This is a genomic window from Luteolibacter arcticus (genome assembly GCF_025950235.1).
Lineage (GTDB): Bacteria > Verrucomicrobiota > Verrucomicrobiia > Verrucomicrobiales > Akkermansiaceae > Haloferula > Haloferula arctica.
On sequence record NZ_JAPDDT010000009.1, the window covers coordinates 1 to 226,302 of the forward strand.

A 226,302-nucleotide genomic window follows, 5' to 3' on the forward strand; every position below is an offset into this window, starting at 1 on the left:
GAAGCGCTAATCTATCTCTCCATGACCAAGCGCATGCTCACCAGAATCGCGGCCTGAGCATTTTTCAGACAGCCTCTTAGACGTGTTGGTGACAACGACGAAGCACGCGAACTGCCCGCTTCCGGTGACCGTTCCGCGCTGTCACCAGCGCGCCTACGCGAAGAGGAGACCTCCTTCGTCCAATCCCAAAAAAGAAGCGCGGGCTACATGGCCCGCGCTTCCGGAAATCCAATGCTGTTAGAAGCCCTCTCACTCCGCCGTCAGCGGCGCGTGGATCTTCTTCAGCTCCTCCGCGGGGATCTTAATGACCTTGCGGTCGTAGGACATGAGGCCGTTGATCTCTTCCTCGACATCAGCGGTCTGGGTATAGACACCGCCGGCGACGCCCTTGGCCTTGAGATCGGTCAGCACCTTGATGGATTTCTCATAGCGCTGGCGATATTCCTCGATGCTCTTCGGCAGGCCGCCGTAGCCCCAGTTCTCCTTGCTGACGTTCCACAGGTGGTCCTTCACCGGCCAGCCGTGACCGCCGAATTCTCCGACGACCTTGATGAAGTCATCGTATCGCTTGTCCTCCGTCGGATAGCCGGGATCCGGATAATGGTGCAGGTCGGCGATGTGCCCCACCGGCCAGAAGTTTCCGCCGCTGGCGATATTGATGTGGCGGGAGGGATCGCGCTTCACCGACCACTCGCCTACTTCCATCGTGCGATGCTGGCCCCATGCTTCATTGAAGGGCGTCCAGACGACGATGCTCGGGAAAGGGTCGAGCAGCGTGATCATGTCATCGAACTCGGTGAGCCACTGCTTGTGATCTTCCTCGGACCACTCGGCGTCCTTCGGATTGAGATCGAACTTCGTCCACGGCGGACTTGCACCGCCACTGACCTGATCCTGCCAGACCAGCATGCCGATCTTGTCGCAGTGGTAGTAGTAGCGCTGCGGCTCCACCTTGATGTGCTTGCGGATCATGTTGAAGCCCGCGTCCTTCAGCCACTGGATCTCGAAGACCATGGCATCGTCGGACGGCGGGGTGAGCAGGCCATCCGGCCACCAGCCCTGGTCGAGCGGGCCCCAGTGGAAGATGACCTTGCCATTCAGCGTGAAGCGCCAGCGGCCGTCCTTGTCCTTCACCTTGCCGACTTGGCGGAGGCCGGTGTAGCTGGTGACCTGGTCCGTGACCCGATCACCTTCACCAAGGATGGAGACGCGGATTTGATAAAGGTGCGGGCTTTCCGGCGACCACAGCTTCGGATTCGGGATCTTGATCGCGTCTCCGCCCGTGCCTTGGGCGATCACCTTGCCGTCCTCGAGTACCTCGATCTTGCGGGTGACATCGGCGTAGTCCGCACCGTGGAGCTTGCCCTCCACCTTGATCTCGCCGGTGGCGATGTCGGTGGAAATCTTCAGGCCGGTGATGTGGCGCTCGGAAACTTCTTCCGCCCAAACGGTCTGCCAGATGCCGGAGTTCCGCGTGTAGAAGATGCCGCCGGGATTGAGGACCTGCTTGCCGCGGAGCTGGGAGCCGCCCGTGGCATCCTCGACGCGGACGGTCAGGGTGTTGTCGCCGTCCTTCTTCAGCGCGTCGGTGACGTCGAAGCTGAAGGGCAGGTTGCCCCCGACATGGGTGCCGACTTCCTTGTCATTCACCCAGACCTTGGCGCGATAATCGACGGCTTCGAAGTGAAGGATCGTGCGCTTGCCTTCCTTCGGCGAAAGGTCGAGCGGGCGGCGATACCACAGCGCCTCGTAGGGCTGGAGCATGCGGCGCACGCCGGAGAGCTTCGACTCGACCGGGAATGGCACGAGGATCTTGCCGGCCCACTTCGCCGGCGTGGCAGCATCGAGCGTGGTGATGGCGTAGTCCCAGTGGCCATTGAGATTGGTCCACTGCTCGCGCTGGAGCTGCGGGCGGGGATATTCACGCCACGCATTCTCCGCGGTGACCTTCTCGCCCCAAGGGGTGATCAGGTCGGAATGCACCGCACCATCGCTGCCGAGGAGATTACGTAGATCGGGCAAGGCTTCCGTGTCGATGACGTGGGCATCGATGTACTGGCCGCCGGTCCCTTGGTGGCAATGCACGGCGAGCAGGTTGGCACCGGCCTTGAGCGTGTCGCGGGCGCTCAGCTCCAGCGGCACGATCTTGTAGGTCTGGGTATAGCCGCTGAATTTCGCGATCTGCTTCCCATTGAGGAAGACCTCCGCGTCGTCATCGTGGTGAATGAAAAGCGCGGGCTTCGCCGGCATCTCCTTCAGCTCGAAGGTGCGGCGCAGCCAGATATCCCCGGTGGTCCACTCGGTATTCACCACGCCGCCGGGAGCACGCTTGCCATCGGCCTTGCCGCCGAAGCCGCCGGGTCCGGACTTCCACGCGGCATCGTCAAAGCCCGGAGCTTCCCAAGCTGCAGCGGGCTTATCGGTCGTGTATTTCCACTGCGCAGCGGCCGGTGGCTGCTGGGCCTGCGCCGTGGCGGCAAGGGCCAGCAGGCCCAGGCAGCCCGCGAGCCGGCGGCGTCTTCTTGGGTAGGTATCGTTCATGAGACTGGTGAGAATGGGGAAAGTTGGCCCGTGATACGGGTTTTATTAGCCAATCTTCCACCCGATGACGGATTTTCCCGAAACGGGAACACCCACCCATCGCCGCGATTTCCCCCGGCCGCAAACGACCTGCCTCAGAAGGCCATCACAGCCGCGCCGGCTCAGGCCTGCGCCGCAGCATCCCTCTCAGCCACTCTTTCACCGCGGAAAATCCCCTCACCATCGCGTGGTCGCGGACGCCGTGGAGCTTCAGGTGCCCGGCCACGGTCTCCTCATGACCCCGGTAGCGAGGGAGGAAGAGCAGCAGGGTCGACTCCTCGGCCTCGCGTCCATGGACCAGCGATGGAGAAAAGATCCCCTTCTCCACCTGCCGCACCCCATCGGGAAGAGGCACCGTCCGCTCGTCCAACACGCACCAGCGGCGGTAGCGGAACACCGCGGTGCCATCGTCTAACAAGACCAACCGCCCACCGGTTCGCGGCGGCAGCCCGGCCAAGCGACCAAGCGTGAAGACGTGCGGATTCTCCGGCGTCGCCCGCCGCTTCCCCCGCGACGGCAACAGGATATCCGCGGCAAAGCGCGCACCGAAAATGGCCAACCGCATCGCCGCCGGCGCGAGACACGCGGCAACGAGGATCAGCACCACGCACAACGCCGCCGCCAGCCACGGCGCGATGGCATAGATCACACCGATCATGGCTAACAGACCCGTGCGCAGCAACTTCAGCCCCGCGTCCACCGTCGAGAACGGCGACAGGATGATCAGCACGTTGATCGCGTGGCTACAGATCCACACGAGCAGGAACGCGATCACCGCACCGGGAATCATCAGCCAGGAGAGATCGATGAATGCCATCGTCTCACCCGTGAGCGATGCCGTCGGCACCGCGGCCTTTTCCGCCTCCAGATGCTTCGACATCTCCGCCGCGACCAGCGGCACGAAGGCCCCGCTGGCGACCAGCGCGCTCGCCTTGTTCTCAAACAGCTCCACCATGTCGAAGGGCTTCTTCAACAAGCCCGGCACCGCCGTGCCGAGCGAGTCCTTGAGAAAGCAAAGGACCAGCAAGCACAAGCCGGTGCCCCACGCCCACGGTTGCGCATACCACGGCAGCGACGAACGCGCCTCGGCAGGCGATTTCCAATAGCGCCACGCGCCCACCGAGCTGATGCCTAACAGCGGTGAAATCGCCACACCGGTGATCTCGGTGATCCCTTGGCTAAGCGCCACGCCCGGCAGATATTGCTCTTGGGTCGATGGCGGCGCGACGGTCTCCACCTCATCGGCAGCCGGGAGCGGCGCGGTCAAAAGCGTCAAGCATAGCAGCGCGAGGACCTTGATCATGGCATGGGCATAACACCGCCACCGCGCGGAGTCCATTTCCGGATCATAGGATCGCCCCGTTCCCTCTGCCGCCGGCATCGCACGAAAAACCCGTGTCCGGCGACTGCCCCGTTCGGGTAACCCCCTCCCTACTCCCTTCGGGCTATTGGGAAACCATTCCTATGGGACTACGTTCCCTACACGACCCTACCTTGATACGGCCGCCTTCGAGCCAACCCAAGAATCCCAAGCAAATCCAATACTGCCTTGAAAGCCACAACTCGCGTCGCCGCCTCCGCGCCTCAAGCCAAACCCACCATCCCGAAGAGCCCGATGAAAACCCAACTCGCCATCTTGTCCCCCCTCACCCGCTCGTCTCTCATCGCCTGCGCCTCGCTGTGCGCGGCGACTTCCGCCTACGCCGACCAGACATGGTCCGGTGCCACGAATGCCGATTGGAACACGGCCTCCAACTGGACCAGTGCGGTTCCCACCGCAGGTGACGTCGCCATCTTCAATGCAGCCTCCACCGCCAATCTCGCGACCACGGCGAGCGCCAGTTCGGCGGTGGCCGGCGTGAGCGTGGTGGACCCCGCCGCAGCGGTCAGCATGACGAGCCAGGCCAATACCACCGTCTCGCCCACGGCTGCTGTGACGGCGGACAATGCCACGGACACGTTCACCTACAGCGTGGCCCCCGCCACGCCTCTGGCGAATGGCGACCGGGTGACTTTCACGGTGACCACCCTTCCCACGGGGATGACCGCCGGCGCCACCTATTTCGTCGTCAATGCTTCCCCGACCACCTTCCAGATTTCAACCACCGCCGGTGGCGCTGCGGTCAACTTCACCGCCAATGGTGCCACTGTGGTTGTCAACGGCGTGGTGCTGGCGAATAACGCCACCGATTCATTCTCCTATTCCTCGGCGTTCTATCCGACGGCATTCGTCAATAACACCTTGGTTTCCTTCGGTGCCCAAACCGCACCGACCGGACTCACCCCCGGTATCCTCTATTTCGTGGTGAATGCCACCGCGACGACTTTCCAAGTCTCCAACTCCGCGGGCGGCGCGCCGGTTGATTTCACCACGGATGGCCTCAGCTTGAGAGCCTTTGGCAACAACTCCCCTCATTTCACCATCGGCGGTTCCGGCATCAATCTGAGCGCCGCGACGCAGAATCTCACGATCGCCCCGGCCAAGCTGGTTCTCAGTGCCTCCCAAACGTGGAATGTAGGCACGGGTCGCTTGCTCACGATTTCCGGAACTTCGGCTTCGACCGGTTCCACCAGCGCTCTCACCAAGTCGGGCGCGGGCATTCTTCAGCTCAATGCCTCTCAGTTGTCGCCTTCGGGCAGCGTGCTTCTCTCGGGAGGCGAGACCCGTGCGAATGCGGGCAACTTCGTCAACCTCTTCAATAGCGCTCCCATCACGTTCGAAAATGGCGCGAGTCTGACGCACTTTAACGGCACCGGCACCGTGACCATCCTTTCCAATGTGGTGGTGGCCAGCGGTCACTCCGGCACGATCAACATGGGAGACCGGATCGGATGGGGAAACAATGACGCCACCGTAGAAACCCTGACCGGCGCCGGCACCTTGACCTTGAACGCGGCGACGACGGTTTCGCGCGACGACATTGCGGCCGACATGACCGCCTTCACCGGCACGATCAATTTCACCGGCAGTGGCAACGTCCGCCTCTTCATCAATGGCGGCAAAGTGGGGGCGGGCTTCACCAACAGTACCGTGGATCTCGCTGGTACGGTCAACCTCAACCCGCAGACCAACTCGGGAGGAAATACCATCAACATCGGGAAGCTCACAGGAACTTCAACCACGGCCTCTCTTGGCGGGGGATCGGCGGGATCGCCCAACTACAACGTGGGCGGCTTGGGAGCTGACTCCACCTTCGATGGACTGATCTCGGGGAATGCCTCGCTGACAAAATCCGGCGCAGGCACGCTCACGCTGACCAACGCCGCCCTGGCCTACACCGGCACTACCACGGTGAGCGGAGGAACGCTGAAGCTGAATGGCACCAAGACGGGCATCGGTGCGACCTCGGTCAGCGGTGGAACCTTGGCTGGAACCGGAACTTCCGCCGGCACGACCACCATCACCGGCACCGGCATCCTCGCCCCCGGGGACGGCGGAATCGGCAACATCAACTTCGCCAACCTCACCCTCTCCAGCGCCAGCATCCTGAATCTGCAGTTCGGCGTCGGCAACGACACCGCCACGGTGCAAAGCGGCGGAACCCTGAATCTCGCCTCCGGGGCCACCGTGGACGTCAATGGCTTCGGCACTGACGGAACTTACACGATCATCAACACCACGGGTGCCACCGTGGTCGGAACCGCCTCCACCGCACTCACGGCAGTCAATGGCGCCGGAGGAAAGGTCTACAGCTTCTCCGCCACGGCAAACGCCATCCAAATGACGATCTCCGGCTCGGATCCCACCAACTATTGGAAGATCGACGGCGGTGGCTCTTGGAATGTCGCCGGCAACTGGACCAAGAATGTAGTTCCGAACGCGAGCGGAGCGATCGCCAAGTTCGGCCCCGGCCCATCGGGGCTCGGCGGATTCTTCACCGAATTTGGTATCGCCATCACCATGGATGTCAACCGCACCGTCGGCACGCTGGCATTCAATGACGTAACCGACACGGTCGTAACCATTGATCCGGGAGCCAGCGGCATCTTGTCATTCGATAACGGGGCAAGTCCGTCGATCCTCACCAACATCGCCGGGAATCACATCATCAACGCGCCAATCGTCGTGGATGCCGACGACTTGACCGTCGACATCGGCGATACCTACTTGCTGACGGTGAATGGCACCGTGAGCGGTTCGGGCGCCGCCCTCACCAAGAATGGCTTGGGCACCCTCGTTCTTGCTGGCAGCAACTCGTATGACGGTGGCACGATCTTGAATGGCGGAACGATCGACATCAACTCCACTACCAGCCTCGGCAATACGTCCGGCGCACTCACCTTCTCCGGCGGTACGCTGCGTCTCGCTGCTGCCCTCGCCGGAGAGACCCGGAGCTACGAAATCACCGGCGCGAACAATGCGCTGATCGACACCAACGGAAACGACTTGGGCTACGATGGAGTGATCAGTCCGACGGGTGGTGCGACGGGTGGTCTCTCGAAGGGTGGAATCGGCGTGCTCAATCTCTCTGCAGCGCAGACCTACACCGGCACTACCACCTTGACGGCTGGCGGGCTCAATCTCAACGCCGGGGGCAGCACCAATGGTGGAGCAACCAACATCAGTGGAGGTTCCAACTTCACCGTCGCGGGTGGTTCGCTAACGGCGGGAGCCCTCTCATCGGTCACGGGTGCCGCTTTCAATATCACCTCCGGCACCGCGACCTTCAATGCCGGCCTGAATGCCAATACCGGCAACAACAACCTCAACTACGTCATCCACGTCGGTGGCGGCACGTTCACTTCGAGTTTCGTCACGATGGGGCGCAGTTCGACGATCATCAACAATCCGGTCGCCGGCAGCCCCGACATCGGGCTCTATGTCGATGGAGGTATCGCCAACATCACCGGCGCTCTGACTCTCGGCATCACCGGCAGTCTCTCGTCGGTTTCCGCGCGCATCGAGAACGGCAGCCTGACGGTGGGTGGCCCCGTGACGCTCCAGGTGAGCAGCGGTGACCGTTGGACCGTGTTCGATGTGAATGGTGGCACCTTCACCTCCACCGATGCCGTCACCGGCGTCCAGATCGGCAGTGGCCTCATCGGTAGCAGCGCCTTCCTCGTCCGGAATGGCACCGCCGCCGCCGAGCGCATTCTCCTGACCCAAGCTACCGCCTCCACGGAAACGAGCCGTCTCCATGTCACCGGGGGTGCCCTGTATGTCGGCTCCGGCGGCATCGTCGGCAACAACAACGCCGGCACCGGCATCCTCGAAGTGCTGCTGGGTGGTGGAACGCTCGGCGCAAAGGCACCTTGGACTTCCTCCGTGGCCGCCACGCTCACCGGTCCCGCCACCATCAAGGCAGCCGACGCCCTGAATGCGGCTCAGGACATCACGCTCTCCGGCGCGGTCGGAGGCACCGGCTCGCTGACGAAGACCGGCGCGGGTGCACTGAACCTCACCGGCACCTATGACTACACCGGGAACACCACCGTCTCCACTGGCACGCTATCCTTGAACACGGGGACCTTGGCCGATGCCAGCACCGTGGATGTCTCCGCCACCGGCAGCGCCGTCCTCAATCTGAGCTTCTCCGGCACCGACATCGTCGCTGGCTTCAGCATCGACGGAGCGCCTCAAGCCACCGGCACCTGGGGCTCGCTCACCTCGTCGGCGACCCACAAGACCGCGCGCATCACTGGCGACGGCATCCTGAACGTCGGAGGAGCCGCCGATCCTTTCACCGATTGGATCGACGACTTCCCAGCCGTCGGTGCCCTGACCGCCAAGACCGACGACCCGGACAGTGATGGCCTGACCAACCTCGAAGAGTTCGCCCTCGACGGCAATCCGGCCAATGGCAACGCCACCGGCAAGGTCCGCTCGAGGATCGAAACGGTGGGAGCTGACAAAGTGCTCGTCATCACGCTGCCGGTCCGCAATACCGCAACCTTCGGCGGCAGCCCCTCGAAGACCGCCACTGTCGACGACATCACCTACACCATCGAGGGATCGAACAATCTCACCCTCTTCGATCAAGGAGTCACCGAGATTGCAGTCAGCGCGGAAGGAATGCCGACCCCGCTGACCGAGGGCTGGACCTACCACACGTTCCGTCTCGATGGCGCCATCGGTGGGGTCACGCCACGCGGGCCAAGGGGCTTCCTCCGCATCACCATCGAGGATGCTCCCTGAGACGAACCACCTTCTCTAGGGTAAAATTGGGTTATGGGGCCGGGAGAGCTTTCTCCCGGCCTTCCTGTTTTTCCTAGGGAGTCATACAGTTCGGCGAGCTTGCCGCTGGCGCGGCTTTCGTAGCGGAGCGGCTGCGCCGTTCCGTTAGGGGCGGCCCGAAGCTGCAAAGCGGGTGGCGTCACCCAGCAGTCATCGCCCTTACGTGACTCTCAGAAATCCACCGCGTCCGCGATCGACCCGATCACGGAACTCAAGAGCTCGCCCGCCGCGTCAGAGGCCAGGTTATCGACAATGCTGGAAAGCGTGCGCCTTACTCCGAAGGCCGCAAACAACACCACCAACAATCCACCGATAACCAGCGCAGCTTGGGCCGCATTCGAGTCGACTGGAACTCCGCTGATCCCCGAACCGATCATCGCCGCACCCGCCAAGCCAATCATGACCCGTGGCAGAGCTGGCAGCACCTGCACTTTCAGCGACAGGACCTCGCGCTCATCGAGGACATGATGCCGTTGCTTCGCAGCACGAATGCCGGCCTTCACCGCGCGACGGCGGAGCTTCTCGTGATGGTGGTCCATGGCGAGCCTGGAAATTACTCCTCCGCCGCCTCTGTTTTCGCCACCGTGCCACTCATCGTGACCACACAGCGAAACGGCTCGCGGCCGTCCTTGCGAAACTCGACCACGTAGAACCACCGGCAACCATCCTTCGGCAGTCGCTTGAGCAAGTCCTTCTCGAACCGATTCACCGTGCACAGGGTCACCTTCAGCTCCCCTTCCCCGGACGACGCGGCGGCTTGCCGAGCGATCTCCACTGCCCGGTCCCGTCTTAGCGGCGGTTTCGCCCCCGCCTTCGGCTCCCATGCCGGCACCTTGCGAAGCTCGGCGGCATCCACGCGGTAGTCCACGGTCTCGCCATCCTTCGCGGAATACTCGCGGTGAAGCACGACATCCTCTGCCGACGCGCAGCAAAGCATCCCGGACAAAAGGTAAGTTTGCCATTTCATAGCGATCATGGGTTGGCAGGTTTCGCGGTGAGGATTTCGCCATCCGCCGTCACGTGCAGGATCAACTCCGGCGGACCCTGCCAATTCTCCGGCGTGACCGTCAGCGGCCATGCGGTCCGCGCGGCACGATAGCCGGCAGTTTCCAGCGCGAAGGTCGCCTGATAGAGCAAGGGCACCTTGGCATCGGCCGCTGCCTCCGGGTTCCGGCTCGCGGGATGCTCCTCCAGGCTGAGGAACTGCCACGAACCCGGCGGCATCTTCGCGGTCGCTGCCTTCAAGGAGGCATCCAACGCCGCTTCGAAGCCACTTCCGCGCTGCACCAGGGAAGCATGGCGGGCCGGTGTCAGCGAGACCGAGTAGCTCGGATTCTCCTCCCAGCCGTGTCGGAACACTTCGATCGGCGCGACACCAGCGACTGCCGAGTCTCCCTTCTTTAGGCCATCCAGATACTTCAAATCCGCTTCGGATAAATCGCCCAGCGCCACTCGCGAAATCGACTCTCCGGCAAGCAGCGAGACATCATCGTCCGTCAAATTCACCAAGCGCGCCTCGATGACCTTGCCATTGGCATGATGCCACTGCCGGGTATCTCCCGCTCGCAGTTGCGGGATGAGTTCCGCTGCCTTCCCCACCGGCATGTCCGGCAGCATCGAGAGGTCAGGGACCTTGCAAAGCACCACCGCTCCGGAGTGCAGTCGCTCCAACACCTGCCGTTCTTCCGGCACCAGCGCATCGATCGACACCGGCGGAATCTTCCCCTTCGCCTTCCCGTCGTGAAAGTAGGCGAACTTTCCGTCCGGCGACAGTTGAAGCAGCTTCAGCCGGCGCGACTTGCCGTCCGCCATGTGCCAGGTCCGCACCCCCGTGATCACCTCCGGCTCGGCCATCCCTTGCCCGAGACAGAGAACGCAGGTCGCCAACAGTCGCCGCCACTTCATATCCACGACCTAGCCGTTTCCCTCAAACAAGGTCAAGTGGCCAAGCCCGGCATTCTCCCTCACCACGGGCCCCCTTTTCGCAGACTATTCCTTGTGAATAACTTTCGCCGCTGAGCACGGAATGACCGCTATTCCAAGCTCCGCCGGTGTTCACAGCTTGTGAATAACCTTTGCCTTCGGTCGGACTCTCGGGGGCGTCACGGCACCTCATCGGCGACTCGACAACTCCCGGGACAACGCCTCGCGCCCCCTTCTCGGAGCAAGTCGGAGGCGCTGTCCGGGAAGCCGGATTCAGTTCGCGTTCGCAGCCACTCCCACGAGTTGGTAAAAGGTTCCATTGTTCTCATCCACCACGTAGCGAGCGCTCACGATGACGAAATGCTGCGGTTTCCCCCCGCCATTGACGTGATCGATGTGGTCGTCCACGCGGAGTGGCACGGGGGATTCGGTTTCCTTTGGAACGACGGTTTGTGCGGCATTCATGCCGACGGCTTGGAAGCGGATCTTGATCATGGCTTTGGACTGTCTTGGAGGGGATTCCGTGGCGCGCTAGCGCCGGTGGCGGTGAACAGCAATGGTCAACAAACGGCTAAACGAAACCGGGGGAGGAAAACCTTCCAACTTGAGCGGAAAGAACCATCGAAGGCAAGCTTTCGCATAAATCGGCATCCGGGATGACAGTCCGGGATCTGCAATCTTGCGCCGGACGACACTTGATTCAAACCACGAGTTCGAGTTGCCTGAATGGCATGTATTCCCCTTCGATCAGGCGACTCGTTGCCGTCGTGGCGCTCGCGGTTGCCCTTCCCGTGACCGTCTTCGCGGACGAAGAGGAAATCGTCATCCACCGCAGCGAGGAATTCACGTTGTCGGATGGCGCACCCAAGGAAGAAATCCACTTTGTCCGCAAGTTCGCCATGAGCCGTGCACAGTGGGAAAAGCTGCCGAAAGCCCATACTCCCGCCAAGCCGGCGCTTTCCGCCGCGAAGGCAATCGAGCTGGCGGAAGCCAGTCTCGATCCATCCGAAACCGACCGCGCCGACAGCTTCCACGTCGAGAAGCTGGAGCTACGGCACCAGCCCGCCGGCGATCCTCCACGCCCGATCTCCTTTTATCTGGTGGACTTCAAGGTGGATGGCAGCGAAGTCCCGCGGCTGGTGCTCATGGACGGCACGGTGGTGAAGCCCGAACTGGTGAGGCTGCCGCCAAAACCACCGGGCCAGCGATAGCACGCGGATTCGCATCGCCTTCCCCGCCCCGCTCCGCCACAAACTCCGGAGAATGATCTCCCTCCGCCAGCTCACCAAGCGCTTCGGCACGCAAACCGCGGTCGATGCCCTCACCCTCGATATCCCCGCGGGTCAAATCGTCGGACTGTTAGGGCCGAACGGCGCAGGGAAATCGACGACACTCAAGATGCTCACCGGGCTGCTCATTCCCACGTCCGGCAGCGCGACGATCTGCGGGCATGACCTGCTGCAGGACCCCATGGGCGTAAAGCGCAATGTCGGCTTCGTGCCGGACTCGGGTGCCGTCTTCGAGTCGCTGACCGGCCTGGAGTATCTGGAGATGGTCGCAGCTCTCTACGGCATCCCGGCGGAAGCGGCGCGCGAGCGGATCCGGCAGTTTATCGCCTTCTTCGACCTGAGCTTTGAGACGCTGACCGACAAGCTGCTCGGCGCGTATTCCAAGGGCATGCGGCGCAAGGTGGTCATCACCGCAGCCCTGCTGCACAACCCTCCGGTGGTCTTCTTCGACGAGCCGCTCGACGGCCTCGATGCGAACGCCGCGGTCGGCTTCAAGGCGCTGATCCAGACCCTCGCCCGCGAGGGCAAGGCGATCGTGTATAGCTCCCACATCCTCGACGTGGTGGAGCGCGTCTGCGACCGGGTCATCATCATCGACCAAGGGAAGGTGAAAGTGGATGGCGAGCCGGCGGAGTTGGTGAGGCAACACGAAGCCCGTTCGCTGGAGCAGCTCTTCACCAGCCTGACCGGTGGCCACGACCTCGAGCGCAAGGCGGAGGACTTCGCGCGAACCTTCCGGCCGTGAACCCGCCCCCCTCCACATCGAAGACCCTGCGGAAGCTCTACCTGACGCTGTTCCTGCGCGGCCGCAGTTCGCGCGGGCTGAAGAAAGACCGCGCGCCGACCTCGGTAGGCACCAAGCTGTGGGGCACGCTGGCCCTCTATGCGCTGGTCGGGCTGGCCGCGCTGACGTTCGTCGGCCAGCCATCGTTCACGCTGTCCTTCTACCTCCACGGGATGTCGCTGCTGTTCCTCGGCATGTTCGTGGCGGCCTCGGCAGGCGAGATCCTTTTCAACAAGGACGAGCCGGAGATCCTGCTGCACCGCCCTGTGGATGCCCGCACCTTGCTCTGGGCCAAGGTCACGGTGCTGCTGCGCGTCTCGCTGTGGGTGGCATGCACCTTCAATCTAACAGGCTTGATCGTCGGCACCGTGAAGTGGAGCCCGATCTTCGCGCCAGTGCACCTCGTGTCCACCGCTCTCGCGGCCTTGTTCTGCACCGGCAGCGTGGTGCTGATCTATCAGCTCTGCCTCCACTGGTTCGGCCGCGAGCGGCTGGACAATCTCATGACGACCGCGCAGGTGCTGCTTGCCGTCGCGCTGGTCGCGGGCAGTCAGATGGTCCCCTACCTGATGCGCGGGATGGAGGATCAGACCGACCTGCTCGCCGGGAAGTGGTGGCTCTGCCTGCTGCCGCCGGCGTGGTTCGCGAGCTTCGACGAGGTCTTCATCGGCCGCGGCACAGCGGCCACCTGGGCGCTCGCGGGAATCGGTGTGACCGTCACCGCGGGCGTGCTGGTGCTGGCGTTCGGCAAGATGGCGAGCACCTATGAAGAAGGCCTCCAGACACTCGCGGAATCTCGCCCACGGCCACCCCGGAACAGCGGTGACCGTCGCTGGATCGACCGCGTGACAGACCTTCCGCTGCTATCGTGGATGCTACGCGATCCGGTGACGCGGGCGTCGTTCCGGCTATCCGCCGCCTACATGATGCGCGACCGGGACATGAAGCTGCGGCTCTATCCCGGCTTGGCCCCGATGCTGATGATGCCGGCCATCTTTCTCTTGCAAGGCAGCTCGCGGACGATCGGCGAATTCGGCATCGCCATCGCCGGCGGCTATGTCGGACTGGTGCCACTGACCGCCATGGGACTGCTGCAATACTCCCAGCACTGGCAGGCGGCCGATCTCTACCGCTTGGCACCCGTTCCCGGGCCAGGACGCTTCATCCTCGGCGCAGTGATCGCCATCGGCACGGTGCTGGTGGTGCCGGCACTGCTGGTGCTCGCCACCGCCATGTTCTTCCTGCCAGGCGGACTCTATCATCTGCCGCTGCTCCTCCCCGGGCTGATCGCGCTGCCGGTCTATGCACTGGCCCCCGGTGCCATCGACAAGACCGTACCACTCTCGAAGCCGACCGAAGAATCGAAGTCCGCCGGCCGCGGAGCATGGATGTTCCTGATGATGATGAGCGCCATGGTCCTCCCCGGCCTCGGTCTCGCAGCGAAGTACCTCGGCGGCTTCGGCATCTTCCTCGCGATCGAGGCAGTCCTCTCCGCAGGGGCTTGCTTCGCATTGGTCCGCGCGATTTCCCGGAAGCAGTGGGATCCGATCGAGTGACATGATCCACACTGACACCACCGGCGCCGACGTGGCCTCGCACTACGATGAGTTGGACCCGTTCTACCGCCGACTGTGGGGCGAGCACGTCCACCATGGCTTGTGGGAAACCGGCCGCGAATCCCCCCTTGAAGCAGTGGCCCAGCTCAGCCGTCATGTGGCAATCCGAGCGGAGATCAAGGCTGGCCAGCGGGTGTGCGACGTCGGCTGCGGCTATGGGGCAACCGCCCGGTTGCTCGCCGCGGACTACGGGGCGCGGGTCACCGGCATCACCATTTCCCCAAAGCAGCACGCCGCCGCTGCCTCTGCCGGGGGCGCGGAATTCGTGCTCGGGGATTGGCTGGAGAATGACTTCCCCACCGCAAGCTTGGACGCGGTGATCGCGATCGAAAGCACCGAGCACCTGCCCGATGTGGCACGCGGCATCGCGGAAATGGCCCGCGTGCTGGTGCCCGGCGGGCGACTGGTGATCTGCGCGTGGATGGCAGGACCGGCACCGCGGGCATGGGAGCGGCGGCAGCTGTTAGAGCCGATCTGCCGCGAGGGCCGTCTCATCGGCATGGGAAATGAAGCCGACTACCGGCGCTGGCTCGCGGACGCCGGACTGGAATTGCAGACCGTCGAGGACATCAGCCGCAAGGTCCGCCGCACCTGGCCGATCTGCATCCGCCGCACGATCTCGGCCTTCTTTCGCGATGCAGAGCTGCGGCGCTACCTCTTAGACGACCACGAGCGCAACCGCATCTTCGCCGTCACGCTCGTGCGGATCTGGATCGCCTACCTCACCGGCGCACTGCACTACACCGTCTTCACGGCGATGAAGCCCGCTGGGAGCGCGGAATTCATTCCGCTTGGACGGTAGGTTCGCGGGACCATCCAGGCGGAATAAACTCCGCGCTCCCAGTGGCACTAGGCCAGCCGCAGCTCAATCCTAAAACAAGCCGCCCTATTGCTTCAGCGAGACCCGCAGCAATCGGTCATCGGAGGTGAGATAAAGCCGCGTGCCATTCTCCCCGAAAGCCACGTTAGCGGTCGGCCGCCCGCACAGGATCCGGCCTAACAGCATGCCCTCCGGATTGAAGATCAGGCACCCGCCAGGCCCGGTCGAGAAGACGTTGCCCTTCGCATCCACCTTGATGCCATCCGGCGATCCGGGACCTTTGAGTTCCTTGCAATTGAAGAAGACCTTGCCGCCCTCGGTCGAGCCATCGGGCTTGAGCGGATAGGCCATGATGATCGGCGCGGGCCCATGCGATTGGGCGACGTAGAGCGTCTTGTTGTCCGGCGAAAGCGCCACCCCATTCGGCCGGTCGAGGTCGCGGGTCAGCAGCGAGACCACGCCCTGCGGCGTGACGCGATAGACGCCATGGAACGGCAGCTCCCGGAACTGCGCGTCCTTCTCCCGGCCCGGCATGCCATACGGCGGATCGGTGAAATACACGTCCCCATTGCGGGCGATGGCGAGGTCGTTCGGCGAGTTGAAGCGCTTGCCGTTGAAATTGTCTGCCAGCGTCCGCTTGCCACCGCCGGGCGTGAGATAGGAAACGCGGCGGTCGCCGTGCTCGCAGCAGTAGAGCTGGCCCTTTTCATCCATCGCCAGGCCATTCGAGCCGGGCTCGCTGCCATACGGCGCGACGCCGGTGTAGCCGGATGGCTTCATGAAGACCGTCGCCTCCGTATCGCCCTCCTTCCACTGATAGATCGTATTGCGCGGCACATCGGAAAACAGCAGGCGCTTCTCCTTCTCATCCCACACCGGCCCCTCCGCCCAATCAAAGCCCTTGCACAAGGTCTCAATCTTCGCCGCCGGGTCAAGGATGGCATCCAGCGCGGGATCGAGTCGTTCGATGCTTTCCTGCGCGGACACGAGCGAAGGAATGAGGGCGAGAAGGAAGACGGCTTTCATCATGCTTCCCTCTACGCACCGCGGCCCGCCGAGTCGTCGACGAAGAATGTCATGCCATAAGGAGTGTCGACATTCTGTCGACACGGCATGGACAAAATGTCCACGCTCCTCACCCCAGCACCCGCTCATAAACCCCGATCACCTTCGCCGTCATCGCATCAAGCGTGACCTCGTTCGCGACAAGTTCGAACGACGGAGCAAGCCGCGCCTTCAGTCCGGCTAGATCCGCCAGCGCGTGCTTCAATCCTCGGACCAACTCCGGCACCGAATGCGTCTCCATCAGCGCCTCGGCCGGCAGAAACTCGGGCGCAAATCCCACCTTCGTGGAAATGCTGGGCACCTTCATGTGCAGCGCCTCCGCCAACGTGTAAGGACCGCCCTCATTGCGGGAGGCGACGATGAACAGCTCCGCGCAGCCCATCAGACCCACCGCGTCATCTCGATGGCCCGCCATCCACACACGGTCGCTCAGCCCATGGCGGCCAATAATCTCCTCAAGCTGCGGGCGCTGCAGCCCCTCCCCCACCAGCCACAGCTTGAAGCCGGGCACCTGCGCCATCGCTTCCAGCAGCAGGTCCATGCCCTTCGCCGGAACCAGTCGGCCGACGGTGCAGAAGACCGGCTCCGGTCCGCCGAGGAAGGGCGGATTAGTCGCCAGCGCCGCCTCGCGGGTGCCGGGCGGCGGCGGGGCGATCGAGTTCCAGATCACGGTTGCGGGAATGCCGCCGAGCGAGTCCCGCACCTGCGCCGACGCGGTGATCACCGCGTCGTAGTCCCGGAACGGCCGGGCGCTGCGCTTGATGTTCTGGACCGTCGCGACGCGCTTGATCCCCGGCAAAAACCGCCGCACCGAGCGCACCATCGCCCCGGCCTTGTTCGCGTGCGCGTGGACGATTTGCGGCCGGGTCGAGAGGATTTTACCGCGCAGCGCCACCAGGTTGAAGGGGTTGAGCCGCCCGCCGCCCATCGGGTGGGCCAGGAAATTCACCGCGGGATCGAAGTGCGGCCGCATCGTCTCGTCGGCCACCGCGCTGACGGCATGGCCGAGGGCGGCCTGCCGGTTGGCGAGTTCGATGACATTTTTCTCAAGGCCGCCCTTTTCGCCGACGCTGGCGAGGACGTGACAGACGCGGATCACGCCGCGGAGGCTGGCCGGGCGGGTGAAAGCTGCCAAGCGACAAAACGCCCGGCCGAGGATCACGCCTTCCGGGGTTGCCGGGGGAAATCCGCGCCGCTAGACAGACCGGGTCGCCCGGCGGCTCCAGCTACCCGTGATTTTCAATTCCTATACCTTTCTCCTGGTTTTCCTGCCGCTGACCTTGCTGGTGTTCTCGCTCCTGCGGCGCTTCGTCCCCCGCGCGGCCTTCGCCTGGCTGGTGCTCACCTCGCTGGCCTTCTACGGCGTGTGGAACCCGGACCCGGCCCATGGCTGGTCGCCGAAATACATCCTGCTCATCCTCGGTTCCTGCGCGGGCAATTATTTCATCGGGCGCTTCCTCACCAGCCACCGCGGCACCCCGAAGGGGAAATTCGCCCTGGCCGCGGGCATCACCACCAATCTCGTCCTGCTCGGCTACTACAAGTATGCCGGCTTCCTCGCCGTCATCGCCACCAAGCTCAGCGGCTGGCCCGGCGCGATCCCGCCCATCATCCTGCCGCTGGCGATCTCGTTCTTCACTTTCCTGCAGATCGCCTACCTGGTGGACGCATGGCGCGGACAAACCAAGGAGTACAAGTTCACCGACTACCTCCTCTTCGTAACCTTCTTCCCCCATCTCATCGCGGGGCCGCTGGTGCACCACAAGGAGATGATGCCGCAGTTCAAGCGGCGGCCGGGGCGGACCCGCTTCTGGGTGAACTTCTCGGTCGGGATCGCCCTTCTGATCCTCGGCCTCTTCAAAAAGGTCGTCATCGCTGACAACCTCGCCCCGATCGCCACCAATCTCTTCGACCTCGCCGCCACCGGCGAACGGCCGCTGACCTTCGGGGAAGCCTGGGTGGCCGCGATCACCTACGGGCTCCAGCTCTACTTCGACTTCTCCGGCTACTCGGACATGGCGCTCGGTGCGGCGCGCTTCTTCGGCATCCGCTTCCCGCTGAATTTCCACTCGCCTTACAAGGCGGTCTCGGTGGTCGATTTCTGGCGGCGCTGGCACATGACCCTGTCCCGCTTCCTGCGCGACTACCTCTACATCCCCCTCGGCGGCAACCGGAAGGGCCCAATCCGCCGCTATGTGAATCTCTTCCTCACCATGCTCCTCGGCGGTCTCTGGCACGGAGCCGGCTGGACCTTCGTCATCTGGGGAGCCCTCCACGGCCTCTACCTGTGCCTGAATCACGCGTGGTTCGGCTTCCGCAAGAAGATGGGCTGGAAGCCGATGCCGAAGCCGCTGGCGATCCTGCTCACCTTCGTGGCCGTGCTCATTTCCTGGGTTCCTTTCCGCGCCGGCACCTATGAAATCATGGGTGGGATTGGCGGAGGGGACAAGGCCATGGCCGCCACCCGCGAGATCCTCGGTGCGATGTTCGGCATGAATGGCTTCCAAGGCTGGCCGGACCGCAGCGCCTACGTGGTGAAGGACAGCCACGCCGTGCGCGCCTGCCTGATCCTGTTAATCGTCTGGTTCCTGCCGAATACCCAGCAATTCCTCCGCCGCTACCAACCGGCGCTCGATCCTTCCCAAGTCATGGACGACCGTCCCGGCGTCCGCCGCTGGTGGGAATTCCGGCCGAATGCCGCCTGGGCCATCGGCCTGGTGCTGCTCCTCGCCGGCGTCCTCTACCAATTCGACAAGCTCAGCGAGTTCATCTACTTCCAATTCTAACCGGAGTTACGCATGCGCTTGCCCCGCCCATCCTTTCTAAAGTTCACGCTGGCCGTCCTGATTTCGGCTGGCGTCCTGCTCGCGTTGTTCATCGGCGTGAATACCTGGGTCAATCCGCTGTGGGTCAGCAAGGCCCCGTGGAGCGACGACAGCTTCGCCGAATACCGGCCGATCTACCGCTACCAGCGCACCGGCAAGGCCGGCATCGCCGAGGCCAAGCCATGGAAGGTCGGTTTCTTCGGTTCGTCGCGCATCGACATCGCCTTCGACCCCGCGCTACCCCAGTGGCAGGGCACGCCCGCGGTGAACCTTGCCGTGAGTGCCGGCACGCTGCCGGAGACCGCGCCGATCCTCGACTACACGCTGAAGCGAGCCCCGCTGGAAACCGCCATCGTTGGCATCGACATCGGTGACCTGTTAGGCGGCAACTCGCCCTATAAGACCACCGGCTTCATGGAGAGCCCGTTCAATCCGGACGGCAACAAGCTCGAACAGACGCTGCGTTACTACGCCGGCATTTCGACCTTCGAATCGGCGGTTCAGACCATCATCAACAAGCGGAAGAACGAGCTCCCCGAGTACACTCCGCTCGGCCACCGGCTGCGTCACCAGGAAACCGTCGACGTCGCCAAGGTCATCCAGCGAGACGCCATCTCGCACGCACTGCGGGTCATCCGCCGGCGGAAAGCCAACCCGCCCGCCGAACCCAACAAGTGGAAGGCGGATTTTCTGCAGGAGATCCTCGACGATACCAAGGAGCACAAGTGCCGGCTGGTCCTGGTGATCCCGCCGAGCCACGCCACCTACCTCGGCGTGTTTTTCCAACAAGGCGATCCCGACCCCACCTTCAGCAAGGACCGGTTCGCCATGGCCAAAATGGTCGCCGCTTCAAATGCCGCCCACCCCGAGGCCCCGCCCGCGACCATCTGGGACTTCAACGATTTTCATGCCCTCAATGCCGAGAACGTCCCCATGGACAACTCGAAGATGCACTGGTGGCTCGACGGCACCCACGCCCGGAAGGCCTTGGGCGACGTCATGCTCGCCCGCATCATGGGCTGGCCGGTCGAGGCCGCTGCTGCCGACTACGGCTTCGAACTGACCGAAGCCAACGCCGCCGCCCGCAGCGAAGCGCTCCGTGCCGGTTACGAGAAGTTCCAAAAGGAACAGCCCGACCTCTGGAAGTGGATGGAGCAAGGCATCCTGAAATACCAGGACACCGCCGCCAAAAGCACCGCCAAGGACGAAGCCGCCCCGGGATTCTAACGAGCATCCGATCCCGGAGGGATCAAAGCCAATAGCCGGTGGTCGCAGACCACCGGTTCGCAGCGAAGGTGAAAGGAATCCCGGAGGGATTCTAGCAGGGTGCGCGGGACACCGCGGAAAGGGTTTATAGCATGGCCCGAATTGGTGAAAATTCGCGATCTGGTGCTTTCAGCCCGGCTTGCATCCCATCCGGGATGCCATCGACTTCTTCACAAACCGGGCGTGGCGCGCGTTCCGTGCTTACCCCCGGCTACTGGCTTGAATCCCTCCGGGATCGGGGGACACGCGTTCTCTCCCAACGACAGGAATGCCGCTGTTCCTCACACCGTCGCGTTTTACCACATCACTCCACCGTCACGCTCTTCGCCAGATTCCGCGGCTGATCAATCTCACACCCGCGCTTGTTCGCGATGTGATAAGCCAGCAACTGCAGCGCCACCGTCGTCGGAATCGTGCTCACCAGCGGATGGCAAGCCGGAACCTCGATCACATCGTCCATCGCCTCCGCCGCCTCGTGATCTCCTTCCGTCACGATGCCCAGAATCCTCGCGCCACGTGCCCGGCACTCCTCCACATTACCGAGAGTCTTGTCCTTACCCGGAATGTCATTCGCAAGGGCAACCACTGGCGTGCCCTCGGTGAGCAAAGCAATCGGCCCGTGCTTCAACTCCGCCGCGTGGTAGCCCTCCGCGTGAATATAAGAGATCTCCTTCAGCTTGAGCGCACCTTCCAACGCAACGGGATACATCGGGCCGCGGCCGATGAAGAACGCATGTTCATTGTGCGCGTAACGCTCCGCGATGGCCGCGATCTTGTCGCTCTGCTCGATCACCCTCTGCACCAGCTCCGGAATCGCCTCGATGGCCCTGGCGAACTTCATCCCCTCGTCGCGCGAGAAACGGCGGCCCCGGCCAAGCTTCAGCGCCATCATCAGCATGACAGCCACTTGGCAAGTAAAGGCCTTCGTCGAGGCGACCGAGATCTCCGGACCCGCGTGCAAATAGACGCCACGCCCGGTTTCCCGCGCGATGGTCGAGCCGACCACATTGCACAGCCCCATCACGAAGGCACCCTTCTGGTTCGCCTCCCGAACAGCCGCCAAGGTGTCCGCCGTTTCACCGGACTGCGAGATCGCCACCACCAGATCGCGGCTACCAATGATCGGATTCCGATAGCGGAACTCGGCTGCCTGTTGGACCTCGGCGTGAATATCCGCCATGTCCTCAAAGGCATACTCACCCACCAGACCCGCATGCAGCGAGGTCCCGCAACCCACGAGCACCACCCGCTGGATCTCCGCGAGATCGCGCGGCGAGGTCCCCATGCCCGACAGCACCGACGAACCCAGATTGAAATCCAAACGACCGCGGATCGCATTGCGCAGGGAATCCGGCTGCTCATGGATTTCCTTCAGCATGAAATGCTCGAAACCGCCCTTCTCCGCCGCCGCCGCATCGAAGCCGAGCTCATTCACCTCGCGCGTGACCGGCACCTGATGCAGGTCGCGGATATCGACGTTGTCGGCAGTGACGATCGCGATGTCATTGTCCTCCAAATAAATCACCTGCCGCGTATGCGCGATGATCGCCGAAGCATCGGACGCCACAATGGTCTCCCCTTCCCCCACGCCGATGGCAATCGGACTCCCACGACGCGCAGTGATGATCTTACCCGGCTCCTTCGCCGAGATCACCGCAATCCCGAACGTGCCCTCCACCTGGCTCAACGCGTCGCAAACCGCTTGGAAAAGGTCACCCTTGTAGCGATCACCAATCAGATGCGCCAGCACCTCCGTATCGGTCTCCGAGTAGAAATGATGCCCCTTCCCTTCCAGCCGCGTGCGCAACGACCGGTAGTTCTCAATGATCCCATTGTGGACCAGCGCGATGTCCCCGGACTCATCGAGATGCGGGTGCGCATTCGCCTCGGTCGGCGGGCCATGAGTCGCCCAACGCGTGTGAGCGATACCGGTGGACGACTTCACAAAGCGCTCCGCCGGCCAATCGGCATGGGCCTTGTCATTGAGCGCCGAGACTTTCCCTGGCGCCTTGCTGACGACGATCGAGCCGTCTTCAAGAATGGCCATGCCCGCGGAATCGTAGCCCCGGTATTCAAGCCGGCGCAGGCCACTGATGAGAACGCTGGGAGCGGAAGCTTTACCGATGTATCCGACGATGCCGCACATGGTGAACTGATTATTGGAAATGGATTATTGGAGATTGCTCACGACGTCACGCTGGACGATCTCACCCGGACGGGTGCTAGCACCGGGCCAGAGTTTCCGGCCGGGATAGATGGAAGTATTAATGCCCGTGTGAACGCCATCGCCGACGATGCAGCCAAACTTGCGGCGGCCGGTATCGACAAGAGAACCATCGACCTCGGTGCGGTGGTTCTTACCATCGTGCCGCAGGTTCGAGGTCACCGTGCCCGCGCCGAAGTTCACCTTCTCCCCAAGCACGGAATCGCCGACGTAGCTGAGGTGCCCGACATTGGTGCCGGAAAGCATGATCGAGTTCTTGATCTCGACCGCGTTGCCAACGTGGCACTTGTCGCCAATCGAAGTGGACCCGCGGATGTAACAGTTCGGACCGATCTTGCAGTTCGCGCCGATGATCACATTGCCCTCGATGAAAACACCCGGCAAAATCCTCGACCCCGCCCCAAGGTGGACGACTCCTTCAATCACCGCATTCGGATGAATGTCCCCTTCGATCTTCGGTGAGGAAAGCGCGCCAACGAAATGCTCATTCGCCCGCAGCAGGTCCCACGGATGAACGATCAGAAAGGACGAGTTCGCCACGATCGCCTTTGCCGCATCCGGGACATCGCCGAACCACGCAAGCGGCGTGCGGCGTTCATCCACCAACGTCGGCGTGGTCGGCGAAAGCAGCGCCATGTCCTCCGCCGTCAGCCAAGCATGCAGATGCGTCCGCAAGCCTTCGACAGCAAAGGCAGCATGATGATCACGGAGCAGGATATTCCCGATCGGAAAGTCCTCGATGGCGCGTGTGGTGAAAAGGGGCATGGGAGCTAGATTTGTGGTGCCAATGGTTCGGTTACGCGAAGTCGTCGGCTTCGTCCGGCGCCCATGCGAAAGAAGCATCGGCAGACCCGATTTCGACAATGCGGTCTCCGTGCATTTGCACTCCGAAGCCATGCTCGCGATCCCAGGTGCACCCGAATTGCAAGCCAACGAAGGAAAGACCATCAAGTCCCCAAGAGTGGACGTGCACTTGAGCAAGTTTAACCAACTCACGAAGCTGCTGAGCCTCTTGGATATCGGGCATTAAACGACCCGCATCCTCACCGAGAAAACTTAAATAGCGAGGTCTCTGTTCACTGTAGTAATCGCGAAGTGCTTCCAAGACCGACTGAATCACCCGGTCGCCATTTTTGATCTGGAATTCAAGCGCAGCCGCTTGCGCTGAGGATGGCAACCTTGAAACGGAAGGATCATAAGGAGTCACCGTCAGACCGGCAGACGCTCCAAACGCCAGATCGATTTCTCCGTCCCACCAATCACAATCGTCCCATTTCAGAGGAGGAAAGGGCGGCTGATCGAGGCGATCAGGATCGGAACTCATTAGAAATATTTTCGTATATTCTCAGTTTTCGACAGCTCGACTAGCATCACGCCGGCACCCCAATATCCTCCTTCACCGCCTCGGTGAACTTGCCGATCCACTCGTCCACGCTGTCGGCGTCGCGGTGCTCGACCAGGATGCGGATCTTGTTCTCCGTGCCCGAGTAGCGGATGAGATGGCGGCCAGCATCGCCGAAGGCCGCGTCGGCCTCGTTCATGAGCTTCTGCAGGCCGGGCAAGGTGGCAAGCGGCGGCTTGGCAGCCACCTTGAGATTGACCAGTTCTTGCGGGAACTCGCGCATGCACGCGGCGAGCTCGGCAAGCGTCGCCTTTTTCTCCTTCATCACGCGCAGCACCTGCAGCGCACTGAGAATGCCATCCCCCGTCGTCGCATGGTCGGCGAAGATCAGGTGCCCCGAGTTCTCACCACCGAAAGAGCCACCCTTCTCACGCAGCGCCTCGATCACATTGCGGTCACCCACCGGCGTCGTGAGCACCTCGATCCCAGCACGACGCATCGCCTCGTGCAGGCCCAGATTGCTCATCACCGTGCAGGCCATCCGGTTGCCGCGGAGCTTGCCCTGCTCATGAAGCGAAAGCGCGGAGAGCGCGAGAATGCGGTCGCCTGAAACCGGCGTGCCTGTTGCATCCGTGAAGATCACCCGGTCCGCATCGCCATCGAAGGAAATCCCCAAGTCCGCGCCATGCTGTCGGACCAGCTCACCAGCCGTCTCCGGATAAAGCGCGCCGCACTTGTCATTGATATTGATGCCGTCCGGCTCGCAGCCGTGCTTGATGACCTCTGCACCCAGCTCCTTGAAGATCAGCGGCGCGATGAAATACGCAGCACCGTGCCCGCAATCGACCACGATCTTCAGCCCATGCAGCGAGATGTTATCCGCCGTGTGCTTCGCGAACTCAATGTAGCGACCCCGCGCATCATCGATCCGGTAAGCCTTGCCGATCTTCTCCGGCGACATCGGGCGCGGCTCGGGCTCATCGCCCAGAATGTGTCGCTCGATGATCTCCTCCAGCGCATCGGAAAGCTTGTAGCCATCCGGCCCGAAGATCTTCAGGCCGTTGTCCTCATACGGATTGTGCGAAGCCGTCAGCATGATCCCCGCGGCAGCACCCATCGACTTCGTCAGATGCGCGATCGCCGGAGTCGGCAGCGGGCCGGGCAGCAGCACATCCATCCCCATCGAGACGAGGCCAGCGGTCAGCGCCGTCTCCAGCATGTAGCCGGAAATGCGGGTGTCCTTGCCGATCACCACGCGATTGCGATTGTGGCCCGACGAGCGCAATACCTGCGCCACCGCCTTGCCCGCCCGGAGCGCCACTTCGGGGGTGATCGGGAATTCGTTCGCCTTGCCGCGGATGCCGTCGGTGCCGAAAAGCTTCATGCGCGGGAGGGTGCCCGGTTTGGCACGGAATGAAAGCTTTGGGTGTGGCAGAGCGGGATTTTCACCCGATTCCGCGACACAAACCGCAGGAATTAAAAAGTTAGATCCGTTTTTCCAAAAAACACCCCGATACCCCACTCCCGTCCCCTCCATGTACCCCGTTCGCCCTCCGCATGAGCAGGGTTTGACGATCCCGTCGCGTCGGTATGATTCTCCCACGCGGACACTTTTTGATCTCGCCTCCCGGACCGTTCCCGCCTAACCCGCCCCCGCCATGAGCGCCACGCAACTCGATCAACTCAAGCAGTTCACCACCGTCGTCGCCGACACCGGCGATTTCGAGTCGATGAAGGCCTACAAGCCGCAGGACGCGACCACCAATCCCTCGCTGATCCTCCAGGCCGCCGCGAAGCCGGAATACAAGCACCTCGTGGACAAGGCCGTGGCCGAGCACAAGGGCTCCGAGCTCACCGGCGACGCGCTCGTCGAGTCGATCATCGACCGCATCCTCATCCTCTTCGGCCTGGAGATCCTCAAGATCGTCCCCGGCCGCGTTTCGACCGAGGTCGATGCCCGCCTCTCGTTCGACACCGAAGGCACCCTCGCCAAGGCCCATCAGCTCATCGCCGCCTACGAAAAGGAAGGCATCTCCAAGGACCGCATCCTCATCAAGATCGCCTCCACTTGGGAAGGCATCAAGGCCGCCGAGGTCCTTGAGAAGGAAGGCATCCACTGCAATCTCACCCTGCTCTTCTCCTTCGCCCAGGCCGTCGCCTGCGCCGAAGCCGGCGTGCAGCTCATCTCGCCCTTCGTCGGCCGTATCCTCGACTGGTACAAGGCCTCCACCGGCCAGACCTACGAGGGCGATGAAGATCCGGGCGTGATCTCCGTGAAGCAGATCTACACCTACTACAAGAAGTTCGGCTACAAGACCGAGGTGATGGGCGCCTCCTTCCGCAATACCGGCGAAATCACCAGCCTCGCCGGCTGCGACCTGCTCACCATCAGCCCCGGCCTGCTCGCCGAGCTTGCCGCCTCGACCGAACCGCTTGAGCGCCGCCTTTCGCCGGAAGCCTCTGCCTCCGCCGAACTGGAGAAAGTCACCTTCGATGAGAAGGCCTTCCGCTTCGCGCTCAACGAGGACGCCATGGCGACCGAAAAGACCGCCCACGGCATCCGCGCCTTCTCGGCCGACATCGTGAAGCTGGAGAAGCTCGTCCAAGGGCTGCTCTAACCGACACCGACTTTCCAGAGCGGACCCGTGAAAGCGGGTCCGCTTTTTTTGCGTCCAAGCGGGACGAATCGAACAATTTCCGCACGAATAAATTCATTTCGTGCAATTCCACGCCGGATCTCGTGGTATCCGCCCCATGCTCCGCCGCCACTTCCTCGCCACCCTTGCCGCCGCTTCGGCTCCCCTCTCGCTTCGCGCTCAAGCAGCCGGCGGCCCCCTTCCCATCAAGCTATCCCTCAAGTGCGGCATGGCCCAATTCGGCGCGAGCCTTGAGGAGAAATTCCGCATCCTGAAGGAACTCGGCTATGACGGCGTGGAGCTCGACTCCCCCGGCGGCCAGAACAAGGAAGAAGCCCTCGCCGCCTCGAAGTCCACCGGCCTACCCATCCACGGCGTCGTCGATTCCATTCACTGGAAAATCCGCCTCTCCGATCCCGATGCCGCCATCCGCGAGGAAGGCTTGAAGGGCCTGCTCACCGCCATCCGCGAGAGCAAAGCCTGCGGCGGCTCCGCAGTACTGCTGGTGCCAGGAGTGGTCGATGCGAAAACGGATCACGACGACGCCTGCTCACGCTCAATCGAACAGATCCGCAAGGCCCTGCCACTGGCCGCCGAGCTGGGCGTGCACATCCTGATCGAAAACGTCTGGAACCGGATGTTCTACACCGAGGACGGCGGCAATACGCAGTCCGCCGAAAAGCTCGTCGCCTACCTCGACGAGATCGATTCGCCGTGGGTCGGCTCTTACTTCGACATCGGCAATCACCAGCGTTTCAGCAAGCCCGCCGAATGGATCCGCACGCTGGGCAAGCGGATCGTGAAGCTCGATTGCAAGGACTGGGGCGTGAAGGGCGGCTTCGGCAAGATCGGCGAAGGTGATGTCGATTGGCCGGAAGTACGCAAGGCCCTCGCCGAAATCGGCTACACCGGCTGGGCCACCGCCGAGGTCCAAGGCGGCGACCTCAACGACTGCGGAGAGATCCTCGCCCAGATGAAGAAGCACCTGTTGGGAGCTTGAATCACATAGCGACGGATCTCCCCTCGCCGCAACCCCAAGCATAGCGGCTACTCGTCCATTCCAACCAGGAATTCCGCCACAAATCGTTCAAAACTGTCCGCCACCTTCTTATTCCCCAGAAGCACCGCCCCGGATGCCATATCGATTGTGATGCGTTTGCCTCCCATGTCATTACCAATGGGAAGCCGGGTCTTGTCAGCCCGCTCGTAGATCGCCGAGCTGAGACTGCTGCCAGTATCACTCACCGAGAGGAAAAAATAGTCCATAAGCCGGCAAAGGCCACCATTGTTCCTCATTAGGAAATCCTTGTATGCCAACGGGAGGACCAAGCCGAAGCGTCGTTCAATCTCCTCAATGTCCTCAGGCGACGCGGGCGGATGGATAGACCTGAGATACTTCTTCATGCGGGGTTTGTTTTTCTCTCCCCCCATAACCAAGCAATTCCACCAGATCGCTGCCACTCCAAAACAACGAGGATCGTGGGTTCGAGTGCCGGATCGGCATGGATTCACTTGCTCGACTTCTCCAACAGCATCGAAGGAAACACCGCCGCGTAGCTGATCTTCTCTCCTTCTGCCAGTTTCCCTCGCGCCACCCACCGCGCTGCATCCACCACCATCGGCGTGTTGCCCAGCTTCCACTTGAACTCCGGGTGGGCGCTAAAGAGGACATAGCGTCCATCGCCAAAGGTTCCACCAAGGATGGCGGGCGTCCCGGGCATGATCCCTCCCGGGTCTCCTTCTTTCTTCACGTCCGTCACGAAACGCGCCAATGCTTCGGTCCGCCCGAATCCCGGAGCATCCGTGACTCTCCACAGAGGACCGTTCGCATAGTGCATTTTCAGCGAGCGCATGCCTTCCGGCACCGGCGCGATCGAAACAGTGCCAGCTCCCCTCGCCCAGCGGCCCTTCTCCGTGTCGATGCACACCGCGTTGGCTATCTCGATGTAACGCAGTGCCTCGTTGTGGCCGCGCACGAAGGAGTAGCCGCCCGCGCAGCTCCCCAAGGCCCCGCCCCCTGACTTCACGAAGGCCTCAACCTTCGCCCCACCATCCGGACCGAGCGACTTGTTGAATGCAGTCCCGCTGCCTCCCCCAATGATGAAAATGTCAAGCTTGTCCAATGCTCCCGCCTTCACCATCTCCGCCGACACCGGACCAGCCTCCATCCCCGCTTCCCTGAGAATACGGATGTAAAGCCCTTGGCTCGTATTCGACGCCGGTTTTTCCGATGCGCTCAGAACGCCGACACGTATCGGAGCCGTTCTGACCGCACCCCCCTCGTCTGCCAAGAGGGTGGTAGCCAGGACGGTGAAAACAATGGTGAGACCGGCAGCGAATCGCATGCGAATGAGATTGGAACGAACCTAAGGACTCAAACGGCAGCCCTCCATAGCTCCTTTCATGGTAACCCAATCGCCGCGTGAGCCCAGACATGTGGCTCACGGATCATCCGTGACCTGCACCCGATAGAAACCCGCCGGACCAACAACATCATCCAACATCTCAATCGTTGCCGGTCCAATCTGGGCGGAGGTATCGACCGGACTTCCAAGGGTGTCCCATCCATCGAGAGTCCCCGAGCGCTGCCAGCGGTAGATCCGCCCAGGGATCGTAGGGAACTCCAAGCGCCAGCGACGTTCGGGATCCGAGGACCGTTCGATGGTCACCACTGGCTTTGCTTCCGGATCGGCGAGACGCGAGTTCATGCCGAAGAGGTATTCGTCGAGATTGGTCACGCCATCGGTATCGTCGTCACCATCCGTGCCATGGCGCCCGGAGGCGTTGTTAGGATCCCAGCCCTGCAGCCGCTCCCACCAATCCGGCAGCCCGTCGCCATCGGAATCGCCGGTGCCACTCACGCGCATCTTCACCAGCTCGCTGTCGCCCAGCGTCAACCCGCCGCGCCGGTGCTCGGCTCGCACGGTGTGAAGGAAACCGGGCATGCCGTTATAGAGATTCGGCAAGGTGAACTCGACCATGTGCTCGCTGCCGTTGACATTTTTCACCAGCCGGTAGCCGGTGCGCGATTGGAGCACCGCACCATCCGGATCGCCGCTGGCGGTGCTGCTGATGAGGATGGAGAACTCGTTGAGGAAGTCCGCGTCGCTCATGCCGCCGGGAATCAGCTCCTTGCGGAAAAAGACCTTCATCACGTAGTTCTGATCGACCGTTTCGCCGGCGATGGACGGGTAGCCAATGTTGAAATTGATCGGGCTTCCGGTGGTCACCTGCCGCTCCAGCGTGGTGTAGTGGCCGGCCTCGTCGGCGAGGCCCATGTCTTCGCTTGATGAGGCCTCCCTCAAGCGCACCACAATCCGCGCAAGACCACTCGACGGAATGCCTTCGTAAGTGAAACGCCACTCCTTCCTGAAGGCGGTTCCCGCGAGGTTGGTCGGGGTCGCCACGGCATTCGCGCGCTTCCACGCGTGAAGGCCGTTGCCTTTCGCTCGGTCATCGTTGCCCGGAGCAAGATCGTCGATGTAATACCAAACCTCGGTCACGCCGGGATCGGTCGCGACCACCGCGCCGTAGCTCGATCCACCGAGTCCGTCACCCGCTTTCGGATAGACGATCTCTCCCTCGCTACGATGGGCATCGTAGTAGAAGACCTGGGTCTCCGTGCGGAAGATCGACGCACCGTCGCCACGGTTGGCGAAGGCGCGCGAGCGCACCACATGGAAACCCTCCTCCAACCCGGTCGCCATCGTGCCGTGGTCATTGTGGAGGTGAAACGGCACGTCGGTCGCGTCGAAGCCGGTGATCTCGAAGACCGTCTCCATCCGCTCCGCGAGGTCGATGTCGCCGCCGTTGAAGGGGAAGACCGACCCGGCATTCAGCCGCGTCACGCCCACCTTGTAGCGCAGCACGGTGCCTTCTGTAAACGCGGGCAGCACGGCATGCCACCAATCAGGCACGCCAGTGCCATCGGCGGTCCCATTGGCATGGAAGAACGCCTCGACCACTTGCGTGGTCCCCTTCCCCACTCCGCCACTGCCTTCCGGAAAGGTCGTGCCGTCGGTGGTGTAGTAGACCCGCACCTTGTCCACTTGGAACGAGTAGCCGGTCTTCACGAAGATGCCCACCGGCTGGCCGGCCGCGTTCTCCGGCGCGGGATCGAATTGCGGGACCACCGGAGTGAGCTGGTTGCCCGCGACCGGATCGTGATAGGCCCAAGTGGCGGTGCCGCGATTGCTGTTCACACCGCCGCCGTTGTCCACCGTGAAACCGGCCGTGCCAATCACTGCCTGATAGGTTTCCGCGCCGGGCGAGCCGATGTTGTTCCGCGTGGTATTGCGCGCCGCAAACTTCTCCGCACCCCGGCGGACGAACTTCATCTGCTCGTAGCCCAGGTAGGTGTCAGTCGCATTCTCCAAGCGCCGGTCGCCGGCATCCGCGGCATTCACTTGGTCGGCCGTGGCTCCCGGCGGAATGTCGCGCAGGTCACCGGTCTGCGGGCCGAGCACGAGGTGCGAGTTCACATCGATGCCGCCATCGAGCTTCAGCCGGATGTTCTGCGCCGCGCCGTCGGCCCGCGCGATGAAGGAAAGATTCGAGCCCTCGGTGACGCGCGGGATCTTCACCCGGTAGGACTTCTCCGCACGATCGGAAGCAGGCACGCCATAGGGATTAAAGCCGCCGTCGCCGTCCTTTCCATCGGTCCGCCAGTGGTCCATCTCCGGAGCGCGGGTGCCATTCTGCAGGATGGTGATCGGGCGGACCTCCTGTTCATGCAGAGCCGCCTGCCACACCCGCGGCATCCGCGGGTTGTGCCAGGAGAAGGCAAACCACTCGCCGGGAGAAACGATCGGCGCATTGCCACTGCCATCGACGACTTGGCTCGATCCATTGACCGACACGCGAAAACGTCCGCCGTGCGGCGAGTGATTCACCAGCGTCGCCCCCACCGGAAATCCCGTGGAAAAGAGCCGCCCCTGGCCATTCGACTGATAGCCGCGCGCCATCATGAAAAGCAGCGTCTGCCCGTTCCAAGCGCCGGTGTCCTTGCGCTCGCGCATGTCCACGCGCTCATAGGCGGCATAGTTCTCATCGCTCCACTTTCCGACCTGGGTGCCACGCGCAAAGTCGCGATGCACCGCCAGTGCGGAAGTCACGCTGTTATCGCCGAACTGGCCGAGGAACGGCACGTCCGAAGGCTTCGGAAAATAGTCCGGCGCACCGGCCTCATTGTAGCCGTCGGTGTAAACAATTGGCAGCCCTTCGCGCGTCAGGATGTAGGCGTGTGCCATCGGCCGGTCGCCACCCCACAGCCACGCATTGTCGTGGCTCATCACGTAGTTCACCGTCTGCCCGGAGTTTCCGTAGCCGCCGTGGTTCGGCTGGTCGAAGTTGCTCAGGTTGCTGCCGATCGAGCTGCGAACCGTATTGAGCACGTTGTCGTTCGCGATGCGCATCCCGGCGCTCAAGTAGCCACCTTCTCCGGGAGGTGCGCCCAGATGCTCGCCGAAGAGCATCGCATCGTCGCGCACTTCGTTCTCACCGTTGAAGAGCGTGTCGCGGTGGTTATTCCAATCGACATAGCCGCGGCTGAGATTGAATTGCTCCTGGATCTGGCCGCCAAAGCCCCAGTTGGCGCGGTCCTTGTCCCCACCGTCCTGCTTGCCGAAAAAGTACGACGGCACGTGCTTCACCGCATCGAGCCGGAAGCCATCGGGCCGGGCCTCGTCGACGAACCAGCGCACGGCGCGGTTGAGCATCCCATTGACGTCTTCCGCCACGGGATTGCCCATGTTGTAGATGCCGTCGCCATAGCCCCATGCGACAGTGCGGCGCGTCGGCACGGTGGGATCCACTCCAGTATCGGTGAATGCCTCGCTTGACTCACCGGCATCGTGCTGGCCATCGCCATCGAGATCCTTGAAATCAAAGCGCCCGTTGTTTGCCCCAACGATTCCATCATCGTTATAGCCGGTGTCCTGAAACGGCTCCTTGTTCGCGAAGGGATGCACCGCGCCACCGGTGCCGTTGGTGGCCACTGTTAGATCCGTGTCGAGATAGCGCGCGGTCATGCCCGGGTGGCGAATACCGCTCCACTTTGCGTGCGTGTGACCTTCCGCGGTGCCGGTCGGATTGAAGCTGACATTTTGCGGTGACTCCTGGGCGATGTCCCAGGCGAAGGGATTGCGATTGAGCACCTGCCACTCATCCTGCCAGTTCGGCCAGTCGGCTGCCTTGCGCCAGGTTCCATTGCTTTCCCGGACGAGATGAAAATCCTCCGGCACGAATCCCGGCACGCCGGGCAGCAGTTCCCCGGGATCGGTGTTCTTGTCGAGCGGCCCCGCATTGTGGGCCATCACATTGTCGAAATAGACCCGCATCCCGAAGCGGTGCGCGGTGCGCATCAACCGCAGCAGGTCGTCCTTGGTGCCATACTTCGTCCGCACCGTGCCGGCCTGATCGCGGTCGCCGAGATCGAAGCGATCCAATGTATCAAAGCCGACCGAGTAAGTCCCCGCCCCACCCTTGAACGGCGGCGGCAGCCAGAGCGAATCATAGCCGCGCTCGACCAACTCCGGCACGCGGCGCTCAATCTCATTCCACGAGGTGCCAAAGTACTGGAGCACGACTTCCGCCCGCGCGGCCGAAGCCACGACGAGAAGGGAAAGGATCAGGGCGCGAGGATGCGACATTGGGTTTGGGTTTCCGGGCAAGCGATCCGGCACGGGTAAGCCGGACCACGGGTTTCAAGCAGGATAATGTCGTCTGGACCCCCGCCGGTTTAATTTTCGCATCTTGTGAGGCACCGCGGCTGCAGGTTAATAGTCCGGCATGATGAAATACCGGCCATCGAAACGCTTCGCGTGGGCCATGGTGTGCCTGTACCCGTTGGTGGCAGCGCTCTATTTCGGCCTGCTACCGGAGTTGGACGCGATCGAACAACCTCGCCAGCGCGGGGTGATTCACTTCGAGAAGCCGCGTTCCGAGACGGCCGCCACCTCTCGCGCGGAAAGCGGGGACTCCGCCGAGTCCCCCAGAGGCGGTCGTGCGGGCTGGTCGCTGGACTGGCTGACCCAGCGCTACGAGGACCTGATGAGCTGGGAGCACAATCCCTGGAAAACCGGCCGCACGATCTTCGGCAGCCGCTACCTCGATCTGCTGAACTCGAAGGATCCCCGCGACCAGGCCCGCGCTCTGGAACTGCGGCGTCTCGGCGAGGCACTCTTCCAGCGGGTCTTGGCGCGCTATTCCGAACTGGCCGTGCCGGACAAGAACGTGCCTCCCGAGCGCAACGGCTTCCTCAAGTGGCTGGACTTCTCCGATCGCATGGACGCCGATCCATCACGCCCCGGAGAGCCGAAGTCGAAGTCACTGGGAATGCCCGACGCGCTCGTGAAGCACCTCTTCGGTGAGGCCGCGTGGGACGGCGTGGCGGCGAAGGCATGGCTCGACCAAGAAAAAGCGCTGGTCGACGAGATCCGCGCGATCGGCCTGATGCCCGACCGATCAACCGCCGGCATTGAGGTCAACCGCTGGGGTTTCATTTCCGCACGTCTCGGCAAGGACGCCTCGGGCGCCCTCCTGATGGATGCCCGTCTCGCCGCCGAGCAGGGCGACCCGGCCAGGGCACTGGAGTCCATCCAGGCCGCGCGCGGCTTGGCGGATCACTTCGGACAGGTCGAAACACCGTCGCTGCTGGCGGCGACCGTCCAGATCCTCCTCCAGCTCCAGGTGCAAGCCTACGCCCTTCGCGAAGTGATCCCGGCCTTGCCGGCCGGGCAGTTTGATCCCGCCGCTTGGGAGCGCGCCGTGAATCCGGTTGTGGTAGCGCCCGCGGAGTTCGGCCGCCTCATGCGCGGCGAGTGGAATGTCGTCTCTCGCGACTACGTGATGCCGATGCTTTCGGACGCCGGAGATCCGAAGTATCCAGCGGATCCAGAAGCCCTGATCGACTTCCATGCCAGCTATTTCACCCGCGTGCTACGGGAGTACGACAACCCGTCACCCGCCGGTTGGCCGTCCGTCTCGGCACTGCCGTTTCCCGACAACAGCCATCTCTCCTATGAGAGCCGCCAGTTCACAGAGATGTTATTCGTCGGTGAACGGGCATGGAGCAAAGGCCTGCAACGATCCGTCTCCCAAACGGCGATGACCCAGGCCGCTTTCGCCATCATGAAGGGCGAGCCCCCGCCGCTCGATCCGGTGTATGGATTGCCTTACGGCTGGGATCCCGCCACACGGACCCTTTCAGCTCCGGTCCATCCCGCTTTCGAAGAGGACAAATTCAAGCCGATCGTGGTCCCGCGCCGGTAGTTGGACCCATTGCCCCCTCAATCCCCGATCAACGACGGCGGGATGTGAAACAGCAGCCGCGCATGCCAGGCCGGCGGGTGAACGAGCAAGCCGGTGATGCTCGCCTTCTTCACCTCCACGGAACTACCCGAGCACCCCAGCAGCCACTCGATCAGCGAGGACAGGTCAGGCTCATGGCCGACGATGGCCACCCGCTCGAAATCGCTGAAGGCCACCAGCTCGCGGATCGCAGCCTCGGGATCCATGCCGCACGCCAGCCAGCCCTGCACCACGGGACCGGGCATTTCCGCCGCCTCGCACAAGGCCTCCGCGGTCTGACGGGAGCGGACCAGCGGACTGGTCAGTACCACATCGGGCCGGCGGTTCACGCGCTTGAGCAGACGACCGACTTTCGCCGCCTGCTCGAAACCCTTTGCCACCAGCGCCCGCGCCCCGTCGCCGCCGGGATGCCCGTGGTCTTCAGCCTTCGCGTGTCGAATGACTAGGAGTTCCATGAACGTCCAAATTACATCGTCATCCCGCCATCGACAGCAAGAACTTGCCCGGTGATGTAGCGGGCTTCCTTGCTGGCCAGGAAAAGCACGGCGGCAGCGATGTCGGCCACATCGCCAAAGCTCGCCAGCGGGATCTTGCCGAGCACTTCCTCGCGGACCTTTTCGGGCAACTCGCCGGTCATGTCGGTGGTGATGAAACCGGGCGCCACGGCGTTGCAGGTGACCTGGCGGCCGGACAATTCGCGGGCGACGGACTTCGTGAAGCCGATCAGGCCGGCCTTCGACGCCGCGTAGTTCGCCTGGCCGGCATTGCCGATCAGGCCGATGACCGAGGCGATGTTGATGATGCGCGGGTCTTCCGCCTTCATCAGCGGCCGCATGAAGGCCTTCACGGTGTTGAAGGCCCCCTTGAGATTGGTATCGAGCACGGTGTCCCAGTCCTCTTCCTTCATGCGCATCAGCAGGCCATCGCGGGTGACGCCCGCGTTGTTGACGAGGATGTTCACGCTGCCGAAGTCGGCGAGGATCGTCTTGCCGAGTTCCTGCACGGCATCGTGGTTGGCCACGTCGATCGCGTAGGCTTTCGCGGCTCCGGGAAAGGCGGCATTGATCTCCTCGGCGGACTTGCCACAGCTCGATTCGCTGCGGCTGACCACCGCGACCTTCGCACCTTCCGCGGCGAAGGCCATGGCGATAGCTCCCCCGATCCCGCGGCCACCCCCGGTGACCACCGCTGTCTTTCCTGCAAAACGCTGCATGGGGAAAGCGTGCGACGCACCGGGGTCGTTTGCCAACCGCGAATCACCGCCATGTAGCGGCGAGTCTATGACCGTCGCAAACTAGCGGCAGCAAGCCGCATCGTGAGATTCCCTTTTCGAGGGGAATCCAAAGGGAACTCCGCCACTCGCGTCAGCGGTCCTGTTTCTTCAGCCACCTCGATTGGTGATTGGAGGATTGGTGATTGGTGATTCGCGATCAGCGATTTCTTTCGACTTCCCGCCCCCTCGACGCGCCAGTTAGAAACCCCCATGCGCTGCCCTTACTGCCGGACGCGGTTGGAGGAAATGTCGCCGGAGTGCCCCTCATGCCGGCTGACATTCGAGCGGGCGGGCGCGCTGCTCGGGCCGATGCCGCGGATCGGCCCCGGCATCTCCGATCTCGCAGGTGCCTTGCCGAAGGGCGATCCGAAGAAGATCACCAAGGCCATCAACCGGCTGATGTGGACCTTCCCGCAGGTCAGCGTACACGTGTTGCTGCACCTCTTCCCCACGGAGCATCCCTTCGAGTTGCACGTGTTCTGGGTCTTCAATGGCGGCGGCCTTTCACCGGAAAGCCAGAAGGGCGGCGAGAACCGCGCCATCCTGCTCGCCTTGGATCCCGGACAGGGAAAGTCCGCACTGATGATCGGCTACGGGCTCGAGCCCTACCTCGGCGACGACGCACTGGCTCACCTGCTGGAGCTGTCCGAGCCGGCATGGAAGGCCGGCGAATGGACGCGCGGCATCCTCGAGTTGCTCGGCGGCCTCGACCGCCTGCTGGAAAGCGCAGCGCTGGAGGTAGCGAATGGCTTCGGCCTCAGCGCGCTGGCCGCTCCGCCGCGGCGCGGGGAATTCTAAGCGCCTGTCTGAAAAAAGTAGCTGGGGCATCTTGCCCCAGTCCGTTGGAGGGGCGTCCCGCCCGTCCGCCTTGGTTCTTCAGTGAGCAATCTTCGGCCGCATCGTTCCAAAGCTATCCTTCAGACAGCCTCTAGGCGAAAGCCTTCAGAAAGCCCACTTCGAGCGCGAGTTGCTCCTGGGCATTCGTATCGAGGTTGGCCCGCATCTCCCCCACGGCATCCATGCGGTGAAGCAAACGCCCGAGATCCTCTGCCTGGGCGAGAGCGGAAATGCCCGCCGCGGAATTCGGAAACTCAAGCCCGGCGGCACCGGTCTTGCAGCGCAGCACATCCGCCATCCACGACTGCAGGACTTCAAAGAGCCGCGAGCGCTCCTCGATGTATTCGGACTCGGCGGCAGCCTTGAGCTCTTCTTCGCGGCGCTTGAGCCAGTCGCCTTCAAATCCCTTGTTGAGCGCCTTCTCCTCTTCCTTGAGCAGTTCCTCGGCCGCAGCCACCGCCTCGGCCTTCCGTCCTTCGAGTATTCCGGCGAAGACCGACTTCAGCGTAAGGGCCACGCTCGGCGAACCGATCCCCGCCCGGACTGCGCGATCCAGTGCGATCACCAGTTCCCCGCCCGCGCCTTCGCTTAGATCGGCCTTTCCTAACAACGGCATGCGCACGCAGCGCGAGAGGACCGTCGGCAGCAGGCCGCCGGGATTCGCGGTCAGCAGCATCAGCAGCGTCCGCGGTGGCGGCTCTTCCAGTGTTTTGAGGAAGGCATTCTCCGCCGCGGCGGCCATCCGGTCGGCATCACAAATGACCCCGATCTTCCAGCGGTTCGGTCCGGACGAAACGTAAAGTGACTTTTCGAGCTCGCGGATGGCATCGACCACGATGCGCCGGGACTTCGACTGCGGGCGAACCACCCGCACCCATTCGCCGGCGAGGTCATCGAGCGGCGGAACTTCCTCCACCACCGGCTCGCCAAACAGGTCGAAGCCCCCGCCACCGCCACCGGCCTTGGCCGGCTCAAGCAGCTTCACCAGCCGCGCCGCCAGCCGTTCCTTGCCACACCCGCGCGGTCCGCTGATCAGGAAAGCATGGGCCAGCCGGCCGCGTTCGTGGGCCGCTTTCACCAGTTCATAGGCATGGTCGGGCGAAAAGGACATCGCGCGCGAATGCTGGCCGCGCGCCCCCAATGGTGCCACCCCGAATTTAAAAATCCTAACCGTTCCGCGGCGACCTCCCGGGCCCTGACAAAAAGTTTGCCGAGATTTTTAAATAATGTTAAGGACTTGGCCGCTGTCGCCCTAAAAACATGAAAATTCAACTCATGAGGCTTCCCGGCCTCTGTGTTGCACTGAGCATTCTGACCACCCTGCTCCCCAATCCCATCGCTGCCGCCCCACCCGCGCAGTCGATGAATCCGATTGGCCGCGTGGCCCGGTTGTTCAATCGCAATCTCGTCGAGGTGGAAGCTCGAGCCCAGTGGCTTGGGTCCAGCCTGGGCTATCTCGCCGCTTTCGAAGAGAAGCCGCTGAGGGAGGGCCTCGGCTGGCGATGTGGCTGTCTCGATGAGTCCGCTGGTAATTCATGGGTAGCGCTTGACCTGGGACGTGATGTCCCGCTGGGCGAAATTTTCCTCATTCCCGCCCAGCGCCAGACCGGTGACTTGAACGATCTCTTCCCCCGCCGCTTCACCGTGGAGGCCGCGTGCCAGCCGGATTTCTCCGACGCCCGGGTCATCCACAGCAGCGGGAAGATCCACCAGGGCTCGCCGGAAGGCTATCCGCTTCGCCTTGCGGGCGACGGACGACCGGCCCGCCACATCCGCCTCACCCTCGACGAAGGTCATCATCGCGGGCTGAAGAATGCCGCGGCCCTCTCGGAAATCTTCGTGTTCAATTTCGAGCGTCATCCCGTGTCCTTCGGGGCCAAGGTGACCACCAGCCAGTCGGTGAACGTACCGAGAATCTGGGGCCCGAACTACTTGGTCGATGGCCGCACGCCGCTCGGCTTGTGGGAAGGCGGGGCCTCCACATGGACGAACTCCCGCGGCGATTGCCTGGAAGTCACCGCTGAAGATCCCCGCGCCGAGTGGATGATGGACTTCGGCAAGTCCGCCACCATCGACCGGATCGTGTTCTTTCCCTACGCCCTGCCGGAATTGTCCGGCCCCGGCGTGGTGCCACCGCTCCTGAAAGTCGAGGTCGCCGGCCAGCCGGACTTCAGCGATGCGACCCTCATTGCCACCACCGGCAGCGATGACCTTCCGGCCGACCTCACCACGCCGCTGGTGCTGCCGACCCGGCCCGCCGCCGCCCGCTACCTGCGGATCGTCTCCGACAAGGCATGGCAACTGGGCAACCGCCACCTGCAAGCGCTCGGCGAGATCGAAGCCTGGTCCGGCAACGACAACCTCGCCGCCGGTCTCCCGATCACCGTCCGCAACGGCGGCCTCGATCATCCCATCCACGAACTCACCGATGGCGTGGGCAGCTACCAGATCCTGCCGATCTACTCGTGGCTCACCCAGCTCGTCGAACGCCGCCAGGTCGAAAGCAAGCTGGCCGAACTCAATGGCCGCCGCACCACCATGGCGTCGGAGAGCGAACTCAACACCACCTGGGGTGGCGCGATCGCGCTCGGCCTCACCTTCCTCATCCCCGTCGCAATCGTCGAACGCCGTCGGCTCGTGTCGCGCACCCAGCTCGACAAGCTGCGCAAGCGCATTGCATCCGACCTGCACGACGACATCGGCAGCAACCTCGGCAGTATCTCCATCATCGCCCGCTCGGCGAAGCGCGAGATGGAGAAGAAGCTCGGTCCCGGCGAGCTGACCAATGACCTCGGTGAAGTCGAAATCATCGCCCGCGAAAGCTCGCTGGCCATGCGCGACATCGTCTGGCTGCTAGAGCGCCGCCAGGACACCATCGGCGATCTCGTCCAGCGCATGCGCGACTGTGCCGCGCGGCTGTTGCGCGATGTCGAATACTCGCTGGTCTGTCGTTCTTCCAAGACCACGGCCAAGCTGACGCTCGATGCCAAGCGCCATCTGTTCCTCTTCTACAAGGAAGCCCTCCACAACATCGTGAAGCACTCGAAGGCCACCACCGTAGTGGTGCGACTCTACGACGTTCGCGACAAGCTGGTGATGGAGGTTACCGACAACGGCGTGGGCCTGCCGCGCGGTGAGGGCGACCAGATCGCCGCGGTGAAAAAGATCAGCGACCGCGCCCGCGTCCTCGAAGGCGTCCTCGCCGTCGAATCCGAGCCCGGCAAGGGCACCACTCTCCGGCTTACAGTGAAACGAACCAGCCTGATGGCCACCAAAAAAATGTCCCATGAATAGCACAACCACCACCCCGATCCGGATCTGGATCTGCGAAGATCATGCGAACTTCGCCAAGCAAATCAGCCGCCTGATCGCGGGCGAGGACGACCTCGAATGCGAGAAGGCTTTCAATCACCCCGACGACCTGATGGCGGAGTTCAACTACTGCGCTCAGCCGCCGGACTTGCTCATGCTCGACCTCGGGCTGCCCGGCAAGGACGGCCTCCAGGTGCTGCGCGAGGTGAAGGCGAAGTTCCCGGACCAGCGCATCGTCATCCTCACCTCCTTCGACGATCGCGAGCGCGTCTATCGCGCCATCTGCAACGGTGCCGCCGGCTACCTGCTTAAGACCGCCGATCCCGACGACATCCTCGCCGGCATCCGCGATGTCATGCAGGGCTCCGCCGCGCTCAGCAGCCCCATCGCCAGCATGATCCTCGAAGGCTTCTCCAAGCACGGACCGGTCGAAGAAACCGAACCGCTCACCAGCCGCGAGGAAGAAGTCCTGCGCGCCCTGGTGAAAGGCTTCATCAAGAAGGAGATCGCCGAGCAACTCGACATCTCCCAACACACCGTGGACATGCACCTCCGCGCCGTTTACCGGAAGCTCCACGTCCGCACCCAGACCGAAGCCGTGTCCAAGGCACTGCGCAAAGGTCTCGTCTGAATTGATCTGAATCGTCGCCAAAGAAAGGGCGCGGGCGACTTGCCCGCGCCCTTTTTCATTTGGGGCTTCGGTGGCGAAGATATGCCTCACCGGTGCCGAACCGAAATAGATCAAGGATACGGAGACGCTTAACCTCCAATATATTTCAGAGAGGGGGACTAGGCGAGCCAAACCCATGAACAAATCTACATATTTAATTTATTCATAATAACCCTCACCCTTGCATCTTCTTCACATGAAAAACGAGTAGCTAATTGGATCCGCAGGAGCGTCGGGGCACCATTGATAAATTTCACCAATACGCTTCGAACCTCCAAGTGTAATTGGATAGAACGAGTCGAACTGTGTCTTGTTCCAGTTGAGCTTGGTCAGCGCGAGAATTTCCTCCGCGAGTTCTGATTGAGCACTATCGGACTGAAAGTAGCGAATGTGCAAGCTGCGGGGCACGTAGGGGCCAGGATACTTTCGGTAGAACGGGACGCTTCCCCGCGTATACAGGATCGAGTTCTGGTCATCCATTATCAGATGCGTCCCCCGAAGCGGCGGATAAGCACCTGTTCGGAACAGCCTGAGTCGAGAATCGCGAAGCGCCAGAAAGTCACGGAAACGAACAGCATGCTTTTCAGCAGCGGCATTGAACCCCCTGAGTTCCCCCTCGTCGTAGCCCGAAGATTTGTGAATGACGACTCGATCAGGAAACGTCTCGCTGTTTGCCGATGCGTAGCTGCACAGAGCATTGGACAACAACTGTTCTGAGGAGTCAGCTGAAAGGTGATATTCATGGTCCTCCTCAGATTTCAGTGCCAAGCCTCCACGAAGGATTGTACCTTCGCCTCGATCGTTGAAAACTTGAGTCAGGCACGAGTGGAAAGTCCCTCCTTCAGGTCTGATAGAGAATGAAATACCAACGTAACATGTCCTGTGTCCTCCAGGGGTTTTCATTAGCTTCCAAGGGATCCCGCCCGCCTTGTAGAACAGGGCTCCGAACAAGTTCCAAGCTCTGGTCGCGGGATCTTGAACACCCTTAGCCCCCTCACTATAAGTTCGTGGCCAGATCAATTGAAACACGGTCCGGCTTTGAAGGCACAGCCCCTTCAAATAGTCGTGAAAGTCAACTCCCTTGTCGGAATCATCAGGTGCAAGATCCTCGTTTCCTTCATCGTCAAAGCGAGGCTTCACGGTCTTTCGAACTACATCGTTCGGCAGACAGATCACGACGTCCGGTTTTGCAGATGAGACATCAAATAGCGCGGAAATATGCTTGTGAAAGAGACTAGCTAGCGCGAGGACAGATCCAGATTTCGTGGCAGCTGATATAATGTCGGCTTCCGTCACAAACGATTCCCATGTCGGATCGATCGTGAATGAGCAGCGGAAGCCAACAGCCGGATCGAGCCCGGGAAAAGCGGGGTGAAGATTTGGGTTCTGCGGATCGTGGCCTGCGATACCCTCCTCACAGGTCTTCATCCACTGCTTGAATGCCGAAATAGTTTTGGGTGTTCCGACAATCCCGATTCGGACTGACAACTTCGCACGAGAACTCCCTGCGTCGACAGGTCCAAAATCCTGAATTCCTTCTCGAATATCGTAAGACTGGTTCTCACCTCCGAAGGAAAGAATCGGCTCATTAAAAATTCTAACGTTCCAGCTCATGCTAAAAGCAACTCCTGTTCTCCATCTGCAACCAGAATCCTCTTTTCGTCATCCGGGGCGATTGTTTTCCATGCCGCGTCGGAAATAGAAGGGCTAACACTGATCGCGGTTGGCCGATCCAATCTGATCAAAGCCGGTGGATCAAACATATCTGGCACCTTACAGAGAATCGCAGCCCAAAACATTACATGCCCTAAGACGGTCCGATTCCGCTCAATCTTTTTCATGTTTCTGCTGGACGATCCATGCATGCGGCTTTGACCGCCCATTCCATCAGAAGTAAAGGCCCAGAAAGGCTCGATATTGAGGAACCAGTTACTTCCAAATGTTACGAATTGATGCCGAAATCCTTGGTGCTTCCAATGCTGGATATCCCCTTCGCGGCCGGGAAGCGTGTTGGGAATGGCCTTGAACACCTCACGTGTTCCCGCCTTCTTTATCGCCTCGACTTTGAGTTTCCCCGATTCAACACCCTGTTTCGCCTGAAATAGGAAGCATTTGAGCTGCCGCGACCGGACAAGTTCAAATTCGGTCCCAATGTTTTTGCAGAGGTGCTCCAAGTTTCGGTGAAGAAGCTTACTGAAAAGATTCCTCTTCTCCAAAGCCGGAGAACAGGACCAATCGCCCGCGCTGAATGAAGATTCCGGCTTGATTGCCTTGCTTCTAATTAGGGCCTGCCAAAGAGGTTTCTCCCAGCGCTCAAAGGTGTAAACAGTTCCCAACTCGATGAAGTAGTCCATCGGAGTAGGCCCCTTCATCCCCATGCTCTCCCAAGCAGCTTCGATTCGGTCTGAAAGTCTGATACCTCGCTTCAATGTGATCTTCGCTCTCTGGATAGCTTCTGGAAAGTGCACCGGAAAAAAGCTAGCAAACAAAGATTCTGTATCACCGCTGAGCCCATACGTCCCGTGATCAAACTTGGTAGCCGCCGCTGATCCAGTGAGCGAAACCGTCCTCGATGCTGGATCAGACCGAGAATGCTGCATTTCCGCACGAAGAATTTCGGAAGCTCGGCGGATAGCATCGACGTCTTCTATTTCCGACGCCCTTTTTACAACGTCGGAGTTGTCCCATGTTTCAATGATTGGACCACGACGAGTCGACGTAAAGTCTTTCGGCAATCCCGGTTTCTTCGCCAGCAGGAAGAATACAATCAACCTGTCGAAATCATCATGTAGATTGTGTTCTTCCGCTTTTCTGGCAGTGCGGGAGATTTTCTCCGACCTCCCTTCGTTGGTGACTTGGATGGCAATTCGACGTTCAAGGTCGCCGAGGTCTGCCGCTGGGAAATTCGTCTGGTTTCCATTGAGATTGATCAGGTTCCAACCGAAGAGTTCATTGAAAGTCTTTCGAATGATCGGCTCAAGAATCTTGTTGCCGTCGGTCAAACCGGCGCGTGATCGAGTCTTAATCACTTCGGCCAACTCACTTAGCTGGTCGCCAATACTTGTCGCGTAATCTAGCCGAGGGAGAGCCATCGAAATGCCTTAGGGTTATCAGCAGATTGTCTGATCGGCAAAAAATTGGCAACGCCTTATCCCGCAACCCGCGAGTTCCTTCCTTTGGCAAGAACGAGCATTTTCCATGCTGACTTCCAGCCGGGACACCCTATCCAAGTTCACCCATGAGCTTGCCCCAACTGCTGGCCATCGCGCTGCCCCTGTCGTTGTCCTTGCTCCTCTCCGCTTGCGGGCCGGTCGGCGGGCTCCACTCGAGCGAATCCGATCCCGCCACGGGAACGACGAACAAGACGTATTCGAAGTACTTCGACGACGGCCAGTGGCTGCTCAAGGACAAGGTAGGAATCAGCGTGGTGATCGACAACGAGACGCCGATCGGCCGTCAGATGTTCGGCGGCCTGGCCGGCAAGGATTCCGAGGGGACGGGCAAGATCACGGTGTATTTCTGGAACTTCGATGACCGGCAGCACCGGGTCGGCAAGCTGCGCCTTTCGCATGGGGGCCAGGCCCGCGGGACTCAGGACAGCAGCATGCTCCCCGCCGCTAAGCCCTGGAGCCGGACCGGAGCGGAGTTCGGGGAGATTCCCTTCTTCAGCTATGCCACCGAACTGAAGGTGGACGTGTCCCTGGAAGTGGACGGCCAAAGGATCCAACGCTCGATGCTGCTCAAGCGGAGGACCGTGGAGGAGAACCGCCGGTTCTACGGGCCGGGTGGCAAGCCGCCGTATCCGTGGGCGGACCGGTTGTGATCGGGAGTCCACCGAGACCCGGGGGGCATCTCATCAAATGTAGCGGCGTGTCTATGACCGTCGCACTTCGGCGGCACGGGACGCATCCTTGGGATACGATTCGGGAGTCTCACGATGCGGCCTGTTGCCGCTAGTTACCGACGGTCGCAGACGACGCTACATTAGCGGATGTAACGGCGCGTCTATGACCGTCGCACTTCGTCAGCATCATCCCCGGAAATTACGGCAGCGCAGCCTCCGCCGTGAACGGTCCCATTCCAGTCTATTCCAGTCCTCCATCCCTGTATTTCATCTGCGTCCATCTGCGTCCATCTGCGGTTAAAAATCGGTCACTTCAACGTCATCAGATAAGCAAACAGATCCGCCACCTGCTTCTCCCCGAAGCCATCGATAAGCCCTTCCGGCATCAGCGAGCGCTTTGAAATCGTGTGCTCCTCTACCTGATGCTTCGGGATAGCCCGCTCGTCCGCGCCGATCTGGCGAATTACGATGATCTTCGGAGTTTCAGAAGCAAGGAAGCCGCTCGCCAGACTGCCGTCCGTGAGCGTGATGTCATGGCGGTAGTAGCCGCTCTCAAGCTGGGCATTCGGCGTGAGGATATTCCGCAAAAGGCTTTCCATACCCATCGCACCCGCACCGCTGAGATCCGGCCCGATCGCAGTCCCCTCGCCTTTCGCCTGATGGCAGATCATGCAGGTCGCTTGGAAGAGTTGCTTGCCCGCCGCCGCGTCGCCGGTCTTCGAAGCCATCGCCCGGAAGCGGTCGAACTTTGCCGCCACCGCCGCAGCTTGCGCCGGCGTGTGCAACTCGGGAAAGTCCGTCGTCCATTCAATGGTCGCGCCACCTTCGAGCGGCAGCTTGGTGAGATCACCACCGGCATGAAACACCAAGTGCTCCTGGCCGCTGGTGAAGCGCGTGCGGCAGCTTGCCTGGATCTCCGCCGGGCTGCGGGCGATGTCCCACACGCGGAATTCCAGAAGCGTCGCCGCCGTGCCACCCGCCTCATTCACCTGGCCGATGTCCATGGACTCCAGCGGCGCATTGAAGGCACCTCGCGATACGCCCGCGGGCTCACCATCGAGGTAAAGCGTTACCCTGCCTGCGCCATCGCGCGTCACCGCGCAGTGAGCCCACTTCCCCGCCTCGACCCGATGCTCGGCAACCACCACGTCGCCCGAGCCGTTCCACAGCCGCAACTTCCCATCCCAAAAATTCACGCACGGCCCACCGCCGCGTTTCCCTAACAACCCGTCGCGGTTGTCGATGCCCTCATCGAGCTTGATCCACGTTTCGACCGTGAAGGGCCCATCGAGTTTGAGACCGCTGGCGATCACCGCCCCCGGCTTCCCCGATAACCGGACCACGCGAACCATCAGCCCCTCGACCTTCGACAGCACCTCGCGGAACTCCGGGTCATCCGCGCCGAGCACGGCCGCCAGCTTCTCCACCGCGGCCGGATCGAAGCCGGGAAACCCGCCCTTCGCCACCGCCCTCGCGAAAACGCGCGCCGTGTTCTTGTTAGACGCGATGCCATTCACCGCGAGCTGGCGCATGGCTCCCGGCAGCTTGGCCCATCGTTCCGCCAATGCCGGCACCACGACCGGATCTCCGGATCCCGCATAACCGACCAGTGCCTCGCGTGCGACTTCGGGGTCCTTGTCGTCCAACATGAGACTGAAGATCACCATCCCGTTGCCACCGATCTCGTTCAAGGTCCGGAGATAGAGCGCACGCTCCGCGGGCTTCGCGGCGGGCAGGCGTTCCTCGATCATCGGTGCCACCTGCTTGAGCCGGAAACGCCTCGCCAGGTCCAGCGCCAGTGGCATCTTGTCCGGCGACGCCTTGATCATCTCGACTGTCGCTCTTCCCACGGCATCCCGCAGAATGTCATCCGAGGCCGCCACCGGATCCAGCCGGAGCAAGGAGCGCAGCATCGTCTCCCGATGGACCGGGTCCGCCAGCTTCTCGCCAAAGGCCTTGGCCACGCTCGTCCGCGAAAGCTGCGACCCCAGCAAGCCAAGCTCGGCGTCATCAAGCGGGCGGACCAGCGACGGCAGCGCCGCGACCAGTGCCGTCGCCCCGTCATCCGCAGGCAGGGCGAGCACACAGAGACGGCTCGCTTCCTCGGGAAGTTTCCGCGTCGCCAGAGCGGTCCTCGCTGCGGCCGGATGAGCTTCCAAAGCCCGGCGGATCAAGTAGCGCAGGAAGTTCGCTTCGTATGCCTGCCGCTCCTTCCCGGTGGCAGGTGCGGGAGCCAGGCCTGCGATGGCAGCAGCCATGGCGGTCGTCGCCTCGCGCTGGTAAAAGAGCGTGTTCGCCAAGGCGCAGCTCACGCCGAAGTCATTCCCTGCCTTCGTGGCGGCATCCGTCATGCGCAGAAGAAAATCTTCACCGGAACGCCGCGCATCACCGGCCGCTTCCACCGCTTCGCGCCGGATATCGGCATCCGGATCCGCAGCCAACCGGAGCAGCAAACCCGCATCAAGCGCCCGGAGATCCCGGACCGCCCATAAGGCCCCGAGACGCTTCGCTTTCGGCATGGAAGACGCCGTCGCGATCTCGACCAAACGCGGCACCTGGCTCTTGTCGCCACGATCGCCGAATTCCTGCCACGCCATCCGCGCCACGCGGGCATTCTTGCCGCCCAGTTCCGCGGCCAGCGCCTCTCCCGAAAGCTTCGTCAGGTCCGGCGGCCTCACCACCGCGCTTCCCTTCGCCTTCACGCGCCAGATCCGGCCGCGAGTCTTGTCGCGGTCCGGGTGAGCCCGCGGCACTTCGTTGTGAGAGATGATCTTGTTGTACCAGTCCGCGATGTAGAGGCAGCCGTCCGGACCGAACTGCGCCGAGACGGGACGGAACCATTCGTCACTGGAAACGAGGAAGTCCTCTTGCTTGCGGTAATCCCCATTCGCCGAGCGGGTCACGATCTGGATGCGATTCGTGATCGGGTTCGCCAGGTAGAAGACTTTCTCCTCCGGCCACTTCGCGGCGAATGCGCTTCCTTCATCCTCGGCGAGGGCGATGCCGCTCAGGCCGGTGCCACCCATCGGCTGCCCCGGAGTCGATTCCGGCAATTGCGGCGCGTAGGGGCGCAGCTTCTCCTTCGAGCCGGTCGGGTAATGCGTGCCATCGATGAACTCCGACACCGGGTGCCCCATGTCATTGGCCTCCTGGAGAAACTCGCGGCCATCACGGGCCGTGGCGAAGCCCCAGATGTTGTTCGGCCCCGCGGTCAGCAGCTCGAAAGCCGAACCATCGAGGCTCGCCCGCGCCAGCTTGCACTGGTTGAAGGCCACCTCCTTGCTCCCATCCGCAAACGGCGCGTCACCCGGCCGCTTCACCTTCGAGTAATTGAAAAGCCCCTGCGCCAGATAAAACCAGCCGCCCGGCGACCGCTCGAACTGGTGGGGAAACAGGTGCGAATCCTGAATGCCGAAGCCAGTCAGAAAGACCTCGTGCCCGTCCGCTTTGCCATCGTTATTACGATCCACGTAGTAGCGGATGTCGTGTCCATACTGGACCAGCGCGCCGTCCTTCCACGGCAACACGCCGAGCGGAATCGCGAGACCATCGGCAAAAACCCGCGGCACCTGCGGCCCCGGCTTCCACGGCTCATCGAAGACCAGCACCTTGTCCTTGCCGCCCTTCTGATAGAGCGCCTCCGCCTGGGCCACGTTCTCGTTGGCATCCACCGGATACTCCAGCGCGGTCATCGTCCACATGCGGCCGGCATGATCCCACGCCATCGTGACCGGCTTGCCGACGCCTTCCTTCTCAGATGCGACCAGCTCGACCTCGAAGCCATCCGGCACCTTGAACGACGCCTTCTCATTCTCCGGCAAGCGCGGATCGGCCTTCTCCCACGTCGGGGCTCCGGGCGTGGCAGGAAGCTCTTCAATCGTGATGTCCTTGAATTGGCCCAGCAGCTTCCCGCCCCCATGAGCCTGCACGCCGATCAGCCCCTCCAGCGGGATTTTGGCATCGGTCTCGGTGTAATCCAAGGCCGCCACCCCATTGATCCATGACCGGATACGCGGGCCTTCGCACAGGATCCGGTAATCGTTCCAGTCCCAGTCATGCGCCTTGAGCGCGGCGGGATTGACCGGCTCGCCGATCACCTTGTTCCTACGGGATTCGTCGTACAATTTCCCCCACCAGCCGGTACCGGCATCCACCTGATAGCCGGACATCTCGGGGTCACCCGGCACCCGGATGCTGCGGATCTGGACGCCGGAGTTCATGAAGCCCTCCCCTTTCACCAGCCGCACCTTCAGGCGCAGGTCAAAGTTCGCGTAGCGCTTCGTCGTCGCGAGGAAAGTATTGTGCGGCACCTTCTCATCGAGCGAGCCGCCGGTGATCATGCCATCCTGCACCTTCCACCACTTCTCCTCGCCGGGCCGGACTTCCCAGCCGGAGAGGGTCTTGCCATCGAACAAGGAAACAGGGTCGGCGAACGCGGCGGAAGTCAGGACGAAATACAGGATGGCGGCTTTCATGAATGGGAGTGAGTCCCCCTTCTACGCCATCCAGACGGAAAAACCATCCGCGAGGATTTATTCCAAATCCACCCCGCGCATCAGCTCCAGCAGCTTCTCCGCACAGGCCCGCGCAAAGGCCGGATCATTGATCTCCATGTCGAATTCGATCACCGGCACCCGCGCATCGCGCTTCAGCGCGGCGAAGAGCGCCCGGTCGGCGGCCGGATCATGAAACGGCTGGCCCGGCGCGCTGATCACGCTGATTGCCTTCGTCGGGATCATCACCGCACTCGGGGCGGCGAACATATTCACCTTCGCGGCGATGATTTCGCCCAGCTCCGCGCATTCCTCCGGCGTGGTCCGCATCAGGGTGACCTGCGGGTTGTGGATGTAGAAATTCCGGCCTTTGAACTGCTTCGGCACGCTTTCCTTCACGCCGAAATTCACCATGTCGAGGCAGCCGGGCGCGACCACGCACGGCACTGCCGTCTCCCCGGCGGCATCGAGTCGTTCCGGTCCCGCGGTGAGCACGCCGCCGACCAGTTCGTCCGCCCACTCGGTGGTGGTGATGTCGAGCACGCCGGCGACCATGCCGCTGCCGATCAAGGCCTCCATCGCGCGGCCGCCGTTCCCGGTGGCGGCGAAGACGAGCACCTCATAACCAGCTTCCTCAAGAACGCTTTTCGCCTCGGTGACGCACGCGGTGGTGTTGCCAAACATGCTGGCCACGATCAGCGGTCTCGCGTCCGAGGTCGCGATCTCGGCGTCCACCATCCCGCAGATCGCCCCGGCCGCGCGCGAGAAAATCACCCGCGACACGCGGTTCAGCCCGGCGACATCGGCGATGCTCGGCATCATCACGATGTCCTTGGTGCCGAGGTAGGGGGCGGTATTCCCACTCGCCAGGGTGGACACCATCACCTTCGGAAATCCCAGCGGCAGCGCCCGCATCGCCGCGGTACCGATCGCCGTGCCTCCGCCTCCACCCAGCGAGATGATGCCCTCGATCCGGCCATCGCGGAAGAGCTTCTCGATCATCTTCGGCGCCGCCTGCGACATCGCGACGACGCACTCGCCGCGATCGCGGCGGGCCGAAAGAGCGGCTAGGTCGATCTTCCCCGCCTCCGCCACCTCCTCGCGGGTGATGTCCGGCTTCACCACCGGCGGAGCGCCGCTGCCGACATCGATCAGCAACGCCTCGTGCCCGCGGCGGCGGATGAGATTGGCGACGAAGGCGTGCTCTTCGCCTTTGGTGTCGAGCGCTCCGAGGACTGCGATGGTGGCCATATCCGAATCTCCTAGTGTTTCCGCTTCACCGGAATCGCCTTGAACTCGCGGGTCAAGTCCGTGAGCGATTGCTCCACCGCCATCCGCTCCAGCGACGATGCGCCCACGAAGCCGGAGGCATCGGTGTGCTCGTTGATATAGGCGGCATCCTCCGGCGTGTTGATCGGGCCGCCGTGGCTGAGGTAGATGATATCGTCACGCACCATGCGTCCGGCATCGATGATCGTCTGCGTGCGCTTGGCCGCTTCGGACAAGCTCATCGTCGCATCCACCACGCCGACCGAGCCGCCGACGGTGGTGCCGACGTGGGCGATAATCACATCCGCTCCGGCCTCGGCCATCGCCTTCGCCTCCTCCGGCGCATCGACGTAGACGATGCTGAAAAGATCCATCCGGCGGGCGAGCGCCACCATCTCGAATTCCTTCTTCACGCTCATCCCCGTCTCCTCGAGGATCTGGCGGAACTTGCCATCGACGATGCAGTGGGTCGGGAAATTGTTCACGCCGGAGAAGCCCATGTCCTTCACCTTACCGAGCCAGTGCCACATGCGGCGGCGCGGGTCGGTGGCGTGGACACCGCAAATCACGGGCGTTTCCTCCACGATCGGCAGCACCTCATATTCACCGATCTCCATCGCGACGGCATTCGCATCGCCATAGGCCATCAGCCCGGCGGTCGAGCCGTGGCCGGCCATCCGGAAGCGGCCGCTATTATAGATGATGATGAGATCGGCCCCACCCTTCTCGATGAATTTCGCGCTGATACCCGTACCCGCGCCAGCGGCAATGATGGGCAGGCCTTTCGAAAGCGTGTCGTGCAGGCGCTCCAACACTTCCGCACGCGTGTAGGGATTTCCTTTTCCGGTCCAAGGGTTCGGCATGACGGCATTCTATGACGTCGCGCACCCCCGCGGTCTAGCCCCGGAACGGTCACCACCGCCCACCATCGGCTATCGGAAATCCCCACCGTCTCAGCGGGACCGGCCGCTACCGCTCAAAAGATAAACCGCAAATGACCCGAGCCAGTGCTCGCCCTCGTAGTGACCGGTGGCCACCAGCGCCAGCCCGGCATCGGCGTGTTTGTCAGCAGCATCTAACAAAACCTTCCGCCGCGGATCGTCCTCCGGCAGCACCGAGGCAATTCCGCGCATGGTCCAGGCACGATTCAGATTGAGACCGGCAAGATGGATCAGATGCCCGTCGGTGGGATCGCTGACATTCACCGGAGTCAGGAGGTTACCCGCCTTGCCCGTCGCCAGATCTGGAAAGTAACCGCTGAGCCATGTGGCGAACTCCCCGGCCGGCAGCACCCGGCGCATCAGGTCCGCGACATTGAGGCCGGGTGAAAAGAAGTCATTGCCGGAGGGTTCATAGGCAGCCGGATAGTCGCGGTCCGCTCCGTAGAACTGGCGGCATTTCCCGATCAACAGCTTCTCAAACTCCGCATCGCCGGAGCCCCGGGCATAGTCGAGCATCTGGCCGAGCGGAAACGAGGTCTCGGGATGAAAGCCACATCGGACCGGCCAATCCAACTTGGGCAGGTAATCCTTCGCGAGGCCCACGATCTCCTTCTCCAGCGGCTCCAGGTGGCGTGCCCATGCGCGAGCGTCGGCATCATCCCACGTACGCAATTCCAGGGCGAGTCTCAGCGCCCACGCCCAGCCATACATCCGCTCAAAGCTGCGGTTCTCCTTCTTTCGAAAGTAATCGGCCTCCGCCGCTAAGCCCTCCTGCGTAAACCGACGTTGGAGCATGTTCCGGGTTTCACCCGCGAAGGGTGCCTCCGGGAATTGCTTGAGCAGTCGCACCAGCATCCAATGACCGTGGACCGACGAGTGCCAGTCGAAGTGCCCGTAAAACACCGGGTGCATCTCACGCGGCGACTTCAAGTCGTCCGGCCCCGTGGTCACGTGGCCGGTCTTGTTCGGGAACTCGCGGTCAATTCCCGCCAAGGCCAGTTTCGCGAACCCCGCCGCCTGCTCAATCGTCATTGCAGTCTCCTGAGCGAAGCCCGCCGGGAGAACAAGGGCGACAAGGGTCGCAACAGCAAAGAACCGCCTCATGCCGGAAGCAAAGCCAGCTAACCGGAAGCCGAAAAGAGCCAATCCGGCGGTTGGATGAAGTCTTTTAATCCCGAAGCCTCGGGAACATGCAGGAATTCATCCATGAATTGGCATTACTATGGATATTTTTGCCCGATTAAGGCTTAAACGACGCCACCGTGGAACAATCTATTGAGGGTCCTCACCAGACAAACGGTTATCATTCTTACACGCTCCGATTCACTATTTACGCCTAAAGAAACGATTCACAGGCATTAATCGTCACATAATTCAGCCCTCTCAACCCCTTGCACCAGCCAACCCGCCCTCGACCTGCATAGATTTTCTTTCTCTTTTTCGCGTTCAATTTCCTTGATGAATCCCCCCTTCCCCGGGTAACTAATGAGCCTACTTGGTAAATACGCTGTCTGACAGCTTGACCAACTGCACCGGCGGATTCGGGCACCCAAACTGAATTTCCGGCGAAAAAACCTCGACCAACCATGATCCAAAATCCCAACCGGCTTCTGGCTGACAGACGCCTTCGCGATCCGCGTGGCTTCGCCCTCGTGATTTCACTCTCGCTGATGGTTCTGCTGACCGTCCTCGCGGTGGGCCTGCTGAGTTTGTCGTCGATCTCGCTCCGTTCATCGGGACGCGGGGAGGCGATGGCCACCGCCCGGGCCAACGCCCGGCTCGCGCTGATGTTCGCGATCGGTGAACTCCAGCAACACGCGGGACCGGACCAACGTATCACCGGCACCGCCGACCTCGCCGGCACGGCTACCGGCGATGCGATCGCCAACAGCGCCGCGCCGCTCAACAACACGACTGTCACGAACGCCCAAAAGGGTCTGTCCTCCGTCCAAGCGGGAACCCGCCAGTGGACCGGTATTTGGCGGAACACCAATATCGCCACTCCCGGGACCGAGATCTACACCAAGACTCCTTCGCCCACCCACCTCCAGTGGCTGGTAAGCGGCAATGAAACCAGCGCCAAGCCGACTTTCACGCCGTCTTCCCAAGCCCTCCAAGTCTCGCAGGATGGTACCATCTCCGATCCCGAATCGGCGGTAGTGCTGGTCGGCCCCGGCACCGTGGGCACCGGGTCGGGCACCCTCTCTGACAATTGCGTTTCCGCCCCGCTGGTGGAGCTGGCTCCAGATCCGAAAGGAAATGGTACGGGCCGCTACGCCTGGTGGATCGGCGATGAAGGGGTAAAGGCAAAATTCAACCGCACGACCGACACCTCGAGCGACGACACGATCACCTACGCTTCCCTCGCCAACCAGCGCTCGGGATGGGAGGTGGTCAGCGGCGCGGAAAGCTATCCAACTCCCGAACAGGGCAACTTCCAGTCACTCAACCGGGTCGTGACCCTCCCGCAAGCCGAGCTCCTCGATCCTTCGCTTGAACCTGGCGCGACCTCGTCCCGATCGCTTTTCCATTCGGCTACCACCGAAGGATTTGGCGTCCTCGCCGACAATCTCCAAGGGGGGTTGCGCGTGGATCTGACCGCGGTCCTCGAACAGGGCGTTCCGTCGACTGCATCGACCAGCTTTCCCAATGCCCCCGCCCAGAACGGGAACCTCGTACCAACCACCGTTACCGCGGCACGGCTCCTCAAGGGACCGAAGTGGAGCCGCCTTGCCGCCTTTTACAATCAGAGCAAATCCGCCGCCAGCACGCGCAAGCTCAAGGTCGTCGGAAGCTCCGATGTCTCCGGTATCACGATCGCTCCCGCCATCATCGACCTTCGGTTGCTCTTCGGTGCCAAGCTGGTGAAGATCGACACCACCAAGTACCAGATCCATCCCTGCGGGAAGATCGCCGTCGCCCTGGCCAATCCCTACCCCTACCCGCTCGAGTGGAGTTCCAATCTGGAGTTGAGAATGATTGATGACACCCCCTCCACCAACAGCCTCTCAAGCCGGATCTATGACGCGGCAGATCCCTGCGCCTTTTTCAGCAACCGGGGCGAGCCGGCGGTATTCAACAACGCGACCTTCGTGATCCCTGCTGGTGAACTTCCTCCGGGCGAGGCCAAGGCCTTCACCATCGCGAGCCAGGTCCTCCGCCGGTCTGGCAGCACGGCCGCGATCAAGGTGGACCTCAAGCCCTTCGGCTCGAGTTCCGCGACCAATTTCGACAACTGCATCATCCAGGAGGAACTCGCGGTCAACGAAGGCTCGATCTCTTTGGACGTCCGCGAGAGCTGGACCACCACCCAGGTCTCCGCGGAACTCCGCATCGCCGGTGGATCGTCCTCCAGCAACTTGCTCCGGCGCTTGGAGCGCTTCGAACTCGACAACGGCTTCTTCTCCGAGACGAAGCGTGGCGTTACCCGGGCCACGGCAGACACCATCACCCGGCCCTTTCCACTCCAGGTCTATTCCTTCCAGATCAGCCAGCCGGGCATGGACTACGGTACATTGCTGCCGACTCCCGACCTGCTGGGGACCCGCGGTTCCACGCTGCGCACCTTCACGGACTTCAACCTGCAGGCCGTCCGCGTGACCAAGCCCATCACTTCTTACAATCCGCCGCCCTTTTTCATGGAGAGCAGCGACAGCCTCAACCTGCTGCCTTTCAACAACAACGCCGAAACCGGCGCCGCCTTCACCCGCAACCTCGCCGTGAGCCCGTTGTATTGGGGCCGCTCGTCCAAGGACGGCAGCAAGAAGACCGTCCTCTTCTCTTTCCCCGAGCACTTCGTCTCGATCGCCCAGCTCCAGCACGCCGATCTCACCGCCGACGATTCCTTCACCGGCATCGCCCATCAACCTGGCAACGCGGTCGGCAACTCCTACGCGACGCCGTTCGTGAAGCGCAACCTGACGATCCAGAAGCGCGACAACTACGTGATCACAGGGGCGCAGGGTGGAGAGAGCCAGTCCTCCAGCAAGACCTCGGCAAGCTTCTATGACATGTCCTACCTGCTAAACGCGGCGCTGTGGGACACCTACTTCTTCTCCACCTGCCAAGCAGCCGACGGCAAGCCACTCAACCACAGCATGGTGGTCACCAAGCCGTCAGCCACCCCCGCCGAGCTTCTCGATCCTGCCAAGGCGTCGAGCCATCTGCTGGTCAACGGTGCCTTCAACGTCAATTCCACCAACAAGGATGCCTGGAAAGCCCTGCTCGCCGGCAACCGCTTCCTCAAGCATCCCGCCGACGGTGCAACAGGGGCGTCCACGGATGCCCTGTTTCCCCGCAGTCTCGAACAACTCAGCGCCGGCAAGAGCAATCCCTCGGGCATCGTCGACGACTCGTACTCCGGCTTCCGCCGGCTTTCCAACGACCAGATCGACAAGGTCGCCGAGGAGATCGTCAAGCAAGTGCGGATTCGCGGCCCGTTCGTTTCCCTGTCCCACTTCGTGAATCGCGTGCTTACGGACTTCACCACCCGCAATCGGACGAATATCCCGCTTTCATACAGTGGGGCCCTGCAGAGCGCCCTCGACAACGGCGGGGCCAACATCGCCCCCAACGGCAGCAAATCCGCGTTTTCCTCGGCGCTGGTCCCGTCGCGGGACAAGCTGCTGCTGAAAGCCGGCACCGGTTCCGCCCCGAAGGCCGATCTCTGGGGCACCCAGAGCAATGGCAGCCGCGGCACGACTTACGGCGGCACCACCGAGGATCGCTTCCCGGTTTGGGCGGCCGAGTCCAAGGACCTCAACCCGGGCAGCGTGGCCAGCATCTATGCCGATCGCCCGGCGATTACCGACAACAGCCTCCTTTACGAACAAGGTTTCCGCTCCACCGGCATCCCTGGCTGGCTGACCCAGGCCGACCTGCTGCAGGCGATCGGCCCGGTGATTGCCGCGCGGTCCGACACCTTCCGCATCCGGTGTTACGGGGAAGCCTTGGACGCCGACGGAAAATCCATTGCCGCTCGCGCCTGGTGCGAGGCCATCGTCCAGCGCCAGCCGGAATACCTTGATTCCTCGAATTTGCCATCCGATCGTCTCCGTACCGCCACCGACACCAATAGCCTTTCCGCCATCAACCGGAACTTCGGACGCAAGTTCGCGGTTGCCTCGTTCCGCTGGCTTTCCAAAGATGAAATCTAAGACTCTCCTTGCCGCTCTGTCCGGGGTTCTCGCCTTGGTGTTTCCGCTCTCGTCGTTGGCCCAGGGTGAAGCCCAGGTGTCGATGAAGATCGACCTCGTCGCTTGGGGCGATTCGATCTCCGGACTCACCTTGAAGTCCGGGAAGGGCAGGGATCCGGTGACCGCCCTTGCGTTCCGCTACTCCACGCCGGTGAACTACTCCGGGCCCACCCTTCTGGAGATTCACCAAGGGACCGCTCCCGCCGCGACCGCTGAAGCGGAGCCCGCTGCCGCGGTCCCTGCGGCCGCCACCGCCAATAACCTGGCCGCCATCCTCGCCGAGCGCCGCAAGAAGACCCCCTCCCTGGTGTCGCTGGCGCTCCTGCCCGCCACCTCGAGCCATACGACGGTTCTTCTCGCGCCCGCTGCCAGCGGCACGTTCCAAGCGTACGTTATCAACGACGACCCATCCAAACTTCCCTACGGTCAGCTCCGGATTCACAATCTCAGCCCGCTGACGATCGCGATGCGTTGCAACAACAAGGCAGGGAAGGAACTCAAGACCAAGGAAAGCTTCGTGGTGACCCCGCAAAACAAAGAGGTCATCTACGAACTCGCCTATCAAAGCGAGGGCGAGTGGACCACCCAGGAGAACAACATCGCTTCGGTCGCGGAAACCGAGCAGGCCCAGTTGGTCGTGCTGAAGAGCGATGCGTCGTTCTTCACATCCCAAGATGGTTCCCGCGCGGGTTTCCTCCAGACCGTCATCCTCCGTCGCGACCGCAACTCCGCCGGTGCAGCGCCCGAAATCTCGGAAGTCGAGAAGGCAGCCCTGTCGGAGCGTTTGAAAGCCCAGGAAGAGGAAATGGAGCGGAATGCAGGAGCCAAACCAAAGCCGACTCCGAAAAAATAAGTTCGTCGAGCACCAGCTTAATCGGACGGTGGTGATTCCCGCGATTCCAAGAGTCCTGGCTCTCTCCCTCCAAGTGCATCCGGGAAGGGCTCCAGCCCCCGCTCGAATAGCTCGATAGCCGTCTTGGCGACCTGCGCCGTGTCGAAATAGGCGTAGCCCGCCACGCCGACCGCGCCCACGACTGGCACCCAGCGGGAAAACGCCTTGCCGAGCGCCCGCTGCGAGATCTTGACGCCGATCTTCTTCGCGATCGCTTGGAACGCCTGCAGCGACACCTGCTTCACCAGATAGCGCTCGCCCATCCGCACCACCAGATCGCGCACGGCCATCGCCGCGCCATGGCGGAACAGGCAGTAGGTCATTTGCTCGCGGGAGAGGCAGGCAGTCTGGCCGTAAACGCCAGCAAGGTCGGCCACCATCTGGGTCTGGATCTGCCAGACCTTCATCATCTCGGGAATGATGGTCAGCCAGCCCAGCGGCCCCGGCGGCAGGCCGAGTGTCCCCGCTGCCGCAGCCGCCTTGAGCGATGCCTGGCGCGCGATGGTCCGGGCAGCCTCGGCTGGCATCGGGCTCTCCGTCATTTCCGTGGTGGGAATGCGGGCAATCGCACCCGTGATCGTTTCCACGATCTTCTTGGCAAAGCCATCGGAGTCCGGTTTGGCGGGCAATTCGCTCATTCGCCCGGATCAAACCCGTGGATGCGAAGATTCGCAAGTTGGGATGGGCCGAATGGAAAATCGCAGATTTTTCGCATCGCGGGATCCGCTGGCGGCGTTAGTCTAGCAACCGGATCATGCAAACTCCCTCGGAAAAACTCCGCGACGCGTGGACCCGCCACGCCGCTGTCGTGGCCCGCAAGATCAACCTCGCATGGTGGATCCAGACACTCTCCACGCCGCTGGTGACTGTGGGCCTCGTCGGTGCCTGTGTGCTGCTGTTGATCCGCCGCGAGCTTCCTGGCTCTCCCGCATGGATCCTCGGGGTTTCCGCCCTCAGCGCCGTCGCGCTGCTCGCGGGCATCGCCTGGCTGGTCGCCCGCCGTCATTTTGAAAAGCCGGAGCAATCGCTGGTGCGGATCGAGGCATCGATGCGTCTGCGCAATGCGCTGTCCGCGGCGAAGGCCGGCGTCGCGCCGTGGCCGGAGTTGCCCCCCAAGGTCGATGCCGGGGTCGAGTGGCATTGGCAGCGGGTCATCGTCCCGCCCTTGGCCGCGCTCGCCTTTCTCACCGCCGGACTCTTTCTCCCGGTCTCCGCCCGCACCGATCCGGACGCCAACCGGCCTGATGAGCCATTGGCATGGCACAATCTCGATTCCGATCTGGAGCGCCTCAATGAGGAGGAAATGATCGATGAGACCTACATCGAGGAGATGAAGAAGAAGCTCGAGGAGCTGCGCGCGCAGGAGGAAGAAGACTGGTTCAGTCATTCCTCGCTCGAGGCCACCGATAGCTTGAAGAAGGAGCACTCGGCCCAAGTGGAGAAGCTCGAGCGCGAACTTGCCCGCGCCGACAAGGCCCTCGGCAATCTGGAGAAGAACGCCGGTGGCATGCCCGCCGCGGAGAAGGACCGCCTGCTCAACCAGTTCGACCAAGCCCTGCAAGGACTACAGAACGGCGCGCTCAAGCCGAACCCGCAACTGCTCGACCAGCTCAAGCAGCTCGACCCGAAGAATCTCGGCCAGATCCCGCCGGAACAGCTCCAGCAGCTCCGCGACGCCATGAAAAAAGCCGGTCAGGCCTGCAAGGACTGCCAAGGAGGCGGCCAAGGCAATGAATGGCTCGACGAACTCCTCGAGGGCGAGGGCAACGGCGAAGGGGAAGGAAAGGAACCCGGCGAAGAGAAAGGCGATGGCCCGGGCGGCAAGGGCGGCGTGGACCGTGGCCCGGGTCACTCCCCCGGCATGCTCGGCGCGGAAGGCCAGAGGCTTGATACCGGTGACCTCACCGGACTCGAATCGAAGGACCTTTCCCGCTCCCTGCCCGGCGATTTGCTTCAACTTCAGGATGGCGAGCACGACGTGGACAAGTCAGCCGTCGGCCCCCGTGCAGGCGGAGCAACCGGTGCCACCGGTGACGGCGGCGACCGGGTGTGGAAGGACGCGCTCGATCCCGATGAGCAAAAGGCGCTGAAGAAGTTCTTCGAGTGAGCCCGCCGGTCTTGAGGGTTGAAAGTTGAGAGTTGAGAGTCGAAATCCGGCCGCGGGTCAGTTCACGCTGTGCCGGGATTCAAACTCTCAACCCTAGACCATCCACTCTCAACTCTTCCCATGCTCCTCGCGCGCCTGAACGACGGCCCCGAAATCTTCTTCACTCTGCAGGGTGAAGGTGTGTCCGCGGGCCTGTCGGCCATCTTCGTGCGGGCTGCATTGTGCAATCTTCACTGCCGCTGGTGCGACACCGACCATACCTGGAATTTCGAGGGAACCCCCTGGCAGCACGACAAGGACGCCGACCCCGCCTACCGCAAGTATCGCAAGGCCGACGTTACGATCGAGATTCCAGTCGGCGAAATCGTCTCCCACGTCGCCTCGTTCCCCTGCCGCCGCGTCGTGCTGACCGGTGGCGAGCCGCTGCTCCAGCAGGAGGCGTGGCTGGAGGTGATCACCGGACTGCGGGCGATCGATCCCGCCTTCGTCTTGGAGGTGGAAACCAACGGCACCAAGATGCCCACCCCGGAGTTCCGCTCGGCGGTGAACCAATTCAACGTCTCGCCCAAGCTGGGGAATTCCGGCATGGAAGCCCGGCTTCGGACGGTGCCAGCTGTCATCTCGTCCTTCGCGGAAGACCCGAAAGCTTGGTTCAAATTCGTCGCCCGCGGCCCGGACGATGTGGCGGAAATCCTCGCCTTCACCGCCGAGCACAACATCCCCGCGGGCAAGGTGTTGGTCATGCCGGAAGGTCGCAGTTCCGCCGAACTCGATCATCACGCGGCAGCGCTCACGGCCCCGTGCATGCTCCACGGCTGGCGCTTCTGCGACCGCCTCCATGTCCGGCTGTGGGGCGACAAGCGGGGGGTGTGAGAAATCCCGCAGCAACTTTTGCCTCGCAAGCCGGTTTCTTCCGCCGGAAACTGCCTCCTGTCACCATGAAGCGCGACCAACACTCCTCCAGCGACTTCGCTAGCGATCTTGAAAAGGACCCCGTCTGGGAACTCCTGCGGGAAAGCCGCGCCGTTCGGCCGAGCCCGAACTTCGCCTCCAACGTGGTCCGCGCCGCGCGCCTCGAAGGACAGGAAAAGCCATGGTGGAACCGCATCTGGATCCCCGCAGCGATCGGCACCACCCTCGCCGGAGCCGCCGCATTGGTAGCGGTCGTCCTCACCCTTCAGTCCCAGCCCGGAACCGACGACCGCCAGATGGTCGCAACTCCCTCTCCTAATGCCACTCTGGCCGAGCTGCAGGAGGATTTCGAAAACGAAGTCTTCCTCGAAGCCTCCGACCACCTCGGCAAATACGACGACGCGGAGCTGGTTTCGATGATCGGGTTCTGAGGCCTCGCTCGACGGTAATTACCGCTGTGGTGATCGAAGATTCCCGTCGTTCGGAAATCACCAATCATCAATCTCCCAATCACCAATCGAAGTGTTTGGAAGAATGAAAAGGCGACGCCTTTGTCGGGAGCTCCACCCGTGGCGTCAGCGGTCCTGCCTCTTCATGCAGTCTGATTGATGATTGGAGGATTGATGATTGGTGATTTGCCTTCCCCTCAGATTACCCCACCGCCCCCAAGGCATTCGGCTTCATCTGCTCGGCCGCTCTCTCCCACCAATCGCCTTCGGGCTCGGCATAGGGACGGAAGGTTTCCGTCGTCCCGTGGGCCTCGTTGTAGAGCAGCGCGCGGTGCAGCCCGAGATTCCCCGCAGCGGGCGAGTCGATGAGGTTGGCTGAGTCGTTCGCGCTCATCTGGAACAACACGCGCATCTCGAACTCCCCCATCACCTTGCGCGGCAGCCAGCGGCCCACGTTGTTCCAGGTATCCACACCCGCGATCAGGTGGATTCCCACTGAACCGCCTTCGCTGGCGAGATCGGCCAGAACCTTCGCCGGATTCGGGCCCGCGGGGCCATCGTCCATCGAGAACAGGAAGTCATCCTCCTGCCGCAGTTTCTTGAACCGCTGCATCCCATGGATCACCACGAAGATCTCCGGTCCGTCGCTTTCACCGGCGCTCCGCTTCGCAAGTTCCGCGGCGAGGTCTCCGAAGGCATCCGCCACACCCGCCGGTCCCACGACTTTCACATCGTGCGGCAGGATGCCGGCGAGTCGCTTCGAAGCACCGCTGCCATCTAGGATCAAGAAACGCCCGCCTTCGGCAGGCAGGCCCGCCGCCAGCGACAGTGTCGCGACTTCCAACAAGGTGGCCACCCGTTCGTCCGACTGACCCACCACCAACAAATGACTGCCACTGCGCCGGGCGAACGGCGCCTCGGTCGGCCCCTTGATCGCATTTGGCTCGCCCAACCATGCCTTGACCTCCGCCGGGCGGGATTGCGGACGCTCGCGCAGCAGTCCGGCGAGTTCGACATTCGCATCGATGTCTGCCGGGGCATTGCCCTCGAAGACCACCGGTGCGGCCGGCTTTCTCCCCTGCTCCGCGGCCAAGTCTGTAATGCGATCCAACAGACGATTCCGCTCGTCCTCCGAAAGCCACACGGTCTGGAAAGGACTGTTCGCCGCGAGCGCGCCAGCGTTGTCGTTGTAGATCCCCTCGCCCGGCCGGGTCAGCAGACGCGGCGCGGGATTGTCGTCATCCATGATCAGGTAGGCATCAGCCTCGTTGCACTGGAGCGCGATGCGCACGACCATCTGCCCGATCGTCGCACGGGCCAACGTGTAGGCACCGCCCAGCGTCTGCGAACCGAGGATCACGTGGATGCCGAAGGCTCGGCCCTGTCTCACGATCCGGTCTAACAAGAGCGATGCCGATTGCGCGACCGCATCGTCCTCGGTGAAGATTTCCTGGAACTCGTCGATCATCAGCAAGGTCCGCGGCAAGGGCTGCCCGGTCGCCTTGCGGTAGCCCGCCACATCCTGCGAGCCGGCCTTGCGGAACAGCTCACCGCGGCGCCGCAGCTCGTCATCCACGCGATGCAGCACGCTGAGACCGAATTCGCGGTCGCTCTCGATCGCCACCACCTTGGCATGCGGCAGGCGCTTGGTGCCGTAGCACTTGAATTCGACGCCCTTCTTGAAGTCCACAAGGTAGAACTCCACCTCATCCGGGCTGCATTGCAGCGCGAGGTTGGTGATCATCACGTGGAAGAGCGTCGATTTGCCCGAGCCCGTCTTACCGGCGATCAGCGCGTGCTGGCGCGTGCCTTTGCCCAGCGCGAGCATCTGGAACTTCTTCGCGCCGCTCCGGCCGATCGGCACCCGCAGCTCATCGCCGGTGCTATTAGACCACCAGTCGCTTTCCGGAGGCGAGATGTGCGAAAACGGAACCTCCACGCGATTCGAGTCGATGCTCGCCTGACCGAGGCGATGGACCAGCGTCGTCTCAAGTTCGCCTTTTGGCGGCGCGGAAAGCACCGCGTGATCCGCCCCTGTGGGCATGCTGGCGAGCCGATAGGCATCGCCGTCCGGGACCAGCCGCAGGCAGGCTTTCTCCAGGGCATCGGCCAAGGGCGCCTCGACCGGCTGCCGCGGATCGCGGTGAATCAACAGATAGACACCGCAGCGCGCACCACTGGTGGCGATGCTCAGCAGGCGTTTCGACGCCGTCTCGCTGAAACCTGCGGGAAAGCCCGAGATCACCACGAAGCGGTGCTTCTCCGCCACGGTGCCCGCCTGCTCGTTGTATTCATCGAGCGTCGCATACTCATTGCGGAGGTACATCTGGATGACCTTCTCGATATGCTCGTTGATCTCCGCGAGCCGCTCCTCGATCTGCGTCGTCTGAGTCCAGATGCGTCCGTGAATGAGCGTCTCCTCATAGTCGCCGAGGTGCATCAAGCCGGCGAAATCCTTTCCGAGTCCCACCGGGTCGATCAGCGTGAAGATCGCTCGCCCTGCCGGATGTGTGGTCAGCACGCGCAGGACGATCTCATTGATCGTCGCCGCCGCTCCGGAAGCATCGCCTTCTAACAAGACCGAGCCGCGATCCGGAAAGCCGAGTGCCAGCGGCACGTCGAAGTCCGCGGGCCCATCGAGCGTGAAACTGGCGTCCTCCGGCATCCCGCCGGCCAAATCCTTGAGCGCAACGTGCAGCTTGCCGAAGGGCACCACGCGTTCGGAGGATTCCGGCGGCGTCCATGTCGAGACCCACTCCGCGCTCCATTCAGGAAAGCGGCCGTCCACTTGCTCACCCAAGCCTAACAATTCGGTGTGAACCGGCCTGACCTGCTCCTCCCACTCCTGGAGCAACTGGTCCACGCCCGCCTGCCGCGTCGCGTCCGCCGCAGCGACCGCCGCGGCATATTCGGATTCCCGGGCGGCATTTTCCGCTCCGGTGTGGGCATTGAGATCGGAGACCGCCTGTTGCATCCGGGCGGCCACATAGGAAAGGTTACGACGGTGCAGCGCTTCGGCTTTCGCGGGCAAGCGGGCGACCTGCGTCTCGATCTTGCGGCGTCCCCGTTGCATCAGATCCTGGCCGATCTCTTCACTGCCACGCAGCGTCTCGCTAAGTCCTTCGCTTTGCTGGGCGACTTCCCTCTTCAGGCTCTCACCGAGTTCCGTGACTTTGGCCTCAGAGACGGCAGCGGCACCAGCGCCGAAGTTTCGCGAGGATTGCAGAGCAACCGCCATCCGGCGCACCGCGGGGAAAAGCAGGATCGTCGAAAGCAAATGCAGCCCGCACGGGATGAGCAGGGCGAGCAGCAGCTTCGGCTCCAGCTCGGCAAAGGCCGCGGCCCGATCCGGCTCGCGGTAGATCAGGTAGCCGAAGACGCCGCCGATCACCAGCAGCACGGCGGTGAGTGGCAGCCAGCGGAACAGCGCCGCCAGCGGATTCCGCTTCAACCCGGCGAGCTGATCACCCGCGGCCTCACGATACTGCTGGCTCTCGCTCCGCAGGGTTTCGCGGTCCTTGCTGGTGTCGGGCTGCTCGCCTTTGACGAACTTGCCCTTCCGCAGCATTAGGCTGAACCACGGCTGAAAGCCCCGCAACACCCTGACCGCGGCACGTGCGCTCGCAGCCGTCCCCTCGAGGTCCGCCGCGATTCCCTGGGCGAACTCGCGGTGATCCTGCCGGGCACGTTCCCAGAGTTCCTTCGCTTCCTCCTTGCTGCGCATCGTTTGCGCCTGGCGCTGGCCCACCTGGCGATCCTTCTCGGAGCGCACCCGCCTTGCCAGACCCGCATGAGCGGATTGGGCGGCGCGGGTCATCCGGCTACGACGGGCCTCGTACTTCAGCACCTCGGCTTCCTGCTCGGAATCCGACTGCACCATCAGTCGCTGCTGCCGGGCGGCGCGGTCAGCCTCACCCGCTTCGCGACGGGCGCTCGAGTGACGCCTGGCTGCCAGCACGCTCGCAGCGTGGGTGCGGGAAAGCGCGGCCTCGCGTCCGGCGATGGACGAAACGGCAGCTTGCAGCCGCAGCAGGAGCTCGCGGACGCGCTCGGGGTGCAGGGGGTCAATCACAGTCGGCATGGAGTTTGGAAAGCAGGGCATCGAGTTCCTCGATCACCCGCGTGGCGGTGGCGACGGCCTGCGGCAGGCCGGCGAGGAACTCTTTTTCGAAGTCAATGGCCTTGGCATCGCGCCACGACGCGCGGGTCTCTTCCCAGCGCATGAATAGCTCGCGGTTAGCCTCATTGAGGAGCGACTTGCTGGCACCCAGGCTCATGGTGGTGGTTCAGTGGTGGTTTCGCCGCCGCCCGTCACCTCGCGCGGCGGGGCGTGGACTTCGGCGTAGTCTTGCAGCAGGCGGACCGAATTGGAAAGCGACACCACCGCCTTGGGCATCTGCCGGGAAAGCGTGTCGTGCAGGCTTTCGAGCTGCTTGGCGAGCGTCTCGACCCGCCCGTCGTAAGTCTGTCGCCAGCGCTTGAGCACGGCGAGCTTCTCCTCGGCTTCCACGAGAGATCGCCGGGCCTTGTTGACCGCCATCTGCTGGGCAGTCTTGTCGTTGCGCATGGACGACATCCGCGCGCTGTACAGTTCCTGCTCCGCCTGCTCCAGGATCCGGCTACGACGGCGGAATTCGCCTTCCCATTTCTGGCGCTGCTCGGTCTCCAGCCAGCCGCGGGTGCGCTTGACCTCCCCGGTCACGTCGTCGAGCGCGCGCCGTCCCCGTTCCGTATAGCGGATCAGCGCCGCCCGGAATCCTTCCAAAGCGCCGATCGATCCCACCCGTGCCTGGCTATCCATGAATCAGCGCTGGTCGAGGTACTGCTGGATGCGGTCCGCCTTGCGCAGCAGGTAGGGCCCGTGCTGGTCGGAGAGTTCGATGAAGCGCTTCATCGTCTTCATCATCTGGAGAAACTCCGCGGAAAACTTCTCGTGCTCCTGGTCCTGCCAACTGTCGCCCAGCGCGGCGAAACGGGACATCAGCGAGGTGGTGCGCTCCTTCACATCATTATTGAAGCGCTTCAATTCCGCGGCGAAGCGGCGGACTTCCTCAGGATCGATGATCGCTTGCGACATGACGGCAATTTCCGGTGGGGTTTGCGAGAGGTCGAGGAATTACCCGCAGCGTCGTGCGGGAAATTTCACCTGCACGGGGAAACCCCGCAGTCCGGCGCAGGTTTCACCCCTTCGGCGCGGCCAGGCTTTCGCCCGGAAACCAGTCCGCCGCGAAGTAGCGGTTCCCGGTCGCCGACTCGTCCAGCATCCACTCCACCACCTCCTTCGCCATCGTTTCCAACGGCTGGCGAAAGTGCGCGGGAGCCGGCCGGTACCACGTCATGACCGGATCCTCCGAGAGCACGATCATCGACAGGTCATCCGGCACTTTCAGCCCCAGATCGCGAAAGACACAGGCCGCAGCGAGGAACTCCCGCCAATCAAAGAAGATCCACCCCGTGGGCGAATGGCTGCGCAGGGCTTGCAGCACCATGGCCTCGATCACGGATCCACCCTGGTAGGAAGATTCCGGAACCAAGTCCTTGGTTTGCCCCTTCACGCCCAACGCCCGCAGCGGCTGCGCCACCGCCTGCCGCACCGCTTTCACCGTGCTCGCCGGGCGGTTGCACATCGGCAGGAAGAGCCGCCGGTGGCCAAGTGCGAGCAGTTCCGCAACGGCGTGACTCACCATGTCCACGGAGCGCACCGCGAACATCGTCACTTCCTTTCCTTCCGTGGCCCCGCCCACGAAAAGCGTCCGTAGTTTCCGCTGTGTCGCCCATTTCGCCAGGGCCGGGCGCCCCCCCCACGCGATCATCGCATCCGGCCGCTCCGCCTCCATCATGCGATCCCACTGGTTGCTGCGATTTTCCGAGTAACCGAACGCCAGCACCCGATGGCGGACCTGCCAACCTGCGCCGGCAAGCATCTGCTGGAGAAACGACGTCATATCCGTGATTCCGTGGGTCGCCTTGTCCACGCCCACCGCCGTGACGAACCACAGGATCCGGTCAGGCCGGTCCAGCAGCTCCCGTGGGCCGGTTTCCGCGACGACTTCCATCCGTCGCCGCGGGCCGCCAGCCGTCACCAATCCTTCAGCCACCAAGGTCTTCAGGGCATCGGCCACCGTGGGCGGGCTCACCCCGAGCGCCTGCGCCAAAACCCGCAGGCCCGGCAGCGTCTTGCCGAATTGCCCGCCAAGGATTGCCGCCCGTAGCTCCCGCTCCGCCTCCGCAGCCAACGTGTGCTTCCTGACCGCTTTCATCACGTTCTCAAAATCTGTCGAACTTGTCTGACAGAAGTTAAACCGCTTCAAGCGAGAAGCCGACCTTGAAAAAGATGTCAGACAGCTTACGGCTCGCCGCGTTGACCTCGAAGCACGTTTTCCGTGCGAAAAACCACGTATTGATGCCATGACCTCGACCAAATTCTCGATCCTTCTTCCCCTCGCCCTACCCGCAGCCCTGCTGGGCCAAGCCGGCGCTGTTGATATCAATGCCGTTACCAACGGCGACTGGATGGCCGCCGCCACTTGGTCCGATAATGCGGTCCCCGTAGCAGGCAATGCCTACTTCGTCCCTAACGCCATCGCGATCGATGGCGATGCCCGCACCACCAACCAAGGGAGTTCCACCCGCGCCTTTGATGGTGGCTCGCTGACGATCCAGAACGGCGGCACGCTTTTTCTGGATTCCATCCATAACTCCAGCTTCCCGACGTGGACCTACACCATCCCCAGCCTGACCCTGCAGGATGGCTCCAGTGTCCAAGTCCGCGGCGGTGCCGGGACCAACTTCACCCTCACCAATGGCTTCGCGGTGGCCCCCTCCTCCACCGTCACGATCAACCATTCCGTTGGCAACTATGACCAGCGCCTCACCCTCGGCGCGATCACCGGCCCGGCCACCGCCACCATCCAGATCATCGCCAGCCAGTTTTCCACGAACAGCGGAGGCAACAGCAAGGACAACTATGCCAACGTCGCCAGCAGCGCCTACGCCGGCAATTGGTTCCTCGACTCCACCGCCACGATGGCCGAGCGCAATGTCCGCCTTCGCGCCGACGCTCTCAATGCCCTCGGCACCGGCACGGTGACGGTGGGCCGCCAGGCGATCCTTGAAAGCAATGCCACCGGGGCCTTCGACAGCCTCTCCGGGATCACACTCCAGAACGACAAGTCCCAGCTCAAATTCAACAACCGCGACTGGAGCGCGCCCGCTGCCGGACTCACCGTGACGAACGGCACTGCCGCCGTCGGCACCGCCCACCTTTCCCTTGGCACGATCAATCAAGCCGGGGGAGCCATCAACCTCACCGTGGGTGGCACCAAGGACGGCAAGCTGATCACCACTGGCAACGCGGACTTTACTGGCGGGGCGATCAACCTCACCCACGCCAGCAATCCCGCGGGAAAATCCTTCGACGTCGTTACCTACGGTGGCACCCTCGTCACGGCTCCCTTCATTGATACCGGAGATACCGGAAGAGTCGTCGCCACCGTGAACAACGGCAGCGGCACCAACGGCAAGGTCACCGTTTCCTTCGCCGGAGTTCCGGTCAGCCTCACCTGGCTCGGCAATGAAACGGGCTTTGAAAACGACTGGGACAGCAACGTCGCCCTCAACTGGAACAACGGCGGCAGCCCCGACAAGTTCCGCAACTACGACCATGTCACCTTCGGCAACACCACCGGCTCGACCACTCCCAACGTGATCGGAACGCTGCTGCCCGGCTCGATGATCTTCAACCACAGCACCAACGACTACACGCTCGGCGGCATCGGCTCGCTCGGCGGCACCGGCACGCTTTCCAAGTCCGGCACCGGCATGCTGACCATCAACACCGCCAACACCTTTAGCGGCGGCTCCACCATCAATGACGGCAGGGTCCGCCTCGGCAGCAACACCGCACTCGGCACCGGCCCCCTCACGATCAATGGTGGCTCGATCTCCAGCAACGGCACCACCGCGCGCTCTCTCGCAGTCCCGGTGGCGATCAATGCTTCCGTGACACTGGGCGACGTGACCGACAACGGCGGCCTGTCCTTCACAGGAGTCATCACCGACGGAGCCGGCTCGTTCGCGATCGCCAAACAGGGCGCGGGAGCTCTCACGCTCACCGGAGCAAATACCTACGACGGCGGCACCACCATGAGCGCCGGCAAGATCCGCGTCGGCAACAATGCCGCGCTCGGTACCGGCCCCCTGACCATGAACGGCGGGGGCTTGAGCAGTGACAGCGGCACCGCCCGCACGCTGGCCAATGCCGTGACCATCGGCAACAGCTTCAGCCTCGGCAATCTCACCGACACCGGTGCGGTCAACCTTTCCGGGCCGATCACCCTCGCCGGAAACGCCACCATCAACGCCGAAAGCGCGGCGGAAATGACCTTCAGCAACGTGATCAGCGGCACCGGCAACCTCGCCTACAATCGCGACGCCGCCAACCCGACCGCCCGGCTGAATCTGAACAACACCGGGAATACCTTCACCGGCAACCTCACGATCACCTCCGGTCGCCTGCGCTTCGCAGCCGGTGCCAGCAGCGATGGCTCGTTTGGCAACACCACCAACAAGATCATCTTCGACGGCACCCCGGTCGACACCTTCAACAACAACGAAGGCACCGCCAGCCTCCAGCAGTCCACCGGTGCTGCGGGCACCATCGGCGCGACCCGCGAGGTCATTATCAATGAAGGGAAGGAAGGAACCTTCACCACCTGGGGCAGCCAGACCTTCACCGTGAATGCACCGGTCACCGGTGCCGGACGCCTCCGCAAGGACGACGTCGGCACCCTGCTGCTCACCGGAAACAACACCTACTCCGGCGGCACCCGGAATACCAATGGCATCATCCGCGTCACCAACAACAGCGGTCTCGGCACCGGCGACGTGACCATCGGTGCAGTCAATAACACCCTGACCGCCCGGGTCGACCTCGAAGGCGTCACCGTCCCGAACAACTTCATCCTGAGCTCTGCCGGCCTGACCGGCTTCCTCGGCCCGGTCGTCGCAGCGGGTGGCTCGGCGTCCACGATCAATGGCAACGTCACCATCTCCTCCGGCGTCGGTAACGGCGGTCACATCGCCACCACCGGCACCGGTTCCAGCCTGCGGATCAACGGGCAGATCATCGTGCTGAACGGGGTCGTCCCGAATATCCGCGCTGGCACCGTCATCCTCGCCGGTGGCGGCACTTACCCGCGCCTGGACCAAGGTCAGGACACGATCCGTCTCGGGGCGAACAATGGCATCAGCAGCGTCGCCCAGCTCCGGCTGGCGATCTCCGCGGCTGGCACCCTCGACCTGAATGGCTTCAATCAGACGCTGTCCCAGCTTAACCGTGCCACCACTTTCGCCGCCACGGTCACCAACTCCGCCGCCACTCCCTCCGTGCTGAGTATCGATGGCACCACCGACCACTCCTACAACGGTGCCATCAACAACGGCACTGGCGGCTTGTCCCTCGTGAAGAAGGGATCCAGCACCTTCACCTTGGCCGCTGCCACCACCTACACCGGCGGCACCTCGGTCGAAGGAGGCACCCTCAGGTTCAATGCGGCAACCGGCAACGGTCCGGTCACCGTGACCTCCACCGGCACGCTCGGCGGCACCGGCCCCATCAGTGGCGCGGTCGCCGTCAGTGGCACCCTTGCTCCCGGAAACTCGGCCGGCACCCTTTCGGCAACCAGCTCCGTCACCTTCGGCCCCGGCTCCGCCTACGCGTGGGAAGTCGCCGACTGGACCGGCGTTGCGGGCACCGGCTGGGACTTGTTGAATGCGGCCAATCTGGCCTTCACCGCGACCCCGGCCAGCAAGCTGACCATCGTCGTTTCGGGAACCGCTGCTAATTTCACCGAGGGGCCCAAGACCTTCGTCATCGCCAATTCGACCAACGCCATCACCGGCTTCGACCCGGCCGCCATCCTGGTCCAAGCCCCGGGCTTCACCGGCACCGGCTCCTGGTCGGTTCAGGCCACCGCGAATTCCCTCTCGCTGGTCTATGCCCCCGGCACCGGCAATCCCTTCAGCACCTGGGCCAGCGCCAACGGCGTCCCGGCCAACCCCGCCCTCGACTCCGATGGCGACGGCATCGCGAACGGCATCGAATTCGTCATCGGAGGCAACCCCGCTCCCGGTGCCGGTTCGAACTCCAACGGGCTGCTGCCAACCATCACCACCGACGCCACCTACCTGAACTTCACCTACCGCCGCACCGATGCTGCCGCCTCCATGCCCTTGGCCCAGCAGCCCTACGTGCAGTATGGCAGCACCCTGGCGGGATGGACCAAGGCCGAGCACAACACGAATGGAGTGCTCATCAGCGAGGTCGACGGCACGCCGGATCTCGTCACGGTCAAGATCCCGCGCGCGCTCACCGGGAGCGGCAAGCTCTTCGCACGCCTGCGGGTTGACCTTGAATAAGGATTCCTCCGAGGTCTGAGAGGGACAGAGAACGCCGCGTGGAGGGGTCTGCGCGGCGTTCGTATTTCCCGGGAGCGTATTTCCCGGGAGCGCCGGTCTTCAGACCGGCCTGAATGGTCCCCCGATGCCGCTATTCACAACGGCTCGAATGGTCCCTCGACGCTGGTATTGAAACGGCACTCCAGGGCTCCTCCCCTCGGCCTTCATGCCTTGGGCTGGTCACGGGGACCACTCAAGCCGGTCTGAAGACCAGCGGTCCCGGGTTCTCCTCAGGCCCTCACGCCCTGGGCAGATCCCCGTATCGCCCGCTAATTTCAAACCGCCCCTCACGCCTCCGGCCCGAGCTTGGGAGGATGGAATCCCTCCTCCAGCGAGCCGATCGCCACCCGCAGCCGCCGCTGATACTCGTCCCGCGGGATTTCCTGCCCGCCGAAGCGGCGCAGGTGCTCGGTCAGCCATTGCGTGTCTAACAAAACGAACCCCCGCGCGCGGAGTTCCTCGACCAGCGCCACGAGCGCCACCTTCGAGGCGTCCGTCTTGCGGGAAAACATGCTTTCGCCAAAGAACGCCCCTCCGAGGGCCACACCGTAGAGCCCCCCTTGCAGGCCCTCGGCATCGTGCACTTCCACCGAGTGCGCATAGCCCAACCGGTGCAGCAGGCAGTAGCTCTCCAGAATCGTCGCATCGATCCACGTCCGCTCGCGGGAAGCGCAGCCCTGCATGGTCCCGCGGAAGTCGGAGTTCCACTTCACTTCGAAGGGCGACTTTTTCATCGAGCGCTTTAGCCCGTGCGGCACGTGGAAACCGCCGTCCAGCGGGATGATGCCGCGCATCAACGGCGAAAACCACGTCAGCTCCCCCGCGTCGGCCATCGGGAAAACTCCTTGGGCATAGGCGCCTAGCAGCACCTGGGGCGGGATGATTTGGGCTGGCGGGAATCCGGACACGCGACGCTGCGCAATCTGTCCCATGCCCTGCCCTAGCTCAAACCCATTTCTCAGAAGTCACGTGAAGCTTACGAAAGAACCGGGAAATTTCGGGTTTGGACTCCGGCCCACACCGCCCCTACCCTTCCACCGTGTCCGAACCGGAGCAGGTCAGTATCGAGGAGTATGTCAGGGTCGAATCGATTTTCGTCCGTCGCCGCAACGCCTTGATCCTACGTGCGCAATTCGCGCCAATCTACACCGACTACTACCTGCACCTGATGCAGCACGGCATCCGCCATCCCGCGGAGCTGGACCAGATGCTCAAGGACTTCCTCGCGGGCGTGACCCTCCATGCCGTCGCCCGGCCGTGGGCGGAATCGATCGCTTGGACCGTAAACCTGCGTGCCCCGCGGGTGAATGTCTTCGTCACCGCCGGCTCCGCCGAGGAGGCCGTCGTCGGTCGCCTTTTCACCGAGGATGTGCGCGAGCCGGACCGCCACTACTTTTACTCCCAGACGACCACGCGCCACCAGCCCGAGCCACGGCTCTCCACCCTGGAGGTCGATGACCGCGATCCCTGCCACTGGGTCGAGCGCTACTACGAGCAGTCCGAGCAGCGCCCGGCGCGGATGTTCCGCCACGACGACGAAGTCTTCACGCTCGTCACCGCCCAACCGGATTGCGACGAGGAATGGCTCGCCGCCCTCGACGCCGATCAAGTCGCGCGGATCGAGGAAACGGAGGAGACGAGCCTGTTAGAAACCCGGCGCTTCCACTTCCACTGCGGCTGCACGCTCGGGAAAATCCTGCCCGTTCTCGGCTCATGGCGGGAGCGGAAGGACGACCTCTTCGAAGACGCCGACGTGATCACCGTCCAGTGCCCCCGCTGCGCGGCGAGATACCGGGTGACGCGGGATATGATCTGATTCAAGATGCTCCGCGCAGGTCCACCATCGCCGATTTCCGAGAGCACCCTCGCGATCCTGGAGGAAGCCAAGAGGAAGCGGCATCTTTCCCTGCGGACCAACCGGTATGCACAAACACTCGGCTGGCTCCTTACCCTTCTTTTTCCGGTTGCGGCGATCCTCACGAGCTATATTGGAGGGGAAGCCGAAGGTTTGGGGCTGCTGCTTCTTATCTTTGTGGTGCCGGGCATTTTGATCCTGCGGGGCTCCATTCCCGCCCTGCGCTTCGTTTTCTCGCTACTTCTCTTTTTTCTGCTCGTGCGCGGAGCCTACCTCGCTCCCACCATAATCGCTGGAGTTCCCATCACGGTGAATGACCGGTGGATCTACTGGAGGGACCCGGAGTACTGGCAACTGGTGATGCTCCCGTTTGCGTATCTTTTAACCTGCTTTGTGCTGGCCATCCTTGCTTATCGGAAAAGTGAACTTCGGATCTGGAGCCGGTCGACTTGCCTCATGACCGGAATTCCGGTGGTCATCGCACTGGCGGTCTTTTGCGTGGAGTGGCGAAAGGACGCCAAGGTCCGACGAGACTACCGGCGGGAACTCGATCTTGTGAGAGCTTTCGCGAGGTCCGAGCAGGCTCTTCTCAAGTCGAGCAAGGAACATGAAACACTGCATCGCGAGGTCGAAGCGAATCCCATGATCCGCGAATTGAATGTCCGAAGAACTGCAATCGACCCTTTTTTCCTCGTCGGGTCCTTGAATGCGCCGAGGTTGGCGGGCAAACGTTATCACGGCTATTCCGAGTGGATACCCATGCCAACCGGAGGGCACCGAAAGATGTCAGTCCATGCTGTGATCGGAACAGAATCCTGAACGATGCCCCGCACCTTACACCACCGCGATTTCGCCGACTTGCCCGCCCTTGTCGAGGCGAAGGAGGCAGCCGGGCTGAAGGTGTCGCTCTGCATCCCCACGCTCAATGAGGAAGGCACCATCGCCCGCGTGGTCTCGGTGCTGAAAGCCGCGCTTTTCGATGAGCACCGGCTGCTCGACGAACTGGTCGTGATTGACTCCGGCTCGACGGACCGGACCCGCGCCTTGGCGGCCGAGGCGGGAGCCGAGGTGATCCTAGCTTCGGACATCCTCCCCTTTCAAGGCCCACGCACCGGCAAGGGCGAGAACCTCTGGAAAGCCGTCTATCAGCTCACCGGCGACATCCTCTGCTTCGTCGATGGGGACATAGGTAACATCCACCCGCGCTTCGTCTACGGCACGGTCGGGCCGTTGATCCGCCACGCGGACCTCGGATATGTGAAAGGCTTCTACGAGCGCCCGCTGCTCGCCGCGGAGGGCGTCGATCCCCGCGGCGGCGGGCGGGTGACTGAAATTCTCGTGCGACCCCTGTTGCAACGCTTTTGCCCGGAACTGGCCGGCCTTCACCAGCCATTGGCGGGCGAGTATGCGGCGCGGCGCGAGCTGCTGGAGCAGTTCGCAATGCCCACTGGCTACGGGGTGGAACTCGCCCACTTGCTAGACTGTCACCGGCTCCACGGCATCGGCACCATCGGCCAGACCGACCTCGACGAGCGCATCCACCGCAATCGCTCGCTGGCCCAACTCGGCCGGATGTCCGGGGAAATCCTCGACGCGTTTTTCGCCCGGGCCGGAGGCACTGGCCTTCAGAGCGGACCCAACCCGCAGGAACGTCCTCCCATGATTTCGCTGCCGGAGTATCGCGAACGCTTCCCTGCCGCGGCTGAGCGCGCTAGGAAGACGGCGTGACCCCGCCGGAGATCCGTGAACTCGTCGCCGAGGACATTCCCGCCGCCACCGCTTTGCTGGCGCATTTGAACCCGAATGTTCCGCCGGAAGTCGTGCAGCAACGCTTCGCGACCATCCTCGCCGAGCACCCGCACTACCACGCCTTCGGAGCCTTTCTAGACGGGAAGCTCGTGGCCCTCGCCAGCGCTTGGATCGCTACCAAGGTCTGGTGCGGACGCTACCTGGAAGTCGACAACATCGTGGTGGATCCCGAAATCCGCTCGTCGGGCCTTGGGACCGCCTTGATCCAGCATCTCGAGGCATTCGGGCGCGAGAAGGACTGCAATCTCGCCGTGCTCGACAGCTACACGTCGAACCACGCTTCGCACCGCCTCTACCACCGCCTCGGCTTCGAGATCTGGGGCTTCCACTTCGTCAAACCCTTCGGCCCGCTCGATCGATGACCCCTCCGTTTTCCGTCGCCATCGTCCACTATCACCTCCACCGCGGCGGGGTGACGCGCGTCATTCACACGGCGTCACGCTGTCTCACCGAGCTCGGGATTCGTCACGTGATCCTGAGCGGGGAGCCGGACGAAAGCGGCGCGAGCTTGCCAGTGCGGGTAATCGAGGGCCTCCGCTACCACACGGACCCCGGCGGGCCGCAAGCCCGGCAGCTTGTGAAGGAAATGCGGGCCGCCGTGGCCGACGCCCTCGGCCCCGCTCCAGTGGTCTGGCATTTCCACAATCATTCGCTCGGCCGCAACACGGTCATCGCAGATGTCGTGGCGCAGCTCGCCGAGGCGAGCGAAGCGATGGTCCTGCAATTCCACGATCTCGCCGAAGACGGCCGCCCGATCAACTACCCGGTCATCGCCGACGCCGAGCTGCTTTACCCGCACTCGCCGCGGATCAAACACGCCTTCCTCAACTCCCGCGACCGCCGCCATTTCCTCGCCGCTGGGCTGCCTGCCGAGCATTCGGTGCTGCTGCCGAATGCCATCACCCCGCCGGCCACGGTGAAGCCACTGGAAAAGAAGGCCGACAGCGCGCTCGTGCTCTACCCCGTCCGCGGCATCCGGCGGAAGAATCTCGGCGAACTCTTCCTGCTCGCGGCCCTGTCGCCGAAGGGCACCCGCTACGCCGTCAGCCTGGCACCCGATGCCGAGCGCTGGATGGCAGTCTATGACGAGTGGCGCGCCTTCGCCACCGATACCGGACTCCCGGTGCTGCTCGATGTCGTCGAGCGGCTATCACCGGGGCCAAGAGCCCCGAAGACGTTCGCAAGCTGGCTGAGGCACTCAACGCACTGCATCACCACGTCCGTCGCCGAAGGCTTCGGCCTCGGCTTCCTGGAACCGGTCACGCTCGGCAAGCCGCTGTTAGGCCGTAACCTGCCAGCGGTGACGAATGACTTCTCCGAAGCCGGCATCGTGCCCGGCCGGCTTTACGACCGGCTGCTGGTGCCGGTGGAATGGGTCGGCCGCGAGACCTTGCGGCAACGCTTGATCCGCAGCCTGCGCACCACGCTGGAAAGCTACGACCAGCCGATGTCAAACGAGCATCTGGAGCGTTCCTTCGCGGCCATGCTCCACGACGGCCATCTCGACTTCGGCAACTTGCCAGAAGACCTCCAGCGCCAAGTCATCCACCGCCTCCTGGCCGGCGATGGCACCGACAAAATCCTGGTGGAGATCCGCGCCGAAACACAACCAGCGCGAGCATGGCTGCGACGCACGCTGAAGCTCACCGAGCCGACCGCCAAGCCCGGCGACCTGCTGCCCTACTCCACCGACACCTACGGCTCGCGCTTGAAAAAGCTCTACGCCGAGCTGATCCAAGAGAAGCCCACGGCACCGGAAGAAGTGCCCAAGCACAAGATCCTCGCCGGCTACCTGAAGCCAGGATCGTTTCACTTCTTGCTCTCCTAACGTGGTCCGCACACTCCGTGTGCGGCAGCCGGAAGCACCCCGCGCATGCCCTTTTTTCATCGAACGCCCCGCGCCATTCTCTTCGACATCTACGGCACCTTGCTCAAATCATCGGCAGGTGAAACGCATCCCGATCCGGCATTGCGGGCCTTGATTGAAAGAGCCCACGCCGCATCCCCTCATCCCTTTCCGGAAGTGGACATCCGCGAAATCCACGCGGCGAAGCACCCCGGGCTTTCTCCTTCAGAAGTCGAGCAACTCGCGATGGAGCATGAGCAGGCGGTCAATCCCGTGAGTGCCATGCCCGGCGCAGTGGAAACGCTCCGTGAGCTTTCATCTCGCGGGATTCTGTTAGGACTCGTATCCAATGCCCAGTTCTACACTGTGCCGGTGATGGCGACCTGTCTTGGCAGTCCGCTCGCAGACTTCGGAATCGATCCCGAACTCTGTGTCTTCTCTTACCTCGAACATCGTGCGAAACCCGACCCACATTTGTTCGAGCTCGCAAGGGAGCGCCTCCGCGCGCGCGGCATCCAGCCAAGCGAAGCGCTCTACATCGGCAACGACGTGCGGAACGACATCGAGCCGGCGAATGCCACCGGTTTTCGCACGGCTTTGTTTACTGGCGATGAAGCCTCCCTGCGGCTTCGCGGAAAAAGCCTCGATGAATGCGGGGCCGACGCCGTGATCTCCTATTTGCTCGAGCTCTGCCGCATGTAGCAGAACGGCTGCGCCGTTCTGGCTGGGCGAGCGGTGCCGAAAATCGTCACGATGAAGTTGGTGCGGACTGAAGCCGCCCCACTACTTGAACAAAGCCCACGCAGGAGCCGCAGCCGTAAAGTCACTCCACTGACGCGACAGCGGATGCACGAATCCAATCTTCCAAGCGTGCAACTGCATCGGCGGATCCTCCACCGACAGGGTCTGCGTGCCACCGCGCTTCCCCTCCGGCAAATACACCGGATCCCCGACAATGGGATGCCCGGCATGCCACAGGTGAATGCGGATCTGATTGGTCCGCCCCGTCAACGGTCGCACCTCTAACAAGGCCGTTCCATCATCGTCGCGTTGAATCACCCGGAACGCCGTCTTCGACTCCAGTCCCTCTTCTGCAATCTCCCGCGCACCAGCCTCGCAGGCATCTTCCGAAATCGCAGCGTCCACCGTGAACTCATCCGCCACCGGATGCCCGTGGACACGGGCGAGATAAACCTTCTCCACCTCACCCCGCGAGAATTGCGGCTGAAGCAGCTTGGCGAAATGCCGGGTGCGTGCGCAGACCACCACCCCGCTGGTATTCGCATCCAGGCGGTGCGCCGGCCGCGGCTTCTCCGGGTGCCAGGCCTCGTGCAGGAAATGAACGAGCGTGTTGCGATGAAAGCGACCGCACGAATGCATCGGCAGCGGCGCGGGCTTGTTCAGCACCACGATCGCCGCGTCCTCGTGGAGCACTTCGATGGCGACATTCACGCCCGGCTCGATGGTGCCGGGGAACACTCGTATCCATTCTTCACCGGCACGGACGACTTGATCGGGTGATGCCGGGCGTCCTTGCGGATCAAATACGCCACCATTACCTAACAGCTCTTTCCAATCGAAATCCGCGTGGGCGAACACGCTCTCGAGCATCTCAAGAATCGTCTTTCCATCCTGCTCGCCCGGAATGCGGATCGGCCGGCGGTTCTCGTAGGAAACGCTCCCCGGCAGCGGATTCGTCACGCGCTCCAATGCCTCATGTCGCGCGGCGATGCGCTCCTTTATCTGCTCGGCATCCGACTTGTAGCAGTGCGGGCACGACACGTTTGCCACGTGGCGCGGATCTTCCTGCTCCTCCGAAGTGAGCGGTGTCTGGCAGGCGAAGCAAACCGCAGAGCCAGTTTCGCTCAACGCCGGATCAACCCCCACGCGCTGGTCGAAGACGAAGCACTCGCCATCATAGTGATCGCCGCCGACTTCCTCGAAGTATTTCAGGATGCCGCCCTCAAGCTGATAGACCTCGCGGAAGCCGGCCTGCTCCATGAATGGCGCGGCTTTCTCGCAACGAATGCCCCCGGTGCAAAACGTCACCACCGGCGCGTCCTTCATCTCCGGCGGCAGCTTGGCCACCGCCTCGGGGAAATGGCGGAAGTGATCGATGCCCGCCGTGATCGCATTGCGGAAGGTGCCGAGCTTCACCTCGTAGTCGTTGCGGGTATCGTAAAGCACGACCGGCTTGCCCTCATCGAGCCACTGCTTGAGCTGCTTCGCCTCGATCCGCGGCGAGGTGTAGGTCGAGGGATCGATGCTCTCGATGCCGAAGGCGATGATCTCCTTCTTCAAGCGCACCAGCATGCGGGAGAACGGTTGATCATCGCTCACGCTGTATTTCGGGGCCAAGTCCTCGAGCCCCGGCAGCGCCCGCAGCACTCCCAAGAGATCCTCCACGGCGTCCGCAGATCCGGCCACGAAAAGATTGATGCCTTCCGGGGCCAGCAGGATGGTACCCTTGAGCGAGCGTTCCTTGCAAAAGGCGATCAGGCGTTCGCGCAAGGCCTTGAGCCCGTCCATGCGGGCGAAGCGGTAGGCGGCGATGTTCGTGACGGCGGGCACGCCGGGACCGTGAAACGGCCAACCCGCGGGGAAAAGCGGGAATTGCCGCAAATCGTGGCTCAGCGGGCGACCGCCTCCCCTTCCCTCACGCAGCTGCCCAGTTTTTCAGTGAGGAAGACCCGCTCCGCTTCCACCGCGGTCCGACGAATCGCCTCGCGAAAGTGATCGGCAGCTTCGTGATCGCGGCCGAGCTGCTGGGCGAGATCGCCGAGAACCGCGTGGTAAAGGTGGTAGCTTTCGAGCAAGCGCCGGTCTGAGATCGCGGCGATCGCCTCCAACGCGGATTCCGCCCCTTGGACCTTGGCCAACGCGACGGCGCGGTTGAGGGCCACCAGCGGCGAACGGCTCATCGCCATCCAGTGATCGTAGTGGGCAAGGATGCGCGTCCAGTCGGTGGAGGCGTCGTCCTGCGCGGTGGCGTGGCAGGCGGCGATACCGGCCTGGAGATGATATTCGGAGAGCGTCTCGCCGCTGGTCGCCTGCGCGAGATGCAGCATCCCGCGGGCGATCTTCTGCCGGTCCCACTTGCCGCGGTCCTGGCGCTCCAGCGTGAGCAATTCGCCCTCCGGACTTTCGCGGGCCGGCAGCCGGGATGCATTCAGAAGCATCAGCGCCGTCAGCGCATGAACCCGAGGGGAATCCGTGCGCGGATGCTCGGCAAGGTGAACGGCGAGACGGATCGCCTCCTCGCAAAGATCCGCCCGCACCAGGGCATCGCCATTGGACGCCTTGTAGCCCTCATTGAAGAGCAGGTAGAGGACCTGAAGCACCGCATCGAGCCGCTCGGCGAGCTCGTTCCCCGACGGGATTTCGTAGGGAATCCGCAGGTCCTCGATCTTCTGCTTCGCCCGGGTCAGACGCTTGGCCACCGCGGCCTCGCTGGCAAGGAAGGCACTGGCGATTTCCGGGATGCCAAACCCGCACAACGTTTTCAGCGCGAGTAGCGTCCGGTCATCGTGCGGGATCTGCGGGTGGCAGCAGGTGAAAATCAGCCGCAGCCGGTGATCGCGGATTTCATCGTCGAATTGCGGCCCCTCCTCGGGCAGTCGCTCGAGTGAGGCGGCGATCTCGTCCTGCTTGTCGTTGAAAAACTTCTCGCGGCGCAGCAGGTCGAGCGCGCGGTTTTTCGCCGTCTGCATCAGCCACGCCGCGGGATTCGCCGGCACCCCATAGTAGGGCCAGGTCTGAAGCGCTCGGATCAGCGCCTCCTGCACCACATCCTCGGCAAGCTGCAGCCGGTGGACGCCGAAGATCCCGGTGAGGGCGGAGATCATCTTGCCCGCCTCCTGCCGGAACAAGTGCTCTGCCAGGCGCGGGATCTCCGGTGACGCGGCGGGGTCCATCAGGCCAGCGCGTGGGCTTTCGCCTCCTCAACCATGCGGGCGGCCGGGCACGCCGGAGCCACCGGGCGCACTTCGACTTTCAAGCCATACGGCAGAGCCGGGCACATCCGCGCGATGGCCAGCGCCTCATCCATGGTGGTGGTCTTCAGCATGAAGAAGCCGCCGATGGATTCCTTCGACTCGGCGAAGGGCCCATCGGTGTGCGCGTCGCCAGTGACGACGTGGCCTTCACGCTCAAGCGGGCTCGCGGCGACGATCATGCCCTTCTGCTGGAGGCCATCGAACCACGCCGTCCAATCGCCCATAATGCGTTGGATCTCCTCAGGCGCGAGGTCGCGATGCCAGTTCGTGCCGCGGAATAGCAGCAGGTGTCCGTTGTTGGTGTCGTGATTCATGGGAGTGAGCTGTTAGATGGAGAATCAGGCAGTCGCGGTCTCCTTGGAGGCGGACACCAGCGTGGTGAAGCCGCCGTAGGCCATGCGCTTGCAATCGAAGGGCATCGCGGAAGGATCTTCCATCGAGCAGGCGAGACGCGGGTCCTTCATGACCGCGGCATTGATGGTGTCACGATCTTCGCGGGAAGGATAAGTGATCCACGCGAAGACCACCGTTTCATCCGGACTGCAGCCGGCGATGGTCCTGAATGAAGTGCACTGCTCCGTTTCGAGGTCATCGCCGACGCATTCGCGGTAGTCGAGCGCGCCATGGTCCATCCACACCTCGGCGGCGACGAGGGCGAGTTTCTTGTAGGCTTCGATCTTGTCCTTGGGAAGCGGGACGACAAATCCATCGACATAGAGGCTCATGTTGATCGTGGTGGTTTGAGGTTTAGATACTTTGCGATTTCATGGAAACGACGAACGGGGTGTCGAATCCGGGACACGGAACGCGAAAAAAGCATCGAATCTCTTCCGTGTCGAACTCCGTCGACGTGGTTCTTGAGGCCCGCGCCCGTGAAGGAACGTTCCTTTCCACCATGGCAAATCGCTGACCGGCAAAGGCTTCAGCCAGTTTCCCCGCGGTGCTTCCGGGTTGGCACCTTCAAGAACTCCTCCGCACCACCTTCTCCAAGTACTGCACCGACACGCCCTCCAGCGCCAGCGACACGTCATTGTGTCCGAAGCCCTTGAGATCATTGTGCCAGAGCATTTCACCGGTCTCCACCGACAGGCAAAAGAGATGGCCGCTGCATCCAGCGAAGACCTGGCCATCGCGCAGAATCACCGACACATCCTCGCCACGCGTGGAAGAGATGAGGCCGCGGGTCTTCAACTCGGTGGCCCACAGGATTTCACCGGTGGACGGATCGAGGGCCGCGATACTGCCGTTGGTGCCGATAAGAAGCGGATTCATGGGGCCGCATCCAAGCGCAGCCGCCCGCGAAAGTGGAAGGGAAAATCCCCGTGAGATTTCCATGGATCCGGCTGTGAAGCACCGCGCTGACACCAGCCCGGCGACTTTCGGCTCGCGTTGCCGCTGGCTTGCGGCAGTTTGCAGGCGTTAGATCGGCCTCATGAGTTCGAAGCCATCCCTCGACGCCCTCCGCATCGATCGCCCGTCGCACCCGGAAAGCCGGGGCGGCTTGTGGTGGCTGTGGCTTTTGCTGATCCTTGCTGCCAGCGGCGCGGGGTGGTTCTTTTGGTCCAAGAAAGCCGCCGTCCCCGTGGTGCAAACCATGCAGGTCACGGAATTCAAGAGCGATGGAGCCAGTCGAGCGACCTTGCTGAATGCCTCGGGCTACGTCACAGCCCGGCGCTCCGCCACCGTCTCGTCAAAGGTCACCGGAAAGGTCACCGAGGTGCTCGTTGACGAAGGCATGGAGGTGAAGGAAGGCCAACTCCTCGCCAAGCTGGATGACTCCAACGTCCAAGCCGCCCTGAAGCTCGCCGAGGCCCAACTTGAGGCGACCCGCACCGCCCTCGAAGAGACCCGCTCGAACTTCGACCTCGCGGAAAAGGAACTCGCGCGGGCGACCCGGCTCTCCTCCAGCGGAGCCTCCAGCCAGTCCGACCTCGACCGCGCCGATTTCCTCAGCAAGTCCCTCTCCGGCCGCCTGCGCAAGCAGACCGCCGACATCGCCGTGGCCGAGGCCGAAGTCGCCCAGTGGCAGCAGCAGGTGCAGGACAATATCATCCTCGCGCCCTTCGGCGGCGTCGTGACTTCGAAGAACGCCCAGCCCGGCGAGATGATTTCGCCGATGTCGGTCGGCGGCTTCACGCGCACCGGCATCTGCACCATCGTGGACATGGCCTCGCTCGAGATCGAGGTAGACGTGAACGAGAGCTTCATCAATCGCGTGAAGGCCGGCCAAGCCGTCGAGGCGACGCTCGACTCCTACCCGGAGTGGAAGATCCCCGCCAAGGTCATCGCCATCATCCCCACTGCCGACCGGCAAAAGGCCACGGTGAAGGTGCGCGTCGGCTTCGAGAAAATCGACCCGCGCGTCCTGCCGGACATGGCGGTGAAGGTCGCCTTCCAGAGTGACGAATCCGCGCCCGCCGGCAAGTCCCTGACCATCCCGAAGTCCGCCGTCTTTGACGATAACGGCACCAGCATCGTGTGGGTGATCTCCGGCGAAAAAGTCGAGCGCCGCGCCGTATCCATCTCTCTAACAGCAGGCGACCAAACCACCCTATCGGCCGGGCTTTCTTCCGGGGAAACGATCGTCACTTCCACCAGCGGCACCCTCAAGGATGGCAGCCGCGTCCAACTTTCCAAACGATGAGCGCACTCGTCAGCATCCAGCAAGTCAGCAAGAACTTCCGCCGCGGCTCGGAGGACATCCACGTCCTCTCGAAGCTCGACCTCGAAGTGCAGGAGGGCGAATTCCTCGCGCTCATGGGACCATCCGGCTCGGGGAAATCCACCCTGCTCAATCTCATCGGCGGCCTCGATCGTCCGAGTTCCGGCAGCGTGGCCATCGGCGGCCAGCAGATCGACCAACTGTCCGAGCGCCAGCTTGCCGCATGGCGGGCACGGCATGTCGGCTTCGTCTTCCAGTTCTACAACCTGATGCCGACCTTGACGGCGGAGCGCAATGTGGAGCTGCCACTGTTGCTCACCCACCTTTCGAAGTCCAAGCGCAAGGAGCACGTGAAGGTCGCGCTCGACGTGGTGGGACTATCGCACCGCACCAAGCACTACCCGCGCACGCTTTCCGGCGGTGAGCAGCAGCGCGTCGGCATTGCCCGCGGCATCGTCACCGACCCCACCATCCTGCTCTGCGACGAGCCGACCGGCGACCTCGACCGCAAGTCCGGCGATGAGATCCTTTCGCTGCTCCAGGCGCTGAACAAGGAGCACGGCAAGACCATCATCATGGTCACCCACGATCCGCATGCCTCGGCGCGGGCAAGCCGGACCGTGCACCTCGACAAGGGCCAACTCTCCACCGAGGCGTCCGCATAAGATGAAATACCTCGCTCTCGTCTTCAGCAACCTGAAGCGCAAGAAGCTGCGGACTACGCTCACGTTGCTTTCCATCTTCGTCGCGTTCCTGCTCTTCGGCTTCCTCGCCGCGATCAAGGCGGCGTTCCTCGGTGGCGTGGAGATCGCCGGTGCGGACCGCCTGATCGTCCGCCACAAGGTCTCGCTCATCCAGCCCCTGCCGCAGAGTTACGAGGCGAAGATCGAGGCCATGCCGGGCGTCGATGCCGTCGCGGCGCTGACCTGGTTCGGCGGCATTTACAAGGACCCGAAGAACTTCATCGCGACCTTCCCGGTCGATCCCGACAAATATCTCAACGTCTATCCCGAGGTCGTGGTCACGCCCGATGTCCTGGCGAAGTGGAAGCAGACGCGCCAGGGTGCCATCGTCGGCAAGACCACCTTCGACCGCATGGCCAAGAGCGAAGGCTGGAAGATCGGCGACAAGATCCCCTTCACCTCACCGATCTGGGGACAGCCGGAAGGCCAGGACCAGTGGAACTTCGAGATCGTCGGCACCTATGCCGCGGGCAAGAAGGGCGCTGACGAAACGGGAATCATCTTCCGCTACGATTACTTCGAGGAGGCTCGGCAGGAGCGCAAAGGCATGGTCGGATGGTTCGGCGTGAGGGCGAAGAGCGCGGATCAGGCCGCGGAAGTCGCCAAGCGCATCGACGAGCAATTCGCCAACTCGCCCTACGAAACGAAAGCCGAGGCCGAAGGCGCATTCGCCGCTGGCTTCGCGTCGCAAGTCGGCGACATCGGCAAGATCGTGGCCGGGGTGGTGAGCGCGGTGTTTTTCACCATCCTGCTGGTCGCCGGCAATACCATGAGCCAATCCGTCCGCGAGCGCACCGAGGAGATCGGCGTGCTCAAGGCGATGGGCTTTCCCAACGGCCTCGTTCTGGTGCTGGTGCTCATCGAGTCATGCCTTCTCGCCTCGCTCGGCGGTCTCGCCGGTCTCAGCGTCGCGTGGCTGATCACGCTCGGCGGCAGCCCCGCGCCGCAGATGCTTCCCGTCTTCGTCATTCCCAATCGCGACCTCATCATGGGAGCGGCCTTCGCCATCACCCTCGGCCTGTTCGCCGGAGCCGTTCCCGCGATCCAGGCGATGCGCCTCCAGATCGCCACCGCGCTAAGGAGGAACTGATGTCTTTCCACCGATCACTGATCACCGTCCACCGATCACCTCTGCCATGAACTGGCTTTCGCAAATCTTCGCCGTCGTCGGCTACAACCTGCGCACCATCCCGGAGCGCAAGGGATCCGCGCTCACCGCCGCGGTTGGCATCGCGGGCGTGGTGCTCGTGCTCGTCGGCGTGTTGGCCATCGCCGCGGGCTTTCAAAGGACCCTCAACTCCAGCGGGGCGAAAGACGTCGCCATCGTCCTTCGCGCCGGTGCGGACACGGAGATGAACAGCGGGCTTTCGCGCGATGAGGCGCGGCTGATCGCCGAGGCCCCCGGCGTCGCCCGCAATGCGGCCGGGCCGCTGAGTTCCCCCGAGCTCTTCGTCATCATCAACCTGCCCAAACGCTCCACCGGCACCGACGCCAACGTGCCGTTGCGCGGGGTCAGCGCCGCGAGCTACGACGTGCGGGGCAAGGTCGAACTCCTTCAAGGCCGTCGCTTCGAGACCGGGAAAAACGAGATCATCGTGGGCAGCGGTGCCGCGCGCTCCTTCGCCGGCCTCGACCTCGGCAACGAAATCGAAATCGGCAAGAACAAGTGGAAGGTCGTCGGCATCTTCAGCGCCGGCGGTGGCTCTGCGGAGTCCGAAATCTGGTGCGACTCCAATGTACTGATGCCCGCCTACAACCGCGACGGCTACCAGTCCGTTTACGCACGCCTGAACGACCCCGCGTCGTTCAACGGGTTCAAGGACGCGCTCACCATCAATCCGCAGCTCAAGGTGAAGGTCCTCACACTCGATGAATTCTTCGCGGAGCAATCGACCATGATGACCGAGTTTGTCACGGGCATCGGCGTGGCGATCGCGGGAATGATGGCCCTCGGCGCGCTCTTCGCCGCGCTCAACACCATGTATGGTGCCGTCTCCGCCCGCACCCGCGAGATCGCCACCCTGCGGGCACTCGGCTTCGGTTCAGGCGCCATCGTGATTTCGGTGCTCGCCGAATCCATCGTCATCGCCCTCGTCGGCGGCGTGCTCGGGGCGGGTGCCGCCTGGCTCGCCTTCGATGGCTACCAGGCCTCGACCATCAACTGGCAAACCTTCAGCCAAGTCACCTTCGCCTTCGCCGTGACGCCCGTCCTGTTGGTCACCGCGATCGTCTGGGCCACCATCCTCGGCCTGCTCGGCGGATTATTCCCCGCGATCCGCGCGGCCCGGCTGCCGATCGCCGCAGCGCTGCGGGAGACCTGAATCCCGATGAGAATCTTCATTTCCACCTTCCTCCTCGGAGCTCTCCTTTCGTCCGCCGATGCGGGCGAATTCTCGCGGAAGGCACCCTTCGAGTCAGTCGAAGATTTCGTGGAAGCGGCGAAGGGATTTCAGCCCGCCGCCTCCGGGAGTGACCTGTCGGTGCTGTTTACCGTTCCCGAGTTGGGACAATCGGAAGACCCGCAGGACGGCAAACCGGTGCTCGCCAAGACCATCGAGTCTTGCGAGGCCGTGTGGGCGAACGACTCCCACGCGCTGGTTTTCGTCAAAGCGCTCCCGCCCACCGAAGCAACCCGTTCGGTGACGGGCGTGCTTTTCCTGCTCCAACGGACCGGCGACTCGTGGCACATTTCGGACAGCCGCCAGTTCACCGCGACCGGCAAGGATGCCGGAATTTCCGCGAAGCTCACCGCGGCGACGGGCAGCGGCCCCGATCGCCTCGGCACAGAAGGCTTTCCCCCGGTCGTAACCATCGCCGAGTCCCAGGGAGGACGGGGCTATTCCTACGATCTCAGTGCCTCCTACACGCTCCGGGCATCGAAACTGGAGCGTCTCGACCTGAAATGAGCCGAAACGGCAGGCGAAAGCAGCCCTGACCTCCCTCCCCCAGTCCCGGGGAATCCTGTTGCCAGCCCTAGCAGCCCCCGCCATCGTGCGGCGCGGCATTTTTCCGATGAATTTCTTCCAGCGTCTCACGTCCAACCGCCTGCTGGGACCAGCCGACTCCGGCCGGGCAGCTTCCGGGATGCCGGGAGAACCTATGGAGGAGGCAGAGGACGAAGCCCTCGTGAAGCGCGCGCAAGCGGGCCACATGAAGGCCTACGACCTGCTGGTCACCCGGCATCGAGGAAGAATTTACGCCATGATCCGCAATATGGTCAAAAACGAGACAGATGCCTGGGACCTCTCCCAAGAGGTCTTCATCAAGGCGTGGCAGGCCCTGCCGCGCTTCGAGGCCAAGGCACGCTTCTCGACCTGGCTCTACCGGATCGCTCACAACGCGGTCTACGACTTCACTCGCCGTCGCCGGCCAGAGGGGGGGGACGAGATCAACGACGAGACTTTCGCCCGCGACCGCATCGATCCGGCCGCGGTGGCAACTCCCACAGAATCCCGCAGCCCGGACGACGCGCTGGCCGGCGACGAACTCCGTGGTAAGATCGAAGCAGCCCTCGCCAAGCTTTCTCCTGAGCACCGCGAGGCAGTAATCCTGAAAGACGTGCAAGGTCTCGCGTATAAGGAAATCGCCGACGTCATGGAATGCTCCCTGGGCACCGTGATGAGCCGACTCTTCTACGCCCGCCAAAAACTCCAAACCCTCCTGAAGGATGAATACGACTCCCGATGAAGAACGGCTCGCCCTCTGGGTGGAAGACGAACTCGACGCCGACGCGCTTGCCGCAGTGGACGCTTGGGCTGCCACGCAGCCGGAGTGGTTGGAGCGGCGCGAACAGGCACGGCAGATGAAGGCCCTCTTGAGGGGAACCCTGCCGGCCACCGAGGAGCCGCCCTACGCCGAATTTTTCAACGCCCGGATCGCCCGCGAGATCGGACGCGAAGCCGCGGCTGCCGCACCGGTTGCGCCCATGGTCCAGACGCCCGGAAAAACCTGGCGCTGGTTCCTTCCCGCGACCGCGGTGGCGGGGATGGTCCTTTGCTTCTGGGCTGGCACGCGAATCACGCCGCCAGCCGTCAATGTCGCTGCCCCGAACACCCTGGCTCCGGTATCCGTGGCGTCAGTGCCGGTCCTCTACACCCCGGAGAGAGGTGTGAAAGCCGACTATTTCGCCTCCGCGTCGGCCGACGCCATGGTCATCGTGCTCGATGGGGTGGCAGCCATCCCTGACAGCTTCGAAGTGCCCGATACTGCCGCCACCGGTCGGACTCCCGGCGAATCCACCGCCGACATCGATCCGCCGACCCGATGAATCGCCGCGATCTGATTAGCCTTCTCTGGTTAGCCGGCTGCGGTCTTTCCGCTGCGCAGGCGGACCCGGGCAAGGACGTGATCGGCATGGTCACTGTAACCGTGTACCAGGGCACCAACGGCAATGCTTCCGCGGCCGGCCAACGGGCGAAGGCAGCGGACCCGGCAATCGTCAAGCGGCTCGCCGGTGAGCAGAAGCTGAAATTCACCCACTATCTGGAACTCGGCAAGGACACCAAGCCGCTGTTCCGGAGCTATGAGAACTGGGCCCAGCCGTTGCCGCCCAGCGACGAGATCCTGCTGCGCTTCGAGGCCCAGAGCATCTTGTCAAAGGAACGGCGTCGCCGCCTCGACATCGAATTGTGGCTGAGCCGTAAAAAGATTCTCAAAACGGACGCCGCCATGGAGCCCGGCAAGCCACTGCTGGTGCTGGGTCCGGAATGGCGCGGCGGGCGACTGATCATCGCCGCGGAACTTGCGCCGCCGCCTGCCAAGGGCAAGTAGTCCCGCCATGAGAGCCCTGTTGATCTGCTGGTTCGCCTGCTGCCTGCCGCTCGTCGCCGCTACTCTCAAGTTCGACGAGACCACGAAGGAGGTCACGATCGGAGATGACCAGAAGACCGCCACCGTCGACTTCCCCTTCAAGAACGGCAGCGCCAGCGACGTCGTGATCGAGAAACACGCCGCGGACTGCCCCTGTGCTGCCGTTGGCGTGAAGGACTCGAAGCTCGCTTACAAACCCGGCGAAAGCGGCACCATCCGCATCGTCTTCGACTTGGGAAAGGTTCCTGAGACCGTCGATAAATTCGTTTCGATCTATCTCAAGGGCGACCGGGAAGACCATCCTTCCATCAAGCTCACCACCCGCATCATCATTCCCGTTCTCGTGGAGCTTGAGCCCAAGTCAGTGATCTGGGAGGTGGGTGACAATCCGGAGCCGAAGACGGTCACGGTGACCATGAACGGCAGCGAGCCGATCAAGCTCCTTCCCCTGTCCGGCACCGATTCCCGGTTCAAGCGGGAGCAGAAAACGATCGTGGAGGGCAAGAAATACGAAATTGTCATTACGCCCCTCTCGACCGAAAAGCCCGGCATGGGCGTGCTCCAGGTCGAGACCGACGCCGCGTCCGACCGTCGTCCCTCCCGCCCGGTTTACATGCTCGTCCGCCAGCCCGCGCCCACGCCCGGCCAAGTCGCCCCTGCGGCAAAATGAGGGCGATGGCCGCTTGATCAGCACCCCGGGGCTTGCGCCACGTCCATCCAAGCGCCAATAGTCCCGCCATGAAAGTCCTGCTGATCTGCTGGCTCGCCGCCTGCCTGCCACTCGCGGCTGGCACGCTGAAGTTCGAAAAAACCAGGAAGGACGCCGTGGTCGAGAACGACCAGAAGACGGTCACCGTCGATTTCGACTTCAAGAATGAAAGCGACAGCGACGCCTCGATCGAGAAATACGACGCGGGCTGCCCCTGCGCGACGGTCGGAGTGAAGGACTCGAAGATGACCTACAAGCCGGGCGAGACCGGCACCGTGCGGATTGCCTTCGATTTGGGGATGGTCCCGGGTACGATGGACAAGGCCGTTGCCATCTACATCAAGGGAGACGCCGCAAACCATCCTTCCGTCACCCTCACCAGCCATATCGTCGTTCCCGCCCTGGTGGAGGTGGAGCCAAAGTCCCTGATGTGGGATGTCGGCAGCAAGCCGGAGCCCAAGACCGTCACGGTGACGATGAAGCACACCGAGCCGATCAAGATCCTCTCGATGACCGGTGCCGATCCACGCTTCAAGCAAGAGCTCAAGACCATCGAGGAGGGCAAGAAATACGAGATCGTGATCACCCCGGCATCCACCGAAAAGGTCGGCATGGGCGTGGTTCATCTGGAAACCGACTGCAAGTTTGACCGCCACCGCTCCCAAAGGGTGTTCATGGTGGTCCGCCAGCCGCTGGCCAAGAAGGATTCAGCCGCGGCCGTGAAGGCACCATGAGAACGGCAACCGAACTGGCCCTGGTGCTTGCCTGCGCCTCGCTCGCGGCGCTGGCCACTTGGAAAATCGCCGGGCCACCGTCACGGGCGGTGGTGTGCGATCCCGCCAAGATTGCCCCGGAGGAAATCTGTCTTGCCACCGTCCAAGCCGAGTGGCCGGCCGGTTCCTTCCTGTGGGTCGATGCGCGGCCTGCCGCGGAGTGGAAGCTCAATGGCATCGCGGGCTCGGTCCCGCTCACGCTCACCGGCGAGACCTCGTTCGACGAGCAGGTGGAGGCCTCGCTCGAAAAGCTGGGCACCGCCCAACGCGCGCTGGTCTATTGCGGCAGCGCTGGCTGCGGGACCAGCAAGGAAGTCGCGAAGCGGCTGAAAGGTCTCGGCTTCATCCCGGAAGTCCGTGCGCTCCACGGCGGCTGGGACGCCCTGAAGCACGCCGGTCTGGTCAAGGATTCCAGTCCGGCGAATTGATATCGATCAGCTCGAGATAAGGCATCGTGGGATCCTCCTTGTGATTCCACTGGATGGTCACGGTGGCAGGCACGCGAATTCCCCAGCGGATCGGATAGTCCGGCTTCTCCACCATTTCGCGGAAGCGTGAGTGGTTCCCACAGTAGGAGCGGGCGGTTTCCTTGCCGAAATTGCTGGAGAGCAGTTTGAGCGTGAACTTGCGGTCGGCATTCGGGATGCCGTCCTCGTGGCAGCCTATCACCGGCTCCAGGATCACATGGAACCGCGCCGGGTCGTGGTTGTTCGGCTGCCGGGTGAAAGCCGCCAGCCGCCCGCCGACGAGATCGAGGAAGGCAGGCAAAAAGACCTTGGGCGGCTGATTGCCCCGCTGGCGAACCAGCACGGCGAAGTCGGTATTCGGCCGGCCCGCGACAAAGAAAGAGACCCGGTAAGGATAGTCGGTGAAGCCCTCCAGCGAGTTCTCCCGCGGCAAGTCCGAGAAGACCTGCGACACCTCGGCCAAGGGTCCTTTCAGAAGCGTTTTCTCCAACTCCTGAGCACTCGCTTCCGGTTCGACCATCTCCGCCCGGGTGGCGGCGTCCTTCGCCTTCAAAAAGGCGTCGAGCAGGTTGTTCGCGGCGACAGCGGGCGAGATCTCATCGACCGCTGACCCCTGTGTCGGAGGAGCCGGCGCTTCCTCGACCGTTATCTTGCTCTCCCCTCCACGACCTAGTGTGGGCGACGGGATCCTTGCCGCCGGTTGCTCGCCTCGCGATGCGATGACCAGTGGAGCCTCCGCATCCTTGAGCCTGCGCACCGGGCCATCGGGGTAATAGAAGTACAGCAGCAGATAAACCAGCACGCCGGCCGCGGCGATGAAGGAGGCCGGCAGTAGCGAATGGAATACTCTCCGCGGGCGTGAGCCGCGCGAAAGGTAAGTGACCTCGCGTGGCCTCAACCCATCGTCGGCAGTGGTGCGTTTCGGGGAGATCGGTGCAGGGTGACCGCGCTCCGGCAACTGTCGCGGCTCAGGCCGGATCTTCGGGCCTTCCGGAACCAGTGGCGCCTCGATTGCCACCGGTGGCTCGGGATCCTCTTCCGACTCCATCGGGGCGGTGATCGCCTCCCGGCATTTCGGACAAGGCCCCGACACTCCCGCCAATCGTGCCGGCACGTTCAGACGAACCTGACAATGGGGGCAGTGGAAAATGATCGAGGCAGCAGGAACCATCAGGGAGGTGAGTATCCGACGTGCGGGACGCTACCGGAAGTGCCCGATAGCGTCAACGGTCGCCTGCCCCGCCGGGCACTCAATGGTCCATCGGGCTCTCGCCGGAAGCATCGCCAAGGTGGGTAGACTTCTCGGGCAGGAACTTCTTGAAGCGCGATTTGTCGATCGCCTTCATGTAGGCTTCCTCGGGAGAAATTATGTTGGCCTGGAGCTTCTGCCAGATCGCCTCGTCCATGAACTGCATCCCCTCGCCCTTGCCGCCGGTGATGACGTCATAGAGCTTCTGGGTGGCACCTTCACGGATGATCGCGGCCACGGCCGGCGTCGCGAACATGATCTCGTGCACCGCCACGCGGCCCGGCTTGTCACTGCGCTTGCACAGGAGCTGCGCCAGCACCCCGCGCAGCGAGGCCGCGAGCATGGTGCGCACCTGCGACTGCTGGTCCGACGGGAACACGTCGATGATACGGTCGACCGTCTTGCGCGCGTTGTTCGTGTGCAGGGTGCCGAACACCAGCAGGCCGGTCTCCGCAGCCGTTAGCGCCAGCGAGATCGTTTCGAGGTCGCGCATTTCGCCGACGAGCACGATGTCCGCATCCTCACGGAGCGCGGCACGCAGACCATCCGAGAAGGACGGTGTCTGGATCGGCACCTCGCGCTGCGTGATGATCGACTTCTTGTTGCGGTGCACGAACTCGATCGGCTCCTCAACGGTGATGATGTGCCGGTTGAAGTTGATGTTGATGTAGTCCAGCAGCGCGGCAAGCGTGGTGGACTTGCCGGATCCGGTCGGACCTGTCACCAGGACCAGGCCGGAACGGATGTGGCCGAACTGCTTCACCACCTCCGGCACGCCCAGCGACTCGAGCGACATGATCTCGGTGGGGATCAACCGGAAGACCGCGCCGAGGCCGTTGTTTTGCTTCAGATAGTTGCAGCGGAAGCGCGAGTCCTCGTCCATCGCGTAGGCGAAGTCGAGGTCACCGGTTTCGAGATACCTCTCGAAAGCCTTGGGGTCGCAGATTTCCTCAAGCATTTGCCTCAACTCCGGCCCATGCATCACCGGCTGGTCGGGGATGGGGGTCACCGACCCGTGAACACGGGTTTTCGGCGGCTGGCCTTCGGCCAGGTGAAGGTCGGAACCCCGGTTGGCGACGAGGTATTGGAAAAGCGTGTCGATGCGGGCCATGGGAATTTTCCGGTCGAAATCAGGATTGGAAGAAAGTGCGCATCTGGATCTTGTCCTCGCTGCGGAAGAGCGCTTCTTCCTGCGTGATCAACCCCTTGATGTAGAGTTTGCGGAGGGACTCGTCCATGGTGATCATGCCGACGTTCTTGCCGGTCTGCATGATGCCCGGGAGCATGAAGGTCTTGCCGTCGCGGATGGTCGCGGAGACGGCGGCGGTGTTGACCAGAAGCTCGAGCGCCATCACCCGTCCATTGCCATCGGCGCGCGGAACGAGCTGTTGGGATAGGACGCCGCGCAGCGACTCCGAGACCATGATGCGGATCTGTTCGCGCTGATCGACCGGGAACACGTCGAGCACACGGTCAAGGGTCCGGGGTGCGTTACCGGTGTGGAGCGTGCCGAGCACCAAGTGACCGGTCTCCGCCGCGGTGAGCGCCAGCGAGATCGTCTCGAGGTCGCGCATTTCACCCACCATGATCACGTCCGGATCTTCCCGCAAAGCACCACGCAGGGCTTTGGCGAACGACTCGGTATGGGTGTGCACCTCGCGTTGGTTGACGTGGCAGCCCTTCGATTCGAAGACATACTCGATCGGGTCTTCCAGCGTCAGGATGTGGTCCTCGCGGTCCCTATTGATGAAGTCGACGAGCGCCGCGAGCGTCGTCGATTTGCCGGAGCCGACGGCACCGGTGACGAGAATCAGGCCGTTGTGATAGCGGGTCAGCGGCGTCAAGTGCTCCACGGGGAGATTGATCTCCTCCATCGTCTTGAGCTGCGTGTTGATGATCCGGAAAACCATGTCGTAGCCGAGGCGCTGCTTGACCACGGAAGCGCGGAAGCGGCCCTCGGGATTCGAGTAGGCGAAGTCGACGTCACCCTTCTCCTGGAGGCGGTTCCATTCCTTGTCTCCGAGGAAAGAGCGGGCAAGGCGCTCGGTCTCCTCCGCGGCGAGCGGCTCGTGGTCATGCCAGATCGGCAGGAGCTGGCCGAACCGGCGCCACGCCGGCGGGAAAGCGGTTGCAAGGTGAACGTCGGAACAATCGTATTGCCGGCCCAGCCGGAGGTATTCATCGACGTGATCTAGGACGCGGTGTTCGGACGACATGCGGGCTTGGGTTAGAGCGGGAAGATCCGGGGTTGGGAAGGGGGAATTCTGACTGTGATTCAGCGCGACCGGACGTTGTCATTACCGGGTATCACAAAGCGCTTGCGGAGTTCATTCATGGCCCATGTCTGCAGGGCGGGACGGGCCAAAGTGAAGGCTCCGCCGATGGCCAGACTCCAGAGGCTACGGCGCACCACCTTTTCCGGCACGGGCTCGGACGACGACTTGCGGCCCTTGAACAGGAAACTCGCCAGCAGACCGGCACCCAGCGAGCCGCCGAACCAGGCCAGCGGCTTGGACATCACGGAATCCTTCACCCGCGCCGGAACATCCAGACGGTGACGCAGCACCGCAAACTCGTGCCCTACGGTGGTGCGAGAGGCGGCGATCCGGGCGATCAGGGCTTGTCTTTCAGGTTCAGCAGCCATTGGCGGTCCTTGAGCAGTTCAGCTTTGGAAATCGAAAACATCGGCGGTGTCGGGCGGCGCAGCACCGCCACGATGATCCCCGCGATGACCAGATTCAGCACGGCGGCTCCAAGTGCGACGAAGTGCCACGGAAAGTCGCCCGCAGCGGCAACCCAGCCGATCAAGCCGGCCACACCAGCAAGCCAAGCGGTCATCGCACAGCCGGCGACGATCCCGGCCATCACGCCCTTCCGGGCTGCTTGCTGACCTGCCTCGCGGGACTCCAAGGCGAGAAGTTCCATCCGTGCGGAGACAAACTCCACGGCGGACTTTCGCCAGGATGAGGCCGGCCGGGCCTCGGGATCGGGGGCATCACTCATGAGATCAAAGGGCCGCGGCCGCGCCTGCGGTCAGGCGCGCTCCGCGGCAGAGGGCAGCACCGGGTTTCAGCGGCGGGCAATCAGGCCGATGAGGAAGCCCACGCCAAGCGCCCCGAGCACGCAGCGGGTCGGGTGCTGGCGGATGTAGTCCTCGGTGGTGATGTGCAGTTCCTTGGCCTTCACCCGGGTCTCGCGCCACTGATCGTCCGCGACACTGCGGAATTCGCGGGCTTTTTCCGAGGCCACGGTCTTGAGGTTCTCGGCCTTGTCGGCCGCGGCGCTCTTGAAGGCGAGGGCCTTCTCGCTGGCGACATCGCGGAAGTGCTGCACGGTCTCGACCGCGCGCTCCTTGATGGCCTTGGCTTGGTCGCCCGCCTGATGGGCGAATTCCTTGGCCTTTTCACCGGCGGCGGCGCGGAGGTCGTTGGCCGCTTGGCCGACGGACGGACCAGTGGTGAAACCCGCTTCAGGATCGAGGGAACCGGCGTTGGCAAATGGATCGGACATGACAGGAATGGATTGGAGTTAGATGGAAATGGGAGCGCTACGCGCTTGGAAAAACGCTGGCACTGTTGTCAGCCTCGCGCAAGGAAGGATCTGCCAGAAAATGCCCCGCTCAACGCGCCTCCACCGGCCTCACATCGCGTGCCCGCGGAGGTGCCAGCAGGCGCTCCTTCTCGCTTTCCGGCGGCGAGGTGAACATCACATTGTCCCACTTCGGCTCCTTCAGCGGCCCGATGCCGCGGAACTGGAAGAGCCCGTAAAATGGCTTTAGCGGCAGGGTGATCACCCCCAGCAGGCCGCGCGCATTCATCCGAATCGTCATTTCCAAGGTCAGCCGGTTCAGGTCGGCGGTCGCGTCCCCCGTGAACACCAGCGAGGGCGTGGTCGTCAGGAAATCGTCGGTGCGCATCACCCCCTCCTTCACGCTGAAAGTACAAAACGCATCCTTGGCCTCCTGAAATCCCGCCTTCCGGCTGGCCAATACCGCTGACAGCACCGGCGACAGCGGACCGAAAATCGGCACGGCGAACAACTCGCCCTCCTCCAAGGCGATCAACCCCTCCCCGTTCAAGCCTGCCGCCGCTTCGCCATGGTGGTCGAACTCAATCCGTCCCGTGACAAATCCCTTGGCCTTTTTCTCGAACCCGCAAGCCGCCGATAGCTCCGGCATGCTCAGCCGGGTCCAGTCCAGCTCCCCCTTCACCCGCGTCCGGCCTTCACCCGGCAGGATGTCGAATTTCCCTCTGACCGGTCCATCGAACAGGTCGAAGGTCAGGTCCCGCACCTCCGTCATGCGGGGCTTTACCTGGACCTTCGTCTTCAGGCCGGAGAGCAGCAGATCCTTGCCCACAAAGCGGTAGGACACCAGTCCCGCGGTGCTGCCATTCACGCGGAAATCCGTCTTCCCCGAGCCGCGCTCGAAAAGCCCGATCACACCTCCCCCGCTCAACTTCGGCGTGGTGTGGAAGCGATACTCCTCCAAATTATCGGCCACCTTGGGCAAGAAGCAGCGGAGCACCGGTGCCGGCCAGAAATTCCCCTCGATCCCGTCCAGCGTGATTGTCGCCGGCTCGCGGTCCCAACGCACTCGCTCGACCTTCGCACGACCGGTCATGGGGCCGCCGTGCTCCTTCCTCATGGCGTAGTTCGCGTAGTCGAATTCCACCTCGCCTTCGGTGAAATCCAGGAAGTCGTGATTGAGGTTCATCTTCACACTCCCCTCGCGAAATGGCGTGCCCTTGTAGGCCATGTGGGTCGCCCGCACTTCGCCCTTCGCGGTCCAGTCGTGCTTGTCATTCCGGTTGATGCGTCCGGTCACGTGCGCGTCGACCTTGGTGTCGTCCCGGTCCTTGAAATCCGCGAGCACCTTCCCCAGCGGATGCTTGTCGAAGAAGCCCTGCCACACGCCCATCCGCAAGTCCGTCGAGACGTCGTAGCGAATCATGTCCGGCTTCGCGAGCAGACGCCCGCGGAGCGTGCCGTCCGGCCGTGTCACCACCAAATTGTCGAGGAACACATTCGCGCCATTCCATGCGACATCGGTCTCCACCCGCGACGCCGAGTGCCCTTGGAAGCGGAGGTGCTCCGCCATCAGGTGCCCGGTCACATGGATCGATGGCTTGCCGTTCTCCGGCCACTTGAAGTCGCCCCGCGCCGATAGCTGTGGCCGCGCCTGGAAGCTCACCTGATCGAGCCAGCCCGGCGCATCGAACTCCTTCAAAAGAACCGGCAATTCCAGATTCGAATTCGCCTCGAAGCGTCCCGACCGGTCCGCCATGTCGTATTCCATTCGGCCCGCCAGGGACCCGCCTTCGTCCTCCAGATGCAGCGACTCCAGCACCAGCAAGCGGCCGCGCATCTCGCCCTTCGCTTCGAACTTTTTCAGGGACACGCCACCATGCTCCAAGGCCCCGCTTTTCACGAAGACATCGGCGCGCACCGTCTTCGGGTCATCCAGATCGCCTTCCACCCGTAGCCGGATCACCGGCGGCGCGGCGGCATCGAACTGCCACGGGTCTAACAGATCAATCACGCGGGTCAGTTGTTTGCGCCGGTAGGCACGTGCCTGTTCGTTCTCGAACGGCGTGCCCGGCGGCCGCTGGCGGTAGCCCAGAATCAGCGCTTCAAACTCCAGTTGGATCCCTTTGACCTCGCCCTTGGCATTGATCACCTCGAAGCGCCGCCCCCCCGGCATCAGCACCCGGCCGCTGGCATTCTCCACTTCCAGCACCTTCGACTGTGGGTCCTCCGGATCGGCCGGCAGCGACAGCGATCCGCCCTTCAAATCCAAGCGCTCCACGCGGACTTCGCCGCGCGCCAGCTTGGTCCGATCCACATCCACCATGACCTCCCGCAACCGTGCCAGCACCCGCTGGTGGGTCGCGTCTCCATAGATCGTCACCTCATCGGCCTCGACCCCCTGCAGCGGCCAGTATCGCAGACCCGCGATGTCCGCGTGCAGCCCCTGCTTTGCCAGCGCCTTTTCGATCTCGCCGCGCCACGAATCCGGCAGACCGGTCTGATTCGCCCACCACAGGGCACCCGCCGCCGCCAGCAGCCCGGCGAACACCAGCAGCGCCAGCAACGTCCGGACTTTGTGAATGATGCGGATGCGCCTCACGCCCCGGGAGAATGACGTTCCAAGGTCAAAGTTCCAAGTGCCAAGAAAGGCAATCGCTACGGAGCACTTTGGCACTTGCACTTCTCCCCCGGAACTTTTTCTTCCCGCTCGTGCGGTTCATCGTTCTGGGCAGCGGCAGCGGGGGGAATGCGACGGTCGTCGAGGCCGGCGGCATGCGCCTGCTTGTCGATGCCGGACTTTCGGCCAAGCAACTGACCGACCGGATGAAGGCCAGCGGCATTGAGCCCGCCAGCATCAGCGCCGTCCTGCTGACCCATGAGCACGGCGACCACGTCCGCGGCCTGCGTGTGCTGATGAAGCAACTGTCCGCTCCGATCTACGCCACTCCATCCACCACCCGACTGATTCGTGACGGCGGTATCGAGGCCGGTTCGTGGAAAATCTTCGAATCCGGCGCCCAGTTCCACTTTAACGGCCTGTCCGTCCAATCATTTGCCGTACCGCACGATGCGGTGGAGCCGGTCGGCTTCGTCTTCCGCCACGAGGAGAAATCCTTCGGCCTGTTGAGCGACACCGGCCACGTCACCAAGCTCATTTCGGAGCGCCTCCGCGGCGTCAACGCGTTGTTTGTGGAGGCGAACTACGACGACGCCCTGCTGGAGGCGGACACCAAGCGCCCATGGTCCACCAAGCAGCGGATTTCCTCGCGCCACGGCCACCTTTCCAATGCCCAGACGGCCGCCTTGGTCGCCGACCTGGCTGCCAACGGCCTGCGCCGGGTGGTTCTCGGCCACCTCAGCCGCGACTGCAATTGTCCGGTCGCCGCCGCCACGGCGGTGAGAGGAAGTCTTGCGAGCGTGGAAATCGTCTGCGCCGAACAGGACCGGACTTGCGGCTGGTGGGATTAAGTGAATCGCCACTCGCGATTTCTGGTCACACCACGACACCCGGGCAAATTGTTGACTGAATACCGTCATCAATCCGTATTTTTCACCCGTGAAACTGACTGCTTTACTCTCCTTCCTTCCCCTCGCGCTGATCGCGGCGGAGAAGCCGAACATCGTCCTGATCTACGCGGACGACTTGGGATTCGGCGATGTCTCGTGCAATGGCGCGACCGCCGTGCAGACGCCGAACATCGACCGCATCGCCAAGGAAGGGATCAATTTCACCGCCGGCTACGCGACCTCCGCGACCTGCACTCCGTCTCGCTTTTCCCTGCTCACCGGCAAATACGCGTGGCGCCAGGAGGGCACCGGGATCTTGCCCGGCGATGCCGCGCTGATCATCGATCCCGCCCAACCGACGCTGCCGGGAGCACTGAAGAAGGCGGGCTATCGCACCGGCGTCGTCGGCAAGTGGCACCTCGGTCTCGGCGGCCAGGAAGGCGTGAATTGGAACCAGCCGATCGAACGGTCGCCGAATGCCGTCGGCTTCGACTTCTCCCACATCATGGCCGCCACCGGCGATCGCGTGCCCTGCGTGTATGTCGAGGATGGCAAGGTGGTGAACCTCGACCCCGCCGACCCGATCGAAGTCTCCTACAAGACCCCCTTCCCCGGTCTGCCGACGGGTGTCAGCCATCGCCAGGACCTGAAGCTCGACTGGAGCCACGGCCACAACATGGCGGTGATCAATGGCATCGGCCGGATCGGCTACATGAAAGGCGGCACCAAGGCCCTGTGGAAGGACGAGGACATGGCCGACCATTTCTCAGCGCAGGCGGTGCGATTCATCCGCGAATCTAAGGACAAGCCGTTCTTCCTCTACTTCGCCCTTCACGATCCCCACGTCCCGCGGGTCCCCCACCCGCGCTTCGTCGGCAAGACCACCATGGGACCGCGCGGCGACGTCATCGTCCAAGCCGACTGGCAGGTCGGCGAGGTGCTCAAGGCACTGGATGAGCTCAGGCTCGCAGAGAACACGCTGGTCGTCCTCACCAGCGACAATGGCCCGGTCATCGACGACGGCTACAAGGATGAGGCCGTGAAGGAACTGGGCACCCACAAGCCCGCGGGGCCATTCCGCGGCGGCAAGTACAGCCTCTACGAAGGCGGCACCCGCGTGCCCACCATCGCCCGCTGGCCGGCCCGCGTGAAGCCCGGCAAGACCAGCGCTGCCGTGATCAGCCAGATCGATTTCCCGAAGACCTTCGCCGCCATCGCCGGCGCGGAGGCAAGCTTCCCGGACAGTCACGACTTGTCGGCAGCCCTGCTCGGCGAGTCGGAAAAGGGTCGCGACGAAGTCATCGAGCACGCCGGCCAACTCGCCATCCGGTCCGGTGACTGGAAGTTCATCCCCGCGGGTCAGGGCGCGAAGCGCAGCAAGGCCACCGACACCGAACTCGGCAACGAGCCCACCGGCCAGCTCTTCGACCTCTCCAAGGATCCCGGCGAGAAGACCAATGTCGCAACGGCTCATCCCGAGAAAGTCGCCGAACTGAAGGCGAAGCTGGAAGCGGTTCGCTGAATCAAGTCGTCTCGCAGGAGAGTCGCCGATACGCTGCTTCCATGGATAGTGAGGAGATTCAGAAAGCAGCATTGAATCCTTCGCAGTATCAGCAGGCGCCTTTCGCAGCCGATACGGACGAGGGCTCCAGCGAAGCGTGGCAACGGATCGAAGAGATGAAACGCGATCCTTCTGCCGCTAGGACTTGGGATCAGATCCGGGCCGAACTCGGAAGGTGAACTGTGGACTACCCTCCCGCCGCGATGGTCACGATCTCGATGTTCGCGCCATTGCCCACCGCGGTGATGGCGTAGTCGGCGGGAAAGACCGGCTCACGGTCGAGTTCCACGACGACCGGCTTGCCACCGAGGCCGAGGGCATCAAGCAGCGAGGAAACGGTGAAGGCGGCCGCGTCGAAACTGCGGGAACTGCCGTTGATGACGAGGTTCATGATTCGCCGGGATGGGTCGAGGCCGGAGGCCGTGAAAGGAAAAGCTCGGGAGTAATCCGGATGATGCCGTAGAGCGTGATCACGCCGAGCACGGCCGGGTATCCCCAGCCCATGTGGTTGTTGCGCAGGATATTCCAAGTCCAGTTTTGATCCACGTAGAGGAAGATCGACGCGGCGAAGGCGAGCAACATCACGAAGGAGTAGCCGAGCAGCCAGTGCCGGGCCCGCGGAGTCGCCGCGACCCGCGCAAGGAACGCCGCCAGAACGAAGGCGACCAGATTGGTCGCAGCAAACAGTCGCAGGTCGAAGATCAGGCTGCGGTAGCTATCCTCCAGGCGTCTCCTCAGATCGGAAACTCCTGAGATGAGCGAGTCCACCGCCTTGCGGGCCAGCGGGTGATCGATCTCCGGGAAATCAAATGCCTTCGCGCGCTCTGCCCCACCCTCCGCGAGGCGGCCTAACCAATCCTCAGGAGCAGCCCGGTAATCGGCCAGCTCGGACTCAAGGCGTTCGCGGACCTTGCCGCGGATCAGTTTTCCAAGCACCGGACGCTCCAGCGTTTCCTGCAGCCTGGTAGCGAGAGGATCGGAAGCCCCTCGTGACTTCTCGATGGCGGCCGCGCGGGCCTTCGACGTGATCACGCCCTTCGCCACGAAGGTGGACACGAACAGTGCCACCGACAGCGCGGCTCCCGCCAGATGCAGGGCGATGAGCAGTTTCCGGAACATTGCTCAGTGAGCCAGAATCGACTCGTCCCAATCCTTCCACACGGGATCGAGCTGCTTGACCCGCAGCATCGCGGCGACTTCCGCGGCGCTGCGGGTGTCGTCGATCTTGAATTGCTCGGTCGCCTTCTCGCAACCGGTGACTTTCTCCAGCTCCACACGGCGGCCTTTCACGGTCAGGTGAAGGTCATCGCTGCCGGCACCGGTGTAGCCGCCGGGCTCGGTGCGGGCTCCGGCCGACATGTGGGTCACGCCGAGCGGCGCCAGGGAATCGCGAAGGGCCGCAGGCTCGCGGGTGGACAGGACGATCCCCACCTGCGGGAAGCAGACTCGGAAAGCGGCGACGAGTTGAACCAGCACGCGATCCGACAGGTAAAAATCGGGGTCCGGCTGATACTGGTAGTTCCCCGCGTAGGGCTTCATCCGCGGAAAGGCCACGGTGAACTGCGCCTTCCAGCAGTGCTTGTAGAGGTATTCGAGGTGCGCGGCGAGCGACAGCGCCTCGTGCCGCCAATCGGCCAGGCCGAACAGCGCGCCGATCCCGATGCGCCGGAACCCACCGGCGTAGGCGCGCTCCGGGCAATCGAGCCGCCAATCGAAATTCTTCTTCGGCCCCGCGGTGTGCAGGCGGACGTAGGATTCCCGGTGATAAGTTTCCTGATAAACCACCAGCCCCTCGGCCCCGTGTTGGACAATCTCGGCGTACTGGTCGTCCTCCATCGGACCGACTTCGAGGCCGACGGTCGGAAAGAGGCCCTTGATCGCGTCGATGCACTCCTGGAGATAGCCGTCGGAGACGAATTTCGGGTGCTCGCCGGCGACCAGCAGGATATTGCGGAACCCGAGACCGTGAAGGTAACGCGCCTCGCGGACGACCTGCTCGACGGTCAGCGTCACCCGCAGGATGCCATTGTCGCGGGAAAAGCCGCAGTAGGAGCAGTTGTTCACGCACTCGTTGGAGACGTAGAGCGGCGCGAACAGGCGCATCGTGCGGCCGAAGTGATGGCGCGTCAGCCGCTGGCTTTCCCGGGCCAGCGCCTCAAGATCACGGTCGGAGGCGGGCGCGATGAGCCGCTCGAAGCGGCGGAGCAGCGGGGACTTGCGTTCGAGGGCAGCGGCGAAATGGGCGGAAAAACTCACGGACGGCGGAAGCATGGGACCGGGAGCCCGCGCCGTCAAAGCGGGATACCGCGAGCGACGGGATCGGGCGCCTTGCCGCCGGAGCTTGCCAATCCCTCGCGCGACCGCTTTCCTCACCCGGACTCCCGGCCCCATGACCGATCGCATCGTCTGCAAACCCACCCCTTGGTTCCTGCTCCGTGCGGCGGCGATGCTGCTGATGTTCGGCATCTTCTCGGTGCTGTTCTTCCGCGACGGCAAGTGGGGCTATCGCGAGCAAAACCTCGTCTATCATCTTTCGAAGGCCTTCGAGCAGGCGAAGAACGAGTTCAAGGAAAAGAAGGACCAGATGACGCCGGTGGACTGGCGTGCTTACGCCGCCAAGCGGACCATCGATTTCACGCACATCGACAAGGAATCGAAGCAGGTCATCGCGACTCCGGTCCCGGAAGGCACGCCGGTGCCCATGCCCTGGCCGGAGATCCTCGGCGACTACGAGGCGATGAAGGCCGCGCCCGACCAAGGGCAGGACAAGCTCTTCAACGACTATCTCCTGCAAACGAACATCAAGAAGGAAGCACCCGAGGAGCTTTTCACGCTGCGCAAGATCAATGAGCAGTGGGTCGTCTTCTGGTTCTGCCTGGTGCTTGTGCTGGGCGCGCTTTTCATGCTGCTGCGCACGATGGGCCGCAAGATCGCGATCGATGGCGAGGCCTTCTATCCGGCCTCCGGCGGCAAGGTCCCCTTCGCCGATCTCGCCCGCCTCGACCTGCGCAAATGGGAAACCAAGGGGCTGGCCTTTACCTGGGCCAAGACCCCGTCCGGCGGCGAGCGCAAGCTGCGGATCGACGGCCTGACCTACGGCGGTTTCAAGAAAGAAGACGGCGAACCGGCGGAGCAGCTGATGCGCCGCCTGAAGGAGAATTTTTCCGGCGAACTGATCGAGTACGTGACCGAGTCGGAGGAGCCCGCGAAGCCCGCCGTGCCGGGCTCCTGAGGCTGCCAGATCCCAGCGTTTTTCGGGGTTGCCAAGGTCCGAAGGGATCGTTAAGCCCTCCCGCACAGCTTCAACTACCAAGCACACCCCAATGTCAGAAAAGAGCATCGAAGACCGCGTGAAGGACATCATCGTCGACCAGCTCGGCGTCAACGCCGACCAGGTGACCCTGGAGGCCAAGTTCATCGAAGACCTCGGTGCCGACTCCCTTGACACGGTCGAACTGGTGATGGCCTTCGAAGAAGAGTTCGAAATCGAAGTCCCGGACGAAGAAGCTGAGAAGCTCCAGTCCGTGGGCGATGTGGTGACCTACATCAAGTCCCAGAGCTGAGCGCCGCCGCTCGCGCTTTTTCCCGAAAGGGCGGACTCCCCGGTGAGTCTGCCTTTTTTTTGCACACGACCGGAAATCGCGGACGCTGCCGCCGCCCGATGCACTCGCCCGACAACATCCAATACGCGCTGGAGACGACCCGCGTCCTGCTGGAGCCGGACCGCCGGATCGACACCTTCGGCGACACCCGCTTCGAGTTCCTGTTGCTCAGCGAGCTGATGGATCGGACGGGTGAGATCCGCCTGCGCACCGGCGAGGTGGAGGCGATGCGCCCGCGCATCCTGCGCCCGGATTCGATGCAAGAAATCGAGCTCGAAGGCTTCGGCGACAAGGCCCGCGAGCGAATGGACGCCTTGATCGAGAAGCTCAAGGCGGAGGGCAAGGATCTCGCCTTCCTGCGCTATGGCTTCCGCTTCCGCAGCGGGAAGGTCCACGAGGAAATCGTCCACGACTCGCTGGATGCCGTCCGCGACCGTGTGCTGGAGGAGGCCCGCCGCGTTGGCAACCCCGCCAAAGCGATCATCGAGGGTGTCGACGACGCGTGGGAAGTATCGGTTTTCAAGTTTGCCTTCGAAATGATCCGCCAGTCGTGGCCGATCAATCGCTTCGATCTCCACAGGCGAGGCCTGCTCTGATAGAACCCGTCGCGAATGCGTCTCTGGACCTTGATCAAACTGGTGGCGGGCGCGGTGGTCCTTGCGGTCACCGTCTTCACCGGCCTGCTGGTGTGGCATGTCCAAAACGAACCGCTGGACGGGATTTTCTCGGAGCTGGTGCCGGTGCAGTTCGACCCCAAGCCGGTGGTCGCGCTGCCCGAGGCAAACGCCGACCTGCCCGAAATCGACCCCGGCGCCAAGGTTTTCGAAAAGGCCGCCGAGCTGATTGCCATCGGGAAGCTCGAGGAGGCGCGTGAACGCCTTCGCAACGTCGTCAGCATTTACCCCCGCTCGAAGGCCGCGCCCGAGGCCCGTCGCATCGTCGGCGAGATGAACCTCGATGACCTGCTTTCCGCCGTGCACATGGACGGCAAGGCGATCCACATCGTGCGCCCCGGCGAGTCGTTCCTCGGCATCGCCGCCAAGCACAACACCTCGCTCGACTGCATCATGCATCTCAACGGGCTGATGGACCTCAAGGGCCTCCAGCCAAGCGAGGAACTCATCGTCATGCCGCTCGAACTGCGGGTGATCGTCGAGCCCGGCCGCAAGGCGCTTTCGCTGTGGAAGGGCGGCCAATTCATCAAGGAATATCCCCTGCTCTCCGCCGATGTCGGCTCGCTGAAGGACGGCCTGACGACCAAGATCTCCTCGAAGTCCGGACTCGACGGCGACCGGCGTGTCACTCCGGGCATGAAGGATTACCGCGAGTCCGAGAAGGTCTTCTCGCTCGAAAAGACCTCGCTCCAGATCCGCTCCTTCCGTCCCGCAGCCAAGCGCGAGGACGGCGACAATCCCACCACCGCCCCCGGCTTTATCCTCTCCGAGGAGGACGCCGAGGAACTCGCCCTGCTCTTCCGCCCCGGGAATGAGGTGGAAATCCGTACCACCGGCCCCTAGCCTCTCCCCGCCGCCACTTTCACTTTCACCGACGCATGCAACTGTTGGAATTCGAAAAGCCGATCGCCGAGCTTGAACGCGAGCTGGAAAAACTCCGCCTCAAAGCGGTCTCACAGGATATCGACATGTCCGCCGATATTGCCAGCATGGAGGCCAAGTTGGCTGAAACCCGCCAGACGATCTATAACAACCTGACCCCTTGGCAACGCGTGCAGATCGCCCGTCATACCCAGCGGCCCTTCATGCTCGACTACATCGCCCTCGCCTTCACCGATTTCTGTGAACTGCACGGCGACCGGCGGATTGGCGATGACCACTCGATGCCCGGCGGCTTTGCCCGCATCGCTGGCCGTCGAGTGGTGGTCATCGGCCACCAGAAAGGCCGCAATACCAAGGAAAACCTCCATCGCAACTTCGGCAGCGCCCATCCCGAAGGCTACCGCAAGGCCCTCCGCCTGATGAAGCTCGCCGAGAAATTCGGCCTGCCGGTCATCGCGATGATCGACACCCCCGGCGCCTACCCCGGCATCGGCGCGGAGGAGCGGAACATTGCCGAAGCGATCGCCTACAACCTTCGGGAGATGATGCTGCTCAAGGTCCCGGTCATCGCCGTGGTTCTCGGTGAAGGAGGCTCCGGCGGAGCCCTCGGCATCGGCGTGGCCGACCGCGTGCTGATGTTGGAAAACGCCTACTACTCGGTGATCAGCCCGGAAGGCTGCGCCGCCATCCTTTGGAAGCACCGCAAGCACGCACCCGACGCGGCGGAGGCAATGAAGCTCGCGGCTCCGGATCTTTTGAAGCTCGGTCTGGTTGACGGCGTGATCGCCGAGCCGAATGGCGGCGCTCACCACGACCATACCGGCACTGCAGCCGCCCTGAGCGAAGCGATCCTGTCGAATCTCGACGAACTGAGCAAGCTGACCACCGCGCAACTCCTCGACGCGCGCTACGCCAAGTTCCGCTCCTTCGGTGAGTGGGAAGGCAAGTGATCTTTACGTAGTATACTCAGGTAGCGGAACGACTTCGTCGTTCCGGCGGGGTGCGGACCGAACGGGCCTACCGCCGTCGATTCCCCGTAGAGCATCGCCCAGCCCAAAGCTCGCAGATCTTCCGCAACGTTAAATCCCCGCTGCCCAAAGCGCCGCGTGGATCTTGAAATCTAGCAGATAGCCTGCGGCTTCCTTCTCCTTCAGCCACGCCCGCAGCTCGCGGCGCGGCACGAGGTGCACCTTGATGTCCTCGTGCTCGGTGCCGCCGCCATCGTGCTCCTTCACCAGATCCGTCGCGAAAAACAGGTGGCTCAGCTCCGATGTCATCCCCGCCGACGTCGGCGAGGCCAATAGCAGCTCGATCTTTCCGGCGCGGTAGCCCGTCTCCTCCAACAGCTCGCGCCCCGCCGTCGCCGCAAGATCTTCCCCGCGGAATTCATCCTCATCCCCTACCAGGCCCGCCGGGATTTCGATGACCTTGCGCTGCACCGGAATCCGGAACTGCTCGATCAAAACGACCTCGTCGTCCGGCGTCACGGCCAGGATCCCGACCGCAGCGTCGGCGTTCGGTCGCTTGGCAAAATCCCAGTGGCCGATCCGGTAAAGGCCCAGCCAGCGGGTTTCAAACAAAGTCTCGGGTTCCGTCATAAGTGAAGAATGGTTGGCTTGCGGGCGTATCAAGGGCACCTTTCGCCCGTTACGAACGATGTCGCGCCACGATTTCCAAATCCCCGTCACCTTCAAGCACCGCGTTTGTTTCACGCGCGATGCCTTCGCGGCGGGCAACGCTTTGTTAGGTGAAATCCTCACCGAAGGCGAAGGCCGGCGGGTGCTGGTGACCATCGAAGAAAGCGTCGCCAACGCCTGGCCCGAGTTGGCCCGGCGGATCCAGACTTACTTCGCCGACCTCGGTTTCGACTGGCGCGGCCTGCACATTCTGCCCGGTGGCGAGGCCGTAAAAGCCGATGATGCGCTGGTTCACCGCGTCTGGGGTCTGATCGACCACCAGCACATCGATCGCCACTCCTACGTCATCGTCATCGGCGGCGGGGCCTTCCTGGATGCCGTCGGCTACGCCGTGGCCACCGCCCACCGCGGCGTGCGGCTGGTGCGCTTCCCCACGACCACCCTTTCGCAGGATGACAGCGGCGTGGGCGTGAAGTGCGCCATCAATGGCTTCGGCAAGAAGAACTGGATCGGCGCCTTTGCCGTCCCCTTCGCCGTCATCAATGACTTCACCTTCCTCCACAGCCAGGACGAGGAAACCCGCCGCGCCGGCCTGATCGAGGCCGTGAAAGTGGCGCTGGTGAAGGACGGCAGCTTTTTCGAGTGGATCGAGCAGGAGGTCGAGAACCTCGCCGCACTGGTGCCCTCCGCCTTGGAGGAATGCGTCGAGAAATCCGCGCTGCTCCACGCCCGGCACATCGCGCAGGGCGGCGATCCTTTCGAGACCGGCAGCAGCCGGCCGCTCGATTTCGGCCACTGGTCGGCCCACAAGCTGGAACAGCTCAGCGGCTTCACGCTCAGCCATGCCCACGCCGTGGCGATCGGCGCGGCGCTCGACACGCTTTACTCGGCGCGCTGCGGACTGCTCCGCGAATGCGTCGCCGAACGGGTCATCGAGGTGATTTCCGGCCTCAAGCTCCCGCTGTGGCACGAGGCGCTCGACCTCCGCGACGCAAACGGCCGCCGCTTCGTTCATCTCGGCTTGGAGGAATTCCGCGAGCACCTTGGCGGCGAACTCACCGTGCTGCTGCTACGCGATGCCGGCGTTGGCCAGGACGTGCACGCGCTCGACGAAGGCTTGGTCGATGCCTGCCTTGATTCGCTCCGCGAGCGGGAAGCCAGCGTGGTCCGCACGCTCCGCGTGCGGCCGTAAAAATGTAGCGGCGCGTCTATGACCGTCGCACTTCAGCGGCATGTGCCGCATCCCTGCGCTCTCAAAATCGGAAGTCCCACCATGCGGCCAATGCCGCCAGCTTCCGACCGACCCCACCCATCAGTCCCCGTCCGGCTTCGTCAGATCCTTCATCGGGCTCGCCGGATAGTGGAAATCCTCCGGCTTGTCCGGCTTCGCGGGATCGAAGCGTGTCACCTCCGGCCGCAGTTGCTTGGCCAATTCCGGGATCTTCGTGCGAATGCCCTCCACCACACACTTCGCGAGTTCATAGCTGCCATAATTGTTGTGATGCGTGCCATCTTGAAACGCAGCACCGACCTTGTCGCCCAGCGCCTGATAGAGCGTCCGGCTCATCGCGTGGAGATCTACCAAAGCCACGTCCATCTCCTTCGCCACCGAACGCACCGCATCGGGATAGCCTCCCAACGTGTCGCTCTTCACGCCGCCCTTCCGCTCCATCGAGGTAATGAGCACCGGCGTTCCGCCCAACTCGCGGACCTGCTTCACGATCGACGCGAGGTTCGAGCGATAGGTCTCAAGCGCATCCGGCCGCTTGTCCTTCATGTCGTTGTGGCCGAACTGCACCAGCACGTAGTCGCCCTTCTTCATCGAGCGATAGACTTTTTCAAACCGCTTCGCGCCAAGCGAACTGCGGATCGATTCCCCCGACTCCGCATGATTGGCCACGGCAACGCCGGGACCAAAGAAACGCGGCAGCATCTGGCCCCACGAATTCCACGGCTCCTTGGACTGGTCGGTCACCGTTGAATCGCCGAGCACATGGATCACCGGCACCTCCACGACGCGAATCTCCACCCGATCCACATCGGGCTTCGGGCCATTGAATTCCAGTGTGATCTTGTTGTCCCAGTGGAGATACGGCTTCTCACGGTCCTTCAGCTTCACCGCGCCTCCCGGAAATGCGGGCTGGCGCACATGAACCGTGAACCGCGAGGTTTCACGCACGGCCTCTAACATCAGCCGCCGTGACTCGGACTTCACCGTCAGATCCACTCCCTTGGCCGGCACCACGGTCACCTCGTAACAACCCTCCGGCACGGCGAGGGAAAAGAAGTAGCCGCCCGCTCCCGTGACGTGATCGGCCTCCTCGACCGGCTTGCCGACCAGATCGAAGCCGAAGCCTTTCGCCTCCTCGTAGCGATCACTCGCGTGCACGGCGGTGAATCCGGCGGCAGGTTTGCCGCCGCCGAAGTCAAATTTCCACGGGCCGGTTCCGGCTTGGAGCGGCAGGGCGAGAAGCGGAGCAACGAGGAAGAGGGGCAGGCGCATGACCAAAGCATGGAACGGTCCATGCCCGCTTGTCAGATTACCCGTTCGGGGCAATGGGTAGCGTCACCGCTCCGGGTATCTTGCCACCATGACGCCGCGCCATTTCCGCCAATTGCTCGTGCTCTTCGCCGCCGCGCCGCTCCTCCTTTCCGCCGACGACGACCGGCCGGTGGTCGATGACTCGCAGGTGAAGAAAGAGGTGCCTGCGTCCCCGCTACCGACACTCTGGATCGCCGGCGATTCGACCGTGAAGAACCAGGGCGCGATGCGGGGCTGGGGGCAGGATATCCCCACCCTGCTCGACACCACCAAGATCCAAGTCGTGAACCGCGCCATCGGCGGACGCTCGTCGCGGACCTTTTTCACCGAAGGCCGCTGGGACGACATCCTCAAGACGATGAAGACGGGCGATATCGTGCTGGTGCAATTCGGCCACAATGATGTCGGAGCACTCGACGAGCGCGGGAAATTCCGCGGCTCCGTGAGAGGCATCGGCGAGGAAACCGAACAAGTGAAGAAGCCCGACGGCAGCGTGGAAACCGTCCACAGCTACGGCTGGTACCTGAAGCACTTCGCCCGCACCGCGAAGGCGAAGGGGGCGGTGGTGGTGCTATGCTCGCCAGTGCCGCACAAGAAGTTCGACCGCGAGGGCAAGTTCGTCCGCGACTGGGATCAATGGCGCGGCTGGGTGAAGGACTGCGCCACGGCGGAGGACGTGCTTTACCTCGACCTCGCGGAACTCGTCGGAACCCGCTACGCGGAGATGAAACCCGCCGAGGTGGAGGCCCTCTTCGCCGACAAGGGCACCCACACCAACGCCGCGGGCGCCATGCTCAACGCGCACGCCGTGATCGACGGGCTCAACCTGCTGTCGGACAATCCCTTGGCCAAGTTCCTGCCGAAAGCCGCTGGCACGCCGCCTTGACCCGCGCCCAAATCGGCGCAGGCTGCACTCAGCGGATGTCCACCCATTTGAAGACCCTCCAGGCCCATGCGAAAACGGCCCTCAAGCCGGCAGTGCAGGGCCACCTCTCCCCGGCCGAGCGGATCGCCCTCTACAAGCGCTTCCTGAAAATCGAGGAGCACCGCATCAAGCTGCGCCACCGCGCCGGGGCCGGCGGCTTGGAAATCGCCAGCGCCCGCGCCGAGCTTCTCGACGTGGTGCTGCGCTCGCTATTCGACCTTGCCCTGTCGAAGCGCAAGGAAGCTCCGGTGCTGGCGCTCGTCGCCGTCGGTGGCTACGGCCGCGGCACGCTCAATCCCTGCTCGGACATCGACCTGCTGTTCCTGCTACCCCGCGCGTCTAACAAGCTGCCGGAGGACCTTACCTCGTTGATCCAGGAGATCCTTTATCTGATGTGGGACGTCGGCTTCAAGGTCGGCCACGCCTGCCGCTCGGTGGCGGAGTGCCTGGAGCAGGCCAAGGCAGACCAGGAAAACAAGACCGCGCTGATCGAGGCGCGCATGATCGCCGGCGACAAGAAGCTCTTCACCGAGTTCCAAGGCCGCTTCGACAAGGAATGCGTGACGAAGGGCCAGCAGGCGTTCTTCGATCTGCGTCGCCAGGACCTGCGCAGCCGCCACCAGAAGTATTCGAAGACCGTCTTCCTCCAGGAGCCGAACGTGAAGGAAGGCTGCGGCGGGATGCGCGACTACCACAATATCCGCTGGGTCGCCCGGGTGAAACGCGGCTCCGCCGACCTGCGCGATCTGGTGGATGACCGCCTGCTCACCGCCCGCGCCTATCGGAAAATCGAGACCTCCTACGATTTCCTCAACCGCGTCCGCAACGAGCTCCACTACCAGGCCGGCCGCGCCAGCGAGCAGCTCACGCTGCGCCTCCAAGGCGTGGTTGCCACGAATTTCAACTACCCCCACCGCAGCATCCTCCGCCGCACGGAGGCATTCATGCGGGACTACTACCTGCACACCCGGTCGCTCTACCAGCACACCGGCTCGCTGATGGAGGCTTTCGAGATCGAGCAGGACGAAGACTCCGCCGTCACCGGGCTGAAGTCGTTCCTCATGCTACGGCCGAAAAAGCGGGAGGAATTCGACGGCTTCATCGCTCGCGACGGACGCATCTACCCGACGGGTAACGAGATCTTCGAGGAGGACCCCAACCGCATGATGCGGATGTTCCAGCACTGTCAGTTGCGCGGCCTCAAGCTGAGCCCGCCGATGCGCAAGCTGATCAAGGCCCACCGCGACGCGATCGACCGCCCATTCCGCTATTCCAAGACGAATCGCGACACCTTCCAAGGCATCCTCGAGCGCAAGGGCGACGTGGCCCGCACGCTACGGCAGATGCACCGGGTCGGCTTCCTCGGCCGTTACCTGCCGGAATTCGGCGCGCTCGATTGCTTGGTGCAGCACGAGTTCTTCCACCGCTACACCGCAGACGAGCACACCCTCCGCTGCATCGAGGAGCTCGACGCGCTGGTCGGCACCGAGGACCCGAAGAAGGAAATCTACCGCCGTCTTTTCCACGAGGCGGAGGATCCTTACGCGCTCTACCTCGCACTGATCCTGCACGATACCGGTCGCGCCGAAAACGTCCGCGAGCACACCGACGGCTCCGCGATGCTGGCGGTCCGCCTTTGCAATCGCCTCCAGGTCCACGGCCCGCGCCGCGCGCTCATCATGTATCTGGTGGACCACCACCTGACCTTCTGGCGCTTCGCCACTACGCGGAATATCGAGGACCCGGATGTGGTTTCCGAGTTCGCCCGCATCGTCAAAACCCCGGCCCGCCTCGACCTGTTGCTGCTCTTCACCTACGCCGACTCCAATGGCACCAACTCCGAGGGATGGACGAGCTGGAAGGAGACCCTGATGCTCCAGCTCCACGCCAGCACCCGGCTCTTCCTCAAGGAGGGCAAGGAGCGCTATGCCGCCTCCATCCGCACCGAGAAGAAGGCGCTCAAGGATGAGGTGAAAGCCCAGATCAAGGAAGAGAACGAGGATTTCGTCGAAGAGCACTTCCGCCGCATGCCCGAGGCCTACTTCCGCTTCCGCGATGCCGATGCGGTGGCGGCCCACGTGAAGGCCGTGATGAAACTCGGCCCGAAGGCGGAGGAAGACACCTTCGAGTGCTCGCTCCAGTGGCTCGATAGCCCGGAAAAGGGCTACACGGAAGTGGTCATCGCCACCCACGACCGGCCGCTGCTGCTGGAGAAAATCTGCTGCGCGCTGGCCTCGGAGGAACTGAACATCCTTTCCGCGGACTTCTTCACCCGGGCTGACGGCATCGTCCTCGATATCTTCCGCGTCTGTACCACGAATTTCGAGCCGGTCTCCGACCTCGCCCTGCGCAAGCGCCTGTCCTCGACCTTGCGCGAGGTCGGCCTGCTGGAGAAGTACGAGCACGCCCGCTATTTCCGCCGCAAGCCGAACCTGCTGCGGCCAAAGGACGACCACGGGATGCAATTCCCGGTGCGCGCCTACATTTCCAACAACCTGCACCCGTCCTTCACCGCGATCGAGATCCAGGCCGTGGACCGCATCGGTCTGCTGCACGATCTCTTCCACGCCATCAATACCCACGGCCTGAACACGGCCAACGCGCGGATCTCGACCGAGAAGGGCGCGGCGATGGACACCATCTACATCACCACCCGCGACGGCAAGAAAGTGTCCGATGAGGCACTTTTGAGCCGTCTACAGGACAGCATCGAGGACCTTATTGGCAAAAAAGACCAATAAAGCATCGCTTCAATCGATTGTTTACACGCGATTGTGAATGGATGTGAGTAAGTTTCTCGCATCGATTCCATTTCTTCCTCGCCAAAACCTCTTTGCCGGACATTTTTCACGAACCTGAGCGGTGGCCTTTTGGTTGTCGTTCAGTCAGCGGAGACCCAAGCGCTGCCATCCCTCGCCACTGAGTTCCGGGGGGGACTTCAGACGATGGACCGGCCCTTACGGTTCCCGCGAAAAACCAGAAAAGGCGTGAGTCGAAATTCCGGGGGGGATGACGGCTCACGCCTTTCTTCTTTCCATGGCGGCGCGTCCGCCACCGCAGCAAAGTGGCGGCACCCGTCGCATCAAGCTGCTGACCGCTGAAAAATCACGCGATGCAACTCATGCCGCCAAAGTCCGACGGTCGCAGACTGCCGAAAAGCTCAAGGAGCCTTGGCAAACGGGTCAGCCTCGAGGCGGTTGTTGACCTCGCGCGGCATCCAGGTCCAAGGATCGACGCCCTTCTCGGTGAAGACCGCGAGGCCGATCACCCCGACATTGCGATGGTCGCCATGGGCGAGATTCGCATAGGAGCCGGCCACGGTGGAGAACTTGAAGCGGGCCACCGTTTCGGGATTGGTGCGCCAGCCTTTCACTTCCAAGGTCTCGTCGGGAGCGATCACATAGCCACGCTTTGAAAAAGACGCTGGCTTGCCATCAATCACGTCGAGGCCATCGACGCTGAGCACAATCTCAAGCCGGCTCTTGCAGCGGTTCTTCAGGACGATGGAGTAGTTCGAATCGTGTTTTCCCACCACGAAACGCCGCTCGTCACTGGTCCATGTCTTGTAGGTCGGCAGGTATCCGAAGCCACCCTTGAGACCCCACTCGAGCTTCTCGCCCGCGACAGTTTCGAGGGAACTCATCTTCCATTTGGAGCCAGTCATCGCCTCGATCCCCTCGCGGTTGTTGTAGAAAACCACGCCGGTGCCATCGGGCTTCGAGGTCTCGCGGGTGAATGCCTGACGATTCCATGGAGATTTCACGGACTCGCCGAAGCCGGTCGCAAGACCGGGACGCTCTTCTGCCGCCCTTTGACGGGGCTTGCTTTGCCGAGGCTTGGAGTCTGCTGAGGCAGCAGGCTTTGACCTATCCGTGTTGTTGAGGATCGCATCGATGCTGTTGCGGTCGACTTCTCCCAATCCGCTGCGGTTTCCCGCAGTGACGATGTTCGTGACGTCCGTGCTCGGATCCGCGGGAATCCCGGGAATGGTCGCCGCCGGAGTGCCGCCAATAAAATCCTCATTGGTGCGACCGGGTGGACCGGAAGGAGCTTGCGAGGCACATCCGGACAGCCAAAGGGCGGTTGCCGTCGCTGCGAGAAAGAGTCCCCCGCCCCGCTTGCGGGACGCCATCGAGTTCACATTCCATTTCATGGTGCTGAAAAACCAGCATTTCAGCTTTTGCCCGTCAACTTCATTATGCTGCTTTTCCAACATTTAAATTGCAGTTTTTCCAGCATGGATCTATTTCCCTGCCATGAGCAATGCGGAAAGTCTGGCGAAGCGCGAGCGGCAGGTGATGGACATCCTCTACCGCAAGGGTGAAGCGACGGCCCAGGAAGTGATGGAGGAGATGCCGGAGCCGCCGACCTATTCCGCCGTGCGAGCCCTGCTGGCGACCATGATGGAAAAGGGACTGGTCGAGTTTCGCAAGGACTCCCGCCGCTACGTCTATCGCCCCGCGGTGCCGGAGAAGAAGGCGAAGCGCTCCGCGCTCAAGCAGCTCCTCTCCACCTTCTTCGAAGGCAAGCCAGAGAAGCTCGTCGCCGCGCTGCTGGACCCGAAGGACCAGCAACTGAGCGATGAAGAGATCGAGAAGATCCGCAAGCTGATCGATCCGCAATGATGCTCGCCACCGCCATCTTGTTTTCGCTGATCGCCGCCGCGACCGTGTGGTTCGCGGGCCGGCGGGATGAGGCTCGTGACCCCCGCCTGACCTTGCTGGCGCTGGGGCTGCTGGCGGTGTTCCCGCTTTTGTTTTTCCTGCCGGAGTGGCAGGTGCTGCCGCACGCGGATGCCATTCAGGAAGGATCGTTGGATATCGGGGCATGGCTGCCGTGGATCTGGGGCGCGGGTGTGCTCTTGTTCTCCACCCGCCTGGTCGCGGCGCTGGCCGTCCTTCACCGCTGGCGGCGGGATTCAAAACGCATCGAGGCCCGCGAGGCCGGCGATGCGCTGGTGGATATCCGCCTGTTAGATGGCATCGCAGGACCGGTCGCCGCCGGGATCCTCAAGCCGGTGGTCTTCGTCCCCCCGGCGTGGCTGGAGTGGCCGCCGGAAACCCGCGAGGCCGTGCTGGCGCATGAAATCAAGCACCACCGGCGGCGCGATCCCCTGCTCCGCGCGATCGGCGCGGTGGCCTGCACGCTCCATTGGTTCAATCCGCTGGTGTGGTGGATGGCGAAGCGCCTGGCCGACCAGTGCGAGTATGCCTGCGACGAGGAAGTGCTGGCCGATGGCATGGGCGCGGAGCGCTATGCGAATGTCCTCTGCGATCTCGCCGCCTCGACCCGCTCGCCAGCGACGGCGCTGGCCATGGCTCACGAGAGCGGGCTCGAGGCGCGCGTCCGCCGGATGTTTTCCAAGGTGCCGAAAGGCTCGCGCATGGCCTTGATCGCGCTGGTGGTGCTGACGCTGCTGACAGCGCTGGGACTGGCCGTAATCCGCCGCGCCGATCCACCGGCAAAGCCCGCCATCCCGGTGGAAGAGATCCGGACCCGGCTCAATGCGGACCCGTTTCCCGGCAATTGACGCGGCATCTGTTAGGCCGCGGCTACTCACACGAGTAGCTGGCCCGTGAATGGGTTCTTGCGAGATGGTGGGCTGTCATGTTTCGACGGCTTTTTCCGGTCCTTCTCTGCCTTACCTTGGCCAAGGCGGCCGAGCATCGTGTTTCCTCGGCAGCAGAGTTGGCCGGGCTTTCACTCGCCGCCGGTGACACCGTGGTGATGGCCGACGGCTCGTGGAAGCGCCAGCGGGTCGTCTTGCATGGCAAAGGCACCGAAGACCACCCGATCACCCTGCGCGCCGCCACGGCCGGAATGGTTCTGCTAGAAGACAACTCCTCTATCCAGATCGATGGCGAGCACCTCGTGGTCGCCGGGCTGTGGGTCAAGGACGGCAGCGTCGAACTGAAGGGCCGCGACAATCGCCTCACCGGCTGCGCGGTCACCGGCGGCAAGCAACGGAATTTCCTGCATCTCCATGGCCAGCGCCATCGCGTGGACCAATGCCACTTTTCCGGCAAGACCACGGAAGGTCCCACCGTGCAAGTCGAGGTCGAGGAAAGCCCGAATCAACATCGCATCGATCACAACCACTTCGGCGCGCGGCCACCCCTCGGACGCAATGGCGGCGAAACGATTCGCATCGGCTACAGCCACCAGGCGACGCGATCGTCGGGCACCGTGGTCGAGCAGAACCTCTTCGAAGGCTGCGACGGCGAGCTCGAAATCATCTCTAACAAGTCCTGCGACAACATCTACCGGGCGAATACCTTCCGCGAGTGCGCCGGCTTTCTCACCTTGCGCCACGGTGATCGCTGCCGCGTGGAAGGGAACTTTTTCTTCGGTCGCCTCAAGCGCGGCTCGGGTGGCATCCGCGTGATCGGCCATGACCACGTGGTGGCCAATAACTTCATCGACTCGGTCGCCGAAGGAGCGATCCGGCTGACTTCGGGCATCCCCAACGGGCCCGCCACCGGCTACGTCGAGGCGCGCAACGTGGCGATCGTCTTCAACACGGTCACCGACTCCCCCGGCGCGACGATCGAGCTCGATGCCGGTATCGGCAGTGCCGGTCGCACCTTGCGGCCCGAGAACATCGTCATCGCCCACAACGTCTTCTCCCTCCCCCAGCGAGCGGTGCTCACGAAGGGCACCGAGGGCGCGGGATTCCGCTGGACCGGGAATTTCAGCAACCGCGCCGGCGACCATGTCCGCAAGGCCGACCTGATGCTCACTCGGGATCTCCACGGCGTGTGGCGGCCATCACCCGGCAGTCCCTTGCAAGCGGCGGCGGAGGCGTTTCCCGGAATCGGCTGCGACCTCGATGGCCAGCCGCGCACCGGTCGCTTCGATGCCGGCTGTGACGAGATCTCCCAAGCGCCCGCCATCGCGCGGCCGCTCACGACGGCCGATACCGGACCGGCCTGGATGCGTGCGCCAAAGACGAACTTCAGCGAGATCCTCGCCCATGATCGCGAGCGCATCCTGATCGCCGCTGAAGCCGCATTGAAGCGGGAGCCACTCACCATCACCACCCACCGTGCCAAGCTCAGCGAAGGTGGCCCGAACGACTTCTACTCCAACGGCGACTACTGGTGGCCCGATCCGAAGAAGCCGGACGGACTGCCCTACATCAAGCGCGACGGTGAAACCAACCCGGAGAACTTCACCGCCCACCGCGACACCATGCGCGAGTTGCGTGACGCGGTGGCCGCGTTGGCCGCCGCCTGGCTGGCCACCGGTGATGCGAAGTATCCGGCGAAGGCGGCCGCGTTGCTGCACGCCTTTTTCCTCGATCCCGCGACGAGAATGAACCCTCACCTCAAGTATGCCCAGGCGATCCCGGGTGTCACGCCGGGACGCGGCATTGGCATCATCGACACGCTCCATCTCATCGAGATCCCCAAGGCGGTGAAGGCGATGGAAAACTCACCGGCCTTCACGCCGGAATTGCGCGAGGGCCTGCGGACTTGGTTTCGCGATTACGCGAAGTGGATGTCCGAAAGCAAGAACGGCAAGGAAGAGGCGGTGACGAAGAACAATCACGCGGTCGCCTATTTCCTGCAGCTCGCGGTGTTCGCGGAATTCACCGACGATAGAACGAAGCTCGCCGAGTGTCGGGGGCGGTTCAAGGAAGCCTTCGTGCCGCTGCAGATGGCGGAGGACGGCAGCTTTCCCCAGGAGCTAGCCCGCACCAAGCCCTACGGCTACTCGATCTTCCAGCTCGATAACGTGGCAACGCTCTGCCAAGTACTATCCACCTCGGAGGAAAACCTGTGGGAGTTCGAGCTTCCCGACGGTCGCGGTATCCGGCGCGCGATGGCCTTCCTCCAACCCTATCTGGCGGACAAGGGAACCTGGCCGCACCCACCCGACGTCCAGGCGTGGGACGGCTGGCCGGCGCGTCAGCCGTGCCTGCTCTTCGCCGGCCTCGCCTGCGGTGAAGCGCGCTACGTGGACTTGTGGAAGAAGCTGGAGCCGGACCCGCAGGACGCGGAAGTGCGGCGCAACATCGCCATCACCCAGCCGGTGCTGTGGCTGCGGCGGTGAGACCACTCATTCGAGACGGTGGATGCGCCAGCACCCAACCGGTCCCGGCGCTTTTTCGTTCAGGACAGTGCCTCCCGGAACGCACAAAAGAGCCCGCCCACTCAATCGAGTAGCTGTCCTACAGATTCACTCCAGAGCATGGTGGCAGTGTAGGAAAAGGCCTCTTCCCAAGAGAAGGCCGCCCGCATCCCGAAAACCCAAGCACCTCCATGACTCATCTCCATATTCCATCCCGTCGTGCCACCCTTCTAACGGCCGCCGCCTCGCTCGCCGTGATCACCGCGCCCGCGGCCACCCTGACTTGGGACGGCGGCGATTCGCTCTGGCAAACCCCAGCCACTTGGGTCGGCGACGTTGCCCCGGTCGCAGGCGACGCCCTGATCTTCGCGGGCACCGTGGATCTGGCATCCCAGAATGACTTTCCCGCCGGGACCGCATTCCTCGGCCTGACCTTCAGCGCGGGTGCGGGTGCCTTCAACATCACCGGCAACGGCATCGTGCTCAACCGCACCAACGCCGGCACCGGCACCGCGCTCACCGGTGGCAACATCACCAACAACGCCACCACCGCGCAGACGGTCGGCCTGCCCGTGACGCTGTCCCCCGGCAACCACAGCATCGCCACCGGTACCGGCGCGGGCACTCTGAATCTAACCGGAACTTTCGCCCGCAGCACCGGCTCGACCCTCGTCTTCACCAAGGCGGGAGGAGACATCCATGTCACCGGCTCAGGCCTGGCCAACAATGCCGCCGGCATTCTCGGCGGCTGGGCGCTCATCGGCGACGCCTGGGCCAGCTTGGATGGCAGTGGAAATGTCGTCCCCTACAGCGGCTATACCGGCATCACCGCCGGCGCGATCCCGCTGGCCAGCGCGAACCTCAACTACCGCCACACCGGCACCACGACACCCCTGACCGCGGCCAATGGCACCACCCTCAATTCTTTCACCTTCAACAGCGGTGCCGCCACCACCCTCACGGTCAGCGGCACGATGAAGCTCGGCAGCCGTGGCGGCATCGCCCGCACCAGCACTTCGACCGGCGTGCACATCGTGAACGGCGGGATCATCACTGCAAACGGCGGTGGCGAAATCACGCTCGTCGATGCCCCACTTGCCGCGACCGGCAACAACCTGCGCATCGATTCCGTCATTTCCAACGATGGACCCAATGTCGTGTCCGTGAATGTCGTCGGCTACCTCGACATCCGCGGTGCCAATACCTACACCGGCGGCACTTTCATCAACCAGGGCCGCATCCAAGCCGGTCCCGTCACGACTTTCGGCACCGGCCCGGTCACCATCTATCCCGGCGGCAGCACGTTCCTCAACGTGGCCGGCGGCAACTGGGCCAGCAACTTCTTCGTGGCCGGCGTGGGATCCACCGAGCAAGGCACCGACAATCCCGCGGGGCCGGGAGCGATCCGATTGGGAAATACCTCCAACATCACCGGATCGATCACCCTCCAGGGAAACACGCGCCTCACCTCGTCTTCGAGCACCTCGACCGGCCCGGTCATCTCCGGCCGTATCACCGGCACGGGCACTCTCGAACTGGTGCCGTTTGCCAACAGTTCGGCGATCCTCAATCTCTCCAACACCAACCTCGCCACGCCGAACAACTGGAGCGGTCCGCTGGTGATCAACACCATTTCCCCCGCCCGTGCCTTGACCGTTAGACTCGGTGCCGACGAACAGGTGCCAGATGCCTCCGATCTCACGCTCACCGGCGGCACCTCGCTCACCAGTGCCAATATCGCCACCTTCAACCTCAACGGCTCCGATGAAACCATCGGCGGCCTCAACAGCTCGGCGGCGTACCACGTGGTCACCAACCTCGCCGCGGCCGGCTTGAACTCGATCCTCACCGTCGGCACCGGCAATGCCAACGGCGACTACGCCGGGAAATTCCAAGACGTGCTCGGCGGCGGCACCCTGAGTCTGGTGAAAAACGGCAGCGGCAAGCAAGTGCTGCGCGGCTTCACGGCTTATGGCGGCACCACCACGGTCAATGGTGGCATCCTCGAAATGGTGGGCGATATCATCGCCGACGGTCTGGTCACGGTGAATTCCGGTGCCACCTTCGCGAGCAATGGCGCGGTCACCGGCAACGTGATCGTTGCCGACGGAGGACAACTGTACGCCACCGGAACCGATGGCAGCGACATGGCCCTCAGCGGCAGCCTCGACCTCGGCACCGGCACGACACTGACCCTTAGCACCGCCAGCCTGCCCGCGCTCACGGTGGCCGGAGCACTCACTCCCACGGGCGCTGCCGGGAGCGTGACCGTGAATCTCGATACCGGCGATTCCTTGCCGACGGTGGGTCTGCACCCGCTCATCACCTACGGATCGCTTGCCGGCTCCGGAGTCGGAGCCTTCGCCCTCGGCACGCTGCCCGCGCGCTTTGCAGCCACCCTGGTGAACGACGCTCCTAACAATACCATCGCGCTCAATGTGACCGCCAGCGATTTCCCTGTCTGGAGCGGCGCCCTCGGCAGCGAATGGAGCACCTCCGTCCTGTCGTCTCCGAAGAACTGGGTGCTGAGCTCGAACGGTGCGACCGCCACCGACTTCATCAGCGGTGAGTCCGTCGTCTTCAACAACAATGCCATCGGCACCACCGTTGACGTCAGCGGCGCGAACGTGCAGGCGGCCAGGGTCCACTTCAACCACACGACCAAGAATTACCTCCTCACCGGATCCCATGCCATCTCCTCCACCAGCGAGTTGCTGAAGGAAGGCACCGGAGTTCTGACCATCGCCAGCGAGGGCCACAGCTTCGCCGATGGTATCCGGATCGAGGCAGGCACGCTGCGGGTCGGCAACGGCGGTACCACCGGCAACCTCGGAGCCAACGCAGTGAAGAATAATGCCGTGCTCGAGTTCAATCGCTCCGATAGCCCGACGATGGCGAACGTGATCAGCGGACCGGGCGAAGTGAAGCAGGTGGGCAGCGGCGTGGTCACTCTCAGCGCGGCCAATACCTACGATGGCGAAACCACCGTCGCCTCCGGCACCCTGCGCATTACCAACAACGCCTCACTCGGCACCGGCCCCGTCACGGTGGAGGCCGGAGGCGCCCTCAATATTTCCGGCAACCCGACGGTCAACGGCCAGAACTTCGGGTCCAAGCAGTTCTTCATTTCCGGCAACGGTCCATCGGGACTTGGTGCCCTGGTGAACATCGGCGGGGCCGGCCAGAACAATGCCTACCAGTCGGTCACTCTCGAGGCCGACGCCAGCGTCGGCGGCGACACCCGCTTCGACATTCGCAACGGCTCCGCCAAGCTCGCCCTCGACGGCCACACCCTGCGCAAGCGCGGCACCAACCAGGTCACCGTCGTTTCCGGAATCATCGAGGGTGACGTTGATGGTGATCCCATGGTTCCCAGCAAGGTCATCGTCGAGGAAGGCACTTTCGCGGTGGAAGTGAGCACCCGCACGGAACCGCCGGTCAGCGGCGGTTCCTTCATCGTTGAGCCCAACGCTCACTTCCAGTTCTTCCAAAATACCATCGTAGGCGTCGACGGCGGCATTACTTGGCCGATCACGCTGCGCGAAAACTCGGCTACCGGAAACGCCGGTGCCACCCTCGCCACGGTGCCAGCAAATATCATTCTGGAAGGCAATGCCGTCCTCGTTCCGTTCACTTCTGGCACCCGCAATCCCGCCAATAATTTCCCGATCACCTTCACCGGCACGATCACCGAGAACCTCGGCTCGTTCGGATTCGCCAAGGAAGGCGTCAACACAGTGACGCTCTCGGGCACGGGCAGCAACTACACCGGTGCCACACTGGTCAATGCAGGAACCCTGAGCGTGACGGGATCGATCCCCGCGTCGCCGGTCACGGTCGCGGCCGGAGCCACTCTCAACGGAACCGGCACTCTCGGTGGCACGGTCACCAACAACGGCACCATTTCCCCGGGCGTCGGCGGCGGCGGATTCGGAACCCTTGCCACGGGCTCCACCAACCTCGGAGCCACCGCCACGCTCGTCTTCGAAACGAACTCCACATCCCTCGCTTCGGACAAGCTGGTGGTGACGGGCAACTTGAACCTCGGAGGCCTGCTCAATGTCACCGACCTCGGCGCCACCCTGCTGCCGGCCGGCAGCAGGGTCGTCATCGCCAGCTACACCGGGACGCTCACCGGAGCTTTCTCCAATGCCCCTGACAACGGCACCGTCGTCGTCGGCCTCAACACCTTCACGGTGGACTACAACGAGGATGTCTCCGGCACGCTCTCGGTCACGCTCACCGTGCCCACCGACTCCGCCTACGACGAGTGGGCAACCGATATGGACCTCGACGGCACCAACAGCGGCAAGCTCCAGGATCCGGATAACGACGGCCTCGATAATATCGTCGAGTTCGGCCTCGACGGCGATCCGCTCAGCGGCGCGGCCAATGGCAAGACCCGCCTCGCCATTGCCGATGTCGATCCCGGAGCACCGGTCGAGAACGCCATCACCCTCACCTTGCCGGTCCGAACGGATGCCGACTTCGATGGTCCGGGCGACCTCGTTTCGGCTGCGATCGATGACATCATCTACAAGATCCAGGGGTCGCTTTCGCTCGGCGATTTCACCTCGCTTGATGTCACCGAGGTCTCCCCCGCGCTCGCCGCGGACATGCCCGGGCTGACTCCCGGCTGGAGCTACCGGACCTTCCGCCTGCCGGGCACCCCCGGCAACCCGCACGCAAAGGCCTTCCTCCGCGCCGACGTGAGCGAAGCCCCCTGATTATTTCCTGGGTCCACAACAACGGGTAAGAAAGGCCGGGCCGCGCGAGGGGTCCGGCCTTTCATCTGGCAGAAATCTCGGAGTTACGCGATTCCGTACTAGCCATCCCGGGGAGAATCGGACAGTCTCTTCTGCGTAAGGGATAGTTGCACAGCCCCCCAGGCAACTGGGACCACGGCCCCCGGACACTGGAACGGTTCCCCCCTCTAGTGTCCGGGGGCTTTCCTTTTCTACCCCCGATCCCCCTTGCGTGCCGGTGTGGGGTGGATTTAATCCGCGGCCATGGCGATCGACACGGGCTTCATCGGGAAAGTGGACTCCCCGCGCTTCTGCGAGCGGCTATTCGCCGTGCTGCCCGACGTGATGTTCTGCCTGAAGGACACCGACCGCTGCTACCGGGCCGTCAACCAAGGCTTCGCCGACCGCACCGGCATCAAGGACACCCGGCGGCTGATCGGCCGGCGGGCGGAGGATTTTTTCCCGCGGGCATTGGCGGAAGTCTATCGGGAGCAGGATGAGGAAGTATTGGTCGGCGGACGCGAGATCGTGGATCAACTGGAGCTTTCGCTGAATCGCGACGGCAGCCAAGGCTGGTACCTGGCGACCAAGGTCCCGCTGCATGACAGCGACGGAAAGATCATCGGGCTGGCCTCCGTGTCCCGCGACCTGCGGGCACCGCGCGAGGGCGACGCCGAGCTGGCCGGAATCGCCAAGGTGGTGGAGCACGTGCGCGACCACCTGGACGATCCGCTGCGCGCGGCGGAATTGGCGGCCATTGCCAAACTCACGCCCACCCAGCTCGAGCGGCGGATGCGGCGGGTCTTCCAGCTCAGCACCACGCAGTTCGTGAGAAAGGCGCGGATCGGCCACGCGGCGAAGTTGCTGGCGGAGACGCCGATGGCCATTGCCGATGTGGCGCTGGAGTGCGGCTATGGCGACCAGACGGCCCTGACCAGGCAGTTCCGCAGCATGGTGGGCATGCCGCCGGCAGCCTACCGCGACCACATGAAAAAGCGCGGTAACCCATGAGCGAGCTGCGCCGCATTGCGCTATTCGGCGGAACCTTCGACCCGATCCATCTCGGCCACATCGAGATCGCACGGCGGGCAAAGAACCTGTTGGAACTGGATGAGGTGCGCTTTCTCCCCTGCCACACCTCTCCGCACAAGCTGGGCGTGGTCAGCGCACCGGCAAAGGATCGCCTGGAAATGGCGCGGGTGGCGACCCGGAAGCTACCGTGGGCAGAGGTCGATGACTTCGACCTGAGCCGCCCTCCCCCGTCGTACTCCTACGAGACGGCGGAGGAGATGACGCGGCGATTTCCGGATGCGCAGTTGTTCTGGCTGATGGGCGCCGACCAGTGGCGAGCACTGCCGCAGTGGCGGGAGCCGGAACGGCTGGCGGGACTCGTGGAGTTCATCGTCTTTGCCCGCGATGGCGACCCGGAGCCACATCCCGGATGGAAGATGCATTACCTAACAGGGACCCATCCGGCCTCCGCGACGGCAATACGGGAGGCCCTGGCCGAGGGACAAACAGGGCTTCCGTGGCTGGATCCGGACGTGGAACATCTGATCCGGCAGCGGCACCTCTATACGGCGTGAAAACCGCGGCTTGCACGCTTCTGCGGGGCTGCCTAGATTCCGACCGAATCCCCTGCCATGAAACCGATCGCGATTCTCCTTTGCAGCCTCCTGTCCCTCGCCGCCGTGAACGGCCAAGAGGCGGCGGAGAAGCCCAAGCCCGAAGTCTTCGCCTTCATGGAGGAGTTTTCCAACCTGCCAAAGGAGCAACGTGAGGAGTTCCAAAAGAAGCTGGCGGAGGCGCAGCGGCTCTTTGCTCAGAAACGGGTGTTTGAGGCCATCGGGAAGGCCAACGAAGCTGCCGCGATCTTCAAGGGACATCCGGATCTCCAGAATCTGTTGGGCGCATGCCAGGTGGAGTTCCGGGATTTCGACAAGGCCATGGAGCACTTCAAGGAGGCCGACAAGCTCGCGCCCAACCAACCCTCCATTCTCTTCAACATGGCGGAACTCAACTTCGTCACGAAGGACTGGGCCGCCGCCGAAACGAATCTCGGCAAGATCCTCTCCATGATGGCGAAGTCCACCAAACCGGAAGATATTCAGCTTTCACGACTGGTGGAATTCAAGCTGCTTCTCTGCAAGCTGAAGCTCGGCAAGAAGGACGAGGCCGCCAAGATGGCGAAGAAATACGACTACCTTGACGACTCGCCGTATCCCTACTACGCGGAGGCTGCGATCGCGTTCTCGGAAGGCCGCGACATCGACGCCGAGGTTGTGATGGCCCGCGGCGGAAGAATTTTCGTGGATGCTGGCCTCCTCGCCCCTTGGCAGGACACGATGGTCGAGTTCGGCTACATCAAGGGCTTCTTCGGCGGCGACTTGGAAAAGGCCGAGACTGCCGAGTGAGCCATCAGGCTAGCTTGGGCATCCCTTCGAAGGGCGTGAACTCGACCCGCTCGAGCTTCACTCCGTAAAGCCGGGCGATCTCCGGGGCGTCGGAGGCATGGTAGATCTCGCGGTAGTAGATCTCCTTGATGCCGTAGGCGCATAAGGTCTGCATGCAGGGCGTGCAGGGCATGGTCGTGGTGGCCACGATCTTGGCCTCGCCCCTGCGGAAGAGGCTGCACAGGTTGACCTCGGCATGGAGCATGAACTTCTGCCGGGCCTCGCGATCATCCCAGAAATCCGCCGGCGCATTGAAGCCCGGCGCGAGGCCATTGTAGGCAGTGCCGATGACCCGGTTGTCGAAGTCGAGCGCCGCGGCCCCGACTTTCCGGTAGGGATCTTCCGAGCGCATGCTGGCCACGTGGGCCAGCGCCATCGCGTATTCGGGGATGCTGAGGCGGGACACGCCGCGACTCAAGGTGGCCGGCCCGCCGCCGTCAACGTCCGGCGGCGGCGATGTCGAGCGCCCGGCCGACCAGTTGGCGGACTTCCTTGGAGCGAGGGTCGGTGTTTTCCCCGGCAGCGACCAGGATTTCACGCAAGCGGGCATCGTCGATTCCCTCTTTACGCAGCCAGATGCCGAAGGCGGCGACGAGCGCGGCTTGCCTGAGACCGGGAGCCTTCGTTTCCACCGCCGGGATGCGGCGGCTGCGGCCATCGGCGGAAACAACGAGATCGCCAGCTTCGCCGGCCGCGGAAGTGAGTTCGATCAGGACCAGCGTGCGGCGGCCTGCCGGAAGAGTTGAAGGGACCGAGGCATCGCCGCCAGTCGAGGCGAGCACGCGGACCCCACCTTCGCGCGAACCCGGTGCCGGGCGGAAGGCCCAGGACACCCGGCGCGCTTGACCGGATTCGTTGGCGATCTGGACCCCGACGAGGCGCCCGGGCCCGGACCATAGCGAGGCCATGGAAACACAGGCGACCCGCAGGCCGGCGAATGACTCGGTTTCTTCCTCCGGCGGCAGCGGGAAGGCATTGGCGAGTTCCTCGATGCGGACGGCCTCCTTTGGAGGAAGTTGGTTCTTTTCCTCGATCCAGCCGCGCACCCAGTCGTAGCTGGAGCGACCCACCACCAGCGGCAGGTCGAGATCCGATGCACGATCCAGCGGTGAGGTGGCCGGCAGCTTGGCGGCTTCGGGGAGTTTGATGTGGGAAAAGTCGGCCAATGCCGAATCCGGCGCACCGTCCACATTGTGAGCGTGGCGGGAATTTCCAGCCATTGTCTCGCCGTTGCCTGTCACGGGACGCACGGTTGGCGGGGTTCCGGGCGAGGGCTGCACACGCCGGACCACCTCGCGATCGGAGCCGGTTTCAATCCGGGAAATGAGAAAGACGCCGAACGCAATGACCGCCGCGGTGGCGAGCAGCGTCTGCCAGTGTTGGACCTTCTTCTTGCGGGCCGGAAACTCGATGACGGTGGTCCGGCCAGCCAGGCGGACTGCTTCCCGCTGCTCGGGCCTCAAGGCTGGCGCGGCGAAGGTGCCATCGAGGAAGCTGCACACACCACGCAGCTCGTCGGCAGCCGCTTGCAGCGCCGGGTCGGCGGCTACGGCGTGGCCGATCGCTTCGGCCTCGTCGGCGGGAAGTTCGCCGAGCACCCAGGCGCTCAAGCGCGGATCGTCGGGAGTGAGATTCATGGTTCGAGGAGTTCGGAGGGGAGAAGTTCGCGCAGCCGCTTGAGGCCGGTGTGGATCAGGAAGCCGACGTTGCCACTGCTCAGTCCGGTGGAGTCGCAGATCTCTTGATAGCTGAGCCCGTCGCGGAATTTCATCAGGATGACGGTGCGCTGGTTTTCGGAAAGGCGGTCGAGGTAGCGCATCACCCAGGCCACCCGCTCGCTTTGGTCGAGCGATTCATCCGGTGAAGGCGCTTCGGTGGCGCGGCGCTTGAGCAGGTCGTCGTCCAGCGGCGTGACGCGGGACTCCTTGCGCAGGACGTCGAGCGCGCGATTCCGGCAGACGGTGAAAAGCCAGGTTTTGAGACCATCCTTCACCTTGGCCACGTCCTGCTGGCAGAGGCGGATGAAGGTGTCCTGGACGATGTCGCGGGCGCGTTCGAGATCATGGACGAACCCGTAGGCATAGCCGACGAGCGGTGACTCGTATTCGGCCAGCGCTCGTTCGACGAATTGTTCCCGGGTCTCCACCATGTTGTCTGCGGCGTCGCGCGACGGCGTGCCACCGGGAGAAACGGGCAACTCCGGATCTTCTTGGGGAAAAGTCGGCTTCATCCCGCGGCCGAAGGTTGCCGCCACTCAGCGCACGAAGAAGCTGAGATGCTCCAGCTCCAGCGCGAGATCGACGTTGTTCACCACCACATCCTCGGGCACTTCCAGTACCACCGGGGAGAAATTCAGAATCCCTTGGATGCCAGCGGCGACCAGACGATTTGCAACGGCCTGGGCAAAGCCGGCCGGCACGCAGAGGATCGCCAGCTTCACGTTCTCCGCGTGGACGAAGCTGTCGATTTCCTGGTCCGACTTCACCGGGATGCCGATGCCACGCTTCTTGGCGGTTTCCGGGTCGGCATCGAAGGCGCAGACAACCTCGAAGCCCTCCTTCTGGAATCCTTGATAGTGCAAGAGGGCCGAGCCGAGGTTACCGGCACCGACCAGCACGACGGGCTGGAGACGTTCGCGGCCGAGCAGGTCGCGGATCATCGACGCCAGCGTATCGACCGGATAGCCGAGCCCGCGGGTGCCAAACTGGCCGAAGTAGGCGAGGTCCTTGCGTAGCTGGGCGGGCTTCACGCCAGCGGCCTTGGCGAGCGCGGTGGAACTCACCGTTTCCTGACCGTTGTCCTGCAGACGCTGGAGGCACCGGTGGTAGATCGACAGGCGGTAGATGGCCTTCTTGGGAATATCGATCTTTTCCACGTGCGGCGGAGGAAACGCGGGGAAAGTCGCCCGGTCAAGCCCGGGCAGTCGGGCGGAAGGTCGCGCAGAACCACAGCATCACCAGCGCCAGCAGGATCGCTGAGAGCCCGAGGTGCGCGACCTGCACCGCCGGGTGAATCTCAACCCTCGCCATGATCAGTCCGAGCACCATCTGCCCGATCACCACGGCGAGTGCGCCGGTGGCCGTGCGACCGGGTGCGCCGGTCTGGCGCGACCGCCACCATGCGAACGCTGTGGCGACAAGGATCAGCCAGGAAAAGCTACGGTGGATCAGGTAGCTCCACGAGTGCTCCAGAACACCGATCCACTCCGCCCGGCCTAGCCCGGCGTGGCTCTTCGCCAGGTCGGTATTCATCTCCCGGATCCGCGTGCCCAGCACGCCCTCGACGAAGATCAGAACCAGCAACAGCCCGATGACCCAACGCATGCGGGTCCTGAATCCATCGTCACCGGCGATGGTCCACGGGCGCTCGGAACCGCGCCAAGCGGCGAAGGTCATCGGAATGACCACCAGCATCGCCAGCGCCATGTGAGTGGTCAGCACCCCGGGCTTGAGGTCGCTGGAGACCACCTGCGCTCCCATCCAGGCATTCACGCCGACGAGGAACACCGAGGCAAAAGCCGCGGGAATCACCGAGGGCCGGCTCCTTTCACGGAGCAATGCCAGCACCAGCGTGGCCATGGAAAAGAAGCCCACCGGCAGCGAGGTCAGGCGGTTGACGAACTCAGTCCAGGTATGGACCGCGTTGAAGTTCTCCAAAATGTGTTCCGGCGTGACGGTGGCCGAGTCCCTGCCATAGCGCTTGGCCGCCCGCTCGAATTTCTTGAAATCGATCTTCGACAGGTCCACCTGCTCCACCTTGGTCGGCGGGATCAGCCGGCCCCAGCAGCGCGGCCAATCGGGGCATCCCATCCCCGCCCCGCTGACCCGCACGATCGCGCCGACACAGATCAGCACGATCACGGCGACCAGCGCGGCAGTGGCGGACTTCTGAAACAGCGACATGGTCAATTCCCGCCCGTCACCTTCGCGGCCTCGCTCGCCGCAGCCACCCGGTCGCTCACCTTCTCCGGCACCGGTTCCTCTTCCTTCCGCGGTTCCTGGCCGATCGCCACGGCGACCCAGCGGAACTCATCGCTGTTATCCAGCACCACCTTGAGAATCATGGTCAGCGGAACCGCCAGCACGATGCCGATCAGGCCCCACAGCCAGCCCCAGAACAGCACGCAAAGCACGACCACTAGGATCGACAGGCCGAAGCGCTTCCCGAGCAGCGTCGGCTGCACGAAGTTGTCGAGGAACATGTTGATCAGCCCATAGCCGCCGGCGACCACCACCGCGTCGGTAGGCCCGCCGTCCTTGGCAATGAGCGTCAGCAAGATCGGCGGGACAGACGCGATCAGCGAGCCGACCGCCGGGATGAAATTCATCACGAAGGCGAGGATGCCCCACAGCAGGAAGAAATCCACGCCTGCCACCCAGCACAGCACCCCGGCCAGAATACCGGTCGCCAGGCTGATGATCGTCTTGATGCCCAGATAGCGCTGGGTGTCGCGCATGGCCCCGGCCAGCCGTTCGAAATTCGGGCCGCGGGCGGCACGGATCGCGCCGAAGCGACGGCTGAAGCCTTGCGCCTCGGAGAGCATGAAAATGGTCAGGATGATCACCACGCCGAAGGTGGCGAAAAACGTCAGCACCCGGCCGACCACCCCGGTGCTGACCGTCCAGATCTGCGCGAACTTCACGTTCCGCATCTCGGCAAGATTCTCGTTGGTGAAGGCATTCAGCTTCTCCACCGCGTCTTCCACGCCCCACTCGTCCAGCTTGCCGGCGATCGCACCGTTGGCCTCGAGGATTTTCCCGCGGGCCAGATCGTAATACTCGGCGTCCCAGCTTTCCTGCAGGTCGCCGACAATGGTCACGCCCAGCACCACGACCGCCGCGAGGAAAGCGAAGTCGACCAACACCGTGAACAACACCGCCACCGCGGGCGGGACCTTGTGGCGCTGGAGCCAACCGGTGATCGGGTAACTGACGGTGGCAATGAAGAACGCAAGGAATACCGGCACGAAGAAGGCCTGTGCCGCCTTGAGCCCCGCCACGCCGATCACCAGCGCAGCGAAGAGCAGAAGCATCTGCGAAGCGCGTGGCTTTCTGGGGTTGATTCCGTTTTCCGACATCCGGGCTGGGGCCTCAGGCTACAAGACAACTCGCGGATTCACAAAGCATTCCTCTGTGAAAAATCAGGGACTCCATGGGATTTCCTCCCATGTCACCTACCCCCCGCCGCGGCCTTCTTTCCCGGCGTCCAGACCCGGACTCCCGCCGAGCGCCGGTCCGGCTGGTAAAAGAAGCCTTCCAGTCCATGCCTTCCTTCGAGATCGGCGAGCGCCGTCTCAAGCTTCGGCCAGCGCCACCGGAACCCCTCTTCGCGCAACCGCCGTGGATCCGCCCAGCGGCTCTTGAGAATGAGTTCGGTCTCGGTCTTCATCGCCCGGGCTCCGATCTCCAGCATCCACCGCGTCGCCGGCAGCCCGAAAGGCGCGCCCTGCTGCTCGCGGAAAGCCTTCATCAGCTCGCGGTTGGTCGGGTGCTCCGGCGCGGTCAGGTTGTAAACGCCATCCCGCCAGGGATCCGCGGCAATGAACTCGATCGCCGCGATGAAGTCGTCCATGTGAATCCAGCTCACCCGCTGGCGGCCATGACCCATGCGCCCCCCCAGCCCGCGCCGGGTCAAATGCCGCAGCACCTCGAAGGCCGAGCCATCCTCGTAGGCCAGTACGATGCCGGTGCGCAGCGCCACCTTGCGGGTCGCTCCGGGCACCGGGGCCGCGAAAAACGCCTCCTCCCACGCACGCGCCACCTCGACCGAAAAACCCTCGCCCGGCTCCCCTGTCCATTCATCCTGCGGGCGGTCCTCCGCGTGGCGATACAACGTCGCCGTGCTCGAATTCACCCACAGCTTCGGCGGCACCTTGCAGGCGGCGATCGCTTCGCCGATCACCCGGGTCGAGTCCGTCCGCGAGTCGAAGATCTCGCGGCGGTTCTTTTCATCGTAGCGGCAGTTCACGCTGCGCCCCGCGAGATTGATCACCTGCTCCGCGCCTTCCAGCGCCAGCGCCCATGGACCGATGGTCCGGCCGTCCCATTCGAGGAACATCCCGTCGCCGCTCCACCCGTCACGATGCCGTGCGACACATACCACTTCACGGCCCTGGCGCTGGTAATACCGCGCCAGATAGCGGCCCAAAAAGCCGTTAGCACCGAAAATTACAATCTGAGGATTCATTCGAGCCTCTCTTTCTTCCTAGTTCTTAAATTCCTCTCCTTTCGGAAAATTCTGAAAATTCACTCCAATAGCATTGCCCCGTCAGCCCAGCAGCTTCGCGGCGAGTTGGATGGCAAAGCCGTGCTTCATCGCGCCCACCTTGTCCGCCACCTTGGAGGCGAAACCGACAAACTCCTCCAACTGCCGCATCTGGGCGTGGAACGCCTTGCCCTCCGCCGAGGAAAGCTGCCGGGTGGTCTCCGAGCACTGGCTGAGCACGCCCAGCGCCGGCTCGATCTCGCGCTTCTTCCGCTCTCGCGTGACGATGGTGAAAATCTGCCAGACGTCTTTCTCCGCCTCGAAAAACTCGCGGCGCTCGCCCTTCTTCACCACCACCCGTACCAGCCCCCATGCCACCAGCTCCTTGAGGTTGGAGTGAGCGTTGCCACGGCTGATCTGCAGTTCCGCCATCGCCTCATCGGTGCTCACCGGTTCGGGCGCCGTCATCAGTAGCGCGTGAATTTGCGCCATGGTGCGATTGATCCCCCATTGCGATCCCATCGCCCCCCACTGGGCGACGAATTCGTCGCGCGCCTGCTTCAAGATCGCTGCATCCTTGCTCATGGTGTTTTCAGTATTTCCTGAAACTTCAAACTTTCAAGGGGAAATTCCGGCCGATCCCACCCGCTCTTTCAAGTCGTTCAAACACCGTCACATGTGCGGCCTTGTCAGAGCGGTTAGAAATTGTCAGACTTCCGGAACATTACAGCAATCGGTGATTCCGCCTCCCCGGGTTCAGGTTTCGCCATAGCGCCGGGCGGCGCCCCTCACGCCTTGGCTTGGTTTCCAAGATCCATCCATCGCGTCATGACTACGTCCCGAATCGTCGCCCTCCTCGGCGCCTGCGCCCTCGTCCACTCTGCCCAAGCCGCACTGCTCGCCGGCTGGGAAACCACCGGCCAATCCGATTGGGGTGACCAGGAAATGGAGCACACTCAGAAGCACCCCAATGTCACGGTCGGCGGCCTGACCCGCGGCGAGGGGGTTACCATCGAAGGCAATCCCACCGACGACGGCTGGGGCGGCGAGGGTTGGCACGCGGGATCATACGAGCAAGGGATCGACGACGATCGTTTCATCACCTTCACCCTCGCTCCGAAGGCAGGGGCCGCGCTTTCGGTCCACACCTTCACGCTTCACTACCGGCGCTCCACCAATGGCCCGCAAGTGGCCGCCCTCCAGTTCCAAATCGGCAACGGGGCTTTCGTTGACGTCGAAGAGATGGGGCTCGACGCCCCTCCCAACACCCCCGGAATCGCCAACGACATCGACCTCTCCTCAATCCAGGAACTCCAGAATCTAACCGGCAATACGATCACCTTCCGCCTGATCCCCTACGCCGCGGGCAACGCCGGGGGCGATTTCTATGTCTGGGGAGAATCCCCCGGCCTGGATTTGACCGTGCAAGGAACGGTCAGCGGATCCAGCGGCGGTGATACCACCCCGCCGTCTCTCATCGGCCTCACGCCGACCGACAATGCCACCAACCTGCTGGTGCCCACGACGCTCACGGCAGTATTCAACGAGGGCATTGCCCGAGGCAGCGGCACCATTCTGGTCAAGGAAACCGCGACCGATGCGATCGTGAATGCCCTCGACGCCACTGATCCCGCCCAAGTCGTGGTGGGGGTCAACCAGATCGATCTGGTGATGGCCAATCCGCTGGCCCCCGGCACCGCCTATCACGTGGAAATCCCAGCCGGAGCGGTGGTCGATCTCGCCGGTACTCCGAATGCGTTTGCCGGCTTCACCGACAGCGAAACGTGGAACTTCACCACCGCCGAAGTCATCGACCCGCCGGTCGTGGTGGTGAACAAGTACTTCAATGGCTCGCCCGAGCGGATCGAACTGCTCGTCACCGGCAACGGAACGCCGGGCTCCACCGTGGACATGCGCGGGATGATCCTGAAGGACTTCAGCGCGAATATCGACGCTGACCTCGGAGGCAAGCTGATCTTCACCACCTCCGACCTTTGGTCAGCCGTGCCGGTCGGCACCCTGATCACGCTCACCAACTGGGCCGGCAGTCCGGACCTCAGCGCCACGGACTTCACGCTCTCGGTGGGCCTGATGGACTCCGCCTGTTTCACCCCGGTCCCTGACTCGCCGGAAATAGATCTCACCGCCACCGACATGGTGATGATCAAGGCAGCCGGCAGCGATCCCGCGGGGACCGACGGTGGCATCCATGCCTTGGCCGCCGGACTTCCTCCGGCACAGTCCCTCTTCGCGTCCTTCACCGGTGCCAAAATGATCACCGCCGCCACCACCGGCACCAATCTCGGGGTGAAGGCCAACAACGCCACCGCCACACTCGCCGACTACATGTCCGGCTCTGATGCCAGCGCCGGGCTGGTATTGACGCTCGATGACTTCGGCGCTCCCAATAGCGGTCCCAATGCCGCCTTCATTGCGGCCCTGCGCGGTCGAACCGCCGGCCAGGGCGATGGCATCGCGACGGTCACCAACGCCACCCTCGACAGTGCGCTGCTGGGTTCCCCGATCTTCGATGCCGGCCAGACCGGAAACTCGCTCAAGGTCTCGCTGCTTGCCCAAGCGGGCACCACCCCGCTTTCGCAGGTCAACATCACGATCCCCGCGGCCCTCGGCACGCCATCCGGAGCCGTCCTTACCGGTCCGGCATCTGTAGGTGCCGCGGTGTCCGTAAACGGCCAAACGATTCAGGTGACATCGGCGGCGGTGACTACCGGCAACGCACTGGAAGTGACCATCAGCGGAATTTCCACCCCGGAAACTCCACAGGTATCCAACCAGGGAATCTATCCGCTCGCGATTTCAACGACGGGTGTGGGCGGCTCCTTGACGCCCCTCTCCACCCCGGCCGCCGCACGAGTGGCAACTCCGATCAACAGCTTGCGCGACACGGATGCCAACGGCTTCGCGTTCGACTCCGGACTGCTGGTTGCGGTGTCCGGCACGGTGACCGAAGAGGACTTCGGCGGCGGCGCGGCCAACTTCAGCGGCTTCCTTCAGGACACCACCGGCGGGATCTGCATCTCCTCACCGGGCCTGAATCTAGGGCTGCTCCGCGGTTACCGGTTCACCGTCCTCGGCACCGTCACCCAGACCAATGGACAAACCGCCATCGTCCCGGTCTCGTCGGCGCATATCGTCAACCGCGGTCCGGTCCCGGAGATCCTCGGTACCACGACCACCCTGCCTGCCCTCTTCGCCAATCACGAAGCCCGCGAGGGATCCTTGCTGACCATTCGGAACGTCGTGCTCGACTCGGGAACCTGGGGACCTGGAGCCACAGTCGTGCTTCGCGATCCCTCGGGAAATACCTTCGAAGTCCGAGTCCAGCCCGGTTCGACCCTCGCATCCCCCCCCTCCTTCCCCATCATCATCACCGGCATTCTCGGCCAATCCGACGCCACAGCTCCCTTCACGGGCAGCTACTATCTCATGCCGCGTGACATCGGCGATGCGGTGCATCTCCCCGACATCCAAGCGTGGATGTACGATAACAATGTGACGAGCAGCAGCGCGGACGACGATCACGATGGCCACGACAATGCCTTCGAGTATGCCTTCGGCCTTGATCCCCATTCAGCGACCTCGCTGAATCCGATCCCCATTCCGCTGAAAAGAGCCACGGGCAAGTTCACCTACACCCGCCGAGTCCCCGGGCTGACCGGGCTCGAGTATCGCGTCTTTGTGTCGACAAATCTGAGCACCTGGAACGAAGACACCGAAGCTGCTTCAAACATCACAAACACGTCGGGATCGGTTGAAACGGTGGAAGTTACCTTGAGCCCGCCGGATCCGATGAATGGCTCGAAACGGTTCGTGAAGGTCCAAGCGGACTAGTCCGTCGCTTGGCAAGCAGGGGAACGCGTCTAGCTTGTCGGGTTCGGTTGAATTTACCGAGCCAATGAATGACTCGTCTACTCTCCATCATTATTGCCGCTCTCCTTGGAATATCGGGAGTCGCGGCAGCGGCTCCCTTACGAGTGCTGGCGATTGGCGACAGCATGACGGAGGAGTATGCCTACGAATTCCCGTTCTCCGCGCCGGAATCCCAGCCCACCAATGCCAATACCCGGAGTTGGCCGGAGCTGCTGCGGATCTTCCGTCCGACTGAAGCCAGCCTAGGCCCTTTGGAGGCCACCGGCGGAAGCTACCTTGATCTGCGGAATGCCGGGCACGAGTGGAACTTCGGGATTCCCGGGATGACGATGATCTTCTGGAAGAACCTGCTCTACAACACGCCCTCGGATGACAAGGACGAGAAGGTGCTGAAGTTCGGGTATGGCCTGACTCGCGATGCTCTCGAAGATGAAATCGGCGTCGCCCAGGTGGTGGTGATCCTGTTAGGAGCGAACGACCTCAAGAAGGAATACAACGACCTCTTCAACAACACGGAGGACCCTGAATTCCTAACGGAATTGGTGAGCACCTACCTCAACCACATCCATGCCTGGGTGAGGATCCTCCGCCCCAACGTTCCTATTATCGTCTGCACTGTGCCAGATGTCGGGGCGACTCCGCAGATCTCAGGCACCTATAATATCCCCGCCAAACAGGCGAGCACGCGGGCCAAGATCGCGGCCTTCAATCAGGCAGTCATCACGTGGGCAGCCGGCAAGAATCCCGCTCCCACCATCGCGCGACTCGACCGCTTGACCGACCGGCTTTTCGACGAGCATCCCTTCCAACTCAATGGAACCGTCTTCAACATCACACCTCACCCGGAGAATCCTCCGACGAGCATTTTCTGTCGCGACGGCTTCCACGTGGCAACCATGGCGCAGGCGCTGATCGCCAACGAAATCATGGTGGCGATCAATGCCAAGCTCGGCACCAATCTAACGCCGTTCTCGAACCGCGAGATCCTGCAAAACCTGCTCGGGCTGAATCCCGATCAACCCTACCTGACCTGGGTTTCCGGAGCGGGGCTACCGGGGTCCGCCATGAACGCCGACCCCGACCACGATGGCCTGCCCAATGTGCTGGAGTTCGCCATGGGCACTCCGCCGGGATCCTTCAGCCGTCCGCTCACTGGCAGCTTCGCACCGGGACGATCGCTCTCGTGGCGGCCCGATCCCTTGGGGCTGCGTTTCGCGAACCTGATTCCCCAAGAGTCCACCAACCTGACGACATGGACGCCGGTCCCACCGGCCCGAACGCAAACGGCGGGCGACGGAACAGTGTCCGTCACGCCCGCCGCGGGGTCGAAGGGATTTGTGCGATTGCAAGCGACGCCGAAGCCTTAGCCGGTCACTTGTCGACCTTCACCTTGAAGTCGCCGATGGCCCACTGGATGCCGGCGAGGTAGTGGCTCAGGATGGTAGGGTTCCAGTACATCTCGTGGTTGTGGCCGATCGAGCAATAGAAGACCCGGCCCTTGCCCCATGAGTGCGCCCACGCGACGCCGAAGTCACCATCGGTGCGCTTGATGCCGCCGACTTTCATGTCGGTCTTCTCGGTGTCGAGACGCAGCAGCATGTGGTACTTCTTCGAGTCGTAAGGAGCCTTGAACTGATAGATCTCTTCTTTGAATTCCTGGTTCTTGCCTTCAAACATCGCGACCAGCGGATGCTTCTCCTGACCCGGCTCGACCTTGATCGAGACCTCGTGGCCCGCACCCCATGGATGGCCATCGAAGTAGCCGCCGACCATCTCGCCGTACTCGGACCAGTTGTAGAAGGTGTCGGTCGCGGCGTGAATGCCGACGAAGCCTTTGCCGCCTCTCACGAAGTCCATGAGGCTCTTCTTGAGAACCTCGACCTTGGCCTCGGCATCCTTGCGAGCATCAGCGCTCATACCCTTCAGCACATCCTGTGGAGGCATGAAGGGATCCATCGTGGTGCTGAGGAAAACGATGGCATCGAATTGATCGATCGTCTTCGGCTCGAAGTTCGCCAGGTCATCGCTGACCACGGTTTGGAAGGCGCCGGTTTTCTTGCCGAGCTCGGTAAGCGCGAGCTTGCCGGTTGGAATCGAGGCGTGGCGGAAACCCGCGGTCTTGGCGAAGACGAGCACCTTGCGCGCCTTGAACGGCTTGGCGAAAGCTTTCTCGGGAAGCGCCTTGGCGATGGCCTCGGCCGCTCCGGGAGGGGCTTGCTCATTGTCCGGCCCGGCGGCGACGAGGAAGAACGCCGCGGCAGCGCCGGCGAGTGGAAGGAGGAGAGTTGCTTTCATGTTCGGGATTTCAAATTGTAGCGGCGGTCTATGACCGCCGGAAGATGGCGGCACTAGCCGCATCGTGAGGTTCGGTTTACTGACTCCACAGGGATGCGGCTTATGCCGCTGAAGTGCGACGGTCACAGACCGCCGCTACATCGCTACTACGCACCGGGTTTGGTCCATGCTGCATTGTTTTTCGAGGAAGCGACAGCCGCCTCGATGAAGGCCATGCCGGCGACACCATCATCCACGGTCGGGAAGTCGTAGCCTTCCGGACGCGGGAACTTGCCTTGGATCTCGTCGCGGATGGCTTCGCTTGCGGCGAGGTAAACGTTCGCGAAAGCCTCGATGAAGGCTTCCGGGTGGCCGAAAGGCAGGCGCGTGACGCCGCCAGCCTCGGGACCATTGTAGGTATTGCCGCGACGCCAGGTCTCGCGGGGCTTGTCGAGCCACTTCACCACCAGTTCGTTCGGGTGCTCCTGGTGCCACTCGATCGAACCTTCCGTGCCGTAAACGCGGATGTTGAGGTTGTTCTCATCGCCGCTGGAAACCTGCGACGCGTAGATGATGCCCTTCACGCCGTTCTCGTAGCGGACGAGGATGTTGCCATCGTCATCAAGGTGGCGGCCGGGAATAAAGGTGGTCAGCTCGGCGGCGAGTTCCACGATCTCCAGCCCGGTGATGTAGCGAGCGAGGTTCTCGGCGTGCGTGCCGATGTCGCCGATGCAGTTCGAAACGCCCGAGGTATTCGGGTCCATTCGCCAGTTCGAGATCGCGCCGTCGGCCGCGTCCTTGAAGGCGCTGGCAGCGTAGCCTTGCGGATACTCCGCTACGATCTTGAGCAGCTTCCCGAGCTTGCCGGATTTCACGATCGCGCGGGCTTCCTTGACCATTGGGTAGCCGGTGTAGTTGTGGGTCAGCGCGAAGACCTTTCCGGACTTCTTCACCACGTCGACGAACCCTTTCGCCTCCGCGAGCGAGAACGCCAGCGGCTTGTCGCAGATCACGTTGATGCCGGCGTTGAGGAACGCGGTGGCCACCGGTACGTGGAGATTGTTGCGGACCACGATTGAGACGAAGTCGATGCGCTGGTCAGCGGGCAAGGCGGCTTCCTTCTGCGCCATCTCCTCGTAGGAGGTGTAAACGCGGGACGGATCGAGGTAGAAATCCTCGCCGGAAAGTCGGCTCTTCTCCGGATCGGAGGAGAAGCACCCGGCGACGAGTTCGATCTTGCCGTCGAGATTGGCAGCCATGCGGTGGACGCCGCCGATGAAGGCGCCACGGCCGCCGCCGACCATGCCCATGCGGAGTTTGCGATTCATGTGGAAGTAGGGTCTGAGTTCGGGAATTTCCTGAATGGAACCGCCAAGACGCCAAGGACGCCAAGCCGGAAAATTAAATGTTCTATTAGAGGATCGAGAACCAACCTGTCACCCCTGCGATTTGCAGCAGAGGATTCAGGTTAGAGTCTCAATCGTTTCCTTCACGAAGACACACAGGACGACGTGGCCGGCCCCTTGCCATACAGGGATGACGCAGGTGGAAAAGAGTTCCCAGCCCGCCTTCTGCATGTCGTTCAGGTATTGGTCGAGTTTGTTCGAGTCGACCTGCCCGTTTTTGATCGGCCACTGGGAGGTCTTATATTCTTTCATGAAGGAAACAACCGGCAATCAGATCACACCGCCACCGGCGCGCCGGAGGCAGCCGAAGCGTAGATCGCGTCGATGATCTTCATCAGCTTGAGCGCTTGGTCTGGCGTGTTGAATGCCTCGGCGGTGCCCTCGATGGCGTGGATGAAGTTCGCGGCGGAGGCGCTGCGGCCCATGTCCTCGCAAGCTTCGGTGACGATGCTGCGGTTCACCGAGCAGCCGTTCTCCTGAACGTAGAGTTCGCAGGTATCGATGGCGGTCTCGTCCAGACCGTCGCGCCCGAACAAGCGCTCGACCTTGCCGCCAGCCTTGGTGCCTTGGAAGACCACGGAGACTTCCTCGCGCTTGATCATCTCCGCCCAGGAGACCTGGAGCGTCAGGACCTGGCCGGTCTTGAAGGTCACGAAGCCGTGGGCTGCCGCCTCGACGTCATTGATGCCGTCCGCCTTGTCCGGAATACCCCACGGGCCCTTGAAACCTTTGTCGGTGATATGGTCGTTGAAGGTCTGCGCGAGCACGTGCGACGGCTCCGGGTAATCCATGAAGTAGAGCGCGAGGTCGATCATGTGCAGCAGGTCGATCACCGGCCCGCCGCCGGAAAGCGCCTTGGTGGTGAACCAGCCACCAAAGCCCGGGATGCCGGTGCGGCGGATCCACTTCGCCTGCGCGGAGTTGATTTTGCCCACTGTGCCATCGGCCGCATACTTCTTCATCGCGATCGACTCGGGCCGGGCGCGGTTGTTGAAGTTGAACATCAGCTTCTTGCCCGCGGCATTCGCGGCATCGATCATCTCCTGGACCTCCGCGGCAGTGAGCGCCGGGGGCTTCTCGGAGAAGACGTGCTTGCCCGCATTGAGGCACTGGATCGCCAGCGGCTTGTGGAATTTGTTAGGAACGATGATCGACACGGCATCGATATCGGCCTTCGCCAGCATGTCTTCGACGCTCTCATAGGCGCCTTCCACATTCCACTGCTTGGCCGCGCGCTCGGCCGCACCCGGTGCCGGGTCGGCGACGGCGGTGACGGTGGCTCCGGCCTTGCGGAAACCTTCCGCGTGATAGCGCAGCATGCCGCCGGCTCCGATGACTCCTACTTTGGTGGACATGATCTTTATTGGTTGGATTTGTCGAACGCGGCGTCGAAGGCGACGGTATTGCGCGGGAAGTCGAGGCCCTTCACAAAGGCACAGCTCTCGGTGGCACCGTGGAAGCGGTCCATGCGGCCGTCTTCCCACTCGATCGAAAGCGGACCGCTGTAGCCCGTGTCATTGAGCGCGACGATGACTTCCTCGAAGTTGATGTCGCCGCGGCCGACGCTGCGGAAATCCCAGTAGCGGCGCGCGTCGCAGAAATCGGTATGGCCGCCGAAGACGCCGACCTCGCCGGTGCCGTGGCCCCACCAGACGTCCTTCATGTGGGCGTGGTGGATGCGCTCGCCGAACTGATAGATGAACTTCACGTAGTCGACGCCTTGGTAGCCGAGGTGGCTCGGGTCGTAGTTGAAGCCGAAACGCTTGTGGCCGCCGACCGCATCGATGGCGCGCTGGGCGGAAACGATGTCGAAGGCGATCTCGGTCGGGTGGACTTCAAGGGCGAAATAGACGTCCTCCTTCTCGAAGGCATCGAGGATCGGCTTGAAGCGGGTGCCGAAGTCATCGAAGCCCTTTTGCAGATACTCCTGGCTGGTCGGGGGGAAGGCATACAGTGCACCCCAGATCGAGGACCCGGTGAAGCCGTTCACGACCGTCTTGCCGGAGCCGGCCGGCTTGGTCGCCATGTAGGACTTGCCGGCATCGAAGAACTTCCGGGCGGCCTTGGCGGTGTCGATCATCTCCTGTGCGGCGCGCTGGCGGACGCCCTCCGCATCGCCATCGCCCCAGACGTGCTCGGGCAGGATCGACTTGTGGCGCTCGTCGATGAGGTCGCAGATCGCCTGGCCGACGAGGTGGGCGGAGATCGCGTAGCAGGCGAGGCCATGCTTTTTCAGCAGCTCCCAGCGGGCTTCGATGTAGCCGGGCTCATTCAGCGCCTTCTGGACGTCGAAGTGGTCGCCCCAACAGGCCAGCTCGACGCCGTCGAAGCCCATGGCCTTGACCTTGGGGAAAAGTTCTTCCGCGGGGATGTCGGCCCACTGGCCGGTGAAAAGGGTAACGGGTCTGGACATGGTCGTGGGGTGGATGGTGCGTGGAGATTGGCGACGGCCTTTCACCGGGGGAATGGGAAAATCCCGGGGAGCCGTGAAAATTGCGACATGATCCGGTATCCTTCCCCACCCCACCCCTTGACCTCCGGCGTGGCGCGGATGAGGCTGCCGTGCGCATGGCCACCCCGCTCACATTCAGCCCCGTCGAGGAAATCATCGCCGAGATCGCTGCCGGCCGCATCGTCATCGTGGCCGATGACCCGGACCGGGAGAACGAGGCCGACCTGATCGCCGCGGCCTCGCTGTGCACCCAAGAAACGATTTCTTTCATGGCCGTCCATGGCCGCGGCCTGATCTGCGCCCCGATCACCCAGGAGCGCGCCGAGGAGCTGGAACTCCAGCAAATGACCCGCCGCAACCGCGAGGTGCTCCGGACCGCGTTCACGGTTTCGGTCGATGCCGCCAAGGGCGTGAGCACCGGGATTTCCGCCGCCGACCGCGCCCGCACCGTCCAGTTGCTGGCCGACGCCACCGCCAAGGCGGACGATTTCGTCCAGCCAGGCCACATTTTCCCGATCCAGGCCCGCGCCGGTGGCGTGCTGCGCCGGGCTGGCCATACCGAGGCGTCCGTGGATCTCGCCCGCCTCGCCGGCCTGCCAGCCGCCGGGGTGATCTGCGAGATCATGCACGTGGACGGCACCATGGCCCGGGTCGGTGACCTCGGCGAATACCAGCACGCCCACGGGCTGAAGGCCTGCACCATCGCCCAGATCATCCAGTGGCGGCGGCGCTCGGAGAAGCTGGTCGTGCGCGAGGAGACCATCAAATTGCCGACCGACCACGGCGAGTTCGATTGCCATCTCTACCGGGTGGAAACCGACGGCTCGCATCACCTCGCCCTCAGCCGCGGAAAGATCGATCCCGAGACGCCGACCCTCGTGCGAGTCCACTCGGAATGCCTCACCGGGGATGTTTTCCTTTCCCAACGCTGCGACTGCGGCGGCCAGCTCGATGCGGCCATGGAGCACATCGCGAATGATGGCGGCATCCTCCTTTACCTCCGGCAGGAAGGCCGCGGCATCGGCCTCGCGGCGAAGATCCACGCCTACAAGCTGCAGGAGCAGGGCTTCGACACCATTGAGGCGAACGAGAAACTCGGCTTCCCCTCCGACCTGCGGGACTACGGCATGGGCGCGCAGATCCTCTGCGACCTCGGAGTTCGGAAGATCCGCCTGCTGACGAACAACCCGAAGAAAGTCGTCGGCCTGGAAGGCTACGGGCTGGAGATCGTCGAACAGCTTCCGATCCGCCTGCCGGAGAATGTCCACAACGCCCGCTACCTCGCCACCAAGCGCGAACGCATGGGCCATCACCTCTAACAGTGATGATCCGCAAGGCCTTCGTGATGTCGGTGAATCCCGGCGCGGAAGAGGAATACGAGCGGCGTCACCAGCCGATCTGGGACGAACTCACGGCAGTGTTGAAAGCACATGGCGTGCACAACTACTCGATCTTCCTGCATCCCGAGACGCGGCAGCTTTTCGGCTATGCCGAAATCGAGAGCGAGGAGTGCTGGGAAGCAATCGCGGAGACGGAGGTGTGCCAGCGTTGGTGGAAGCACATGGCCGATGTGATGCCAGCGAATCCGGACTCGTCACCCGTATCCGCGCCGTTGCGCGAGGTATTCCATCTCGATTGAGTCGTGGATCTTCATGGTCCCCGACGGGGACCCAGCCAGTAGCCGGGGGTCGAGCCGCGAAGCGGCGATTACCCCCGGTTTCGGCCATGACCGGAGGGCATCCCGGACGGGATGCAAGCCGGGACCGAGCCACCTCGTCGCCACTATCCGGCTTCGACCCCGCCGGGGTCGCGATCTCACGAATCTAACACCCCGGGTAGTCGCTTCGCTCGACCCGGGGCTACTGGCTGAAATCCCTCCGGGATCGGAATGCCAGATCTCTCAGACTGAAGCTAGTGATTCGTCGATCACTTCGAGCATGAAATCCGCATCGGCTTCGGTGATGCACATCGGCGGCTTGATGCGGAGAACATTCCCCAACAGCCCGCCCTTCCCGATCAGCAGGCCGAGTTCCTTGCATCGCTCGAACACGGCCGCGCATTCGTCGCGGGCGGGTTCCTTCGTCTCGCGATCCTTCACCAACTCAACGCCGAGCATGAGGCCGAGGCCACGGACTTGGCCGATGAGCGAGTGCTTTTCCGCGAGCCGGTGAAAGCCAGCCGTAAGACGAGCGCCGATCTTCAGCGAATTCACCTGCAGCCCCTCCTTCTCGATCACCCTCAGCACCGCGCGCCCCTGAGCCATCGACACCGGATTGCCGCCGAAAGTGTTGAAGTGAATGCGCGTTGCCAAAGTCTTCGCGATCTCCGGCGTGGTCACCACCGCAGCGAGCGGACAGCCATTCCCGATGCCCTTGGCCATCGTGACAATGTCGGGAATCACGCCCTGCGTTTCGAAGCCCCAGAAGTGCGTGCCGGTGCGCCCGAAGCCAGCCTGTACTTCATCCGCAATGCACAGGCCGCCGGCAGCCCGCGCATGCTCGTAGGCATGCTTCAGATAACCCTCGGGAAAGACCACCGTCCCGCCGACCCCTTGGATCGACTCGGCGATGAACGCTGCGATCCTTCCGGAAGTGCCGAAGCGCACAAGATCCTCCACATCCGCGGCATACTTCTTCCCCGCGTCGGGATCATCGCTTCCGAAAGGCCCGCGATAGATGTCCGGCATCCGCGCGTGCTGGACGCCGAAGGAGTGCGGTACATTGAATTTCCACGTGTGGTGCGAAGTCAGTGCCATCGCCGACGGGCTGCCGCCGTGGTAGGCATTGCGCAGCGCAATCGCATCGTAGTTCCCCGTGTAGGCGCGCGCCATCAGCATCGCGAGGTCGTTCGCCTCCGAGCCCGAATTGACGAAGTAGCAGACCTTCAGATCGCCCGGCATCTTCGCTGCAAGTTCCTTGGCGTAGAGCGCGATGTTCGGGTGCAGGTAGATCGTTGTCGTGTGGGAAATAGTCTCGTTCTGCAGGTTCGCCGCGGCCACCACCTCGGGATGGCAATGCCCCACGCTCACCGTGACGATGCCGCCAAAGCCATCGAGGTAGCGGCGGCCGGTTTCGTCGAAGAGGTACTGACCCTTCCCTTCCACGATCATGATCGGCTTCTTGTAATAGTGGAAGATGCCGGGGCTGACGTATTGCTTTCGAAGATCGAGCACCTCCTCCGGTGAAGGACCATCGTAAGGCAGCGGCGTGTAGTCGAAGGGCGGGAGCGTGGCCATGAGGATCAGGGATGGATTTTAACCGGGGCGACTTTCCGGAAAGCCAGGAAGAGCACGAAACCAAGCCCGAACCCGACGAACCAGGCCTGCCGGTAGAGAGTTTCGAAGATGTCCGGCACCGAAGCGGCGTCGAGGGCACCAATCTGCACCAGAAAGCCCGGCAGATTCGGCGAAACGGAGAGCAAGAACGCGGACAACCCGGCGAGGCTGAAGCCGTTGGTAAAGCGATAGATGCCGTTCGTCCGGTAGAGTTCATCCACATCCAGCTTCCTCCGCCGCAGCACAAAGTAATCGGCGATCATGATCCCGGCGATCGGCCCTAACAGCGCGCTGTAACCGATGAGCCAGGTGAAGATGTAACCATTCGGATCGGCGTAGAGTTTCCACGGCATCATCAGGATGCCGATCACCGCGGTGATCATGCCGCCGGTGCGGAAGCTGATGTGCTTTGGAGCGAGATTGGAGAAGTCGTTCGCCGGGGAAACGACATTGGCCGCGATATTCGTCGAGAGCGTGGCGATGGCGAGAGCGATCAGGGCCAGCGCGGAGAGCCATGGGCTGCCGATCTTGCCGATCACGTCCACGGGGTTCCAAATACCATCGCCGCCGTAGATCACCACCGTCGCTCCCGTGACCACGATGCCGATGAACGAGTAGAGCGTCATGGTCGGAGGGAGACCGATGGCCTGGCCGAGCACCTGGTCCTTCTGCGATCGAGCATAGCGGGAGAAGTCGGGGATATTCAGCGAAAGGGTCGCCCAGAAACCCACCATCGCGGTGAGACCCGCGCCGAAGACGGGCAGGAATTCATTCACCGGTAGCGCCCGCGAGTTGCCTGCGAAGACAGGGCCAAAGCCACCGGCTTTCGCAACCGCCCATACCATCAGCGCGACACCCACGAGCAACAGAAACGGCGCACTCAAGACTTCGAGCCACCGGATCGACTCCATGCCCTTGAGGATGAAGAAAACATTGATCGCCCAGAAGACCATGAAGCAGGCGAACTGGCCGCCGGAAATGCCGAGCCACGAAATCGCCTCCGGCTTGTCCCAGCCGAACATCATGCCCAGCGTCGAGTAAATCGCGTCTCCTCCGACCCACGTCTGAATGCCGAACCACCCGCACGCCACCACGCCACGCAGCATGGCGGCGACATTGGCACCGCGGGTGCCGAAACTGGCGCGCAGCAGCACCGGGAAAGGGATGCCGTAGGCCGTGCCGGGATGAGCATTCAGGGTCATCGGCACCAGCACGATGAGATTGCCCAGGAACACGGTGAGCACCGCCTGCCACCACGTGAGCCCATTGCCTAACAGACTGCTGGCGATGCTGTAGGTCGGGATGCACACGGCCATACCCACCCACAACGCGGCGATGTCGCGCGTCGACCAAGTCCGCTTCGCCACGGGCACCGGGGCAATGTCGTCATTGATCAGCGAATCGTCGTGATGGGGCTGGTGCATCGAAATCAATCCTTCGGCCTGCGCTCAAGAAATGTCCCCCACCCCGTGTCGCCGCACCAAGTACCATCGCGGACCATCACCTTGCCACGCACGGTGACGAGTTCCGGACGCCCCTCGACGGGCCAGCCTTCCCACGCCGAATAGTCGGTGGCCATCGAATGGGTGGCGGCGGAAATGATGCCCCGCCATGCGGGATCCCAGATCACCAGGTCGGCGTCGCTGCCGAGGGCGACCTCGCCCTTCCGCGGGTAAAGCCCGAAGATCTCGGCAGCGCGGGTGCTGGCGAGTCTAACAAAAGCATGCAGGTCGATGCGGCCGGTGGCGACCCCATGCGTGTAGAGCAGCTTCACGCGCTCCTCGACGCTCGGGATGCCGTTCGGGATGAGCGTGAAGTTCGCCGGCTTGCCGGTTGGCTCGAACGAAGCATCGACCGCCTTGTCGGCTTCGGGGTGGCCCATGTGCTTCTGGGTGGCGAAATCAAAGGGCGCGTGATCGGTGGCCACGGTGTCGATGGTGCCATCAGCGAGACATTGCCAAAGGAACTCCTGCTGTTCCTTGGAGCGGATCGGCGGGCTCATCACCCACTTCGCGCCCTCGAATTCCGGCTTCTCGGCATAGCTGCTGTCGAGTGTGAGGTAAGGCGCGACCGTCTCGATGCCGGCCTTCACGCCACGGGCCCGAGCCTCGACGATCGCCTCGACCGCCGGCCTGCAACTCGTGTGGACCACATAGACCTCGGTGCCGGTCATGCCCGCGAAGGTCATCAGGTGATGGCAGCCTTCCGCCTCCACACTGATCGGCCGCGACGGCTCGTGCCATTCCGGGCCGGTCTTCCCCTCGGCGACGAGCTTCTTCTGGGTTTCAGCCACCAACTCCGCGTTCTCGCAGTGGGCGGTGAGCACAGCGCCGAGTTCCTTCACAGTGACGAGCGTGCGGTAGAGCTCGGTGTCATCGATGCCGAAGGCGCCCTTGTAGGCGAGGAAAACCTTGAAGGACGAAATGGCTTCCTCCTTCACGATTGCCGTCATGGCCGCGGCCGTCGTGTCGTCGAACTTCGTGATCCCGGCGTGGAAGGTATAGTCGCAGGAGGCGAGACCGGCCGCCTTGCTTTTCCACAGCCGGATCGCCTCCAGCGGGTCCTCGGCACGCGACGGGCAGCACATCTCAATCAGCGTGGTGGTGCCGCCCATCAGCGCCGCCTTGCTGCCGCTCGCCCAATCGTCCTTCGCATAAGTGCCCATAAAGGGCAGGTAAATGTGGACGTGGGGATCGATGAAGCCCGGAAAGACAACCTTGCCGGTCGCATCGATCACCTCTGCTCCGGGAGGCACGGGCAAGTCGCGATCAATGGCGGTGATCACACCGTTCTCGCATAGGATGTCGGCGGTGAAGCGGGTGGTGGCAGTGACGATGTCGCCGTTGCGGATGAGAAGGCTCATTGGATGTTAGAAGAACGAACCGCGGAGAAGAACGCAGGGATTTCTATTTCTGGGGATCGGCTGGGGTTCCCGAAACCAACTTCCTAAATCCCCATTTCACGAGAACCAACATGACAAGCACACCGAGGATCACACCCGTCTGATGCTCGGGAAACTTCCACACGACGAAACTGGCGAGCACGATCATCAGCAAGCGAAGCAAGAAGCGGACAAGAAGCCCACGAATGCTTGGACGATACGGAGACGACAACCCGGGCTCGGAATCGGTGGATGACATTGGCTGCGCTCCTTTCACCTCGCCCACACCTCCCCATCGCCGAAGGAGAACCACCGCGTGGTCGTGGTCTTGCGTTTGGTGAAGAACTCGACGCCTTCCTTGCCCTGGATGTGGAGGTCGCCGAAGAACGAATCGTTCCAGCCGCTGAAGGGGAAATAGGCGAGCGGTGCGGGAACGCCGACGTTGATGCCCACCATGCCAGCGCTGACATTGCGACGGAATTCGCGGGCGGCCTTGCCAGAGCTAGTGAAGATCGACGCCCCATTGCCAAAGGCCTGCCGGTTGGCGAGCGAGATGGCATCTTCAAGGGTCTTCGCACGCAGCACGGCCAGCACGGGACCGAAGACCTCCGTCCCCATCAGCGGGTTGTCAGGCGTCACGTGGTCGATGACGGTAGGCCCAAGGAAGAAGCCGTCGGGAGCGGCGTCCACCTTCGTCTTGCGACCGTCCGTTAGAACCTTTGCCCCGGCATGTTCGCCAGCATCGACAAGCCCGGAGACACGCGCCTTGTGCTCGGCGGAAATGACCGCGCCCATGTCAGGCTGCGAGTCGCGGATGTCGGTAGGACCGACCTTCATCGCACCCACGAGATCAGCCAAGGCGGGCAACAGCTTGTCCCCCGCCTCCCCGACTGCCACCGCGGTCGAACCGGCCATGCAGCGCTCGCCCGCGCAACCGAACGCACCGTCCTTCACCGCCTCCACCGTGCGATCCACGTCGGCATCGGGCATCAGGATCACGAAATTCTTCGCGCCACCGGCCGCTTGGACACGCTTGCCATGGGATGTTCCCTTGCGATGGATCTCGCGGGCCACCGGCGTCGAGCCGACGAAGGAAATCGCCGCGACGTCCGGGTGCTCCAGCAGCGCATCCACGCACTCGCGGCCGCCATGGACGATATTCAGCACACCCGGCGGCAAGCCGGCTTTCTCTAACAAGCCCACCACGCGCTGCATGGTGAGCGGGACCTTCTCGCTCGGTTTGAGCACGAAGGTATTCCCACAGGCGATGGCGATCGGCCACATCCACATCGGGACGAGGGCCGGGAAATTGAACGGACAGATGCCCGCTACCACGCCGAGCGGGTGCCGGTCGGTGTGGCAGTCGATCCCCCGCGCGATGTTCTCCAGCGACTCCCCCATCAGCAGCGTGGGGATCCCGCAGGCAAACTCCACCACCTCGATGCCCCGCCGCAGGTCGCCGCGGGCCTCGGAAAGGGTCTTGCCGTGCTCCGTGGAAATGCCGAGGCAGAGCTCCTCGAAGGCGTCCTCCAGCAGGATCTTCAGCCGGAATAGCACCTGAGCCCGCTCGTTCGGCGGGGTGTCCCGCCAATCGGGAAAAGCAGCCCTGGCAGCCGCGACGACCTCGTTCACCTCGGCCGCGCCACACATCGGGACGGAGGCGATGACCGTGCCGCGGGAGGGATTGAAGACTTGGCTGCTGCCCCTGCCCGCCACCTCCTTCCATTTTCCACCAAGATACAAGGGGCAGGTCTGATCCACGGCGGCAGGGTTCATGATGGGTGCGCCTGCAAACGGGCAGGATCACACCGTTTCTAGCGGAAAGCATGCCGCTCCAGCAAGGCCGCTTTCGTTGTTTTACCGGGCGGCCAGAGGAGGCGAATAGCAAGATTCGCGGAGCACCCTCACCTGAAGCCATCGCTTTTTCGCAAATTCCCTGCGCTTTTACGACCCGTTTGATTTTGACAATTCTCGACCTCATCTTCACCTCCGCCGCATGACCGAGTCCGCTCCCGCACGAATCTTCCCCGATCGTACCGAAGCCTGCCGCATTCTCGCAGCCGAAGTCGCCGAACTCGTCCGCTCGATCAACAACGCCGGCCGCCCCGCCGTGCTTGGTCTCGCGACCGGTCGCACCCCCCTGCCCTTCTACGCCGAACTGATCCGCCTGCATCAAGCCGGTGAACTCTCGTTCGCCAACGTGATTTCCTTCAATCTCGACGAGTATCTCGGCCTCTCGCACGGCCATCCGGAGAGCTACCGCACCTTCATGGAGCGCGAGCTTTTCAGCCACGTCGACATGCGACCGGAGAACATCAACATCCCGAACGGCAATCCCGACGACATTTCGGCCCGTTGCGCCGCCTATGAAAAGGCGATCCGCGATGCTGGCGGCATCGACTTCCAGCTCCTCGGGATCGGCCGCACCGGTCACATCGGCTTCAATGAACCCGGTTCGCCCCGCGACAGCCGGACCCGCCAGGTCGAGCTCGACCCGATCACCCGCGAAGATGCCGCGCCATCCTTCGGAGGGCTGGAGCACGTGCCCACCCACGCCATCTCGATGGGCTGCGGCACCATCCTGGAGGCACGGAAAATCGCCCTGCTCGCCTGGGGCGACGGAAAAGCATCCATCGTGAAGGAAGCACTCACGGGCCCAATCACCGACCAGGTGAGTGCGTCGTTCCTGCAAGAACATCCCGACGCGACCTTCTACCTCGATGCCGAGGCGGGCTCCGAACTTTGATTTGACGGGCTTCGGGTTCGATTCAGGGTCGGAACTATGAATCCTTTCCAGTCGCTCGCGGTCGTCGCCAGTGTAGTCGCGCTTTCTTCCTGCATTCCGCCCGGACCCGGTTACCCGCCGCCGGTCCACGGCCCGCCGCCAATTCCCGGTCCCCCGCTCCCCGGTGGGGGACTTCAGGCGCAACGCGACCAAGCCTACCAACAAGGCTGGGGCTTCGGCCGCAAGGACGCGCTCCAAGGCCGGCAAGCGAACTACCTGCTCTACAACAACTACTACAGTGCGGCAACCAAGAAGGACTTCGCGGCGGGCTACATGAATGCCTATCGACGGTTCCGGCGCTAAAACGGAAGTCGCTTCAGAAGGGTCCCGGCGGAAAGTAAACCGCCGCTCCACGGTCCCGATCCCGACGCCGCTGTTCCTCGCGCTCGCGGTCTTCCTTTTCTTTTGCCACGGCACGGCGGGCATCGATGTCGCGAATCTCGGCTTTCATTTCGTCCACCTCGTGGTCGGAGAGGCGCACCTCCTCCGGGAGCAATCCTCCGCAATACCCGCAGCGGGCGTGCTGGCGGCTGTAGAGCAGGCGCTGGCAATGGGGGCAGTTCATCGCAAAGGGAGCTACGGGGGGAAGCCGGCCCTTCTGTCTTCCCGCGACCTACCGGCCCGTTTCGCGGCATGCGACACCATTTGGGGTTTGGCATTTGGCCGCGCCCGGCTTCCATTCGGGGCGTGAAGGGACCTCACCGGTATCCGCTCATTTTCAACCCCAAGGCACGCAGTCAAAAAGGCAGGCGGGCGCTTGGCTTTTTGATGGATCACGCGACTCGCTTCGCGCTCTACGCCACGAGCAGCGCCGAGGAGGCCCGCGATCTTGCCGCTGCCTTCGCCCGCAATGGCGAGCCGGTGGTCATCGCGGCGGGCGGCGATGGCACGCTGAACGCCGTGGTTCAGGGACTCTCCGGTTCGCAGACCGCGCTCGGCGTATTGCCCGCCGGCACCATGAATGTCTTCGCCCGCGAACTCGGCATTCCCTTCGACAACCTCTCCCGCGCCTTCGAGGTGATCGAAGAGGGGCGAGTACGGGAGATCGACCTTTTCGAGGCGAATGGCATCCCCTTCGTGCAGATGGCCGGCGTCGGCTTCGACGCAATGGTCATCGAGGAAACCACGTGGGAGAGCAAGAAGGTGCTCGGTCCCCTCGCCTACCTGCTGGCCGCGGTGAAGGTGCTCGGGGAAACCCCGCCGCGGATGCTGGTGACTTGCGATGACGGCACGCAGGAAGAAGGCGTGGCTGTCCTGGCGGGCAATGGCTCGCTCTACGGCGGCCAATTCAAGCTCTTCCACAAGGCCGACAATCGCGACAGCATGCTCGACGTGCTGGTCTTCAAGGAGGCCGGCTACAGGCTGGTGCTCGACTCGCTGCGCGGGCTCGCACTCGGCGACTTGGAACACGCGGGCTCCACCGTCAGCTACCTGCAAGCCCATGCGCTGCGCGTGACCGCCGACCGCGAGGTGCCCGTCCAGGTCGACGGGGAATTGATGGGGCGTTGTACTGAGGTGGCCTTCACCAATCAGGACCCCGGCCGCCTGAGGGTGCTTGCACCCGAAGAACCGATCGGCAGCCGTTTCGCGGAAGCGGTCAAGGCGATGGTCTCGTGGACGAAATGGAAACCCCAGGAGCAGAAGGTGTGAGGGTTCCGCAAAAGCCATCGTGGAAACGCTGGCTGAAACGGATCGTCGTCACGGTGGCAGTGCTTTGCCTGCTGGCGGTGGCATTCGTGGCGTGGGCGAATTTCGCCGCGCTCCACGCCGGCCGTGGCGTGCTGTTCGACGACCTTTCGAAGGTTCCTGCGGGCAAGGTCGCGCTGGTGTTCGGCACCGACGACCGTTTCCAAGGCCGCGAAAACTTGTACTTCCGCTACCGCATCGATGCGGCGGAAGCGTTATGGAAAGCGGGCAAGGTCCGGCTGATCCTCGTTTCCGGAGACAACAGCGAGAAATACTACAACGAGCCGGAGAAGATGAAGGCGGCGCTCATCAAGCGCGGCATCCCGAAGGACCGGATCGTCTGCGACTATGCCGGCCTGCGGACCTTGGACTCCGTGGTGCGGGCGAAGGAGGTCTTCGGCCTCGACGACATGCTCTTCGTCTCGCAGCGCTTTCACAACGAACGTGCCGCCTACCTCGCCAAGGCGAATGGCATCACCTACTGCGGCTACAATGCCCGCGACGTGGCCGGCCAAGGCGGACTGAAAACGAAGCTCCGCGAGGTCGGCGCGCGGGTGAAGATGTGGCTGGACGTGCGGGTGCTCGGAACCAGGCCGAAGCATCTGGGGGAGAAGATCCCCTTGCCGGAGTAGGGATTATCCCTGTCGCACACGCCGCACGAAAAAGGCCTCCCTTGCGGGAGGCCCTTTGGAATCCGGAATGTGAGGGAACCTCAGCGGACCTTGAAGTGCACCGTACTGCGGAGTTTTCCGCCTTCGATGCGCTCGTTGAAGCTAATCTGGTCGAACTCCTCGAAGGCCGCGAGGCCCTTCTTGATGCGCGGGAGTTGCTCCTTGAATTCGGCGAACTTCTCGGGGCTGCCGAGAGCGGCTTCGCCGTTCTTCTCCATCAGCGTGACCCAGTCGCCGGTGAACTTCCGCAGCGTGTCGAAGTCCAGCTCCAGCCAAGCGCCCTTGCGCTCACCGGCTGCCTTTTCAGCCGACACGGCGAGATCGAGCGCCTGGGACTTCGAGGTGGACGCCACGAACCACTTGTCGCTGACCGTGACCGACGGCACGAAGTCGCCAAACGCACCCATCGAGAAGAACCAGGTGGTAAAGCCATCCTTCTCCGTGGGCATCGGCGTTTGCATCGGAATGTCCTCGCCCGCCAGTTCGCTCGCCGTCTTGAAGATGTTCTTCAGCGAACCCTCCATCTTGCCCCACGAGTCCTTGAGCTTAGCGCGATCGGTGACTGGCGAAACTGCGGATGCACGGAGGAAACGGCCGCCATCGACCAGCTCCTGAGGCACGCCGGGGAATGGCGGCATCTTGCCCTTGAGGTCCACCACCAGGGCGGTTTCCTTGCCAAGGCCGGAGTTGGCTGTCGAAAGCGCGTCCCACATCGCGATGGTGTCGGCGCGGAACTTCTCGTTGAAGAGCACGAAGCCTTGCTGGAATTGTGCGAACTCCTCCGAGTCCTCCACCTTCAGTCCGGCCACCTTTTCGGCCACGGAGTAAGCGGTCTCCACGAGCGCTTCGCCATATTCGCCGGCGCGCTTCGAGTATTCGGCATCGGCCACCCAATTGCCGAAGAGCAGCACATCATCGCTGGAGCCGAGATTCGCAAGCTGGTGAGCGGCGGTGTGATCGGCCGCGCCGCGATTGACGCCGCCGAAGAACTCGAACTTCACGCCCTGATCCTGCACCACCAGCCCGCCGATGGTATCGGCCTTGGCCAGGCCGAGCAGCGCGTCTTCCTTCTCTCCCACCAGCTCGAGCAGCGAAGCCAGCTCGCGGGTGTCGCCCAGGCCCTCGGCACCGGCCAGACCGTCACGGATGCCGAGCGCCATGTCCTTCAGGCTGCCGGCGATGCCGGACTTCACCACGCCTTGGTCACCGTAAAGGAACCCGGCCAGCTTCTTGCCTTGATAGCCATCCACAAAGGAAATCGCCTCATTGGCCGCAAGCGAGTCCTCGACCTTTTCCACCAGCGGACAGGCTTCCTCGCTATCGCCCACGAAGATCATCAGATAGTCTTCGAGCGCTCCTTGGGCAATCGACAGATTCTTCGTCTTGACCGCGGCGATCAAGCGATCCACGTCGGCAGGTTCGAGGGTCTGCTCTAGGTCTGCGCGACTGGCCTGCATCTGCTCCGCAAAGAAGCTGCCGGCGAGCTTGTAGCCCTTGAAGGTGACTCCGCCCTTGGTGAATTCCAGTGGCTTGGCGCCTTCGCCGAGCATGCCCGGCAGCCCTTCCAGACCGGAGGTGAGCTGCTCCTGCGCCATCGCCAGCGCCTCGGCGTCCTGCGCCTTCACCCCGATCAGCGTCGGCGGCATGGCGGCGGCTTCGATCAGCGCCATCTCCTTGCCGATCTCCTTGGCCATCGTCATCATCGCCTCCTGACTGGCTGTATCCAGGCCGGAGAAGTCGCCGTCCTTGGCACCGGCGGCGAAGGCCTGCGTCAGCACGCGCATCTGGTAGTAATTGCTGCGCTGGCTGAGTTTCATCAGGTTCGAGAGCTGCGGGGCGGTGCCCTTGCCGGTCGCGAGGAAAATTTCTTGGCCGAGGAACTTGCCGGCCTCGGCCGCGCCTTCGGCCATTTCCTCCTCGATGTCCGTGCCATCCTCTTCCTTCGCCATCTCGCGGATGAACTCCCAGGTCTTGAGCGACTTCAGGCGTTTGACGATGTCCTTGCCGTCGTAGAGGGCCATCACGCTCTCCGTATCCTTGGAAAGGTGGCCGACGATGCCGAGCATGGCCTTCCGCTCGCCGGGCGTCAGGGCCTTCACCACTGGAGCAGGCGGGGTCTCGGCGGGCGTCGCTGCCGGAGTCTTGGCGACTTCTCCGGGGGCCGCCGGCGCGGATTGCTGCTCCTTCTTCTCGCAGGCACCGAGGACGAGTGCCGAGACGGGAAGAACGGTAAACCAAGGGCGGAATGCTTTCATTGCTTGCGAACGCTACGGAAAACCACGGACCCGGGGCAATTCCAAACCGGAACAGGTTTGGGAATTAAACCGGGTCGTTAGATCCAACATTCCTAGGTCGGGGAGGATTCCTGCCGGACTTTCCCGCCGGCAGGAATCCGCCACGCTCCAGTCCAAGCTGGGGATCCCCCCTTTCCCCGGAAACCCATGTCTGAAAAACCCCGCCTCTCGTTCTGGCAGATCTGGAACATGTCCTTCGGCTTCTTCGGCATCCAGTTCGGCTGGGGCCTGCAGATGGGCAATATGTCCGCGATCTATGAGTATCTAGGCGCCAAGGAAAGCGAACTGCCCCTTCTGTGGCTGGCCGCCCCGCTCACCGGGCTCATCGTCCAGCCCATCATCGGCGCGATGTCCGACCGCACCTGGCACCCGTTTTGGGGCCGGCGGCGGCCGTATTTCCTCGTGGGAGCCATCCTGTCGTCGCTCGCCCTGTTCCTGATGCCCCACTCCGGCGCGCTTTGGATGGCGGCGGGGCTGCTGTGGGTCCTCGACGCCTCGGTGAATATCAGCATGGAGCCGTTCCGGGCGTTCGTCGCCGATTTGCTGCCGCACCAGCAGCGCACCGTGGGCTTCGCCATGCAGTCGGTCTTCATCGGGGCCGGCGCGGTGATCGCCTCGAAGCTCCCCGGCTGGCTGCGCGACCATGGCGGGGTCAGCGCCGTCACCGGAGCCGGGCAGCCGATCCCCCAGACCGTGCACGTCGCCTTTGCCGTCGGCGCGGTCGTGTTCCTGCTGGCCGTGCTGTGGACCGTCTTCACCACCAAGGAGCATCCGCCCTCGCCCGACGAAAAACCACCGGAGCACTCGGGCATGCATGAGATCCTCTCGGCGCTCAAGCAGATGCCCGCTCGGATGAAGCAGCTCGCCGTGGTCCAGTTCTTCACTTGGATGGGCCTCTTCTGCATGTGGATCTTTTTCAGCGTGGCCGTCGCGAGGAATGTCCTCGGTGCCACCGACACGAATTCCCAGCTCTACAAGGACGGCATCGACCTCGCGAACAACTGCTTCGCGGTCTACAACCTCGTCGCCTTCTTCGCCGCCATGGGCTTCCTGTGGCTCGGCCGGGTCTGCTCGGCCAAGCGCATCCATTTCGTCTCGCTGCTGCTCGGCGGCCTCGGGCTGGCCTCGGCCGGCGTCGTGAAGGATCACGCCGTGCTCCAATGGGTCTGCTTCAGCGGCATTGGCATCGCCTGGGCGTCCATCCTCTCGATGCCCTACGCGATGCTTTCCTCCGCCCTGCCGGCGAACCGGATGGGCGTTTACATGGGCATCTTCAACTTCTTCATCGTGATCCCGCAGATCCTCGTCGCCATCGTGCTCAGCCGGGTGATGGAGCATTTCGAAGGCTTCAACCGCCTGTCTGCCGTGGTGCTCGGCGGCATCTGCCTGCTCATCGCCGCCGCCTTCACGCTGATGGTGAAAGACGACCAACCCGCCACCCCATGACGCGATGAAGTTTGTGGCCAGCCTCCTGCTCTGTTTGACTGCTTCCGCAATGAATGCCGCCGAGCGACCCGTGATCTATCAGCTCCTGCCGCGGCTGTTCGGCAACACCTCCGAGACCCGCAAGACCAATGGCACGCTGGCGGAGAACGGCTGCGGGAAATTCAAGGATATCGATGCGGTCGCGCTGCGTTCGCTCAAGGACATGGGCTTCACCCACCTGTGGCTGACCGGCGTGCTGGAGCAAGCGAGCGGTACTGCCTATCCCAACCGCCCGGCCGATGCTCCGGACATCCTCAAGGGAATCGCCGGCAGTCCCTACGCCATCAAGGACTACTTCGACGTGTGCCCCGACTACGCGGTCAACCCGGCGAAGCGGCTGGATGAGTTCAAGCAATTGCTCGACCGCTGCCGGGAACATGGGCTGAAAGTCATCATCGACTTCGTGCCGAACCACGTCGCCCGCTCCTATGACTCGGACGTGAAGCCGGAGCACTCGTTCGGCAAGGGCGACGACACCACGGCCTTCTTCACCCGCGACAACCATTTCTACTACCTCCGTAGTAGCGACGCGGGCGGCGGCCCGCCGTTGAAACTGCCAACGGCGGACATGCCCGGCTGCACCGGCCGCTTCGCGCCGGAGACCGACTTTGGCAGGGTCACGGGAAACAACGTGATCTCATGGTCGCCTTCCATCAACGACTGGTACGAGACCGTGAAGCTGAACTACGGCCACGATTTCACCACCGGCCGCAATACCACCCACCTTCCCGGCCCCGAGTCCGAACCGGCGGACGTGCCGAAGACCTGGCGCACCATGGACGCCATCCTCGCTTACTGGCAGGAGATGGGCGTGGACGGCTTCCGGGCCGACATGGCGCACATGATCCCGATGGAATTCTGGCGCTGGTCCATCAAGCGCGCCCGCGATCGCGAGGCCGGCGTCTTCTTCTCCGCCGAGGCCTACGACAACGACCCCGCCAAGCTCACCGACGGCCACGTGCTCGACGAACTCCTCAAGTCCGGCTTCGACGCCGTCTATGACGACCCCGTCTATGACGTGCTCGAAGGCCTCTACGACTCCGGCAAGTGGGCCAACGACCTCGACACCCTCACCTTCACCGGCGAGCGCTTCCACCGCTCGCTGCGCTACGCCGAGAACCACGACGAGGTCCGCCTCGCCAGCCCCAAGGAGTGGGGCGGCCTCGGCATGCACGTCGGCCGGCCGGTGAGTGCCGTCCTCTTCGGCATGGGCCGCGGCCCGCTGATGCTCTACTCCGGCCAGGAAGTCGGCGAACCCGCCGCCGGCCAAGAAGGCTTCGGCGGCGACGACGCCCGCACCACCATCTTCGACTACTGGTCGATGCCGGAGTTCACGAAATGGTCTAACAGCGGCAAGTTCGACGGCGGCCGCCTGAGCGAGGAGCAAAAGGCCCTGCGGGCATGGTACGGCAAACTCATCCGCCTCATGCACGAACCCGCCTTCACCAAAGGCGAGTTCTACGGCCTCAACCACGCCAACAACGAAAACGCGCACTTCGGCCGCCTCGACGGCGAAACCGCCAGCGGCCACTGGCTCTACGCCTACCTGCGCCAAGACAAGACCAGCGGCCAAGCCTTCCTCGTCGTCGCGAATTTCCACGGCTCTCAAGCCATCGAAGGCGCGAAGCTACGCCTGCCGGAAAACGCCGTGGAGTGGCTGGATAAAAAGGACGCTAGGACGCTGCAGTTCACGGACCGTCTCGCTTCCGATTGGTCTGTCAAAAGCCCTGTCGCTCCCCTCGCCGGTGAAGGCGTTGCCCTTCCGAAACTCCCGCCACTCAGCGCGCTGGTGATCGAAGTCGCGCCCTGAACGCAAACCGCCCTCGGAGAGTGCGGACCACTTTCTATCTACTTCAAGATCACCAGCAACGGCCGGTGATCGCTCGCAGTGGCGACTTCGGGATCGTCGACGATCTTGCAACGATCCCACTCGACCGAGCGCCGCAGGGCATCGCTGACCATCACGTAATCGATCCGCGAATAGAGATCCTGGTAGTCCCAGTAGTGCGTCCAATATTCACCCCTTGAGTCTTTCAGGGCGATCATCTGCAGCGAACGGGGGCTGTTCCCCGCCCCGCGGATCGCCTTCACGGCAGGGCTGTTGCGCGTGTCATTGAAGTCGCCGTAAACCACCAGCCGCGCCTTGGGGTCGTCGCGGAAGACGGCATCGATCTCGCGACGGAACAGGTGCGCTTCGTTCAAGCGCATTTCCTCCTGGTCGCCGTCCTGAGAGTCACGTTTGGATTTCAGGTGCACGCCGAGAAACCGATAGGTGCCGGAGGGCGTAGCGATGGAAGCGTCGAGAATGCCGCGCTGCATATCGTATTCCCGCTTCATCGAGCGATAGGTCAGGTTCTCGTGAAGGGCTGTCGCGCCAATGGGAAAGCGGGAAAGAATCGCGAGGCTGCGGACAGGATCCGCACCGCCAGTGAGATAGAAATGCGCCATCGGATGACCAGCCCGTTCCAAGTAGCCTTGGAGATCCTTCACGTCTTCCTCCGTGCCGATTTCGGAGACTCCGAGGATGTCGGGCTTCTGCCCGGCCAGCACCTTGGCCACCGCGAGGCGCTCCTTTTCCGGCTTCGGCCTGCCCTGCTGACTCTGGCCATCGACATAGCTGTCCATGGTCAGCCAGTTCTCCACATTGAAGACGACGAAACGGACCGTCCCCTGCTCGATCGCGGCGACATCCGTGAACGGCGTGTCGGCAGACTTCGCCACCCGCGCCGGTGCCACCGGTTTCGGGGCGGGCTTGGCGGGGGCTTCTGCGGGCGGAGGCGGTGCCTGGGCCGCCCAATCCCCGGCCTGATCTTTCTTCTCGCAGCCGACCAGCGAAAAGAAAAACGCCCCGAGTAACCCCGGGGCGATCTGGAACAGACGCTCGTGAAATTTCACGCCGGTCAGGCCTTGTCGTGCACTTCCTTGCCGGCTGCTTCCTTGATCCGCACTTCGTCTTCCGAGCGAGTGATCTCATGCTCGAATTCTTCGCGGGCCTTCTTGAATTCACCCATGCTCTTGCCGAGACCGCGGGCGAGTTCAGGGATCTTTTTCGCTCCGAAAAGGAGGAGGACGATCACGAAAATGATCATCATTTCTTGTCCGCCGAGGTTAAACATGGCGAGTGGCGTGTTCATGAGTTGGAGCGTAGGCCCCCCGTGGGCCGCTTGCAATGGGAATAACGGTCGCGGAAAGGCACCTCGTTCAACAAAATCATGAGCCCCGGTGATTGCTTCCCGGAAGGCGAGATTGGCGGTTTTCAATCCACTCTCCCGCCGCTATCGCACGGGGCGTGCGATTGCCGGTTCATGAAATCGAGGCCGACCTGAAAGCCGCCGTGGCCCGCGGCGAGCGCGACCGCGTGCTGCTGAAAGCCCCGACCGGCTCCGGCAAATCGACGGCCGTCCCCGGCATGCTCATGGACGCCGGAATTTCCGGAAAAATCCTCGTGATCGAGCCCCGCCGGATGGCCGCACGGCTGCTCGCCGGCTGGGTGGCGAAGCTTCGCGGTGCCCGGCTTGGCGGCGAAGTCGGCTACGCAGTGCGTTTCGACACGAATTACGGCCGCGACACCCGCCTGATCTACATGACGGACGGGGTCTTCCAGCGCTGGCTGCAGGAGGATTCCGCGCTAAAAGACGTTGGCGCGGTGGTTTTCGACGAATTCCACGAGCGCCGGCTGGCCGTGGACGTGGCACTTGGCCGCTGCCTCGACCTCCAGGAGGCCGCCCGTCCCGATCTGCGGGTTCTGGTCATGTCCGCCACCCTCGAAACCCGCGGACTAGCGGAGTATCTCGCTCCGGCTCAAATGCTTGAAGCGGGTGGCCGCACCTTCCCCATCGAAATCGCCTACCGCCCCGAGCGCCCGAAGGTGAACGACCGCCGCGGCGGCCCGCCGCAGGAAACGCCGGTCTGGGAACGCATCGCCACCGTCTGCAAGGACGCCCTCGCCCAGCCGGACGCCGGCGACGTGCTATGCTTCCTGCCTGGCATGCACGAGATCCGGAAAACGGTCGAAATCCTCGAAAACTCATCGTTTGCCCGCGGCCACGACATTTTCCCGCTGCACGGCGGCCTGCCACCCGCGGCGCAGGAGGCGGCGGTTTCACCGGGCAAACGGCCGAAGATCATCGTCTCGACGAATGTTGCCGAAACCTCGCTGACCATCGAGGGCGTGCGCACCGTGATCGACGCCGGTCTCGCCCGCGAGGCGAGCTTCGACCCGCGCCGGGGCATCGATACCCTGCTGGTTCGGAAAATTTCCCGCGCCTCTGCCGAGCAACGCGCCGGTCGTGCCGGCCGCACCGGTCCCGGGCGAGCCTTCCGGCTGTGGAGCGAAAGTGAGCATAACCGCCGCGAGGCCTTCGACGCGCCCGAAGTCCGCCGCGTCGATCTCGCGGAAACCGTGCTCCTGCTGAAAGCCGCCGACATCCGGGACGTCCGCGACTTCCGCTGGCTGGATGCCCCCCTGGAGGAAAGCCTGCTGCGCGCGGAGTCGCTGCTGCACGACCTCGGCGCGATCGATTCCATCGGCGATCTCACCGACGAAGGCCGGGCCATGGCCGCCCTGCCTTTGGAGCCGCGCTACTCGCGGCTGATGCTCGCGGGCGTCGAGCAAGGCTGCGTGGCCGAGATGGCATTCATCGCCGCGGCCGTGCAGGGCGAAGGGATCTTCGTGAACAAGCGCGGCGGGTTCGGCCGCAAGGATTTCGTCTTCAAGGACGACGCCAGCGATTTCGAAGCCGAGTGGCGTGCCTTCGATTCCGCCGCAGGGATGGACTTTCATCCCCAGCGCTGCGCTCCGCTCGGAGTCCACGGCCGCGGCGCCCGCGAAGTGGCACAAGGTTTCGACCGGCTGCGAAAACTCGCGCTCCAGCGCGGCTGGCCATGGGAAGACGTCGATTTCACCAAGCACCGTGAAGCGGTCGGACGCGCAATGCTGGCGTCCTTCAGCGACCGTCTGGCGGTGCGCTTCGGCGAGGCCACCCTCGCCTGCCGCGTGGTCCACAAGCGCAAGGGCAAACTGGATGAGGACAGCGCGGCGAAGAACGCCGCCGCCTTCGTCGCCGCCGAGATCACCGAGGTCGAGGGCCGCGACGTCACCGTCCAGCTCCGCCGCGCAACGGCCGTCGATCCGGCGTGGCTGAAAGAGCTCTTCCCCGACGACTTCACCCATACCGACGGCGCGGCCTACGATGAACCTCGTAGAAGAGTCGTCTCGCGGAAGGAGACCCGCTTTCGCGACCTCGTGCTGGAGTCGAAGGAAAGCGACCACGGCATCAATCTCGACGCCGCCGCCGAGATCCTGGCGGCGCGGGTGCTCTCCGGTGAACTGGTGCTGAAGCACTGGGACGCCGCCGTGGACCAATGGTGCACGCGGCTTTCCTGCCTCGGCCAATGGATGCCGGACATGGAGCTGCCCGGCTGGACCGACGAGGATCGCGCCGCAGCGGTCGCACAAATCTGCCACGGAGCCGTCAGCTACAAGGACATCAAGGAGCGCCAGGTGTGGCCGGTGCTGCGTGAATGGCTCAGCCACACCCAACGCGCCGCCCTCGATTCCTATGCTCCCGAGCGCATCTCGCTGGCGAACGGCCAGAGCGCCAAGATCACCTACGAGCCCGGCAAGGACCCATGGATCGCGCTGCGGGTGCGCGACCTTTTCGGCGTATGGCAGACGCCAACCATCGCCGGCGGCCGCGTCCCGCTGCTCGTCCACATCTGCGCGCCGAACCATCGGCCGTGGCAAATGACCAAGGACCTCGCCAGCTTCTGGGCCGGTGGCTACACGCAGATGAAAAAGGACCTCGCCGGACGCTATCCGAAGCAGCCCTGGCCCGATGACCCGAAGGCCTGGCTTGCCGCCGGTGGCCAGAAACGCTGAACTCTAACAAGCCGTGTGGAAAGTCGTCCTCATCCTCTCCTTGATCCCGCTGGTCGGCGCCTGCCTCGCCCGGCACTGGTTCTGGACGAAGGCGCGGATGGAAGGCCTGCGGCAGGACTGCGGAACCAGCGTGCGCGAACTCCGGGAACGGCTCGGCCTTCCCCCCGGTCGCCGCGGCAATGAGACCCACGCCGCGGCCCTGGGCAATGCCCTGAGGGAATGCGGGTTGGCGCTGCTAGAGAAGGAAGGCAACACCTTCGCCAAGGCACGGGTCAGCGGCTCCTTCCTCACCAAGGCCCTGCCGGCGCTCGTCCTGCTGGTGGCGGTGTTCGCCATCTTGTCGAAGCGCGTTCCTGCTGGCTGGGCGATAGCCGGAGCGGTCGGGACCGTGGCATTCTGGACGCTGGTGCGCCTGTCCGGCATGGCCGTCGAGTGGCGCGCCGTGGCGAAGGGAACCGAAGCCCTGAAGGCCAGCCGTGCCTTGAAGCGCGTGGCCGATGAGGATGAAGTCATCCGCTGCGCCAAGGCCAGCGTCTGGAGCACGGTGTGGCCGTTTTGATTCAAGCGGCTCCTTCGCCCCCGGCTGGTGTCACAGCCGTCTCCCGCCAGCTCCACGTCCCATCGGCGGCCAGCTCCAGCACGGCATCATAGCCGCTATCGGAAGACTTGCCGTTGCCAAAGACAATCGCCGCCACGCCGCGGCGGGCGATGACCTCGCGGACCCGGCGAAACTCATCCCCATCGAGCGCGGCGTCGAGATGGTCGAGGAAAATAAAATCGGGCTTTGTGAGGAGAGCGCGGGCAATCGCGAGGAATTGCCCATCGGTCAGGCTCAGTTCATCGTCCCACCGGCGCGGCGTGTCAAAATCCCGATCGCGAGACCCCGTCACATCGAGGCCGAGATCATCGATGAGGGCCATGATCTCGTGATCGGCGACCGCCGGAGCCCCCGGTGGCGTCAACAGCTCGCGCAAGGAACCGGGCGGCAAGTACGGTTGCTCCAGTACAAAGGCCAGCTTCTCCGGAGGCGGGCGCTGGATGCTGCCGCTGCCCGCCTCGTGGAGACCGGCGGTGGCGTGGAACAACGCAGTCTTCGCCGCCGGATTCGGTCCGATGATCAATACATTGCGCTTCGCCTCGAAGGTGGCATCGAGGTCACGCAACAGCAGGCGCTCATCCGTGTCCGATGCGCGCAGGCAGAGCTTCGAATAGACCAGGCGATCGGCATTCATTTGGCAGTCCAGGCAAGACCGGGAATTGCGGATCGCTGCGTTCTCGGAGGCGTCCATCAGCTCGCTGAGGCGCGTGACCACCGAGGCATAGGAAGAGATCGATTGGAACTGCGTGATGATCAGCGAGAACGCGCCGACCAGCGTGGCGAACGCCATCGTCGATTGGCCGATCACCCCGAATTCAACGCCGCCGGCGATGAACATCGGCGCCACAAACAACACCGGGATCAACTGGATCATGTAGTTGTAGCCGCCGGTGAAGAAATTCAGGTTGCGGTTCACCGCGACGATCTTGCGGAAGTTGAGAACAAGTTGATCGATGCGCGCACCCAGCCGCTCCTTCATCCGGGCCTCGTCGTGGGTGAAGGCAAGCCCCTCGGCCTTCTGGTGGACGTAGATGAGCTCGGAGCGGAAATCCGCCTCACGGTCGGACTGCTGGTAGTTCAACCGGATCAACGGCCGCCCGAGCAAAATGGTCAGTGCCGAGCCAGTGGCAGCGTAGAGGACCGCCACCGCGAACAGCTTGGGACTGATCGACCAGAGCACTCCCGAGAACGAGATCGCGGTGAAGGTCCCGTTGAGAATCATCAGCATGAACGAAAGCGAGGTGCTGGTAAGCGCGCGGATGTCCTCGGTCATCCGCTGGTCCGGATTGGTAATCGACCCGGTTTCCTTGATGTGCAGGTAGATGTGCTGGTTCAGGTAGCCGCGGACGACCCGCTTGGTCTGCCACTCGCGCCACAGCAATCCCAGGCGCTCCTCGCAAAAGCGGAAGAACACGGCCACCACGGTGGAGGCCGCAAACACGCCGACGTATCGCCATGCATGGCGGATGAAGCCCGCGCTATCCCGTCGCTCGATCGCCGAAAAGAAGTCGCGGCCGACGTAGCTGTTGAGCACGTTCATCCCGTTGATCGCGAGCATGAAGACCAGCAGTGCGGCGAGCAGCAGCCAAGCCTTGCCCCCCACCTTGGAACGAAGGAACGCCCACATCACCCGGCGCAGACGGCGCAGGATCTCACGAATGGCGACGACTTTCTTCTCGGGCATGACTTGGGTTCGACCGGCTGGTTCCTTCTAACCGATCAAACCGCCGATCACTACGCAATAAAGCATCGGTGGTCGAATCTGGAAGGCCGCTCTCCGGCCCCATCCCCTCCCCTCACAGCCCCTGCTTCGCCGACGAAATCGCGCCGGGCGACCACCCGCCACCGAGAGCCCGGTAGAGGCCGACCACCGCGAGGTACTCATTCAGCCGGATCCGCGCCAATTGGAGTTCCGTGGGGAAGAGTTCGAGCTGGGAGTCGAGGATCTCGAAGTAATTCGCACGCCCGGCGCTGTAGCGCTCCGTGGAGACCCCGACGGCCTCGTTGAGGGACGAGACGGCCTTCTCCTGCTCGGTGCGGGAAGCGGCGAATTTCTGCCGCGCGACCAAGCTGTTCGAAACTTCGCCGAGGGCGACCAGCACGCGCTTCTCGTGGCTGAGCTTCGCCTCGTCAAAGGCCGCGCGGGCCTGGGCCTCCCGCGAGCGCAAGCGCCCGCCTTGGAAGATCGGACCCGAGATATTCGACGCGATCGACCACGCGTTGCCGACGCCATCGGTCAGGTCCGAGAGATCCGGGCTGACGCGCCCGGCGAAGGCGGTCAGGCCGATTCGCGGGTAGTAGTCGGCGATGACAGCGCCCACCTCGGCATTGGCGGCGCGGAGCAGTTGCTCGGACTGGCGGATGTCGGGGCGTCGCCGGATCATCTCCGACGGCAGCCCCGCGGGCACGCTCTGCTTGATTGCGCCATCGTCCAGCGAACCGCGCGACGTGACCGGCCCCGGCGCTCGCCCGGTGAGGATCGAGAGCTGGTTCTCCTTCTGTGCGATCAGACGCTCGATGTCCAGAATGAGCGCCGCGGCCTGGGCAGTGGCAGCGGTGGCTCGCGAAGTCTCGATCTTGGAAGCGATCCCCCCCTCCAGCCGGCTGGAGAACAGGTCGAAGCTCTTCTGAAACGAATCGCGCGTCCGGATGGAAATTTCCTTCTCGAGGTCCAGCTCCAGCAACTCGAAGTAGGCCTGCGCGACATCGCTGATCAGCGAGACGATGACTCCGCGCCGGGCCTCATCGGTGGCGAGGTAGCGAGCGAGGTCTGCCTCACTCAGACGGCGGATGCGGCCCCAGAAGTCCACTTCCCAAACCACCGAAAGCAACGCCGCAGCGTCGTCGGTCGTTCTTCCACCGGTGAAAGACGCACTCCCGCCGGCTTGATTCCGCCCGCGACTAGCACTCCCGCCGTAGTCCACCGTGGGCAATCCAAGCGAACGGGTCTGGTTCGCGATCTGCCGGGCCTGCTCGACGCGGGTAATAGCGATGCGCAGGTCGTGGTTATTCTTCAGCGCGTCGTTGATGAGCGACTGAAGCTTCGGGTCCTGATAGACCTTCCACTACGGCAAGTCGGCGATCGATTGCGGACTCGCCTTGCTGTCGAAGCGAAACGCGACGGGCACACTCACCTCAGGTGACTCGAAGTCCGGACCCACATTGCAGCCACCGAGAAGGAAGGCGGCGACCAGTCAGGAAATGCGTAGGTCACGCATGGGCTGGCGGCGGCGGCAGCGGTGGTTCAGGTTCATCGTGGGAGGGGTTCTTCTTACCGGAGATCCGCTCGACCATGTAGTAGAGCACCGGGATCAGGAAGATCGCGAGGAAGCTGGCGAAGATCATGCCGCCGATGATGACGAATCCCATGATCTGGCGCGACAGGGCACCGGCACCGGTGGCCGTTGCAAGCGGAACGCAGCCTAGCATGAAGGCGAAGCTGGTCATCAGGATCGGCCGCAGGCGCAGCTTGGCGCCCTCCAGCGCGGCATCGATCAGCGTCATTCCTTCCTCATGTTTCATCTTCGCGAACTCGACGATGAGAATGGCGTTCTTGGCAGACAGGCCGATGAGCACCACCAAGCCGATCTGTGCATAGATGTTGTTCTCATACTTGCCCACTAACAGCGCGCCAAAGGCACCGCAGACCGCCACCGGCACGCTGAGCAGCACGCTGAATGGCAGCGTCCAGCTTTCATACTGGGCCGCCAGGATGAGGAAGACGAAGAGCAGCGACATCGCGAAGATCGCAGCCGAGGACACGCCCTCCTGCGCGCGCTTCTCCTGGTAGCTCATGCCGAGATAGCCGAAGCCGAGATCCGTCGACATGGTCTCCGCGAAGACCTCCTCCATGGCCTTCATGGCCTGTCCCGAGGAGTAACCCGGCGCGGCTGCGGCATTGATCTGGGCGCTCCGGTAGAGGTTGTTGCGCATCGTGAATTCCGGGCCGCTGACCGACCTCGAGTTGGTGAGCGCGCTGAGCGGAACCATGCCGCCCTCCTTGTTCTTCACGAAGAACTGCCCGACCTGCTCGACGTTCGTCCGATAGTCGCCGTCCGCTTGGACGAAGACCTGCCACTGCCGGCCGAATCGATTGAAGTAGTTCACGAAGTAGCCGCCCATGAAGGTCTGGAGCGTCTTGTAGACATCGGCGAGATCGACACTTTGCTTCAGCACCTTCTCGCGGTCCACGTCTATGAACACCTGCGGGACCGACGGTGAAAACATCGGCGTGACGCCGGCGAGTTCCTTGCGCTCGCGGGCTGCAGCGGTGAATTTCATCACATTCTCCGCGAGGAACTGGACATCCTTGCCGGAGCGGTCTTGCAGCAGGAAGGTCACGCCGCCGCTGGTGCCGATGCCGGGAATGGCCGGCGGCGAGAAGGCGAACGCGCGTGCCGCGGAGATCTTCGCGAACTCGGTGTTCACGTGTTTGAGGATGGCCGGATACTGCTCCTCGGGCACCTTGCGTTCACCCCAGCCCTTGAGCGAGATGAAGAAGATGCCGCTGTAGCTGGTGTTGACACCGGTGAGGAAGTTGTAGCCGGTGACCGTGCTGTAGTACTCGACGCCGGGAGTCGCCTTCAAGATCTCCTCACACTGCTTCATCACCTCGTCGGTGCGCTGCATCGAGGCGGCGTCGGGGAGGATGATCTGGGCGAAGAAATAGCCCTGGTCTTCCTCGGGCAGGAAGCTGGTGGGGACTGCCTTGCCGAGCTTCGCGGTCAGCACCACAAAGCCGCCGAGGACGAGTATCGCGATGACCCACTTCCGGATGAAGAAATGGCAACCGGTGACGAAGCCGTTGGTCGCCCGGCCGAAGACCCGGTTGAACCAGTCGAAGAACTTCTGCAGCAGGCCGCCGCTCTTCTTCTTCGGCTTCAGCAGCATCGCCGCGAGCGCCGGTGAAAGCGTGAGCGCATTGAACGCCGAGATCAGCATTGAAATCGCGATGGTCACCGCGAACTGCTGGTAAAGTCGGCCGGTAATGCCGGGAATGAAGGCCGTCGGGATGAACACCGCCGCAAGGATCAGCGCGATCGCGACCACCGGCCCGCTCACTTCCTGCATCGCCTTGCGGGTCGCGTCCTTCGGCGACATGCCGTGCTCGATGTGGTGCTCCACCGCTTCCACCACAATGATGGCATCGTCGACCACCAGTCCGATCGCCAGCACCAGGCCGAAGAGGGAGAGCGTGTTCACCGTGAACCCGAACATCGGGAAAAGCACGAAGGTGCTGATCAGCGACACGGGCGCGGCGAGCAGCGGGATCAGCGTGGCGCGCCAACCCTGCAGGAAGATGAAGACGACGAGAATGACGAGAATCAGGGCCTCGATCAGCGTGTGCTGGATCTCCACCATGCCCTCCGTGACCGCCAGCGTGGTGTCCAGGCAGGTCACGTATTCGAGATCCTGCGGGAACTTCTCCGCGAGCCGCTTCATCGTCTCCTTCGCACCCGCCGCGGCAGCGATGGCGTTCGATCCGGGGAGCTGATAGAGCGAGACGAGTGCGGCGGGCTTGCCGTTGAGGCGACCGTTGATCGCGTAGTTCTGCGCGCCGAGCTCGATGCGGGCGACGTCCTTCACCCGCAGCATCGAGCCGTCCTCATTCGCGCGCACGATGATGTCGCCGAATTCCTCCGGCGTCTGCAAGCGGCCCTGCGCCCGCACCGCATAGGTGAATTCCTGACCCTTCGGTATCGGCTCGCCGCCGATGGTGCCGGCGGGATTCACCGCATTCTGGGTCTGCACCGCGTTCAGGATCTCGGGAATCGTCACGCCCAGCTTGGCGAGCTGGTCCGGCTTGACCCAAATGCGCATGGCATACTGGCCGGCACCGAAGACGGTCACGCTCGCGATGCCCTTCACGCGGGTGAACTCGTCACTCAGATTGATGTTCGCATAGTTCGCCAGGAAGACGTTGTCGTAGGTCCCGTTCGGCGAAAAGAGCGCGAACATGACCAGCGGCGACGACGTCGACTTCTGCACCGTCACGCCGAACTTGTTAACGTCCTGCGGGAGCTGCGAGGACGCTTGGTTCGAGCGCATCTGCGAGAGGATCTGATCCTCGTTGACGTCGGTGCCGACCTCGAAATTGACCGTGAGCTTGAGCGTGCCGTCGTTGCCATTGACGGACTGCATGTAGTTCATGTTGTCCACGCCGCTCATCTGCTGCTCGATGGGCGTGGCCACCGATTGCTCGACGGTCAGGGCGTCGGCACCGGTGTAGGTGGTCTTCACCAGGATTTCCGGCGGCACGATGTCCGGGAACTGTGCGACCGGCAGCCGCAGATAGGTAATGATCCCGAGGATCGTCATCAGGATGGAGATGACCATCGCGACGATCGGGCGATTGATGAAGAAGGAGGCCATGCGCGGTTATTTCCCCTCCGGTTTGGGCTGGTCTCCGGCAGCCGGCGGCGTCCACGGGCTGGCCTGCACCGGCATGCCGCCCCGCACCTTCATGGCCCCTTCCACGATCACGGTCTCGCCAGCCTTCAATCCGGACTCGATGACCCAGTCGGTCCCTTCACGCGGCCCGGTGGTTACCGGGCGGATCTCCGCCTTGCCGTCCATGACCAGGGCGACCTGATAGGAGCCCTGGACCTCGGTCACCGCGCGTTGCGGGACCAGCACCGCATCGATGGTCCCCATCACCGCATCCACCCGGGCGAATTGTCCGGGGCGAAGGATATTGCCGGGATTGGCGAAATAGGCGGTAAGCTGAAAGGTCCCGGTTTGGTTGTTCACCTCGCGGCTGATGCTGATCAGCTTCCCCGGATGAGGATGGTGGTGGCCATCGGCGAGGGTAAGGCCGAGGGTCACCTTCGGGACATCATCCGCGGGAATGCCCGCCTTCTCGCGCTCGCGTTGGGTGGCCAAGTACTCCTGCTCGCTGATCTGAAAGCTCACCTTGATTGGATCCACCGTCGAAACGGTGGTCAGCGGCTTCGAATCGAGCGACCCGACCAGATCCCCGATCTCGCGGTTGGCGAAGCCCGCCACTCCATCGATCTCGCTGACGATCTTCGTGAAGCCGAGGTTCAACTTTGCCTGCTCGATCACGGCAAGCGCGGCGGCGACCTTGGCATTGGCAGCCTCCTGGGCCTGGATGGCATGCTCAAGCTCCTCCTTGCTGATCGCCTGTTTCTCCGCCAGCGGCCGGTAACGAGCCACGTCCTGCTCGGCTTTGGTCCGTTGGGCGATCGCCATCAGATGGTCCGCCTCCACTTGCTGGAGCTGGGCCTCAAATGGCCGCGGGTCGATGGTGAACAGCAGGTCGCCTTTCTTGACCGGCCTGCCCTCCTGGTAGTCGCGGGAGAGAAGGTAACCGGAGACCCGCGGCCGGATATCGACATTCTTCGAGCCGTCGAGCGCGCCGGTCCAATTCCGGACAATGTTCACGCTCCGGCTGGTGGCCGGGGCGGTTAGGACCGCCGGTGGCGGCGGCGGCGCGGCGTCGGCATCCTTCTTCTTGCAGGCGGCGAATGGCACCACCGTGGAAAGGAGGAAGAGGCTGCCGGAAATACGAAGGCGATTTGAGGCGGGGCAATCCATCGCAGTAAAAGGTTGGGTCAGTCGTTCACCAGCTCTTCACGGATCCGGAGGAGTTCGGCGCGGCGCTCGTCGCCGATGTCGGGGAACTTCAACTTGAGGCCTTCCAGCACGGTGCAGATCGCTTCCGAGATCGCGAGACGGGCGAACCACTTGTTGTCCGACGGAATCACGAACCACGGCGCATGATCGGTGCTGGTATGGTTCAGCATGTCCTCGAAGGCCTGCTGGTAGTCATCCCACTGGCCGCGCTCCTTGAAGTCCGCCACGGAGAACTTCCAGTTCTTCTTTGGCTCGTCGATGCGGGCGAGAAAGCGCTTCTTCTGTTCCTTCCTCGACAGGTTGAGGAAGAACTTGATCGGGATGATGCCGTTGCTGGTGAGGTATTTCTCGAAGCGGTTGATCTCCTTGTAGCGGCGCTCCCAGAAACCCTTCCCGCCCGGCTTGCCTGGCAGATTCTGCTTCACGAGAAACTCGGGGTGAACCTTCACCGCAAGCACCTCCTCGTAGTAGGAGCGGTTGAAGATCCCGATCATCCCGCGTGCCGGCAGTGCCTTGGTGGCGCGCCACAGGTAGTCGTGATCAAGCTCTTCGGAAGAGGGCGACTTGAAGCTGGTCACATGACAGCCCTGTGGGTTCACACCCGACATCACATGGCGGATCGCGCCGTCCTTCCCTGCGGCATCGATCGCCTGGAAGATGACCAGGATCCCATAGACGTCCTGCGCATAGAGCTTTTCCTGAAGCTCCGACAAGCGCTGGACGTTGGAAGCCACCCTTTCCAGAGCGCCCGCCTTGTCTTCAAAGCCGCCGGTGAAATCCGGATCGTAGTCCTTCTTCAACGACACCTTGGTCTCGGGCGGGACGAGGATGTCGCAGAGTTTGAATTCCATGGTACCCTTGTCGCCGACCTCGATCTTGATCTTCCGGTCCGGGTTCAGGTTGTATTTCATGAAATGGGGTCCGTTTAAGATTCTGCAATGGCCTTCTGCATTTCCTCGTCCGCCTGGGCGTCTTCTTGAACGCTGTCGGGTTTGGCACGGATCACCTCGACCTTGCTGGTGAGGCTTTCCATCAGCGCCATGACCTCGGCCACCGTGCTGAAGATGAATTCCTTCCGTCGCTCCGGCACCGGCAGGCGGATGAACCAATGGGTTCCCAGCCACGCCCCGGATCGCCCCAGGATGTAGTCTGCCGCCTGCATCGCCGGATCGCCCGGCTGATAGCCGTGCTGGATGATGAGATAGGGACCGCGGGTGTCGCGGTTCGGAAACTCCGATGCCGCCTTGAGCTTCGCCAAGCTGACCAAGCGGCAGGCGCTGAAGTGATTCGAGAGGCGCTGGGAGAGGCTCATGGCGGCAAGGGGTTATTATTCGCTTTTCTTTGCCTCGGGATCGTTCTCCTGAAGCCACTTCTCGCGGGCGGCGAGGTTCGCCTTGGCCTCCTCCACCTTCTCCCGCTCCGCGGCCGCCGCATGGTAGAGGCGCACCGTTTTGCCGAAGTCCTCGGCAATGTCGCGTCGCGCGTCTTGGAAGAGCCGCTTGAGGTCATCAGCTTCGCCCTTCGACGCCGCGGTCTCGCCTGAAGCGGACGGCGCGGCGACCGAAAGAAGCTGGGTCTTGCGGACATCGATCAGCATGCTTACGTGTCCGAGTTCCTGCTCAAAGAGTTCCTTCTCGGTCTGGTTCAGCTTGCCGCCGGCAAGCTGGGTTTGAAGCGCGCCGTGGCGGCGCTCCAGATCGGCGATGGCAGTCTTCAGGGCTTCCTGTGCCTCGCCACGCTCTTTTTCCGACTCCACGCGGTCGCGACGGTTCTGACGCCACTCCTCGCTGATGCGGCTGTTCTCGTAGGCCACGCCATTGTACTCGTAAGAGCCATCCTGTTCATACTTCGCGATGTCCTCGCCGCCGGGCATGGACTTCACTAGCTCCACGACCTGCCCGACACGCTTTTCGGCCAATTGGTCGATCTTCTGCAAGTCCTGCAACAGGGCTTTTGCTGACGCGGATTCGTCGCTGCGGATCTTCGCCACGATGGCATTTCGCTCCCGCTTGTAGACCTCCAGCATCTTCTTGAGCCCGGCGATCGCCTGGCCCTTGACTTCGGACACGCGGCGTTTGGACGATTGCGAGTCTTTCAGCCCCGTAAGCATGTCCACGATGCGGCCGATCTTCTTGTCGGTCGCCTCGCCGCGTTCGCGGATTTCGGCAGCCACCTCGGCCAGTCGTTCCTCGCGCATGGCGAGGTGCTGTTTGAGCGTGACCACCGACTGGCGGCGGGCTTCGAGATCGATGGTTTCGGCTTCCTGGCCAAACGCGAAACTCGCGGCCAGAAGGCAAATGATAGCGGTTGTTTTCATGGATTCGGTTCTGAGGTTAGTCACTGCGGCGCCGAGCGGGCCTGAAGGCAGAGGCACCGGCAATCAGCGGGCCGCGAGAAGTGGATCGGATCGGGATGATCATGGACCGGTCGGCGTTCGTCAGGAAAAGGTCTCCGTAGTCACGCTGCCAAAGCCCGCAGCGGAGGGCCATTGCACCTTGGTGCAATGAGTCGCCCGCAAGGGCGCACATGTGGCGTTCCGGCAGGACAAGATCGGTGTGCACCGTTTCATGGGAGAGGCTTTCCAAGGGTTGAGCGGGCGCCCATGGCATCGCCAATCGCGGCGAGCAACGCGGATTCATCGACCGGCTTGTTGAGATAGGCTGCGGCACCCATGCTCATCACGTGCGCGGCGGTTTCCGGTTCGCCGTGGCCGGTGATGACGACCACCGGCGTGGTGAGACCGCGGGCGGCCATCGCCTCGAGCACGTCGAAGCCGTTGGTCTGTTCCATGTGGAGATCGAGCAGCAGGCAATCCACTGGCTGGTCAGTCAGCGCCGCGATCGCGTCCTCGCCGTGCTCGAAGGTGACCACGGAGAACCCATGAGTAACCAGCAGTCGGCGAAGTGCCTTTCGCAACTGTGGCTCGTCATCGAGAACAGCGATCACCGGAAGCTCGCTCACATCACCATCCCATCGCAATGAAGCTCACATCACCATTGCACGATGGTGTAATCACCACGTATCACCACTTCGGTGCCCCTGCTTGCAAGCGGGCCTTTACACAGCCTTGCAGACGGCCAGCTTCTTCACGGCTCCGATACGGTCCGCCGCGCGAACCAGATCTGCCAGTGACTCCGCGGACATCTTTTCCATCACCCGCCCGCGGTGAACCTTCACGGTCTGTTCGCAGGTGCCCAACTCGGAGGCGATGATCTTGTTCGGCTTGCCGGCTACAACCCCTTCCAGCACTTCCCGCTCGCGCGGGGTGAGCCGGCTGAAGCGGGCGGCCGCGCGCGCGGTTTCGTCACGCTCATCCCGATCCGCGGCGGACTCGCGCAGAGCCGCACCGATGGCGCGCATCAATTCGGATTCATCCACCGGCTTGGTAAGAAAATCCACCGCGCCCGCCTTCACGGCCCGCACCGACATCGGGATGTCGCCGTGACCGGTGAGAAATACGATGGGTACCGTAGCTCCGGAGCGGACCAGCCGGCGCTGGAGCTCGAGACCATCGAGATCCGGCATCGAGACGTCCAGTAGCAGGCACTCGATCTCCTGCGCATGGCAAGCGCCGAGGAACTCGGCAGCGCTGGCAAATGCCCGCACCTCGTATCCCTCCGCACGCAGGAGGCGGGACAGTGCCTTGCGCAGGCCGGCATCGTCATCGACGAGGTGGATGGTGGTTCCGTTCATGGTGATGTGGAATGGGGAGATTCTTCGAGCGGGTCCAGACTCGTGCCGGTGGGGCTCTGGGGGAAAGCCATGCCGGAGCAGCAGTGTAACCGCTCCGGCATGGGTGACGTGACTTAATCAGCCCTTCTTGAAGGTAAGACCGGGATCACCAGACGGACCTCCCACGATCAGGAATTTCATCGACTTCTCGTTCTCCAGGGAGACGGCGCAGACCATCTGGGCACCGTCGGCATTCATCACCAGGAGGCCCTTGTCATTGAGGCCCCAGGTGCCCTTCATCTCGGAGTTCTGACCGTTTCCGGAGAAGCTCCAGACGAAGTTGCCGTCATCCTGCATCTTGAAGGTGATCTTCCCACCGGAAGCATCCGCGTCCCAGGTGCCAACCAGTTTTCCCTTGGGAATCGGGTCCGGCTTCGGCGGGCGCGTCGCGTCCGTCTCACCGTTGTCAGGCAGCGAGTCCTTCGTCAGGTCGCGGAGCTGGCGGGCGATGCCGTCAGCCGGCTGGAGCTTCGTGGTCGCCTCGAACTGCTGGTAGGATTTCTCCATGTGCCCGCAGACGAGGTAATGGTAGCCAAGGAGGAAGTGACCTTCCGCCTTGTCCGGGCTGGCCTTCACCCACGCCTCCAACTTGCGAAGCTGCTCCTCGTAACTACTAGAGCTGCCGTAGAACCCAACCATCGTGTCCCAGCCCCACCCTGGACCGGAAGCCAGGACGGGATTGAGCACACCGGCGGCATCCGCGTATTTCCCGAGGGCGAAGAAGCACAGCGCGCGGTATTCGTGCAGTGTCACGTCGTCGGGAGTCGCCGCGATCGCCTCATCGGCGGATCTCAGAGCAGTCGTGTAGTCGCCGTTCTTGAAGGCAGCGCGGGAAATCTCCATGGCATCCTGCGACTTGGTATCGGCGGCGGTCAGGGCCTTCTCGTCTCCCGGCGGGTTGGCCCCGGCGGTGACCGACATCGGCTGGGTATAAACCACCGTCGAATTCTGGACCGGTGGCGCAGGATACGGGTTGCTATACGATTGGTAGCCCGTGTTGTAGATCATGCTTCCCAAGCTCCAGGCGGCGATACCCCACATGAAGCCTTCGCCGAAATCATCGTCATCCCACCACCAATTATTGCGGTAGTAGGAGCTATTCCAGCCGCAGCCCCAGTGGCCGTGGTGCCAGTTGTGACAATGACCGGCACCCCACCACGGATGGCCGCCCCAATTTCCGGGCCGCGAGGCAAAGTTATTATTGTGACGGAAGTTATTATCAATGTTGATGGTATTGCCATTCCCCCAAATGCCGTGATTGCCACCCCACTTGTTGGAATCCCAGCCACCCGCGCCGCCGATTCCTCCGACTCCGCCGACGCCACCAATACCGCCGATTCCCCCAGCTCCGCCCAAGCCGCCCAAGCCGCCGAGGCCGCCGATCCCAGCGATTCCGCCGGCGATTCCCACGCCGCCAATGCCGCCGATGCCACCCGGCCGACCCACACCGCCGGGTCCTCCGGGACGGCCAACGCCCCCCGGACCGCCGGGACGACCAACGCCTCCGGGACGACCAACGCCTCCGGGGCCACCGACACCTCCAGGACCGCCGGGACGTCCAACCCCACCGGGACCGCCAACACCTCCCGGACCTCCGGGACGACCCGCGTCACCAATGCCGCCTGGTCCTCCCGCCCCCCCGGGACGACCGGCACCGCCAATACCGCCAGCTCCCCCGGGTCCGCCAGGACGACCGGCACCACCTGCCCCACCGATTCCGCCCGGTCCCCCGGGCTTGCTTGGATAGCCCACCATGCCGGGCAAGGTGGAAGGCTTTGCCCCCCCGGGACGAGTCGCGTTGGGACCGCCGGGACGCGAACCGGCGTTGCCCACATTTGGCCCACCGGCATCCGGACGTCCAGCACCACCGGCACCACCAGCACCACCGGCACCCCCCGGCTTTGTGGAGGGACGGGTGGAGGGTTTGGTCGCCGGGCGGGTGGACGCGGATGGCTTCGAGGCAGGTCGGGTAGAGGCCGATGGCTTCGAAGACGGGCGCGATGCCCCTTGGACCTTTGATCCGGTGGCCGGGCTGCGCCGGGCGGAACTGCTGCTAGTGCTACGCGACGGACTGCGTGAAGCGCCGCCACCACCGCCCCCCCCACCGCGGGACATGCTACGCCCACCGCCACCACCGCCACCACCGCCGCCGCGCGAGCCACCACCGCGAGCCTCGGCCTCCTCGGTGATGAAGGACATGCCGATGACGGCCACTACGATCCAGTTGAAGAATGAAGCTTTCATGGTTAGAGGAGGTTGAGAATTTTCACTCCACGGCGGGTTCAGGGGTCTGGCGAACGACCCGCATTTCAACATCCGGCAGCTTCTCGCCGCCCACCAGGCGCTCGCCAGCGTTCCAGACAAAGGAGTCCTTGCCGTCGAAGGTCAGGGACTGATTGGCGCTGGTGACCTCGCCATCGGAGGTGGTGCCTTCGGTGCGGATCAGCCAGCTATCGTCGTCCACCGGGGTCCAGTCGCCTTTGGAAAAGCCGCCGCCATCGTCGAAGGTCCACCAGGTGATGGTCTTCTTCGCCGGATCCCAGCCGATGCGAATGGTCGTCGTCAGCGGCTTGGCATCGGCTGCGGTGGCGAGCATCTCGCCGATGAGATAGTTTCCGGAGTCATCCCAGCCAAAGGCGATATCGAGGCGCAGGCCATCGCGGGTCGCGGTCCAGTCTCCCTTGAGCTGTTTGGCAAGCCCGGCAAGCTCCCCCCCGACATCGGAGGCATCGCCGCGGTCGCGAGTGCTGGCGATCCGCCAGACGCCGTCCTCGCTCTTCTGAAGGACCGCCGTGTAGTTCATCGAGGTCGCCACGGGATCGTCTCCCGGTGGCGTCGCGTGGACGGTGCCATCCTCGATGGCGAGATCCTTGCCGACGACCCGCACGGAATCCACCTCGATGGCGATCTGCGCGGCATCCGGCGCGGCAAAGATGTCCTCGTAGCGGGCCTGAATGTCGGCGCGGCCGGTGGTGACGTCGGTGGCGTCCAGATCGGTGATCTCACCATTCTCCGTAAACAAGGCCGCGAGCGCGGCTGCGTCCTTCTTGTTGTAGGCGGCGACGAAATCCTTGGCCGCCTTCTCCAAGCCGGCGATCTCGGGAGACGCTTCCTGACCACGCAGGCCGGAAGCAAGGGTGAGTGCCAGCGCCAGGCTGACGGTCAGGTTGGTTTTCATGCGGGAAATGGGCAGTGGGGCGGGGCAACGGCAGGTCGCGGAAGCTCGACGACCTTTCGCTGCCTTATTATTTTCTAAGATAGTTTTCGGCCGCTTTGGAAGTACGACCTTAGTACTATTGCCTCAACTCCCGTGCAGACCTTTGCGAATTTCACCTCTTAAGGTTTGCCGAACATTCCCGGCGATTAGGCAAATCACAGCCCGGCTCCCCCGCTCGCCGTCGCCACGGCAAGCGATTTCACCCCAAGGGGGACAGGCGTAAGCGGACTACCGCCTCACGACGAAGCCGCCGGCGGGCAGGTCGGGATCTCCATGTAGAAAATGGCACCCCCCTCCGGATGCGGTTCCGCTCTCAGCCGCCCGCCATGGGCTGCGACGATTGACCGGCAAATCGCCAGTCCCATCCCCAGACCTTGCGGCTTGGTGGTGTAGAAGGGCTCGAAGAGCTTCTCCACGTCGCCCGGCAGGCCGCAGCCCTCGTCCCTGACGGACAATCGCGCCACGACATCGTCCACCGAGGTTGCCACGTGAAGCTGACGCGAGCCCGCAGGACTGGCCGCCATCGCGTCGGCGGCATTGAGGACCAGATTCAGGAGCACCTGCTGGAGTTGCACCCGATCGCCTGACACCAACGGCAGGTCCTGGGACAAGATCCGCGACACCGATACGCCTCGACCGATCAAGTCGGCGTGGGTGAGGTGCAGGACCTCGGTGGCGATCTCGTTGAAGGAGACTGGCAACATCTTCGTCTCGCCGCGCTTCAGCAGGACGCGCAAACGCTTGATCACCTCACCGGCCCGGCGGTCTTCATCGACAATGTCGGAAAGGATGTCCTTCACCTCGCCGAGGTCCGGCGGCGATTGGGCCATCAATCGCAACGCCGCCTGGGCATTGGCCAGGATGATCGCCAACGGCTGGTTCAACTCATGGGCCAGCGAACCGGATAGCTCGCTCAATGCCGACACACGGGTGACATGGGCAAGCTCGTCGCGGTGGCGGCGCGCCTCGTCTTCCGCCTCCCGGCGGGCGGAGATATCGACGATCACGCTCAAGACCAGCGTGCCCTCGGGGCTCTCCACGGGACTGATGCCGATCTCGATCGGGAACTCGCTGCCGTCCTTGCGCAGGGCGTGGAGTTCACGGCCCACGCCCATTGTTCGCGACTCCGGAGCCCGCAGAAAGCCTTCCCGATAGCTCGCTTGAGCGCTGCGGTAGCGCTCGGGCACGAGGCTCTCCACCGGTTGGCCGAGCAATTCTTCCGGACCATAGCCAAGCATTTCGTTCGCCCGACGGTTGGTCAGGAGGATCGAGCCAGCGGCATTTGCCAACACCACGCCATTCGGTGAAGCCTCCACGCTCAGGCGGAAGCGTTCCTGCATCTGCCGCCGCTCGGTCGCATCGATCGACACACCGCGCATCCGCAAGGGCTTGCCGCCGCCGTTGAAATCGACTTTCCCGCGCGCCTCCACCCAATGGACCTTTCCCTCCTCGTCCATCACCCGGTAGTCGGTGCGGAACTCCCCGTTCCCCTTGAGAGCGGCATCGATCCCACGGCGCACCCGCTCCCGGTCTTCGGCGTGCAACGAAGCCAGGTAGCGCTCGAGATTGATCGGGGTGTTTGCCGGCACTCCATAGAGCGCGCGGCCCTGCGGGTTCACCCAAATCCGATCCTGCGGGATCTCCCAGCGCCAGAAGGCCAACCCCGCGGCCCCGGCGGCGAGGTGCATGCTCTCGGCCCCCTCGCGCAACTCCTCCGCATTCCGGGCCGAGCGAAACAAGTCGCGGCTCATCTCAAAGCTCATCGCCGCAATCACCAGCAAGAACGGCACGCTGATCAGATACGGCATCGCCACCACACCGGAGTGGATCAGCACGCTTTGGAAAAGGCCCATGGCAACGAAGGCCATGAGACTGCCGCCGATCACCAGCGCGCGCCGCCGCGAATCCGCGTCGCCCTTCCGCCATAGCCCCAGCGAGGCATCGACGACGAATGCCAGGAGCAGCAACGTGCTCAACTGGCCAACCAGCGTCCGCTGGCTGAAAACCGCCTCCGCCGTCATCACCGTGCTGCCCAGGAACCGGATCGGGCGCAGAGCGGTGATCGCATCGTGATGCAAGTTCAGCCCCACTGAAAAGTTCAACGCCAACGCAAAGGCCCGCAGCCCGATCACGGCCCAGCCAAACCAAGCTCGGGCAGTCCCAAAACAACACGACACGAACCTCACGATGGCAATAACGGCGATGAAGACCGGCAGGTGGGTCCAACGGGTGGCGCCGGCGAAGACTTCGGGCGAGCCGGCCATCATGATCGCCAATTCGCCCACGGCGATGCCGGCGACGGCCAAGGCAAGCAAAGCCAGCCAAAGGTTTGCCTGCGCGTTCCGGTCGTGCAGCCGCAGGAGCAACTGGACCACCGCCAGCACCACACAGGCACCCGCGATCATCGGCCACAAGATGGAAACCGGATTCATGGCGTCATGCCTCCCACCGGTATTCGCCGGGGCTGGAATCCGTTTCCGCTTCCCTCCCTTGTCGCTTGCGGCGACTAGAGCCAGAAGTCAGGTCGTGCATTTCGCCCCTATTATCAGAACCAGACTGTCGACGCAAAGCTTCGATTTCCCCACGGTCGGAATTCCCGCCTCTCCCGGGAGCGAGGGCCGAATGGATTGGCCGTAAGCCGCTCGCTGGCAGCAATTGCCGCGCGCTGTTAGATGCTCCGTGGCCGCGTCATCTTTTCGGGAGAAAGCAGGTCATCGAGCTGCTCCTTGCCGAGCCAGCCCTTGGCGAGGACGAGGTCATATACGCTGCCGTCGTCACCGTGGGCACAACGATTGCCGGAGCGGCACCCGCGGGAGCCGGTTCCGCCGGAGGTGCCGCTGGCGCGGGTTCAGCGGCCGTCTGTTCCTCGCTGCGTTCTTCCTCCAGCACGGCGATCCGCGTCTTCAGCTCGCCGATGGTCTGCTCCATCGCCGCGAGCGACTTCTTCATGTCATCCACCTCGTCACTTCCTCGGGCAAGCGGCGACACGACAGCCATGGCCACGAGGACCTGTCTTGTTAGATAATGGGCGGGACGGGTGAGATATCCGCTCGCCCAGTCTTGGTGTCCGGGAAAGTTCCAAGCTATCAGTGTCGTGATAAGAAATCCCCACACCATCGGCGAAGGGTTTGCCGTGCTACCAAAGTAGCATGCCCGTCCGTCACCGCGGGCTGGACGGAGCGGCACCGGGCGGTGGCAAACTCCCCGAACCAAAGCTCCCGCCCATCCCCGCATGAAGTTCCCTACCCTGCTGCTCGCGCTGATCCTCCCACTGCTTACCGGCTGCGCGAACTTCCGCCGCCTTGCCGCCGACATCAAGCTGCTCGACGAGCAATATCGTATCTACGGAGTAGTAGAGAATGCCGACCTTCTGAAGGTGCCCGTGCACGCCGTGGTGATCGAGTGGGACCAGCAATCGAATCGCGTCTTCTCCGGCGACCGCATCGACCTGCCCCCCGGCGGTGCCTTTGCCTTCTCGGTGAAAAGCCCGCTCCACCAGCACGTGCTCGCCTACGCCGACAGCAACCGCAATAGCCGCTACGAGAGCGGCGAACCGCTGTGGATTCATTCCGGCAAAGACGGCCAACCTGCGGCCGTTACTTTCGACAGCTCCACCCGCCGGGCCCGCGTCCAGGGACGACTCGACAAAGCCACGCCGCCCCAGGAACTTCGCGACGCGCTGACCACCTATCTCGGCGGACGCACCGTCGAGGAATCGGTCACCCACCAAGGCGTCCGTCTCAGCGTGGGAGAAGTCGCCCGGTTGGATGACCCGCGCTTCGCCTCGCCCCGTGGGGAAGACGCCCTGTGGGCACCGGCGACCACGGCCGTCACCACCGGTTTCGGGGTCTATTTCCTTGAGTCCTATGATCCTGCCCGGACGCCGGTGCTCTTCGTCCATGGTGCCGCCGGCTCGCCGCAGGATTGGCGCCAGGCGATGGAACACATCGATCGCCGCCGCTACCAACCGTGGTTTGCTTTCTATCCCTCCGGTGCCCGCCTCGAAAGCTCCGCCCAAGCACTCAACGAGGGCGTGAAGCTCCTCCACGAGCGCTATGCTTTCCGCCGTTTGCACGTCGTCGCGCACAGCATGGGCGGACTCGTTTCGCGACGCTTCATCGAGAAGAACGTGCTCGGCGACGGCAACCGCTATATCGACACCTTCATCACCTTCTCCTCGCCATTGGGCGGACACGAAGCCGCCGCACGGGGCGTGAAACGCGCACCCTCGGTGGTGCCGTCGTGGCGCGACATGGAAACCGGCTCCGACTTTCTCGACCACCTTTTCGACCAACGGTTGAAGGGCAAGGTGAACCACCACCTCTTCTACAGTCATCACGCGAAGCGCTCGCTCTTCTTGCCGGACGAGAACGACGGCTCGGTCAGCGTGGCCAGCCAGCTTCGCCCGGAGGCAAAAGCGGACGCCGCCAGCGTGCAGGGCTATGACGAGGGTCACGTCTCCATCCTCTCGGGCCGCGCACCGCTGACCCGGGCGAAAGAAATCCTCGACGCCGCCACGCCATGAACTTGCCTGTCCCCTCTTGGCTCCGCGCCTACCCGCGCGATTGGCTGCGTGGGGACATCGTCGCCGGTATCACCCTCGCGGCCTATCTGATTCCGGCCGGTATCGGCGATGCCTCGCTCGCTGGCCTACCGCCCGAGGCCGGCCTCTACGCTTGCCTTTTCGGCGGGCTCGTCTTCTGGCTGTTCTGCGGGTCGCGCCATACGGTGATCACGGTGACCTCCGCCATCTCGCTGCTCATCGGAGCGTCACTCGCCCCGATGTCTGAAGGCGACCCCTCCCGCCATGCCGCCCTTGCCGCCGCGACGGCACTCCTCGTCGCGGTCATCGCCTTCGTCGCGTGGTTGGCCAAGGCCGGCACCATCGTCAATTTCATCTCGGAGCCGGTCATGATCGGCTTCAAGTGCGGCGTCGCCCTGTTCCTCGCCAGCTCCCAGTTGCCGAAGCTCTTCGGCTACAAGGGCGGCCACGGCGACTTCTGGGAGCGCAGCGGGCACTTCTTCAAACACCTCGGTCAAACCAATACCGCGGCGCTGCTCACCGGCCTCGCCGCGTTGGCGGTCTTGATCCTCGGCAAGATCTTCCTCAAGAACAAACCGGTCGGACTCTTCGTGGTGATCGGCAGCATAGTCGCGGCCACCTTGTTAGATTTGCAGAAACAAGGCGTGGCGATGCTTGGCAATGTTCCCCAGGGACTGCCGGCGCTGGGACTGCCCGAGGTAAGGGGAAGCGACCTTAACGAACTCCTGCCACTGGCACTCGCCTGCTTCATGCTCGGCGCTGTCGAGACCGCCGCCATCGGCCGAATGTTCGCCGCGAAGCACGGGGCGCGCTTCAACAGCAACCGGGAATTCCTCGCCCTCTCCTTCTCTAACCTCCTCGCGGGGCTAGGACGCGGCTTTCCAATCAGCGGCGGCATGTCGCAGTCGCTCGTGAATGAAAGTGGGGGCGCTCGAACGCCACTCTCCGGCCTGATCGCCGCTCTGATCGTGCTGCTGGTCGCCCTGTTCCTGTCGGGACTCCTACACAACCTGCCGCAGCCGGCGCTAGCCGCCATCGTGCTCGTGGCGGTGGCGGGACTCTTCAAGGTGAAGGCATTGAAGCGGCTTTGGCAATATGACCGCCCGGAGTTTCTGGTCGCCATGGCCGCCCTCGCCGGCGTCCTTTGTTCCGGCCTTCTGCGCGGCGTCCTGCTCGGGGCAGTGATCTCGATGGTGCAATTGATCCGCAGCGCGTCAAAGCCCCACGTCGCGGTGCTGGGCCGCATTCCCGGCACCCGCCGCTTCTCCGACAGCGCACGCCACGAGGACAACGAACCGGTGCCGGGCGTCTTGATCGTCCGGCCGGAATCCGGGTTGGTCTATTTCAACATCGACCACGTCCGCGACCACATCACCGCCGCCGCCGACACCGCCAAGCCAAAGCTCGTGCTGCTAGATCTCTCCGCCGCACCCCGCGTCGATCTCCAAGCCGCGGAGACCATCGGCGCGCTGCACTCGGAACTTGCTGCGGCGGGCATCCGGCTCCAGATCGTCGAAGCCCGGGCCTCGGTTCGCGACAAGCTGCGCCTGGAGGGTTTGGACGAAAAGACCGGCACCATCAACCGCCACACAAGTGTCGCCGATGCCGTCGATTCGTTCACCCATGGCACGGCCTGACGTCAGTGCAGTGGAAAATTCAAGTCGTCTGACCGACCAGAAGCGTCGGCCGGTACGCCACTGACGGCAAGAGGCTGTCGGAACCGCTCCGGAAGAGTTCGAATGCCATCTCGGCGGCCCGTTTTCCCATCTCGTAAGCGGGGATCCGCATGGTGGTGAGGCGCTGCCAGGAAGACAACGAGCCGTAGTCGCCATTGAAGCTGGCGATCGCCAGGTCCTTGGGCACGCGGGCGCCGCGGTCGTAGGCGGCGCGACCGACGAGATTGGCGAGATCGTCGTCATAGGCGATCACCGCGTCATACTGGCGGATCACCTCCCAATCCGCGGGCGACACTTCGACGTCGAGGCCGACCACGCCCTTGGAGGTGACGGTGTGGCAGGACACGGGAAGCTTGGCCTTGCGCATCGCCTTGCGGTAGCCGCTCTCACGGTCGCGAGCGCTGTGGTGCATCTTCTTCACCGGCGCACCACCTTCGACGTGGCGGTGGAGAAAGCCGACGCGCTGGTAGCCCTTCTCAATGAGATGACGGGTGAGTTCACCGGCTGCCCACTCGTCATCGACATACACGGAATTCGTCTCGTGGCGGTCGTTGAGGAAGATGACCGGCAATCGCGCGGCCTGCACCTTCTCGAAGATCTGGCGGGCGATCTCGCTATAGCTCTCGATGACCAGGGCATCGAGATTCCGCTCGCTGAAGACGGCAGGCATGGCCTTGGTGATATCTTCCACGTCCACGGGAAGCCGGATCATGGTGATGCGGGAGCCTTGGACCTCCGCCACGTCGTGGACGCCGGCCAGGTAGCCAGCAGGCGAGCAGAGGAAGAGGCCGGTCTTCGCGGTGAAATAGCCGATCGTGTCGAAGCTGTTGGAGCGGATCGAGCGCGCTCCCGCGTGCGGCTGGTAGTTCAGCTCGCCGGCCACCCGTTTGACCCGGTCGATCGTCTCCTGTTGGAGCTTGATGTTCGACTTCGGGTGCGGCCGCAGCGCTTGCGATACCGCAGCCGTGCTCAGGCCGGCGGCTTTGGCAATGTCCTTGATCGTCGCTCTACGGGGCGGAGTCATGCGCGGCAATCCCACAGGGCGGGCCGTGGCCCGTCGATGCTTTTTCCCCGCGGTCCGTGGCATGTAACCAGCCTCTCCGGCATGGAAACGGCAGCGCTCACGGCTCCGCGAACCCGACGCCCGTGATCCGGATGTCTCCCGTCTCCGCGGCATCCGGAAACGAGACCTGCCCGCGTCGTGTCCCGTGACGGGGCACGAAATCAAGCATCACGCTCGCCTGATGCCCGATGCCTCCGGCAGTTCTGGTGACCTCCACTTTCACCTCACTCGCCGCGATGTCACCATGGTTGGTCACTTCCACGACGACGGTCACCAGGCGTTCCTTTATCTCCGGTTCGCCTAACTTCGCGGATAGCGCCGGGGGCTGGTCCTGCCATCCCGCTGCTGCCACTGCGAGAACCGCGATCATGGAAATGACGAGCAGACAGGAAAGCCCGAAGACCGTCCATTCCAGCGCATTCTTGCCCTGATCCCGGATCTTTGATGTCTTGCGTTCACTCATGGTTTCAAGAGGGAGAGCGGCTTTGGAGGAGCAAGCGCCCGGCCGAGGCACCAAGGGATGCTGGCACCCCCACCACCACACACATGGCAAATGCCAGCCACAGCGGCTGGCCATCAAAGCGGCCGAAGAAGAACAGGCAGCCGGCGCCCCCTGCCAGCGCCACGGCGTAGGTGGTGACCACCTCACGGAAATGCTCCATACGCGTCTCCCTTCGCACGTGGCGGTCCGCGCCATGCATCCTCGAATAGCTCAACGTCCAGGCGGCACCCAGTATCGAGACGACTGCCATCGCCAGGATGCGCTCCGGCGAACTAACCATGGCAATGATCATCACCTCGTCGGTCGCGGCAACGTTGGCGGCAAACAACACCGCACCGCACAGGGCGATGGCCACCTGCGGCAAATACTCCCCCTCGTCTTTCCCAGCCGGCCCGCCCATCCCTTCGTCGCCATCCTCGTTTGCGCCCAGTTGCGACGTGCCGACCGACACCCCGATCGCCACCGTCATTCCCTCCATCACCACCTTTCCGGTGATTTCATTGGTGCCGCTTTGCAGGTCGAGTTGACCGGTCAGCCATAGCGTGAATGCGGCGATTACCAACCCCAAGCCCATCTCTTCGATCGAATCGATGACAACCTCCGGGAACGTGGCGTCGCGCCGGAGTCCAGCAAACCGGTTGTAAAGCAGCAGCAGCGCGAAGGTCGCCAAGACGTAGAGCAGAATGCGCCAGGGATCGAGCAAGAAGCCCGCCCACCACACCTCCATGGTGTAGAGGAGCGGCAGGGAGAAAATGAGTCCACCGGCAATACCCCGGCCATACTCGAGCGAAGACTCGGCAATGGTCCGCTGGTGGCTGAATTCCATGAAGGGTCGGGGGAGTCTGCTCGTCCCCATCTAGCAGATTCCGGCCCGTTCAACAACCCGCCTGAAAATGCCTGTACGAAGGGCGGTGGGCCGCACCCGGAATGTGATCTGCTGGAAGAAGGAGAACAACCCTATCCCAGCCATGCCAAAGGGAGACAAATCCAGCTACACCGACAAGCAGAAGCGCCAGGCCGAGCACATCGAGGAAGGCTACGAGGAACGTGGCGTCCCCAAGAAGGAAGCCGAAGCCCGCGCCTGGGCAACCGTCAACAAGATGGATCACGGCGGCAAGAAATCCGGTTCGGGCCGTGGCAAGAAAGTGAACAAGGAGCCGGCCCGCAAGGGCAGCAAAGCCTCTCACGCCAAACACGCATGAATACGAAACCTAAATCCGAAGGTCGCCTCCAAATCGCTCGCGAGGATTGCGAGGTCGGCGACTGGGTCGACGTTGCCGCCGTCCCGGAATGGTCCGCGGAGCTGTCCACCCACGTCTTTCGTCGCGAGGGGATCTCCATATCGCCCGGGGATGGCGGCATGGGTGGGCTTCTGCCATCGCAACCGGAGAAATGGAGCTTTGTCTCCGCGCGCCGGGACAGTCAGCCTGTCTGGTTGCGCGATCGCTAGACTGGTTGCGCGATTGCTAGAGCCGCTCCGCAAAACAAAACGCCGGGCCACGTCTTAGCGCGGCCCGGCGAATACGCTGTCGCTGAGAGCAACGGCGTCGTTTACCTCGCCCTCAATCTCTCGAGGGCGGCGATGTGTCCCGATAGCGGAGGAAGGAGTTCCTGCCGGATCACAGCCTTGATCTCATCCATGACATCGGGGTTGCTGAGTGCTTCCTCGTACTCGTTCACGCCGTGTTCCTCGCCCTGCTGGAGCGCAGCCAACGCGGGCGATTCACCGAGCAGCTTGGCAGTTCCTTCCACGGCTTTCGCAAAGCTGCCCCAGGCACCAGAGTCAGTAGCCGCTTCAGCGCCCATATCCGAAAGATGCTCGCGCAGGCGGGATGCACTCTTTTCGTGGTCGCCGGCGATCGCGCGGAGGGCGGTCCGTTCGGTCTCGCCCTCGAACTTCTCCAAAGCCTGATTGTAGGTTTCGATCGCTGAGAGTTCGCCTTTCAATAGGCTGTTGCAGACATCGATGCATTCGTGAGTCGCATTCATGATTTCGTTTGAGGTGTCGTGCGGCATGATTGCCGTAGCCATCCCTTCCAGCAGACCCGATACCGCACGCAAACCAAGGGGTCTGCGTCTGGGAAGAACCTCACCCCGGTGCAAGGTGCTCCGTCATCAGAGGCATTCTGCATTTGGTCGGCGTCATGGCGGTTTGGTCCGGCACCTGCGATAGCGGTTTCCATCGATCATTCCATGAGAACTCCGTTCGCTCTATTCACCCTCCTGCTGCCCCTCGCGGCGCAGGAAGAAAAAGCTCCCGTCTCCATCACCGGCAACGTCTTCCGACCACCTCTGGTTCCAGCGAGCGAGGAGAGAATCACCGGGCTCAAAGTGGCGGAGGGATTCACCGTCACCGTGTTCGCCAAGGATCTGGGAAAACCCCGCATGATGGCAGTCTCTCCCGAGGGGCGGGTCTATGTCACACGGCGCGGTGAAAACGGCGACGTCCTCATGCTCCAGGATAAGGACCGCGACGGACTCGCGGAGGAACCGACGACGGTGCTATCGCTACCCCACGTGCATGGCATCGCGATACGTGAAGGCACGGTCTATCTGGCTGCCATCCGTGAGGTTTACGCCGCTCAACTCCGCGAAGACGGGAGCTTCGGGCCACTGAAGAAACTTTACGTCGATCTGCCCGATGCGGGACAGCATCCGAACCGGACCTTGGGCTTCGGCCCGAGCGGATCGCTCTACCTCTCAATCGGCAGCACCTGCAACGCAGCCCCTGAGCCCAACATAGAGAGCGCAACCTTCGTGGAGCTTGAGACCGACGGCAAAGGCCGGAGAATTCACGCGGCGGGCCTACGGAACACAATCGGTTTCGCGTGGCATCCTGAAACGCTGCGGATGTATGGCGTGGACCACGGCATCGATTGGCTGGGAGATGACGCCCAGCGTGAGGAGCTGAACGAGATCAAATCCGGCAAGAACTACGGCTGGCCCTTTGTCTTCGAAGATGGAAAGCCAAACCCGGCCCGGGACCCGAAGGAACACAATGGAAAGTCGTGGGCGGAACACGCCAAGGAATGCGAGCCCAGCCTGCTGACCTTGGAAGCCCACAGTGCGCCGATGGCCATGCTGTTTCCTTCCGCGAAGCAGTTCACCAAGGACTTCCACGGCGATGCCTTGGTAACACTCCACGGATCGTGGAATCGCGGGAAACCGAGCGGCTACAGCGTGATGCGGCTCCGCTTCAAAAACGGTGAACCCGAAGCCTTCGAGGACTTCATCACCGGGTTCTACCTGGAAGGCGACAGGAGCCACTTCGGCCGCCCCTGCGGACTTGCCGAGTGGACGGACGGCACGGTGCTAATGAGCGACGACAGCGGCGGCGTCATCTACCGCATTTGGCGCTCGAAGGAAGCACTGGAGTAACCCTAGAGAGGCACCTTTTCCTCCTCCGCGCGGTCCGCATTGTCGACGATGCCCTCGGCGCCCTGCTGGCGCGAACAATGCCCGCAGCAGTAGATCGTGCCATCCACCTCAACCCCGTGGCCGATGATGCGGCAATCGCAGTGAGGGCACGTAGGCGCAAGAATCTGGATGGCGCACTCGAAGCAATCGAAGGTATAGGTCTCGCCGTCGATCGTGACGTCGATGCACTTGTCGTATTCGTTTCCGCAGCATTCGCAGGTCTTCATGGCAGATGCAGCATCGCACGCCACATGCCGGTCGTGCTTGTGTTCGCAGGTCGAGAATCCGGCCTCCGTGCCGTGTCGATCTGCACGGCCGGACGGCTCTTTGCACGACGAGATAGCTGGCGCGTCTCATGCGAGGTGAAATCGAAAACCAATGGGAAGACTGGTCTTCACTCACGACGGAATGCCGGGCTACCGGAGGAAGCGGGCGGGACGCGGCTTTTGCTACGAGCTGCCCGATGGAGCCCTGCTACGGGACAAGGAAGAACGAACCCGCATCTCATCGCTAGCCGTCCCCCCCGCCTATGAGGACGTGTGGATCTGCATGCTGGAGAACGGACATCTGCAGGCGACCGGACTCGATCAACGCGGACGAAAGCAGTACCGCTATCACCCGGAGTGGCACCGCATGGCCGGCGACCGCAAATTCCTGAACCTCGCGGGGTTCGCCAAGGCCTTGCCGGGGATCCGCCGCAAGGTGCGGGCGGCGTTGCACGACGACGGGCTCGAGCGTGACCGCATCATCGCTGGAATCGTGACCCTCCTCGACCTCACCGGCTTTCGCATCGGCAACCACCGGTATGTCCGCGAGAACCGCAGCTTCGGACTGGCATCGCTGCTCACGCGCCATGCCCGCGAGACCGATGATGGATGGTGGCTCCGATTCAGGGGCAAGGCCGGCAAGGAGCATCGTGCCCGGATCAACGACGCCCAAGTGACCGCACTGGTCCAAGAACTCCAGGACCTGCCCGGGCAATACCTCTTTTGTTACCGCGATGGCCGCCGCTGGCGACCCATCGAATCCGGCGACGTCAATGCGTGGCTGAAAGAGATCAGCGGAGGCGATTTCACCGCCAAGCAATTCCGGACCTGGAAGGCGACCGTCATGTGCGCCCGCGAACTTGGCCGCGATCTTCCACCGGAGGGGAAAACCGCACTCAAGAAGGCGGAGACCATCGCAATTCGCACCACGGCGGAACGCCTCAATCACACGCCCGCCACCTGCCGGAGCTACTACATCCATCCCGCCATCTTCCGCGCCTACCGGAGCGGTGACCTCTACCAGCGCATGCAATCCCCCCCTCCCCGACTGCGGAAGTCCGACGGAAGCGCTCTGCTCCATGCTGAAGAGCGCCGGGTGCTGGCGGCAATCGAGGCCCATCCGCCCCGCCTCAAGCGGTCGCGGGTCACCGCGGCCGAGAAGCTGGAATGCATTCTGCGAAGAAGCTTGAAGAAACCTCACCGCCTACACTGATGACCTCAAACGATCCAAACCAACCGCTCCCGCCAGCGTCCCGTGGTGCGATGGCACCTCCTTATGTGGACGAGGATGCCAATGAAGCCTTGGTCGAGCAGGGCCTTGAAGCCGCGGAAGACGAACTCCGCGACGTGGTCGCCGCCTCCTACGAGGAAGGCGCTCGCGAAGCCGCCGACCCGGAGCAAATGATGGATGACATCGATTACCGGGAAGCGGAAGATGAGGAAGGCGCTCCCGAGGTCGAAGCCATTCATGGGGAAGCCGTGCCCGAAGAGGAGGAATGATCGTCTTCGAGCAATATACGGTCGTCACTTCCGACGACCTCGGGAAGTTTGAGGACCGGATCAACCAGCTCCTTTCGGAAGGCTGGGCCCTTCAAGGAGGCGTGGCGGTGTGTCCGATGACTCAAAGCTCCGAGTCCTGCATTCATATGCAGTGGAGTCAGGCGATGGCGCTACCTTCCCGAAACGTCCCGGCGGTGAGCTTGCAGGAAGAGGAATTTCCATTGCCCCGATCCGCAGAACTCCACCGGATCGGCGAGTTGCCCTCTGCCGACCTGGGCTGACAACGTCCCGCTTGGAACCCTTCCGCAGTCTGACTATAGAAGAATCCGAAACGCACGCAGAGTGCGAATCCGATTCCTCACGTGCAGAAACCCCGTGAAGCCAGCATCGCAATCTATTCCTGCGGGCCAGCGGCAAAGATCGAGTCCCCCGGACCCGCTCGATCCGGCTCGGATATCCCGCCCGCCATCTTCATCACCTACAGGCCGGTGCGGATCGGGGCGAGCGGGTTGCGCAGTTCATGGGCGAGCGTGGCGAGGAACTCGTCCTTCCTGCGGTCCGCGGCCTGCAGGGTCTAACAAACGCCAGCGCATGTAGGAGCCGGCGAACGAATGTGTGATCGTTTCAAGGAACTCCAGCTCGTCGGCATCGAAGTGCGTGCGGGTGCGGCTGGCGAAGGATAACGTGCCTAACAGCTCGCCGCCCGCCATCAGAGGATTGCAGGCGTAAACGGAAACCCCGTAGCTCTTCACCAGCGAGGCGAGCGCATTTTCCGACTACTGGATGCAGGTCACCACCATCGGCTCGCGGCGCTGTGCGACCATGCCGTGGAGCCAGTCCATTCACCTCGTAGCCCTCACCGGCTGGGGCAAGACGGCGACCGCGAAAAGACCCGGGCCGCCGGCTTCGACCGGCATCTCGTGAAACCCGCCGACCCCGAAGCGCTGCGCATGCTTCTCGCGTCCACCTCCTGAATCAGGAGAGTCCCCCTTGGAAATCGCGAATCACGGCACGCAGGTCATCCGGGCGGACCGGCTTCGCCATATGATGGTTGATGCCGGCTTCGGCACACGACCGCTTGTCGTCATCCTGATCGAGCCCGCTGAGGGCGATGATGATGATTCCCGCTCCATCCGGCTGGCAACGGATCCGGCGCGAGGCCTCGAGGCCATCCATTTCAGGCATGCCGATGTCCATCACGATCAGGTGCGGTTGGAAAGTGGCCGCCAGATCCACTGCCTTCACCCCGTCGTACGCGACCTGAACCACATGGCCTTCCATTTCGAAAAACATGGCGAGGATATCGGCAGCATTCTTGCCGTCATCCACAACTAGGATCCGCAGACTGCCTTGAGGCAAAGTGACCGGCATTTGGCGCTCCGCTTGCACAATCGTCATGGCATCTCCTTTCCTTTGAAAATCACCATGAATTAAAGCGCCTTTTCCCTAGGGCTTTCAAGTATTCACTACAGCGTGTGCAAATTGCTCGCCTTGACGCGCCTAACGGGCGATTTGCCCTCTCAATCGGACGTGTGGATCATGAGGATCTTGTCGGTGGGGATCCAGTTCTCGGAATTGCCTTCCTTCAAGACACACCAGTCGTCGGAGAGCCGGATCAACTGGCCCTTTGCAGTGCCGTCCGCTTCGAATCCCGACACTGCATTTTCGCCCGCCGGACGCGACTCCCGCGAAGCCTGGGGATCGACGGAAACGATGCATTTCCGACCAAGCGGAAGATCCACCTTGGCAGGTGCGGAATTCGGGACAGCCGGAGTCTGGCCTTGCAAGTTCATCAGGGCGAAGCCGCCGAAGGCAACGGCGGAGGCAATCAGGAGCGTGGTCAATTTCATAGGTTTCATGGAGTTCACCCTCTCCCCAACAGAATCCACGCCACCGGCACTCTCACTCGTTATCGGGCTCAAGGACCATGTTGATCACATGAACGACACCATTGGTCGCTCCGAGGTCGCCGGCCACCACTTCACCGCGGCCAACCCACACCACACCCTCGGTTTGCTTGAGCACGATCCGGCTACCTTGCAGAGTCGTAACCTCCGCGGTGGAGATTCCCGGCGTCGGCAGGGGGCCGCGGATAATGTGATATTGGATTACGTCGGCGAGCTTTCCGCGGTTCTCCGGCTTCGACCATTCGGTCATCGTGCCTTCCGGCAAGGCGCGGAATGCATCATTGGTAGGTGCGAGAACGGTCCACGGACCATTCCTCCGCAGCGTCGCTTCTACGCCCGCTGCCTTGATCGCATCCGCGAACAGCGACAGGTCCGGCCGTGAGGCGATAACTTCCAGAACGTCTTTGGGTTGCTCCTTGGGAACCACCGGGCGCACCGGTTCGTTTTGCGCCAAGCCCGCGCCTAGAACCAGCGCGGCGGCAACTGCTGAAATGGATGTTGTTATAGTTTTCATGGGGATACCTCCTTGCCCTTAGTCCAGCAGATCGCGGGCAGATCTCCCGGCGGCGTGACGATCGCATGCATCTGCCCCCTCCGTGCCGAGCGTATCCTTCACCGGCACCCCCACTCACTCCTCCTTGAGGGCAGCAAGCAGATCGTCGAGGTCAACCGTGGTAATGGCAGAGGCCTTGTCGCTCATCGCGTACGGCAGCACCAGACGCCGCCCATGGATGAGTGACCCGCAGCTATAGACGACATTGGGAACGTAGCCTTCGCGCTCGTTTCCTTCCGGAGAAAGGAGCGGTCGCTTCAGCCGGCCGATCACCTTGGTCGGATCTTCAAGATCCAACAGGACCGCGCCGATGCAGTATTTGCGCATGGGTCCGACTCCATGAGTGATCACCAGCCAACCTTCCTCTGTCTCGATCGGCGAACCGCAGTTGCCGATCTTCACCCCTTCCCACATCTCGGCCGGCCGCAGCAGGATCTGTGCGTCATTCCAGAAGTGGGGATCCGCGGAGAACATGATGAACAGGTTCTCGTCATCCTGGCGGGACAGCATCGCATACTGGCCGTCGATGCAGCGCGGAAAGAGAGCCATGCCCTTGTTCTGCACCGCCGCGCCATTCAGCGTCAGGATGCGGAAGTTGAGAAAGTCTTTCGTTTCGATGAGCTGCGGCAAGATCGCCCGGCCGTTGTACGCGGTATAGGTGGCGTAGTAGATGAAGGACCCATCCTCGCGCGAGAACCGCACGAATCGGGCGTCCTCGATCCCGTTGCTTTCATTCGGCGAGACCGGAAAGATGATCCGCTCGCTCACCGCCAGCTTCTCCGAAAACCGCACCTCGTAGTTCGAATCGGCAAGCCACTGCATGCATTCGAGCGTGCGGGACAAGTCGCGGGTTCCGTTCCGGTTGCGGGACTTCATGAGGCGGGCGCTTTTCCTCAGATCAACCCGGCTGAAGGCGTCGCCCAACTCCTCCATCACGCCCTGGGTCCATTCATTGTCGAAGCCCATCTCATACAGTTTCGAGACGAAGCTGTCCTTGCGATAGGTTGGGTTCGGAAGAATTTCCGGCACCGTCACAAATCGCGACACCGGATCGAGGTGAATGTGACCGTCGGCAAGGATCATGCCGCTGCGGAACTCGATCGAGGAAATGTGACCTTCGCCGGTGGCACGCAGACTCATGATGAAGCGCAAGGCTCCCTCCGGAACGCCTTCCTGATCGGGGTGCGGCACGATTGAAGGATTGAACAGCGCCGCCGACTCCAAGGCATATTCGCCGGAGAACAGCGCACCCACCAGCAACTGCCGGGAACGTGACAACGGCCGTTGGGTGAAGAGCTTCGAGGAGACCTTCTCGAAGTGGGAGTATAGCACAGAATCGATATCAAAGTGACGCCCGTCGAACTCCTCCTTCACCGCTGCCAGTTCCTGTTCCGCCTCGGCCTCGGTGAGGGAAAGGGCACGGGCGATGATGGTCGTCACGCGCTGCCCATCGGAGGGAATAAAAGGGCGGATGATTACCCGGTTGCTCTCAGGCAAAAGGGTCACTTCATGACGTTGCAGCTTCACTTTCTTCATGCGATTTGTTTCACACTTTCCGACAATGTCGCTTCGGCAGCGAGCATTTCCGCAAGTGACAGCGAGAAGGCCAACGAAGACTCGGCTCCTTGGTTCACATTCAGACCCGCCGGTTGCAGGCCATCACAGCAACCGCCAGTGGCGGAATCGAAGAGCGGGAGCCCGAGATCATTGCCACCCAGGAACCAGTCGAAGGCTCGCCGGGCCTCCTTTAACCAAGCCGGCTGTGAGGTGACCCGCCAAGCATCGAGGCAGGCCGAAACCATTGCCTGGGCTTCCAAGGGCTGCTGGTCGTAGTCAGCCCGCACGCCCTTCCTCGGATAGAAGCCATTGCTTCCCACCGGGCGGAAGTACCCCGCGCTCGCCGTCTGGATCTCCGCCAGCCATTGCAGGGCTTCGAGGCCCGTCTTCAGTTGGTCGCTTCCCGGCATCCGGCTGCCACTGACAATCAGCGCTTGGGCGATTCGTGCATTGTCATAGGAAAGGATGTCCTCGCACCAACGCCAGTCACGACGTGAGCAACGCTTCCACAGCACCATCAAGCGTTGCCCCAGCGATTGGAGCAGGCGGTGCATGCCCAGGTCACCGGGGAAGGCCTTTAGATACTCGTGGATTCCCAGCATCGCGAAAGCCCAAGCGCGCGGAGAGGTGAAGCCCTCCACCGCGCCCACCGCCCCTTGGAAAAGCTGCAGGCACAGCATGCGATGACCGTCGTTGCGAGTGCGGCTGCAGCCAGTGCCCACGGCCCACACGGCGCGGCCATGACTGTCTTCGCTGCCTGCCTCTTCCAGCCATACCCGGCCGTGGCTCATGAAATTCCGAAAGCGGCCATTCGCCGGATTGAAGGCCGCGGCAAGGAACGCCAGGTACGTCGTCGCCAATCGGTCCACCTTCTCCAGCGGGGCCACGCCGCCGGTCCGGTCAAAGGGCAGGCAGAGCAAGAAGGCCCGGGCATTGTCGTCGGTGCAGTAGCCTTCGTGGAAGTTCGGCACATTGTAGGTAGCATGCTGGAAAATGCCGGTGCCATCGCTCATCCGCTCGACGTGTTCGAGCCGCACCACCGGCGGCAAAGGAGTGCGGGCGAGAAATCCCGCGACCGGAAGCGCCCGCGATGCCGCTTTCCCGAATGCCTCCAGATAGCGCTGCGCCACCGCCGGCCAGATCATGGCCCGGCCGTCTTGGTGAGCCCTGCGGCACATCGCCATCATCTGCTCGGGATTTCCCAGAAGCCGGCAAACCGCTTGGGAAATCGCCTCCGCGTCCCGTGACGGCACCAGCACGCCGGCACCCTCCGCCAGGAGTTCCTCGGCATGCCAGTAGGGGGTGGACACCACCGCCTTGCCGGCACCGAATGCCCGCGCCAGCGTCCCCGATGTGATCTGCGCCTCATTCGGATACGGAGTGAGATAGATATCGGCCGCCGTCATGAAGCGTTCGAGATCCTCGGGAGACACGAAGCGGTTGTCGAAAACCACGTGCTTGCCCACACCGCACTCCTTTGCGAGTTCCTCAAGGCTGCGCCGATATCGCTCCCCTTCCCGCGCCACGAGGTGCGGATGGGTGGCCCCGAGGATCACGTAGAGCGCATCCGGCACTTGCTCGACGATCGCGGGCATCGCCCGGATCGCATATTCGATCCCCTTGCCGGGTCCCAGAAGCCCGAAGGTCAGCAACACTCTCCTGCCTTCGTAGCTGAGTTCCTTCTTGGCCTGCTCTCCGCCGCCCAGAGGCACATCCGGGATGCCGTGGGGAATGACGTCGATCTTCTGCGGATCCACATCATAAACATCTCGCAGAATCCTGGCGCCTCGCTCCGCCATGACCACCATCCTCGCGCTCCGGCGGATCAGCTCGTCCATGACCCGGCGTTGGTCGATGTCAGGATTGGCCAGGATCGTATGAAGCGTGGTCACCACCGGCGCATTGACCTCCTTGAGCAGCGTCAGCAAATGGCTGCCGGCGGGGCCGCCGTAGATGCCAAACTCATGCTGGACGCAGAGCACGTCCGGCCGGCTGAAATTGAGATGGCGGGCGACGCGACGATAGGAATCAGGGTCGCGTTCATCCAGCTTCAGGCGGACCTCCGGAGGATAGTCGTAGCCATCCGGCCGGTCGGTGACGGCGGCGATCCAAGCTTCCGATCCCGGCGAACCGGCATTCACCGCTCGGAAAAGATCGTGAGTAAAGGTGGCGATGCCACACAGGCGGGGGACGTAGCCTCCCAGAAAGGCGATTCGTGAAAGTGAGTTCATGAGTGTCGATGCGGTAGAATTCCGGATGGTTCAGCCGACAGGGGTTTCTTCACGTCCGGACCGCTCCCAAGCCGCGCGGGTGGCAAGCTTGGCCTGCTCCCACTTCAGGCGGGAATTTCCCTTCATTTGCTCCCACTGCTGCCGCAGCCGCTCCTCACTTTCCTCGAAGCTCCTTCCTTCCGAGGCACGCCAACCCTCCTCTCCGAGTCGCAAGGCGGTCGCGAAGTCTTCGTACCTGTAAGTTCGATCATAGAACGACTGGTGCTCCAGATTCGTGCGCCAGTAGACATCGTCGCTATTGGCCCCCGCCCCCACGACATGGCCGAGGGCTGCTCCTGCGCCCGCGCCAACCAACGCCCCGACGATGGTTCCACCGGGCCCGGCCAGTGAGCCGATCACTCCCCCGGCGATAGCCCCGTGGGCCGCGCCAAACGTCGTCCCGAAATCCTTGCCCTCGGGATCGTCCTGCAAGCTGTCCTTGTCTGGCTTCTGGTCCGTATTCATGGCCCGCCTATCAGCGGGTCACGTGCCGTGGTTGCCTGTCGCCTGCTCCCGCTGAGATACGGGGCTTCCAACTTCAGGGGCTTCGCCTTCTCGGTGCAAAAGGCCGCAGAGCGCCTTGCAATTCGCCCTCGCTGATTGGCTAAGGCATCGCCCGTTGCGCCGGTCCGCCCATTTCCACCCACACGACCGCCTCACGCATCACGGCCGCCGCGTCCGGCAGCCCGAGTTTCAAGCGAATGTTCGTGCGATGGGCATCCACGGTCCGCGGGCTGATGTGGAGGGATTCGCCAATTTGCGGAATCGGCACGCCGCGTCCGATCAATTCGAATACCTCCAATTCGCGGTCCGTGAGACTGGAAAGGCCTGATCGGGAGTTCCCGCGGCCGAGCCGGTTGAGGATCTGCCCCGCGACGCGCTCACTGAGGAAAAGCGAACCGCGTAGCACCTCGGTCATCGCCTTGAGGAATTGCTCGGTTGAAGAGCCTTTCATCAGGTAGCCGCGACCGCCCGCCCGGATGACCCGTTCGGCGTAAAGCATCTCATCGTGCATCGAAAACACCAGCACCGGGATCTGCGGGCAAAGCGCTTGCAGGTCCTTGATCAGTTCCAAGCCGCTCTTGTCGGGCAGCGTGATGTCCATGATCACCAAGTCGGGCAGAACCTGGGGAATCGAGGTCAGGGCGTCGGCCGCATTGGCGGCTTCGCCGCAGACCGTCCACTCGGGTTCCGCACCGATCGAGTGCCGCAATCCCCCGCGCAACATCGGGTGATCATCGACGACGAAAATCCTGTGCATTGCGAAAAAATCGTAGGGTCTTCCGTTAAGACGGTCAAATCCGTTTCAAGTCTCTCTCTTCTGCATGATTTGCAGACTATCCGGAACGAACGGTCACTTCGCGTATGGCAGGCCGGATTGCCCGCTGCAATTACCACCGTGCAATTGTTCCTGCGTGGGGCGCCCAGTGATGAAGGCACCTTCGCGTCCCATTGAAAGCACGTGGCTTTTCTGCCCCGTTCAAACGGCATGGTGATTGCAAATGGGAACTCGTCCCCTCTGTCGATGAAACATCCCCTTTATCCCCACTACGGGCTTCAACTTGCCGTGCTCAAGACCGCCGAGGCTTGTTTTCAGTCCTCGGTGAACGAGCTACAGCTCCTCCTGCCCTCGTTGCAGAGCTACTTGGGAGGGATCGAGAGCGATTCGCGGCAACGCGGCGACTGCCTCCAACTGTTGCTCTCCGCCATCGACCACCCGGTCGCACCGGCTGCAGTAAATGACGGGGAGCTTGAGAAAGTGCTGCATGCCCGCGGCAACACCGAGCGCCGCGCGCTAGCGTTGGGCGCTTGTGCCCGGATGCATCATCAACTCGTCAATTCTTACCGCGTCGCGCGCGAACTGGCGTACCGCTTGGGTCATCGCGGGCACGCGGCGCGGATCGACCTGCTCCTCGCCAGGATGTCCGACAGCTACCCCTGCTGCAGGACTTTCGCCGAAAGCCATCGCGATCTTGAGGCGATTGCAGGTTGACGAGGCCCGCGTTTCTAGGCCGCGCCCCGGCTAACAGACTCACCCCCGGGTGAGGCGGAGGCTGTGCATTTCGCCAGCCCGGGAAGCAGCCTGCAAACGCATGCGAGAATCGTGCCCTCCTCATTGCGCATTATCCGCTTCACACGGCGCGGCACGCCGGCTGCGAGAGGAGCGGTTCACAGGCCGGCAGCCCGCTGTCCTTCAACCAGAACCTCACACTCCAATGATCAGCAATCTCGAAGACCTCTACTACGACCAGATCCGCGACCTCTACAGCGCGGAAACCCAGTTGATCGAAGCCTTGCCCGCCATGTGCGACGCCGCCACCAATGCCGAATTGAAGGAGGCACTCTCGGGACACTTGACCGAGACCCGCGAGCAGCGCGACCGGCTGGCGAACATTTGCAGCCGCCATGGCCTCGCTCCCGAAGGAACGACCTGCGAAGCGATGCGGGGGCTGGTAAAGGAAGCCTCCAATCACGCCCTCTCCGTCGATGCCGGCGACGTGCGGGATGCCGCCATCATCGCCTGCGGAAATCGCGTCGAACACTACGAGATAGCCGGCTACGGCGCCGCCAAGGCATTCGCGGAAGTGCTCGGCTTCAATGACGACGTCGACCTGCTCGACAAATCCATCGAGGAAGAGGGCGCGGCGGACAAGAAGCTCACCAAGATCGCGACCGGCGGCCTCTTTGCCGACGGAGTCAACAAGGCAGCCGTTTGAGACCTAAACCTTGATCGACCGCTACCCCCGGAGCATGCGTCGGCGCGGACTCCGGGGGCACTTCGACCATGCCTCACTGAAACTCCCCGAAGGCATTCGAGGATCCTACCCTGAAGAACATGCGCGGCTTGTCGGACGCATAGGGAAACCTGAAGTAGAGCCAATCGGCGTCGGAACTCGACGCTGCTGACGAGGGCAAGCTTCCGGCTGGCTGCCAGGTCTTGAGATCCTCGCTGGCGTAGATCGTGAACTTGTCGGCAGCCGGAACGTTCGACTTCGGGTAACGCCACTGAAGCTGCCCTTGGCCGGGGGCGTCGAAACTCATCGAGGTATCCGCAACCGGCGACGGGACCTCTGCCGTGACCGCCAGTTCCGAGGACCGCGGTCCCTCTTCACCCGCGGCGTTGTAAGCGCTCACCGCTAGGTAATAGGTGGTCCCCAGGCTAACCGCCGGCAGCTCGGTTTGGGTAGCGCCGGCCACGTCGATCACCGCGGAGTAATCGCCGCTCTGGGTGCCGAAGTACACCTTGTAGCCCACCACATTCGGCTCGGGATTCGCATTCCACTCCAACGAAACTACCTCGGATGGAATCACCGCAGCGGAAGCGATGAAAGGACAGGCGGCGACGGAAAGCATGACCAAGCGGGGAAACCGCCCAAGCCATGTGAGAATTTGGGTTTTAATCTGGAGCATGCCGCACCATGTCGAGGTGCGGCGTACGCGACAGAGGTGGTCTTGCTGATTCCTTTGTCGGTAATTCCACCGACAAAACCCTAACCGACCAAGTGGTGGAGCAGCGCGTAACGGGTCAGCTCGACATTGCTGGAAAGCTGCAGCTTTTCCGAGATCCGGCTACGATAGGTGGCAATGGTCTTCTCGCTGAGCGCCAGTTCGGCCGCGATCTCCTTGATCGAGCGGCCTTCCGCGATCCGCTTGAGCACCTGTAGTTCCCGATGGGACAGGGCTTCGTGGGGCTCACCCTCCCAGCCCTCAGCCGCAGCGCGGGCCAGACGCTCTGCCACGACGGAACTGATGTGCCGCCCTCCGGCCAAAACCTTCTTCACCGCCGATACCAGCACATCGGCCGCGCTTTGCTTCGAGACGTAGCCGGCGGCGCCGAGCTTCAACGCGCGGATGGCAAACTCCTCCTCGGTGTGCGCGCTTACCATCAGCACCGGCAACGAGGGATACAATCGCTTTAGATCGACCAGTAGCTCCAAGCCATCGCGTCCCGACAGGTTGATGTCCACCAGCGCCAAGTCGCAATCCATGCCCTCGATCGTCTCAAGAGCGTCGCTCGCCGAAGCCGCTTCGACGACCCACGCCGCCGGGTATTCGTCGAGCAAAAGCCCGCGCACGCCGCGTCGCACCAATTCATGGTCATCGACGATCAGGATGTTCATGGCCGTTTCCATGGCAGCACGGCGGAAACTTCGGTGCCCCCTCCTTCAAGCGGTGAAACACGAAGTGTGCCGCCGCAGAATTCCGCGCGCTCACGCATACCCAGCAGGCCCAACGCCCGCCTGCCGTGCTCCACACCGGGCGAGATTCCCACGCCATTGTCCGTCACACTCACCGTAACCGCGCCCTCGTCCGCCGCACAGCGAACCGTGACTTCCGTGGCCTTGGAATGGCGTGCAACATTGGTCATGGCTTCCTGGACGATCCGGTAGGCGGCAGTGGCGATCACCGGGGGTACGTCGGCCGGCAGATCGGCCGCCTCGACTTTCACCTCGATGCCTGTCCTCTCGTGAAAACGTTTCATTTCCTGCAACAGTGCCTCTTGCAGGCCAAGCCGGTCCAAGGCATCGGGGCGCAGGTCGGCGGCAATCGATTGCACGTCCGACAAGAGCTTCTGCACCTGATCCTCCGCTTCGATCAACCGGTCGATCAGGGGATTCATCGCGCGGTCGTCCAGTCGCTCCAAGCGCCCCTCCACCCAGCGCAGGTCCATCGTCAAGCCAGTGAGCGACTGCCCGAGCTGATCATGCAGCTCGCGTGAGAGGCGCGTCCGCTCCTCCTCCCGCGAAATCTCCGAACGCGCGGAGAGAAGCCGGAAGCACTCGCTGATCTCCGCCGTCAGCCTGCGATTCCGTTGCTCCGCATTCCTCCAGCCGCGGTAGGCGCGGCGCAGCACGAAGAACAGCACCACCGAGGTGGTTAGCACGAAGTTCATCCCCTTCAGGGTCTGCACATAGACCGGCTCATCGGGTAGGGTGACCCGGACCACTTGGTCGGACAACACGACCCACAGGCCCGCCACGATCAGGTAGATCGCTGCAATCCTGAGTTCCGGCGTCGGCATCACCTCCGGCCACTCCGCCTCTCCCGGCCCTGAAGTCTTTGCCGCCATCATTACTGTATGCTAGCGGTCTCTGACCCGGGGGAAAAGCTCAAGGACGCAGGTCGCCTTCCACGCCGACTTCCAAGGCTCGTCCCGTCACCGCACCTACCAGGATTTTACCCAGGGCCACCAACTTGTTGTCACGGGTGTCCCAGTAGTGAACCCGCTCCGGCACCACATGGATCAGGGTGAGGTTCGGATCGTCTTTCCCGTCCGGGAACCACGCCTTGACCATCGTTCCCCACAGCTCATCGACCTTCTCCACGTCGCGGCTGATGGAGGCATGGCCGAAGACTGCCAGGTACTCGTGCTTGCCGTTGTTGGAAAACATCAGCTCCACGCGGGGGTCTTCTTCCAGAAGTTCGTTGTGCACGCTGTCGGCCCCGCTGAAAAACCAGATCCCGCCGTCCTGATCCACGTCTTGGGCATACATCGGGCACAGGTGAAACGGCATCTGCTTTAGGCCGGACGCGAAGAAACACGTCGGTGCCGAAAGAACAATCTCCTGCATTTTTGAGACCGCTTGCCTGGCCTCCAGGTCTTCGATGGTGGACATGGCTGCCCTTTTGCAGGCATCGTGCCGGACAGACCACTTTCCTTTCGTTGCATTGCCCACGGAATGAGGCGAAAGTGAAGGAAGGCAGCGAAACCCCGATTCACTTCCGGCACTTCCGGCAAACAAGCCGCCGACCGGCCGCCCCTTCCCGATCCTGCCACCGATGCATTCCCGGCGGAGAAGGACGTCTCGGTTCCGCCCCCCGGCAGCGACCAAACCGTTGGCGCGCCCGACCCCGAGGCCGAGAGGAAAGGACGTCCGCGCAAATCCGACTGAGGTACGCGTGCGGATAGGGTCGCCGCGATGGCCATGCGAGACGTTTCACCCTTTTTCTCCGCGTCCGCACCACGACCGGCTAGTGAAGCGCTCCGGTGCCGACATCTCTGTTAGAAGGGCATAGCCTTGGGACGCCTCCGCCGGTGATGCCGATTGCCCGCTGCTCCTGCGCCTTGCAACGGCTGCCCCGGACGCCCGCCAAAAAAGAAGCGCTCCCCGGCAAATTGGCCAAGGGGAACGCTTGTTTTTTCGGGGAGGGGAAATCCTCATCCGATCGCTAACAATCTCGGTTGATTGCATCTTTTTGCAAGTGACCCGGCCAAACTGTTAGAGCGCGATTTTGGAATCGGGAGACCGGCACACCGACTGCGAAGTAAGACGGGTATGAAAACCCATCGACCAAAGACGCGGCTCAAGACCGCCCCGGGCAAGCTCGGCTGGATCTTCCTCTGGCTGATTGGCGTGCCCATCCCGCTCCTGCTCATCTTCTTTCTGATGCGCGGTTGCACGTGACCGGCCTCAGACGAGCCCCGCATCGCCGAGCGCTCGCGCCAACTTGGCCTTGCCCTCGGTTTCGATCACGCTCCCGTGCCCCGGTATGATCCGGTCGAAGTCCCAAGCCATCAATTCCGCCACCGACTCACGGAACGCCTCCTTGTCCGTGATGCACCAGCGGAAGATCCGGCTCATCCCGGGATAGCGCTGCAGGCCCGCCACGTGGCGGTGGAAGAAGTGATTCCACGCACTCTCGTCCGGCGGGAAATTGAAGACGAGATCCGCCACGATCAAGGTGCGCGACGGCACGTGGAGAAACGCGTGTTCCTCCAGCTTGGGCGCGCCCTTGAGGCGGAGCACCTTCAGCTCCCGATCCCACTCCGGGGGGGTCGGCAACAGCGGCGCGGTCTTGAAACGCACCACCTCGCTGAAGCCCGGCGGGCCGAGGAATGGCAGGTCAGGGAAATGCCCCTTTCCTTCCTTCGCGTAGGTGTCATGCAGAAGCATCGCCTCCACCAGCCAGCCCGGTTCTCCGACCCCGCGGATGGCACTCAGGTCCCCGGGCGAAAACGGAGCCATCGAGTGAATCACCAGCTTGCCGCTGGCCAGACGGATCACGGTCACGGTGCGCCCGTGCGACGTCCCGAGAATTTTCAGCGGATAACGCAACGTCCACAGGTCGGCTGACAATTCCTTCATCATGACTCCTGGGGATTGATTCTTGATTTACGGCGCAGAAAGCACGATCTCCTGATCGTGGGAAAAGCCCCGGCCTTGCGCCCCGACGCGACCGGGAATCTCCCGCTCCGACCTATGGCCTCGACCCCGAAATCTCCCAAACCGGCTACGTCATCCGCAGGCGAAATCTCTCGCCAGAAGATGACCGCCGACCTCGAAGATACCCGTCTGCTGCAAGATCTGGGCGCGCGGCTGGTCGATGAAGACAACATTGACGCCATCTATCAGGAGATCCTCGCGGCTGCAATCACCCTGACCCGCGCCGACGCCGGCGTGGTTCAGATTTTGGATCCGGCGAGTGGCGATCTCTCGGTGCTCGCCGCCAAGGGGTTCGAGGAGGATCTCGTGGTCCGCTTTCAGCGGGTCGATGCCAACTCCCCCACCTCGTGTGGCCTCGCCTTGAGATCGAACCAGCGGGCCTACATCGATTTCGACACCCCCGGCGAATCCAGTCCCGCGCTGGGGCTGCTCTCCAGCGCGGGCTTTCGATCGGCACAATCGACGCCATTGACCAGCCGGGCCGGCACCCTGATCGGAATGCTCACGACCCACTGGCATCACCGGCATCGCCTCGAAGACCGCCAGCTCCAGTTCCTCGACTTGTTGGCGAGGCAAGCCGCCGACTTGATTCTTCACCGCCAGTTGGAACAAACGCGGCGCGCTCAGGAGGACCTGCTCGCAGCCGACCTCGCCGACTCAAAGCAGCTCCAGCAGATCAGCAGCCGGCTGCTGGTGGAAGACGAGCTGGATGCGATCTACAGTGAACTCGTCGATGCCGCCATCATCCTGGTCAAGGCGGACGCAGGCAGCTTGCAGCGCTTCGATGCCGAAGCGGACGAGCTGGAGCTGCTGTCATGGCGCGGTTTCGCTTCGGAGTCCGCAATCTCTTGGCAACGCGTGCGAACAGCCTCGGGCGGTGCCGCTGGAATCGCCCTGAAGGAAGAACGCCGCATCGTGATTCCCGACATTGGAAGTGGCGACTCCCCTCTCTTGCCCGACGCGGTCGCCGACTACAGCCGCTCCAATCTGCGCGCCGTCCAAGCGACGCCACTGATGTCGCGAAGCGGAAAACCACTCGGAATCCTGTCCACATATTGGCGTCAAAACCGCCACCCCACGGAACGCGACCTCCGGCTGCTCGATATCATGGCGCGCCAAGCCGCGGATCTCATCGAGCGCCGGACCGCCGAAGACGCCCTGCGCGATTCCGAGCGGCGCTACCGCGCCCTGTTCGACTCGATCGACGAAGGCTTCTGCACGGTCGAGATGATCTTTGATGCAGCCGGGCACCCGACTGACTATCGCTTCCTGCAGGTGAATCCCTCGTTTGTCCGGCTCACCGGCATCACCGATGCGGTGGGACGGACGATGCGCGAGATCTCTTCGGACCACGAAGAACATTGGTTCGAGAGCTACGGCCGTATCGCGCGGACGGGCCAGCCGGAACGGTTTGTGGCCCAAGCGCAGCAACTCCAACGCTGGTATGATGTGTATGCCCTCCGGGTGGATGATCCCGCGCTGGGCCACGTGGCGGTCCTATTCAACGACGTCACCCGGCGTGTCCAAACAGAGGAACAGCTCCGCCAGGCGCACGACGTCCTTGAGTCGCGGGTGAAGGAACGGACACATGAGCTGGCATCTACCCTCAAACGTCTTCAGGATGAGGTCGAAGGCCGAAAAAAAATCGAGCGGGAGCGCCGCGAACTGCTCCAGCGCATTGTCCACCTTCAGGAAGCGGAACGAGCCCGCGTCGCCCGCGAACTCCACGACAACCTCGGCCAACATATGGTCGCCGTGTTGATGCACTTGGAAGGATTCCAGCGCCGCCTTTCGCAGTCCGGCGACGACGCGGCGAGTTACGATCTCAGCGAGTTCCGCAAGGTGGTGGATGTCCTGATCAAAGCGACTCACCGGCAGTCGTGGGAATTGCGGCCCGCCGAACTCGATGAGTTGGGCTTGGAAGTCGCCATCGACAACTACATCTTCCACTGGAGTGAAACAACCGGGATACCGGTGGACTTTCGCGCCGAGAGTTCGGGCGACCGCCAACTGGAGCCGGAGCAAATGATCGCGCTTTACCGGGTTACCCAGGAAGCCTTGACCAATGTCGCGCGGCACGCGCACGCAACCCACATCGACATCGAACTTGACCTCGGCCGACCGGTCTGCGTTTCGATTCGCGACAACGGAGTAGGTTTCGATCCCGCCAAGATCAAAAGGCGGCTGGGACTGTTAGGCATGCAGGAGCGGCTGGATATCGCAGGCGGGACCTTGACCATCCAAGCCGCGTCACAACGTGGCACGTGCATCCGGGCGTGCATCCCGTAGGGGCGGTTCGGCGCAAAAAAAGCGGGCACCCCGCCGAAGCGGAGTGCCCTTGCCCGGCCGACCCGGTTCAGTCAGTTGTGATGGTCTCCTCCGTGGTTACGGAGTTGCCCCAGCCGTCCGATTCGGTGGTGGTCGTCGTTGTGGCGGAAGAGCCACCCGTGGGTTCCACGTAGGTGCAATTTCCAAAGGCAAGGACTGCCAACGACAGGCCAGCGAGTTTGAAGATGGTTTTCATGGTAGGTTCAGGGTTGTGGTTCATTCGACTTTGTTGATGACCGTCCCACCGCTTCCGGAGCCACGAGGTCCGCCGGTACGGGCGGCTCCCATGATACCGAGAGCAAGGACGACGGCTCCCATCACGCCGACCCACACCGAGGGGATCCCGATCAAGGTGGCGGCATAGCACAGCGCTCCCAACAGAATGAGGGAGCCAAGGATGTAGAGCATGATTCTCATGGTAGTGTCCCGATAGCAGATGCGGTACCCCGGCTCCGCCTAGACCCTGAAGCTACTGAAAATACGCAGGTTACGAATCAACGCCTAGATCAGACCAAGCTCTAACCCCCTCCCCTCCGCGCAACTTGCACAGGCTAGCAGGACCTCCTGCAACCTTTCCCTTACTCTTCGGTCTCTCCGTTCTTCAGGAAGCTCGCTGGCGACTCTTGCAGGCGAGCAAGCTGTTCCGAAAGCGTCTGCACCTGCCGTTCTAACATCTCAAGCATTCGTTCCCATTGGGGTGGGGCCGTGGATGCCGCCTGAAGCTGGCGCATCACGGCCACCGTCGTGAACATTGATGACAATGGCGTCCGCATGTCATGCACGGCCTGCGGAATAATCTTCTCCCACGGGGGGGCAACAGGATCGGGGTTGGAAGGGTGGCTCACCGACCGCTGATGTCGTCTAGCAACTAACGCTTTTCAAGGAGAAGTCCGGACGAAAACACGCGCCCGGAAAATTGCGAAATGCGCTCCTTGAATGCGTATTGCACGAATCGGGTGATCTAACTACTCGCCCCCCTGCGGGGATGTCGCTTGGCAATCAAGCATGAGCACGATCTCGCCTCATAGGAACGCCTCCTGCGAAAGGGCGTGGTTTGCCCCGCTTTTGACATCGATCCATGAAAAAGCCCCGCTCCTCCCCGTCCGCGAGCCCCACTGCCCAGTATCCCGTCGCCAAAACGGCCACCGCGACCGTAAACGGCGAGGACAACCCTCAACTCCTCAAGGAGCTGCTGTTAGCGCTCACCGCCTTCAAGCGCGGCGACTTCTCGGCCAGGCTTCCGGATGACTGGGTGGGGATTGCCGGCAAGGTCGCCGATTCCTTCAATGACGTCATCCGGCGCAATCAGGAGCTTGCGGGAGAGCTGGCCCGGATCCGTGATGTCGTGGGCGTGGAAGGTCGGATCGGGCAGCGTGCGGTGCTCGGCGACATGCAGGGATCTTGGAGCGAAGCGATCGGCTCCGTGAACAGTTTGGTGGAAAACCTGGTCCAGCCGACCAGCGACATGGCGCGGGTGATCGGCGCGGTGGCAAAGGGCGACCTCTCACAGACGATGTCCACCGACATCGAGGGCCGCCAATTGAAGGGCGAATTCCTGCGCACTGCCCGCACCGTCAATACCATGGTAGAGCAGCTCGGTGGTTTCGCCTCGGAAGTGACCCGCGTGGCCCGCGAAGTGGGCACCGAGGGCAAGCTCGGCGGCCAGGCCAAGGTGAAGGGCGTCGCCGGCACGTGGAAGGATCTCACCGACAACGTGAACCTGATGGCCGGCAACCTCACCGCCCAGGTCCGTAACATCGCCACCGTCACCACCGCGGTGGCGAATGGCGACCTCACCAAGAAGATCACGGTCGATGTCAAAGGCGAGTTCCTCGAGCTGAAGGACACCGTCAATACGATGGTAGGCCAGCTCCGCTCCTTCGCCTCGGAAGTGACCCGCGTGGCCCGCGAGGTGGGCTCGGAAGGATCGCTCGGCGGCCAGGCGCGGGTTGAAGGCGTCTCCGGCACGTGGAAGGACCTCACCGACTCGGTGAACTTCATGGCGTCGAACCTGACCACCCAGGTCCGCAACATTGCCGCGGTCACCACCGCGGTCGCGAATGGCGACCTCTCGAAGAAGATCACCGTCGATGTGAAGGGCGAGATCCTGGAGCTGAAGAACACCATCAACACGATGGTGGACCAGCTCAGCTCCTTCGCCTCGGAAGTGACCCGTGTGGCCCGCGAAGTGGGCTCGGAAGGAAAGCTCGGTGGCCAGGCCAACGTGTCCGGCGTGGCCGGCACGTGGAAGGACCTCACCGATTCGGTGAACTCGATGGCCGGCAACCTGACCGCCCAGGTGCGTAACATCGCCGAGGTGACCACGGCGGTGGCGAATGGCGACCTTTCGAAAACAATCACGGTGGATGTGAAGGGCGAAATCCTCGAGCTGAAGGACACCATCAACACGATGGTCGGCCAGCTCCGGTCCTTCGCTTCGGAAGTGACCCGCGTGGCCCGCGAAGTGGGCACCGAGGGCAAGCTCGGCGGTCAAGCCGAGGTGGGCGGCGTGGCCGGCACGTGGAAAGACCTCACCGACAACGTGAACATGATGGCCGGCAATCTGACCGACCAGGTCCGCAACATCGCCGATGTGACCACCGCCATCGCGAATGGCGACCTTTCCCGGAAGATCACGGTGGACGTCAAAGGTGAGATCCTTGAGATGAAAAACACCATCAATACGATGGTGGACCAGCTCAGTTCCTTCGCCGACCAGGTCACCCGCGTGGCCCGCGAGGTGGGCACCGAAGGCAAGCTCGGCGGCCAGGCCGAAGTGCGCGGCGTGGCCGGCACCTGGAAGGACCTCACCGATTCGGTGAACTCGATGGCGGGCAACCTGACCAATCAGGTCCGCAACATCGCCGAGGTGACCACCGCGGTCGCCAACGGAGACCTCGGCAAGAAGATCACGGTGGATGTGAAGGGCGAAATCCTGGAGCTGAAGAACACCATCAACACCATGGTGGACCAGCTCGGGTCGTTCGCTTCGGAAGTGACCCGCGTGGCCCGCGAAGTGGGCACGGAAGGAAAGCTCGGTGGTCAAGCCGACGTGAAAGGCGTGGCCGGCACCTGGAAGGATCTAACGGATTCGGTGAACTCGATGGCCGGCAACCTTACCGACCAGGTCCGCAACATCGCCGACGTGACCACGGCGGTGGCGAACGGAGACCTTTCGCGGAAAGTCACCGTCGCCGTCCGCGGGGAGATTCTCCAGCTCAAGGACACGGTGAACACGATGGTGGACCAGCTCAACTCGTTCGCTTCGGAAGTGACCCGTGTGGCCCGCGAAGTGGGCACCGAAGGCAAGCTCGGCGGCCAGGCGGACGTGAAGGACGTTGCCGGCACCTGGAAGGACCTCACCGACTCGGTGAACTCGATGGCCGGCAACCTAACCAACCAGGTCCGCAACATCGCCGACGTGACCACCGCGGTCGCGCGCGGCGACCTTTCCAAGAAGATCACGGTGGATGTGAAGGGCGAGATCTTGGAGCTGAAGAACACCATTAACACGATGGTGGACCAGCTCGGATCCTTCGCGGCGGAAGTGACCCGCGTGGCCCGCGAAGTGGGCTCGGAAGGCAAGCTCGGTGGCCAGGCGAAGGTCTCCGGTGTGGCAGGCACCTGGAAGGACCTTACCGACTCGGTGAACCTGATGGGTGGCAACCTTACCGACCAGGTCCGCAACATCGCTGACGTCACCAAGGCGGTGGCGGCCGGCAACCTCTCCAAGAAGATCACCGTGGATGTCCGCGGCGAGATCCTCGAACTGAAAGACACCATCAACACGATGGTGGACCAGCTCCGGTCCTTCGCCTCGGAAGTGACCCGCGTGGCCCGCGAAGTGGGCTCCGAAGGATCGCTCGGTGGCCAGGCACGGGTGGAAGGCGTTTCGGGCACGTGGAAGGACCTCACCGACTCGGTGAACTTCATGGCTTCCAACCTCACCACGCAGGTCCGCAACATTGCCGCGGTCACCACCGCGGTGGCAAATGGCGACCTTTCCCGCAAGATCACCGTCGATGTCAAAGGCGAGATCCTGGAGCTGAAAAACACCGTCAACACGATGGTGGACCAGCTCAACTCCTTCGCCTCGGAAGTGACTCGCGTGGCCCGCGAAGTGGGCACCGAAGGAAAGCTCGCCGGACAAGCCGAAGTGAAAGGCGTCGGTGGCACTTGGAAGGACCTCACCGATTCGGTGAACTCGATGGCCGGTAACCTCACCAACCAGGTGCGCGGCATTGCCAAGGTCGTGACCGCTGTCGCCAAGGGCGACCTGAACCAGAAGCTGATGGTCGAGGCAAAAGGCGAGGTCGCCGAACTCGCCGACACCATCAACAGCATGACCGATACGCTCGCGACCTTCGCCGAGCAGGTCAGCGGGGTGGCCCGCGAGGTGGGCATCGAGGGACGACTTGGCGGCCAGGCCCACGTGCCCGGCGCCTCCGGCACGTGGCTCGACCTCACCGACAACGTCAACCAGCTCGCCGCCAATCTTACCACCCAGCTTCGCGCGATCGCCGACGTGGCCACCGCGGTGACCAAGGGCGACCTGACGCAGAGCATCCAGGTCTCCGCCAAGGGCGAGGTCGCCTTCGTGAAGGACAACATCAACGAGATGATCCGCAACCTGCGCGACACCACCTCGCGCAACGAGGAGCAGGACTGGCTGAAGACGAACCTCGCGAAGTTCACCCGCATGCTGCAGGGCCAAAAGGACCTGCTCACCGTCGGCAAGCTGATCCTTTCCGAGCTCGCCCCGGTGGTCTCCGCGCAGACCGGCATCTTCTACATCATGGACAGCGATGCGCCGGAGCCCGAGCTCCGCTTGCTGGCCAGCTATGCCTTCACCGAGCGCAAGCACATCAGTAACCGCTACCGGCTGGGCGAAGGACTGGTCGGCCAGTGCGCTTTGGAAAGGCAGCCGATCCTGCTCACCAACGTCCCCGACAACTACATCCAGATCAGCTCCGGCCTCGGCCAGTCCGCACCGATGAACATTATCGTCCTGCCGATCCTTTTCGAAGGAAAGGTCAAGGCGGTGGTCGAGCTGGCCTCTTTCCAAGGATTCAATCCCACGCACGAGGGCTTCCTCGTGCAGCTCGCCGAGTCGATCGGCATCGTCTTGAACACGATCAAGGCGAACACGCTCACGGAGGACTTGCTCAAACAATCGCAGTCGCTGGCCAGCGAACTCCAGAATCGCCAGGACGAACTGGAAAAGACCAACAAGGAACTCGGCGACAAGGCAGCCCAGCTCGCCGAACAGAACGAGGAGGTGGAGCGCAAGAACAGCGAGGTCGAGCAAGCGCGCACCGCGCTGGAAGGCAAGGCCCAGCAGCTCGCCCTCACCTCGAAGTACAAGTCGGAGTTCCTCGCGAACATGTCGCACGAGCTGCGCACGCCGCTCAACAGCCTGCTCATTCTCGCCGACCAACTCGGCTCGAACTACGAGGGAAACCTCACGCCCAAGCAGGTCGAGTTCGCCCGCACCATCCTCGGCTCCGGCCGCGACCTGTTGCGCCTCATCAATGACATCCTTGACCTCTCGAAGATCGAGTCCGGCAACTTCACCATCTCGGTCACGGAGGTCCGCCTCGCCGACCTGATGGACAACGTCGAGCGAACCTTCCGCCACGTCGCCCAGGAGAAAGGCCTCGACTTCGACTTCGAGCTCTCCCCCGATTTGCCATCACGGATCCTCACCGACGAGCAACGGCTCGACCAGGTGCTCAAGAACCTCGTTTCGAACGCCCTCAAGTTCACGGAGAATGGTAATGTCACCGTGAGGGTGAAGGCGGTCGAAGGCCAACGCCTGCGCGGCAACTCGGTGCTGAGTGGCGCCGGCAGGGTGCTCGCCTTCAGCGTGGAGGATACCGGCATCGGCATCCCGCCGGAGAAGCAGATGGTCATCTTCGAGGCCTTCCAGCAAGCGGACGGGAGCACCAGCCGGCGCTACGGCGGCACCGGCCTCGGCCTGGCGATCAGCCGCGAACTGGCCCGCCTGCTCGGCGGCGAGATCAGCGTGCAGAGCGAGGAAGGCATGGGCAGCACCTTTACCCTCTTCCTGCCGTTGCAAGCTCCCACCATGGACCGTGAGTTCAACGAAGCCGCGGTGATCGACATCGAGGAAATCGGCTTCTCCGACGAAGGCATCGACGACGACCGGAACAACATTTCCCCTCTCGATCACGTGACACTGATTGTCGAAGACAACCACGACACCGCGGGCATGCTGCTGGCCCGCGCCCGCGCCAAGGGGTTCAAGGGGGTGGTCGCCACCCGCGGTTATGCTGCCCTGACGATGGCCCGCGAGTTCCAACCGGAAGGCGTCACCCTCGATGTCAGCCTGCCGGATCTCGACGGGTGGAAGGTTTTGAGCCGCCTGAAATCGGATCTCTCCACGCGACATATTCCGGTCTTCATCGTCTCCGCCGACTCAGAGCCTGAGAATGCCCTGAAGAACGGAGCGGTCCGGTTCCTCAGCAAGCCTCTCGATCCCGAATCGGTGGATGGCGTCTTCGACCGCATGCGCCAGATGCGTGATCACCCTACTGGCACGGTCCTTCTTGTGGAAGACGACGAGACCCAGCGCAACAGCCTCGGGGAATTGCTTGCCGACACCCCGAACCTCGTCACCGCGGGCGATGCTGAGGAAGCCTTCAAGATTCTTGAAGGCACCTCGTGCGACTGCGTCATCGTGGACCTCATGCTACCCGGAACTTCGGGCTTCGAGGTCATCGAGCACATTCGCGAGGACTTCCCGCAGATGCCGATCATCGTTTACACCGGCAAGCACCTCTCGGCGGACGAGGAGACGCAACTCAACCGCCTGACCCAGACGATCATCGTCAAGGACGTTCGCAGTCCCGAACGGCTATACGATCAGGTCGCCCTGTGGCTGCACCGTAAGGTTTCCGAACTGCCGCAAGCGGGCCGCGAAACGATCCAGCGGCTCAACGATCCCAACACCCTGCTCGCCGGCAAACGCGTGCTGATCGTGGACGACGACGTCCGCAACATCTTCGCGATGACCAGCCTGCTGGAGCGACATCACATGGACGTGATGTCCGCCGAGCAGGGCGAGATGGCGCTGAAACTCCTCAAGGGTGGCTCCACCTTCGACATCGTCCTGATGGACATCATGATGCCCGAGATGGACGGCTACGAGGTGATGAAGGCGATCCGAGGCATGTATGGCTTCCAGGAGCTTCCGATCATCGCCCTGACCGCCAAGGCCATGAAGGGCGACCGCGAGAAATGCATCGACGCCGGAGCCTCCGACTACATTTCCAAGCCCGTCGATACCGACCGCCTGCTCACCATGCTTCGCACTTGGCTTTACCGATGACCCATTTCGTCCGCAACGAGCGCCCCATGCAGGAGAACTCCCAGACCGCGAGCATCCTTCTGGTCGATGACCGGCCGGACAAGCTGCTTGCCTTGGAGGCGATCCTGGAAGGGCTTCACCAGAAGCTGGTGAAGGTGCGTTCCGGCGACGAGGCCCTGCGCCAGCTCCTGCTCCAGGACTTCGCGGTCATCCTGCTGGACGTGAACATGCCGGGCCTGGATGGCTTTGAAACGGCGGCATTGATTCGCAAGCGCAGGCGCTCCGAGACGACGCCCATCATCTTCATCAGCGCCATCAACGACACCGACAACCACGTTTCGCGCGGCTACTCGCTCGGTGCCGTGGACTACATCCTCACCCCGGTCATCCCCGAAATCCTGCGCGCCAAGATCGCAGTTTTCGTAGAGCTCTATCTCAAAACCGAACAGGTGAAGCGCCAGGCGGAGGAGCACGCCCAGCTTCTTCAGGAGCAGGATGCTCGCGCCCGTGCCGAAGTGGAAAAGGAACGCATGGCCTTCCTCGCGGAGGCCAGCAACGTCCTCGCCGGCTCGCTCGACTACGAACAAACGTTCTCCAATCTCGCGCGCCTGATCGTGCCGCGCCTCGCGGAGTTCTGTCTGATCGACCGGCTCGATGACGCTGGCCATCTCCACCAGGTGGCCGTGGCTCACCGCGATCCGCATCAGGAAGCCGTGCTGCGGCAGATCCGCTATCCCGAGTCGGGCGAGAACTCCCATGGTGCCCTTCGCGTGTTCAAAACCGGCATGCCTTTCGTTAGAAACCGTGTCGATGACAGCGTCCTCAGCGATCTGGCACCCGAAGCCGACCGGGCAGTGCTCCGCTTGCTGAAACCCGCCGCCTTCGCCGCAGTACCACTCACCGCACGCGGGCGCGTCATTGGCTCGATCACCATGGTGCGCACCGACCCGCACCACGAGTTCGACGATGACGACCTCTGGCTGGCAGACGAGCTGGCGCATCGCTCCGCGCTAGCGCTCGACAATGTCGAACTCTACCGCCGCGCAAACCGGGCGCGGGAGGAAGCGGAAACTGCGAACCGGGCAAAGGACCGATTTCTTGCGATGCTCAGCCACGAGCTGCGCACGCCGCTGACGCCGGTCATCACCCATCTCTTCAATCTTTCCGCGGACGAGCGGATGCCGAAGGAACTCCATCATTCGCTTGATGTCATCCGCCGCAACGTCGAACTGGAAGCGCGCCTGATCGACGATCTGTTAGACCTCAGCCGCGTGGGCAGCGGCAAGTTCCACTTGGAATCGACCGTGGTGGACATCCACGAGCTGCTGAAAAACGCTTTGGAGATCTGCCAGCCCGACATCGAAGCGAAGCAACTCCAACTTAGCCTCGACCTTTCCGCGGAGCAGACCCATGTGAATGCCGACCCGGCGCGTCTTCAGCAGGTCTTCTGGAACATTGTCAAAAACGCCGTGAAGTTTACGTCCGAGGGCTCCATCCACGTCTCCACCGCCACGACCGACGATGGCTCGGTTAGCATCACCGTCCGCGACACCGGCGTGGGTATCGAACCCTCCTTGCTGGATCGGGTCTTTCATCCCTTCGAGCAGGCGGAGCGTGGCGTGCAGGGCGGCCTCGGCCTCGGCTTGGCCATCACGAAAGCCTTGGTAGAACTACATTCCGGCCGCATCACCTTGGAAAGCAGCGGGCAGGGTCACGGCACGACGGTCACGGTGTCGTTACCGATCGCCCACGAAGCGCCGGCCGCCGCTCCCGAACGCCGCCCCGCCGCGATCGAGCCGGGCAAGAAGCTGCGCGTGCTTTTGTTAGAAGACCATCCCGATACCAACGAAGCCCTGACGATGCTGCTGGAACTCCGGGGCTACACGGTCACTTCGGCGCTCAATGTCACTACGGCCCTCGAGATCGCATCGCGCCAGGACTTCGATCTGCTGCTGAGCGATCTCGGACTCCCCGACGGAAGCCCCGGCGAGGTGATGCAAAAGGTGGCGGCGCGCAATGGCACGATTGGCGTCGCTCTCAGCGGGCTAGGCATGGAGAAGGACTTCGAACAGAGCCGCTCGCTCGGCTTCCGCCATCACCTTGTAAAGCCCGTGGACGTCGGTCGCTTGGAGGAAGTCTTGCAAGAGTGTGGGAAGTCCGCAGGCAAGCCCGAGACCGCCGCGGTCTAACATCCCTGCGCCATGCAAATCGAAGCACGTCTCTTCGCCGATGATGGCGAAACCCCGAATCATCCCACCCTTCCCCTCGTCATCATGCGCGGCTCCGGCGTCGTCGCGGAAGACGACCCGGCGGGCTGGTTTGAGGAACGCTTTGCCTCCCATGATTGGAAGGCCGCCTGGCGCTGGGGCGTTTATCCCTACCACCACTTTCACACCACCAATCACGAGGTGCTTGGCGTGGTCATCGGCGAGGCGAGGCTCATGCTCGGCGGAGCCCACGGCGAGGAGTTCATCATTCGTCCCGGCGATGTTATCGTCATCCCTGCGGGTGTCGGTCACAAGTGCCTAGAAGCTTCGGACGACTTCCTCGTTGTCGGTGCGTATCCCCGCGGTGAGAAGCCGGACTTGGTGAAGTCGTCCGGACATGCTGCCGATCGCCAGCGGATCGCCGCCGTGCCCTTGCCGGCAGAAGATCCGCTCCAGGGAGCGGACGGCCCCTTGTTCGATCACTGGAAAGCCTAGCCGCTTTCACTTACTCATCTCGTCGCGGTTACCCGCTTCCCGATGACTTCGGCGGCCACGTCCACCTTCTTGATCCGCGGGTCCTTGGGATCGTAGTCCTCGCGCGATCTCGCATAGTGCTGGTCGAGCACCCGTAGGCGACGGATTCTCATGCAGCTATACTCCTTCCATCCTTGGCTGGGATCCCACGCCAACAGAACCGGTGCCTGATAGCGCTTGCCCATTCCATGGATGTAGGGCTCCACGGTGAGAAGTTCTCCGATGTAGTAAAACTCCACAAGCCGGTGCTCGCGGATCGCCCGACGGATCTCTTCCGCGTCGGGCTGGGTGGAATATTGGGGAATGTCCATGGCCTTGCGCCCGGCGGGATAGATCCGGGCAATCATGTAGGCTTTTGCAGATCGCGTGCCCTCGGCCAACATCGTCTGAAAGGCGCTTTTCGGCTCTCCCATTGAGGGTCTAGCGCTGCAACCCGCCCTCTTCCACGGCAATGTGCATGATGTAGTCATTCTCAACATGAGTCCGACCCCTGCGTGGCCTTGGCACGACTCCCGCAAAGGAGCCTCGCCATGATTCCCGAATCCGACGCCATCGTTTTTTCCCCGCTCGATGTCGATCTGAGCCGCTCGCCGCTTCGTTCGGGCATCAGCCGGAAGACCTACGTTCTCGGTGCTTTCAATCCAGGTCTCACCCGGCTTCCGAACGGCAACCTGTTGATGATGGTCCGGATTGCCGAAGCCCTTCAACAACCGGTAAGCGCCAATGAAATCCACGCCATCCGCTGGGACCCTCGCCAAGGCTATCTCACGGATGGCCATGAACTCGCCTTGGTGGATGCCTCCGATCCACGCACGTTCCGCCTCCGCGGTCATTCGTCCAAGGTCATGGCCCTCACCTCCTTGTCATGGCTGCTACCGGTCGAACTCGATCCAGACAGCCTCGAAACAATCGCCATTCACTATGAGAAGGCGATCGCCCCTGCGGCCAGCTATCAGGAATACGGAGTGGAGGACGCCCGCATCTCGAAGGTGGATGACACGTGGTACATGACCACCTGCTCGGTCAGCGCCGAACGGCATTCCACCACTCTGTACACGTCGCAGGATGGCCTGAACTACGGGCTTCAGGGCATCGTCCTCGATCACCAAAACAAGGACATGCTGATCTTCGAGGGGAAGATCGGCGGCAAGTTCCACGCGCTCACCCGTCCCTTGGGTGACCTCTACTTCGCCTATCCTCCGGCCAGCGAGTTCGAGTCGGGGCCCTCGATCAATCTCGCATCCTCGCCCGATGCACTCCATTGGAAACCTGCCGACACGCCCTTGATCCGTCCGCGCAAGGGTTCCTCCTCAGTCATGCGCATCGGCGGCGGCACGCCCCCCATCCGCACCTCGCGGGGATGGCTGATGCTCTACCATGGCGTGCAGCCCGGCACACTCGTCGGCACCTACCGGACGTTTCACGCTTTCCTCGATGGAGACGATCCCTCATCCGTGCTGGCCGTTCACGATAGCCGACCCTTGTTAGAGTCACGGCCGGAGCTTACCGAGCACCTCCGCGATCTCCGTTATCTGGAAGGAGTCGTCTTCACGACTGGTTTGGTCGATGCGGGCGATCACTTCATCGTGGCATCCGGTGAGGACGATCTTGCATGCCGCGTCACCCGCATCCCGAAACCTGAGTTCGGCCTCGACCCGCACGGCACCTGATCGATCCACTCGACCTCATTCCGCGACCTCGACTGCCACGCACCGAGGAGAAGCCTCTTCTTCTACCGCAGGGATCCACGCTTCCACCCTCCAATCACTGAACCGCCAGTTCGCTTTGGAGAGGACGTCGATCGCCGCCCGCGCCAGTCCCTCAGAGGAGTACGCGCCAAAAACTTTGACGCTGTCATCCAAGTCCAGCGCCATTACCAAAAAGCATCCGTTCGTGCCTGCTTCAGGCATATAAGAACAAGCAGGGTCCTGCCCGCCTTGACGGCGGACAGGATCACTCCATGCAAAATCCCTAGGCCTTGCGCGAGGTCAACATCGTGACCAGCCAAATGATCAGGAACAGGACGAAACACACCTTGGCAATCGTCGCGGCCATACCGGCGAGAGAACCGAAGCCCAACACGGCGGCGATGATGGCGACGACGAGGAATACTAGTGACCAGTGAAGCATAATGATATGGGGTTCGTTTTACCCATAATCCTGTTTGCATCACGGGTGCCAAGCGATGGAACCCGTCCCAACAGCGGGCCCATCAACCACCACGAGTCTCACAAATACAAAGGGTTACAACCTTTCAAAGCACCGTTCCGACACCGAATCGGTCGTCTCCAAAGGATCGGGCGAAATGCAAAACGCCGAAACGACCGCGCACCCTGCACGCTTGATGCAGCGCCAGCTTAAAACGCGGCTGCGATCAGAACGAACTCATCCGGTTCGTCAGGCTCAGGTGCGACTTGCTACCGTTGCCGAAGAGCTGGGTTGGGGAAAACGGTTCCGTCGGAATCTACCACTACACCAATGCCGGCGTGGTTCCACCGCCCCTTCAGATTCATGCGGTGCCCGGAGGAATTCTTCCACGCGCCCACCAAGGTGCCCGCGGCACCTGCAGCGTAGCCTCGGCGGGCCCCGATGTTTTCTGCCACGTTACTCATGCCCTTCCCGCGCTGGGCCATCAGGGTCCTCCCTTCGAAGCCTAATGGGTGAGGTCGCCCGCGCTTCCTTTGCCGAATTTCCCGCCGTTGCGGCGCATGAATCCGGCGTACTGCCGAGCCAGTTGATCGAGCCCAGCGTGACGTTGCAGCGCCCTTCATCCAGTGCCATTCGGGTCGGGCTTCGTAGCGCTGCCACCCCGGAATGGTCTCATCCTCCGGTGGACGAACTCGGCCGCGACTCTCTAACAGACTTCCCGTTCCAGCCCTTGCACCTTGCCCATCCCTCCGGTGCACTCCGCCCTTACGAAACCTTGCTTTCGCGAACCGTCGATCCTGTTCGCCATGTTGGAGCGACTTTTGCCGACCATTCCCGTGGCGGCACAGTGTCTGCGAAGAGAGCCTACACCGGGCTTCCCGGGATGGACGCGCAGACCGCGGAAACGAAGGCCAAATCTCCGCCGACGTGGATGCGCGCTCTTTGGCAGCATCAACCAACCACATTGTACGACATGAAATCGATCCATTGCATTCTCGCCGCGGGACTCTTTACCTTCGCGGCGATCACTCCGCTCGCCGCCGAACACAAGGACGGCATCCTCATGAAGGACGGCAAGCTGATGACCCACAAGGACGGCGAGAACACCGAACTGCTGGAAGACGTCACCCTCAAGGACGGCACCAAGGTCACCCGCACCGGCGACGTCACCTCCGCCGACGGAACCGCTTGGAAGCTGCAGGAAGGCGACATGATCGCCGATGACGGCACCTTCCTCACTCACGTCATCACCGATGGAGTATTCAAGAAGGACGGCAAGATTATGACCGTCAAAGCGGGTGAGAAAGCCGAACTCGCCGCCGAGACCGCCTTGAGCGACGGCACCAAGGTGATGACCGACGGCAGCGTCGTTTCCAAGGACGGCAAGAAATGGAGTCTCAAGGACAACGACGCCATCCTCAGCGACGGCCGCGTGCTGCTTGAGGGCTCGGTGATCGTGAAGGACAGCAAGCCCCTTCTGGTCAAGGAGTGCATGGGCGAGACGATCAAGAAGGAGATCTCGCTTGATGGCACCAAGATCCGCCCGGATCTCGCCGTGACCAAGAAAGACGGCGGCGGTGAAACCGCGCTCAAGAACGGCGACATCGTCAAGACGGACGGCACCATCCTGCGCGCCGGCGGCGGTACCGAATAATGGTGCAGTGGAAGTCATCCACACGAAGGCGCTCCGGCAACCCCGGCGCGCCTTCCGCGGCGTCACTGGCGATGACTGGCGCGATCCTGAGCGATGACGTCCTCCAGGAAGCCGATGTCGGGACGAGTGGTATGCGATCCGGAGCGCGTCCAAGCGCGTCCGAAGGCGCGGACCCAACGGTAGTCGGCCCGGGTGATGATGCCAACGAGCTTCCCATCCGCGGTAACAACCGGCCCACCGCTGTCCCCGGCGACGACCGGGGCGGTGAGCTTGAGATCCGCATGACGATCCGCTTCGCCCGTGGGGCGGCGACCGAGGATCTGGCCTTGGCTGGGCTCCCATTCGCCGCCACCGAAGCCGAAGGTGAAGACGCTGGCACCGTTCCCCAGCGCGCTTTCCGTCGCCCACTTGACGGCAGGGACATCCGCGTCGGCCTGGAGCAGCGCGAGATCGGCGGACTTGTCCTTCCAGACCACCCGATAGGAACGGACGACCGGACGACCGCTGTGTTCGATGCAGAAGAGCCCGCCATGGCCTTTGACCGGCACGTGCGCGGCAGTAAGAAAATATCCGTCACCCAGCGAGACGGCCGAGCCGTAGCCTTCCGTCGTGGGCATCATGAGCTGGACTTCTCCACCGGGCTTCGCGACGGAGAGCGTCGGCGAGCCGCCGTCCGAAAGGATAGCACTGTGGCGCTGGAAAAACTGACCCACCGGACGGCCGGCGATGTGATCACCGGCGATGCGGACGGACGCCTCCGTTTTCCGCTTCATCGAATCCCGGGCGACCCACGATGAGACCGGTTCATCCTCGCGGACTTCGATGGTGGAGCATGAAGCACCGGCAAGAACGAGTGCCGCTGCAAGGAGATTTCGGATGGGACGGTGGAACTCGTTCACGTGTGGAAAACGGTTACCGCGGGAGACCTTCCTCCCCGGAAGCCGGGTGCTAAATGCCGTATCCGTTAAGAAACGCAAACCTAAAGCACTCTAACATTCTAACATCTCCGGGATGCGCGGAAAAATACGCAGCCCCTACAAGCCCGACAAGGGTCAAGGATCGCTGCAAAACCAAAGGACGAATTTCCGGCCGTGTGCCCCAGGCCAAGGCCGTAACCTCCTGAAAATGATGGTGCCCGCGGCCCCTCCCCGAACCGCGGGCACCGTGCGTTGCCGCACTTGCCCGCACCTATGCGCGGGGATCGCGGAAAAGCAAATCGCCGGCAGGTGCGGGATCTACGAGTCAGGCAAACGGCGTGGCCGACTCGCCCTCCGCAAGCGACACTGTGAAGTAGAAGACGGCCCCCTCCCCCGGGGCGGACTCGACCCACAGCCGCTGACCTTGACGCTGAATGATCTGCGCGCAGTAGGCGAGGCCTATGCCGGAGCCGGGCAGTTGACTCTCCCGGCCGCGGGCGAAGTAGTCGAACATCCGCTGCTGGTCTTTGATCGGAATTCCCCGCCCGTCGTCCCGGACAAAGACGACCGCCCCGTGAACCGGGTGATCCATGCTCCCCACCTGGACATGCAGTGGCCGGGCGCCGAAGCGGCCGTGCAGCACCGCATTCCGCACCAGATTGGAGAGGACGTGGCGCATCTGGATGCGGAGCCCGCGGATGCGGGGTAGCGGCGAAATTCCGAAGCTCACGCTGTTTTCCGCTTGGCCGATGCGGAGCTGATCCACGACCTGCTCCGCCGCGCTGTGAAGGTCGATCTCCTCGATGACGTCGGACATCTCCGCCTCGGCGAAATCGAGCATCTCGGCGGTGAATTTCGCGAGGCCAGTGAGTGAGCGTTCTCCCATTTCCGCGATCTTCGAGAAATCCGGGCTGAGTGAGTGGCCCAGACCGGAGCGCAGCATCGACAAGGCTAGGACCCCGGGCTGAAGCTGATTCTTCACCTCGTGGGCGACCACGCCGGCAAAGCGGCGGAGTTCGCGATTCGAGCGCTCCAAGCCAGCGGAGGAATGGCGGGCTAGGTCAAGAATGCCGGAGCGGACCTCGGTGACCAGCACCGTCGTCGCAGAGGGCCAAGGCGCGGAGGTGCCGCGAATGACTTCCTCGCGGCCCGCATTTCCCGACACCGACAGATCGCGGGTCCAGTGGCGGTGACGCACGGTTTCATCGCGGAATGTCAGCAGCCAGGATTCGTCGCCCAGATGAATGACGACCACGCCGGCAGCCCGAGGCAAGGACCCGGCGAGCGAGGAAAAGCGCTCCCCCGCGCGATCGGTGATGCATGGCCCCTCGGACGGAAGCTCCTTGAGAGCGTCGCGCAGGGCGGAAAGGGCCACAGGTTCCGGCACCGAGCCGCTGGTATGGATATCCGGTCCGGAGAAAACGGCGCCCCCATCCGCAGCGAAAAGCGCGACAAAGGCGGGCAGGGCACCGTGCAGTGTCTCGATGAAGCCGCGGCCGTCCTTCAAGCCAGCCACAAGCCGGAGCGCCCGCTCCCGGGCCTCCGCGGCACTGCCATCTTCCAGGGCACGCTGCTTCACGGCGATCTGGGCCGACAGAACGAGCGCGCACAAGCGGGTGGCGGCCCGTTGCTCATGGAAAATGTACTTCTGCCGTCGGTGCTGACAGATCACCAGCCCCCACAGGCGGTCATCGACCACCAGCGGCAGCGTCATGCCGGACGCCACCTCGAGTGCGGCGAGTTGACGGACCCACGTGGGGGAAAGGCTGCGAAGCACCGCCCGCGATAGATCGAGCGGTGCTCCATTCCGGGGACAAATCGAGGGCACCAGCGGCACCGGGGAGGCCGCTGCATCATGAAAGTAGCGGAGTTGCCCCGCCTCGAAGCGGCCTCGCGAGGCTGGCGGCAAGGCGGACGCGGGCACGTGGAGACCGAGCAGTGACTCCATGCCGTCCTCGTGCTCGTCCGCCACGATTTCACCGCTGCCATCCTCTTCCAACCGCGCCACCAGCACGCGGTCGAAGCCGGTGAAATGCTGGAGCTCCCGGGCAAGCATGCCGGCGATCTCGACCGGCTCGACCAGGCTGGCGACGGCCAGGAGCGAGCGGCTGACGAGCCGTAGGCTGGAGTCGGGACCCGGCGAGGGAGAGACCCATTGCTGGGGCACCGGGTCCCGCTCCATTTCCACAACCGTGATGCCGTCAGGCAGGGAGTGCGCGATGGCTTCGAACGTCATCACCGCTCCGCTTTTCCCTGGGGGAAGGACGGCCACGCGGAAGGACTTGGGATCCGTCCGCCATGCCTCCCGCAGGGAAGCCTCGACTAAAGCGCGAGCGGAGGGATCGACGAAGTCGAGAAAGGAGGCGCCTGCGAGATCGCGAGGGTCGCGACCAATCAAGTGCCCGGCATTCGCACTCACCTGGCTGATGAGGAAATCATCGCCATGCAGCGCGATCAAAAGGCCGTGGGGCTGGATGCCCCGGGATAGGTCTGGGTCGGAAAAGTCCTCCATCATGGTCAGCCGGGAAATCCTCCGGCAAAGGGAACGGTGGTGATAAAAGGTTCGGGTTGCAGGCGGGGGACGACAGCCGGCGCGCCACGACACAAGGTACGACAACCCTCGTACGTCGCGGAGCGCAGGAAACCGGTAGCAGTCATGGGCCGGAGGCGGAAAGAAGCCGCACGTCGGGGGGAAAACGGCAAGCGAACTTGAATCTTATCCCCCACCGGTGGGCGCTCGCAACAAGAGCCTTCCGAAGGGTCCCTTCGGTTTTTCCGATGGCCCTTCCAAGCGGACCAAAATCGGATTGCAGGCGTCCGCGGCTTGTTAGACCGTGGGGCATCCCTGAAGGAATTCTCCCCATGAACTTCAACCATCTACACTATTTCCACGTGGTTGCCCAGGAGGGCACGCTGGCCCGGGCGGCGAAGCGGCTGAACATCACCCAGCCCACGTTGAGCGGGCAACTCAAGCAGCTTGAAGGACACTTCGGCCACAAGCTCTTCGACCGGGCGAGCGGTGCCCTGCGCCTCAACTCAAACGGACGCAAGGCCTTCGAGGTGACCCAGGAAATGTTCCGGCTTTCGTCACGACTGGATGAACTCTTCCCCGCCCGCCAATCGGAGCCGCGAATGCGCTTGGAAGTCGGCATCGCCACCACGGTGGGAAGATCCTTCGCCGTGGAGCGGTTCATCACCCTGTTCAAAAGCCAGCGCATCCTCACCCGGGTGCGGCAAGGCGACCACGAGTATCTCTTCCACGAACTCCTGGCCACCGGGCTTGATGTGCTCATCACCGACAGCTTGCCGCACCGGCGCAAGGAGCGCGGCACCGATTGCCGTAAGCTCAGCTCCCCCGAATTCGTGATTGCCGGCGGCCGCAAGTTCGTGGCCAGCCTCAAGGAACCGACCTTGGAAGGACTGCACGGGCGCAGCTTCATCCACTATACAAGCCACAGCGCCTACCGCTTCGAGGTCGATCAATACCTCCGCGAACGGCGAATCGAACCTCGCGTAGTGGCCGAGGCGGACGACGTGTATGTGATCCGGGACGCCGTCGCCGCCGACATCGGTGCGGGCGTGTTGCCGCGTGCGGTGATCGAAGAGGCGAGCAATCGAAAGCGCTTCCACGTGCTGGCGACGCTAGACCGGAAATTCGAAATCTATGCGCTCTTTAACAAGCGTGACCCATCCGAAGAAGTGATGACTGCCCTCGAGATCCTCGCCGGCAACGACACGTCGGGGTCCTGTTGAAGGAACACTGCGAAAGGTGAATTAATTCACCGCGCTTGAAGGTCCGGCACTTGGCTAAGAGGCTGTCTGAAAAATCATCTCCCCGCGGATTTTAATCTGTACTAGTTAGGTCAGGTATTGGAGAAGCTCGG

192 protein-coding genes and 3 pseudogenes are annotated in these 226,302 nt (G+C 63.0%); 86 read left to right on the forward strand and 109 right to left on the reverse strand.

Features of this window, described 5'->3' with window-relative positions; translation table 11 throughout:
• Window positions 1-249 precede the first annotated feature (249 nt).
• Both OKA05_RS18640 and OKA05_RS18645 read right to left on the reverse strand, forming a co-directional pair.
• A complete protein-coding gene (locus OKA05_RS18640; protein WP_264488695.1) occupies window positions 250-2,541 on the reverse strand; it encodes a glycoside hydrolase family 2 protein in 2,292 nt (763 codons plus the stop codon).
• Between the two features lie 145 nt (window positions 2,542-2,686).
• Window positions 2,687-3,883, reverse strand: coding sequence for a hypothetical protein (locus OKA05_RS18645; RefSeq protein ID WP_264488696.1), 1,197 nt, complete (start codon window positions 3,881-3,883; stop codon window positions 2,687-2,689).
• Between the two features lie 246 nt (window positions 3,884-4,129).
• Between OKA05_RS18645 and OKA05_RS18650 the strand changes: the two genes are divergently transcribed.
• On the forward strand, window positions 4,130-8,716 hold the full coding sequence (locus tag OKA05_RS18650; protein WP_264488697.1) for a beta strand repeat-containing protein: 4,587 nt from the start codon (window positions 4,130-4,132) through the stop codon (window positions 8,714-8,716).
• Between the two features lie 209 nt (window positions 8,717-8,925).
• Here the strand turns inward: OKA05_RS18650 and OKA05_RS18655 are convergent, their stop codons facing one another.
• From OKA05_RS18655 to OKA05_RS18670, 4 genes are all read right to left on the reverse strand, one after another.
• Window positions 8,926-9,294, reverse strand: coding sequence for a hypothetical protein (locus OKA05_RS18655; protein WP_264488698.1), 369 nt, complete (start codon window positions 9,292-9,294; stop codon window positions 8,926-8,928).
• 14 nt (window positions 9,295-9,308) lie between these two features.
• A complete protein-coding gene (locus OKA05_RS18660; protein ID WP_264488699.1) occupies window positions 9,309-9,722 on the reverse strand; it encodes a hypothetical protein in 414 nt (137 codons plus the stop codon).
• Window positions 9,723-9,727: 5 nt separating this feature from the next.
• Window positions 9,728-10,660: a hypothetical protein gene (locus OKA05_RS18665; protein ID WP_264488700.1), complete on the reverse strand. Its 933-nt coding sequence runs from the start codon at window positions 10,658-10,660 to the stop codon at window positions 9,728-9,730.
• A 291-nt stretch (window positions 10,661-10,951) separates the two neighbouring features.
• A complete protein-coding gene (locus tag OKA05_RS18670) occupies window positions 10,952-11,173 on the reverse strand; it encodes a hypothetical protein (RefSeq protein ID WP_264488701.1) in 222 nt (73 codons plus the stop codon).
• Window positions 11,174-11,409: 236 nt separating this feature from the next.
• On the opposite strand from OKA05_RS18670, the gene OKA05_RS18675 reads away from it, so the two are divergent.
• From OKA05_RS18675 to OKA05_RS18690, 4 genes are read left to right on the forward strand one after another with little or no spacing between them, the layout of a single operon-like run.
• Window positions 11,410-11,889 carry a hypothetical protein gene (locus tag OKA05_RS18675; protein WP_264488702.1) on the forward strand — a complete coding sequence of 160 codons (480 nt, stop codon included), beginning with the start codon at window positions 11,410-11,412 and terminating at the stop codon, window positions 11,887-11,889.
• Between the two features lie 52 nt (window positions 11,890-11,941).
• Window positions 11,942-12,712, forward strand: a complete 771-nt coding sequence (locus tag OKA05_RS18680) for an ABC transporter ATP-binding protein (RefSeq protein WP_264488703.1) — start codon at window positions 11,942-11,944, stop codon at window positions 12,710-12,712.
• On the forward strand, window positions 12,709-14,307 hold the full coding sequence (locus tag OKA05_RS18685) for a hypothetical protein (protein WP_264488704.1): 1,599 nt from the start codon (window positions 12,709-12,711) through the stop codon (window positions 14,305-14,307). Before OKA05_RS18680 ends, OKA05_RS18685 begins: the two co-directional genes overlap by 4 nt.
• A 1-nt stretch (window position 14,308) precedes the next feature.
• A complete protein-coding gene (locus tag OKA05_RS18690; RefSeq protein ID WP_264488705.1) occupies window positions 14,309-15,169 on the forward strand; it encodes a methyltransferase domain-containing protein in 861 nt (286 codons plus the stop codon).
• An 84-nt stretch (window positions 15,170-15,253) separates the two neighbouring features.
• Here the strand turns inward: OKA05_RS18690 and OKA05_RS18695 are convergent, their stop codons facing one another.
• Entirely contained in the window at window positions 15,254-16,213 is a 960-nt protein-coding gene (locus OKA05_RS18695; RefSeq protein ID WP_264488706.1) for an SMP-30/gluconolactonase/LRE family protein, read from the reverse strand.
• A 109-nt stretch (window positions 16,214-16,322) separates the two neighbouring features.
• Window positions 16,323-17,414, reverse strand: a complete 1,092-nt coding sequence (locus OKA05_RS18700) for a glycosyltransferase (RefSeq protein ID WP_264488707.1) — start codon at window positions 17,412-17,414, stop codon at window positions 16,323-16,325.
• Window positions 17,415-17,484: 70 nt separating this feature from the next.
• Between OKA05_RS18700 and OKA05_RS18705 the strand changes: the two genes are divergently transcribed.
• Window positions 17,485-19,038 carry an MBOAT family O-acyltransferase gene (locus tag OKA05_RS18705; protein WP_264488708.1) on the forward strand — a complete coding sequence of 518 codons (1,554 nt, stop codon included), beginning with the start codon at window positions 17,485-17,487 and terminating at the stop codon, window positions 19,036-19,038.
• Between the two features lie 12 nt (window positions 19,039-19,050).
• Window positions 19,051-20,304 carry a hypothetical protein gene (locus OKA05_RS18710; RefSeq protein WP_264488709.1) on the forward strand — a complete coding sequence of 418 codons (1,254 nt, stop codon included), beginning with the start codon at window positions 19,051-19,053 and terminating at the stop codon, window positions 20,302-20,304.
• 343 nt (window positions 20,305-20,647) lie between these two features.
• On the opposite strand, the gene glmS is transcribed toward OKA05_RS18710, so the two are convergent.
• Genes glmS through glmM form a run of 4 tightly spaced genes read right to left on the reverse strand, consistent with a single transcriptional unit; the run spans window position 20,648 to window position 25,293 of the window.
• The gene (gene glmS / locus OKA05_RS18715; RefSeq protein ID WP_264488710.1) at window positions 20,648-22,489 is read right to left on the reverse strand and encodes a glutamine--fructose-6-phosphate transaminase (isomerizing); all 1,842 of its coding nucleotides are present in this window, start codon (window positions 22,487-22,489) and stop codon (window positions 20,648-20,650) included.
• Window positions 22,490-22,513: 24 nt separating this feature from the next.
• Window positions 22,514-23,332 carry a DapH/DapD/GlmU-related protein gene (locus OKA05_RS18720; protein ID WP_264488711.1) on the reverse strand — a complete coding sequence of 273 codons (819 nt, stop codon included), beginning with the start codon at window positions 23,330-23,332 and terminating at the stop codon, window positions 22,514-22,516.
• 31 nt (window positions 23,333-23,363) lie between these two features.
• On the reverse strand, window positions 23,364-23,891 hold the full coding sequence (locus OKA05_RS18725) for a DUF6985 domain-containing protein (protein WP_264488712.1): 528 nt from the start codon (window positions 23,889-23,891) through the stop codon (window positions 23,364-23,366).
• A gap of 46 nt (window positions 23,892-23,937) precedes the next feature.
• Complete coding sequence (gene glmM, locus OKA05_RS18730; protein ID WP_264488713.1) at window positions 23,938-25,293, reverse strand: phosphoglucosamine mutase; 1,356 nt, start codon at window positions 25,291-25,293, stop codon at window positions 23,938-23,940.
• Between the two features lie 274 nt (window positions 25,294-25,567).
• On the opposite strand from glmM, the gene tal reads away from it, so the two are divergent.
• Together tal and OKA05_RS18740 are read left to right on the forward strand one after the other, a co-directional pair.
• Window positions 25,568-26,527: a transaldolase gene (gene tal / locus OKA05_RS18735; RefSeq protein WP_264488714.1), complete on the forward strand. Its 960-nt coding sequence runs from the start codon at window positions 25,568-25,570 to the stop codon at window positions 26,525-26,527.
• Between the two features lie 136 nt (window positions 26,528-26,663).
• Entirely contained in the window at window positions 26,664-27,545 is an 882-nt protein-coding gene (locus tag OKA05_RS18740; protein ID WP_264488715.1) for a sugar phosphate isomerase/epimerase family protein, read from the forward strand.
• A gap of 47 nt (window positions 27,546-27,592) precedes the next feature.
• Here OKA05_RS18740 and OKA05_RS18745 read toward each other — a convergent pair whose 3' ends face one another.
• From OKA05_RS18745 to OKA05_RS18755, 3 genes are all read right to left on the reverse strand, one after another.
• Complete coding sequence (locus tag OKA05_RS18745) at window positions 27,593-27,949, reverse strand: SMI1/KNR4 family protein (RefSeq protein WP_264488716.1); 357 nt, start codon at window positions 27,947-27,949, stop codon at window positions 27,593-27,595.
• Between the two features lie 104 nt (window positions 27,950-28,053).
• Complete coding sequence (locus OKA05_RS18750; protein ID WP_264488717.1) at window positions 28,054-28,890, reverse strand: BPL-N domain-containing protein; 837 nt, start codon at window positions 28,888-28,890, stop codon at window positions 28,054-28,056.
• Between the two features lie 96 nt (window positions 28,891-28,986).
• Window positions 28,987-33,195: an alpha-amylase family protein gene (locus OKA05_RS18755; RefSeq protein WP_264488718.1), complete on the reverse strand. Its 4,209-nt coding sequence runs from the start codon at window positions 33,193-33,195 to the stop codon at window positions 28,987-28,989.
• A 178-nt stretch (window positions 33,196-33,373) separates the two neighbouring features.
• Between OKA05_RS18755 and OKA05_RS18760 the strand changes: the two genes are divergently transcribed.
• Entirely contained in the window at window positions 33,374-34,816 is a 1,443-nt protein-coding gene (locus OKA05_RS18760) for a hypothetical protein (protein WP_264488719.1), read from the forward strand.
• Window positions 34,817-34,833: 17 nt separating this feature from the next.
• Here the strand turns inward: OKA05_RS18760 and OKA05_RS18765 are convergent, their stop codons facing one another.
• Window positions 34,834-35,310, reverse strand: coding sequence for a SixA phosphatase family protein (locus tag OKA05_RS18765; RefSeq protein ID WP_264488720.1), 477 nt, complete (start codon window positions 35,308-35,310; stop codon window positions 34,834-34,836).
• Between the two features lie 11 nt (window positions 35,311-35,321).
• Window positions 35,322-36,068 carry a 3-oxoacyl-[acyl-carrier-protein] reductase gene (fabG, locus tag OKA05_RS18770; protein ID WP_264488721.1) on the reverse strand — a complete coding sequence of 249 codons (747 nt, stop codon included), beginning with the start codon at window positions 36,066-36,068 and terminating at the stop codon, window positions 35,322-35,324.
• Window positions 36,069-36,338: 270 nt separating this feature from the next.
• On the opposite strand from fabG, the gene OKA05_RS18775 reads away from it, so the two are divergent.
• Window positions 36,339-36,926: a TPM domain-containing protein gene (locus OKA05_RS18775; protein WP_264488722.1), complete on the forward strand. Its 588-nt coding sequence runs from the start codon at window positions 36,339-36,341 to the stop codon at window positions 36,924-36,926.
• A gap of 130 nt (window positions 36,927-37,056) precedes the next feature.
• On the opposite strand, the gene OKA05_RS18780 is transcribed toward OKA05_RS18775, so the two are convergent.
• On the reverse strand, window positions 37,057-38,076 hold the full coding sequence (locus tag OKA05_RS18780; RefSeq protein ID WP_264488723.1) for a DNA polymerase III delta subunit-related protein: 1,020 nt from the start codon (window positions 38,074-38,076) through the stop codon (window positions 37,057-37,059).
• Window positions 38,077-38,225: 149 nt separating this feature from the next.
• Between OKA05_RS18780 and OKA05_RS18785 the strand changes: the two genes are divergently transcribed.
• On the forward strand, window positions 38,226-40,259 hold the full coding sequence (locus OKA05_RS18785) for a sensor histidine kinase (RefSeq protein ID WP_264488724.1): 2,034 nt from the start codon (window positions 38,226-38,228) through the stop codon (window positions 40,257-40,259).
• Window positions 40,252-40,908 carry a response regulator gene (locus tag OKA05_RS18790; RefSeq protein ID WP_264488725.1) on the forward strand — a complete coding sequence of 219 codons (657 nt, stop codon included), beginning with the start codon at window positions 40,252-40,254 and terminating at the stop codon, window positions 40,906-40,908. The genes OKA05_RS18785 and OKA05_RS18790 overlap by 8 nt, the downstream gene beginning before the upstream one ends.
• 231 nt (window positions 40,909-41,139) lie before the next feature.
• On the opposite strand, the gene OKA05_RS18795 is transcribed toward OKA05_RS18790, so the two are convergent.
• Entirely contained in the window at window positions 41,140-42,561 is a 1,422-nt protein-coding gene (locus OKA05_RS18795) for an argonaute/piwi family protein (RefSeq protein WP_264488726.1), read from the reverse strand.
• Window positions 42,558-44,039, reverse strand: a complete 1,482-nt coding sequence (locus OKA05_RS18800; protein ID WP_264488727.1) for an SMEK domain-containing protein — start codon at window positions 44,037-44,039, stop codon at window positions 42,558-42,560. Before OKA05_RS18800 ends, OKA05_RS18795 begins: the two co-directional genes overlap by 4 nt.
• A gap of 146 nt (window positions 44,040-44,185) precedes the next feature.
• On the opposite strand from OKA05_RS18800, the gene OKA05_RS18805 reads away from it, so the two are divergent.
• Window positions 44,186-44,770 carry a hypothetical protein gene (locus tag OKA05_RS18805; RefSeq protein ID WP_264488728.1) on the forward strand — a complete coding sequence of 195 codons (585 nt, stop codon included), beginning with the start codon at window positions 44,186-44,188 and terminating at the stop codon, window positions 44,768-44,770.
• A 329-nt stretch (window positions 44,771-45,099) separates the two neighbouring features.
• Here the strand turns inward: OKA05_RS18805 and OKA05_RS18810 are convergent, their stop codons facing one another.
• From OKA05_RS18810 to OKA05_RS18825, 4 genes are all read right to left on the reverse strand, one after another.
• Complete coding sequence (locus tag OKA05_RS18810) at window positions 45,100-49,266, reverse strand: PVC-type heme-binding CxxCH protein (protein ID WP_264488729.1); 4,167 nt, start codon at window positions 49,264-49,266, stop codon at window positions 45,100-45,102.
• A 57-nt stretch (window positions 49,267-49,323) separates the two neighbouring features.
• Entirely contained in the window at window positions 49,324-50,535 is a 1,212-nt protein-coding gene (locus tag OKA05_RS18815; RefSeq protein WP_264488730.1) for a Tm-1-like ATP-binding domain-containing protein, read from the reverse strand.
• An 11-nt stretch (window positions 50,536-50,546) separates the two neighbouring features.
• Entirely contained in the window at window positions 50,547-51,416 is an 870-nt protein-coding gene (locus tag OKA05_RS18820) for a phosphoenolpyruvate hydrolase family protein (protein ID WP_264488731.1), read from the reverse strand.
• 90 nt (window positions 51,417-51,506) lie between these two features.
• Window positions 51,507-52,526, reverse strand: a complete 1,020-nt coding sequence (locus tag OKA05_RS18825; protein WP_264488732.1) for a DUF2891 domain-containing protein — start codon at window positions 52,524-52,526, stop codon at window positions 51,507-51,509.
• A gap of 554 nt (window positions 52,527-53,080) precedes the next feature.
• On the opposite strand from OKA05_RS18825, the gene OKA05_RS18830 reads away from it, so the two are divergent.
• Together OKA05_RS18830 and OKA05_RS18835 are read left to right on the forward strand one after the other, a co-directional pair.
• Window positions 53,081-56,650, forward strand: coding sequence for a hypothetical protein (locus tag OKA05_RS18830; RefSeq protein ID WP_264488733.1), 3,570 nt, complete (start codon window positions 53,081-53,083; stop codon window positions 56,648-56,650).
• A complete protein-coding gene (locus OKA05_RS18835) occupies window positions 56,640-57,542 on the forward strand; it encodes a hypothetical protein (protein ID WP_264488734.1) in 903 nt (300 codons plus the stop codon). The genes OKA05_RS18830 and OKA05_RS18835 overlap by 11 nt, the downstream gene beginning before the upstream one ends.
• Window positions 57,543-57,559: 17 nt before the next feature.
• Here the strand turns inward: OKA05_RS18835 and OKA05_RS18840 are convergent, their stop codons facing one another.
• Window positions 57,560-58,219 carry a hypothetical protein gene (locus OKA05_RS18840; RefSeq protein ID WP_264488735.1) on the reverse strand — a complete coding sequence of 220 codons (660 nt, stop codon included), beginning with the start codon at window positions 58,217-58,219 and terminating at the stop codon, window positions 57,560-57,562.
• Between the two features lie 116 nt (window positions 58,220-58,335).
• Here OKA05_RS18840 and OKA05_RS18845 point away from each other — a divergent pair, with 116 nt between their 5' ends.
• The 3 genes from OKA05_RS18845 (at window position 58,336) to OKA05_RS18855 (ending at window position 61,031) form a co-directional block, all read left to right on the forward strand.
• On the forward strand, window positions 58,336-59,688 hold the full coding sequence (locus OKA05_RS18845; RefSeq protein ID WP_264488736.1) for a hypothetical protein: 1,353 nt from the start codon (window positions 58,336-58,338) through the stop codon (window positions 59,686-59,688).
• 120 nt (window positions 59,689-59,808) lie between these two features.
• Window positions 59,809-60,561: a 7-carboxy-7-deazaguanine synthase QueE gene (locus OKA05_RS18850; RefSeq protein ID WP_264488737.1), complete on the forward strand. Its 753-nt coding sequence runs from the start codon at window positions 59,809-59,811 to the stop codon at window positions 60,559-60,561.
• Between the two features lie 65 nt (window positions 60,562-60,626).
• Window positions 60,627-61,031, forward strand: a complete 405-nt coding sequence (locus tag OKA05_RS18855; protein ID WP_264488738.1) for a hypothetical protein — start codon at window positions 60,627-60,629, stop codon at window positions 61,029-61,031.
• Between the two features lie 220 nt (window positions 61,032-61,251).
• Here the strand turns inward: OKA05_RS18855 and OKA05_RS18860 are convergent, their stop codons facing one another.
• The 5 genes from OKA05_RS18860 to OKA05_RS18880 form a co-directional block, all read right to left on the reverse strand.
• Window positions 61,252-65,130, reverse strand: a complete 3,879-nt coding sequence (locus tag OKA05_RS18860) for an FtsK/SpoIIIE domain-containing protein (protein ID WP_264488739.1) — start codon at window positions 65,128-65,130, stop codon at window positions 61,252-61,254.
• Entirely contained in the window at window positions 65,114-65,326 is a 213-nt protein-coding gene (locus OKA05_RS18865) for a hypothetical protein (protein ID WP_264488740.1), read from the reverse strand. Before OKA05_RS18865 ends, OKA05_RS18860 begins: the two co-directional genes overlap by 17 nt.
• Complete coding sequence (locus OKA05_RS18870) at window positions 65,323-65,850, reverse strand: hypothetical protein (protein WP_264488741.1); 528 nt, start codon at window positions 65,848-65,850, stop codon at window positions 65,323-65,325. Before OKA05_RS18870 ends, OKA05_RS18865 begins: the two co-directional genes overlap by 4 nt.
• Before the next feature lie 3 nt (window positions 65,851-65,853).
• Complete coding sequence (locus OKA05_RS18875) at window positions 65,854-66,126, reverse strand: WXG100 family type VII secretion target (protein ID WP_264488742.1); 273 nt, start codon at window positions 66,124-66,126, stop codon at window positions 65,854-65,856.
• Between the two features lie 103 nt (window positions 66,127-66,229).
• Window positions 66,230-67,309 (reverse strand): substrate-binding domain-containing protein, encoded by a 1,080-nt coding sequence (locus OKA05_RS18880; protein ID WP_264488743.1) that lies wholly within the window; start codon window positions 67,307-67,309, stop codon window positions 66,230-66,232.
• A 148-nt stretch (window positions 67,310-67,457) separates the two neighbouring features.
• On the opposite strand from OKA05_RS18880, the gene OKA05_RS18885 reads away from it, so the two are divergent.
• Window positions 67,458-71,468 (forward strand): beta strand repeat-containing protein, encoded by a 4,011-nt coding sequence (locus tag OKA05_RS18885; protein WP_264488744.1) that lies wholly within the window; start codon window positions 67,458-67,460, stop codon window positions 71,466-71,468.
• A 326-nt stretch (window positions 71,469-71,794) separates the two neighbouring features.
• On the opposite strand, the gene aat is transcribed toward OKA05_RS18885, so the two are convergent.
• Window positions 71,795-72,439, reverse strand: a complete 645-nt coding sequence (gene aat, locus OKA05_RS18890; protein WP_264488745.1) for a leucyl/phenylalanyl-tRNA--protein transferase — start codon at window positions 72,437-72,439, stop codon at window positions 71,795-71,797.
• Window positions 72,440-72,546: 107 nt separating this feature from the next.
• On the opposite strand from aat, the gene OKA05_RS18895 reads away from it, so the two are divergent.
• From OKA05_RS18895 to OKA05_RS18920, 6 genes are read left to right on the forward strand one after another with little or no spacing between them, the layout of a single operon-like run.
• Window positions 72,547-73,323 (forward strand): Hsp33 family molecular chaperone HslO, encoded by a 777-nt coding sequence (locus OKA05_RS18895; RefSeq protein WP_264488746.1) that lies wholly within the window; start codon window positions 72,547-72,549, stop codon window positions 73,321-73,323.
• A gap of 6 nt (window positions 73,324-73,329) precedes the next feature.
• Window positions 73,330-74,181, forward strand: coding sequence for a hypothetical protein (locus OKA05_RS18900; protein WP_264488747.1), 852 nt, complete (start codon window positions 73,330-73,332; stop codon window positions 74,179-74,181).
• A 3-nt stretch (window positions 74,182-74,184) separates the two neighbouring features.
• The gene (locus OKA05_RS18905) at window positions 74,185-75,090 is read left to right on the forward strand and encodes a glucosyl-3-phosphoglycerate synthase (RefSeq protein WP_264488748.1); all 906 of its coding nucleotides are present in this window, start codon (window positions 74,185-74,187) and stop codon (window positions 75,088-75,090) included.
• The gene (locus tag OKA05_RS18910) at window positions 75,087-75,533 is read left to right on the forward strand and encodes a GNAT family N-acetyltransferase (protein ID WP_264488749.1); all 447 of its coding nucleotides are present in this window, start codon (window positions 75,087-75,089) and stop codon (window positions 75,531-75,533) included. Before OKA05_RS18905 ends, OKA05_RS18910 begins: the two co-directional genes overlap by 4 nt.
• Window positions 75,530-76,999, forward strand: coding sequence for a glycosyltransferase family protein (locus OKA05_RS18915; RefSeq protein WP_264488750.1), 1,470 nt, complete (start codon window positions 75,530-75,532; stop codon window positions 76,997-76,999). The genes OKA05_RS18910 and OKA05_RS18915 overlap by 4 nt, the downstream gene beginning before the upstream one ends.
• Window positions 77,000-77,044: 45 nt before the next feature.
• Window positions 77,045-77,719, forward strand: coding sequence for an HAD family hydrolase (locus OKA05_RS18920; RefSeq protein ID WP_264488751.1), 675 nt, complete (start codon window positions 77,045-77,047; stop codon window positions 77,717-77,719).
• A gap of 81 nt (window positions 77,720-77,800) precedes the next feature.
• Here the strand turns inward: OKA05_RS18920 and OKA05_RS18925 are convergent, their stop codons facing one another.
• The 5 genes from OKA05_RS18925 to OKA05_RS18945 form a co-directional block, all read right to left on the reverse strand.
• Entirely contained in the window at window positions 77,801-79,588 is a 1,788-nt protein-coding gene (locus OKA05_RS18925; protein WP_264488752.1) for a sulfurtransferase, read from the reverse strand.
• Between the two features lie 59 nt (window positions 79,589-79,647).
• A complete protein-coding gene (locus tag OKA05_RS18930; RefSeq protein ID WP_264488753.1) occupies window positions 79,648-80,931 on the reverse strand; it encodes an RNA polymerase sigma factor in 1,284 nt (427 codons plus the stop codon).
• Window positions 80,931-81,326, reverse strand: a complete 396-nt coding sequence (locus tag OKA05_RS18935; RefSeq protein ID WP_264488754.1) for a YciI family protein — start codon at window positions 81,324-81,326, stop codon at window positions 80,931-80,933. The genes OKA05_RS18930 and OKA05_RS18935 overlap by 1 nt, the downstream gene beginning before the upstream one ends.
• Before the next feature lie 24 nt (window positions 81,327-81,350).
• Window positions 81,351-81,737 (reverse strand): DUF1428 domain-containing protein, encoded by a 387-nt coding sequence (locus OKA05_RS18940; protein WP_264488755.1) that lies wholly within the window; start codon window positions 81,735-81,737, stop codon window positions 81,351-81,353.
• A gap of 235 nt (window positions 81,738-81,972) precedes the next feature.
• The gene (locus tag OKA05_RS18945) at window positions 81,973-82,284 is read right to left on the reverse strand and encodes an outer membrane protein assembly factor BamB family protein (RefSeq protein ID WP_264488756.1); all 312 of its coding nucleotides are present in this window, start codon (window positions 82,282-82,284) and stop codon (window positions 81,973-81,975) included.
• A gap of 160 nt (window positions 82,285-82,444) precedes the next feature.
• Between OKA05_RS18945 and OKA05_RS18950 the strand changes: the two genes are divergently transcribed.
• From OKA05_RS18950 to OKA05_RS19000, 11 genes are all read left to right on the forward strand, one after another.
• Complete coding sequence (locus tag OKA05_RS18950; protein ID WP_264488757.1) at window positions 82,445-83,656, forward strand: efflux RND transporter periplasmic adaptor subunit; 1,212 nt, start codon at window positions 82,445-82,447, stop codon at window positions 83,654-83,656.
• Window positions 83,653-84,339 carry an ABC transporter ATP-binding protein gene (locus OKA05_RS18955; protein WP_264488758.1) on the forward strand — a complete coding sequence of 229 codons (687 nt, stop codon included), beginning with the start codon at window positions 83,653-83,655 and terminating at the stop codon, window positions 84,337-84,339. Before OKA05_RS18950 ends, OKA05_RS18955 begins: the two co-directional genes overlap by 4 nt.
• A gap of 1 nt (window position 84,340) precedes the next feature.
• The gene (locus OKA05_RS18960) at window positions 84,341-85,507 is read left to right on the forward strand and encodes an ABC transporter permease (RefSeq protein WP_264488759.1); all 1,167 of its coding nucleotides are present in this window, start codon (window positions 84,341-84,343) and stop codon (window positions 85,505-85,507) included.
• Between the two features lie 46 nt (window positions 85,508-85,553).
• Window positions 85,554-86,738 (forward strand): ABC transporter permease, encoded by a 1,185-nt coding sequence (locus OKA05_RS18965; protein WP_264488760.1) that lies wholly within the window; start codon window positions 85,554-85,556, stop codon window positions 86,736-86,738.
• Window positions 86,739-86,744: 6 nt separating this feature from the next.
• Entirely contained in the window at window positions 86,745-87,323 is a 579-nt protein-coding gene (locus OKA05_RS18970) for a hypothetical protein (RefSeq protein WP_264488761.1), read from the forward strand.
• Between the two features lie 106 nt (window positions 87,324-87,429).
• Window positions 87,430-88,104, forward strand: a complete 675-nt coding sequence (locus OKA05_RS18975; RefSeq protein WP_264488762.1) for an RNA polymerase sigma factor — start codon at window positions 87,430-87,432, stop codon at window positions 88,102-88,104.
• Window positions 88,085-88,684, forward strand: a complete 600-nt coding sequence (locus OKA05_RS18980) for a hypothetical protein (protein WP_264488763.1) — start codon at window positions 88,085-88,087, stop codon at window positions 88,682-88,684. Before OKA05_RS18975 ends, OKA05_RS18980 begins: the two co-directional genes overlap by 20 nt.
• On the forward strand, window positions 88,681-89,187 hold the full coding sequence (locus OKA05_RS18985; RefSeq protein WP_264488764.1) for a hypothetical protein: 507 nt from the start codon (window positions 88,681-88,683) through the stop codon (window positions 89,185-89,187). Before OKA05_RS18980 ends, OKA05_RS18985 begins: the two co-directional genes overlap by 4 nt.
• Before the next feature lie 7 nt (window positions 89,188-89,194).
• On the forward strand, window positions 89,195-89,896 hold the full coding sequence (locus tag OKA05_RS18990; protein WP_264488765.1) for a DUF1573 domain-containing protein: 702 nt from the start codon (window positions 89,195-89,197) through the stop codon (window positions 89,894-89,896).
• A 68-nt stretch (window positions 89,897-89,964) separates the two neighbouring features.
• On the forward strand, window positions 89,965-90,669 hold the full coding sequence (locus tag OKA05_RS18995) for a DUF1573 domain-containing protein (protein WP_264488766.1): 705 nt from the start codon (window positions 89,965-89,967) through the stop codon (window positions 90,667-90,669).
• On the forward strand, window positions 90,666-91,136 hold the full coding sequence (locus OKA05_RS19000; protein WP_264488767.1) for a rhodanese-like domain-containing protein: 471 nt from the start codon (window positions 90,666-90,668) through the stop codon (window positions 91,134-91,136). The genes OKA05_RS18995 and OKA05_RS19000 overlap by 4 nt, the downstream gene beginning before the upstream one ends.
• Here the strand turns inward: OKA05_RS19000 and OKA05_RS19005 are convergent.
• The 7 genes from OKA05_RS19005 to OKA05_RS19035 all read right to left on the reverse strand — a co-directional run bounded on the left by OKA05_RS19005 (window position 91,111) and on the right by OKA05_RS19035 (window position 98,551).
• Complete coding sequence (locus tag OKA05_RS19005; protein WP_264488768.1) at window positions 91,111-92,223, reverse strand: hypothetical protein; 1,113 nt, start codon at window positions 92,221-92,223, stop codon at window positions 91,111-91,113. The genes OKA05_RS19000 and OKA05_RS19005 overlap by 26 nt on opposite strands.
• Before the next feature lie 202 nt (window positions 92,224-92,425).
• Window positions 92,426-93,535, reverse strand: coding sequence for a type IV pilus twitching motility protein PilT (locus OKA05_RS19010; protein ID WP_264488769.1), 1,110 nt, complete (start codon window positions 93,533-93,535; stop codon window positions 92,426-92,428).
• Window positions 93,536-93,554: 19 nt separating this feature from the next.
• Complete coding sequence (locus OKA05_RS19015) at window positions 93,555-94,640, reverse strand: type IV pilus twitching motility protein PilT (RefSeq protein ID WP_264488770.1); 1,086 nt, start codon at window positions 94,638-94,640, stop codon at window positions 93,555-93,557.
• Window positions 94,641-94,699: 59 nt separating this feature from the next.
• Window positions 94,700-95,068, reverse strand: coding sequence for a hypothetical protein (locus OKA05_RS19020; RefSeq protein WP_264488771.1), 369 nt, complete (start codon window positions 95,066-95,068; stop codon window positions 94,700-94,702).
• A complete protein-coding gene (locus OKA05_RS19025) occupies window positions 95,038-95,427 on the reverse strand; it encodes a phage holin family protein (protein WP_264488772.1) in 390 nt (129 codons plus the stop codon). Before OKA05_RS19025 ends, OKA05_RS19020 begins: the two co-directional genes overlap by 31 nt.
• Window positions 95,428-95,493: 66 nt before the next feature.
• Window positions 95,494-95,934, reverse strand: a complete 441-nt coding sequence (locus tag OKA05_RS19030; protein WP_264488773.1) for an ElaB/YgaM/YqjD family protein — start codon at window positions 95,932-95,934, stop codon at window positions 95,494-95,496.
• A 109-nt stretch (window positions 95,935-96,043) separates the two neighbouring features.
• The gene (locus OKA05_RS19035) at window positions 96,044-98,551 is read right to left on the reverse strand and encodes an AsmA-like C-terminal region-containing protein (protein ID WP_264488774.1); all 2,508 of its coding nucleotides are present in this window, start codon (window positions 98,549-98,551) and stop codon (window positions 96,044-96,046) included.
• Between the two features lie 110 nt (window positions 98,552-98,661).
• Between OKA05_RS19035 and OKA05_RS19040 the strand changes: the two genes are divergently transcribed.
• Window positions 98,662-99,420 (forward strand): MBL fold metallo-hydrolase, encoded by a 759-nt coding sequence (locus tag OKA05_RS19040; protein ID WP_264488775.1) that lies wholly within the window; start codon window positions 98,662-98,664, stop codon window positions 99,418-99,420.
• An 88-nt stretch (window positions 99,421-99,508) separates the two neighbouring features.
• A complete protein-coding gene (locus tag OKA05_RS19045) occupies window positions 99,509-100,981 on the forward strand; it encodes a sulfatase family protein (protein ID WP_264488776.1) in 1,473 nt (490 codons plus the stop codon).
• Window positions 100,982-101,207: 226 nt separating this feature from the next.
• Here the strand turns inward: OKA05_RS19045 and thiS are convergent, their stop codons facing one another.
• From thiS to thiH, 3 genes are read right to left on the reverse strand one after another with little or no spacing between them, the layout of a single operon-like run.
• Window positions 101,208-101,411, reverse strand: a complete 204-nt coding sequence (gene thiS, locus OKA05_RS19050) for a sulfur carrier protein ThiS (protein ID WP_264488777.1) — start codon at window positions 101,409-101,411, stop codon at window positions 101,208-101,210.
• Window positions 101,408-102,139, reverse strand: a complete 732-nt coding sequence (locus OKA05_RS19055) for a hypothetical protein (RefSeq protein ID WP_264488778.1) — start codon at window positions 102,137-102,139, stop codon at window positions 101,408-101,410. Before OKA05_RS19055 ends, thiS begins: the two co-directional genes overlap by 4 nt.
• A 3-nt stretch (window positions 102,140-102,142) precedes the next feature.
• Window positions 102,143-103,276, reverse strand: a complete 1,134-nt coding sequence (gene thiH / locus OKA05_RS19060; RefSeq protein WP_264488779.1) for a 2-iminoacetate synthase ThiH — start codon at window positions 103,274-103,276, stop codon at window positions 102,143-102,145.
• Window positions 103,277-103,409: 133 nt separating this feature from the next.
• On the opposite strand from thiH, the gene OKA05_RS19065 reads away from it, so the two are divergent.
• The 5 genes from OKA05_RS19065 to OKA05_RS19085 all read left to right on the forward strand — a co-directional run bounded on the left by OKA05_RS19065 (window position 103,410) and on the right by OKA05_RS19085 (window position 107,128).
• The gene (locus OKA05_RS19065; protein ID WP_264488780.1) at window positions 103,410-104,252 is read left to right on the forward strand and encodes a hypothetical protein; all 843 of its coding nucleotides are present in this window, start codon (window positions 103,410-103,412) and stop codon (window positions 104,250-104,252) included.
• Between the two features lie 91 nt (window positions 104,253-104,343).
• The gene (locus OKA05_RS19070) at window positions 104,344-104,583 is read left to right on the forward strand and encodes an acyl carrier protein (protein WP_264488781.1); all 240 of its coding nucleotides are present in this window, start codon (window positions 104,344-104,346) and stop codon (window positions 104,581-104,583) included.
• Between the two features lie 98 nt (window positions 104,584-104,681).
• Window positions 104,682-105,218, forward strand: coding sequence for a hypothetical protein (locus OKA05_RS19075; protein ID WP_264488782.1), 537 nt, complete (start codon window positions 104,682-104,684; stop codon window positions 105,216-105,218).
• Window positions 105,219-105,233: 15 nt separating this feature from the next.
• Window positions 105,234-106,139, forward strand: a complete 906-nt coding sequence (locus tag OKA05_RS19080; RefSeq protein ID WP_264488783.1) for a LysM peptidoglycan-binding domain-containing protein — start codon at window positions 105,234-105,236, stop codon at window positions 106,137-106,139.
• A gap of 35 nt (window positions 106,140-106,174) precedes the next feature.
• On the forward strand, window positions 106,175-107,128 hold the full coding sequence (locus OKA05_RS19085; RefSeq protein ID WP_264488784.1) for an acetyl-CoA carboxylase carboxyltransferase subunit alpha: 954 nt from the start codon (window positions 106,175-106,177) through the stop codon (window positions 107,126-107,128).
• A gap of 129 nt (window positions 107,129-107,257) precedes the next feature.
• Here the strand turns inward: OKA05_RS19085 and OKA05_RS19090 are convergent, their stop codons facing one another.
• On the reverse strand, window positions 107,258-107,776 hold the full coding sequence (locus tag OKA05_RS19090; RefSeq protein WP_264488785.1) for an NUDIX hydrolase: 519 nt from the start codon (window positions 107,774-107,776) through the stop codon (window positions 107,258-107,260).
• 58 nt (window positions 107,777-107,834) lie between these two features.
• Between OKA05_RS19090 and OKA05_RS19095 the strand changes: the two genes are divergently transcribed.
• Complete coding sequence (locus tag OKA05_RS19095; protein WP_264488786.1) at window positions 107,835-109,007, forward strand: 3-dehydroquinate synthase; 1,173 nt, start codon at window positions 107,835-107,837, stop codon at window positions 109,005-109,007.
• 120 nt (window positions 109,008-109,127) lie between these two features.
• Here the strand turns inward: OKA05_RS19095 and OKA05_RS19100 are convergent, their stop codons facing one another.
• A complete protein-coding gene (locus OKA05_RS19100; protein WP_264488787.1) occupies window positions 109,128-110,318 on the reverse strand; it encodes a rhamnogalacturonan acetylesterase in 1,191 nt (396 codons plus the stop codon).
• An 88-nt stretch (window positions 110,319-110,406) separates the two neighbouring features.
• Between OKA05_RS19100 and OKA05_RS19105 the strand changes: the two genes are divergently transcribed.
• On the forward strand, window positions 110,407-111,243 hold the full coding sequence (locus OKA05_RS19105; RefSeq protein WP_264488788.1) for a rhamnogalacturonan acetylesterase: 837 nt from the start codon (window positions 110,407-110,409) through the stop codon (window positions 111,241-111,243).
• Window positions 111,244-111,278: 35 nt separating this feature from the next.
• Window positions 111,279-114,023, forward strand: a complete 2,745-nt coding sequence (gene glnD, locus OKA05_RS19110) for a [protein-PII] uridylyltransferase (protein ID WP_264488789.1) — start codon at window positions 111,279-111,281, stop codon at window positions 114,021-114,023.
• Window positions 114,024-114,442: 419 nt separating this feature from the next.
• Here the strand turns inward: glnD and OKA05_RS19115 are convergent, their stop codons facing one another.
• A complete protein-coding gene (locus OKA05_RS19115) occupies window positions 114,443-115,435 on the reverse strand; it encodes a hypothetical protein (protein WP_264488790.1) in 993 nt (330 codons plus the stop codon).
• 103 nt (window positions 115,436-115,538) lie between these two features.
• On the opposite strand from OKA05_RS19115, the gene OKA05_RS19120 reads away from it, so the two are divergent.
• From OKA05_RS19120 to OKA05_RS19150, 7 genes are all read left to right on the forward strand, one after another.
• On the forward strand, window positions 115,539-115,907 hold the full coding sequence (locus OKA05_RS19120; RefSeq protein ID WP_264488791.1) for a BlaI/MecI/CopY family transcriptional regulator: 369 nt from the start codon (window positions 115,539-115,541) through the stop codon (window positions 115,905-115,907).
• A complete protein-coding gene (locus OKA05_RS19125; protein WP_264488792.1) occupies window positions 115,904-116,812 on the forward strand; it encodes a M56 family metallopeptidase in 909 nt (302 codons plus the stop codon). Before OKA05_RS19120 ends, OKA05_RS19125 begins: the two co-directional genes overlap by 4 nt.
• A 77-nt stretch (window positions 116,813-116,889) precedes the next feature.
• A complete protein-coding gene (locus tag OKA05_RS19130) occupies window positions 116,890-119,337 on the forward strand; it encodes an alginate lyase family protein (protein ID WP_264488793.1) in 2,448 nt (815 codons plus the stop codon).
• A gap of 209 nt (window positions 119,338-119,546) precedes the next feature.
• Window positions 119,547-124,082 (forward strand): beta strand repeat-containing protein, encoded by a 4,536-nt coding sequence (locus OKA05_RS19135; RefSeq protein ID WP_264488794.1) that lies wholly within the window; start codon window positions 119,547-119,549, stop codon window positions 124,080-124,082.
• A 282-nt stretch (window positions 124,083-124,364) separates the two neighbouring features.
• Window positions 124,365-125,111 carry an AraC family transcriptional regulator gene (locus OKA05_RS19140; RefSeq protein WP_264488795.1) on the forward strand — a complete coding sequence of 249 codons (747 nt, stop codon included), beginning with the start codon at window positions 124,365-124,367 and terminating at the stop codon, window positions 125,109-125,111.
• On the forward strand, window positions 125,108-125,686 hold the full coding sequence (nadD, locus tag OKA05_RS19145) for a nicotinate (nicotinamide) nucleotide adenylyltransferase (protein WP_264488796.1): 579 nt from the start codon (window positions 125,108-125,110) through the stop codon (window positions 125,684-125,686). Before OKA05_RS19140 ends, nadD begins: the two co-directional genes overlap by 4 nt.
• A gap of 57 nt (window positions 125,687-125,743) precedes the next feature.
• On the forward strand, window positions 125,744-126,514 hold the full coding sequence (locus tag OKA05_RS19150; protein WP_264488797.1) for a hypothetical protein: 771 nt from the start codon (window positions 125,744-125,746) through the stop codon (window positions 126,512-126,514).
• A gap of 4 nt (window positions 126,515-126,518) precedes the next feature.
• Here OKA05_RS19150 and OKA05_RS19155 read toward each other — a convergent pair whose 3' ends face one another.
• From OKA05_RS19155 to OKA05_RS19190, 8 genes are all read right to left on the reverse strand, one after another.
• Window positions 126,519-126,959 carry a deoxycytidylate deaminase gene (locus tag OKA05_RS19155; RefSeq protein WP_264488798.1) on the reverse strand — a complete coding sequence of 147 codons (441 nt, stop codon included), beginning with the start codon at window positions 126,957-126,959 and terminating at the stop codon, window positions 126,519-126,521.
• Window positions 126,960-126,990: 31 nt separating this feature from the next.
• Complete coding sequence (locus OKA05_RS19160) at window positions 126,991-128,190, reverse strand: VWA domain-containing protein (RefSeq protein WP_264488799.1); 1,200 nt, start codon at window positions 128,188-128,190, stop codon at window positions 126,991-126,993.
• Entirely contained in the window at window positions 128,187-128,783 is a 597-nt protein-coding gene (locus OKA05_RS19165; protein ID WP_264488800.1) for an RNA polymerase sigma factor, read from the reverse strand. The genes OKA05_RS19160 and OKA05_RS19165 overlap by 4 nt, the downstream gene beginning before the upstream one ends.
• A gap of 24 nt (window positions 128,784-128,807) precedes the next feature.
• A complete protein-coding gene (locus tag OKA05_RS19170; protein WP_264488801.1) occupies window positions 128,808-129,428 on the reverse strand; it encodes a redox-sensing transcriptional repressor Rex in 621 nt (206 codons plus the stop codon).
• 34 nt (window positions 129,429-129,462) lie between these two features.
• Window positions 129,463-130,455, reverse strand: coding sequence for a COX15/CtaA family protein (locus OKA05_RS19175; RefSeq protein ID WP_264488802.1), 993 nt, complete (start codon window positions 130,453-130,455; stop codon window positions 129,463-129,465).
• A 2-nt stretch (window positions 130,456-130,457) separates the two neighbouring features.
• Window positions 130,458-131,585, reverse strand: coding sequence for an AI-2E family transporter (locus OKA05_RS19180; protein WP_264488803.1), 1,128 nt, complete (start codon window positions 131,583-131,585; stop codon window positions 130,458-130,460).
• 137 nt (window positions 131,586-131,722) lie between these two features.
• On the reverse strand, window positions 131,723-132,739 hold the full coding sequence (locus OKA05_RS19185; protein ID WP_264488804.1) for a TIGR01777 family oxidoreductase: 1,017 nt from the start codon (window positions 132,737-132,739) through the stop codon (window positions 131,723-131,725).
• 81 nt (window positions 132,740-132,820) lie between these two features.
• Window positions 132,821-133,342 (reverse strand): GbsR/MarR family transcriptional regulator, encoded by a 522-nt coding sequence (locus OKA05_RS19190; RefSeq protein WP_264488805.1) that lies wholly within the window; start codon window positions 133,340-133,342, stop codon window positions 132,821-132,823.
• 243 nt (window positions 133,343-133,585) lie between these two features.
• On the opposite strand from OKA05_RS19190, the gene OKA05_RS19195 reads away from it, so the two are divergent.
• Both OKA05_RS19195 and OKA05_RS19200 read left to right on the forward strand, forming a co-directional pair.
• Entirely contained in the window at window positions 133,586-136,609 is a 3,024-nt protein-coding gene (locus tag OKA05_RS19195; protein ID WP_264488806.1) for an Ig-like domain-containing domain, read from the forward strand.
• A gap of 68 nt (window positions 136,610-136,677) precedes the next feature.
• A complete protein-coding gene (locus tag OKA05_RS19200; protein WP_264488807.1) occupies window positions 136,678-138,015 on the forward strand; it encodes an SGNH/GDSL hydrolase family protein in 1,338 nt (445 codons plus the stop codon).
• 4 nt (window positions 138,016-138,019) lie between these two features.
• Here the strand turns inward: OKA05_RS19200 and OKA05_RS19205 are convergent, their stop codons facing one another.
• The 5 genes from OKA05_RS19205 to OKA05_RS19225 all read right to left on the reverse strand — a co-directional run bounded on the left by OKA05_RS19205 (window position 138,020) and on the right by OKA05_RS19225 (window position 142,741).
• Window positions 138,020-138,943: a ThuA domain-containing protein gene (locus OKA05_RS19205; protein WP_264488808.1), complete on the reverse strand. Its 924-nt coding sequence runs from the start codon at window positions 138,941-138,943 to the stop codon at window positions 138,020-138,022.
• Between the two features lie 146 nt (window positions 138,944-139,089).
• Window positions 139,090-140,250: a Gfo/Idh/MocA family protein gene (locus OKA05_RS19210; protein ID WP_264488809.1), complete on the reverse strand. Its 1,161-nt coding sequence runs from the start codon at window positions 140,248-140,250 to the stop codon at window positions 139,090-139,092.
• A gap of 135 nt (window positions 140,251-140,385) precedes the next feature.
• Complete coding sequence (locus OKA05_RS19215) at window positions 140,386-140,580, reverse strand: DUF4177 domain-containing protein (RefSeq protein WP_264488810.1); 195 nt, start codon at window positions 140,578-140,580, stop codon at window positions 140,386-140,388.
• A gap of 23 nt (window positions 140,581-140,603) precedes the next feature.
• Window positions 140,604-141,683: a Gfo/Idh/MocA family protein gene (locus tag OKA05_RS19220; RefSeq protein ID WP_264488811.1), complete on the reverse strand. Its 1,080-nt coding sequence runs from the start codon at window positions 141,681-141,683 to the stop codon at window positions 140,604-140,606.
• Window positions 141,684-141,688: 5 nt separating this feature from the next.
• The gene (locus tag OKA05_RS19225; RefSeq protein WP_264488812.1) at window positions 141,689-142,741 is read right to left on the reverse strand and encodes a sugar phosphate isomerase/epimerase family protein; all 1,053 of its coding nucleotides are present in this window, start codon (window positions 142,739-142,741) and stop codon (window positions 141,689-141,691) included.
• 155 nt (window positions 142,742-142,896) lie between these two features.
• Here OKA05_RS19225 and OKA05_RS19230 point away from each other — a divergent pair, with 155 nt between their 5' ends.
• Window positions 142,897-144,099 (forward strand): bifunctional 3,4-dihydroxy-2-butanone-4-phosphate synthase/GTP cyclohydrolase II, encoded by a 1,203-nt coding sequence (locus OKA05_RS19230; RefSeq protein WP_264488813.1) that lies wholly within the window; start codon window positions 142,897-142,899, stop codon window positions 144,097-144,099.
• Between the two features lie 5 nt (window positions 144,100-144,104).
• Window positions 144,105-144,419: an L-rhamnose mutarotase gene (gene rhaM, locus OKA05_RS19235; protein ID WP_264488814.1), complete on the forward strand. Its 315-nt coding sequence runs from the start codon at window positions 144,105-144,107 to the stop codon at window positions 144,417-144,419.
• Between the two features lie 261 nt (window positions 144,420-144,680).
• On the opposite strand, the gene OKA05_RS19240 is transcribed toward rhaM, so the two are convergent.
• From OKA05_RS19240 to OKA05_RS19255, 4 genes are all read right to left on the reverse strand, one after another.
• On the reverse strand, window positions 144,681-146,015 hold the full coding sequence (locus OKA05_RS19240) for an aspartate aminotransferase family protein (protein WP_264488815.1): 1,335 nt from the start codon (window positions 146,013-146,015) through the stop codon (window positions 144,681-144,683).
• A 5-nt stretch (window positions 146,016-146,020) separates the two neighbouring features.
• Window positions 146,021-147,478 carry an NCS1 family nucleobase:cation symporter-1 gene (locus OKA05_RS19245; protein WP_264488816.1) on the reverse strand — a complete coding sequence of 486 codons (1,458 nt, stop codon included), beginning with the start codon at window positions 147,476-147,478 and terminating at the stop codon, window positions 146,021-146,023.
• Between the two features lie 5 nt (window positions 147,479-147,483).
• Window positions 147,484-148,917: a dihydropyrimidinase gene (gene hydA / locus OKA05_RS19250; protein ID WP_264488817.1), complete on the reverse strand. Its 1,434-nt coding sequence runs from the start codon at window positions 148,915-148,917 to the stop codon at window positions 147,484-147,486.
• 291 nt (window positions 148,918-149,208) lie between these two features.
• A complete protein-coding gene (locus tag OKA05_RS19255; protein WP_264488818.1) occupies window positions 149,209-150,711 on the reverse strand; it encodes a CoA-acylating methylmalonate-semialdehyde dehydrogenase in 1,503 nt (500 codons plus the stop codon).
• Window positions 150,712-150,931: 220 nt separating this feature from the next.
• On the opposite strand from OKA05_RS19255, the gene nagB reads away from it, so the two are divergent.
• Both nagB and OKA05_RS19265 read left to right on the forward strand, forming a co-directional pair.
• Window positions 150,932-151,681 carry a glucosamine-6-phosphate deaminase gene (gene nagB / locus OKA05_RS19260; RefSeq protein WP_264488819.1) on the forward strand — a complete coding sequence of 250 codons (750 nt, stop codon included), beginning with the start codon at window positions 150,932-150,934 and terminating at the stop codon, window positions 151,679-151,681.
• 36 nt (window positions 151,682-151,717) lie between these two features.
• The gene (locus OKA05_RS19265; RefSeq protein ID WP_264488820.1) at window positions 151,718-152,023 is read left to right on the forward strand and encodes a hypothetical protein; all 306 of its coding nucleotides are present in this window, start codon (window positions 151,718-151,720) and stop codon (window positions 152,021-152,023) included.
• 13 nt (window positions 152,024-152,036) lie between these two features.
• On the opposite strand, the gene OKA05_RS19270 is transcribed toward OKA05_RS19265, so the two are convergent.
• Entirely contained in the window at window positions 152,037-152,285 is a 249-nt protein-coding gene (locus tag OKA05_RS19270) for a hypothetical protein (protein ID WP_264488821.1), read from the reverse strand.
• 122 nt (window positions 152,286-152,407) lie between these two features.
• Here OKA05_RS19270 and OKA05_RS19275 point away from each other — a divergent pair, with 122 nt between their 5' ends.
• Window positions 152,408-153,370 carry a diacylglycerol/lipid kinase family protein gene (locus tag OKA05_RS19275; RefSeq protein ID WP_343226978.1) on the forward strand — a complete coding sequence of 321 codons (963 nt, stop codon included), beginning with the start codon at window positions 152,408-152,410 and terminating at the stop codon, window positions 153,368-153,370.
• Window positions 153,367-154,038, forward strand: coding sequence for a SanA/YdcF family protein (locus tag OKA05_RS19280; protein WP_264488823.1), 672 nt, complete (start codon window positions 153,367-153,369; stop codon window positions 154,036-154,038). The genes OKA05_RS19275 and OKA05_RS19280 overlap by 4 nt, the downstream gene beginning before the upstream one ends.
• 80 nt (window positions 154,039-154,118) lie before the next feature.
• Here OKA05_RS19280 and OKA05_RS19285 read toward each other — a convergent pair whose 3' ends face one another.
• On the reverse strand, window positions 154,119-156,332 hold the full coding sequence (locus OKA05_RS19285) for a hypothetical protein (RefSeq protein ID WP_264488824.1): 2,214 nt from the start codon (window positions 156,330-156,332) through the stop codon (window positions 154,119-154,121).
• A gap of 186 nt (window positions 156,333-156,518) precedes the next feature.
• Between OKA05_RS19285 and OKA05_RS19290 the strand changes: the two genes are divergently transcribed.
• Window positions 156,519-157,817 carry an MFS transporter gene (locus OKA05_RS19290; RefSeq protein ID WP_264488825.1) on the forward strand — a complete coding sequence of 433 codons (1,299 nt, stop codon included), beginning with the start codon at window positions 156,519-156,521 and terminating at the stop codon, window positions 157,815-157,817.
• Between the two features lie 4 nt (window positions 157,818-157,821).
• Entirely contained in the window at window positions 157,822-159,666 is a 1,845-nt protein-coding gene (locus OKA05_RS19295; RefSeq protein WP_264488826.1) for an alpha-amylase family glycosyl hydrolase, read from the forward strand.
• A gap of 38 nt (window positions 159,667-159,704) precedes the next feature.
• Here the strand turns inward: OKA05_RS19295 and OKA05_RS19300 are convergent, their stop codons facing one another.
• Both OKA05_RS19300 and OKA05_RS19305 read right to left on the reverse strand, forming a co-directional pair.
• Window positions 159,705-160,751, reverse strand: a complete 1,047-nt coding sequence (locus OKA05_RS19300; protein ID WP_264488827.1) for an endonuclease/exonuclease/phosphatase family protein — start codon at window positions 160,749-160,751, stop codon at window positions 159,705-159,707.
• A gap of 5 nt (window positions 160,752-160,756) precedes the next feature.
• Entirely contained in the window at window positions 160,757-160,972 is a 216-nt protein-coding gene (locus tag OKA05_RS19305) for a Sec-independent protein translocase subunit TatA/TatB (RefSeq protein ID WP_343226980.1), read from the reverse strand.
• A 173-nt stretch (window positions 160,973-161,145) separates the two neighbouring features.
• Between OKA05_RS19305 and hrpB the strand changes: the two genes are divergently transcribed.
• Together hrpB and OKA05_RS19315 are read left to right on the forward strand one after the other, a co-directional pair.
• Entirely contained in the window at window positions 161,146-163,737 is a 2,592-nt protein-coding gene (hrpB, locus tag OKA05_RS19310) for an ATP-dependent helicase HrpB (RefSeq protein ID WP_264488829.1), read from the forward strand.
• 13 nt (window positions 163,738-163,750) lie between these two features.
• Window positions 163,751-164,296, forward strand: coding sequence for a zinc metallopeptidase (locus OKA05_RS19315; RefSeq protein WP_264488830.1), 546 nt, complete (start codon window positions 163,751-163,753; stop codon window positions 164,294-164,296).
• Between the two features lies 1 nt (window position 164,297).
• On the opposite strand, the gene OKA05_RS19320 is transcribed toward OKA05_RS19315, so the two are convergent.
• The 10 genes and pseudogenes from OKA05_RS19320 to OKA05_RS19365 all read right to left on the reverse strand — a co-directional run bounded on the left by OKA05_RS19320 (window position 164,298) and on the right by OKA05_RS19365 (window position 177,109).
• Window positions 164,298-166,019 carry an ABC transporter ATP-binding protein/permease gene (locus OKA05_RS19320; protein WP_264488831.1) on the reverse strand — a complete coding sequence of 574 codons (1,722 nt, stop codon included), beginning with the start codon at window positions 166,017-166,019 and terminating at the stop codon, window positions 164,298-164,300.
• Between the two features lie 112 nt (window positions 166,020-166,131).
• Window positions 166,132-167,388, reverse strand: a pseudogene (locus tag OKA05_RS19325) (efflux transporter outer membrane subunit); the annotation flags it as partial.
• 157 nt (window positions 167,389-167,545) lie between these two features.
• A complete protein-coding gene (locus OKA05_RS19330; protein ID WP_264488832.1) occupies window positions 167,546-170,707 on the reverse strand; it encodes an efflux RND transporter permease subunit in 3,162 nt (1,053 codons plus the stop codon).
• Between the two features lie 6 nt (window positions 170,708-170,713).
• Window positions 170,714-171,892, reverse strand: coding sequence for an efflux RND transporter periplasmic adaptor subunit (locus OKA05_RS19335; RefSeq protein ID WP_264488833.1), 1,179 nt, complete (start codon window positions 171,890-171,892; stop codon window positions 170,714-170,716).
• Between the two features lie 17 nt (window positions 171,893-171,909).
• Window positions 171,910-172,842, reverse strand: a complete 933-nt coding sequence (locus OKA05_RS19340; RefSeq protein ID WP_264488834.1) for a polyphosphate kinase 2 family protein — start codon at window positions 172,840-172,842, stop codon at window positions 171,910-171,912.
• Window positions 172,843-172,856: 14 nt separating this feature from the next.
• Window positions 172,857-173,243 carry a hypothetical protein gene (locus OKA05_RS19345; RefSeq protein WP_264488835.1) on the reverse strand — a complete coding sequence of 129 codons (387 nt, stop codon included), beginning with the start codon at window positions 173,241-173,243 and terminating at the stop codon, window positions 172,857-172,859.
• 15 nt (window positions 173,244-173,258) lie between these two features.
• On the reverse strand, window positions 173,259-174,248 hold the full coding sequence (locus tag OKA05_RS19350; protein WP_264488836.1) for a coiled-coil domain-containing protein: 990 nt from the start codon (window positions 174,246-174,248) through the stop codon (window positions 173,259-173,261).
• A gap of 248 nt (window positions 174,249-174,496) precedes the next feature.
• Window positions 174,497-174,892: a response regulator gene (locus OKA05_RS19355; RefSeq protein ID WP_264488837.1), complete on the reverse strand. Its 396-nt coding sequence runs from the start codon at window positions 174,890-174,892 to the stop codon at window positions 174,497-174,499.
• A 96-nt stretch (window positions 174,893-174,988) separates the two neighbouring features.
• Complete coding sequence (locus tag OKA05_RS19360) at window positions 174,989-175,624, reverse strand: response regulator transcription factor (protein WP_264488838.1); 636 nt, start codon at window positions 175,622-175,624, stop codon at window positions 174,989-174,991.
• Window positions 175,625-175,741: 117 nt separating this feature from the next.
• Complete coding sequence (locus OKA05_RS19365) at window positions 175,742-177,109, reverse strand: tetratricopeptide repeat protein (RefSeq protein ID WP_264488839.1); 1,368 nt, start codon at window positions 177,107-177,109, stop codon at window positions 175,742-175,744.
• Window positions 177,110-177,566: 457 nt separating this feature from the next.
• Between OKA05_RS19365 and OKA05_RS19370 the strand changes: the two genes are divergently transcribed.
• A complete protein-coding gene (locus tag OKA05_RS19370; protein ID WP_264488840.1) occupies window positions 177,567-177,923 on the forward strand; it encodes a hypothetical protein in 357 nt (118 codons plus the stop codon).
• Window positions 177,924-177,929: 6 nt separating this feature from the next.
• On the opposite strand, the gene OKA05_RS19375 is transcribed toward OKA05_RS19370, so the two are convergent.
• The 3 genes from OKA05_RS19375 to OKA05_RS19385 all read right to left on the reverse strand — a co-directional run bounded on the left by OKA05_RS19375 (window position 177,930) and on the right by OKA05_RS19385 (window position 181,877).
• Window positions 177,930-178,841 carry a YybH family protein gene (locus tag OKA05_RS19375; protein ID WP_264488841.1) on the reverse strand — a complete coding sequence of 304 codons (912 nt, stop codon included), beginning with the start codon at window positions 178,839-178,841 and terminating at the stop codon, window positions 177,930-177,932.
• A gap of 275 nt (window positions 178,842-179,116) precedes the next feature.
• Window positions 179,117-181,312, reverse strand: coding sequence for a PAS domain S-box protein (locus OKA05_RS19380; RefSeq protein WP_264488842.1), 2,196 nt, complete (start codon window positions 181,310-181,312; stop codon window positions 179,117-179,119).
• Between the two features lie 256 nt (window positions 181,313-181,568).
• Entirely contained in the window at window positions 181,569-181,877 is a 309-nt protein-coding gene (locus tag OKA05_RS19385; RefSeq protein ID WP_264488843.1) for a hypothetical protein, read from the reverse strand.
• A gap of 235 nt (window positions 181,878-182,112) precedes the next feature.
• Between OKA05_RS19385 and OKA05_RS19390 the strand changes: the two genes are divergently transcribed.
• Entirely contained in the window at window positions 182,113-183,405 is a 1,293-nt protein-coding gene (locus tag OKA05_RS19390) for an esterase/lipase family protein (RefSeq protein ID WP_264488844.1), read from the forward strand.
• Window positions 183,402-185,060 carry a SulP family inorganic anion transporter gene (locus OKA05_RS19395; RefSeq protein ID WP_264488845.1) on the forward strand — a complete coding sequence of 553 codons (1,659 nt, stop codon included), beginning with the start codon at window positions 183,402-183,404 and terminating at the stop codon, window positions 185,058-185,060. The genes OKA05_RS19390 and OKA05_RS19395 overlap by 4 nt, the downstream gene beginning before the upstream one ends.
• 19 nt (window positions 185,061-185,079) lie before the next feature.
• Here the strand turns inward: OKA05_RS19395 and OKA05_RS19400 are convergent, their stop codons facing one another.
• From OKA05_RS19400 to OKA05_RS19410, 3 genes are all read right to left on the reverse strand, one after another.
• The gene (locus tag OKA05_RS19400; protein ID WP_264488846.1) at window positions 185,080-186,123 is read right to left on the reverse strand and encodes a LacI family DNA-binding transcriptional regulator; all 1,044 of its coding nucleotides are present in this window, start codon (window positions 186,121-186,123) and stop codon (window positions 185,080-185,082) included.
• Window positions 186,124-186,220: 97 nt separating this feature from the next.
• On the reverse strand, window positions 186,221-186,625 hold the full coding sequence (locus OKA05_RS19405; protein WP_264488847.1) for a hypothetical protein: 405 nt from the start codon (window positions 186,623-186,625) through the stop codon (window positions 186,221-186,223).
• Window positions 186,626-186,629: 4 nt separating this feature from the next.
• Window positions 186,630-187,490, reverse strand: a complete 861-nt coding sequence (locus tag OKA05_RS19410) for a TIGR02587 family membrane protein (RefSeq protein ID WP_264488848.1) — start codon at window positions 187,488-187,490, stop codon at window positions 186,630-186,632.
• A 142-nt stretch (window positions 187,491-187,632) separates the two neighbouring features.
• On the opposite strand from OKA05_RS19410, the gene OKA05_RS19415 reads away from it, so the two are divergent.
• Together OKA05_RS19415 and OKA05_RS19420 are read left to right on the forward strand one after the other, a co-directional pair.
• Window positions 187,633-187,866, forward strand: a complete 234-nt coding sequence (locus OKA05_RS19415; protein ID WP_264488849.1) for a hypothetical protein — start codon at window positions 187,633-187,635, stop codon at window positions 187,864-187,866.
• Window positions 187,863-188,114, forward strand: coding sequence for a hypothetical protein (locus OKA05_RS19420; protein ID WP_264488850.1), 252 nt, complete (start codon window positions 187,863-187,865; stop codon window positions 188,112-188,114). The genes OKA05_RS19415 and OKA05_RS19420 overlap by 4 nt, the downstream gene beginning before the upstream one ends.
• 101 nt (window positions 188,115-188,215) lie before the next feature.
• On the opposite strand, the gene OKA05_RS19425 is transcribed toward OKA05_RS19420, so the two are convergent.
• On the reverse strand, window positions 188,216-188,653 hold the full coding sequence (locus OKA05_RS19425; RefSeq protein ID WP_264488851.1) for a DUF2383 domain-containing protein: 438 nt from the start codon (window positions 188,651-188,653) through the stop codon (window positions 188,216-188,218).
• 204 nt (window positions 188,654-188,857) lie between these two features.
• Between OKA05_RS19425 and OKA05_RS19430 the strand changes: the two genes are divergently transcribed.
• Window positions 188,858-190,042 (forward strand): PQQ-dependent sugar dehydrogenase, encoded by a 1,185-nt coding sequence (locus tag OKA05_RS19430; protein WP_264488852.1) that lies wholly within the window; start codon window positions 188,858-188,860, stop codon window positions 190,040-190,042.
• A gap of 2 nt (window positions 190,043-190,044) precedes the next feature.
• On the opposite strand, the gene OKA05_RS19435 is transcribed toward OKA05_RS19430, so the two are convergent.
• Window positions 190,045-190,308: a metallothionein gene (locus OKA05_RS19435; RefSeq protein WP_264488853.1), complete on the reverse strand. Its 264-nt coding sequence runs from the start codon at window positions 190,306-190,308 to the stop codon at window positions 190,045-190,047.
• Window positions 190,309-190,459: 151 nt separating this feature from the next.
• On the opposite strand from OKA05_RS19435, the gene OKA05_RS19440 reads away from it, so the two are divergent.
• The 3 genes from OKA05_RS19440 to OKA05_RS19450 are packed head-to-tail and all read left to right on the forward strand — an operon-like array spanning window position 190,460 to window position 192,128.
• Window positions 190,460-191,560, forward strand: coding sequence for a DNA topoisomerase IB (locus OKA05_RS19440; RefSeq protein ID WP_264488854.1), 1,101 nt, complete (start codon window positions 190,460-190,462; stop codon window positions 191,558-191,560).
• Between the two features lie 50 nt (window positions 191,561-191,610).
• Entirely contained in the window at window positions 191,611-191,847 is a 237-nt protein-coding gene (locus tag OKA05_RS19445) for a hypothetical protein (RefSeq protein WP_264488855.1), read from the forward strand.
• Window positions 191,844-192,128: a DUF1737 domain-containing protein gene (locus OKA05_RS19450; RefSeq protein WP_264488856.1), complete on the forward strand. Its 285-nt coding sequence runs from the start codon at window positions 191,844-191,846 to the stop codon at window positions 192,126-192,128. The genes OKA05_RS19445 and OKA05_RS19450 overlap by 4 nt, the downstream gene beginning before the upstream one ends.
• A gap of 200 nt (window positions 192,129-192,328) precedes the next feature.
• Here OKA05_RS19450 and OKA05_RS29465 read toward each other — a convergent pair.
• Window positions 192,329-192,418, reverse strand: a pseudogene (locus tag OKA05_RS29465) (histidine kinase dimerization/phospho-acceptor domain-containing protein); the annotation flags it as partial.
• A gap of 91 nt (window positions 192,419-192,509) precedes the next feature.
• A pseudogene (locus OKA05_RS29550) lies at window positions 192,510-192,557 on the reverse strand (hypothetical protein); the annotation flags it as partial.
• A gap of 73 nt (window positions 192,558-192,630) precedes the next feature.
• Here OKA05_RS29550 and OKA05_RS19460 point away from each other — a divergent pair.
• Window positions 192,631-192,771 (forward strand): hypothetical protein, encoded by a 141-nt coding sequence (locus tag OKA05_RS19460; RefSeq protein ID WP_264488858.1) that lies wholly within the window; start codon window positions 192,631-192,633, stop codon window positions 192,769-192,771.
• A gap of 51 nt (window positions 192,772-192,822) precedes the next feature.
• Here the strand turns inward: OKA05_RS19460 and OKA05_RS19465 are convergent, their stop codons facing one another.
• The 7 genes from OKA05_RS19465 to OKA05_RS19495 form a co-directional block, all read right to left on the reverse strand.
• Window positions 192,823-193,245, reverse strand: coding sequence for a response regulator (locus OKA05_RS19465; protein WP_264488859.1), 423 nt, complete (start codon window positions 193,243-193,245; stop codon window positions 192,823-192,825).
• Window positions 193,246-193,367: 122 nt separating this feature from the next.
• The gene (locus tag OKA05_RS19470; protein WP_264488860.1) at window positions 193,368-193,706 is read right to left on the reverse strand and encodes a hypothetical protein; all 339 of its coding nucleotides are present in this window, start codon (window positions 193,704-193,706) and stop codon (window positions 193,368-193,370) included.
• Window positions 193,707-193,749: 43 nt separating this feature from the next.
• Complete coding sequence (locus OKA05_RS19475; protein ID WP_264488861.1) at window positions 193,750-194,268, reverse strand: fasciclin domain-containing protein; 519 nt, start codon at window positions 194,266-194,268, stop codon at window positions 193,750-193,752.
• A gap of 114 nt (window positions 194,269-194,382) precedes the next feature.
• The gene (locus tag OKA05_RS19480) at window positions 194,383-195,843 is read right to left on the reverse strand and encodes a glycoside hydrolase family 130 protein (RefSeq protein ID WP_264488862.1); all 1,461 of its coding nucleotides are present in this window, start codon (window positions 195,841-195,843) and stop codon (window positions 194,383-194,385) included.
• Window positions 195,840-198,095: a glycosyltransferase family 4 protein gene (locus tag OKA05_RS19485; protein ID WP_264488863.1), complete on the reverse strand. Its 2,256-nt coding sequence runs from the start codon at window positions 198,093-198,095 to the stop codon at window positions 195,840-195,842. Before OKA05_RS19485 ends, OKA05_RS19480 begins: the two co-directional genes overlap by 4 nt.
• Window positions 198,096-198,125: 30 nt before the next feature.
• Window positions 198,126-198,599 (reverse strand): hypothetical protein, encoded by a 474-nt coding sequence (locus OKA05_RS19490; RefSeq protein WP_264488864.1) that lies wholly within the window; start codon window positions 198,597-198,599, stop codon window positions 198,126-198,128.
• A gap of 139 nt (window positions 198,600-198,738) precedes the next feature.
• Window positions 198,739-199,395, reverse strand: coding sequence for a response regulator transcription factor (locus OKA05_RS19495; protein ID WP_264488865.1), 657 nt, complete (start codon window positions 199,393-199,395; stop codon window positions 198,739-198,741).
• Between the two features lie 264 nt (window positions 199,396-199,659).
• On the opposite strand from OKA05_RS19495, the gene OKA05_RS19500 reads away from it, so the two are divergent.
• Both OKA05_RS19500 and OKA05_RS19505 read left to right on the forward strand, forming a co-directional pair.
• Window positions 199,660-200,127, forward strand: coding sequence for a hypothetical protein (locus tag OKA05_RS19500; protein WP_264488866.1), 468 nt, complete (start codon window positions 199,660-199,662; stop codon window positions 200,125-200,127).
• 223 nt (window positions 200,128-200,350) lie between these two features.
• Window positions 200,351-200,851 (forward strand): ferritin-like domain-containing protein, encoded by a 501-nt coding sequence (locus tag OKA05_RS19505; RefSeq protein WP_264488867.1) that lies wholly within the window; start codon window positions 200,351-200,353, stop codon window positions 200,849-200,851.
• Between the two features lie 73 nt (window positions 200,852-200,924).
• On the opposite strand, the gene OKA05_RS19510 is transcribed toward OKA05_RS19505, so the two are convergent.
• The 4 genes from OKA05_RS19510 to OKA05_RS19525 all read right to left on the reverse strand — a co-directional run bounded on the left by OKA05_RS19510 (window position 200,925) and on the right by OKA05_RS19525 (window position 203,752).
• Window positions 200,925-201,488, reverse strand: coding sequence for a fibronectin type III domain-containing protein (locus tag OKA05_RS19510; RefSeq protein ID WP_264488868.1), 564 nt, complete (start codon window positions 201,486-201,488; stop codon window positions 200,925-200,927).
• Between the two features lie 137 nt (window positions 201,489-201,625).
• A complete protein-coding gene (locus OKA05_RS19515) occupies window positions 201,626-202,255 on the reverse strand; it encodes a response regulator (RefSeq protein WP_264488869.1) in 630 nt (209 codons plus the stop codon).
• Window positions 202,252-203,208: a sensor histidine kinase gene (locus tag OKA05_RS19520; protein WP_264488870.1), complete on the reverse strand. Its 957-nt coding sequence runs from the start codon at window positions 203,206-203,208 to the stop codon at window positions 202,252-202,254. Before OKA05_RS19520 ends, OKA05_RS19515 begins: the two co-directional genes overlap by 4 nt.
• Window positions 203,209-203,245: 37 nt before the next feature.
• Entirely contained in the window at window positions 203,246-203,752 is a 507-nt protein-coding gene (locus tag OKA05_RS19525) for a pyridoxamine 5'-phosphate oxidase family protein (RefSeq protein WP_264488871.1), read from the reverse strand.
• A 660-nt stretch (window positions 203,753-204,412) separates the two neighbouring features.
• Here OKA05_RS19525 and OKA05_RS19530 point away from each other — a divergent pair.
• A complete protein-coding gene (locus tag OKA05_RS19530) occupies window positions 204,413-204,541 on the forward strand; it encodes a hypothetical protein (RefSeq protein WP_264488872.1) in 129 nt (42 codons plus the stop codon).
• A gap of 6 nt (window positions 204,542-204,547) precedes the next feature.
• Here OKA05_RS19530 and OKA05_RS19535 read toward each other — a convergent pair whose 3' ends face one another.
• Window positions 204,548-205,225 carry a hypothetical protein gene (locus OKA05_RS19535; protein ID WP_264488873.1) on the reverse strand — a complete coding sequence of 226 codons (678 nt, stop codon included), beginning with the start codon at window positions 205,223-205,225 and terminating at the stop codon, window positions 204,548-204,550.
• 177 nt (window positions 205,226-205,402) lie between these two features.
• On the opposite strand from OKA05_RS19535, the gene OKA05_RS19540 reads away from it, so the two are divergent.
• The gene (locus tag OKA05_RS19540; protein ID WP_264488874.1) at window positions 205,403-207,589 is read left to right on the forward strand and encodes a GAF domain-containing protein; all 2,187 of its coding nucleotides are present in this window, start codon (window positions 205,403-205,405) and stop codon (window positions 207,587-207,589) included.
• Between the two features lie 67 nt (window positions 207,590-207,656).
• On the opposite strand, the gene OKA05_RS19545 is transcribed toward OKA05_RS19540, so the two are convergent.
• The 3 genes from OKA05_RS19545 to OKA05_RS19555 all read right to left on the reverse strand — a co-directional run bounded on the left by OKA05_RS19545 (window position 207,657) and on the right by OKA05_RS19555 (window position 208,473).
• Window positions 207,657-207,824: a hypothetical protein gene (locus OKA05_RS19545; RefSeq protein ID WP_264488875.1), complete on the reverse strand. Its 168-nt coding sequence runs from the start codon at window positions 207,822-207,824 to the stop codon at window positions 207,657-207,659.
• A 20-nt stretch (window positions 207,825-207,844) separates the two neighbouring features.
• Window positions 207,845-208,045 (reverse strand): hypothetical protein, encoded by a 201-nt coding sequence (locus tag OKA05_RS19550; RefSeq protein WP_264488876.1) that lies wholly within the window; start codon window positions 208,043-208,045, stop codon window positions 207,845-207,847.
• Between the two features lie 161 nt (window positions 208,046-208,206).
• Window positions 208,207-208,473 (reverse strand): histidine kinase dimerization/phospho-acceptor domain-containing protein, encoded by a 267-nt coding sequence (locus OKA05_RS19555; RefSeq protein WP_343226979.1) that lies wholly within the window; start codon window positions 208,471-208,473, stop codon window positions 208,207-208,209.
• Between the two features lie 233 nt (window positions 208,474-208,706).
• On the opposite strand from OKA05_RS19555, the gene OKA05_RS19560 reads away from it, so the two are divergent.
• From OKA05_RS19560 to OKA05_RS19570, 3 genes are read left to right on the forward strand one after another with little or no spacing between them, the layout of a single operon-like run.
• On the forward strand, window positions 208,707-214,979 hold the full coding sequence (locus OKA05_RS19560) for a HAMP domain-containing protein (protein ID WP_264488878.1): 6,273 nt from the start codon (window positions 208,707-208,709) through the stop codon (window positions 214,977-214,979).
• The gene (locus tag OKA05_RS19565; protein WP_264488879.1) at window positions 214,976-217,147 is read left to right on the forward strand and encodes a response regulator; all 2,172 of its coding nucleotides are present in this window, start codon (window positions 214,976-214,978) and stop codon (window positions 217,145-217,147) included. Before OKA05_RS19560 ends, OKA05_RS19565 begins: the two co-directional genes overlap by 4 nt.
• A gap of 12 nt (window positions 217,148-217,159) precedes the next feature.
• Window positions 217,160-217,660: a cupin domain-containing protein gene (locus OKA05_RS19570; protein ID WP_264488880.1), complete on the forward strand. Its 501-nt coding sequence runs from the start codon at window positions 217,160-217,162 to the stop codon at window positions 217,658-217,660.
• 14 nt (window positions 217,661-217,674) lie between these two features.
• Here OKA05_RS19570 and OKA05_RS19575 read toward each other — a convergent pair whose 3' ends face one another.
• Window positions 217,675-218,046, reverse strand: coding sequence for a WYL domain-containing protein (locus OKA05_RS19575; RefSeq protein ID WP_264488881.1), 372 nt, complete (start codon window positions 218,044-218,046; stop codon window positions 217,675-217,677).
• A 183-nt stretch (window positions 218,047-218,229) separates the two neighbouring features.
• Here OKA05_RS19575 and OKA05_RS19580 point away from each other — a divergent pair, with 183 nt between their 5' ends.
• On the forward strand, window positions 218,230-219,369 hold the full coding sequence (locus OKA05_RS19580; protein WP_264488882.1) for a glycoside hydrolase family 130 protein: 1,140 nt from the start codon (window positions 218,230-218,232) through the stop codon (window positions 219,367-219,369).
• 301 nt (window positions 219,370-219,670) lie between these two features.
• Here the strand turns inward: OKA05_RS19580 and OKA05_RS19585 are convergent, their stop codons facing one another.
• Entirely contained in the window at window positions 219,671-219,829 is a 159-nt protein-coding gene (locus OKA05_RS19585) for a DUF1328 domain-containing protein (protein ID WP_264488883.1), read from the reverse strand.
• A gap of 991 nt (window positions 219,830-220,820) precedes the next feature.
• On the opposite strand from OKA05_RS19585, the gene OKA05_RS19590 reads away from it, so the two are divergent.
• Window positions 220,821-221,501, forward strand: a complete 681-nt coding sequence (locus tag OKA05_RS19590; RefSeq protein WP_264488884.1) for a DUF6799 domain-containing protein — start codon at window positions 220,821-220,823, stop codon at window positions 221,499-221,501.
• 62 nt (window positions 221,502-221,563) lie between these two features.
• Here OKA05_RS19590 and OKA05_RS19595 read toward each other — a convergent pair whose 3' ends face one another.
• Together OKA05_RS19595 and OKA05_RS19600 are read right to left on the reverse strand one after the other, a co-directional pair.
• Window positions 221,564-222,400: a S1 family peptidase gene (locus OKA05_RS19595; protein ID WP_264488885.1), complete on the reverse strand. Its 837-nt coding sequence runs from the start codon at window positions 222,398-222,400 to the stop codon at window positions 221,564-221,566.
• A gap of 343 nt (window positions 222,401-222,743) precedes the next feature.
• The gene (locus OKA05_RS19600; protein WP_264488886.1) at window positions 222,744-224,933 is read right to left on the reverse strand and encodes an ATP-binding protein; all 2,190 of its coding nucleotides are present in this window, start codon (window positions 224,931-224,933) and stop codon (window positions 222,744-222,746) included.
• A 347-nt stretch (window positions 224,934-225,280) separates the two neighbouring features.
• Here OKA05_RS19600 and OKA05_RS19605 point away from each other — a divergent pair, with 347 nt between their 5' ends.
• The gene (locus OKA05_RS19605; protein WP_264488887.1) at window positions 225,281-226,171 is read left to right on the forward strand and encodes a LysR family transcriptional regulator; all 891 of its coding nucleotides are present in this window, start codon (window positions 225,281-225,283) and stop codon (window positions 226,169-226,171) included.
• The last annotated feature ends 131 nt before the right edge of the window (window positions 226,172-226,302 follow it).

Coding starts and splice junctions, on each gene's coding strand:
- OKA05_RS19085 (WP_264488784.1), top strand. CDS start 106,175: ATGCAACTGTTGGAATTCGAAAAGCCGATCGCCGAGCTTGAACGCGAG.
- OKA05_RS18995 (WP_264488766.1), top strand. CDS start 89,965: ATGAAAGTCCTGCTGATCTGCTGGCTCGCCGCCTGCCTGCCACTCGCG.
- OKA05_RS18860 (WP_264488739.1), bottom strand. CDS start 65,130: ATGCCGACTGTGATTGACCCCCTGCACCCCGAGCGCGTCCGCGAGCTC.
- OKA05_RS19390 (WP_264488844.1), top strand. CDS start 182,113: ATGAAGTTCCCTACCCTGCTGCTCGCGCTGATCCTCCCACTGCTTACC.
- OKA05_RS19525 (WP_264488871.1), bottom strand. CDS start 203,752: ATGTCCACCATCGAAGACCTGGAGGCCAGGCAAGCGGTCTCAAAAATG.
- OKA05_RS19490 (WP_264488864.1), bottom strand. CDS start 198,599: ATGAATACGGACCAGAAGCCAGACAAGGACAGCTTGCAGGACGATCCC.
- OKA05_RS19285 (WP_264488824.1), bottom strand. CDS start 156,332: ATGAAAGCATTCCGCCCTTGGTTTACCGTTCTTCCCGTCTCGGCACTC.
- OKA05_RS18825 (WP_264488732.1), bottom strand. CDS start 52,526: ATGACGATTGAGCAGGCGGCGGGGTTCGCGAAACTGGCCTTGGCGGGA.
- OKA05_RS18960 (WP_264488759.1), top strand. CDS start 84,341: ATGAAATACCTCGCTCTCGTCTTCAGCAACCTGAAGCGCAAGAAGCTG.
- OKA05_RS18975 (WP_264488762.1), top strand. CDS start 87,430: ATGAATTTCTTCCAGCGTCTCACGTCCAACCGCCTGCTGGGACCAGCC.
- OKA05_RS19425 (WP_264488851.1), bottom strand. CDS start 188,653: ATGAATGCGACTCACGAATGCATCGATGTCTGCAACAGCCTATTGAAA.
- hydA (WP_264488817.1), bottom strand. CDS start 148,917: ATGAGCCTTCTCATCCGCAACGGCGACATCGTCACTGCCACCACCCGC.
- OKA05_RS19175 (WP_264488802.1), bottom strand. CDS start 130,455: ATGTCGCTGTTTCAGAAGTCCGCCACTGCCGCGCTGGTCGCCGTGATC.
- OKA05_RS18880 (WP_264488743.1), bottom strand. CDS start 67,309: ATGAAAGCGGTCAGGAAGCACACGTTGGCTGCGGAGGCGGAGCGGGAG.
- OKA05_RS19065 (WP_264488780.1), top strand. CDS start 103,410: ATGACCGATCGCATCGTCTGCAAACCCACCCCTTGGTTCCTGCTCCGT.
- OKA05_RS19360 (WP_264488838.1), bottom strand. CDS start 175,624: ATGAACGGAACCACCATCCACCTCGTCGATGACGATGCCGGCCTGCGC.
- OKA05_RS19295 (WP_264488826.1), top strand. CDS start 157,822: ATGAAGTTTGTGGCCAGCCTCCTGCTCTGTTTGACTGCTTCCGCAATG.
- OKA05_RS18940 (WP_264488755.1), bottom strand. CDS start 81,737: ATGAGCCTCTATGTCGATGGATTTGTCGTCCCGCTTCCCAAGGACAAG.
- OKA05_RS18935 (WP_264488754.1), bottom strand. CDS start 81,326: ATGAATCACGACACCAACAACGGACACCTGCTGCTATTCCGCGGCACG.
- OKA05_RS19380 (WP_264488842.1), bottom strand. CDS start 181,312: ATGAATCCGGTTTCCATCTTGTGGCCGATGATCGCGGGTGCCTGTGTG.
- OKA05_RS18905 (WP_264488748.1), top strand. CDS start 74,185: ATGCCCCGCACCTTACACCACCGCGATTTCGCCGACTTGCCCGCCCTT.
- OKA05_RS19070 (WP_264488781.1), top strand. CDS start 104,344: ATGTCAGAAAAGAGCATCGAAGACCGCGTGAAGGACATCATCGTCGAC.
- OKA05_RS19015 (WP_264488770.1), bottom strand. CDS start 94,640: ATGTCGTCCGAACACCGCGTCCTAGATCACGTCGATGAATACCTCCGG.
- OKA05_RS19190 (WP_264488805.1), bottom strand. CDS start 133,342: ATGAGCAAGGATGCAGCGATCTTGAAGCAGGCGCGCGACGAATTCGTC.
- OKA05_RS19520 (WP_264488870.1), bottom strand. CDS start 203,208: ATGATGGCGGCAAAGACTTCAGGGCCGGGAGAGGCGGAGTGGCCGGAG.
- OKA05_RS19400 (WP_264488846.1), bottom strand. CDS start 186,123: ATGACTCCGCCCCGTAGAGCGACGATCAAGGACATTGCCAAAGCCGCC.
- OKA05_RS19105 (WP_264488788.1), top strand. CDS start 110,407: ATGACGCCGCGCCATTTCCGCCAATTGCTCGTGCTCTTCGCCGCCGCG.
- OKA05_RS19195 (WP_264488806.1), top strand. CDS start 133,586: ATGACTACGTCCCGAATCGTCGCCCTCCTCGGCGCCTGCGCCCTCGTC.
- OKA05_RS19025 (WP_264488772.1), bottom strand. CDS start 95,427: ATGAGTGATGCCCCCGATCCCGAGGCCCGGCCGGCCTCATCCTGGCGA.
- OKA05_RS19330 (WP_264488832.1), bottom strand. CDS start 170,707: ATGGCCTCCTTCTTCATCAATCGCCCGATCGTCGCGATGGTCATCTCC.
- OKA05_RS19125 (WP_264488792.1), top strand. CDS start 115,904: ATGATGCTCGCCACCGCCATCTTGTTTTCGCTGATCGCCGCCGCGACC.
- OKA05_RS18870 (WP_264488741.1), bottom strand. CDS start 65,850: ATGGATAGCCAGGCACGGGTGGGATCGATCGGCGCTTTGGAAGGATTC.
- OKA05_RS19350 (WP_264488836.1), bottom strand. CDS start 174,248: ATGAAAACAACCGCTATCATTTGCCTTCTGGCCGCGAGTTTCGCGTTT.
- OKA05_RS19550 (WP_264488876.1), bottom strand. CDS start 208,045: ATGAGAATCATGCTCTACATCCTTGGCTCCCTCATTCTGTTGGGAGCG.
- OKA05_RS19470 (WP_264488860.1), bottom strand. CDS start 193,706: ATGAAACCTATGAAATTGACCACGCTCCTGATTGCCTCCGCCGTTGCC.
- OKA05_RS18680 (WP_264488703.1), top strand. CDS start 11,942: ATGATCTCCCTCCGCCAGCTCACCAAGCGCTTCGGCACGCAAACCGCG.
- OKA05_RS19460 (WP_264488858.1), top strand. CDS start 192,631: ATGCAGGTCACCACCATCGGCTCGCGGCGCTGTGCGACCATGCCGTGG.
- OKA05_RS18640 (WP_264488695.1), bottom strand. CDS start 2,541: ATGAACGATACCTACCCAAGAAGACGCCGCCGGCTCGCGGGCTGCCTG.
- OKA05_RS19475 (WP_264488861.1), bottom strand. CDS start 194,268: ATGAAAACTATAACAACATCCATTTCAGCAGTTGCCGCCGCGCTGGTT.
- OKA05_RS19450 (WP_264488856.1), top strand. CDS start 191,844: ATGATCGTCTTCGAGCAATATACGGTCGTCACTTCCGACGACCTCGGG.
- OKA05_RS18780 (WP_264488723.1), bottom strand. CDS start 38,076: ATGTCCTTTTCGCCCGACCATGCCTATGAACTGGTGAAAGCGGCCCAC.
- OKA05_RS18670 (WP_264488701.1), bottom strand. CDS start 11,173: ATGATCAAGATCCGCTTCCAAGCCGTCGGCATGAATGCCGCACAAACC.
- OKA05_RS18885 (WP_264488744.1), top strand. CDS start 67,458: ATGACCTCGACCAAATTCTCGATCCTTCTTCCCCTCGCCCTACCCGCA.
- OKA05_RS19465 (WP_264488859.1), bottom strand. CDS start 193,245: ATGACGATTGTGCAAGCGGAGCGCCAAATGCCGGTCACTTTGCCTCAA.
- OKA05_RS19530 (WP_264488872.1), top strand. CDS start 204,413: ATGAAAACCCATCGACCAAAGACGCGGCTCAAGACCGCCCCGGGCAAG.
- OKA05_RS18865 (WP_264488740.1), bottom strand. CDS start 65,326: ATGAGCCTGGGTGCCAGCAAGTCGCTCCTCAATGAGGCTAACCGCGAG.
- OKA05_RS18980 (WP_264488763.1), top strand. CDS start 88,085: ATGAATACGACTCCCGATGAAGAACGGCTCGCCCTCTGGGTGGAAGAC.
- OKA05_RS18720 (WP_264488711.1), bottom strand. CDS start 23,332: ATGCCCCTTTTCACCACACGCGCCATCGAGGACTTTCCGATCGGGAAT.
- OKA05_RS19320 (WP_264488831.1), bottom strand. CDS start 166,019: ATGCCCGAGAAGAAAGTCGTCGCCATTCGTGAGATCCTGCGCCGTCTG.
- thiS (WP_264488777.1), bottom strand. CDS start 101,411: ATGAACCTCGTCATCAACGGCAGTTCCCGCAGTTTCGACGCGGCCGCC.
- OKA05_RS19020 (WP_264488771.1), bottom strand. CDS start 95,068: ATGGCTGCTGAACCTGAAAGACAAGCCCTGATCGCCCGGATCGCCGCC.
- OKA05_RS19205 (WP_264488808.1), bottom strand. CDS start 138,943: ATGAAAGCAACTCTCCTCCTTCCACTCGCCGGCGCTGCCGCGGCGTTC.
- OKA05_RS18660 (WP_264488699.1), bottom strand. CDS start 9,722: ATGAAATGGCAAACTTACCTTTTGTCCGGGATGCTTTGCTGCGCGTCG.
- OKA05_RS19000 (WP_264488767.1), top strand. CDS start 90,666: ATGAGAACGGCAACCGAACTGGCCCTGGTGCTTGCCTGCGCCTCGCTC.
- OKA05_RS18800 (WP_264488727.1), bottom strand. CDS start 44,039: ATGGCTCTCCCTCGGCTAGATTACGCGACAAGTATTGGCGACCAGCTA.
- OKA05_RS19445 (WP_264488855.1), top strand. CDS start 191,611: ATGGCACCTCCTTATGTGGACGAGGATGCCAATGAAGCCTTGGTCGAG.
- OKA05_RS19135 (WP_264488794.1), top strand. CDS start 119,547: ATGACTCATCTCCATATTCCATCCCGTCGTGCCACCCTTCTAACGGCC.
- OKA05_RS19340 (WP_264488834.1), bottom strand. CDS start 172,842: ATGAAATACAACCTGAACCCGGACCGGAAGATCAAGATCGAGGTCGGC.
- OKA05_RS19215 (WP_264488810.1), bottom strand. CDS start 140,580: ATGAAAGAATATAAGACCTCCCAGTGGCCGATCAAAAACGGGCAGGTC.
- OKA05_RS18665 (WP_264488700.1), bottom strand. CDS start 10,660: ATGAAGTGGCGGCGACTGTTGGCGACCTGCGTTCTCTGTCTCGGGCAA.
- OKA05_RS18950 (WP_264488757.1), top strand. CDS start 82,445: ATGAGTTCGAAGCCATCCCTCGACGCCCTCCGCATCGATCGCCCGTCG.
- OKA05_RS19600 (WP_264488886.1), bottom strand. CDS start 224,933: ATGATGGAGGACTTTTCCGACCCAGACCTATCCCGGGGCATCCAGCCC.
- OKA05_RS19120 (WP_264488791.1), top strand. CDS start 115,539: ATGAGCAATGCGGAAAGTCTGGCGAAGCGCGAGCGGCAGGTGATGGAC.
- OKA05_RS18840 (WP_264488735.1), bottom strand. CDS start 58,219: ATGAGCGAATTGCCCGCCAAACCGGACTCCGATGGCTTTGCCAAGAAG.
- OKA05_RS18915 (WP_264488750.1), top strand. CDS start 75,530: ATGACCCCTCCGTTTTCCGTCGCCATCGTCCACTATCACCTCCACCGC.
- OKA05_RS19075 (WP_264488782.1), top strand. CDS start 104,682: ATGCACTCGCCCGACAACATCCAATACGCGCTGGAGACGACCCGCGTC.
- OKA05_RS19480 (WP_264488862.1), bottom strand. CDS start 195,843: ATGAAGAAAGTGAAGCTGCAACGTCATGAAGTGACCCTTTTGCCTGAG.
- OKA05_RS18740 (WP_264488715.1), top strand. CDS start 26,664: ATGCTCCGCCGCCACTTCCTCGCCACCCTTGCCGCCGCTTCGGCTCCC.
- OKA05_RS18900 (WP_264488747.1), top strand. CDS start 73,330: ATGCTCCGCGCAGGTCCACCATCGCCGATTTCCGAGAGCACCCTCGCG.
- rhaM (WP_264488814.1), top strand. CDS start 144,105: ATGATCCGCAAGGCCTTCGTGATGTCGGTGAATCCCGGCGCGGAAGAG.
- OKA05_RS18970 (WP_264488761.1), top strand. CDS start 86,745: ATGAGAATCTTCATTTCCACCTTCCTCCTCGGAGCTCTCCTTTCGTCC.
- OKA05_RS19385 (WP_264488843.1), bottom strand. CDS start 181,877: ATGGCTGTCGTGTCGCCGCTTGCCCGAGGAAGTGACGAGGTGGATGAC.
- OKA05_RS19220 (WP_264488811.1), bottom strand. CDS start 141,683: ATGTCCACCAAAGTAGGAGTCATCGGAGCCGGCGGCATGCTGCGCTAT.
- OKA05_RS19185 (WP_264488804.1), bottom strand. CDS start 132,739: ATGAATCCTCAGATTGTAATTTTCGGTGCTAACGGCTTTTTGGGCCGC.
- OKA05_RS18850 (WP_264488737.1), top strand. CDS start 59,809: ATGCTCCTCGCGCGCCTGAACGACGGCCCCGAAATCTTCTTCACTCTG.
- OKA05_RS18695 (WP_264488706.1), bottom strand. CDS start 16,213: ATGAAAGCCGTCTTCCTTCTCGCCCTCATTCCTTCGCTCGTGTCCGCG.
- OKA05_RS19420 (WP_264488850.1), top strand. CDS start 187,863: ATGAATACGAAACCTAAATCCGAAGGTCGCCTCCAAATCGCTCGCGAG.
- OKA05_RS18985 (WP_264488764.1), top strand. CDS start 88,681: ATGAATCGCCGCGATCTGATTAGCCTTCTCTGGTTAGCCGGCTGCGGT.
- OKA05_RS19415 (WP_264488849.1), top strand. CDS start 187,633: ATGCCAAAGGGAGACAAATCCAGCTACACCGACAAGCAGAAGCGCCAG.
- OKA05_RS18820 (WP_264488731.1), bottom strand. CDS start 51,416: ATGCCGAACCCTTGGACCGGAAAAGGAAATCCCTACACGCGTGCGGAA.
- OKA05_RS19150 (WP_264488797.1), top strand. CDS start 125,744: ATGAAACCGATCGCGATTCTCCTTTGCAGCCTCCTGTCCCTCGCCGCC.
- OKA05_RS18675 (WP_264488702.1), top strand. CDS start 11,410: ATGTATTCCCCTTCGATCAGGCGACTCGTTGCCGTCGTGGCGCTCGCG.
- OKA05_RS19515 (WP_264488869.1), bottom strand. CDS start 202,255: ATGAACATCCTGATCGTCGATGACCATGAATTGGTGCGACGCGGCGTG.
- OKA05_RS19245 (WP_264488816.1), bottom strand. CDS start 147,478: ATGCACCAGCCCCATCACGACGATTCGCTGATCAATGACGACATTGCC.
- OKA05_RS19255 (WP_264488818.1), bottom strand. CDS start 150,711: ATGAACCCTGCCGCCGTGGATCAGACCTGCCCCTTGTATCTTGGTGGA.
- OKA05_RS19585 (WP_264488883.1), bottom strand. CDS start 219,829: ATGCTTCACTGGTCACTAGTATTCCTCGTCGTCGCCATCATCGCCGCC.
- OKA05_RS19080 (WP_264488783.1), top strand. CDS start 105,234: ATGCGTCTCTGGACCTTGATCAAACTGGTGGCGGGCGCGGTGGTCCTT.
- OKA05_RS19435 (WP_264488853.1), bottom strand. CDS start 190,308: ATGAAGACCTGCGAATGCTGCGGAAACGAATACGACAAGTGCATCGAC.
- OKA05_RS18775 (WP_264488722.1), top strand. CDS start 36,339: ATGCGCTGCCCTTACTGCCGGACGCGGTTGGAGGAAATGTCGCCGGAG.
- OKA05_RS19115 (WP_264488790.1), bottom strand. CDS start 115,435: ATGAAATGGAATGTGAACTCGATGGCGTCCCGCAAGCGGGGCGGGGGA.
- OKA05_RS19560 (WP_264488878.1), top strand. CDS start 208,707: ATGAAAAAGCCCCGCTCCTCCCCGTCCGCGAGCCCCACTGCCCAGTAT.
- glmM (WP_264488713.1), bottom strand. CDS start 25,293: ATGAAGCTTTTCGGCACCGACGGCATCCGCGGCAAGGCGAACGAATTC.
- OKA05_RS19265 (WP_264488820.1), top strand. CDS start 151,718: ATGAATCCTTTCCAGTCGCTCGCGGTCGTCGCCAGTGTAGTCGCGCTT.
- OKA05_RS19230 (WP_264488813.1), top strand. CDS start 142,897: ATGGCCACCCCGCTCACATTCAGCCCCGTCGAGGAAATCATCGCCGAG.
- OKA05_RS19440 (WP_264488854.1), top strand. CDS start 190,460: ATGGGAAGACTGGTCTTCACTCACGACGGAATGCCGGGCTACCGGAGG.
- OKA05_RS19305 (WP_343226980.1), bottom strand. CDS start 160,972: ATGTTTAACCTCGGCGGACAAGAAATGATGATCATTTTCGTGATCGTC.
- OKA05_RS18835 (WP_264488734.1), top strand. CDS start 56,640: ATGAAATCTAAGACTCTCCTTGCCGCTCTGTCCGGGGTTCTCGCCTTG.
- OKA05_RS19545 (WP_264488875.1), bottom strand. CDS start 207,824: ATGAAAACCATCTTCAAACTCGCTGGCCTGTCGTTGGCAGTCCTTGCC.
- OKA05_RS18725 (WP_264488712.1), bottom strand. CDS start 23,891: ATGAGTTCCGATCCTGATCGCCTCGATCAGCCGCCCTTTCCTCCTCTG.
- OKA05_RS18755 (WP_264488718.1), bottom strand. CDS start 33,195: ATGTCGCATCCTCGCGCCCTGATCCTTTCCCTTCTCGTCGTGGCTTCG.
- OKA05_RS19540 (WP_264488874.1), top strand. CDS start 205,403: ATGACCGCCGACCTCGAAGATACCCGTCTGCTGCAAGATCTGGGCGCG.
- OKA05_RS19375 (WP_264488841.1), bottom strand. CDS start 178,841: ATGAAAACCAACCTGACCGTCAGCCTGGCGCTGGCACTCACCCTTGCT.
- OKA05_RS19570 (WP_264488880.1), top strand. CDS start 217,160: ATGCAAATCGAAGCACGTCTCTTCGCCGATGATGGCGAAACCCCGAAT.
- OKA05_RS19270 (WP_264488821.1), bottom strand. CDS start 152,285: ATGAACTGCCCCCATTGCCAGCGCCTGCTCTACAGCCGCCAGCACGCC.
- OKA05_RS19430 (WP_264488852.1), top strand. CDS start 188,858: ATGAGAACTCCGTTCGCTCTATTCACCCTCCTGCTGCCCCTCGCGGCG.
- glnD (WP_264488789.1), top strand. CDS start 111,279: ATGTCCACCCATTTGAAGACCCTCCAGGCCCATGCGAAAACGGCCCTC.
- OKA05_RS18785 (WP_264488724.1), top strand. CDS start 38,226: ATGAAAATTCAACTCATGAGGCTTCCCGGCCTCTGTGTTGCACTGAGC.
- OKA05_RS18690 (WP_264488705.1), top strand. CDS start 14,309: ATGATCCACACTGACACCACCGGCGCCGACGTGGCCTCGCACTACGAT.
- OKA05_RS18745 (WP_264488716.1), bottom strand. CDS start 27,949: ATGAAGAAGTATCTCAGGTCTATCCATCCGCCCGCGTCGCCTGAGGAC.
- OKA05_RS19240 (WP_264488815.1), bottom strand. CDS start 146,015: ATGGCCACGCTCCCGCCCTTCGACTACACGCCGCTGCCTTACGATGGT.
- OKA05_RS19180 (WP_264488803.1), bottom strand. CDS start 131,585: ATGCTTCTGCTCTTCGCTGCGCTGGTGATCGGCGTGGCGGGGCTCAAG.
- OKA05_RS18645 (WP_264488696.1), bottom strand. CDS start 3,883: ATGATCAAGGTCCTCGCGCTGCTATGCTTGACGCTTTTGACCGCGCCG.
- nadD (WP_264488796.1), top strand. CDS start 125,108: ATGAGCGAGCTGCGCCGCATTGCGCTATTCGGCGGAACCTTCGACCCG.
- OKA05_RS18805 (WP_264488728.1), top strand. CDS start 44,186: ATGAGCTTGCCCCAACTGCTGGCCATCGCGCTGCCCCTGTCGTTGTCC.
- OKA05_RS19395 (WP_264488845.1), top strand. CDS start 183,402: ATGAACTTGCCTGTCCCCTCTTGGCTCCGCGCCTACCCGCGCGATTGG.
- OKA05_RS19030 (WP_264488773.1), bottom strand. CDS start 95,934: ATGTCCGATCCATTTGCCAACGCCGGTTCCCTCGATCCTGAAGCGGGT.
- OKA05_RS19225 (WP_264488812.1), bottom strand. CDS start 142,741: ATGTCCAGACCCGTTACCCTTTTCACCGGCCAGTGGGCCGACATCCCC.
- OKA05_RS19575 (WP_264488881.1), bottom strand. CDS start 218,046: ATGATTGCCCGGATCTATCCCGCCGGGCGCAAGGCCATGGACATTCCC.
- OKA05_RS19505 (WP_264488867.1), top strand. CDS start 200,351: ATGATCAGCAATCTCGAAGACCTCTACTACGACCAGATCCGCGACCTC.
- OKA05_RS18750 (WP_264488717.1), bottom strand. CDS start 28,890: ATGCGATTCGCTGCCGGTCTCACCATTGTTTTCACCGTCCTGGCTACC.
- OKA05_RS19095 (WP_264488786.1), top strand. CDS start 107,835: ATGTCGCGCCACGATTTCCAAATCCCCGTCACCTTCAAGCACCGCGTT.
- OKA05_RS19140 (WP_264488795.1), top strand. CDS start 124,365: ATGGCGATCGACACGGGCTTCATCGGGAAAGTGGACTCCCCGCGCTTC.
- OKA05_RS19005 (WP_264488768.1), bottom strand. CDS start 92,223: ATGGAGTCGGAAGAGGATCCCGAGCCACCGGTGGCAATCGAGGCGCCA.
- OKA05_RS18760 (WP_264488719.1), top strand. CDS start 33,374: ATGGTGTGCCTGTACCCGTTGGTGGCAGCGCTCTATTTCGGCCTGCTA.
- OKA05_RS19485 (WP_264488863.1), bottom strand. CDS start 198,095: ATGAACTCACTTTCACGAATCGCCTTTCTGGGAGGCTACGTCCCCCGC.
- OKA05_RS19335 (WP_264488833.1), bottom strand. CDS start 171,892: ATGGATTGCCCCGCCTCAAATCGCCTTCGTATTTCCGGCAGCCTCTTC.
- OKA05_RS19160 (WP_264488799.1), bottom strand. CDS start 128,190: ATGAATCTCACTCCCGACGATCCGCGCTTGAGCGCCTGGGTGCTCGGC.
- OKA05_RS19200 (WP_264488807.1), top strand. CDS start 136,678: ATGACTCGTCTACTCTCCATCATTATTGCCGCTCTCCTTGGAATATCG.
- OKA05_RS19500 (WP_264488866.1), top strand. CDS start 199,660: ATGAAACATCCCCTTTATCCCCACTACGGGCTTCAACTTGCCGTGCTC.
- OKA05_RS19510 (WP_264488868.1), bottom strand. CDS start 201,488: ATGCTTTCCGTCGCCGCCTGTCCTTTCATCGCTTCCGCTGCGGTGATT.
- OKA05_RS19100 (WP_264488787.1), bottom strand. CDS start 110,318: ATGCGCCTGCCCCTCTTCCTCGTTGCTCCGCTTCTCGCCCTGCCGCTC.
- OKA05_RS19010 (WP_264488769.1), bottom strand. CDS start 93,535: ATGGCCCGCATCGACACGCTTTTCCAATACCTCGTCGCCAACCGGGGT.
- OKA05_RS19165 (WP_264488800.1), bottom strand. CDS start 128,783: ATGAAGCCGACTTTTCCCCAAGAAGATCCGGAGTTGCCCGTTTCTCCC.
- OKA05_RS19130 (WP_264488793.1), top strand. CDS start 116,890: ATGTTTCGACGGCTTTTTCCGGTCCTTCTCTGCCTTACCTTGGCCAAG.
- OKA05_RS18810 (WP_264488729.1), bottom strand. CDS start 49,266: ATGAAAGCCGCCATCCTGTATTTCGTCCTGACTTCCGCCGCGTTCGCC.
- OKA05_RS19565 (WP_264488879.1), top strand. CDS start 214,976: ATGACCCATTTCGTCCGCAACGAGCGCCCCATGCAGGAGAACTCCCAG.
- OKA05_RS18830 (WP_264488733.1), top strand. CDS start 53,081: ATGATCCAAAATCCCAACCGGCTTCTGGCTGACAGACGCCTTCGCGAT.
- OKA05_RS18815 (WP_264488730.1), bottom strand. CDS start 50,535: ATGGCCACCATCGCAGTCCTCGGAGCGCTCGACACCAAAGGCGAAGAG.
- OKA05_RS18845 (WP_264488736.1), top strand. CDS start 58,336: ATGCAAACTCCCTCGGAAAAACTCCGCGACGCGTGGACCCGCCACGCC.
- OKA05_RS18855 (WP_264488738.1), top strand. CDS start 60,627: ATGAAGCGCGACCAACACTCCTCCAGCGACTTCGCTAGCGATCTTGAA.
- OKA05_RS19345 (WP_264488835.1), bottom strand. CDS start 173,243: ATGAGCCTCTCCCAGCGCCTCTCGAATCACTTCAGCGCCTGCCGCTTG.
- aat (WP_264488745.1), bottom strand. CDS start 72,439: ATGGGACAGATTGCGCAGCGTCGCGTGTCCGGATTCCCGCCAGCCCAA.
- OKA05_RS19210 (WP_264488809.1), bottom strand. CDS start 140,250: ATGAATCGCAAACTCCGCATGGGCATGGTCGGCGGCGGCCGTGGCGCC.
- OKA05_RS18790 (WP_264488725.1), top strand. CDS start 40,252: ATGAATAGCACAACCACCACCCCGATCCGGATCTGGATCTGCGAAGAT.
- glmS (WP_264488710.1), bottom strand. CDS start 22,489: ATGTGCGGCATCGTCGGATACATCGGTAAAGCTTCCGCTCCCAGCGTT.
- tal (WP_264488714.1), top strand. CDS start 25,568: ATGAGCGCCACGCAACTCGATCAACTCAAGCAGTTCACCACCGTCGTC.
- OKA05_RS18875 (WP_264488742.1), bottom strand. CDS start 66,126: ATGTCGCAAGCGATCATCGATCCTGAGGAAGTCCGCCGCTTCGCCGCG.
- OKA05_RS19090 (WP_264488785.1), bottom strand. CDS start 107,776: ATGACGGAACCCGAGACTTTGTTTGAAACCCGCTGGCTGGGCCTTTAC.
- OKA05_RS18795 (WP_264488726.1), bottom strand. CDS start 42,561: ATGAGCTGGAACGTTAGAATTTTTAATGAGCCGATTCTTTCCTTCGGA.
- OKA05_RS19495 (WP_264488865.1), bottom strand. CDS start 199,395: ATGCACAGGATTTTCGTCGTCGATGATCACCCGATGTTGCGCGGGGGA.
- OKA05_RS18930 (WP_264488753.1), bottom strand. CDS start 80,931: ATGGACCCCGCCGCGTCACCGGAGATCCCGCGCCTGGCAGAGCACTTG.
- nagB (WP_264488819.1), top strand. CDS start 150,932: ATGACCGAGTCCGCTCCCGCACGAATCTTCCCCGATCGTACCGAAGCC.
- OKA05_RS19410 (WP_264488848.1), bottom strand. CDS start 187,490: ATGGAATTCAGCCACCAGCGGACCATTGCCGAGTCTTCGCTCGAGTAT.
- OKA05_RS18990 (WP_264488765.1), top strand. CDS start 89,195: ATGAGAGCCCTGTTGATCTGCTGGTTCGCCTGCTGCCTGCCGCTCGTC.
- OKA05_RS18765 (WP_264488720.1), bottom strand. CDS start 35,310: ATGGAACTCCTAGTCATTCGACACGCGAAGGCTGAAGACCACGGGCAT.
- fabG (WP_264488721.1), bottom strand. CDS start 36,068: ATGCAGCGTTTTGCAGGAAAGACAGCGGTGGTCACCGGGGGTGGCCGC.
- OKA05_RS19580 (WP_264488882.1), top strand. CDS start 218,230: ATGATTCCCGAATCCGACGCCATCGTTTTTTCCCCGCTCGATGTCGAT.
- OKA05_RS18655 (WP_264488698.1), bottom strand. CDS start 9,294: ATGGACCACCATCACGAGAAGCTCCGCCGTCGCGCGGTGAAGGCCGGC.
- OKA05_RS18945 (WP_264488756.1), bottom strand. CDS start 82,284: ATGAATCCGCTTCTTATCGGCACCAACGGCAGTATCGCGGCCCTCGAT.
- OKA05_RS19590 (WP_264488884.1), top strand. CDS start 220,821: ATGAAATCGATCCATTGCATTCTCGCCGCGGGACTCTTTACCTTCGCG.
- OKA05_RS18920 (WP_264488751.1), top strand. CDS start 77,045: ATGCCCTTTTTTCATCGAACGCCCCGCGCCATTCTCTTCGACATCTAC.
- OKA05_RS18965 (WP_264488760.1), top strand. CDS start 85,554: ATGAACTGGCTTTCGCAAATCTTCGCCGTCGTCGGCTACAACCTGCGC.
- OKA05_RS18955 (WP_264488758.1), top strand. CDS start 83,653: ATGAGCGCACTCGTCAGCATCCAGCAAGTCAGCAAGAACTTCCGCCGC.
- OKA05_RS19535 (WP_264488873.1), bottom strand. CDS start 205,225: ATGATGAAGGAATTGTCAGCCGACCTGTGGACGTTGCGTTATCCGCTG.
- OKA05_RS19405 (WP_264488847.1), bottom strand. CDS start 186,625: ATGAGTGAACGCAAGACATCAAAGATCCGGGATCAGGGCAAGAATGCG.
- OKA05_RS19055 (WP_264488778.1), bottom strand. CDS start 102,139: ATGTTCCGGAAACTGCTCATCGCCCTGCATCTGGCGGGAGCCGCGCTG.
- OKA05_RS18710 (WP_264488709.1), top strand. CDS start 19,051: ATGCGCTTGCCCCGCCCATCCTTTCTAAAGTTCACGCTGGCCGTCCTG.
- OKA05_RS19605 (WP_264488887.1), top strand. CDS start 225,281: ATGAACTTCAACCATCTACACTATTTCCACGTGGTTGCCCAGGAGGGC.
- OKA05_RS19290 (WP_264488825.1), top strand. CDS start 156,519: ATGTCTGAAAAACCCCGCCTCTCGTTCTGGCAGATCTGGAACATGTCC.